Raw genomic sequence first — 162,695 nt, 5'->3', positions numbered from 1 at the left:
GCGCGGCAGCGGCTTCCGCGGCGGCCAGGGCAGCCCGCGCCTGTGCGGCCTTCAGCTGCGCTTCGGCCGCCTCCGCCTCGGCGCGCAGGCGCGCGAGCTCGCTTTCGGCGGCGGCGACGGCGGGGTCGGAGGAGTCAGGCGCACTCATGCGCTCAGCCTACTGAGGGGCTGCGCTGACGTGCCGTTCCCGTGCGCGAACGATCGAGCGCTCCTTCACCAGGAGCGGCGCGAAGAATCCCCCGACGATCAGGACGACGCCGACGCCGATCATTGCGCCGCCCAGGGTGTCGCTGAGCCAGTGCGCATGCAGCGCCGTCCGGCTGATCGCCATCAGCATCACGTAGATCACCCCGATGATCGCCACGAACAGACGGGGGAAGAGGATGTAGGCCACGGCCGCCAACGTCGCGGCATTCGCCACATGCCCGGAGGGGAATGAGCCGAAATCGGAGAGCACGATGATCTCCTCGGGGCGGGCGCGCCCGAACAGGTGCTTGAGCACCTGAACGGCTCCCGCGGACGCCAGCTGCGCGATCACGAAGAACAGGGCCGACCAGGGCCGTTTGATCAGCACGAGCACCAGAGCGACCGCGATCGGCACGACGAAGATGCCGAACCACCCCGCCCCCAGGAAGTTCATGACCTGCGAGAACGCGATGAGCACCGGAATGTCGTTGGCGAACAGCAGCGCGTTCCACCACTCGTCGAGGTCGAACGGCTCCGTCCGCGAGAGGATGAGCGCGCCGAGTCCACACGCCGCCAGCAGCAGGATGCCTCCGACCGTGAACAGCACGGGGCGCGAGAGATTGTCCGCCCGGGCGCGGTCTACGGTGGTCATCGTCCCATTGTGGCCCCTGCGCCCCCGGACGCACCCGGGCTTTGCGCAAGTCGTGCGGCCTGCTATGGCGTCAGCATCCCCACGGTCCGCGGTCGCACGATCGCCCACAGCGCCACGACGCCGATCACCGCACACCCGGCCATGACCGCCGCCATGGTCGTGGCGGTGATGCCGGCATCCCGCGAGATCCATCCCACCACCGGCGAGATGATCCCGGCGATGCCGAAGTTGGTGGCTCCGATGAGCGACGCCGCCGTGCCCGCCGCCTTGCCGTGGCGATCCAGCGCCAGCACCTGCACGCACGGGAAGGTGAAACCGCAGGCCATCAGGAAGACGAACAGCGGAATGACGGTGCCCCAGAGGCCGAACCCGAGCTGGTCGAAGACGATGATCGCGGATGCCGCCACCACGAGCACGGCGGTGGAGAAGGCGAGCACCCACTGGGGACCGAACCGCGCGGCCAGGCGCGAGGCGAGCTGCACGCCGATCACCAGCCCGAGCGAGTTCGCGGCGAACAGCAGGCCGTACTGCTGCGCGTCGAAGGCGAACGTCTGCTGGAACAGGAACGAGGATGCCGACAGGTAGGAGAACAGTCCGCTGAAGGTCATGGCGCCGATCACGAGCGTGCCGATGAACACGCGGTCCCGCAGCACGCTGCGGTAGCGCTGCAGCACCGTCGTGCTGCCCCTGTCACTGCGTCGGGCCTTCGGAAGCGTCTCGGGGATCACGAAGATCGTGCACGCCAGCATCACGGCGCCGTACAGCGCCAGCACGAGGAAGATGCCGCGCCACGGCATGACCGACAGCAGTGCCGAGCCGATCAGGGGTGCGGCGACCGGCGCCACTCCCGAGACGAGCGCGAGACGGGAGAGCATCACCACGAGACGCTTGCCGCCGAACAGGTCTCGCACGATCGCCATCGCGACGACGCCGCCGGCGGCGGCGCCCATGCCCATCCCCACGCGGGCGACCATCAGGAGCTCGATCGTCGGCGCGAGCGCCGCGGCCACGCTCGCCACGACGTGCAGGGCGGTGACCGCCAGCAACGGCACGCGCCGACCGACCTTGTCGCTCAGTGGTCCGACGATGAGCTGTCCGAGCGCGAAGCCGACCATCGTGCCGGTGAGCGTGAGCTGGATCACCGCCGCGGTCGTGCGGAAATCCGTCTCGAGCACCGGGAATGCCGGCAGGTAGAGGTCGATCGTGAACGGGCCGAGCGCGGTCAGCGCGCCGAGCAGCACGATGTACGCGACGCGCTTGCGGTGCGGGATCGCATCGCCCGGGTGCAGCATGATCGGCGCGGTCGCCGGATTTCTGCCGAGCGTGCGGATCGCGCCCGTCGTGAGCGGTCGCGGATCCGGCACACGGGCTGATGCGGTCGGCATCGACTCGCGCGGTGGCATCTGCTTCTGGGCGGGAATGGTCGAGGTATCGAGCAAAGTCTCTTCGTTTCGGCGACAGGTCTTCAGCGGCGGGTGTGCTGCGCGACAGCCGGAAGCGCCGTCACCGACGGTTCCGCCTGCGACGCTGGGGGGGATCGTCGAACCGCCCGAATCGATTCGACAATCCATCGTACCGGACGCGGACAGGTGGTCCTTCGCGAAGGGGGACCGACAGGCGAATCCCCCTGTCGGCCTGCTCCCAGACCCGAACGCATGCAGTCGAATAGGATGAAGGTCCCTCCCGCACCGCAGCCCACCGTTCCTCCGGGCGCCTGAGCCGAGATCACACACATGACCCCGACACCCCCGCGCCCCACCGAAAAGCAGACGAGCGGCAACCCGGCCACCCAGGCGCAGATCGCTCAGAGCGTCAAGCAGCAGCGTGAGAAGAAGCGCCAGGAGAAGCTCGCCGAGTACCAGCGGCAGCTCGCCAAGCGCCGCCGCAGCAAGCTCGTGTGGTGGATCGTCGGCTCGGTCGTCGCCATCGGAGTGATCGCCGCGATCGTCGCTTCCGTGGTCTTCGCCCCGACGCCGCCGCCGAGCCTGGATCCCGGCGACGGCGACGGTTCGTCGATCGACGGGCTCGAGACCTTCGAGAACACGGCCAACCATGTGGACGGACCCGTGGAGTACGCGCAGACACCGCCCGTGGGCGGCGATCACAGCGCGCTCTGGCTCAACTGCGGCGTGTACCACCAGGCCGTGCCCAACGAGAACGCCGTGCACGCCCTCGAGCACGGCGCGGTGTGGGTGACCTACGACGCCTCGGCCGTGTCGGCCGACGAGCTGAGCGCCCTCGAGGCTCAGCTGCCGTCGTCCTACGTCGTCGTCTCGCCGTATGAGGGGCTGGACGCGCCCATCGTCATGAGCGCATGGAATGCGCAGGTCAAGCTCGACTCCGCCGACGACCCGCGCGTCTCGCAGTTCCTCGAGGCCTACTGGCGAAGCCAGAACTCCCCCGAGCCCAACGCCGCGTGCACCGGCGGCCTCGACGCACCGGGCAAGCAGTAGGTCCGATGAGCGCGGAGGCGTCCGGATCGACGGGGCCGCGGCGCTGGCTCCTGATCGTCCTGGCATGCCTCGCAGTCGGAGGTCTGGCCTTCGCCATCGGCCGCTTCTCGGCATTCGGCACCTCTCCCTCGACGCCGAGCACGAGCTCGGCCGAGGCGGGCTTCGCGCGCGACATGCAGGTGCACCACGCCCAGGCGATCGCCATGGCGATGGAGATCTACCGCAAGACCGACGACGAGCAGCTGCGCGCCCTGTCGTACGACATCGCCACCGGCCAATCCGGACAGCGCGGGGAGATGTTCGAGTGGCTGGTGAGCTGGGGGCTGCCGCAATCCGGCGGGCCCCTGATGGGATGGATGGCCTCCGGTGAGAGCGGCCACGAGCACGGCGGCGACGAGGCGGGGCCCGCGCAGACGGAGGACGAAGCGCGCGCCGCGATGGGCATGGCCTCGGACGCCGAGCTCGACGCCCTCGCCCAGGCGACCGGCGAGAGCGCGGACTGCCTGTTCCTGCAGCTCATGATCCGCCACCACGAAGGCTCCGTTCCCATGGCCGAGGCGGTGCTCGACCTCGGCAGCGAACCACGCGTCCTTCAGGTCGCCGAGACGATCCGCGTCGGGCAGACCGCTGAGATCGCCGCGATGCAGAGCATGCAGGAGCGCCTCGGCTGCACCCCCTGAGCGGGCTCGCGGCAACGCCGGATCGCTACAGTGGGCGGGTGAGTCCTCCGCCGGCATCCCCCGCCACCCAGCCCGTGCTGGTGCGCGTCGCGGTGATCCTGATCTACCTCAGCGGCTTCGCGAGCGTGGCCATCGGCATCCTCGTGCTGCTGAGCAGGTACCGCGTGGAATCCGCGCAGGTCCTCACCGTCTCGCTGCTGGGCGCGGGCGTGATCCTCTTCGGCCTGCTGACGATCGCCGTCGCGTCGGGTATCGCGCGCGGACGTCCGGGCGCGCGGCTGCTGCTGACGATCTACCTCGCCGTCCAGCTCGTGCTGCACGTGGTGACGATCGTGACCGCCGATACCTGGGACTGGACCTCGGTCGTCGAGATCCTCGTCTACGCCTTCATCGGCATCGCGGTGTGGACGCCGCCGGGTTCGCGTTACTTCGCGACCGAGCCGGTGCCGGACGCCGGCACCGACGCGAGCGCCGGCACCGCAGAGAGCACCCTGCTCACATAGCGGCGGTGGAAGAACCGCACGATCTCGATCGCCGCGATGGTGGCGACCGTGACGACAGCCACCAGCCACGCACACTCCTCGCCCGGATCGACCAGCTGGAAGAACTCCGTCGACACCGGGATGGTGAAGATCGCAACGAGGGCGACGAACATCGCGCCGATCACGAGTGCCTTGTACCGGTTGATCGGCCGCGAGAGCACCGTGAGCACCCAGATGCCGACGATCGCCAGGATGATGGTCGATCCCGTGCGCAGCTGCGCCTGCTCCACGCCGATCCGCATCGCTCCGAGCGTGTACAGAGTGAGGGAGATCGCGATGATGATGCCCGCCGGAATCGCGAAGCTCAGCGATCGCTTGAGAAAACCGGGCACGTACCGCTGCGTGTTGGGCATGAGCGCGAGGAAGAATGCCGGGATGCCGATCGTGAGCCCATCCGTGATGGAGAGCTGTCGAGGCAGGAACGGGAACTCGAGCACCAGGATGCCGAAGAGGATCGCCAGGCCGGTGGCGTACGCGGTCTTGGTCAGGAACAGCATCGAGACGCGCTCGATGTTCGCGATCACCTGACGCCCCTCGGCGACGACATCGGGCAGATGCGAGAACTGACCGTCGAGCAGCACGAGCCGCGCCACTGCCTTCGTCGCGGCGGCGCCGGAGTTCATCGCGATTCCGATATCGGCGGTCTTGATGGCGAGGGCATCGTTCACCCCGTCGCCGGTCATCGCCACGACATGACCGCGGCTCTGCAGGGCCACGACCATGCGCTTCTTCTGTTCGGGCGTCACACGACCGAAGACCCGATGGGTCTCGAGCACGTCGGCCAGCTCCGCGTCGCGCTCGGGCAGCGTGCGCGCATCGAAGCCCTCTGCGACTTCGAGGCCGACCTCGCGGGCGATGGCGGCAACCGTGCGCGGATTGTCGCCCGAGATGATCCGGATGCCGACCCCCTGCGCCTGGAAGTACGACAGCGTCTGTGCGGCGTCGGGTCGCACCTGCTCGCGGAAGGTCAGTACGACCGCCGGCATGAGACGGGCGGGGAGGCGCTCGGCATCCACGTCGTGATCCGTGAGCGCGACCGGCGAGTGACCGAGGACCAGGGTTCGCCGCCCCGTCGAGGCCAGCCGGGTGACCGTTTCGCCGAGCTGCTCGGACGGATCGGACGCGGCATCCCCGAACACCATCTCGGGAGCGCCGAGCACCCACGTGCCGCCCGCGTCGGCGAAGGAGACGGCGCTCCACTTGCGAGCGGACGAGAACGGGACGTACGCACTCACCGCGGCAGCGCTCCCGGACGGAAACGGTTCCTGCAGGCAGCGCGCCGTCGCGTTCGCGTCGGGAGCAGCGCCGTACCAGGCGAGCGCACTCTGCCACCCGGGCGCTTCACCGGACACTGGATGCGATCCGTCGAAGCGGATGTCGCCTCCGGTCAGGGTGCCGGTCTTGTCCAGGCAGATCACGTCCACGCGAGCGAGGCCCTCGACCGCGGGCAGCTCGTTGACGAGCACCTGCCGACCCGCGAGCTTCGCGGCGCCGACCGCGAAGGCGATCGAGGTCACCAGCACGAGCCCGAGCGGGATCATGGCCGTCAGCGATGCGATGGTGTTCACCACCGCCTGCACCCAGGTGCCGCTCTCCCACGCCGGCACCCACCCGCCCGCGACCATCATCTGGGCATTGAGCACGAGCAGGCCGATCGGCCCGATGCCCCAGCCGACCCAGGTGAGCACGCGGTCGATCGAGGTGCGCAGCTCCGAGGAGACCATCGAGAACCGCTTGGCCTCGTCGGCGAACTTGTTGGCGTAGGAGTCGGCGCCCACCCTCGTGACGCGGGCGTCGCCCTCCCCCGCGACGACCACCGACCCCGAGAGCGCCTCATCGCCGCGACTCTTGTCGACGGCATCGGACTCGCCGGTCAGCATCGATTCGTCGATCTGCAGCGCCCGGCCGTCGGCGACGACCGCGTCGGCGGGCACCTGGTCGCCCGCCCTCAGCACGAGGATGTCGTCCTGCACCACCTCGGCCGGGGCGATCTCCGCTTCCTGTCCGTCCCTGCGCACCCGTGCCCGCGGGGCGTTCAGCAGCGCAAGGCGGTCGAGCTTCGCCTTCGCACGGAACTCCTGGACGCACCCGATGATCGCGTTCGCGAACGCCGCCAGCCCGAACAGCGCATCCTGCCACCGGCCCAGCAGGAGCAGCACGAGGAAGCAGGCGCCGACGATGCCGTTGAACAGCGTGAAGACGTTGGCGCTGACGATGTTCCAGACGCTCCGGCTGGTGTCGGCCGTGAACGCGTTGGACCGGCCGTCAGCGGTGCGCTCCTCCACCTGAGCCCTCGTCAGGCCGACCGCCGGATCGACGTGCTCGGCCGGTGCGTCGAGGTCTGCAGCGGCATCCATGGATCACACACTATGACCACCCTCGTGATGTGCGCCGACCGGGGATGCCGGAGAATAGGTGGCCTATGAGCTCCTCGCCCGACGCCCTTCTCCACCTCGCCCACGCCGGTGTCTCCGTGATCGTCGACGCACGCTTCGGCCGCCTCCCCGCCATCATCCACTGGGGGCCGCAGCTCGATGAGCTGGATGAGGCCGCACTGATCGGACTGAGCGATGCATCGGTGCCGGTCGTCGGCTCGAACAACGTCGACACCCCTCCGCGCGTGGCGCTGCTTCCCGAGCACCACACCGGATGGACCGGGCGGCCGGGCATCTCCGGCTCGGCAGCGGGAAGCGGCTGGTCACCGCGGTTCACGACGACGGCGATCACGCTGGATGGCGCACCGGTGAACGGAGTGGCCTCGGCCGGCGCGGGACGGGCGGTCTTCACCGCGCTCGACGACGAGGCGAGGCTGTCGCTGCGTCTCGAGCTCGAACTGCTTCCGAGTGGGCTGATCCGCTCCCGGGCGACGCTGTCCAACGAGCGGGACGCGCCGTTCACCGTGGAGGACGTATCGCTCGTCTTCCCACTGCCGGCCGAAGCGACCGACGTCCTGGATTTCACCGGCCAGCACAACTATGAGCGCGTTCCCCAGCGCGGACCCCTTCGGGCCGGCATCCACCTCCGGGAGAACCGGCGTGGGCGCACAGGCGCGGACAGCGCCTACATCCTCCACGCCGGCGTTCCCGGATTCGGCTTCGCGGAGGGACGCCTGTGGGCCGTGCACACGGGGTGGAGCGGAAACCACCGCCACTACGTCGAGCGCGTCTACACCGGCGAGCAGGTGCTCGGCGGGGGCGAGGTGCTCCTTCCCGGCGAGATCATCCTCCGGAAGGGCGAGGCCTACGAGACGCCGTGGATCTACGGTGCGCACGGCGACGGTCTCGACGAGGTCGCGCACCGATTCCACGATCACCTGCGCGAGCTGACGGTGGGTCGCCCCGCCGACCGGCCCGTCACGCTCAACGTCTGGGAGGCGGTGTACTTCCGCCACGACGCCGACGAGCTGATCGCGCTCGCAGACCAGGCGGCCGCGATCGGCATCGAGCGGTTCGTGCTCGACGACGGCTGGTTCGGCGACCGTCGCTCCGACCGCGCCGGCCTCGGCGACTGGGTGGTCGCGACGGACGTGTGGCCGGACGGCCTGCACCCGCTCGTGGATCACGTGACGGCCTTGGGCATGCAGTTCGGGCTGTGGTTCGAGCCCGAGATGATCAATCTGGACAGCGACCTGGCCCGCCGGCATCCGGAGTGGATCATGGCCGCGCGCGAGGAGCTGCCCGTCGAGTCTCGCGCGCAGCACGTGCTCAACCTGGCGGTGCCCGGCGCGTACGAGCACGTGAAGAACCAGATGCTCGCCCTGCTCGACGAGTACGCGATCGACTACATCAAGTGGGACCACAACCGCGACCTGACCGAGGCAGGCGACCGGACTCGCGGGGGGAGGCCGGTCGTGCACGAGCAGACGCTCGCCTTCTACCGTCTGCTGCGCGAGCTGAAAGAGGCGCACCCGCGGCTGGAGATCGAGTCGTGCTCGTCGGGGGGCGGGCGAGTCGACCTGGGGGTGCTCGAACTGACCGACCGCATCTGGGTCTCGGACAACAGCGACCCGCACGACCGGCAGTCGATGATGCGGTGGAGCGCCCAGCTTGCTCCGCCGGAGTATCTCGGCGCGCACATCGCCTCGGACCGGTCGCACACGACCGGACGCCGGTTGGATCTCACGTTCCGGGCGATCACGGCCGTCTTCGGGCACCTCGGGATCGAGTGGGACCTCGGGGAGGCGACGGATGCCGAGCTGAGCGTGCTCGCCCGGTGGATCGCCTTCCACAAGGAGCATCGCCGGCTCCTGCTCGGCGGCGAGCTCGTGCGCATGGACACCGCTGATCCGCGCATCGTGGTGCATGGGGTGGTCGCCGCCGACGACTCGGAGGCCCTCTTCTCGGCGGCCGTGCTCGACACTGCCCACCCCGAACCGCCGGCGCGTCTGCGGCTGCGCGGCCTGGACCCGGAACGCACCTACCGCCTGACGCCGGTGTTCATCGGTGCGCTCCCGTCCGGTCTGATCCCGCCGGCGTGGTGGGGCGAGCCGAGCGACGCCGAGGCCCTCGCCTCGCAGGAGTACTGGGATCGTGCCGAGCGCGCCGACGTCATCTACCCGGGGGCCAGCTTCCGCGGCGACGTCCTCGCGACGGTCGGCGTGGCGGCACCGCGCCTGCACCCCGATCAGGCGGTGCTGTACCGCGCCGTCGCAGCGGACTGAGCCGGACGCACGATCGGCCGGGATCGCAGCCCTCCCTCCGGATGACTGCCCTCCCGGCCGATCGGCCGTGCGCAACTGCTACTTGACGGAACCGGCCGTCAGACCGCGGACGAAGAAGCGCTGCAGGGCGAAGAAGATCACCAGCGGCACCACCAGGGTGATGAACGAGCCCGCCGCGACGCGCTGCCAGCCCTGACCGTACTGCCCGAGCAGGGTGTACAGCCCCTGCGTGAGCACCTGGTTCGGGCCGCTCTGGATGAACAGGTAGGCCACGAAGAAGTCGTTCCACACCCACAGGAACTGGAAGATCGCGAACGAGGCCAGTGCGGGCACCGACATCGGCACGATCAGCCGCCAGAAGATCTGGAAGTGGCTGGCCCCGTCGACACGAGCTGCCTCGATCAGCGAGTTCGGCAGCGTCTGCATGTAGTTGCGCAGGATGTAGATCGCCAGCGGCATCGCGAACGTCGCGTGCACGATCCAGGCGGCGGGGTACTGCCCGATGATCTGGATGCCCGTCGTGTTCCCGAACCACACGAACAGCTGCAGGATCGGGATCACCGCGATCTGGATGGGAACCACCATGAGCGCGAGGATCACTGCGAAGTAGATCTCCTTGCCGCGGAACTCGAAGAACGTGAACGCGTAAGCGGCCATCGCGGCGATCATCACGGGGAGGACCGTCGCGGGGACCGTGACGGCGACCGAGTTCCAGAAGGTCGTTCCGGCATCCAGCGCCGTCCACGCCTGCGCGAACGCATCGAAGGTCCAGTCCTGTCCGAACGGGTTCAGGAAGACCGTCCACCACCCGGTGGCGTCCACGTCGGCCTTGCTGCGGAAGCTCGTGATCAGCAGACCGAGGAGGGGGAACAGCCAGGCGATCGCGATGATCGCCATGATGATCGTGATCAGGACGCGGGGCTTCTGCTTCTCAGTGCCGTCCGCATTGCGCTTCTTGGTCTTGGCCTGAACGTCGACCGACTCGCGCTTGCCCGTTTCTTCGTCGACGATCGGGGTCGGGATGAGGGTCATCGGAGTTCCTCCTGCGACTTGTAGCTGCGGACTTGGTACACGATGAGCGGGATCACGGCGACCATCAGCACGATCACCACGGCCGCGGCCTTGCCCGGGTTCTGGAAGCTGAACAGCTGCGAGTAGAACTCGACGACCAGCACGCTGGTGTTGTACTGCCCGCCGGTCATGGCGTAGATGATGTCGAAGCTCTTCATGACGAAGATCGTGACGGTGACGAAGACGGCCAGCACAGTGCCGCGGATCTGCGGGACGATCACGAGGAAGAAGGTCTTCCGCTCGCTGGCGCCGTCCAGACGCGCGGCCTCGATGGTCTCTTCCGGCACGCCCTTGATCGCCGCCGACAGCAGCACCATCGCGAAGCCGACCTGCAGCCAGATGACGATGAACATCAACAGGAAGCTGTTCACCCGAGCGGCATCGATCGTGAGCCAGGGGATCGGATCCTGGCCGGTGACTCCGGTCCAGATCGCGTTCAACAGGTAGATCTGCGGATTGCCCGGAGGCGCGTAGAAGTAGATGAAGCGCCACGTCACGGCCGCCGCGATACCGCTGATGGCCATCGGGATGAAGATCATGGCCTTGAACGACTGCTCACGCCGCTTGCCGAGACGGTCGGTGAGGATCGCCACGAGAAGCCCGACCAGCACGGTCGCCGCGGGCACGACCAGCACCCACAGCAGGTTGTTGATCAGGACGCTGATGAAGTTCGGGTCCGTGAACAGGGAGACGTAGTTGTCGAATCCGACGAAGGTCGCTCCCTCACCGCGCCGCTGGCTCTGCTTCATGAAGCTCTCCACGAACGTGCGCAGAGCCGGATAGAGCAGGAAGACCGCGACCAGGACGATCACCGGCAGCAGGAACACGTACGGCAGCAGCCGCGTCTTGGTCTTGTCGTTCGTCTTCTCGACGATGAAGTTGAGCAGCCAGAAGATGAGGAAGGAGATGCCGAGGCCCAAGACCACGGATATGAGTGCACTGAATACGGGGCCCATCGAATACCGCCTGACGTCTTTGTGAGGATGATGGTGATGCTAGTGGGGAGCGGCGCCGGTGCGCGGTGCCCGGCGCCGCCCCTCTCCGCCTGAGCGGAGCGTCGATCTCAGATCAACGGTCGGGCCACGACGCGTCGATCGCGTCGAAGGCCTGTTCCATGCTCTTCTGACCCGAGAACCAGCTCGTCAGCTCGCTCCACTCGGTGCCGGCTCCGACCTCGCCGGGCATCTGGTCCGAAGCGTCGAACCCGAAGAGCGTCGAAGCCGCGAGCAGCTCCTGGGCCTTCTTCTGGAACTCCGTGGTGTAGAACGACGTGTCGAAGTCGTTGTGCGGCGAAAGGAAGATCGCCTGGCTGGCGTATCCGTTCGTGCCGAACTCCGGACCCGTGATGTATTCGACGACCTGCTTGACATCGTCCGAGTCGGTGAAGGCACCGACCAGGTCACCGCCACCGAGCATCGCCGTGTCGGTTCCCTCCGGCGAAGGCAGCTGGAAGAAGTCGATGTTCGACAGGTCGCCGTCCTGGATCTGCGCCTTGATGTCGTCCGGGAAGAAGTCCGCGATGAACGATCCCTGACGCATCATGAAGCACTGGCCGTTCTCCTTGCCGGAGACGAACAGCTGGTTGCCGGCGGTCTGGAACGACGTGGTCGCCGCGGCTGCGCCGCCGCCGTTGATCTTGCCCTCGGTGAGCAGCTCGTCCGCCACCTTGTCGCCCGCTTCATTCACGGTCGGGCTGTTGAAGAGCGTGTCGCCCGCGATCCAGGAGTTGTACTCCTCGAGACCGCCATAGCGCAGCACGTACTCCTCGAGCCAGTCGGTGGCCGGCCATCCGGTCGCGCCGCCGGACTCGAGGCCGACGCACCAGGGGTAACCCAGGCCGCTGTCGATGATGGTCTGCTGGACAGCGCTCATCTCCTCGTCCGTGGTCGGCACCGTGAGCCCTGCGGCTTCGAAGGCGGCCGGGTTGTACCAGACGAGCGACTTGACGTTGATCGAGTACGGCAGACCGAACGTCTGGCCGTCGACGACGGCGATATCGCCGAGGCCGTTCGCCTCATCGGCCGTGACCGCTTCGACGTCGATCCCGATGTCCTCGAGCGGGAACAGCGTCTGCGTCTGGCTCTTCAGGACGCCCGGCTGGGGGTAGATCGCGATGTCGGGCGGGTTGCCCGCCGTGGCTCGCGCGATGACGGCTGTCTGGAAGTCGGTGTTGCCGTCGTAGCGCACCTTGATGCCCGACGTCTCGCTCCACTTGTCGAGGTCGGCCTGGAAGGCCGCCGCCTGCGCGTCGGTGAATCCGCCGAGGATCGAGACCTCTCCTCCGTCTCCCCCGCCATCGCCGCTGTCGCCGCCTCCGCCGGTGCAGCCGGCGAGCGCCAATCCGACGACTCCCAGCGCGACAACCGGCGCAAGGATACGTCTGTGCTGTGACATGCCCATGTGTGCTTCTCCTCTTTGAGTCCACGATGCCCTCGTGGCGCGGTCGCTTCGGGAACCGCTTCCACACAACGTATTGGATCTTGACAAGGCGCACAACCACAGATTTAGTGGGCACTTAGCAAGTGTTGATTTTCCGCGACCACTGCAGGATGACGATGTCCTGGAACCGTTCCCATAAAGGTCGGGATCTCGTATGCTGGCACGGATCCGCGCCGGGCGTGATCTGTGATCTCCGTCGAAGGGCAGACACGTGAGCGGCATAGCGGAGGTGGCACGCCTCGCGGGGGTGTCCAAGTCCACCGCCAGCCGCGCCCTCGGGGCCACCGGCTACGTGTCCGAGGACACCCGGCGTCGCGTGCACGATGCCGCGGCATCCATCGGCTACGTCCCCTCGACGAGCGCGGTGAGCCTGGCCACGGGTCGCACGCAGAACGTCGGCGTGGTCATGCCGTACGTGAACCGGTGGTTCTTCGCCGAGGTCCTGGAGGGCATCCAGCAGTCCCTGCTCGAGCAGGGACTGGACCTCACGCTGTACGACGCCAAGCCCGGCTCGGACGGGCGTCACCGCATCTTCGAGGACTTCCTCGCGCGCAAGCGGTTCGACGGCCTGATCGCGGTCGGACTAGAGCCGGATCATCAGGAGATCGACCGGCTGGTGACGATCGGCCGGCCGATCGTGAGCGTCGTGGGCTCGGGAGATGCGACGACGGTCGTCGAGATCGACGACGACTATGTCGCCCGGCGGGCGACCGAGCACCTCATCGCGCTGGGACATCGCGAGATCGCCTTCCTGGGCGGGGGGACGACCACCCACTGGGCACAGGTCGACCGTCGCCGCCTCAACGGCTACCTCAGCGCGATGGAGGGTGCCGGTCTCGCCGAGCACGTCGTGCACATCTTCTCGGAGGTCACACTGCCCGGCGGGTACGCCTCGGCCGTCGACGCTCTCGGCGATTCCCGTGCCCGGCCGACGGCGATCGTCGCCACGTGCGACGAAGTGGCGATCGGCGCCATCATCGCCGCCCGGCGGCTGGGTGTGCAGGTGCCCAGCGACCTCAGCGTGATCGGCATCGACGATCACGAGTTCGCTGACATGTTCGCCCTCACCACCCTGCGGCAATCGCCGCGCGAGCAGGGCCGCGTCGCCGTCGACCTGCTGCTGGCGCACCTGGACGACCCCAGTCTGGCCACGAGGACCGTGCGGATGCAGGCACAGCTGGTCGTCCGCAACTCCACTGCGGCGCTGGATCCCCGCAGCTCCGCCGTCGCGATCGACGCGCGCCGTCACAGCCCCCGCTGAGCGGCATCCACCACCACCTCGAAGGAGTCATCCGTGTTCGACCTGCCCGATTCCTGGGTCTGGGACTTCTGGTTCGCCGACGACGGCGACCGGTACCATCTGTTCTTCCTCTACGCATCGCGGGCACTGCACGACCCGGACCGCAGGCACCTGCGGGCTTCGATCGGCCATGCCATCTCGGACGATCTCGTCTCCTGGCGGCGCGTCGAGGATGCGCTCGTGCGCGGCGACGCTCCGGCGTTCGATGACGTGGCGACATGGACGGGCAGCGTCGTCCGAGGCGATGACGGCGTGTGGCACCTGTATTACACCGGCATCCAGTTCGAGGAGGGGCGCAACGTGCAGCGCCTGGGCTTCGCCACCTCGCCCGACTTGATGACGTGGGACAAGGCCGGAGCCGATCCGGTCGTCACCGCCGATCCGCGCTGGTACGAGCAGGCGGCGACATCCCCCTGGAACGAGGAGACGTGGCGGGACCCGTGGGTCTACCGCGATCCCGCCGGGGGCGGCTGGCACCTGCTCGTGACCGCCCGGGCCACCGACGGCGATTCGCTCGATCGCGGGGTCGTCGGGCATGCCACCTCGCCCGACCTGCGCAGCTGGCAGGTCGGACCACCGCTCAGCTCACCCGCGGACGACGGCTTCGGCCAGCTCGAGGTCATGCAGGTGGAGGAGATCGAAGGCCGGCCCGTGCTGATCTTCTCCTGCCTGCCCCCTCAGGCCTCAGAGGGACGCCGTGCGGCGTTCCCGGGCGGCGCGATCTGGGCGGCGCCGGCAGACTCGCTCACCGGCCCCTTCCACATCGATCGCGCCTACCCGCTGGCCGACCAGGACCTGTACGTCGGTCGCCTGCTGCGCCCCCGCGACGACCGCAGGTGGCTGCTGTTCGCGTTCCGCAACTTCGGCCCGGACGGCGAGTTCGTCGGGGGCATCACCGACGGGATGCCGGTCGCCTGGGACGGCGACAGGCTGGTGGTCGAACGACCCGGAACGTGAAAGAAGGCCCCGGATGCAGCATCCGGGGCCTTCTTCGTGAAGAAGTGACTACTTGAGGGTGACGGTCGCGCCGGCCTCTTCAAGAGCAGCCTTGCCCTTTTCGGCCGCCTCCTTGGAGACGCCCTCCAGGACAGCCTTCGGTGCACCGTCGACGACGGCCTTGGCCTCGCCGAGGCCGAGAGCGGTGAGCTCGCGGACGACCTTGATGACCTGGATCTTCTTCTCGCCGGCGGCCTCGAGCACGACGTCGAACGCCGTCTGCTCCTCGACCTCTTCGGCGGGGGCGGCACCGGCAGCAGCCGGGCCTGCAACGGCGACGGGCGCCGCGGCGGTGACCTCGAAGGTCTCCTCGAACTTCTTGACGAACTCCGACAGTTCGATGAGCGTGAGCTCCTTGAACGCGTCGAGCAGCTCGTCGGTGCTGAGCTTTGCCATGATTTTCTCCTTGCTTGGGTTTCTGTCAGCCGCGCCCTGATCAGGCGGCGGACTCCTGCTTCTCACGCAGCGCGTCGACCGTGCGAACGGCCTTCGACAGCGGTGCGTTGAACAGATATGCGGCGCCGAACAGCGAGGCCTTCATCGCACCGGCGAGCTTCGCCAGCAGGACTTCACGGCTCTCAAGGTCAGCGAGCTTGTTGACCTCATCGGCGGTCAGGGCGGCACCGTCGAAGTACCCGCCCTTGATCACCAGAAGAGGGTGTGCCTTGGCGAAGGCGCGCAGACCCTTCGCGACGGAGACCGGGTCACCGTGCACGAAAGCGATGGCCGAGGGACCCTTGAGGTCCTCGTCCAGCGTGGAGATCCCGGCCTTGTTGGCAGCGATCTTGGTCAGCGTGTTCTTCACCACGGCGTATTCCGCGTCCTGACGAATGCTGTTGCGCAGCTCCTTGAGCTGGGCAACCGTCAGACCGCGGTACTCGGTCAGCAGAACGGCGGTCGAGTCCTCGAAATGCTTCGTGAGCTCGGCGACCGATGCATCCTTCTGCGCCATGGCCACTCCTTGTGTGTACGAGACGCTCCACGATGGCGGGGCGCCGGCCGACGGCATCCGCTCATCGATTCTCAACTCGACAGATGAAAAGAGCTCCGGCGCAAGCGCACGGAGCTGGATTCTCGGAGGAGATTCGTGTCGTACACCTGCGCGGGCCCCTGCACTGCAGAGCTTCGATCTCCGTACGCTTGCACGCACGTCGATGACCAGCGGTCTTCGGCTGGGTTCCAGGTTACGCGATGCCCGCCGCCGCGCAAAATCGCCGCCGCCTCCCCGCGCCCTTGCGCGAGATCACCCCGTGTTCGCGAGGTCACCCTCCCCCGCCGCACGGGGCGTGTCATCTCGCGGACAGCGGGTGATCTCGCGCAGGGCCGCTCGCTCACCGGCCGCCGGTGCCCGGGCGGTGCGCCAGGACGAAGGCCGTCGCCTCGGCGCGGGAGGCGACTCCGAGCTTGCGGAAGATCTTCGCGACGTGAAACTTGACAGTGTTCTCGCTGATGCCCAGGTGCGCGGCGATCTCGCGGTTGCGCTGCCCGGCGATCAGGAGCTCCAGCACCTCGCCCTCGCGCGGCCCGAGATCCCAGGCCGGAGGAGCGGCGGACAGCGCGGGCGGCGGATCCAGGGGCATCACCACCGACATCTCGGTCCCCCATCCCGGCGTGGCCTCGAACGCGAGCCGGCCGTTGAGGGCGAGGACCCGCTGGCGGACCAGCCGGAGCTGCACGCTCTCTTCGGACAGGTCTCCGGGGCCGTCATCGCGCACGTTGATCAGCAGGTTCGTGCCGTCGCAGTCCCACTGCACGCGCACGCGGCTGACATCGTGCCGGTCGACGAGGGCGAGGATCGACCCCCGTACCACGGCGCGCGCCCCGTGGGCGATCTCGCTCGGCAGGGCGCGGCCGTCGACCGGCGGCTCGACGAACTGGACATCGATGTCGCGGTAGCGCACGAGCGGGCGCAGGTCATCGCGCAGGCGCTCGAACGCTGAGGTCACCGGCTCTTCGGTGAACGTGCGCACTCTGTCGCTCGCCGTTCGCAGGTGCACCATGCCCTCGGCCGCGATCTGCGTCGCGGTGCGGCGGGCCGACCGATCATCGAGCGTGGTCGAGCGCAGCGCCGCGAGCACCGACTCCAGCGTCGTGGAGTACTGATCGGCCAGCTCCGTCAGCGCCTCCATGCGCACGCTCGACGTCGCCCGCGCCAGCTGCAGGTAGTCGGGCGGCGCGGCGTCGGCCAGCTCCTGCGCGCGCAGGGCGACGATGTTCCAGAGCGCGAGGACGGCGGCATCCGCCCGCGAATCGCCGGGCTCGGCCAGCACGAGAAGCGCGCCGTTGCCCGACACCGCGTGCAGGGCCTCGATCTGGCCCGTCGCGGTGGCGATCACCGCGCGACGCGTATGACCCGGGTGCAGGAGGCGGCGCACTTCGTCCAGCGCGAGGAACGAGACTCCGTCGACGAACGCGGCAGCTCCGGTGCCGTAGCGCTGACCTCCGGTGGCATCGGCGACGAGGAACACGAGGGCGGAGTGGGTGACCATCGGATGCAGCAGCATCGAGAGCCGACGAGGCATGAGAGCCGGCGGCGCGGTCAACACGTCCGCGAGTCCGCGAATGAGGATGAGGTCCCGCTCGACGACGTCGTCGACCGGATGGCTCTGCACGGAGGTCATCCCCCCACCCTAGGGACGCCGCTACCCGTTCGGGTGGGCACAACGACCCCGAGGAGCGATCGACCCACTCGAACGAACCAGACAGTCTCGAAGAGAGCCGGTACGACGGGTCGGGAGAGAGGACGAAGATGTCTGGAAACAGAGCGGTCGCCTATGAGGGGCCTGGAGTCGTGAAGGTGATCGACACCGATTACCCCGACTTCGAACTGCACGACGGCCCCGGTGTGAACCCGGCCAACGTGGGTCGCAAGATCCCCCACGGCGCGATCCTGCGCACCGTGGCGACGAACATCTGCGGCTCCGACCAGCACATGGTCCGCGGACGCACCACGGCTCCCGCCGGGCTGGTGCTCGGCCACGAGATCACCGGAGAGGTGGTCGAGGTCGGCCCCGATGTCGAGTTCATCCGGGTCGGCGACATCGTCTCGGTGCCGTTCAACATCTCCTGCGGGCGATGCCGCAACTGCAAGGAGGGCAAGACCGGCATCTGCCTCAACGTCAACCCCGACCGCCCCGGCAGCGCCTACGGCTACGTCGACATGGGCGGCTGGGTGGGCGGTCAGGCGGAGTACGTCCTCGTGCCCTACGCGGACTGGAATCTGCTGCGCTTCCCCGACCGCGATCAGGCTCTGGAGAAGATCCTCGACCTCGCGATGCTGTCCGACATCTTCCCGACCGGCTTCCACGGAGCGGTCACGGCCGGAGTCGGCGTCGGCTCCACGGTCTACATCGCCGGCGCGGGGCCGGTGGGTCTTGCCGCCGCCGCGGGAGCGCAGCTCCTGGGCGCCGCCGTCGTCATCGTCGGAGACCTGAACGAGGACCGCCTCGCCCAGGCCCGCAGCTTCGGATGCGAGACCGTGAATGTCGGCTCCGGCGCCGTACCTGACCAGCTCGAGCAGCTGCTCGGCGTACCCGAGGTCGACGCCGCGGTCGACGCCGTCGGCTTCGAAGCGCGCAGCGAAGGGCACGGCGCGTCCGCGAAGGAGGCGCCGGCGACGGTGCTGAACTCGCTGATGGATGTGACTGCCGCTGGCGGGGCGGTCGGCATCCCGGGTCTGTACGTGACCGGGGATCCGGGCGCCGTCGACGATGCCGCCAAAGTCGGGTCGCTCTCGATCAGCCTCGGCACCGGGTGGGCGAAGTCGCTGTCGTTCACGACCGGCCAGTGCCCGGTCATGCGCTACAACCGGCAGCTGATGATGGCGATCCTGCACGACAAGGTGCACATCGCCGCCGCCGTCAACGCCAAGGCCATCTCGCTCGACGACGCCCCCCGGGGCTACGCCGAGTTCGACGCCGGGGCCGCGACCAAGTACGTCCTCAACCCCAACGGCTACATCGCCGCCTGAACCCCATCCCGAGTACACCGAACACGCTAGGAGCACACCCATGTCCACCGTCACCCTCGAAGACGCCCGTCGCGTCATCGCCGCCGCCGAGAAGAAGGCGACCGAGATCGGTCAGCCGATGAACATCGCCGTGGTCGACTCGGGCGGCAATCTCGTCGCCCATGTCCGGCAGGACGGCGCCTGGATCGGCAGCGTCAACATCTCGATCAACAAGGCCTGGACCTCGAAGGCGTTCGACATCTCCACGAAGGACCTCGGAGACAACTCGCAGCCGAACCAGCAGTTCTTCGGCATCCAGAACACGAACGGCGGCAAGGTCGCGATCTTCGCCGGCGGCATCCCCCTCGTCCGCGACGGAGTCGTCGTCGGCGCCGTGGGTGTCAGCGGCGGCTCGGGCGAGCAGGACCACTCGGTCGCCGAGGCCGGAGTCGCGGGGCTGTAGCCCGGCCTCTTTCGCGAGATCACCCTCTGTTCGCGAGATCACCCACTGTCGCTGTGTGCAATGTGCGGATTCGCGAACAGCGGGTGATCTCGCGGCTCAACGCGGAGGATGGATGCCGAAAGCAGCGAGTCGGACGCGAAGGGCCTGCGGGCTCCCGATGTGCTCGTCTCCCCAGCGAGCGAAGCGCCCCTGAGTGGTGCCTCGGATCCAGTCCTCGCGCTTCTTCTCATCGAGCACCACTTCTTCGATGGTCTTGCCGCGGCGCATGGCTTCGTCGAGGTACTTGTCTTTGCCGTCGAACTCACCCCACGCCGCGACATCGCCCAGCCTGAAGTCCACCCAGTAGGTCCGGCCCGCGGGACCGGCGACGGGCACCTGCAGGTCGGGCCGAGCGAATCCGAGGCGGAGAAGTTGAAGGCGACTCACGCTCTCGCCGGGCAACTGGGCGCGACCGTCAGCGATGTCGATGAGCCGACGCGCCTGTTTGATGCCGCGTGCGCCCGCGCTTTCGCGTGCCCTCGCAGACATCCGGTCCTTCCAAGCCGCATGCGCACCGGCATCCCAGTTCTGACCGTCAACCGAGATCGACCTGAGTGCTGCGTCCATACACGCCAGGGCCACCTCTGCCCGGTATACGCGCGCCACATCGAAGACCGTCCGCTCGAGCGAGGTGCATCGAACGCCGTCGATCACGACGACATCGGATTGATCCAGTGCGTTGAGGTGTCGGCGGATTCCCGCCCGCGTCGCGGCGCGCAGACGTCCGTGGATCGTGAACTCGACCTCGCGCGGAACGTGCCGGAACAGCGGCAGCCCCCATGCGACGGCGGCGGAGAGGTGTGAAGCGACGCCGGCTCCGCCCCGCATCTCCTGAACGGCAGCGCACAGCTCGATCCGATGGCGGGACTCGGGCCAGAGATCTGCCCACAGCTCCGACGACACGAAGCGATTACGGTGCACGCGTCGAAAGCTCGCGCCCGGACCCGTCCGATCCAGTTCGCACGCGGGCCAGCCGTCGATGAGCAGCTGCTCTCGCGTCCGGACCGAGTCCCTCAGTTCGACAAGGCGGAGGCTGCGCACGTGAGAATCGTGACGCGCGCCTCTCCGGTGCGCGGTGCAGATCCTTGCATCAGCGGACTTCCCGCCGACTCGGGTAGTTGGGGAGGAGTCCCCACAACGCCCGAGATCACCTGTTCTTCGCGAGATCACGCGCCCCCTGCGATGGCGGCGGGTGACTTCGCGAACACGGGGTGATCTCGCGCAAACGCGAAGGGACCTCGCCGTCATGGCAGCCGTCTCCCGGACACGCGAGGACGCGGGCGCACGATGTCCCGCCGCGGGGTTAGCCTCGAACACGTGACCCCAGAACTCGCCGCGATGCATCCCGTGCTCGCCGCGCGGATCGTCGCGGACTCCCGCGATCGGGTCGCCTGGACGCGCGCGCGCTCGCGAGGGATCACCGCGACCGATGTCGCGAGCCTGACCTCGACCAACGCGATCGCCAAGGCCGCTGACGCCAAGCTCATGGGCTCCGGGTTCTCCGGCAACGCGTACACCGCGCACGGCCGCGTCCGCGAGCCGGAGATCGCCCGCTGGGTCGCCGCGACCCACGGCATCCTGCCCTCGAGCGCCCTGTTCCACGCCGAGGTCGAGAAGCGGCACCTCGCCACCCCCGACGGCGTGGTCATCGACTCCGAGGGCCGCGTGATCCTCTGCGAGATCAAGACGACCAACAAGTCGTGGCGCAGCATCCCCCGGTCGTATCTGCGTCAGGTGTGGTGGCAGCAGCATGTCCTCGGTGCCGAGCGCACGCTCGTTGCTTGGGAGGAGCACGACGGCTTCGTCCCGGTCGACGACGAGCCCCGGTGCGCCTGGGTCGATCGCGACGAGGCCGAGATCGGCACGCTGGTGCGCCTGGCCACGACCTTGATCGACGAACTCCACCGGCGCACCATGCTGTCCCGCCGAACGCTCGAAGATCAGCGGATGCCGCGCCCCACGCCGCGCGAGCCCTTCCGCGCCCTCGCCCTCGCAGACTGACCCGAACGGGAATAGTTGACGCCCGTCAACCATTACCTATATAGTTGACCTAGTTCAACAGTTGACTCAGATCAACAAGTCGCCGCCGTTGCCGACATCCCCGTTCGCACGCTCCGAAGGATGCCATGTCCACGCCCCCAACCCCTCACGCCACCGAAGAACTCCAGGCGCCGAAGATGACGCACCGCCAGGTGCTCGAGGCCCTGTCCGGGCTGCTGCTCGGCATGTTCGTCTCGATGCTCGCCTCGACCGTCGTCTCCACCTCGCTGCCGGTCATCATCCACGATCTGGGCGGCACGCAGGCTTCCTTCACCTGGGTCGTGACCGCGACCCTGCTGACCACGGCGATCTCCACACCGATCTGGGGCAAGCTCGCCGACCTGTTCAACCGCAAGCTGCTCATCCAGATCGCGATCGCCATCTTCGTGCTCGCCACCGCAGCCGCGGGCTTCTCGCAGAGCCCGGAGATGCTCATCGCCTTCCGCGCGGTGCAGGGCATCGGCGCCGGCGGTCTGGCCGCCCTCAGCCAGGTGCTGATGGCCGACATCATCAGCCCGCGTGAGCGCGGCCGCTACATGGGCCTGTTCGGCGCCGTGATGGCCGTCGCCACGATCGGCGGCCCGCTGCTGGGCGGCGTCATCACCGACACGCTCGGGTGGCGCTGGAACTTCTACGTCGCCCTTCCCTTCGCGGTGCTCGCGCTCATCATCCTGCAGCGCACCCTGCACGTCGTTCCCCGCGCCAAGCGCAAGGTGTCGATCGACTACTTCGGCATCGTGTTCCTCTCGGCAGCCGTCTCGCTGCTGCTGATCTGGGTGACCCTCGCCGGCGACTCGTTCGAGTGGTGGAGCATCGAGACGCTCCTGATGGTCGGCGGCGCGGTGCTCGGCACGATCCTGTTCATCGTCACCGAGCTGCGCGCGAAGGAGCCGCTCATCCCGCTCTCGATGTTCCGCAACCGCACGTTCACCCTGGCGGTGATCGCCTCGATCGCCACCGGCATCGCGATGTTCGGCGCGTCGGTGTTCCTCAGCCAGTTCATGCAGCTCGCCCGGGGCGCCACGCCGACCCAGGCAGGTCTCATGACGATCCCGATGATCGCGGGGCTGCTGCTGGCCTCGATCGGCGTCGGCGCGCTCATCACGCGACTCGGCACATGGAAGCCGTTCCTCATCCTCGGCGGGGCGCTGCTGATCGCCGGGTCGTACCTGCTCTCGACGATCCACTACGACACGAACTTCGCGCTCGTGTCGCTGTACATGTTCCTTCTGGGCGCCGGCGTCGGCATGACGATGCAGAACCTCGTCCTGGTCGTGCAGAACACCTCGAACCCGAGCGAGATCGGCGTCGCCAGCTCGGGCGTCACGTTCTTCCGCAGCCTCGGCGGCACGATCGGCGTCTCCCTGATGGGCGCCGCCCTCGCGGCACGGGTGACCGAACTGGTCTCCTCGGGCAAGGACGACATCGCCACCGCGATCGCGGGCCTCGGCGCGAATGCGCAGAAGTGGGCCGACACGCTGTCGTCGGGCACGCTGCCCCAGGTCTCCGCCATGCCCGAATCGCTGCGGGTCATCTTCGAGGACATCTACGCCCAGGGGATCTCGCACTCGTTCCTCATCGCGGTCCCCTTCGCCGTGGTGAGCCTCATCGCGATCGTCTTCCTGCCGAACACCCCGCTGACGCGCATGACCACCAGCGAGCGCATGCGCGCAAGTGAAGCGGACCTGGCCACCGTCTCGGTGCCGGAGGGCATGGAGGTGCTCGCCGGGACGGGCACGAATCGAATTCCGGATGCCGCGACCCGCGAGTCCGCTTCGTCCGACTCGCGCCGCGCGAACCGGTAGTCTCCGACGGTGATGGACGACGAAACACGAGGAGCGCGCACCGACGCGGTGCGCGCCCTCGAGTCCGAGTTCGGCGAGCTGATCAGCCGCATGCGGCGGGTACTCGCTGACAACGCGCAGCGGGTGAGCCCGGGCATGCTTCCCGGCGCATACAAGGTCTTCACCACGATCGTGCGCCGCGAGAGCGTGACCCTGTCCAGCCTCGCCGAGTCGCTCATGGCCGACAAGGGCCAGATCAGTCGCACGGTGCGCGAACTCGAGGAGCTGGGCCTGGTCACCCGCACACCGGATCCTGCCGACGGCAGATCGAGCCTGCTCTCCCCGACGGCAAGCGGCCTGGAGCGCCTGGCGGCCGCCCGGGCTCCGCAGGAGAGCGTCCTTCTGGACACCCTGGAGGGGTGGTCGGTCGAGCAGATCAGCGATCTCACGCGACTGCTGCACGCGCTCACCGCCGGCGAGACGCCCTGATCCCGTGCTCGGCGGCCACACGAAACTTCCGGCCCGGCTTGTTCAGCCGGTAGCACCCGCGTAACACGGGCGAGACATAGTCAGGCTTGACTGGGTCCACCAGCAAACGAGTGCTGCCGAAGCCGACATGCACCCGGAAGGAGCGACCCATGAGATTCCGGCCGCTGCGACCCGCGTCCGTTCCCGAGTCCATCCCGGTCGCGGTCGCAGATCCCCCCGAGACGATGCGGGCGGCGGTGATAGACGCCACCGGGTCCCCCGATTCCCTTCACTCGTCGTCGGTCGAGGTCCCCACTCCGATCCTGAGCGAACTCCTCGTGCGCGTCGTCGCAGCGGGCATCAACCCCATCGACGCGAAGACCCGCAGCGGTGCGGGCGTTTCTGCGGCCATCGCCTCGTACCCGGCGGCGCTGGGATTCGATTTCAGCGGCATCGTCGTGCGGGCGCCCTATGAGTCCCACCCGCTGCCCCCGGGTACCGCCGTCTACGGCATGGTGCCGTTCCCCCGGTCGGGCGGCAGCTACGCCGAATACGCCGTCGTTCCCTCGCAGTCCGTGGCGCGCAAGCCCGCCTCGCTGTCGCACGTCGAAGCGGCGGGTGTTCCGCTGGCCGCCCTCACCGCGTGGGGTCTGGTGGTCGAGACGGCGCACGCCCACGAGGGGCAGCGGATCCTCATCCACGCCGGCAGCGGCGGGGTGGGCCATTTCGCCGTCCAGTTCGCCGCCTACTTCGGTGCGCATGTGACCGTGACCGCATCCGGCCGCAACGCGTCCTGGCTGCGGGAACTGGGCGCCTCGGTCGTGATCGACTACGCGACCACCCGATTCGAGGACGTCGTGGCCGAGGTCGACGTCGTCATCGACCTCGTGGGCAACGTCCACGACAGGACCGGTGAGCGCTCGCTCACGGTCATCCGGCCGGGCGGCCTCTACATCCTGGTTCCCTCGGGCTCCTGGCCCGGGTACGCCGAGGCAGCAGCGGCGGTCGCGGTCCGCGCCACCGGTTACAAGGTCATCCCCGACGGAGGCGCGCTGGCCACCGTCGGCCGGCTGCTGGACTCCGGAGCGGTGCAGGTCTACATCGACCGCGTCTTCGATCTGGCGGATGCCGCCGCAGCGCACACCGAGCTGGAGAAGGGTCACACGCGGGGGAAGATCGTGCTCCGCGTCAGCGACGACTGACCGGTCCGTCCGCTTCCTCGAGCGGGGCCAGCACGCGGCGCCCCTCCCCCACGATCTCATCGGCGATCGCATCCAGCAGGGGCGAGCGCAGATTCCACTGCTGCCAGTAAAGGGGCACGTCGATCGGCGGTCCGCCCAGCAGCACCAGGGTTCCGGCATCCAACGCCTCTTGCGACTGGAACCGCGGCAGAAGCCCCCAGCCCAGCCCGTGACGGACGGCCGCGGCGAAGTCGTTCGACGCGGGTACGAAGTGCCGGCCGACCCGCGCGCCGTCGATGCCGCACACAGCCAGCCAGCGGGTCTGCAGATCGTCACGACGGTCGAAGTCCACGAGCGGCGCGCTGCCGAGCTCGGTGAGCGACCCGGGCCCGGGCAGCCACCGCTCCACGAACGCGGGGGTGGCCACGGCCTCGTAGCGCATGGCCCCGAGGCCGCTGACCCGGCACCCGGCAACCGCCGTCGCGCGGGAGGTGACCGCCCCCATGACGGTGCCGGATTCGAGCAGCGCTGCGGTGAAGTCCTGGTCGTCGCGGTGCAATTCGAACACGACCGGATGCCGCTGCGACAGGCGCGCGAGCGGCTCGAGGAACCAGGTCGCGAGCGAGTCGGCATTCACCGCCAAGGGTACGGGCGTGCGCGCACCCTCCTCGCCGTCACCACCCAGCTGCGCGAGGGCGTCATGCTCGAGCAGCGCCATCTGCCGTGCCATGCGCACCACGGCGGTGCCGGCCTCCGTGAGCCGCGCCGGCTTGGAGCGCACCAGCAGAACGCGGCCGAGCTGCTGCTCGAGCGTCTTGATCCGCTGGCTCACCGCCGAAGGTGTGATGTGCAGGCGGCGCGCGGCCGCATCCAGCGTGCCCTCATCGACCACCACGGCGAGGGTGTCGGCCAGCTCCGGTGGGATGCGCATCATCAGTCATGCTAATGCAACGTGAGAATCATGAACTGGACTGAATATCCTGAGCCGCCTAGCGTCGAAGCGTGATCTCCCCACTCCTGGCCGGCATCGGTCTCGGCCTTTCGCTCATCATCGCGATCGGCGCGCAGAACCTCTTCGTGCTGCGCCAGGGGCTGCGGCGCGAGCACGTCGTGCTCGTCGCGGCCATCTGCGCCGTCTCGGACGCGGCACTGATCGCCCTGGGTGTCTCGGGCGTCGGCCTGGTGCTGCACGCGGTGCCGTGGCTGGTCGACGTGGTGCGCTGGGCGGGCGCGGTCTTCCTCGTCGGCTACGGCCTGCTGGCGGCACGGCGCGCCTGGCGGCCGTCCGGGCACACGCTCGAGGCCGAGGGCGCCGACGCCTCTTCGGCCGCGCCGCACGGCACGGCGCCTCTCGCCATGCTGACGGCGACCAAGGCGCTTCCGGTCGCACTGACCTGCCTCGCGCTGACCTGGCTGAATCCGCACGTGTACCTCGACACGGTGTTCCTTCTCGGAACGGTGGCGAACACACACGGCGAAGACCGGTGGATCTTCGCCGCCGGGGCGATGCTCGCCAGCGTGGTCTGGTTCTTCGGACTCGCCTTCGGCGCGCGCTATCTCGGCAGATGGCTGAGCACTCCCCGGGCATGGCGCATCCTCGACGCGGTGATCGCCGTCGTCATGATACTGATGGGGGTGAGCCTGGTCCTGCCGCACTGAGCCCCCGCCGCAAGCAGGTCAGCGGTCGATCTGATCGCGGCGGAAGCGGACGAGGGCGAGGATCACCTCGTCCGGCAGCGGGTGTTCGGGCTGGAAGCGGATCGTCCCCTTGTCCAGACCGCTGCCGGGCACCGCCTGCACCTGGGCGGCGACCGAGGTGACGGCATCCGGACTGAACGGGTAGATGCCGATGTGCTTCTTGGCCCGCATCACCGATAACAGCGGCTTTCCCTGGTAGATGAGCGCGGCCATCCCATAGCCCTTGCCCTGCTCGGAATCGGGCACTTCGCCGTGCGCGAGGCGGTAGACCCGCTCGATCGCCGCGCGGTCGTCGGGGTCGAGTTCGTTCAGGTACTCATCGACGGTTCCCATGTCGGCATCCTGGCATCGCCCGCCTGGCCTTCGCACGGCCTTCCCGGCACGATGGACCCATGAAGCGCGTCCACGTGAGGGTGAACGGCATGGTGCAGGGGGTCGGCTACCGCTACACGCTGCGCATGGTCGCCGACGAAGCGGGGGCGAGCGGCTGGGTGCGCAACCTCCGTGACGGCAGCGTGGAAGCCGAGATCGAAGGCACCGACGCGCAGGTCGACGAAGTGCTGGCCTGGATGGCGCAGGGACCACCCGGCGCGAGCGTCGAGACGGCCATGGTGACGGATGCCGCTCCCACCGGCGCGCACGGCTTCGAGGTACGGGGCTGAGCTCAGCCTTCGAAGGGCCGCAGGATGCGGTCCAGGAAGCGCCGCGTGCGCTCGTGCTGCGGATTGACCAGCAGGTCCTGCGGCGCCCCGCGCTCGAGGATCACGCCGTCGTCGAAGAAGAGCACCTCGTCGGCCACCTCCCGGGCGAAGGCGAGCTCGTGCGTGACGATGACCATCGTCCACCCGTCATCGGCGAGCTCCTTCAGCACGACCAGCACCTCCCCGACCAGTTCGGGGTCGAGCGCACTCGTGGGCTCGTCGAACAGGAGCAGATCAGGCTGCAGCGCGAGAGCACGCACGATGCCGACCCGCTGCTGCTGACCGCCGGACAGCTCGAACGGGAACGCGTCGCGCTTCTCGGTCAGGCCCACCCGTTCGAGAAGCTCCTCGGCCCGGGCGATCGCCGCGGCCTTCGGGACCCGGTGGGCGCGGACGGGACCCTCGATCACGTTCTGGAGCACTGTCAGGTGCGGGAACAGGTTGTGCTGCTGGAACACCATCGCAGACCTGTCGCGCAACGCGATGCGCTGTGCCTTGGTCGGCGGCCTCGCGAAGTCGACGGGTGCGGCATCCGCGAATTCGATCGTGCCGCCGTCGGGTGTCTCGAGTCCGTTGAGCGTGCGCAGCACCGTGGTCTTGCCCGATCCGCTCGGGCCGATGAGGCACACCACCTCGCCGCGGCGCACCTCGAAGTCCACTCCCTTGAGCACCGGCGTTGCGCCGAAGCTCTTCGTCAGGCCCGTCACCCGCAGCAGGAGCTCTCCGGAGGCCGCCACCGGTGGGGCGAGCGGGTCGGAGCCGGGCGTGTCAATGGGCGACATAGCGGTCGAGCCTCCGTTCCAGCGCGCTCTGTCCGGCCGAGAGCACCAGGCAGAACATCCAGTAAATGAACGCCGCCTCCAGATAGATCGTCATGAACTCGTAGGTGAACGCCGCGATGATCTGCGCCTGGCGGAACAGCTCGGTGACCAGGATGAGCGAGGCGAGCGAGGTGTCCTTGACGAGCGAGATGAACGTGTTCGACAGAGGAGGTACGGAGACTCGAGCGGCCTGCGGCAGGATGATGCGGGTCAGCGTCCGGGTGTGCGAGAGCCCGACGGTGTGACCGGCCTCCCACTGCCCCTTGGGAACGGACAGGATCGCGGCGCGGATGATCTCCGCCGCATAGCCGCCCACGTTCAGCGAGAACGCGATGATCGCCGCGGGCCACGGGTCCACCACGATGCCCAGCGACGGCAGGCCGTAGAAGATCACGAACAGCTGGACCAGCAGCGGCGTGCCCCGGATCACCGAGATGTAGAAGCGGGCGATGTTCGACAGCACCCGATTCGACGAGATGCGCATCAGCGCCACGCCGAGAGCCAGCACGAGCCCGATCGCGAAAGAGGCCAGTGCGAGCGGAATGGTGCCGCGAAGGCCGGCCCACAGCAGCGGCCAGAACGATTCGACGACCAGCGTCCAGGTCTCGTTCATGCGCCCTCCTCACCGTGTCGACCACCGCCCGAGGCGGCGGCCGGAATCGTCCGGGCTACGACGTGACGTCGGCTCCGAAGTACTTCTCGCTGATCTCGGCGAGCACGCCCTCGTCGCGCAGCTCGGACAGCGCCTCGTCGATCGCATCGACGAGGGCCTGCTTGTCCTTCGTCAGCGCGAAGGCGCTGCTGGCGGGGTCATCGGTCTCCGCGGCGATCTTCAGTCCCGTCGGGCCGTCCGTCTTCTCGTAGTCCAGGAAGGTCAGCTCGTCGTTGATGGTGGCATCGACCCGTCCCTGCGTGAGCAGCGCGACAGCCTGCGCCCAGCCCTCCACGGCCTCGACGGTGGCGCCGCTGTCCTGAGCGAGCTCGTACCAGTTGCTGGTGAGCGACTGGGCGGTGGTCTTTCCGGCCAGGTCGGCGAAGCTCGAGATCGAGTCGTCGTCCTCGGGAACGACGATGACGCCCGGAGAGACGGTGTACGGCGCGCTGAAGAGGTACTTCTCCTCGCGCTCGGGGTTGATCGACACCTGGTTCGCGATGAGGTCGAAGCGTCCGGCCTCGAGCCCCGCGAAGATCGCGTCCCACTGCGTCTCCTGGAACTTCACCTCCAGGTCGAGCTTGTCGGCGACGGCCTCGGCGATCTCGACGTCGAAGCCGACGAGCTCGCCGGTCTCGTCGTGGAAGCTGAACGGGCGATACGTGCCCTCGGTCGCGACGGTGAGGGTACCGGCCGAGACCAGCCCGAGATCGTCGTCGGCGGAAGAGGACGCAGGCGCCGAGGAGCCGCTGCAGCCCGCGAGGACGAGGGCTGCGGAGGCGGTGAGGGCGGCGAGCGTGGCGAAACGGGTACGGCGTGACATGGCTGTGTTGCTCCTGGGGGGGGATTTCGGCCCGGTCTCACCGGGCAGGACCCTCCAGTACAGCATGCCCTCAGTGTCCGAGGCGCATCGGGTTACGTTTCGTTTCCTCGCGCGGGGCCAGCGGGCCCCGCGCACGGAAAGGGGCCCCGCCTTCCGGCGGAGCCCCTTTCGCGGATCTCGATGCGCTTCGCGCTACTCGACCACAGAATGCTCAGAGCGCGTTGACATCCAGCGGGATGCCGGGGCCGAACGTGGTCGAGACCGCGCCCTTCTGGATGTAGCGACCCTTCGAGCTGGACGGCTTGAGGCGGATGATCTCCTCGAGCGCAGCCTTGAGGTTCTCGTCGAGCTGGTCCTCCGAGAAGGACGCCTTGCCCACGACGAAGTGCACGTTGGCGTGCTTGTCGACGCGGAACTCGATCTTTCCGCCCTTGATCTCCTCGACGGCCTTGGCCGGGTTGGGGGTCACGGTGCCGGTCTTCGGGTTCGGCATCAGGCCACGCGGACCCAGCACCTTTCCGAGGCGACCGACCTGGCCCATGAGCTCAGGGGTCGACACGGCGGCGTCGAAGTTGGTCCAGCCGTCGGCGACGCGCTGGATGAGCTCGGCGCCACCGACCTCGTCTGCGCCCGCGGCGATCGCGGCCTCGGCGGCCGGACCCGTCGCGAACACGATGACGCGAGCGGTCTTGCCCGTGCCGTGGGGCAGGATGACGGTGCCGCGCACCATCTGGTCCGCCTTGCGGGGATCGACGGCGAGCTTGAGCGCGACCTCGACGGTCGAGTCGAACTTCGCCGAGCCGGTCTGCTTCGCCAGCGCGACGGCCTCGGTGGGCGTGTAGAACTTGTCAGCCGCGATCTTCGCGGCGGCGGCCTGGTAGGCCTTGGACTTGGTAGCCATGGTCGTTATCCCCCTCAGTCCTCAACCGTGATGCCCATGGAGCGGGCGGTGCCGGCGATGATCTTCGAGGCGGCCTCGATGTCATTCGCGTTCAGGTCGGGCTGCTTGACCTCGGCGATCTCGCGCACCTGCGCCTTGGTGAGCTTGGCCACCTTGGTCGTGTGCGGGGTCGACGAGCCCTTCGACACGCCGGCTGCCTTCTTGATCAGCTCGGCCGCCGGGGGCGTCTTGAGGATGAACGTGAAGCTGCGGTCCTCGTAGACGGTGATCTCCACGGGGATGACGTTGCCGCGCTGGGCCTCCGTCGCGGCGTTGTACGCCTTGCAGAACTCCATGATGTTGACGCCGTGCTGACCCAGTGCCGGACCGATGGGCGGTGCGGGGTTGGCCGCACCTGCCTTGATCTGCAGCTTGATCAGCCCGGTCACCCTTTTCTTCGGTGCCATTGTGTTCCTTCGTTTCGAGCGCCCGATCCGGGCGCGCTTCCGCGAACCAGGCAAGCCCTGGACGCGGTGGGGTTTCGTCGCGCGATGGGCGCAACCTCTCTAGTCTACCCGATCAGCTTCCCGTTACTCCCGGCCTGCTCCACCCGGACTCCCGCGGGCAGGATCACGGAGATGTGCACAATGACGGATGCCGCAGGGCCGAGTCTTCCGTCATCGTGCACAACTCCGTCATTCCTCACGCCGCCCGGTGAAGTCCCTGCGCGACGGCGCGCACGATCACATCGTGCACATCCGGCCAGCCCGTCATGACCTGCACGTAGTCGATGCGGATCACGTGGTAGCCCATGAGCGTCAGCTGCGCGTCGTGGGCGATGTCGCTGCGCCGCTGGGACCCGACGTGGTGTCCGCCATCGATCTGAAGCACGAGGCGGTCGCCGATGAGGAAATCGACCGGATGCCCCGCGAGCCACACCTGCTGACGGATCTGCAGGCGGAGGAACCGGAGGCGTACCGGTATGAACGTCTCGAGCCCGGAGTCCGAATGCAGCGAGCAGCTCTCCAGCAGCGAGCGCGCCACCGCGGGCAGCGGCATCCTTCTCATCGATTCTCGCGTCACGAGCGTGTGCCGCAATGCCGATTCCCAGACGGCGAGCGCCCGTTCGTGGGGCTGGCAGCTCGCAACCGCCGCCAGGACGTTCTCGATGGGGTCGATGAGAGCATCGGGATGCCTCGGCACGAGTGGGCGGGACCAATGCACCCGAGTGCCGGTCTTGACCTCGCCGACATGCCGATGCTGCGGGGCCGCGACGTGGACCGCCCCGTCACTGAACACCCAGAGCCCGAGCCGTTCGGCCTGCGTGATGCAGGAGAGCACGACCCCGGCGCGCGCGGCCGCCACGAGCAGAGGATCGGCGTCCGGCAGTGCAACCCAGCCGTTGCGCGGGCGGATCAGCGCCTGCACCGAAACTGCCTGCGCGATCGCGCGGCGCGGCAGCCCGTCAGCTCTCAGCGTGGCGACGCGGGCCACTCCGCCCGCTGCGACGACGGCATCCCTCACGTATCCCATCCCGGCAGGCTCCCGCTCCGCGGGGTGCATCGCTCGCGTCCCGCGTGCGACGGGGATGCCGCGCGCGGGCTGAACCGCTGGGGAGGAGGCGACAGCGCGTGAAGGAGCGGAGATGTGCACGATTGCGGACGCGTCGGGTCTCCGGCATCCGTCATCGTGTACATCAACGCAGCCGCGCCCGACCTCGGCCGCAACGACGAAAGCGCCCCGTCACTGACGGGGCGCTTTCGTGAACGGATGCTGCTAGAGCTTCGTGACCTGGTCGAACGACAGCTCGACCGGGGTCTCGCGCTCGAAGAGCGACACCAGCACCGTGAGCTTGCCGCTCTCGGGCTTGATCTCGCTGATCGTGCCGGGCAGGCCCGCGAACGAGCCTTCCTTGATCGTGATGGTCTCGCCGACCTCGAAGTCCACCTCTGCCGGGATGCTGCGCGCGACAGCGTGGCCGCCCTTGGTGGCCGCACCCTTGGCCGGAGCGACTTCCTTCACCTCGACGAGGGACTTCAGCATGTTGAAGGACTCCTCGAAGCGCAGGGGCGTCGGGTTGTGCGCGTTGCCCACGAAGCCGGTGACGCCGGGGGTGTGACGAACGACCGACCAGGTGTCCTCGTTGAGCTCCATGCGAACGAGCACGTAACCGGGGATCCGGACGCGCGTGACCATCTTGCGCTGGCCGTTCTTGATCTCAACGACGTCCTCCATCGGGACCTCGATCTGGTAGATGTCCTCTTCCACCTCGAGCGTCGACTTGCGCTGCTCGATGTTCGCCTTCACCTTGCGCTCGAAGCCGGCGTACGAGTGGATGACGTACCACTTGCCGGGCAGCGTGCGCAGTTCGGCGCGGAACGCCTCGTACGGGTCCTCTTCCGCCTCTTCGGCGTCCTCGTCGTCTGCGGCGTCGAGGTCGGCGGGGGGCGTCGCGGCGTCGGCCGGGTCGACCGAGGCCTCGACCTCGTCGACGACGCCGGCGGCGGCATCCACCTCGGCGACGAATTCATCGTCGAGAACCGGCTCGTCCTCGTCGCCGTTGATGTCGGGACCGTCGTAGGGGGTCACGTCGTCGGCGTGCTCGGCGGCGTACTCCGCCTCCTCCTCGGCCAGCGAGTCGGTGAGCACCTCCGCGGCGGCCTCCGCCTCGTCGGTGCGGTCGATGTTCAGAGCGTCGTTCACGATCGCGTCCGCCTCCGGGTCGTCGATGTCGATGTCGTCGGAATCCTCGAGGCCGTCGGCCTCGTCGTCGACGATGTGCACCGCGAGGTGCTCGGCCGGCGTGTTCGCGCGGTCCTCTTCGGCGAGGATGTTGCCCTCTTGGGCCTCGTCATCCTCCGAGGACTGCTCGGCAGCGGTCGCCCAGTCGGCGTCGTCGACATATCTTTCAGACAATTGCGTTCTCTTCCGTTTCGGGGGCGCCGGATCCGAGGACCCGCCCCGCGGTGCAACTCAGGGGGTCAGGCGGGAACGCCGAAGACGACGGTCGTCACCCAGACGAACAGCAGATCCAGTCCGTAGACCAGCGCCATCATCACGACGACGAAGCCGAGCACGACACCCGTGTACTTGATGAGCTCCTGGCGGGTCGGTGTGACGACCTTGCGCAGCTCTGCGAGCACCTGACGGATGAACAGGGCGATGCGAGCGAAGACGTTGGGCTTCTTCTCGCGGGGTGCGCCACTGGGGACGACCTCGCCCCTCGGCTCCTCTTGGACCATCGAACCCACCTGAATACCTTCCATGTGTCAGCTTCGGCTGACGCGCAGGGCGGACAGGAATCGAACCTGCAACCTGCGGTTTTGGAGACCGCTGCTCTGCCAATTGAGCTACCGCCCTAGAGGCCGACGGCCTCGGGATGCCCACAGTCTTCCACCACAACCTGTACGAGAGGGAGCTGGCCCGAACGCCGGGCACGGCAAAAGAATGCAGACTTCAACTGCATGCTCCAGTGTACGGCATGGGCCCCATGCGGGCGAACTGGGCGAGACCGTACGATCGTCGTATGGCCCTGGACCAGACCCGGCTGGACGCCCTGTGGGACTTCGCCGATGCGGCGGCTTCCGAGACGCGGCTCCGGGAGGCGGCGGCCTCCGCGCCGGATGCCGACGACCGCGCGGAGCTGGCGACGCAGGTTGCCCGGGCGCTCGGACTGCAGGACTCGTTCGCCGAGGGAGATCGTGTGCTCGACGGGATCGTCTCCGATGCCGCAGTCGTCCGAGTGCGGGTCGCCCTCGAGCGGGGGCGCCTGCGCAACTCGGAGGGCGAGCCGTCGGCGGCGGTGCCGTTCTTCGCCGCCGCCGCCGAGGCGGCGGCATCCGCCGATCTGCTGTTCCTGCGGATCGATGCCCTGCACATGCTGGCGATCGCGGATGCCGCGCACTCGGCGGACTGGACGACCGAGGCGCTCGCGCTGCTGGAGAGCACCGACGATCCGCGCACGCGGCAATGGGCGGTGGGTCTGCACAGCAACGCCGGGTGGACGTCCCTCGAGGAGGGTCGTATCGACGACGCTCTCGCGGCCTTCGAGCGCTCGCGCGCGGCCGCCGAGCGGTGGGGCACCGCACAGCAGGTGGCGTGGGCGGACGAGGCGATCGCCGAGGCCCGCGCCGCCCGCTGACGCGGCGAACTCAGCCGATGCGGACGAGCTTCTTGTTCACGAACTCGTCGGCGGCCAGCAGGCCCATCTCACGGCCCGTCCCCGAGCGCTTTACGCCGCCGAACGGCAGCTCCGGCGAGTCCGCGAGCACGAGGTTGACGTAGACCATTCCCGCGTCGATCTTGTCGGCCACCCGCTCGGCCTGGGCCTGGTCGGTCGTGAAGACGTAGGAGCCGAGACCGAAGGGGGTGTCGTTGGCGATCTTGACCGCCTCGTCCTCGTCGGCGGCGCGGTAGACGACACCGACGGGGCCGAAGAACTCCTCGCGGTAGGCGTCCATCTCCGGAGTGACGTCCGCCAGCACGGTCGCCGCGTAGTAGGCGCCGTCACGCGAGCCCCCGGCGACCAGCCGAGCGCCCTGCGACACCGCCTTGTCGACCTGCGCGGCGAGGCGCTCGGCCGCGAGGTCGGACGAGAGCGGTCCGAGCACCGTGTCTTCGGCGAACGGGTCGCCCACCTTGGCCGCCGTCATCTGCGCGGTGAACTTCTCCAGGAACGCGTCGTACAGGCCGTCGGCCACGATGAAGCGCTTCGCGGCATTGCAGGACTGTCCGGTGTTGTCCAGACGCGCCTCGACCGCCGCGGTGACAGCACCCTCGAGGTCGTCGGTGGAGAGGAGGATGAACGGATCGGACCCGCCCAGCTCGAGCACGACCTTCTTGAGGTTGCGCCCGGCCACTTCGGCCACGGCCGAACCTGCCCGCTCGGAGCCCGTCACCGAAACACCCTGCACGCGCGGGTCGGCGATCACCGCGGCGGCCTGGTCGTTCGTGATGTACAGGTTCGTGTAGGCGCCGTCCGGGAAGCCCGCGTCACGGTAGATCGCCTCGATCGCCGCCGAGGACTCGGGGCACTGCGGGGCGTGCTTGAGCAGGATCGGATTGCCGATCAGGAGGTTGGGTGCCGCGAACCGCGCCACCTGGTAGTAGGGGAAATTCCACGGCATGATCCCCAGCAGCACCCCGAGGGAGGACCGGCGGATGACCGCCGTTCCCTCCGCGAGGATGTCGATCGGCTGGTCGGCCATGATCTTCTCGGCGTTGTCGGCGTAGAACTCGGTGATGTCCGCGGCGAAATCGACCTCGCCGACGGCCGCAGCCAGCGGCTTGCCCATCTCGCGCACGATCGTCGCGGCCAGCTCGTCGCGCCGCTCGCGGTGCAGCTCGGCGACACGGCGCAGCAGCCCGGCGCGCTCCGCGACGCCCGAGGTGAGAGCCCACCCCTTGGCGGCCTGGTAGGCGGCAGCGAGCGCCTGCTCGAGCTCGGCATCCGTGGTGAGGGGGTATTCGGCGAGCGTCTCGCCGGTGGCGGGGTTGACGACCTTGTAGTCACTCATGGGTTCTCCGTTCGCTGGTAGATCAAGTCTGCCGTCACCGGCGCGGGCGGCGCAGGCTGGCGGGCGCGTCGAGCGAGATCGTCTCGCCGCGGAAGAAGGCGGGCCGCTTGATGGCCTGCCAGATCATGATGACGATGCCCACGCCGATCACCACCACGCCCAGGATGAACACGAGACCCAGGCCGGCGATGTTCGAGCCGCTGCCGTAGTCCGGGCTCATGCTGTCGATCAGCGTCTTGCCGAACAGGAACAGCAGGATGATGCCGCCGATCAGCGGGAACAGGAACGTGAAGAACAGATTGCGCGTCGTGTCGAACCACTGCTTGCGGAAGTACCAGACGCACGCGAACGCGGTGATGCCGTAGTAGAAGCAGATCATCATGCCGAGCGTGGTGATCGTGTCCCAGAGCACGTCTTCGCTGATGAAGCGCATGACGGCGTAGAAGACCGACGCGACCACGGCCGACACGATCGTGGCGAAGCCCGGCGTGAAGAATCGCGGGCTCACCTCCGCGAACCGCTTGGGCAGGGCGCCGTAGTGTCCCATCGCGAGCAGCGTGCGAGCCGGAGAGACGAACGTCGACTGCAGCGATGACGCCGAACTGGTCAGGACGGCCAGTGACACCAGGAACGCGAACGGCCCCAGGATCGGCCCCGACAGGTAGAAGAACACGTTGGACTGGATGTCCTCGTTGCCCAGGCCCAGACCCTCGGCGCCCGTGCCGGCGAAAGCCAGCAGCGAGACCGAGATCAGCAGGTAGAGCGCGAAGATCACCAGCACCGTCAGGGTTGCGGCGCGACCGGGCGTCTTCTCCGGGTCCTTCGTCTCCTCGTTCATCGTGAGGGTGACATCCCACCCCCAGAAGATGAAGATCGACAGCGACAGGCCGGCCACCACGGCGGCGAAGTCGCCGACCGCGAACGGGTTGAACCAGGACAGCTCGACCGGGCTGGCGTCGAACGCATTCCCCTGTGCCACATGCACGAAGGCGGCGACCGAGAAGATCACGAGCACGAGCACCTGGAAGGTCACCAGGAAGTACTGCAGCTTCTGGGTCGTCTGCATGTCGCGGTACGACACGAGGGTGGCGCCGAGCATGAACAGCAGGCACACCGCCACATTGATGAACGGGTTGAACGCCAGTTCGGCGATCGTGCCCGGGCTGCCGGCGATCTGGTCGATCAGCAGGAAGAGGAACTCGACGGCGATGCCCGCCAGATTGGACAGCACGAGGATCGTGGCCGCGATCAGCCCCCAGCCGGCCATCCAGCCGACCCACGGGCCGAATGCCCGCGTCGCCCACGTGAACGAGGTGCCGGAGTCGGGCATCGCGCGGTTGAGCTCGCGGTAGCCGAAGGCGACCAGCAGCATCGGGATGAATCCGACGATGATGATCGCCGGCACCTGGAAGCCGACCTCGGACACGGTCGGTCCGAGGGCGGCCGTCAGCGTGTAGGCCGGCGCGATGCAGGAGATGCCGATGACGACGGCGCCGATCAGGCCGACGGTGCCGGCGCTCAGCCCCTTGGACGAGAGCCCGGTCGGGGCGCCCTTTTCGCCGACGGGGGCGAGCGGCGCCGCGGCGCCTGTGCGATCGCTCATCGCGATCCTCCTTCGGTGGTGGCGCGCGTGCGCGGGACCACGATCATGGGAACGGGAAGTTCGTGCAGCATCTTCGCCGCTGTCGAACCGAGGAACAGCCGGCGGGGCTGCGCGAGCCGGCTGGAGCCGACGATCGCCAGTTCCCCCGGCTCCCAGCTGAGGTGCTGCACGGCGTCTTCGATGCTGTCACCGCGGCCGACGACGACGTCGGCGTCACCGGCGCCCGCGACGGTCGCGCGCGCCTGGGCCAGCACCTGGTCGGCGTGGGCCGCGCCGGCGACCCTGATCACGCCGGTGTCCACGCTCGGCGGGAGGTCGACTGTCACGAGCGAGAGCAGCCTCAGTTCGGCGCGGGTGGATGCGGCGAGCGAGGTCGCTTCTTCGAGCAGGACATCGGCGCCCGGACGGGTGCCGATCGCCGCGGTGATGCGGGTCACCCCGGTCGCCGGGTCGATCCGCCGGGAGCCCTCCGGCGCGAGGACGACCGGCACGGTGGCGGAATGCAGCAGCTCGGTGGCGACCGAACCGAGCCGGTGACGACCGCGCAGGCCGCCGTTGGCGGCCCCCACGACGATATGCGAGGCGCCGAACTCCTCGGCGGCGGCGACGAGGCCCTCGGCGAACGAGTCGGCGAAGCGGACATTGGTGGCGAACGAGACCTCCGTCGGCACCAGTGCGCTGGCCGCTTCGAGCCACGATGCGGCCTGACCGCGCAGGTAGCGGTCGTAGCTCGCGTCGGGCGGAGTGATCACGCTGCGGTCGTCGGCGGGAAGGACGACCACGATCTCGAGATCGGAACCGGATGCCGCGGCCAGGCGCGCACCGAGCGCGACGGCATCCTCTCCCGCTTCCGTGGCCGTGTATCCGGCGACGATGCGCCCGCTCACGCGCGAGCCCCGTCGAGGATCTGCGAAGCCACGAGCCGGCCCATGCGGATGGCGCCGTCCACGTGCTGGTACCCGGCCCCGGCCAGATCACTGCACGCGAAGCTGATGGGTCCCACGGCCTCGCGCGCGTCTGCTCCGTACCGGTGCAGCCCGCCCATGTCGAAGCTCGCGGCGTACGCACCGCGCGTCCACTCCTCGCTGCCCCAGTCGCTCTCGTAGTAGACGACCGGATTCTTCGCTTCGGGCCCGTAGTAGTGCGACAGCGACTCGAGGATCGCCTCCCGGCGCTCCTCGGCCGAGAGGCGGAAGACGTCGTCGGCGCGCTGGTCGGAGACGAAGCCGACCAACGTGCCGCGCTCGTCGCCGTGGTTCGTGTTGTCGTAGGCCTCGTGCGTGATCTCGTACGGGCTGAAGGCGGTGCCCGAGAGGCCCTGCTCCCGCCAGAACGGACGGTCGTACACCGCGTGCACCTTGATCACGAAGCCCATCGAGATGTGCTGGTGCATCTGGTGCTGCAGCCGCGGCAGCGCCGGCACGAACGAGATGCGCGGATAGAGGTTGGGCGCGAGCGCGAGGATCGCGAAACGCGCGCGGACGGTCATGCCGTCGGCGATCGCCGTCACGCCGCTGTCGCCCCACTCGAGGGTGCGGACGGCCTGGTTCAGGAACACGTCCTCGCCCAGGCGCTCGGCCAGAAGCAGCGGAACCTGCTGCAGCCCGCCGACGACCCGCTTGTCGAGGATGAAATCGGCGTCGACCAGGTGCGAGTACGAGCCGGCGGATGCCGCCATCAGGAGCGACTGCAGCAGCGAGAAGGTGTGAGTCGGCTTGGTCAGCATCGCCGACCCCGTTGCGAAGGCGAGATTGCGCACCGCCTCGTCGTCATCGGTCTGCGCGCGCAGCCAGGCATCCCAGGTGACGTGGTCCCACTCGGCCGCCCGCTCGTGCGCCCAGGGCCGGTCGGGGTCGATCTCGGCGACCATGGCATCGAGGCGGTCGGTGATGTCGGCGATCACGCGTTCGGTCTCGGCCGAGACCGGGAACATCTCGCCCGTGAAGCGCTGGGCCACGCCGTCGGGGCCGACATAGACGCTGTCGCCGTCGCGGTAGCGGCTGAAGGTCTCGAGGCCGAGCTCGGCCACCGTATCGATCAGTGCCTGCTGGTCGGGCGAGACCCACTGTCCGCCGATCTCGAGCATCGCCCCGTCGATGACGTCGGTGTGCAGGCGCCCGCCGACGCGGTCGCGCGCTTCGAGCACCGCGACCGACAGGCCCGCCTTCTTCAATTCGTTGGCGGCGGTCAGCCCGGCGGCGCCGGCCCCCACGATCACGACGTCACGGTTCAGTTCGACCATGTCGGCTCCTTTGCTCGATGCTGCTGCGGGAAGTGCGGACACCGCGCAGGACCGGCTCCCCCACCGGATCCCACGCGGATGACTCAGGCCGCGCTCAAGGCGGCGGCGAGGACGTCGAGACCCTCGTGGAGCAGCTCGTCGGAGATCGACAGCGGAGGCAGGAAGCGGATGACGTTGCCGTAGGTGCCGCACGTGAGCACGATGACGCCCTCGGCGATGCACGCCTTGGCGATCGCGCCGGTGAGGGTGCCGTCGGGGTCACCGGTTCCGGGCACGACGAACTCGGCCGCGATCATGGCTCCGTGACCGCGGATGTCGCCCAGCCGCGGGTCGTCCGCCTTCATCTGAGACAGCCGGCTGGTGAGGATCGTCTCGATCTCGCGGGCGCGCTCGATCATCCCGTCGTTCTCGAACACGTCGATCGCGGCGATCGCGGCCGCGCAGGCGATCGGGTTGCCGCCGTACGTCCCGCCCAGCCCGCCGGTGTGCGCGGCGTCCATGATCTCGGCACGGCCGGTGACCGCCGCGAGCGGCAGCCCGCCGGCGATGCCCTTGGCGGTCGTGATGAGGTCCGGTTCGATGCCCATCAGCTCGCTGGCGAACATCGCGCCGGTGCGGGCGAACCCGGTCTGGATCTCGTCGGCGATGAAGACCACGTCGTTGCTGCGGCACCACGCCTGCAGGTCCTGCAGGAACCCGTCGGCCGGAACGATGAACCCGCCCTCGCCCTGGATCGGCTCGATGATGACCGCGGCGAGATTGTCGGCCCCGACCTGCTTCTCCATGATCGAGATCGCCTTGCGCGCGGCATCCGCACCGCTGAGGCCGTCGCGGAAGGGGTAGGACATCGGCGCGCGGTAGATCTCCCCCGCGAAGGGTCCGAACCCGCTCTTGTAGGGCATGCTCTTGGCGGTCAGCGCCATCGTCAGGTTCGTGCGGCCATGGTACCCATGATCGAACGCGACGACCGCCTGCTTCTTGGTGTACTTGCGGGCGATCTTGATCGCGTTCTCCACCGCCTCGGCGCCCGAGTTGAACAGGGCGGACTTCTTGGCGTGCGAGCCGGGCGTGATGCGGTTGAGAGCTTCGGCGACGGCGACGTACGACTCGTACGGCGAGACCATGAAGCACGTGTGCGTGAACTGGGCGACCTGCTCCTGCACGGCCGCGACCACCTTCGGGTGCGCGTTGCCCAGGGTGGTCACCGCGATGCCGGCACCGAGGTCGATCAGCGAGTTGCCGTCGGCATCCACGACCACGCCGCCGCCCGCAGCGACGGCCTGGATGGGCACCGTGTGACCCACGCCGGCGGCGACGGCGGCGGCTTTGCGCGCCAGCAGCTCCTGCGAGCGGGGCCCCGGGATGCTCGTGACCATGCGCCGCTCCTGCGGCAGGTCCGGTCCGCCGACGGGAACGGGTGCGATGAGAGTGTCGGATGCAGTCGTGCTCATGGTCGCGAGCGTAGGCCGGAGGATGCCGCGCCCGCACGTGCCGCGATGTACATTCTGTGAGGAGCAACCGTACCCTGCGTACATCGATCGGAGCGGGAATGGCCACGACAGCCGACGCGCCCACCCTGCGGGCGCTGCTGGGGCGGCGGGATCTGCACCTGCGCCTGGAAGGCGATGCGTCCGAGCTCGACGCGGCTCTGGATGCTCCGATCCGCTGGGTGCACAGCTCCGATCTCGCGGACCCGACGCCGTTCCTCTCCGAGGGTCTCGCGCTCCTGACGACCGGGACGCAGTTCGAGGGTGCCGAGGACGAGTCCGGCGTGTACCGGGCGTACGTGCGGCGCCTCTCGGCGCGCGGGGTGGTGGGACTCGGCTTCGGAACCGAGGTCGTCCGCGACGGCATCCCTCCTGCCCTGGCCGAAGCGTGCCGTGACGAGCGGATGCCGCTGTTCGAGGTTCCGTATCGAACGCCCTTCATCGCGGTGGCCCGCGCCGGCGCCGAGGCGATCGCCGCCCAGTCGTACGCGCGTCGCAGCTGGGCGCTCGCCGCGCAGAAGGCGATCTCGCTCGCCGCATTGCGCCCCGACGGACTGGGCGCGACGCTGGCCGAGCTCGCCCGGCAGCTGGACGCCTGGGTCGGCCTCTACGACGCGGCGGGCACGCTGACGCGTGAGCACCCGGCCGCCCTCGATACCACCGCGGCGGCCGAGCTGGGCACCGAGGTGGGAGTGGTGCTGCGCCGCGGTGCGCGCGCCGCCTCCTCGCTCAGGATCGGCGGCACGGCGTTCACTCTGCAGACACTGGGCCGCGGGGGGCACCTTCGCGGGGTGATCGCGATGGCGGCCGGCGACCTCGATCAGGAGGGGCGCGGAGTGGTGACGGCGGTCGTCGCGATGGCCGGCCTCGCGCTCGAGCAGCAGCAGGGCCTGGACCGCGCGCGCACGCTGCTGCGGGCGGGCCTGGTGAATTCCCTGCTGGGCAACGATCCCGCACTGGCTCGTCGGGTCGCCCGGGATCTGTGGGGCGGCCTGCCCCCCCCGCCGGTGCTCGTGGCGATGACCGATGCTGCCGCCGGCCGCCGGGATGCCGTGCGCGAGTGGCTCGAGCTGCGGGCGGACGAGCGCCGCGGCGGGCTGTTCTTCGGTCGCGGCGACGACGGGCTGGTGCTGGTGGTCCCGGCATCCGGATCGGATCTGCTCGAGGAGTTCGCCGAGAGATTCGATGAGCGGATGGGCGTGTCGGCGCCGGCGGGATACGACGCGTTCGCGGTGGCGGCGGATCAGGCGCAGCTGGCCCGCGACCGCCCCGGACCCGGGGTCACCCGCTTCGAAGACGTCGCGGCGGCCGGAGTGCTCTCGGTCCCGGCTTCGCCCGAGGCGCGCACGGTGGCCGAAGCCACCCTCGCACCGCTGCGGCAGCACGACCGCGAGCAGGGAACATCACTGCTCGAGACCGTGCAGGTGTGGCTGGCGAACGACTGCTCGCACGAGGCGACCGCGCGCGCCCTCGGTGTGCACCGCCACACCGTCCGCGCGCGCATCGCCACCGCGGAGAAGGCGCTGGATTCCGACCTCGGCTCGTTCGCGGCCCGCGCCGATGTGTGGGCCGCACTGCGGCTCACCTCCTGACCCTTCTGCTTCGTTCGTCACCCGTGTACGCAAAACCCGGCGCCACCCGTGCGTAGACGACGGACGAACCAGGGGCGGGGCGCGGATACCCTGTGCGGATGGTCGTGATCAACGGCGCCGTGTCGTTCTGGTGGACGCAGCAGGGCGGCATCCCGGAGCCGCGAGCGCCCCTGCCCGGCTCGATCGATCTCGACGTCTGCATCGTCGGCGCCGGCTACACGGGCCTGTGGAGTGCGTACTACCTGAAGCGCGCACAGCCGGATCTGCGCATCGCCGTGATCGAGCAGCGCTTCGCGGGGTTCGGCGCATCGGGCCGCAACGGCGGGTGGCTGACCAACTCCGTCACCGGGGGCCGGGAGCAGTACGTCGCCACGCACGGCCGGGATGCGGCGATCGCTCAGCAGCGCGCGCTGAACGACACGGTCGACGAGGTGATCGCCGTGGCTGAGCGCGAGGGCATCGGCGCCGACATCGTGAAGGGCGGCGAGCTGAACGTCGCGCGCTCCCCCGCGCAGCTGGCGCGACTGCGCGCGTTCGCGGCAGCGGAGCGGTCCTGGCCCGCAACGGACGTCGAGGAATGGGATGCCGCGACCACCGGCTCCCGCATCGCGATCGCCGGCGCGGTGGGCGGGGTATGGCATCCGCACGCGGCGCGCCTTCACGCGGCGAAGCTCGCCCGCGGGCTCGCCGATGTCGTCGAACGACTCGGCGTGCCGATCTACGAGGACACCCGGGTCGCGGAGCTCTCCCCCGGCCGCGCGGTCACCGATCGCGGAGTGGTCACCGCGCCGTTCTTGCTGCGAGCGACCGAGGGCTTCACTCCCGACCTCCGCGGCCAGCACCGCGCCGTGCTGCCGATGAATTCGTCCATGATCGCGACCGAGCCGCTGCCCGCGACCGTCTGGGAGCAGCTCGGCTGGGACGGACGCGAGGTGCTCGGCGACTTCGCCCACGTCTACATGTACGCCCAGCGCACGGCGGATGACCGCATCGCGTTCGGCGGCCGCGGGGTGCCGTACCGGTACGGATCGCGCGTCGATACGGATGGCCGCACGCAGGAGCACACGATCGCCGCGCTCGCGTCGCTGCTGCGGGACTTCTTCCCCGCCGCCGCCGACGTGCCGATCGCGCACGCGTGGGCCGGCGTTCTGGGCGTGCCACGCGACTGGTCGGCGTCGGTAGGCCTGGATGCCGCAACCGGGCTGGGCTGGGCGGGCGGGTACGTCGGCACCGGGGTGACCGCGACGAATCTGGCCGGACGCACGCTCGCCGACCTCGTGCTGCGCCGCGACACCGAGTTGACCCGGCTGCCCTGGGTCGGCCACCGCGCCCGGCGCTGGGAGATCGAGCCGCTGCGCTGGCTCGCGGTGCAGGGCATCTACGCGGCCTATCGCACAGCCGATCGCGCGGAGTCTCGCGGCCGATCGACCCGCACATCGGCCTTCGCGCACCTCGCGGACCTCATCTCCGGGCGGTGACCCGCCGCCCGGCATCCCTCCCCCCGCGTCGACTTGTCGTATATGTCGGCGACACGCCGCGCTGCGCCGACATATACGACAAGTCGACGGAAGGGCCGAGGCTCACGCGTGAGGCCTTGCCAACCGGCGAGGTCAGCGCGGAGCGTGCGCCTCGAGGAACTCGTACACATCCGTCGTGTCGACCCCGGGGAAGGCGCCGGTCGGCAGGGTCGCCAGCAGCGTGCGGGGGGTGCGGACGTTCGGCCACGAGTTCTCGCGCCAGCTCGCCTCGAGATCGGCCGGTGCGCGGCGGCAGCAGACCTCCACCGAGTGCTTCGACACTCCGCGGTTCGGGGTGTCGCGGCCGATGAACCACTTGGTGTCATCGAAGCGCACCCCCACCGAGACCGAATGCGCGCCCTCGCTGGAGAGCTCCACGCGCGCCGTGCACCAGTACGTTCCGTTGCCGGTGTCGGTGTACTGGTAGTACGGGTTGAAGTGGTCGTCCTCGTCGAACACGACCCGCGAGGTCCACCGCCGGCAGCACATCTGCCCCTCGATCGACCCCAGCCGGTCGGTCGGGAAGTTCACGTCGTCGTTCTCGTACGCCTTCGTGATGGTGCCGGACTCGTGCACCTTCAGGAAGTGCACCGGGATGCCGAGATGCACGGTCGCGAGGTTGGTGAACCGGTGCGCGGCCGTCTCGTACGACACCGAGTACGCGTCGCGCAGGTCCTCGATCGAGATCGCCCGCCGCCCCTTCGCCTCCTGCAGGAACGGAACCGCGTGCTCTTCGGGCACGAGCAGCGCACCGGTGAGGTAGTTGGTCTCCACGCGCTGGCGCAGGAACTCCGCGTAACTGGTCGGCTCGGTGTGGCCGAGGATGCGGCTGGACAGCGCCTGCAGCACCGCGGTGCGCGGGTCGCCCTTGGACGCCAGCCGGCTGGAGAGGTACAGCCGGCCGTTCTTGATGTCGGCGACGCTGCGGGTCGTCTGCGGAAGATCGCGCACGTAGTGCAGGGTGAACCCGAGATGGGCGGCGATGTCGGATGCCGTCCGCTGGGTCAGCGGCCCGCCCGGGTGGTCGACGGCCGCGAGGATGCGCTCCGCCTGCTGCTCGAGCTCCGGAAAGTGATTGCTCTGCGTGCGCATCAGGCGGCGCAGCGCGACGTTGGCCCGGCGGGCTTCTTCCGGCGTCGCGGCCCGCTCGTCGCGCAGTCGCTCGATCTCGCTCTGCAGCGCGAGCATGGCCGCGAGCGCCTCATCGGGCACGGTCTTGCCGATGCGGAACGGCGCGATGCCGAGCGCCTGGAACGTCTGACCGCGCATCGCCCGCTCGAGGGCGATCTCCATCGCCGAGCGCTCGTCCAGCGGCTCGGATTCCAGCAGGGCATCGAGGGTCGTCCCGAGCGCGCGGGCGATCGCACGCAGCAGCGTCAGCTTGGGCTCGCGCCGGCCGTTCTCGATCATGGACAGCTGGCTCGGCACGCGCTCGACGGCGGTTGCCAGGTCGTCGAGCGTCATGCCGCGCGCCGTGCGCAGCTGCCGGATGCGGCGGCCGATCGTGAGGGAGTCCACCTCCCCATCGTCGAGGAGGTCGGGGCCGGCATCGCGGCTGTTCCTGGTCTGCATACGGTGATTCTGTCACGAAAGGAGAATTCTCCCGAAAGTTCACACGTCGATTCGTCGGGGTGTCCACGGAAGTTCACCGCAGAGTGGAGACACGACCAGCACGGACGATCCAGACGCGGATCTCGGGATGCCGGCCGGCACACACGCCGAGCTGGAGCGTCCCGCGCACACGTTCACGAACTCGCTCACAGGAAGACAGGAACATGACACCTGCAACCGCCGCACCGATGCGCACGCGCACCGGTCCCCTCTTCACCCCGTCCACCGAGCCCTCCCTCGACGTCGTCGGCCGGATGGGCACCCGCTACGACGAGATCCTCACGCCCGAGGCCCTGGCGTTTCTCACGGCGCTGCACCACAGGTTCGCCGCGCGCCGGCATGACCGCCTCGCCGACCGCATGCGCCGTCGCTTCGAGATCGGCAACGGCCACGACCCGCGCTTCCGCGACGACACGACGCACATCCGCGAGGACGCGGACTGGCGGGTGGCGGGCGCGGGTCCGGGGCTGGAGGACCGCCGGGTCGAGATCACCGGTCCGACCGACCCGAAGATGACCATCAACGCCCTGAATTCGGGGGCGCGGGTCTGGCTCGCCGACCAGGAGGACGCGACGAGCCCGACGTGGAAGAACGTGATCGAAGGGCAGCTGTCGCTGCGCGACGCGATCCGCGGCGAGCTGTCCTTCACCAGCCCGGCGTCGCAGACGGCACCGGCCAAGACGTACGAGGTCACCGCGGAGCGAACCCCCACGATCGTGATGCGGCCCCGCGGCTGGCACCTGAGCGAAGCCCACGTGCAGTTCACCGACCGCACAGGGCGCCGGATGGCGGCATCCGGATCACTCGTGGACTACGGCCTCTACTTCTTCCACAACGCCGAACGCCTGATCGCGAACGGGCGGGGACCGTATTTCTACATCGCCAAGCTCGAATCGAGCGAGGAGGCGAAGCTCTGGGACGACGTCTTCACCTTCAGCGAGCAGTACATCGGCATCCCGCACGGGACGATCCGCGCGACGGTGCTCATCGAGACGCTGCCGGCCGCCTTCGAGATGGAGGAGATCCTCTTCGAACTGCGCGACCACTGCGCGGGTTTGAACGCGGGCCGGTGGGACTACATCTTCTCGATCATCAAGAACTACCGCGGCCGCGGTGCACGGTTCGTGCTGCCCGACCGCAGCGAGGTCACGATGACGGTGCCGTTCATGCGCGCGTACACCGAACTGCTCGTGAAGACCTGCCACAAGCGGGGCGCCTTCGCGATCGGCGGCATGAGCGCGTTCATCCCCAACCGCCGCGACCCCGAGGTGACCTCCCGCGCGTTCGAGAAGGTCGCCGCCGACAAGAAGCGCGAGGCAGCCGACGGCTTCGACGGGACGTGGGTGGCTCATCCCGACCTGATTCCGACCGCGAAGGCGGAGTTCGACGCCGTGCTCGGCGATCGTCCGAATCAGATCGACCGGCAGCGCGACGACGTCGAGGTGCAGGCACGGGATCTGCTCGACGTGCACATCGGGCGCCCGGTCACGGCAGCCGGCGTGCACGCGAACGTGTCGGTGGCGATCCGCTACATCGAGGCCTGGCTGCGGGGGCTGGGAGCGGTGGCCATCGACAACCTCATGGAGGACGCCGCGACCGCCGAGATCTCACGCAGCCAGGTGTGGCAGTGGATCCATCAGGACCGCTCGACCGAGGAGGGCGACCGGATCACGCGCGAGTACATCGAAGATCTGATCGTCCAGGTGCTGAGCGGTCTCGACCGACTCGCGGGCGACCGCTACGACGACGCCGCGCAGATCTTCCGCGAGGTGGCGCTGGGTCAGGAGTTCCCGGCATTCCTCACCCTGCCGGCGTACGCGAAGTACCTCGTCGAGATCGACGAGTCCTGACGCCACGGTCTGGCACACATCCATCGACACTCTCAGACAAGGAACCGAAATGACGCAGTATCAGAACGACATCGACGCCATCCGCGCACTCAAGGTGCGCAGCGGCACGGGCTGGGACGCCATCGACCCCGAGTCCGTCGCGCGCATGCGGACGCAGAACCGCTTCCGGACGGGCCTGGAGATCGCGCAGTACACCGCGGACATCATGCGCCGCGACATGGCGGAGTACGACAGCGATTCGGCGGTGTACACCCAGTCGCTGGGCGTGTGGCACGGGTTCATCGGCCAGCAGAAGCTCATCTCGATCAAGAAGCATCTGAAGACAACGAACAAGCGCTACCTGTACCTGTCCGGGTGGATGGTCGCCGCGCTGCGCTCGGAGTTCGGCCCGCTCCCCGACCAGTCGATGCACGAGAAGACCGCCGTCCCGGCATTGATCGAGGAGCTGTATACGTTCCTGCGCCAGGCGGATGCCCGAGAGCTCGACCTGATGTTCTCGCGGCTGGACAAGGCCCGCGCCGCCGGCGACGAGACCGCGGTCGAGTTCATCCAGTCGCAGATCGACACCTATGAGACCCACGTGGTGCCGATCATCGCCGACATCGACGCGGGCTTCGGCAATCCCGAGGCCACGTATCTGCTCGCCAAGAAGATGATCGAGGCGGGGGCGTGCGCCATCCAGATCGAGAATCAGGTCTCGGACGAGAAGCAGTGCGGCCACCAGGACGGCAAGGTCACGGTTCCTCACGAGGACTTCATCGCGAAGATGAACGCGGTGCGCTACGCGTTCCTCGAGCTGGGGATCGAGAACGGCATCATCGTCGCCCGCACCGACTCGCTCGGCGCGGGCCTCACGCAGAAGCTCGCCGTCACGAACCGGCCGGGCGACCTCGGCGACCAGTACAACGCGTTCCTCGATGTCGAGGAGATCTCCGAGGCGGACCTGGGCAACGGCGACGTGGTCATCAAGCGCGACGGCGCACTGCTGCGGCCCCGGCGCCTGGCCAGCAACCTGTACCGGTTCCGCGCCGGCACGGGCGAGGCGCGCTGCGTCCTGGACTGCATCACCGCGCTGCGCAACGGGGCGGACCTGCTGTGGATCGAGACCGAGAAGCCGCACATCGAGCAGATCGCCGGCATGGTGGACGAGATCCGCAAGGAGATCCCCGACGCGAAGCTCGTCTACAACAACAGTCCGTCGTTCAACTGGACGCTCAGCTTCCGCCAGCAGGCGTACGACCTGCTGGCACAGGAGGGCAGGGACGTCTCGGCCTACGAGCGCTCCGACCTGATGAGCGTCGACTACGACGGCACCGAGCTCGCGCGGCTGGCCGACGAGAAGATCCGCTCCTTCCAGAGGGACGGCTCCGCGCGGGCGGGGATCTTCCACCATCTGATCACCCTGCCGACCTATCACACGGCCGCCCTGTCCACGGATGACCTGGCCAAGGGATACTTCGGCGACGACGGCATGCTGGCCTACGTGCGCGGCGTCCAGCGTCGCGAGATCCGCGAGGGCATCGCCACCGTCAAGCACCAGAACATGGCGGGCAGCGACATCGGCGACAACCACAAGGAGTACTTCGCGGGGGATGCCGCCCTCAAGGCGGGCGGCCAGCACAACACGATGAACCAGTTCAGCTGACCTCTCTTTTCCGCTGAGACGACATCTGCACGTCGAGACCGTGGGCAAACCCCACAGTCTCGACGTGCAGTTGTCGTCTCACGGGCGAAGCGGGCGGCCTGCATCCGGCCTGAGGGACGTGCGTCGATGCGACACTGAAGGTCGATCGTCACCTGTCGGAAGGACGCACATGAGCATCGCGGAAGCCCTCGGAACATCGACATCGGATGCCCCGGCAGAAGCGCCTGCCGAGACATACGACGTCGCCGTCATCGGAGCGGGCCCCGCGGGCACCGCAGCCGCGCTGCGCGCTGCGGAGCTCGGCGCGCGCGTCGTCGTGCTCGAGGCGACCGACCGCACGGGCGGAACGTGTGTGAACACCGGCTGCGTGCCCACCCGCGTGCTCGCCAAAGCGGCCCGGCTCATGCGGGAGATCCGCTCGGCCGATGCGTACGGCATCGAGGTCGGACCTCCCGTGATCGATTGGCCCGGCACCGTCGCCCGCGTGCGGGAACGCGTCGACGGCGTCCGCGCCATCAAGCAGGAACCCGCTCGCTTCACCGACGCCGGCATCGTGCTGCGGCAGGAGGGTCGTGCGCGCTTCGAGAGTGCGCACACACTCGCGCTCGAGTCGGGGCGCCGGGTGACGGCATCCCGGATCATCGTGTGCGTGGGTGGCCATTCCCGCCGCCTGCCGATCCCCGGCGCGGAGTTGGCGACGGTTCCCGAGCACGTGCTGGATCTGCCGCGGCTGCCGCGTCGCGTCGCGATCATCGGCGCGGGCAACACCGGGATGCAGCTGGCCACGGTCTTCGATTCGCTCGGGTCGGAGGTCACCCTGCTCGACCTCGCGCCCAGGGTGCTCATGGCCTCTGACGCCGAGATCTCGGCCGTGGTCACCGCGGCCTTCCTCGCGCAGGGCATGTCCGTGCACACGGGGATCTCGGGCGTCGAGTCGCTGGCCTCCGCCGAGGACGACCGCATCGCCCTCACCTGGACTGACGCACAGGCGAAGCACGTCGACGTGTTCGACGCGGTGGTGATGGCCACCGGCTGGCCGGCCGACGTCGAAGACCTGGGGCTGGCGAACGCCGGCGTGGAGGTGCAGCGCTCGGCCATCCCCGTCGATGACTACTTCCACTCCTCGGCGTCGCACATCTTCGCCGTAGGGGATGCGAACGGCAGGGACATGCTCGTGCAGGCGGCCCAGTTCGAGGGAGAGGCGGCAGCCGAGAACGCGGTGCTGGGAGCGAATCGGCGCACGCCCCACCACCTGCTGCCGGCGGGCGGGTTCACCGACCCCGACTACGCCGGCGTGGGCCTGACCGAGGAGCAGGCGCGGGCCCGCGATCCCCAGTGCGTCGTCGCCGTCGCCCGCTATGACCACCTCGAGCGCGCGGTGATCGACGACCGCGGCGTCGGGTTCCTCAAGCTCATCGCCGACAACCGCCGCGAGCTCATCCTCGGCGCGCACGCGGTGGGCGAGAACGCGGTCGAGGTCATCCAGTCCGTCACCACGGCCATGGCCGCGGGCATCGACGTCGCTACTCTGGCCCGGGTGAAGTTCGCGTATCCGACCTACAGCGCCATCATCGGCCTGGCCGCCCGCGACCTGCTGAGGGCCGCCCCGACGGGCTGATCGCCGAGGCCTGAGATCTTTTTCGCGGACTTTGTCGATCGGCTGACGCGGCGTTCGACGCCCTTCACGTAACGTCGCTCCAGAGGAAGGACACGCGATGAAGTTTCTGATGCTCGTAGTGGTGGATCCGAGCCGGGAAGGCACGGAAGAGCCACCCGTCACGATCCAGGAGTGGGTCGATGAGACCTACGGCGGCGGCAAGGCCGTCGACGGCGATCGGCTGCGGCCGCCGTCCGACGCGAAGACCATCCGCCGCCGCAACGGCAGTGTGAACGTCACGGACGGACCCTTCGCCGAAACGCACGAGTGGATCGCCGGATTCGACATCCTCGACTGCGCGGACATGGATGAGGCGATCCAGATCGCGTCGCGGCATCCGATGGCCACCTCGGGGATCATCGAGCTGCGACCGGCCTGGCCCCTCGATCTCGCCTGATCCGGTTCTGCCGGGGCGCGCGGTCAGGGTCGCGCCCCGGCGGAACCTGTCGGCTTGGAGGGCAGCTCCCTCGGCCCGGCACGGCCGGGCGGCTACGCTCGTACCGTGACAGAACGAGCTCCACTCTCTCGAAAGCTTTCCGCCATCGCCGAGTCGGCGACCCTCAAGGTCGACGCGAAGGCCAAGGCCCTGCAGGCTGCCGGACGACCCGTGATCAGCTACGCGGCCGGCGAGCCGGACTTCGCCACGCCGCAGTTCATCGTGGATGCCGCCGCCGAGGCCCTGCACGACAAGGCGAACTATCGCTACACGCCCGCCGTCGGGCTTCCGGTGCTGCGGGAGGCGATCGCCGCCAAGACCCTGCGCGACTCCGGCCTCGAGGTCGACGCTTCGCAGATCGTCGTGACCAACGGCGGAAAGCAGGCGGTGTACCAGGCGTTCCAGGCGGTGGTGAACCCCGGGGATGAGGTGCTGCTTCCCGCGCCGTACTGGACGACCTATCCCGAGGCGATCGCCCTGGCCGACGGCACCCCCGTCGAGGTGTTCGCCGGAGCGGAGCAGGACTACAAGGTCACGGTCCCGCAGCTCGAGGCGGCACGCACGGAGCGCACGACCGTGCTGGTCTTCGTCTCGCCGTCGAACCCGACGGGATCGGTGTACACGCCCGATGAGACGAAGGCGATCGGCGAGTGGGCGCTCGAGCACGGCATCTGGATCATCACCGACGAGATCTATCAGAACCTCGTCTACGAGGGGGCCCGCGCGATGTCGATCGTCGAGGCCGTGCCGGATGTGGCAGGTCAGACGATCCTGGTCAACGGCGTCGCCAAGACCTACGCGATGACCGGCTGGCGCGTGGGCTGGATGGTCGGCCCGAAGGACGCGATCAAGGTCGCGGCCAACCTGCAGTCGCACCTTTCGAGCAATGTGAACAACATCGCGCAGCGCGCCGCCCTGGCCGCCCTCACCGGGCCGCAGACCGAGGCGGAGGACTTCCGGCTCGCGTTCGACCGGCGCCGGAAGCTCATCGTCGAGGAGCTGGCCAAGATCGACGGCGTCACCGTGCCCAACCCGCTGGGCGCCTTCTACGTCTATCCCGATGTGCAGGGTCTGCTCGGGCGCGAGTGGCGCGGCAAGACGCCGACGACGTCGCTGGAGCTCGCCGACCTGATCCTCGATGAGGTGGAGGTCGCGGTGGTGCCGGGCGAGGCGTTCGGCCCGAGCGGCTACCTGCGCTTGTCGTACGCCCTGGGCGACGAGCCGCTGCGTGAGGGCGTCCGCCGCATGCAGGAGCTCTTCGGCTCTTAGAACTCCGCGCGGAACTGTCGATCCCGCGTGCTCTCGTTCGTCGCACTGAGCGAACGACCGCACAAAGGAGCCGACATGGGATTCATCAGCGCACTCACCGAACTGGCCGCCGCGACCGCCAACCTGCATCCGGACCACCGGGCGCGGTTGGGCGATCTCATCGAGGTCGGCCCCCGGCCGGCTGCCGCGAGAACGACGGGTCAGTCGTCCGAAGAGCGATCGTCGGAGCCGCGGTCGTCGACCTCGGACGAGACCACCCTGAGCGCCGCGTCGAGTTTCACCTCGACGACGCCGCCGGCGTCGCGCCGCACGTCGATCTCGTAGGCGTAGTCGGGGTTGTCATCGACCTCGGCGTCGACCACCGTTCCGGGGCCGGCCGCGGCCAGTGCGGCCGCGATCGCGGCTTCGATGTCCGATGCCGCCGACGCGGACGGCACGGCCGAGGCCGATCGCACATCACTGTCGTCGACGAGGGATGCCGACGGCGAGGGATCGGCCACGGCGGGGCTCGGGGCCGAGGTCGCGGCGAGCGCGACGGCGGTGCCGGCGGCGATCAGCCCGACCGTGGCGACGGTGCTGACGATCCAGATGACGGGTGTGCGCATGGGGTCCTCCTGCTCGGAACGGGTGAGGACACCACGATCCCGCGCGGCGGCTGAAGCCAGCCTGAAGCGACGGCGCTCAGCCGGGAAGCGACACGACGAAGCGCGCACCGCCCCAGCGCCCGGCATCCACACGCACGTCTCCGCCGTGCGCACGCACGATCTCGCGCACGATCGCCAGGCCCAGCCCGCTGCCGCCGGCATCCCGCGCTCGGGCCTCGTCGAGGCGGATGAACCGCTCGAACACCCGGCCGCGCTCGGCCTCGGGGATGCCTTCGCCGTCGTCCTCGATCGTGAACAGCGCGCCCGATGACGTCTGCGTCGCGCCGAGCGCGACGCGCCCCCGAGTGTGCCGGGCGGCGTTGTCGGCCAGGTTGCGGGTGACCTGCCGCAGCAGCCCCAGATCGCCCCGGACGCGGGCGGGATGAAGACCGCCGACGTCGACGTCGATCGCGCCGAGCGCGCGCAGACGTCCCGCCTCCACGAGCAGCAGATCGTCCAGGTCCACGTCGGTCACCGTGAGCGCGAGAGCGCCCTCGTCCGCGCGGCTGAGCACCAGCATCCCCTGCACGAGCCGCTCGAGACGAGCGCCCTCGTCCAGGACGGCGTCACTGAGCTCTTGCGAGCTGATGCGGTCGGGGTGAGCCCTGGCGACCTCGGCGTACTGGCGCAGCGACGCGAGCGGGGATTTCAGCTCGTGCGAGGCGTCCGAGATGAATCGACGCTGGGCGAGCTGGGAGTCCTCGAGCCGCGACAGCATCCCGTTCATCGTGTGGGCGAGGCGTCCGATCTCGTCGCGGGTGGGTGGCTTGTCGACGCGCGAGGACAGGTCGGATGCCGACAGCCGCTCGACCTGGCGGCGCATGCGTTCGACGGGGGCCAGCGAGCGCCCGACGGCGAACCATGTCGTCAGCGCGACGACGCCGACGACGATCGGCACGGAGACAGCGAGCAGCAGCCCGACGGTGGCCAGCGTCGCGTCGATCTCCTCTGTGCTGCGGCCGGCGACCACGATCCAATCGCCGCCGACCCGCTCGACCGCCACGGCGAACGGCGCGTCTTCGGAATCCAGGCGGATCAGCCCGGGGGCAGCGCCCTCGCGATCGGCGAGCGCGCCGAGATCCTCGGCGGCGTCGCTGGCGGCGACGACGGTGCCGCTGTCGCGGTCGATCACCTGCCAGAAGCGCTCGTCGTCGATGTCCGGCAGCGACTGCGGTCCGGCGGCATCCACCTGATCGGCGAACGCCTCGGCGTCCTGCCGACCGGCCGCGTCGACCTGCGCGTGCAGGGCGGTGCTGAGCGTGACCCAGAAGCCGACGGCCCCGAGGGCGAGCGCGAGGGCGACGATGGATGCCGCCACGGCGGTGATCCGGATGCGGATGCCGGGCCGCTGCCGCTCGCCGTCAGGCATCGTCCGCGCCGATCCGGTAGCCTGCGCCGCGGATCGTGCGGATGCTCTCGCGGCCGAAGGGCCGGTCGATCTTCGCGCGCAGATGCCCGACGTAGACCTCGACGATGTTGGGGTCGCCCTCGAAGGCGAAGTCCCAGACGCCGTCGAGGATCTCGGACTTCGGCACGACCTCGCCCGCGCGCCGCATGAGGAATTCCAGCACCGCGAACTCGCGGGTCGTCACCTCGATGGGCGTGCCGCCGCGCTGCACCTCGCGCGCGGCCGGATCGAGGGTGAGATCGCCGACGGCCAGGATCGCCGGGCGCGCACCGGCGCCGCGACGGATGAGGGCGCGCAGCCGGGCGAGCAGCACGGCGAACGAGAACGGCTTGGTCAGGTAGTCGTCGGCACCGGTGTCGAGTCCTTCGACCTGATCCCACTCACCGTCCTTGGCGGTCAGCATGAGCACCGGCGTCCAGATCTGCTCGTCCCGGAGGGTCCGGCACACGACGTACCCGTTCATGCCGGGGAGCATGATGTCCAGCAGGATCGCCGCGTACTGCTGCTCGCGGGCGAGCCACAGCCCGTCGGTCCCGGTGTGCGCGACGTCGACGGCGAAGCCCTCCGCCTCCAGCCCCCGCTTGAGTCCTTCGGCCAGGCGCGGCTCATCGTCCACCACGAGCAGTCGCATGAGTCCATCGTGGCTCATGCGCGCTGAAGCCGCGCTGAAGCCGGTGTCCGCAGAACGACTGATGCGAAAAGCCCGGTCGGTCACGCAGACACGCCGTGACGGGATGCCGCCGCCCGGCGTGTCGGGTGACGGACCGGGCTTTCGGCAGAGAGGGACGAGGGGCGGGAGCGCCCAGGCTAGAGCTCGACGCCCACGAGCACCGGCTCGGGCTGCAGAACCAGACCGAACTCGGACTGCACGCGTCCCTGGATGAACCGGGCCAGCTGGGCGAGCTCCTCGGCCGAGCCGCTCCCCCGATTGGTGAGGGCCAGTGCGTGCTTGCTCGACAGGGCCGCGCGCGATCGCGGCAGCTTGAACCCCTTGCGAAGGCCGGAGTGCTCGATGAGCCAGGCGGCGCTCACCTTGACGTCGGACTCCTCACTCACCGCGGCCGGCACGTAGCCGTCATAGGAGGCGAGGGGGATCACCAGAACCGGGTCGAGGTCGGGGGTCACCGGCCACCGCGGGCACTCGGGAGGGAGCGTCCGGGCGAAGGACGCCGACACTATCGCGTTCTGGAAGAACGAGCCCGCGCTGTAGGTGTCGGGGTCGTCGGCATCGAGCACCATTCCCTTCCGCCGCCGGGTCTCCAGCACGTGCTCGCGCACCCAGGCGAGCGACACCTCCGCGCCGGGCTGGAGGCCGAGGGCCGTCCGCAGCTGATCGCCCGCGACCGGCCGATCACCGTGGCCCACCTCGGGCAGCTCGAACGTCACGGAGAGGATCACCGCCGGCCGCGCCGCGACCGATCCGTAGTGGTGCTTGAAAACCGACGTCCGGAAGCCCAGGCCGAGCTCGGATGCCGGGACCGTCAGGACCTCGTCCGCGCCCTCGTCGATCAGCTCCACCGCGGCGAGGGTCTGGACGATCTCCTGACCGTACGCGCCGATATTCTGCACGGGCGCCGCACCGACGGTGCCGGGGATGCCGGACATCGCCTCGATACCGCCCAGGCCCTCGGCGACGGCGTAGGCCACGAGCTCGTCCCAGTCGTGGCCGGCCTGGACCCGCAGCCGTGCGTAGCCGGGCCGAGGGGACGGCATCCGCTCGATGCCTCTCGTGAGCACGCGCACGACGGTGCCCTCGAACGGGTCGTCGCCGACGAAGAGGTTGGATCCGCCGCCGACGACGAGCAGCTCGTCGCCCTGCCCCCACCCTTCGCGCAACGCGCCGATGAGCTCTTCGGTGGTGTGCGCATCGATCATGCGCGCGGGGAGGCCGCCGGTGCGCAGCGTGGTCAGCTGCGCGAGCGAAATGGGTTCGACGTCGGGCATGGGCTACGGCAGTCTGACGCGGACCTGCGCCTTGCCGAGCACCGTCGCCTCAGCCGACGTCACGGTCAGGTCGATGCGCGCCGACTCGTCATCGATCGCCCCCACCTTCGCGACGATCACGAGGTCTGCGCCGGTCTCGGGATCGACGACCACGGGCCGGGTGAAGCGCACGCCGTACTCGAGGATGCGACCGGCGTCGCCGAGCCACGCCACGATGGTCTCGACGGCCAAGCCCATCGTGAGCATCCCGTGCGCGAGCACGCCGGGAAGACCGACGGATGCCGCCACGTCGTCGCGGTAGTGGATCGGGTTGAAGTCGCCCGAGGCGCCGGCATAGCGCACGAGCGACTCACGTGTCAGATGGACCGTCCGCTCGGCGACCGTCTGGCCGACCTGCACGTCGCCGACGGCGCTCACTTCTCGCCCTCCCCCACCAGCAGCACGGAGGTCGCCGTGACGACGTGCGCGCCCGTGGCATCGGTGATCTCGGCGTCGCTGGTGACCATCGCACTGCCGCGCATCCCGCGGACGGCGGTGACGGTGAGCGTTCCGGTCAGCTCGTCGCCGGCCACGATGGGGCGCGTGTACCGGAAGCGCTGCTCGGCGTGCAGCACGTTCTGCAGCACGATGCCGGAATCCGGCTGGGCGAGCAGCTGCTGCAGGGTCTGCTCCTGCACGACGATCGCGAAGGTCGCCGGAGCCACCACATCCGGGTAGCCGAGTGCCCGCGCGGCGGCGGGATCGAGATGCTGGGGGTCGTCGGCGAAGACGGCGCGCGCGAACTCCCGCACCTTCTCACGGCCGACGAGGTAGGGCGCGGTCGGGGGGAACACGCGTCCCACGAGCTCGGGATTGACTGGCACCGGACAATCCTACCGAGGCCGTCGCGGGCGCCGACGGCGGCAGCTCACGTGCGAGCGGCGCGGCCGGCGCGGATCGTGCGCACCGCGAGCTGGACGGCGATGAACACGAGGAAGATCACGAACAGCACATTCGCCCAGAACGGATCCAGAAGTCGGGCCAGCCACGCGCCGAGGGTCGTGGTCGTGATCGCCGCCACTCCGATGAGTGCTGCGGCGGGCAGGTCGACGTTGCCGCGACGCAGGTTGCCGACCGTGCCCGAGATCGCGGCCGGGATCATCATGAGCAGCGACGTGCCCTTCGCGATCAGGTCGCTCGTTCCGAAGAACAGCATGAGCGCGGGCACGACGATGATGCCGCCACCGACCCCGATGAGGCCGGACACGGTGCCGGTGACCAGGCCCAGCACCACCAGGCCGACGATCGACCAGACCGTGAGCGGCAGACCGGCATCGCGGGACGGGACGACGATGAACAGGCTCACCATCACCGCGACGAGGAAGGCGATGAAGCTCCACCGGAGCGCGATCAGCGACACCCTGGGGAGCAGCCAGGTGCCGATCTGCGCGCCGACGACCGCGCCGGCGGCCAGGATCAGTCCCGGGATCCACGCCACCGAGTCGGCCAGCGCGTACGAGATCACCCCGACCGTGGCGGTGGGGACGATGGCCGCAAGCGAGGTCCCGGCGGCCAGCCGCTGGTCGTACGCGAGGATCAGCACCAGCAGCGGCACGATCACCGTTCCGCCCCCGACCCCGAAGAGTCCCGACATGAGCCCGGCGAGCAGTCCGATGCCGAGGCACGTCAGGATGTACTTCGCGCCCCTGGGCTCGGTGCCGGGCGCTGCGATCTCGGGCATGCTGCCTATCCTGCCGGTTCCGGCTCCGGGGCGTCCGCCGCGGCGCGGACGGCGGCCGGCAGCGCGGCGACGATGCGGTCCAGTTCCACGTCGGTGTGCGCGGCCGACAGGAACCACGCCTCGAACACGCTGGGGGGCAGACTGATGCCCTGCGCGAGCATCGATCCGAAGAATGCGCGGTAGCGCCAGGCGTCCTGGTGCTTCGCGTCGTCGTAGTCGCGCACGGCGCCCGCGCGGAACGCGAGAGAGAACAGGTTGCCGGCCCGCGAGACCTCCACGGGCAGATCCTGGGCCGCGAAGGCGTCTTCGACCGCACCCGACAATCGGGCCGCGGAGTGGACGATCCGTGCGTAGACCCCCTCGTCGGCCGCGCGGAGGGTCGCCAAGCCGGACGCGACGGCGATCGGATTGCCGCTCAGCGTGCCCGCCTGGTAGACCGGCCCCAACGGGGCGAGCAGCTCCATGATCTCGGCGCGACCGGCCACCGCGGCCAGCGGCAGCCCGCCGCCCACGATCTTGCCGAAGGTGACCAGATCAGGCGTCCACAGCGCGCCGCCGGCGCGCTCCGCCTCCAGGCCCCACCATCCGGCCCGATTCACGCGGAAGCCGGTGAGCACCTCGTCGACGATCAGCAGCGCGCCCTCACGGTGCGCGAGTTCGCACAGGGCCTGGTTGAAGCCGGGGTCGGGCACGAGGACGCCCGCGTTCGCGCCCGCCGCCTCGGTGATGACCGCCGCGATCCGTCCGGGGTGGGCGGCGAAGGTCTCTTCGACCGCAGCCAGGTCGTTGTAGGGCAGCACGATCGTGAGCGCCGCGACACCGGCGGGGACGCCGGCGGATCCGGGCAGGCCCAGAGTGGCGACGCCCGATCCGGATTCGGCCAGAAGGCCGTCGGAGTGGCCGTGGTAGTGCCCGGCGAACTTGATGATCAGGTCGCGGCCGGTGGCACCGCGCGCCAGCCGCACGGCGGTCATCGTGGCCTCCGTGCCGGTGGAGACCAGCCGCACGCGATCGAACTGACGCGTGCCCAGCACGGTGGTGCGCTCGCGCAGAAGCTCGGCGAGTTCGGCCTCGCCCGGGGTGGTCGCGCCGAACGAGAGACCCCGGGTGGCGGCATCCTGCACAGCGCGCACGACGTCCGGGTGTGCGTGCCCGAGCAGGGCGGGACCCCACGAGCACACCAGGTCGATGTACTCGCGGCCGTCCACGTCGGTCACGTACGGACCACGGGCGGACACGAGGAAGCGGGGGGTGCCGCCGACGGAGCGGTACGCGCGCACGGGCGAGTTGACCCCGCCCGGAATGACCGCCTGGGCACGCGCGAACTCGGTCTCGTTGCTCATGCGGTGTGCCCTTCCCGGATGAGGCGAGCAGCCTCGACGGCCCAATAGGTCAGGATGCCGTCGGCACCGGCACGGCGGATCGAGACGAGGGATTCGAGCACCGCCCGGCGACGATCGATCCAGCCGTTCGCGGCGGCCGCCTCGATCATGGAGTACTCGCCGCTGACCTGGTAGGCCCAGACCGGGACGGTGGATGCCGCAGCCACGCGCGAGAGCACGTCCAGGTACAGCGAGGCGGGCTTGACCATGACGATGTCGGCGCCCTCGTCGATGTCGATGGCGGCCTCGCGAACGCCCTCGCGTCCGTTCGCCGGATCGAGCTGGTAGGTGCGGCGGTCGCCTTCGAGGGAGGACTGCACGGCCTCGCGGAACGGCCCGTAGAGGGCGGAGGCGTACTTCGCCGCGTAGCCGAGGATCGCGGCATCCTGATGGCCGTTCGCATCGAGCACGTCGCGCACCGCGCGCACCTGCCCGTCCATCATTCCCGAGAGTCCCAGCAGCGCTGACCCGGCCGACGCCTGAGCGAGAGCCATCGAGCGGTAGCGGTCCAGGCTGGCGTCGTTGTCCACGCGGCCGCCGGCATCGAGCACGCCGCAGTGGCCGTGATCGGTGAACTCGTCCAGGCACAGGTCGGTCTGCACGACCAGCGCGTCACCCACCTCGGCGGCCGCGACGCGGGTCGCGACGTTGAGGATGCCGTCGGGGTCATCGGCGCCCGAGCCGATCGCGTCTTTGTGCTCCGGCACGCCGAACAGCATGATGCCCCCGACGCCCGCCTCGGCCGCATCCTGCAGCGCACCCTTGAGCGAGTCGAGCGTGTGCTGGACGACACCGGGCATCGAGGCGATCGGCACGGGCTCGCTCACGCCCTCGCGCACGAACATGGGCAGCACCAGTTCCGCGGGGTGCAGGCGCGTCTGCGCCACCAGCCGCCGCCACCCGGGGGTGCTGCGGGTGCGGCGCGGACGGATGTCGGGGACGGGCGTCGTGGTCATGGCTGTTTCCTTCCGGCGCTCATCGCGCGCTTCCCAGCGGCGCCAGGGCGGCGGCTCCGCGCTCGAGCAGCGCGGCGGCGACGCGATCGGCGACCTCCAGCGGATCGGCGCCGGTTTCGACCACCGTCAGCTCGCTGCGGCCATCGGGCGCGAAGACCGTCGCGGTGAGCGTGATGGCGGCGCCCTCGCGCGATCGCGCCGAGACTGTCGCGTGGGCGGCGATCGGCGCCGAGCACCCGGCTTCGAGCCGGGCCAGCACGCCGCGCTCGGCCGCGGCGGCGAGGTGCGTCGACGCATCATCGACGGCGGCGACCCGTGCGCGCAGCGCGGCGGGCGCGTCGGCGCGCACCTCGAGGGCGAGGGCGCCCTGGGCGGGCGCGGTCGGCCAGATCGCCAGATCGAGCAGTTCGGATGCCTCGCCCAGTCGCCCGAGACGTTCCAGGCCGGCGGCGGCGAGCACGAGCCCGTCGACCCGGCGGTCCTCGTCGGCGTCGAACAGGCGGCCGAGGCGGGTGTCGACATTGCCCCGGATGCCGACCACGTCCAGGTCGGGTCGTGCGGCGAGCAGCTGCGCGCGTCGCCGCGGCGATCCGGTGCCCACGCGCGCGCCGGTCGGGAGCCCGGCCAGCGTCACCCCGTCACGGGTGGCCAGGGCGTCGCGCGCGTCGGCGCGCACCGGAACGGCCGCGAGCACGATGCCCTCGGCAGGACCGGTCGGCAGGTCCTTCATCGAGTGCACGATGACATCCACCTGGTCGGCCCGCAGCGCGTCGCGCAGGGCGGAGACGAACACGCCGGTGCCGCCGAGGGAGGCGAGCGGCGCCGAGGAGCGATCGCCCTCGGAGGTGATCGTCACCAGTTCGTACGGGCCCAGGTGCGCCGCGATCGCGGAGGTCTGGGCGACCGCGAGCGCGCTCGCACGCGTGCCGACCCGCAGTGGAGCTCCCGGTGCGGACATGGCCGTCATGGGGCCACTCCCGACACCGCGGGCTTGAACCCGGCGCGCACGTTCTCGCAGCATGCCGGGCGGCAGACGTCGAACCAGGGTCCGAGATCGGTCAGGTGCGGACGCTCCGCGGCGGGCGTGCCGTTTCGGCGCTCCTCGACCAGGTCGACCAGTCCGCTGACGAACGCCGGGTCCACGCCGGGGGTCGGCGTGCGCACGGCACGGATGCCGGCCTCTTGCGCCGCCTCCATCGCCTCGGTGTCGAGGTCCCACATCACTTCCATGTGGTCGCTGACGAAGCCGAGCGGCACGATGATCACGGCTTCCATGCCGCGGCCGGGCAGTTCGCCGATCACGTCGCACACGTCCGGCTCGAGCCACGGCTGCGTGGGCGGGCCCGAGCGCGACTGGTAGACCAGCTCCCACCCGGTCTCGGAGGCCTCCGGCACCGCTTCGATCACGCGGTCCATCACGAAGCCTCCGACGGCCTCATGCTGGGCGGCGTACGCCCCGCCGGGACCGAAGTCGCGATCCCGCGGTCCCGAGCGCTGCGCGTCGGAGGTGGGGATGCTGTGGGTCGAGAACAGGACCCGGATGCGGCCCGGCGCGATCCCGTCGGCGATCAGCTCGCGGACCGCGTTCGTGACGCCCTCGGTGAACGCGTGGACGAAGCCCGGGTGGTCGAAGAACTGGCGGACCTTGTCGATCGTGACCGTCCCCAGCAGGTCCGTCTCGGTCAGGACGCGGGCGAGGTCCTCGCGGTACTGCCGGCAGCTGGAATACGAGCTGTACGCGCTCGTGGCGATCGCCAGCAGCGTCCGGTCGCCGGCCGCAGCGGCATCCTGCACCGCCTCTTCGAGGTAGGGCGCCCAGTTGCGATTGCCCCAGTACACCGGCAGGTCGATGCCGCGGGCGGCGAGCTCGGCCTCGATCGCCGCCTTCAGCGCGCGGTTCTGCGCGTTGATCGGGCTGATGCCGCCGAAGTGGCGGTAGTGGTGGGCCACCTCTTCGAGCCGCTCGTCCGGGATGCCGCGCCCCCGGGTCACGTTGCGCAGGAACGGGATGACGTCGTCCTGTCCCTCGGGTCCGCCGAAGCCCGCGAGGAGGATGCCGTCGTAGGGCGTTCCCTGCGTCACGTGCGGCTGACCGGATGCCGCGGCCTCGCTCGCCCCCAGGATCGGCTCAGCCGCCTCGGTCACGACAGCACCTCCGCGAGCTCGTCGATGCCGATGAGCCGGCCCGTGAAGAACGGGACCTCTTCGCGGACGTGGCGCCGCGCCTCGGTGGCGCGCAGGTGCCGCATCATGTCGACGAGGTGGATGGGGTCATCGGCCTCGAGCGCGAGGATCCACTCGTAGTCTCCGAGCGCGAAAGCGGCGACGGTGTTCGGCTGCACCTGCGGAAAGTCGCGCCCCTTCAGGCCGTGCTCGCCCAGCATCCCGCGGCGTTCGTCCTCGGGGAGGATGTACCAGTCGAGACTGCGGACGAACGGATAGACGCTCACCCACTGCTTGGGCGGCAGGCCGCGCATGAACGACGGCGCGTGGTCGCGGGTGAACTCCGCATCGCGGTGCACGCCCAGAGCGTTCCAGCGCGGAACGAGCGGCGCGAGCGACGCGGTCCGCCGCAGCGAGCGCAGCGCTGACTGCAGACGCTGCGCGTCATCGCCGGTGAGCCAGAGCATGATGTCCGCGTCGGAGCGCAGCCCCGATACGTCGTAGATGCCGCGCAGGATCACGCCCGAGGCCTCGAGGCCGGCGGCCGCCGTCTGGAACGTCGCGGTGTCGAGCATGGTGCTGTCGGGGTCGGATCCCGCGCGCTGGCCGACGGGGCGGGCGAAGACCGCCCACAGTGCGTAGCCGACCCGCTCGGAGGTCTCGTTGGTCATGCTCATCCTTCCGTGCCGCCCGAACGGGCGGCCTTCGCGTCTGTGCTGTCCGCTTCGCCGATGATCCGCTGTGCCCTCGCACGAGCGGCGGCGACGATCCCGGCCAGTCCGGTCGTGCCGGCCGCCTCGCCGACCGCGATCCCGCCGGGCGGTGCGGGCGCCGCCTGCAGGGTCCGCGTCCATGTGCGCACGTGGAGGTCGCGGATGGGGCCGACCCGGGCGCCCGTCACGGCCCGCAGGTCTGCGGCCACCGTGGCCTCCGGATCATCCGGCAATTCATCGTACGAGAGCCGCACGAGGTGGCGGCCCGTCGGCAGCGAATCGGCCACCCACGCCCACTTCGCCGACGAGTGCGTCAACGCGCGTGCGGTGATCCCCGGGGCTCCTGATGTGATGAGTGCGCCGGTCCCGCGCGGCGCGGCATCGAGGTCGGGGGCGTCGAGGACGGCGACGGCGACGGTGATGGCGCGCGTGCGGGGCGCGGGGCCGGCGGCAGACGCCGCGGCGATGACGACCCGCCCCTCCAGAACCTCTCCGTCGGCGAGCGTCACGCCGGTCGCATCCACGCCGGTCACGCGCGCACCCAGGATGATCCGCGCCCCATGAGCGGCCGCATCCATCGCCAGGGCTGTCGCGAGGCGGTGCACGCCTCCGCGCAGCCCCGCGACCTGAGAGCCTGCTGCGCTGGCCGCACGCAGAGTGAGCACCGCCGCGCCGAGCGAACGGTTCGCGCGCAGCGCGTCGGGCAGGCCCGGAGAGGCAAGCGCGAGCGGCAGCTCGTCGGGAGTGGTCGAGTAGACCCCGCGCACGACGGGGGCGACGAGTTCGGTGAGCACTCCCGCGCCCATCCGACGTCGAACGAGATCTCCGAGCGACCGATACGCCTCGGGGGGTCGCAGGGGCGACAGCCGGTCCAGCGCGGCGCGCCAGGTGCGAAGGCGACCGATCGCGGACGCGACATCGTGCGCGAGCGGGTCGCCGGGGATGCCGAGGACGCTCGCGGCCGGCAGCGGATGTGCGCGCCCTCCGGCGCCGATCACCCACGCGGGACGCTCGAGCGGCCGCACCAGGTCCTCGCCCAGCCCGAGCTCGGCGGCCAGCGCCGCCACCGTCCCGTTGCGCGTCGCGAACGACTCGGCCGCCGTATCGACCTCGAGCCCGTCGACTCGTGCGGACGCGAGCTGACCGCCGACCCGATCGGATGCCTCGAGGATCGTCACGGCGACGCCCGCGCGCGCCAGATCTCGCGCGATCACGAGGCCCGCCGCGCCGCCGCCGACCACCAGCACCCGCGGGCGGGATGAGGCGGGTGCGAAGGAGCCGTCGGGCAGCAGAGGCATGGGTCGGCCGATCAGACCGCGCGCTCGCCCATCGACGCGTCATGCACCAGGCGGACGATGCGCGTCAGCACGTCGGGGTCGGTCTCGGGCGGCACACCGTGACCGAGATTCACCACGTGTGCCGGGGCGGCCTTTCCCCGCTCGAGGACATCCAGCACATGGGCCTCGAGTTTGTCCCACGGCGCTCCCAGCCAGGCGGGGTCGATGTTGCCCTGGAGCACGACGTCGCCGCCCAGCCGGCGCGACGCCTCATCGAGCGGAAGCCGCCAGTCCACGCCGACCGCGTCCGCCCCGATGCCCGCCATCAGATCGAGAACTTCGCCACTGCCGACGCCGAAGTGGATGACCGGCATGTCCAGACCGCGCAGGGCGGAGAGCGTCCGCCGCGAGTGCGGAGCCACCCGGCGCTGGTAGTCGTGGCGCGACAGCGACCCGACCCACGAGTCGAACAGCTGCACCGCACTGGCGCCGGCCTCGACCTGGGCGCGCAGGAACGCCCCGGACACGTCGGCGCACCAGTTCAGCAGCTGCGCCCAGGCGTGGGGATCGGACACCATGAGGCTGCGCGCGCGCAGCTGATCCTTCGACGGGCCGCCCTCGACCAGGTACGACGCCAGGGTGAACGGCGCACCCGCGAACCCGATGAGGGGGGTGCTGCCGAGTTCGGCGACCGTGCGCGCGACGCCCTCGCGGATGGGGTCCAGGGCGTCGGGATCGATGGGGCGCAGACGCAGGATGTCGGAGGCCGAGCGGATCGGCGTCTCGAGCACGGGACCGCGCCCGGGGACGATCTCGACCGGCACGCCGGCGAGCCGGAGGGGGATGACGATGTCGCTGAAGAAGACCGCGGCATCGACGCCGTGGCGGCGCACGGGCTGAAGGGTGATCTCGCTGGCGAGCTCGGGGTTCAGGCACGCATCGAGCATCGCGGTGCCCACACGCAGCTCCCGATACTCCGGCAGGCTGCGCCCGGCCTGACGCATGAACCAGACGGGGGTCCGTTCCGGACGGTCGCCGCGCAGTGCTCGGATCAGCGGAGACTCGGCGGTCCGACCGTCACCGAGCGGGTGCGATGCGGGGGAAGACATATGGACCATTGTCCCACCGCCCGGCGATGCCGAAGGCCCGCGCCCCGCGTGCTCGCTCCGGCCCATGCGTCACGCGGGACCACTGCTCAGCCATGGTTACGTACCATGGAGGGGTGCTGCTCTGCGTCTCCGTGTCCCACCGGACGGCGGACTTCGATCTGCTCGGTCGCCTCTCGGAGGCCGTGACGGCTTCCTCGGCGACCACCCTGACAGAGGATGGCCGCGCGCGCGGGGCGGTGCTGGTCTCGACGTGCAATCGCGTGGAGGCGTATCTCGATGTCGCCTCCGGCGCCGACACCAGCATCGCAGAGAGCACGCTGCGGGGCCTCGCAGGAGCGGCCGGGCTCGCGCACGACACCCTGCGAGAGCGCGCTGAGGTGATGGTGGGGGCTCCCGCCCTGCACCACCTGTTCGCGGTGACCTCGGGGCTGGAGTCCCTGGCCGTGGGCGAAGAGGAGATCGCCGGCCAGGTGCGGCGCGCGTATGAGACGGCCCGCAGCGCCCACACGACCACTCCGGAGCTGGACACCGCGTTCCAGCGGGCCGCCAAGGTCTCGCGCGACGTGCGCGCCGCCACCTCGCTGGGCAAGGCCGGCAGATCCCTCGTGCAGTTCGCGCTGCAGCTCGCCGGCACCCGGGTGACCGACTGGCGCCAGACCCGCGCGCTGATCGTCGGCACGGGCAACTATGCCGCCACGACCGTTGCGGCCCTGCGCACCCTGGGCGTCTCGCAGCTGGCCGTCTACTCGCTCACGGGTCGCGCCGAGCGGTTCGCAGAGAAGTACGGCGTGCGCGCCGAGCACGATCTGCGGGATGCCGTCGCCTCGGCCGAGGTCGTGATCACGTGCACGAACACGTATTCCGTCACCGTCGAGGACGTTCCCGACGACGCGCGCCGGACCATCATCGACCTGGGGCTTCCTCGCAACGTCGACCCTGCCGTCGGCCGACTGCCGGGCGTCGAGCTGATGGATCTCGAGCTGATCGCCACGCACGCCCGCCTGCCGATGCTCGCCCCCGACGCGACGGCACGCGTGCTGGTCTCCTCGGCCGCCGGAGCCTTCGCGGCCGAGCAGATCGCGGCGCCGGCGATCGTCGCGCTGCGCCGCCACGTGTTCGATGCGCTCGACAGCGAGCTGACCCGGCTCGCCTCGAAATCGGTCCCCGCCGAACAGTCGGCCGCCGTCGCCGAGGCGCTGCGCCACTTCGCGGGCGCGCTGCTGCACGACCCGACGCAGCGCGCGCGCGAGCTCGCGGCCGGTGGACGCGTCGCGAACTTCGAAGCCGGGCTGGCCGCCGTCTTCGGAATCGACCCTGCCGCGCTGGAGGGATCGGTGACACCCCTGCGGCGGCCGGCCGGTCAGACGCCCGACGCCGGTATCGCCGAAGCCTGAGGCTCCTCAGCCCGCGGCCTGGTTGGCCGCCGAGTCGATCGCCCAGCCGTCGTCGGACGGCACCAGGACGTACACGATGTCATCCTGGAAGGGCAGCGCCTCGTCCGTCGGGTTGCCGTCCTCGTCGTACCTGCTCAGATAGGTCTCGGCGGTCGTCACGGTGATCTGCTCGTCCGTCTCCGACTCCACCGACACGACGGTGAGCTCGTAATCCTCGACCGAGTCGACGAAGCCCTGCGACGCCGCTGTGAACGACGCGCAATCCGGGATCTCCGAGGCCTCGCGGAAGCTCTGCGTCGTCGCGGCCTCGAACTTCTCGCAGTCTCCGGTCGCCCACGCGTCGTCGTACAGCTGCACGGCCGCCACGGCCGCAGCCTCGTCGTCGCCGTTCGCGCCTGAACTGCTGCCGCCGCCCGCCGCGCCGCCGAACACGCCGATCAGCACGGGGATGAGCACCGTGGCGAGCACCACGAGGCCGATCAGGGCGACACCCAGCACCACCCACAGGATCCACAGCTTCGACTTCTTCGGCTCTGTCGCCGCGATGAACGCTCCCGAGGGTGCCGACCCTCCCGGGAAGCCGCCGGGGTACCCCGGGGGCGCGGAGGGCACGTGATCACCCGAGGACGCGAGCTCGTCGGGCACAGCGGAGGCCGGCGACCCGGCCACCGGCGCGGCCGGCGCGTCGCCGGGGGCAGACTCGGCATCCGGAGTCTGCACGTGCTCGGTCCACTGCGCGCCGTCCCACCAGCGCAGCGCGCCGCGCTCGTCGTCGTACCAGCCCGGGGGTGTGGTGGCCATGCGCTCGTCCCTCTCGCGCCATCGCCGTCGCGGCGCGGATCGCACGGGAAGCCTATCCGAGGGGGCGGGCAGCCCTTTCGTCCTTGCGGGATGAGGCGCCGCATGCAAGGGGGCGATAGCGTGACGCTCAAATGGACAATGCTGCCTCCGACCTCGTCACGATCCTCCTCGTCGCCGTTCATGCCGCGATCGTCATCGCCGCGCTGCTGATCATCCCGCGTCGACGCAAGCCCACGGCCGCGATGGCGTGGCTGCTGCTGATCGCCCTGCTGCCCTACGTGGGCATCATCCTGTTCCTGCTGATCGGCAGCTTCCGCCTGCCGAAGAAGCGCCGCGACGCCCAGACGCGGGTCGACGCCATCATCGCTGAACGCGTGGGCGACCGCACCGAGCCGGTGGAGGCCGCCACGTGGCCGCGCTGGTTCCAGCGCCTGGTCGATCAGAACCTCAGGCTCACCGCCCTTCCGGCGGTGGGCGGGAACACCGCGACCCTGCTCGGCGACTATCAGGCCTCGATCGACGCGATGGCGGCCGAGATCGACACCGCCACGACGTTCGTGCACGTGGAGTTCTTCATCGTGGCGTGGGACGAGACGACTCGGGGGTTCTTCGCCGCGATGGAGCGCGCCGTCACGCGCGGCGTCACGGTGCGGCTGCTGGCCGATCACCTCCCGTCGGCGAAGATCCCCGGCAGCAAGGAGTCTTTCGCGGAACTCGACCGCATCGGCGTGAAGTGGGCGTGGATGCTGCCCGTCATGCCTTTGAAGGGCAAATACCAGCGGCCCGATCTGCGCAATCACCGCAAGCTCGTGGTCGTCGACGGGCACGTGGCCTACATGGGATCGCAGAACCTGATCGCGCGCACGTACGACTCCCCCAAGAACATCAAGCGCGGCCTGCAGTGGCAGGAGCTCATGACGCGCCTGACCGGGCCCGTGGTGGCATCCGTCAACTCCGTGTTCCTGTCGGACTGGATGATCGAGACCGGCGAACTGCTCGAGTCCGAGCACGTTCCCGGTACCGAGCTGATCAGGGACGACCCGCCCGACGCTCTCGTGTGCCAGGTCGTGCCGAGCGGGCCCGGCTACCCCACCGAGAACAACCTGCGGATGTTCCTGTCGCTCATCTACGGCGCGACGGAGAAGGTGATCATCACCAGCCCGTACTTCGTTCCTGACGAGGCCATGGTCTACGCGATCACCACGGCCTGCCAGCGAGGCCTCGAGGTGCAGCTTTTCGTCTCGGAACAGGCCGACCAGTGGCTCGTGGGGCACGCGCAGCGCTCGTACTACAGCGACCTGCTCGAGGCGGGCGTGCGCATCTTCATGTACCCCGCGCCGTACATCCTGCATGCCAAGCACATGTCGATCGACGACGACATCGCCTTCATCGGATCCAGCAACATGGACATCCGCTCGTTCAGCCTCAACGCCGAGTCCTCCCTGCTCGTGCGCGGGGCGTCGTTCGTGCGCGGGATGCGAGCGGTGGAGCAGGGCTACCGGGATGCCGGCCGCGAGCTCACGCTCGAGCAATGGCGTCAGGAGCCGGTGAAATCGACCTTCTTCGACGGGCTGGCACGACTGACCTCGGCGGTCAACTGATGGGCGAAAGTCACCCCTTCGGCATGACGCACAGCGCGACCGGGGCGTTGAGGATGGTCCCATCATCGGCCGCGATTTCGCCGCCACCGACAGAGAAGGCAGTCAATTGAACATTTGGGAATTCTTCATCTGGATCTTCTGGGTGTACGTCGCCATCGCGTGCATCTGGATCTTCATCACCATCATCATCGACATCTTCCGTGACCCGAGCCTCAACGGCTGGGGCAAGGCTCTGTGGGTCCTCTTCCTCGTGTTCCTGCCCTTCCTCGCCGCCTTCATCTACCTCATCGCACGTGGACGCGGCATGACCGAACGCAAGGTCGCCGAGGCGCGCGAGGCTCAGGCGGCGCAGAACAGCTACATCCGCGAGGTGGCGGGCGGTTCGTCCTCGCCCACCGCGGAGATCGAGTCGGCCAAGAAGCTGCTGGACTCCGGCGCGATCACCCAGGCGGAGTTCGACAGCCTGAAGGCCAAGGCTCTGGCCTGATCGGACGCGAAGTCCTCCGCCCCCTACCTCGCCGGGGGCGGAGGACTTTCGCTTGCGCGCAGCGCGCGCGATGCCGAGCGCGCGAACGCCCACGCTCTTCGCGCCGCTCGGGCGACGGCATCCCTGCGGCGTCCATGGGGCCCGCCACGACGCATCTCCACCGTGCCCTCTGGGTCGGAGCGCAGCTCGACCGTGCGCCCGGCGAGCAGCGGCGAACGTCGCACGCGCGCGATCATCGCCGGGTCGGCCGTCAGCGGTGCGTCGAAGCTCCAGCCCGCATGCCGCACGCGGGTCACCAGCGCGCCGCCGGCGGATCGATCCCCGCGGGCGTAGAGGTGGACCGGATCGATCGTGAAGGCCGCCGTCGTTCCGCCGAGTGACATCCGGCCCCGCACTCGTCGTTCCTCGCCGGAGGGGTCCCGGATCGCCAGGGTGGCGTGATCGCGCTGGAGGTCGCCGGTCGCATCCAGGATGGCAGGATCCAGAACCTCCGCCAGGCCTTCCGGAGGGCGCCACTGCGAGACCGGCCTGACACCGGGGCGCCCGGCATCCGTCGTGCTGTCGGCGGCGTCGCTGAAGAGCAGGGCGTCTTCTCCGCCACGGACGAAGCGATAGCGCACCGTCAGGACGAGTTTGCCCAGCCGCGTCCACCGCACCGAGGCCACGTCGGCTTCGCACGTCATCGCGGCTTCGAACTCCGCGAGGCGCAGGAGCTGGTCGCGATGGCCGTGCCGCAGGAGGACCGAGCGGACCCGCAGCGGCAAGGGAAGTTCCCGCTCGACGGCCTCCGAGAACCGCGAGCGCACGATGGGGACCACGACGTCGAGGAACCGCGCGCGATAGTCGTCCGGATAGCGCAGCATCCGCCGACCGCCGAGGCGCGAGAGGATCTTGCCGCGGTACCAGTGCCGCAGCAGGTCGTCGCGCAGCGCTCCGGGCTCGGTGTTCTCCTCCACCAGATCCAGCACCCGCTCGAGGTGCGGGAAGTAGGTCGCCGGGTCGATCCGCGACGAACTCGCGCTGCCCTTGTTCTTGAGCCACGCGTAGCAGGGTGCGCTGGCGAGGATCGAGATCGTGCCGGCGGTGAAGTACGCCTTCATCACGAAGAGGTGGTCCTCCAGGCGCACCCGCCCGTCCGGGAAACGGATGGCGTTGCGCCGGAGGAACTCCGTGCGGAACAGCTTGTGAGGAGTGAGCAGCTCGAGCAGCGGATCGGTCCCGAGCACCGCCTGCGGCACGTCCCGCCGGAAGATGGCGCGCGGGATCGGGCGACCGACGCCGACGACTCTGCCGATCACGACGTCCGATTCCTGCTCGTCCGCGTAGTCGCACAGCCGCTGGAGCGCGCCCTCGAACAGGCGGTCGTCCTGATCTGCGAAGAACACGTACATGCCGGATGCCGCATCGATGCCGTGGTTGCGGGGGGTTCCCGGCCAGCCGGTGTGCGACAGCGGCAGCACCCGGACATGCGGGCGGGCCGCGGCGATCTGCTCGAGGCGACCGAGCGTCGAGTCGCCGGATCCGTCGTCGCACAGCAGCACCTCGAACTGCGACGCAGGAAGGGTCTGCCGGTCGAGGGACGCGATCAGCTCATCGATGCCGGCACCGGGGCGGAACACCGGGACCACGACGCTGACGCGCGGCTGGGCGGAGGGCGCGCGCGGCGCGCGCTCGGCCGTCACGAGGGAAGCGGTGCTCATCGTCCCACACAACGTCAGGATCTTCAGCCCGTCACGGGGCTTGCGCGCGCGGTCCGGCTGATGCAGGCCCCGTCCGAGCCGCCATCCCCAGCCGCCACCTACGATGGAAGCCCCATCCCGGAGGAGCTCGAAATGCCGCTCGACCCGTTCTTCTCCGAACGGCTGCGCGTGCACCGGCGGTACCTGATCCGGCAGCGGGTCGATGCGATCCGTTCGCGCCTGGCTTCGTGGCGGTCGCTTCTGGGATGGACGCGTGACGATTCTCCTCAGGGAACCGTCGTTCCTGCAGCTTCGCCGGCGAAGCCGCCATCCGTTTCCGAGCGAAGCAGAGCGCGCGCGAAACACCGTCGTGCGGCCCTCGCATGGGATCGGCGGGAACTGCAGACCGTGGGCACTCCGGGGCCGGAGGTGCGCATCGCCGAGCACGAGGTTCCGGTCGCGGGCTTTCCGCCGGTCCGCGTGCGCATCTACTATCCGGGTCCCACCGCCGACGAGCTGATTCCGGCGTGGCTCACCTTCTTCGGCGGCGCTTTCCGGATCGGGGGCATCGACTATCCGACGACGGATGCCGCCAACCGCCGTCGCGCGGTCGACGCGGGCGTCGCGATGGTCGCTGTCGACTACGCGCTCGCGCCCGAGCACCGCTTCCCCACTCAGATCGAGCAGGCGCATGCGGCGCTGGTCTGGCTGCACGCCAACGCAGCCCGGTGGGGGATCGATGCGGGTCGTCTCGGCGTCGCGGGCACTTCGGCCGGCGCCTCGATCGCCGCAGCCCTGACGATCGCCAACCGCGACCGCACGAAGGTGCCCCTTCGCCTGCAGCTGCTCGAGGTGCCGGTGGCAGACCTGACGGGCCGTCACCTGGACCTGCGTGCAACGCGGGCCCTCGGCATCCCGAGCATCATCGCGCTGCGCGAACTGCGATCCGTGGCCCGAACCTATCTGGCGCGTCCATCGGACGCGAAGGACCCGCTCGCCTCTCCCCTGCGCGCGGCTTCGCACGCGGGGCTCCCCGAGGCGGTGATCCTCACCGCTGAATACGACCCGCTGCGCGGCGACGGCGCCGCGTACGCGGCCGCGCTCCGGACGGCCGGGGTGGCCGCAAGCGCGGTGCAGTACCTCGGAGTGACCCACGACACGCCGATCTTCACCGGCGCGCTTCCCGCCGCCCGGCGCTGGCACCGTGACGTCGTCGCGGCCCTGGCTCGGCTGCACGACGTGCCGCAGTCCTGAGGCTAGCCGGCCGGCTGCACCACCAGCCCCGTGCCGCCGCCGCGGCGCACCGGCTCGGCGACGGCGGTCATCAGTCCGTCGGCGTCCACTTCGATGGCTGCGACAGCCCCGATCTCCGCCGACGTGGTGAACTGATGGCCGAACGGCGTCAGCTGTGCTTCATACGCTGCGCGAAAAGCCTCCTCCGCCGCGACGGCCACCGTGTTGCGCTGCGATGCGCGAGGCGCGGCGACAGCCTCCGGCAGCGTCATCCCGAGGTCGATCCGATTGATCAGCACCTGCGTCACCGTGGTGATGATCATCGAGCCGCCCGGCGATCCGACGACGTAGCGCACGTCGCCGCCGTCGAGCACGATCGTGGGCGACATCGACGATCGTGGCCGTTTGCCTGCTTCCACCGTGTTCGGATCGCTCGGGTTGGGAACGAAGCTGAAGTCGGTCAGCTCGTTGTTCAGCAGGAATCCGCGTCCCGGCACGGTCATGCCCGAGCCGCCGGTCTGTTCGATCGTCAGCGTGTAGGCGACGGCGTTGCCCCACCTGTCGACGACCGACAGGTGGGTGGTCGAGAGGTTCTCGGTGTCGGGGGCGTCCTGCGCGGCGGCCGCCGCGCAGCCCGTCGCATCGAGCGGGGCGGGCGCGACCGGCTTGACCGAGGCGACCGCAGGATCGATCACGCAGGCGCGCGCGTCGGCGAAGGACTGGCTCAGCAGGGTCTCGGTCGGCACGTCGACGAACGCGGGATCCCCGACGTACGCATTGCGGTCGGCGAAGGCGTGGGCGGTCGCCTCGAGGTAGAGGTGCAGAGCGAGCGGCGTGTTCGACGCAGACAGATCGTAGTTCTCGAGGATGTTCAGCGACTCGCCGACGGTCGTGCCACCCGAGGACGAGGGCGCCATGCCGTAGACGTCCAAGCCCCGGTACTCGCCGTGCGTGGGCGCCTGCTCGACCACCGAGTACTCGGCCAGATCGTCGGCCGTGAGGGAGCCGGGGTACGCCGGAAGGGTCGCACCGGGCGCGGTCTGCGGGCTCTGCACGACCGAGGCGATCTCGTCCGCGATCGCTCCCTCGTAGAAGGCATCCGTTCCGCGCAGGGAGATCTCACGCAGGGTCCGCGCCAGGTCGGGGTTCTTGAAGGTCGATCCCACGACGGGAGGAGCACCGTGGGGCAGGAACAGCTGCGCCGTGGCCGGGAAGGCCGCGAAGCGCTCCTGGTTCGCTGCCGTCTGCTGCGCGAACGTCGCATCCACCTGGAACCCTCGGGTCGCGAGCAGGATCGAAGGCTTCAGCGCGTCCTTCAAGGACGTCGTGCCGAAGCGGTCCAGCGCGGTCTCCCACGTGGCCAGGGTGCCCGGCACCCCGACCGAGAGCCCCGACGAGACCGCCGCTGCGAACGGGTAAGGCTGGCCGGTCTGCGGGTCGATGAACGCGTCCGCGGGCATGGCGGCCGGAGCGGTCTCGCGGCCGTCGATCGTGGTCACCTCTCCGGTGGTCGCGTCGAAGTACACGAAGTACCCACCGCCGCCGATCCCGGCACTGTACGGCTCGGTCACCCCGAGCGCTGCGGCCGTCGCGACCGCGGCATCCACCGCGTTGCCGCCCTTGCGCAGCACCTCGAGGCCGACGGCACTGGCTTCCGCATCGACCGAAGCAACTGCACCTTCGTATCCCGTCGATGTGGAGGGCGCCTGCGGAGTCGGACGCGCCGCCGATGCGGGTGAGGCGACCGCGCACGCCGCGACGACCAGCGCCGCCGCTACAGCGAGGCTGACGCCGTTTCGCGCGGAGCGGGGAGTGAGGTGGACCATGACGACCTCCAGAGCCGGGGGGAAAGGCAGAGTGCCCCTCACCGTAGCCCGGGCCCTTGCCCCAGGCAATGGTGTCCGGTCAGTGGGAGTCACCGGTATCCGCCTGGGTGGTGATCGGCTCGCCGAGTGCCGCTGAGGATGCTGCCGATCACCGTCCCGCGACTTGACAGCGGCTGGGCCCGGATCTAGCTTGAGTGAAATTTCATCTAAATGAGGGAGCGGCATGACGCAGGCGATGCAGGAACTCGAGCAGCTGATGAACGCGAACCTGCTGGAGGTGTTCGGCGAGCGCGATCGCGACAGGCGGCGGGAGGCGATTGCCCGGACCTACACCGAGGATGTGATCTTCGCGGACCCCGAGGGTCAGGTGCAGGGTCACACGGCGCTGGACGCGAAGGCGGAGCAGATCCTGGCCGGCAGTCCCGGTTTCGTGTTCCGGCCCGACGGCGACTTCTCCCACGCGCAGGATCTCGGCTACCTCGCGTGGGCGTTCGGTCCCGAGGGAGCGCCCGTGGTCCACGGCGTGGACATCGGGTTCGTCCGTGACGGGCTGCTCGCCAGGGTCTACACGATCCTGTTGCACTGATCAGACCATGAGTCGGTACCAGGTTCCTCCCGAGTCGCCCTATGCGCTCCTCAGCGACAACGAGGTGCGCGCCTGGTACGCATTCATGAAAGTGCAGCTGCGCCTGCGCTACGAGATGAACAGGCAGCTTCGAAGCGAGTGCGGGATCTCCCTCGCCGACTACGACGTCCTCGTCGCACTGACCAGCGAGACCTCTGGGACGATGACGATCTCGGACCTCGCGATCCGGATCGGGGTGGAGCGCAGCCGGGTCTCGCACCATGCGCGCCGGATGGCGGATGACTCGCTGATCAGCCTGCAGCCCAACGCCGAGGATCGCCGCGCCACCGACGTGAGCCTCACTCCAGAGGGGCGGGCGCTTCTCGCACGAGCCTCCCCCGGTCACATCGACTTCGTGCGCTCCGTCTTCCTCGGTGCACTCGACGGGAAGCAGTCGGCTGAACTGGCTGCGGTTTTCGAGAGCATGTATGAACTTCTCCTCGAACACGGCACCCTTCCCCGTCCGGCGGATCACCCTTAGCATCGGAGGAGGCCTTTATTTATAGGCCTTGACTTATATAAGTGCCGATGCAAATATTGTTTTCATGCACGCACTCGACATCCTCGGAGATCCGGTCAGGCGTCGGGTGCTCGAGCTGCTCGCCGGGGGCGAGCTGAGCGCGGGCGAGATCGGAGCTGTGATCCAGCGGGAGTTTCAGATCTCCCAGCCGGCCGTCTCCCAGCATCTGCGGGTGTTGCGCGAGTCGGGCTTCGCCACCGTGCGGTCCGAAGGGACGCGGCGGCTGTATGCCGTCGACGCCTCGCCGCTCGCGGCGGCCGACGCCTGGTTCGATCCGTTCCGGCGGCTGTGGCAGCCGCGCCTCGACGCACTGGGCACAGAGCTGGCTCGCGGACGCCGCGCACGAAGGACGTCCGCCGCAGTCGCCGCGGACGCGGATGCCCCGACCGGGGCATCCGACGAGGACGATTCCGAAGAGGAGAACTGACATGGTGGATGTCGACGCCCAGGTAGCGGCGGTGGAGCGGAGCCTGCACGAGGAAACAGTCGACGACGAGCGCTCTTTCGTGCAGACGCTGTCGCAGAGCTATCCCAGCCCGATCGCAGATGTCTGGGATGCCGTGACCAGCGGCGAGCGGATCCGCCGATGGTTCCTGCCGATCTCGGGCGACCTGAGGCTCGGAGGAAGGTACCAGCTGGAAGGCAACGCCGGCGGCGAGGTGCTGGAGTGCGCGCCCCCCGACGACGGAAGCGCGCACTATCGGGTGACCTGGGAGTACGGCGGTGGCGTCACCTGGCTCGCGGTGCGGCTGACGGCGGTCACCGACGAGCTGACCACCCTCGAGCTCGAGCACACGTCTCGACAGTCGGACATCCCCTCGGGATTCTGGGACCAGTTCGGACCGGGAGCGACAGGCGTCGGATGGGACGGTGGCCTGCTCGGGCTCGCGCTGCACCTGGCCCGGGGAGGGGAACGGAATCCTGAGGCCCTCCCGTCCTGGGTCATCACGGACGAAGGTCGGGCCTTCTACCGGGGGGCGGCGGACGGTTGGCGCGATGCGCACATCGCGGCCGGTGCCGCACCGGACGATGCAGCCCGGGCGGCGGATGCGACGTTCGCGTTCTACACGGGCGCGACGACGACCGAGTAGTCCGACAGCCGCTGCTACCCCACCGCCCGCCGGCCACCGCGCCGCGCGGCGACGTACTCCGCCGGCATCCCCGGTCCGATCTGCACCTTCGCCTCCCCTGATCCGATCACGCCGCATTCCTCGCACACGACCTGTGCGCTGACGTGCCGACCGCATGAGCCGTGCTGATAGAGGATCGGCGGCGCACCGGGCGCTGCCCATTCGTCTCCCCACTCGGTCAAGGCGATCAGCGCCGTGGCCAACGCGCTGCCCTTCGCCGTGAGCATGTAGTCGGCCGAACCCTCGCGGCGCATGATGCCACTGCTGACGAACGCATCCAGGCGCGCGGCGAGCACGTTCGTGGCGATGCCGAGGTTGTGCTGGAAGTCACCGAAGCGCGTGACTCCGGCGAACAGGGCGTCGCGGATGATCAACAGGCTCCAGCGCTCGCCGACCAGCTCGAGTGAGCGCGCGATCGAGCAGATCTGCGTGTCGTAGGTCTTCCCCAGCATGGATCCGACACTAGCACTTGCGTGATGCAAGTAGCGGGACTAGCGTCGCACCAGAACAAGGGAGGAACACGATGAGCGCCGACTACACCGCGAGTATCACGGTCCGCAGGACGCCCTCCGAGGTCTACGACGCGATCAACGACGTGGGCGGCTGGTGGGGCCGGATCACGGGCACCACCACAGCCGAGCGCGACGAGTTCGTCTATGTGGTGCCCGGGCTGCATTACAGCGGGTTCCGGGTGACGAAGCTCGAACCAGGTCGCCAGGTCGAATGGGTCGTCACCGGCAGCTACCTGAGCTTCGTCGATGACAAGCAGGAGTGGAACGGCACGACGGTGAGGTTCGACATCACCCCGTCCCCCGCCGGCACGGAGGTGACGTTCACGCATGAAGGGCTCAGGCCCGAGGTCGAATGCTACGGCGCGTGCTCGAACGCGTGGGCGACATACATCCGGGGCAGCCTGGCGAGCTTCATCGAGACCGGCGTGGGTCAGCCCAATTTCTTCGAAGGCGACGAAGCGCTCGAAGCTGCGGAGCACGCGACGCTTCGCAGCCGCATCGAGGGCGCCGGAGCCGTTATCAATGCCGGTTGACCCCGCAGAGGAGCACACCATGGGACGAGTGATCGTCGTGCAGTACATCACACTTGACGGTGTCGTCGAAGACCCCGATGGAAGCGACGGCACACCCGACGGCGGATGGGCGATGCGGTACGGGCCCGAGGCCATCGCCGGCGACAAGTTCGGCCTCGGCGGGATCATGGAGAGCGGGGTGCTGCTGTTCGGCAGGCGCACGTGGGATCACTTCAGCGAACTGTGGCCACCCCGAGAATCCGAGTTCGCACGGCGGATGAACGCCGCCGAGAAGGCCGTCGCGACCCACCGCGATCTGCCCGAGGGCGTGTGGACGAACTCGCGGCTCATCCCTCATCCGCTCGAGGAGTGGGCCCGCGACACCACACGCACCAGAGACATCGCGGTGATCGGAAGCGAGTCGGTGATCTCACAGCTGCGTGCGGCGGACCTCGTCGACGAGTACCGACTCATCACCTTCCCCGTGGTCCTCGGGCGGGGCGAGAGGCTGTTTCAGGATGCCGCACACCTCGAACTCGTGTCGTCCGAAGTCGTCGGCGCGGGCACCCTGTCCACCTACCGGGTCGCGTAGCCACCGAGCGGCTGCGGCATTCGTTGACGCCACGGCATCTCAGAGATTGCGGCGGGCGTCCCGTTCGTCGGCGATCCGGTCCGCCTCGCGCGCAACGGCCTCCTGCTCGGCCTCGCTCAACGGCGGAAGGCCCACTTCGTCGGCCGATATGCCCGCGTAGGGATCGGCGCCGGGGAATTCCTGGCTGAATGACCCGGCGACACCTCCCCCGGGCGGAACCTCGTCGCCTGCGGCTCCCAGCAGCGTCTCGTCACCGGCAGCCTGCTCGGGTGCGTCGTCTCCGAGATGCTCACGATGCCACTTGTCGCTCATGTTCTCTCCCACCGCTATTGACAGCGCCACGCCGATCATCACCGAGTCGATGGCATCCGCGCGAGGGTGAGGATCGCCGACATCCTCGGCGCAGTGTTGATGAAGTCTAGACCCGCCTCCCGACCTGCGGTTCTCGGGAGACATCAGCTCAGGTGCCTGGAGAAGAAGCCACTCGCTCCTTCCCCCGCATGCCGAGGCACCCCGGTGTGTCCGCCCATGTTCGCGTTGAGGCTCTTCTCCTTCGAACCGAACGCGTCGAACAGATCCAGCGCCATCTGGCGGTCATTGCCCACGTCGTCCCACTGCAGCAGAACGTGCAGCGGAATGGTGACGCGGCGCGCCTCGTGCATGATGGCTTCCGGCACGAAACTTCCGGCGAACAGCCCGGCAGCCACGATGCGCGGTTCCACCACGGCGAGGCGCACACCGATGGAGATGATGCCGCCCGAATAGGCAACGGGTCCGCCGATCTCGGGCAGCGACAGCAGGGCGTCCATCGCGGCCCGCCATTCCGGGACGGCTGCGTCGACCAGCGGCAGGACGAGTCCGTCGACGATGTCCGCGCCGACCGGTTCGCCCGCCTGCAGCGCTCGGCGCAGATCGGCACGCGCGTGTTCGACGCCGGGGAGCGGTGGTCGATCACCGGCGCCGGGCAGTTCGACGGTCGCGGATGCGATGCCGTCCGCTGCCGCAGCCTCGGCTCGTGCCGCGAGCCGGGGATGCATCTGTCGGATGCCTCCCGGATGACCCAGCAGGATGAGCGGTACGGGCGCCTGGGCCGATGCGGGTGTCCACAGAATGCCCGGAATGTCATCGACGGTGAAGTCGCGTTCGATGACGCCGTTCTCGACGCGGGGTTCAGAGGTGAAGTTCATGGTCGTGCCTTTCGGGAATGCGCTTGAGAGGCGCCCCCGGGCGACCTATCGCCCGACCGTGTCTCCCGCAAGGAGCACCCACGTCGTTTCACTCACGGGTACCACCTCCTCGATCACACCGTCGCACGGACGGGGCAAGAATATCAGCCGATCCGGTGCGCGCGCCGGAATCCGCTCCCTCCGGCCGCGCGGCGATGCGCACGTCGTTTTTGGTGGGAACGGGAGTCAGAGACGGGAACCCAGAATTGAGAGCAGTCGTGCCCTTTCGGGGCCGATCCAGAAGAGGTGGCTCGGCGACGAGAGCTGGATCAGCTCGACGTCGGGGATGACCTGCGCGAAGTCCTCGGCATGGTCGAAGGAGACGCCGCCATCGTGTCTGGAGGCGGTCACCACGGCCGGACAGGGAACGACCGACAGCGCCCTCCGCCGCGCGTCAGCGTCGCGGGAACGCCCTTGCCGAAGATCGTTGACGAACCCGGAATCCGATCGCATGGAGCGGAACAGCCCTCGCACCTCGGCCCTGTCCGCCGCGCTGAGACTGCCCCACCACGCACCGATCGGGAGGTTGGTGAGCTGCGCCATCACGAGGCGCAACCCGGCATCCGACCGGATGGCGGCGCGAATCGCGAGCCAGACCGCGCTCTGCAGGAGCGGCGAGAACACCAGCGGGCCGAGAACCGCCTGGGCCCGGCTGTCGGGATAGTTCAGGCTCGACGGTGCGCAGCTGTGCAGAATCAGTCGCGCGACCCGCAGCCGCTGAGCGGCCGCGACGTGCGCCGCCTGGAGCCCCCCGAACGATACGCCCACAGACGCGGCGAGCGTCGAGATGCCCAGGCTTTCGCACACTTCCGCCACGAGCGGCGCGAAGCGGGCTGCGTCGAGGGAACCCACACGCGTGCGGCCATATCCGGGGCGCGAGAACGAGATCACTTCGTGCCCGAGTTCGGTGTACAGGCTGCGACCGCAGTCGGTGGACGCGCGGCAGTGGCCCCCGGGAAAGAACAGCACGGGTGGTCGTTCGCCCGGCACCCGAAGGACCTCGACGATCCCGGCGCTGGTGACGACGAGCTGCGGCGCATCCATCGACCCAGTGTGGCCCCATCCTTGCCGGCGGCGCTGATGAAGAATTCCCTAGTAGCGTCGACGAACGAAGCCCCACTCCAGGGGGCCCGATCTGGAGGTGGCTGTTGAACGGCGTCGACAAGCGGTTCGGTTGGGCGCGGTTCTGGAATCGGGCGCGGTGGTGGAAGGCGCTGATCCTCGCGGGGGCATACCTCGTGTTGTACAACCTCGCATCGCTGTCCATGCTGCCGTTCGTCTCCGCCGTTCCCGATCCGAACTCGGCGGGGTACGTCTTCGTGGTGTTCGTCGTGCCGATCTTCATCGGCGGAGCGATCCTCATGGCGTTCGGAGCGTCCGTCGGATGGCTCCGCGACCTGTTCGGGCCTCAGCCGATCCGGGGACGAGGATGGATGTGGATCGCCATCGGGGTCGTGCTCGTGTTCAACGTCCTGCGGTTCCTCACCATCGATTACGCGGCCGCGGGACTGGACTATGTGCTGACGTGGATGCTGGCGGGCCTGCTGATCGGCTTCGCGGAAGAGGTCCTCACCCGCGGTTATGTCGTTCGCATCATGCGCAAAGCAGGGCACCCCGAGATCGCCGTCGCGCTCGTGTCCGCGGCTGTGTTCGCGCTGCTGCACGCAACGAACCTGCTCACCGGGCAGGCCATCGTGCCGACTCTGCTCCAGCTGGTCTACACCTTCTTCTTCGGCATCTGCATGTATCTCGCCCTCCGAGTGACCGGGACGCTTGTGGCGCCGATCCTCTTGCACGCGAGCACTGACCCGAGCATCTTCCTCCAAGCGACGTACCCCACGGGCGGGCCGCTCGCCGCCTTCGCCGGGCTCGGCAACATCGCGGTCATCATCACCGGCCTGATCCTCGTCTTCTTCGTTCGGGGCCGCGTGCAGGACACGTGGGTCGGCACCTCGACATGACGAGATAATGGACGCATGTCCTCCTCGATCGAACGCCGCTCAAATCCGACAGCCTGGGCCGCCTTCTGGTTCGCCCTCGCCGGGCTCGTGCTCATGCCCATCCCGCTGTTCATCGGCCTCATCGTCGGCGGGGCTCTCTCGGTCATCGCCGCGGTTCTCGCCGTGATCGGCCTGTTCAAAGGGCTGGCTCGCAACGGAAAGGGCATCGCGCCCGTCGTGTTCGCCGCGATCTTCATCGCGCTGACGTGGGGTGGAATCTCCATCGGGGGCGGCACGATCTGGTAGTCCGCGCCACAGTCGCGTTGCGCCGGAGGCGGGAGCGGAGCTTGTCGCCCACCCCCTCCACTCGCCACGGCGCGGCGCGCGACCGGGTCACCGGCTTGCGAGCACCGGGCCGCGGGCGCACGCTCGTCTGATGGACACCACAGTGCGCATCCGGCTCGCGGGAGCCGACGACGCCACCGAGCTCGCCAGGTTGAAGGAGAGCTGGGCTGATCTGGCTGACCCCGCAACGGAGGCCGAGTTGACGGCGTTCGCGGGCGAGCTCCGTCGCTGGATGCTGGAGCGCGGCGACGGGGTGACCTGCGCTGTCGCCGAGTCTTACGGCGTGCTCATCGGAATGGCGTGGCTTGTGGTGTTCGAGCGAGTGCCGAACATTCGCGACACTCGACGGCGCACCGGAGACATCCAAAGCGTGTTCGTCCATCGAAACCATCGCTCACATGGAATCGGCACGGGGCTCGTTCGGGCGCTGACAGCGAAGGCTGATCACCTTGGCATACCTCGCATCACAGTCAGCGCCAACGCCGCCGCCGCCTCGATGTACGAGGCGCTCGGCTTCGAGCCGACACCCCTGTTGCTGGAACGCAAGGCGCGCCCCGCCCTTCCGCCGCAGTCCCCTTCGTCGTCATGAGGCGCAACGTCATGCGAGACCATCGGAATCTCGCGCCCATGCCCTCAGAGTGACCGGCTTGCGGTGGCCTCCCCCGTTGCGACGCCCGGACGTGCTGCCACCCACACAATGTCAGTAGGCTCCGGGAATGCCGTTGCTTCGAGCCGTCGTCCTCCCGGGGCTTGGCGTGATCGCCGTTTTCGCGGCGGCCGGTCGGGCGATGCGGCTCCTCGGCGGCGACGACCCACGCGAGGACCGGGCGGTGCGTGCACTCCAGAATGCGTTCGGCCACCGGCCGGATGCCGCGGTCGCGACTGACCCCGCCAACCAGACGGAGCAACGCGAAGCGATCGACCGGCTCACCGAGCCGCTTTCGTGGTACTCCGGCGTCCCGCAGACCGTCGCGAACGGGGCGCTCTGGAGCGGCGTCGCGTGGCTGTTGACACGCAGCCCACGCTCATCGGTCGCCCCCGGCGCGGCGCTCGCCCTCGAGACGGCGTGCTTCGTCGCATCCGCGGCGCTGGTGCGGCGGGCACGACCCGAGAGGGTGTGGCGCCCAGAACCGCCGCACGCCACGTCGTCGTTCCCCTCGGGGCACACAGCGGCAGCTTTTGCGCTTCACGGCACGCTCGCCGACCTGCTCGATCGCCACGGCGCCCGCGGCGCGCGGCTCCTCGGCCCCCTCCTTCGGTACGCGATTCCCGGAGCAATCGCGTTTTCCCGCGTGTACCGCGGCCAGCACCACATCTCCGACACCGTTGCCGGCGCCATCCTGGGACTGTGGAGCGCCACGGTGGTGCGACAACAGCTGATGTCGTAGACGGCGGCCCGCCCTCCCCGAGGCGTTGCGCGGCTGCCCGAGCGGTCTCGCTCACGTGAGGGGCCGAGCCGGCAGGCGGCCTGGCTCACCGACTCGCCATGGCTCGAGCGTTCACCCGCACGAAGAGACCGTTCTTCTTCGTGTTCTGAAACGCGGCGCACCGCCATGCGCCGGCGTCGTCGACGAACACAAATGTCTGCACCTTGTCGTGCCGGACTCGCCTGCCTTTTCCAATGCCACCTTCGGTAACGACGATGACCGCGTCGGCGGAGATGTGGCGGTGAAGTTCGCTCATCGACATGCGACTGCCCTTCTGCCACTTCTCGAAGACCGGTACGTGCGCCTTCTCGATCTCGACGCGTCCGAGGCAGACGATCCCGGCGAAGATGACGTAGCTGGCGTCTTCGGTGAACTCGGCGGCGAATGCTCGGGCGTTTCCGGCGTCCCACGCAGCGGCCATCCTGCTCAGAGTCGCATCGACAGCGGCGTTTCGCCCATCATTTATCTGCATGCATGCAATAATTGCACGCATGCAGGAAAATCGACAATCGGGCGACGATCTCGTAGCCCTCGCAGCCGACTACCGTCGCTACCTGGCGTCGGTAGTCATGTTTCATCTGGCGGCCGCGGACGCCGTGGGATTGGGGGCAAACGACTATCAGGCCAGCAGCATCCTCGACCTCGACGGGCCCATGACCGCCGGGCAACTCGCAAGCCGGCTCGGACTGAGCACCGGCGCGACGACGCGGCTGATCGACCGCATGGAGCGAAGCGGCTACCTCCGACGGACCCGAGATGCCACGGACCGACGACGTGTTCTCGTCCAGCACACACAGGACCGTCCTGAGCAGCTGGACGACATTCTCGGGAAGGTCACGGAACCGGTCGCTGCCGTCCTACGAGCCCTCACCCCCGAGCAGCTCGAAGGCGTGGCGAAGTATGTGCGGGGCGCGAAGGATGCGTACACCGAAGCCACGGCACAGATCAACCACTGAACACGGAGCCGCACTCCAGCCACCGTCTATCGCTCGTCGCGGCCGAAGACGAACTCCCACTCTCGGATGACCAGCCCGTCGCGCACGTCGAAAACCTCGACCGATGCCTCTCCGAGGTCGTCCATCAGCTCGCACAGGATTCGGCCGCGACCCGTGTCCCGCCAGTTCACGACCTCGAACTGCGCAGACGGACGAGCCTCGTACGCTGCCTTGAGACGCGCAAGGTACTTGTCCCTGCCCTTGATCACTGTTGTCTCGTCGGCAATCAGCTGCCACGTCACGTCAGGGTCAAGCAAACCCGCCAGCGTGTCCCAGTCGCGAGCATTCTCGGCGATGAACAGTCGCCGAATCACATCATCCACCATCATTAAAGTGTCGTTGAAGGACCGGCTTCCGGGCGGCAATCGAGGTCTCGCACCCACGTTCCGAGCATCTCCGGGACGGACGCTCCGGCTCGGCACGTCAACCTGTGCACATCGGGTCGCGTGAGGTCGTTACCGTGTCATCACGTCTGACGTCTCCCCTGTTGCGACCGAAACCGCCCAGTCTGCGGCCTTGCTGACGGGATCGATATCACCGGCGGCGCCCCAATCGAGCCGAGGCCGACCCTCAGATACAGGGACTGGCCAGCAGATCGTCGTGTGCCTAGAGTCGCTGCATGAGTGAGCAGGGATGGCAGGCGTTTCTGAACGCCGAGGGTGTCGATGACTGGGTGATCCTCCATGGTGGACCGACAGCCGTGTTCAAGGTCGGGTCGCTGCTCGAGTCAACGCACCTGGCAGCAGCGATTGCCGAGCTGCCGGGACTGGAGTCGCGGATTCTGCTGACCGCGACCGCAGACCGACTCACCGTGAAACTCACCCGGGAGCTGTGGGGTACAGAAGCACGGCACATCGACATCGCGCGGGCAATCTCCAGCGTCGCGCGCAACGCGGCGGCGGTTGCGGACGCAGGAGCCGTGCAGGAGGTTCAACTCGCGATCGCCGCACGACCCGAGGCGGTGGATCTCGGATTCTGGCGCACGGTCCTCGGCTATGCGCCACTGCATGAAGACAATTGCATCGACCCTTCCGGTCAGGGCTCTACTGTCTGGATGCAGGAACTCGATCCGTCACGGGCGCTGAGTCACGCGATGCATGTCGATGTCTCCGTCAGCCGCGCGGAAGCCCAGGCCCGACTTCACGCAGCGGTCGAAGCCGGAGGTCGAATCGTCGATGACTCGGGCGCTCCCAGTGCATGGATCCTCGCTGACAGGGCCGGCAATAGAGTGTGCATCGCGGCCTGGCCTGACGGAGCTTCACCGGCCGAGCAAGTGGGAGTCGATGACGCGCCTGCGGTGTGACCGGCCGCCGCATCCCGTCAGTGGACCGACCGACTTTCGCCGCGTCGACGCGCAGCGGCGGCGTTGCCGTCGGCGTGACCGACAATGGTCGGTATGGACGCTGCGTCCCTGTTTCCCGGCCCGCTGGAACCGATCTACGACAACGTGCGGGCGCAACTGCTTGCGCTCGACGACACAGTGATCGAGGAGTTCAAGAAGACTCAAGTGAGCTTCGGCTTGGCGCGCAAGTTTGCCTGGCTGACCCCGCTTACCAAGAGCAAGGCCCTGCTCGTCATCGACATGTGGCAAGAGCACGAACACCCGATGCTTCGCAACGTGATTCGCTATCGCAACGACAAGTTCACTCACCAGATCGAAGTCCGGACAGCTGCCGAGATCGATCAGGTGTCGGCGTTGGGTTGGTTCGATGAAGCCGCCTCATGGGGTCGAGGTGAACGACTGTGCGATCGGGCGCCGTGAAACGATCGGCCAGCGAGCACGACGTCTTCACCCCCGAACGTCGCGACGTCGATCGCCCGGTGTAGCGTCGCGTCAACGGGGCACAAGGGCGGAGGCAGCGATGTCATCGAAACTGGGAAACAGCACGTTCTACGCGGACGACCCGCGCAGACTCGCTCACTTCTGGGCCTCGGTCTTCCACTATCCGGAGCTGGAGTGGGAGGAACCGATGAAGAGCCAGCTGCTCGCGGCAGGGCTCACGGAGGCAGATCTCGCCACGCGCGCGCTCGCTGAGCCACCCGCGGGCGAACCCGGCCCCCGGTTGTTCTTCCACCATGCTGACCGCCCCAAGAGCGGACGGAACCGGTTGCACATCGACGTGAGCGCGACGCCGGGCCGCGAGCCGTCGAGAGAGGAACTCGACGCCGAGAAGGACCGACTGGTCGGGCTGGGGGCTCGGGTCATTCGCCTGGTCGACCAGTCATGGGGTCCGTGGCCCGAGCTCTACTATCAGCTCCGCGATCCGGAGGGCAACGAGTTCTGCCTCCAGTGATCCGAACCCTCTTCCGCCCTCACACAGGAACCGGCTGTTGCGAAGCTTCGCTGTCGAGCATGCCGTTTCATGCTTGATCGGCGGGACAGGCGAGGAGGAGACTGACAGCGTCACGGTGAGAGGGAGCGGTCGTTGGGCAACACGGTGCTGTACATGTCGATGTCGCTGGACGGCTTCATCGCAGGACCGAACGTGACCGATGAGAACGGCCTGGGAGACGGTGGCGAGAGGCTTCACGAGTGGCTTTTTCCTTCCGAGGGCGGCGTCAACACTCGGATCGTCGATGAGTTCATGTCCACCGGCGCCGTCATCGCCGGCCGCGGCACGTTCGAGCCCGCGGAAGGCTGGAACGGCGACCATCACAACGGTGTGCCGATCTGGGTACTCAGCCGTCATCCCCGGCCCGATTGGGCCAGGGGCATGTCGGCGGTGCACTATACGATTGACATCGAGGAGGCGTTCCGTGACGCCCGCAGCGCGGCCGGAGCACAGGACGTACTCGTCCATGGCGCCGCGACCGCGCAGCGCGCGATTGCCGCCGACCTCCTGGATGAGATCGAGATTCACCTCATCCCCGTGCTGCTGGGAGACGGACGTCGACTCTTCGAGCAGCTCGGCACTCAACATCGAGAACTGGACCGGCTCGCGGTTCGCACCGGTGAGGGCGGCGTGACACACCTGCGGTACCGATTCCTGTCTCGGTCCGCCAGATAGCAGCTACGCAGCCCGACCGGCTTGCGGGCGTGACGCGCGGGATGGATCCGATCGGATCGGGCCGCGATAGTCGGGCGCCGATCGACAAGCTCCGAGAAGGTGGATGTCGAAGGGAGCGCCGTGATCGCTGAACTGAACAGACTCGTCGCCCTGGTCGAGGACCACCTCACCGACGACCTCGATGTGGCCAGCATGGCGTCCGGGCTCGGCACGACCGAGTATCACCTGCGACGGATGTTCTCGTCACTGGCCGGGATGCCCCTCTCCGAGTATGTGCGCCGTCGTCGCATGACCGTCGCCGCGGCCGACGTGCTCGGGGAGGGCGACCTGCTGGGCATCGCCGTGAGGTACGGGTACGGGTCGACCGAGGCATTCGGTCGCGCGTTCCGCTCGGTGCACGGCGTCAGGCCCAGCGACATGCGCCGAGACGGCGGCCCCCTTCGCACGCAACCGCAGATCAGGTTCCGCCTGACCGTCGAAGGGAACACCACCATGGATGCTCGCATCACCGACCGACCAGACTTCCGGCTCATCGGGTACGCCGCCCGTGTGCCTCTCATCCACGAGGGCATCAACCCGCACATCCACGCGCACATCGCCTCGATCCCCGCTCAGGAGCATTCCCGACTGAAAGAGCTGAGCAACACCGAACCAGCCGGTCTGCTGCAGGTGAGCGCCGATGTCGACCCCGACTACACGGAAGGCAGCGACCTGACCTACCTGCACGGCGTCGCGGTCACCGAAGACACCGGCGTGCCCGACGGCCTCGACGCGATGGAGGTTCCGGCCGGCACCTGGGCGGTGTTCCGAACCGAGGGCCACTACCCGGCGGCGTTGCAATCGGCATGGGCCGCGACGGCGACGGAGTGGTTCCCGTCCCATCCGTGGCGCCTCCGACCCGGACCGTCGATCGTCACGATCCTCGACCGTTCGGATGACTTCAGCACCGCCACCTCCGAACTCTGGCTCCCCGTAGAACGGGCCTAGTCCTCACATCGTGTTCATCGACCGTGGCGCGGGCGGTGAACCACGGGCATGCGGACAGGGCGCGTCGGCCCGCGCATATCGTCGAGGAACAGCGCCCGGATACGAAGGAAGGCCGCCCGAAAAGGGCGGCCTTCCTTCGTAGCAGGAGCGGGGCTTGAACCCGCGACCTCACGATTAGGACTCAGATCTGCGGCGCTCGCCGCTCACCTCGTCATACCTCGGGCATTCTCGCTTTGACCAGCGATTCCCTGTCCGGAATTTGATGTTGCGTGACCAATTCTAACGTGATGCTTCGGACGACTTCGGCTCACCTGGACTCGAAATCCGTTGGATAGATGTTGACGCATCGGAACCCACGGGCAGGGTGTGTGATCTTCGGGTGACACTCGTCGGCGATCTCATCAACGCCGCTCAGACGGAAGACTTGCCGCGCATGACGCGACCCTCCAAGTGCATCGTCGAAGGACTCCCGAAGTTGTGAAGGAGGCGCGATCGACGGGCGTTGAGCGGGCATGAGACCGAGCGGGCCAATCGAACGTGGGGACGATCGGCCAGAAGACGAATACCTTTCCATCATCGTGGCGTGCGATAGAGGACCGGCTTACGGACGACGAACCGCCCGCCACCCTGCATCGGCTCTAGCTCTCGTCCATCGCCTCGTCTACCGCGACCAATCCGGTTCTTCCAGCTGCGTGCTCGATCATCGCTCGCACGCTCGCGATCAGGTTCGGCATGTCCGCGGATGAAATCGAAAGAGCCCCGTCGCCGTAGCGCGCAGCGGCACGCTCCCTTCGAAGCCGCTGCAATGTTGCGGAGAAACCCGCGGGAGCGTTACCGAGACGTTCATTGTCGCGAAGCCACTTGTCACGCACGTTATGAAAGGTGGTCTGTTGGGACTCCCCGAGCATCTGGGCCTGAACAGTCAGCTCAGCTGCGGAGAGCAGGTTGTCGACTGCCGGGCGAAGCGCGCGCTCGTAGGTCGCCTCCACCGTCTCGACGTAATCGTCAGCAAGCCCGAGGATTTCGGCGTTTCGCTGTTTGTTGTAGCGGAAGTCGAAGGCGATGTATCCGCTCGTGCCAACCACGACGTACGCCAGCCAGCCGCTATCAGAGTGAACGCCGACGGGCCGGAACGACTCGAGGCCGCTGATGTTCTCCGACGTGACCGGATCGCCCTTGGAAATCGGTGCAGACGCAATCGCGCGAGCCTGAAGCGTGGCCTCATCGTTGAGCCGCACAACCGGAGCCGCACCGAAGGGCGGTAGCTCGATCACGGCTTGCCTGACGTCCGCCCGCCCTAGACCGTTTCCACGTCGCGTTAGTTCAGCGTCGACCCAGGTGGTGAACATCATCTCCACGATTTTCTCTCCGAACGAATCGTCGGATCTCGTTTTGCGTCCGTCATCAACGCAGCAAGGTCACCGGGATATCGAGCTGCTCGTCGCGACCTTCCACGTGGGCGTACGCCGCAATGGTGCCGATTTTCGCCAGCTCGAGACTCGCGTCGCGGTAGTGAACCACCACCGCGTCCTCGCTAGCCGTGACACTGTCGGACACGTAGTTCGCTTGCGTTGCGCTGGCGTTGTCAAAGACCCACGCCGTCACGGATTCGCCAAATCGAACGCCGAATCGCTTCCCGCCGTTGCCGGTCGGGTCGTAGTAGTACATGCCATAGCCGAAGAACTCAGGCTTATCGGGAGCCGCTGGACCACCGAGCCCCCAGGTCACGGTGACGGACTGGGAATCCTCTTCGACGAGGACAGATGTCACAACTCGTGGGACGTGCGGTTCGGTCATGGCCTCCCCTTGCTTTGATGAACGTTCACGAGAGTAACTGAAACGCTGTGATGACGGTGCCGGCAATTGTTTCTACGCCGGCCCCTGCCGCGCCGACCAACTTGTCCTGTCCAGAAGGGGTTCCTGTCTTCTTCACCTACGCTGCGCCTGACGTAGCGACGATCGGGTCTTCGTCTTGGGAGGACAGAGCGGCTGACGGGATGTCGTTCGGGAGTGTCTCATCGACTTCGATCTCCTCCGGTTTGCGAAGTCTGGGTGGAGCGGCGGCCCAGTCCTTGAGCTGTTGACCGATGAGGTCGTAGGAGATGAAGATTCCGTCCATAACCGAGTCGATGAAGCCTGACCTGCCCGCGAGCCGATTGGTTCCCATCTTTCCGAGGTAGGTGATCGTGAAGGACTTGATCTCTTTGGTCGGATCGACCACGAGGATGCTGGGGTTCTCCCGGACAGTGCGGAGCAGTTCGGCGTTCCCGCCCCGTTGACGGGCGGCAAATGCCTCGATCCGGACACTGTCGGGTGCGTCTTTGAGCTGGCGCAGGAGCCAGTTGATTCGCGTTGTTGGTCTGCCGTCGCCGGGAGCGGCCACGGTGAAGGATCCTGTGACTTGCGCGGCGCGGATGTCCACCGTCAGCGCGAGCGGGGAGACGGTGTTGGGGATTCGAATAGCACCTGCAAGTTTGCCCTCGTTGACGAGCATCTCCGTGAGCGTGGCGATGCGAAGCGGTGGGGTGGCCAGCTCCGCTTTGCTGAGCACCTGAGCGACATCTGTCCCGAGTCGCTGCCCGAGCTTGAGCGTGCCGTACCGCAGGAGCGCGTCGAAGCGGCCGGCGATCTGTGCAGCGTCTTTGTCAGTTTTACGGAGTGTCCCGGAGATTACCGCGTCGCGGACGGGAACCCAGCTCGGGCTCATGTCAGTGAACTCGACGGCACCGGACTTCGGATGCTCGAGGTACCGAATCAACTCCCCCAGAATCCACGCTTGATCTGGATCAGCGACGCCACGGAATTCCTTCTGCATCACCGCAGCCGCAAGCACTTCCGTCCAGGAAAGGTGGTGCATCGAGACTGTCTTGAGCTTGCGCTTGTCAACCACAGTCGGGTGGGTTCCGGCAGACGGTGAAATCTCATTGGAGATCGTGACAAGTGCGTCGAAATGATGCTCTCGTGCGACATCGAGATAATTCTCGAGTTGCTCGCGTTGCAACTCATTAGCGCCGGTTTTCACCTCCACCAGGGCGGTCCAGACCTTCTTTCCCCACTTCACCCGGATCAGCCCGTCAGGAAAGACCTTCTTGTCCCCCACCATGAAGGGAACCTCGATAAAGGTCTCCATCACCCCGGCCGGAGCGCCGAAACGACTGGTGAGTGTGCGGCCGTATTCCTTCACGGAACTCATCACCGCGAGCAGTGCAGATGTCGCTCGGCGTTCTTGTTCCTCAGCGCCATTGATCCCCGACGTCGGTATCAGTCTCGCTGCATTCCAGGGTTTCTCTTCTGCCATGGCGACTCCGTTATCGATGTGACTTGTTCGAACGCTAGCGGCAAAGTCTCGGCGGGCGAGGAAGGACGCGTGTGTAGAAGTCGCGACAGGGGGTCGCTGGGATAATCGCGGGATGTATGGACCCCGCATCGCGAGGTGGGACAAGGCCGCCGAATGGCCGCTGACCATCGCCGCAATCCTCTTCCTCACCGCTTATGCGACGCAGATCATCGCGCGACCCGACGGGATGATCAACCTCGCTTGCGAAGTCCTCCTGGCCGCCACGTGGAGCCTGTTCGTGGTGGATTACGTCGTGAGACTCGTGATCACCGAAAACCGGTGGCGCTGGTTTTACCGACACCTCCTGGACCTCGCGATCGTGGTCCTCCCGATGCTCCGCCCGCTGCGCCTGATGCGATTCCTGACAGTGCTCGCACTGATCGGCCGCAACACCGGCAACATGCTCCGCGGCCGCGTCGTCATCTACACAGTGGGCGCGACGGTGCTGACAGTCTTCATCGCCAGCCTCGCGGTCCTCGATGCGGAGAACGGAATCGGTGACATCGACACCTTTTCCGACGCGCTCTGGTGGGCATTTGTCACCATCACCACCGTTGGGTACGGCGACTTCTACCCGGTGACCTTGACGGGCCGCGTGGTTGCCGTCGGACTGATGATCGGCGGCCTCGCCCTCATCGGCGTCGTGACCGCAACCCTCGCATCGTGGATCGTCGAACGGGTCGCCGATCAGACCAAGAAGACGGCAAACGCAACCGAAACCCAGGTCGAGCAACTCCGCGACGAGATCGTTGAGCTCAAGGCGATGGTCCGAGAGCTTCGCCCAACCGGCTGAATAATCCGGACGCGCACCGGAGCGGCCAGGGGCATTCCCGGCTCACTCGGTCGAGGGGCCCTGATACGTTCGGGGCCGTGACGTCTGACCCGGAGCCCGCAGACAAGCGGATGCGCTTGCGGTACGCGGGAGTCTGCCGGCTCTGCGCCATGCCGCTTGCTGCCGGTGCCGACGCCATCTACGAACGCGACTCGAAGACCGTGCGCTGTGTCGAATGCGCGACCGCCACCGCCCCCATTGAAATCGACTCAGGCGTGGCAGGCGCTTCCGCCCGACGAGAGCACGAGCGCCGCAAGAGCAGACGCGAGCAACACGTCCGCGCCAACCATCCGAAACTTGGCGGACTCATCCTCGCCCTCACCGACGAACCGCAGAGCACCGAAGCGTGGGCGCGGGGCGCGATCGGCGAAGAGCTGCTTGCGGAGTGGCTCAAGGAACTCCCCGACACAGTGCGAGTGCTGCACGACCGTCGCATCCGCGGCACCCGCGCCAACATCGACCACATCGTCGTTACCCGATCCGCAGTGTGGGTCATCGACGCGAAACGGTACAAAGGCAAGCGACCCTCGCTCGAGGTGCGAGGCGGAATCATTCGACCACGCGTCGAAGCACTCCGCATCGCCGGACGCGACCACAGCAAGCTCGTCGACGGGATCCACTCGCAAATCACACACGTTACGAACGCCCTCGCCGACGGCGACGTCGACGTTAAAGGCGTGCTCTGCTTCCTCGACGCGGACTGGCCGCTCATCGGCGGCGCGTTCACCGTGAACGGCATCGACGTGGTGTGGCCGCGACTGCTCGTCAAACGGATGACCGAATCCGCGGAAGGCACCGTCGATGTCGACGCTACCCACGCGCGGCTAGCCACAGCGCTCCCCATCGCCTGACGCGATCAGACCTCAAGCTGACGGGGAAGACAGTGAGAACTTTGTCTCGTCCGCGCATCCACGAGCAGGTCGTTTGCCGCACTGAAACGTCCCCCACTCAGGGACCGGCTTGCGGACGGGTCCGGGTCTCTTCGTTGATTGGCTATGTCTGCCATGATGGCCGCAATGGACGCCGTGTTCATGGAGTGCGCCGAGCACGGCGTACAGGTGGTGAACCTGAGCGGTGCGATCCGCCAGGATGGCGGCACTGTGATCTTCTCGGGCGCGGCAACCACGCCGTGTCCGACGTGTGGCGCGATCGGTCCGATCATCCCCGGCTCGTACATTAAGGACTCGAAGGAGTCGCCGGTGAGGGCAGTCCTCGACCTCACCCCGACGCAGGCGGACTCTATCCGCCTCATGCTGATCCCAGCAGTCCACGCACTCGGCGACGCGAGGTTCTCAGACCAGCAGGCCTACGCGATTCTCGATCGCAAGCTCGACCGCCTCGTCGCGGTGAACAGCGAGCTGGTTGACGAGGTGCGCGCACTCCGCAAGAAGCTCACCCGGAAGAAGTTCGTCTCGATCCTTCTCGGGCTTGTCTTCACTCTGGGTCTGATCTCGGACTTCGGGGGCGGCTGGCAGACCGTCACTCACGTGGTCGAATGGGCGACTGCCGTCTACGAAGCCGGGCAGGTGCCGCAGGCTTCGGACATCCCACGCGACTTCCTACCTCCCGACGGGCGTCGACCCGGTTTCGGAGTCGAGCGGTAGCGGTGAGCGTGGCCATCGACGGCGACGCGTAGCGCAAAACACAGGGTTCTCGAAGAACGGGGCTGAACAGTCGAGCCGCGAATCGCGGCCGGCGGACGACCGGGCTTGCGGGCAATTCGACCTAACCCGCGTTGCTGCTCCGATCAGATCAACGCGACGACATACTCTCGCCATGTGTCGCCAGAGTTGCTCATTGCTGTAGTTGCGGGTTGCATCGGCGTGCTCGGGACCATCGTGGGTGGGGTGACATCCGCCCTACTGGGGCGATCCGCGGAGCGGCGCCGCCTGGCAGCAGAAGACCAACGTCGCTGGCTCAATGATCGCCGGCAGGTCTATGCGGAGTTTCTCGTTCTCAGTCAATCAATGCTTCGAGAGGTTGATCGCGTCGCAGTGTTCCTGCCATATCAAGGCCACGACGAGGCGAGCGCCGATGATGAGAGCCTCATCGCCGAAGGGCTGACCGAGTATTTCAGCCGGTGGGATGACCAACTTCAACCGAGACTCAGCGACGTGCAGCTAGTCGCGAGTGCGCACGTTGCGGACTTGGCGGAGAGGGTGTCTGGTGCGCTTATGGCGATCACGTCAGTCGTCGAGAGGCGCGGCGCCTTCGTCGACTATTACCCAGGCTGGTTCCGCGCGCAGGATCTCTGGGGCGTTCTGCGAAACTCCATGAGAAGCGAGCTCGGCCTTAAAGACGGGGTAGAGTCCGAGCTCCCCCGCAGCGGCGAGTGGCCATGGCTGCCCGACCGACCTTCAGAGGCGGAATACATCCGTCGACAAACCGAGATTCCGGGCCGTCCCCCGCTCACCAAATCCGAGAGGGACCGGCTCACAGAATCGGACTGAGGCACAGCCGTTCCATTTGAGCCGCCTCGGTTGGGCTGGCGACGCTTGCTCCCCACTGCATCCGGCGTTCGTCTCTGGCACGCACGGATAGGCACCCTGTGCGGGCAGCCGAGAACGTCTGCCAATCGCAATACACTCGATTCGAGGATCTCCGTGCAGTCGAGCGGCGACACACCCGTCAACCCGACCTCGGGAGACCCATGAAGTACGCGTACGAGGATCAGTCTCCGTCCCAGTTTGAGACGCTCGTCGTACTGCTCTGCCAGGAACTTTTGGGCACCTCCGTTCAGGGTTTCGCGACTGGCCCCGACGGCGGGCGAGACGCCCGGTTCGAAGGAACGGCTCAACTCCATCCCAGCACCGCTGCCCCTTGGCAAGGACGGGTCGTCATCCAGGCAAAGCACACCAACGGGCTCAACCGATCGTTCAGCGAGACGGACTTCTTCTCTCCAGATCGGAAATCGACAGTTCTCGGCCACGAGCTGCCTCGGATTGAAGCACTACGGTCGTCTGGCGAGCTCGATCACTACATGCTCTTCTCGAACCGGCGGCTCACCGGGGATACCGAGTCGACAGTGCGACATGCGATCGCGAGCGAGTGCACCCTCCCGACAGGATCGATCTATCTTTGTGGCGTTGAGCAACTCGAGCTCTGGCTCAAGCGCTTCAAGCATGTCCCAGATATGGCGGAGCTTGATCCGCTCGACTCTCCGCTCATCGTCAGCCCCGAGGATCTGGCAGAAGTGGTCGAGGCGTTCGCTCGCCAGTCAAGCACGATCGACGAGGTCTTGGACGACCCGCCGGTGCCGCGCGTGGACCTCGCTACAAAGAACCGCCTGAATGGCATGACAGACGCATACGCCCAGCTGCAAAGACGCAAGTACCTGAAGGATACGGAGCAGATCAGACGCTTCCTTGCTGCGCCTGAGAACGCGCATATCCTGCCGCTATACGAGGGGGCTGCGGACGAGTTCCAAGCCAAGATCGTTGCGCACCGCGCTGACTATCAGTCGTTCGACAAGGTCATGGAGTACCTCATCGACCTTCTCTTCGCGCGAGATGCGGTGCTTCGGCAGCGACAGCACAAGCGACTTACGCGCGCCCTCGTGTTCTACATGTACTGGAACTGCGATATTGGAGAGACGGAGGAACCGGATGCTCAGACCCACTAAGCACTCTCACCCCGACCAAACCGTGGTGGGCGTGGCGACGATCCTCCTGGACTCACTCAAGAAGACGCGTCTCTCCAAGTACGACGCCCTTCTGGCTATCGCCCGAAAGCGTGTCTCCGGCGGCGATGTCCTGTTCCTGCCAGCGCTGAACCTCCTATTCGTCCTCGGGCTCGTGACGTATCGCTCGAAGACCGATGCGTTCGAGTACTCGGGAGCACAATGAAGCTCTCGAAGCTGTACTCGAACCAACCTGAACTCTTCCAAAGCATCGAGTTCAACCCGGGCCTCAATGTGGTACTCGCCGAGATCCGGCTACCGGAGAACCTCGATCGCGATACGCACAACCTGGGCAAGACCACTGTCGGTACCCTGATTGATTTTTGCCTGCTGTCCGGACGAGACAACACCATGTTTCTCTACAAGCACGCCCAGCGATTCAAGTCCTTCGTCTTCTATCTCGAAGTTGCCCTGAGCGATGGAAGCTACCTAACAATCCGGCGCGGAGTCGAGAGCCCTACGAGGATCTCTTTCAAGCGCCATCTCAGTTCAGGACAGGACTACTCAAGCCTCTCTCCTGAGCTGTGGGATCACGTCGACACCCCTTTCGACAAGGCCCGCGACATCCTGGATGGACTGCTGAATCTCACAGGTTTCTCTCCCTGGGCATATCGGAAGGGATTGGGCTATTTTCTGCGTTCGCAGGACGACTACGCCGACGTATTTCAGCTCAATCGATTTGCCGCCGCTCATGCGGACTGGAAGCCATTCATAGTTCAGATGCTCGGATTCGACGGGCGCCTGGTCGATAATTTCTACAAGGAAGAAGCGAAAGTCGACGCACTCGTCTCGCAGCAACAGGTCATTCATCGCGAACTTGGAGGTTCTGCTGAGGACCTCAGCAAGGTCGAGGGAATGCTCCTGCTGAAAGAGAAGCAGGCTGTCGAACGGCAGCAACTGTTGGATGGGTTTGATTTCCGCAAGCAGGACAAGGACGCCACCAAGCGACTGGTTGACGAGGTTGACGAGCAGATCGCTGCGCTCAATGGCGAGCGCTACTCACTCACCCACAATCGCAAACGTGTCGTGTCCTCCCTCGACGAGGGCCGCATGATCTTCGACCCAGATGACGCAGCCACCCTTTTCGCGGACGCCGGCGTCTACTTTGCTGGCCAACTGAAGCGTGATTACCAACAGCTCATCGAATTCAACAAAGCCATCACTGAGGAGCGCCGACAGTATCTGCAGGAAGAGAAGGACGCGATTGACGCTCGGCTTCGTGAGGTTTCTTCTGAGCTGAACAAGCTGGGGAAGCAGCGAAGTGCGAGTCTGACGTATCTCACAGAGAGTGACGTTGTCGATAAGTACAAGAGCGCATCCCAAGAGCTCGTTCAGATCCGGGCCGACGTTGTCGCGTTGCAGAGACAGAAGGAGCATCTGAGGTCTCTGCAACGACTTCGTGATGAGATTCGTAGTGCATCAGAGATCGTCGAGCATCTCGGAGTAGCGCTCGAGCGAGAGTTCGAGCAGAAAAACGACGCGCACAGCCAAGGCATCTACACCGACATGCGCGTTGAGTTTGATGCGATTGTCAAGACGGTTCTTGACCAGAACGCGATCCTCACGGTGCAACTGAATCAGGCACACCACCCGACGTTCGACGCGCAGATTCTTGACGAATCAGGGCGAGAGACCAGTGCCCAACGGGGCCACACCTACAAGAAGCTTCTTTGTATTGCATTCGACCTAGCTCTACTTCGTACTCACGTCAACGCGGGATTCCCATCGTTTGCGTACCACGATGGTGTTTTTGAGTCGCTTGACAAGCGGAAGAAGACAAACTTGGTAGGGGTGCTCCGCGAGAACGTTACGGCGGGGCTCCAGCAGATCATCACCTTGATCGACACCGACCTTCCCCCAAGCGGCGACGGGACACCCGTGTTCGATGAAGCCGAAATCATCCTTCGCCTGCATGACGAAGGCGAAGACGGTCGCCTCTTCCGAATGGCTTCATGGTAGCCAGCGCGAGCAAGTCCCGGGCCAGAAGCCGGCTGCAGCCATAGGCTTCCCACGAGGAGACGAACCGCGAAATCACGCGGCGAAGGAGCACCAGCGAGTCCAATACCTGGGGGCGATCTGCAATATCCGTAGCGAGTAAGAACAGTCTCGGCACCGTAGGCGCCTCCAAATGCTCGTGTCGTTCGGATGCGGAGATCGGCCCCCTCTCCTGCTTTGCTCGGCCGAGCGCGCGCTCACGGCTCCGCTTACGTTCATTGCTCGATCGCGGATCCCCGCTGGGCCTCCGCGGCGTACGCTGACCGCGTGGCGACTCACAGGGGAACCGTAGTCAACAATGTCGACCCCATAGGCCTTGGGAGACTTCAGGTCGCCATCCCTGACGTCACCAATGACTCTCTCCCTTGGGCGATGACCGTTCTGCCGCTCGGTCAAACCCCCTCACCGACACTCCCACCGATCGGGGCAGGCGTGTGGGTGACATTCGAAATCGACGACATCGACTTCCCCGTCATCCTGGGTCAGTTCCCGACCCTTCCATTCATCACTCCAGTTCAAATCGCGGCTGAGCCTAGTCACGATGATGGCCGACGGCCGGGGCGCCGGATTCGTCAGTTCCTCCGCGAGCGTTACCGGGAGCATCCCGCGCACGAGCGCTGGCGACTCACCCCCGCTCAAGCCAACGAGGTCAGGGCGCACTTCAATCAGTGATGGCACTTCGGCACACGGTTACCGGACGGGCCCCTCAGAAGCGTCGAAGACATCGGCCCGCCAGCTGCTGATGATCAATCGACGACCCTCACCGGGACGATCGTCACCAATCTCGCAGTAACTGACCGGATGGGGATCCTCCGCGGCCGATTAATCCCGCGAGTGATTGCGGTATTACGTCAGGTCGACGGTCGGCGAGTCCGCGTTGTTCTTGACGGAGTCGATTCCGTTCTGCGCGGCCGCCTTGGTGGTGTAGCCCTCCGAGGTGGCGATAATCTCCCCGTTGCCAGCCTTCAAGCGAAAGCGGAAGTCGCCCGAAGAACCCTTATACAGCTCAAACTTCCCAGCCATCATTCGCTCCAATCGGTGGCGTCGGACTGACGCCACGTCGACAGCCTGGCCGAAGGCGGGCGGCCCGGCAAGCGGTACCACTAGCTATGAGCGAATGGAGTACGCCGCCATATCTCGCTCATCCGCCGTGGACGCTTGGTCCACGGAATGGCGGCGGCATGACGATGCGGTCAAGGTTGGGGAAGTTCGAGTGTCCACACGCGGGACATTGCCATCCACCCGGAACATCACGCATGACGACGCCGCACTCCGGACACCTCGGCTGCTCCGCCCCGTCGAAGAGATCCATGTCCGTCATGGCGACACGCTAACCCAGCGAACGCAACGGGATCGATGGTTATCCACAGGGCGCAGCGGGCATCGATCACTCCAGGCTCCCTCATCGAGACGATTCGCGACGATCGTGCGACCAGTGTTCGATGAGGGATCCTTATCGTTTGATCGGGGCCCGCGCGCGCTCGCTTCTTTTGACGGTCTCCCGAGGGCGTGACGGCGCCGGACCTTGCACGGCGCCGATCAGCATCAGTTCGACCTGTTTCGCGGTGGCGATCGCATCCGCATGCTTGAGCCACGCCCCGATCGACGTCTCGAGCACCTCCTCGATCGCGGAGCGGACGACGATCACTTCCGCCGGTTGACGAGGCTTTCCGCGACGGACGCGAAGGGTGTTCTCGAGCGTCGCGTCCTCGTGAAGCCGCGTGCGGTTACGGCCGAGATGCAGTTCGACGGCCGCGATCAGTTCAGCGACTCGACGCTCTCTCGCTGCCCGCTCAGCGGTTGATTTCGCACTTCGCACAGCCGCGGCGATCTCTCGACTGGTCAGCAGATCGACGCGTTTCATCCGCTCAGCAACGACCTCGGCCGCACGAGCGTACATGAACTGCCGTGCATCGACTGGCGGCAGGCCCCCGCGGACGCGGGTCGTGACGTAGGACTCCGCGAACCCAAGCAAGCGATCGCCGTGCTTCACCACTTCCTCCGACAACATCTCGGTGAAGATCGTGAATTGACGCAGCCGTTCTGGTAGTGCGGCGTCCCCGAAATACTCATCAGCTGATCGAGCATTCGCGCGTCTCTCGGCCGCCGTCGTGCGGTGTACGCGCTTGGGCGGCAGACCGGCTCGCTCGAGCCGGCGAGCCATGCGCTTCGCCGCGGAGTTCGCATCGAGATCTGCCCGGTACTTCTCGGGATCGCTTCGCCGCTTCCGCTGGATCTCGGCGGTGCGCTCCTTGTTTCTGTCGGCCCACGCCTTTCGAGCGCGCTTCATCTTCTCGGGTGCGGAGTCGCGCCACGCGGTCGCGCGATCGTTGAGCTCCTCGCGATGCGTCCCTCGGTAGCGCGCGTAGTATTCCTGCAGTTTCTCGCGGTTCGCGGCGGCCCATCCCCGCCTGTATGCCCGGACCTCGTCGGGGTGCGATACCTTCCAGCGCTTCGAGGCTTCGTTCGCCCGGCGACGCTTCTCCTTCAGCCGTCCATTCCGCGCGGCCGATCGCCGCGCTGATTCCCGGTTTAGCTCTCTCGAACGTTCGAGATTCTGCTCTCGCCACCGCCGATTCAGCTCTCGAACCCGCTCGGGATTCGCTGCCTTCCAACGCCGCGTCGAAGCGGCGTGCTGCTCGGGATGGTCGCGGCGATACCGGCGGTTTCGTTCGCGGGCGGCCTCAAGATCACCATCCGCGCGATGGTTCTCTTCCGGTTCGGGCGCGGGCGGAGTTGCGGAGTCATTCAAACTGCCGCCCATCGACTCTCTACTCCCCCGTCGGGTCCGGAGCGAGTTCGATGATGAGCTCGATAAGTTCAGCGCGATGAGCCGACGGGTTCGTGATGACGCGCCCAACCACGAGCCGCAGTTCCTCGAGGTCCGCGGCATCCAGCGCCATCACCGGCTCCAGGCAGTACGTGAGGTCGTTCTCAAGGCTGTAGTCGCGGTCGTCGACCGCGATCTCGGGATAGTAGAAAAGCGACGCCAGCCCGGTTCGTTGCAGAAGCTCGTCGAATTGCTCTTGGGGCAGACTCATCAAGACCTCCGGGATCGATCGCCAGACCTGTGCACAGCCAGACTGGCCCGAATAGGAGGTGAGCGTACTCCCCCACGCGGCGGCAACGATCAGTGGAGAACTCGCGCCGGCGTCCGTGTCATCCGTCCGAGCGCCACACCGTCGCTCATCACAGGCGCTCGCGCACTGCGCCACGCTCTCGCCTCACGGGTGCGCACACGAATCAGCCAAATGAGGCTCACCGGGCCGGCGAAGACGAACTTGGCCGCGTTCCAGAGGAAGAGCAGCACAAGCAGGTTCACCCATCCTGGTGCGCCCTGTTCCGTCAGTCCCGCGCACAGCGCGGCCGCGAAGACGTACATCGCGGCGAGCGGTACCGCCAGCATCCCCCATTTCAGACCACGGGGGGTGAAGATCCTGGCGAGGAGGATGTTGGTCGGCATGTACCGACGCAGAAACGAGCGGAGTCGGATGCTGAGCATCCAGATTGCTCCGAACATGCGGCTGCCCTTCATACGTTCGGCAACAAGAACCTGGAAGGACTGGCCGGAGGGCCGTCGTGCCATCGCCACGAGCGACGGCGCATATGAAATTGCCTACTGCCGAGTGTAGAACCGGGCGACGACATGCAACAGACCTACCTGCCCGGCGCACTCAGGTTGCGAGCGCTCCCCCGCGATCTGAGATTCTCGCCATGCTCGTCGCGGGCCAACCGCCGGGCTGCACCCATGGCCATGCGTGCCTGGACTGCGTCGCGCTCCTGAGCGGTCGTCACCGGCGCAGGCCCCAAGGGAGTCTGACCGGTGATGCCATACCGGTCGCGATACGCCGCCACAACGCGAGCCTGACGCCGCCATGCCGACCGGCTCGCTCCGTCCGGTTCCACGCCCAGGGTCGCGACCCACGACTCGCTGCTTCGAAGGGCCTTCTCGACGAGTTGTTGCGCGCGACGCTCCATGAGCCCGCGTCTCTCATCCAAGGCGCGACGCATTTCTGACGTCATCGCACCGCGGGCCTCGGGAATGAGTCCAGCCATGAAGCGCGGAGCCTTCCTTCCCATGCCACGAGTTGTCTCCTGTGCGATCGCCTTCTCGAGCCTCGAGAGGAGCACCGCCGCAACATCCCCCGCACCGGCGAAGCTTCGCGCACCAACAAGCGCGCGGACGAGCAGATCAACATCGTGATGCTGTGCCTCGGCACGCCTGAGACCGGCTGTCAGGGGCCCGAACGCATCAGAGCCCACGACCGCCGCCGCTTCCGCGGGCGACAAGCCCGAGCCGTGAACCGCCGATACCCAGCGATCGTGTTGCGCATCGGCCGCGATCGTCTCGTATTCGGCGGCGAGCTGGGCGATGCTCCCCCAGCGGTCCTGCTCGACAGCCATCGTCTGGTGTACGGACAGCTCGGCACCCACGTGGTGGAGCACTCCACGAAGGACTGTCCGTGCGTTCGCATCGCGCGGGTCGCCGGGGTGCGGCCCGGTGTGCGCAATCTCAGGACGGTCGACGGCGACGTATGCGATGTTGGACTCCCGCCCGCGGGTCATCGCGACATAGAAGCTCTCCCGCGTCATCCCCGACTGCACCACGACGTGAGCGGTGTCTGTCGTAATTCCCTGGGCGCGGTGCGCGGTGATCGCGTATCCCAGATCGACGTGCTCTGCGACATAGGCCGCTGGCAACATGACCGCCTGACGCGCACGTCGATCGGCGCGACGGACCAGCATCCGTCCGTCGCGGAGGACGTCAAGGACCCTCCATCTGTCACCATTGCGAACCCATGAGCGGCCGGTTCGCAGATTCCGGTCGTTCCGCCGAGTGAGAACGATGTCGCCTGCCGCAGCGGCGGTACCGGCGCGCAGTGCCACTTCCGTCGTCCCGGAGATGTCACCGTCGACGATGCGCTCCGCTCGCGCGCGCACGTTCAGCACCGAGACAGCCTCATTCGAGTCCGCCACGAGAATGCTCGACCTTCCGCGACGAACATCCTTGCGCCAGGCGAGGTAGGCCGCGCCGATCATTTCCTCAGATTCGCCATCCGCCAGCCGGTCATGCTCCGCGTAGACCTCGACCGCGTCGATGTCGCCGTCCCTCAGCTGGACGGATGCTTGCTTCTCCCATGCGTGCGTGAACCGGTGTACATCGATGAGCTCGGGCACGTCGTCACGGTCACTGACGAGTAGGGCGAAGGCTCCGCCCGCTTCCACAGCCTGGAGCTGGGCATGGTCGCCGACAAGGAGCACCTTGGCGCCGGCATCCTCGGCGAGGCTCGTGATGCGATCCAACGAGAGGGTGCCCGCGAGCGAGGCCTCGTCGACAATGACGAGCTGACCACGGGAGAACCTCTCCCCCCGAGTCAAGTGATTCGTCCACCATTTCGCGGTGTTCTCGGTCGGAATCCCCAGGTCTTCTGCGAGGACATGTGCAGCGCCGGCTGACGGCGCGAGACCCACGACGGATCCGTTGCCGTAGACCGCCTCCCAGGAACCGCGCAATGCGCGCATGGCAGAGGTCTTGCCCGTGCCGGCGGCGCCGACAAGAAGATCAACCGTGCGTCCGGAGTTCGCGATCTGGCTCAACGCCGCGACCTGATCGGGCGATAGTGCCTCATTGCCAATTTGCCTGCGAGATCGGGATGACCATGCGGGGGTCAGACGGGGCGCGCTCATGTCGCGAGCCCGGTCAAGGAGGCGGGACTCCGCATCGAGCAGGAGTCGGGCTGTGTAGACAGCGCTTCGCCGGGCTCGGAAGACAGACGAACCGTCGGAACGCTGGAACGCGAGGGGACTCTCGGCCATCTCCGGCGGCGAGAGTCGGAGCGACGCGTTCTCGGCGGCTGCGGCGACGAGCTCGACAGCCGTCTCGCGATTGGATGCCGAGACGAAGCGCATCGGCCTTGTCTGGCGTGCAGCCTCGGCGACGAGATTCCAGTGCCGCCAGGTTGTGCGCTTCTCGGCGACTGCAGCCATGACGTTCTCGCCGAGAGTGGCGATGGCGTCGAGGGAAAGGTCGGTTGCGTGCATCGGAGGAACTTGCGAATCGCTTTGCGTAGCGACCAATTCGGCCCATAGTGTCGCATCGCTGCCGAGGACCTGCGTCGCACGTTGCCGCCATCCCGTTCTGAGGTCAGCGAGCGAGTGGACGTGCTTCTCCGGGCGAGTGGCGAGAGTCGCTTGCGCGCGCAGCTTCATGATGGTGGCCGGGTTCGGGCGATGCCCGTGCGCCGTGACGAACGAGTCGATCAGCCGGTCGGTCTCATCGTCGATCGCCTGCGATCGCGTCGAGAAGTGGGCGATAAGTTCCTCGGGGACAGCAGAGATCGACCACGCCGGGTTTCGGTCACGGCCCTGATCTCGCGGCTCCCATCGCACGCCGATCGCACGGGTCAGCTCGTCGGTGAAGATCGCTTCGTGCAACTCCGAGAGCGCAACGACCGCCGCATGCAGCGGTCGACCGTCGAGCGAGCGCCACTTGTCGTCGAGTGCGGTCTGCGCCTTGTTGCTCACGACGACGTGAGTGTGCAGATGTGGATCGCCCGCGCGGCTGTCGAAGTGATCGAAGGCTGTTGCGATGACCCCTTTGACGCTCACTTGTGCAACCGCCCCGTCGCCGGCCGTCGCACCGGTACGCGTGGCTGCAACCTCGCGCTCCATGTAGGCAACAACGTGCGCGACAGCGCGGTGGTGTGAGTTGACGATGAGCGCTTGCGTGGCTGCGTCTGCAACACCCCACAAGACGCTCGCCGACTTCGGGATGGAGAAGGTGAAGTCGAAGCCGGCGACCGCTCGTCGATGGGATGCCGGCGCCTCACCTTCGTCGCGAGCGTTCCCATACTGGGGATACGCGCGTCCCAGCGGCTCCCCCGTGACGGGATGCCGCCCCATCCCGATCAGCAGCTGCAGCTGGGACTCGGTGACGGTGTCGCCAACATTGATGGTGGTTGTCAGCGAGGCGACGCCGGCCCCCATCCATTGGCCCGGCGGGGTGCCCGCTTCGCTGTAGTACCGAGTCAGTGGAGTCGAGAGCGACCGGGCTCCGTCTCCGGCGGCGACGGTGCGGAGGAAGTACTTGTACCCATCGCCTGCGCTCATGACCCGCATCGAGACCGTCACCGCGGCACCTCCGCTCCTCACGGAGGAGGTGCACATCCTCGATCTGCAAGAGGCGTGGCACCTTTTGAGAGCGGGCAGCCTCGAGATCGAACGGGACCTCACGGACGCTGCGGTTCGCCTCAGTCGAGCGGCAACTGAGCCTTCAGCCAGGACGAAACCACGGTCTGCCAACGGTCGGGGTCGGAGTTCCAGGTCATCGTGTGAGCGGCATCGAATTCTTCGAGCTGAACGGTGTCGGGAAGCAACCCGGCGAATGAACGCGCGACGCTCAGGGGCGCGGAATCATCGCGGGTGCCGTGCAGGACGAGCGTCGGAGTCTTGAGCTCGTGGGCCCGCGCTATCCAGTCGAGCGCGCGAAGGGGAATTGGGGATTGGAGTCCGAGCGCCCGCGAGAGCGGAGCGAGTGTGAGCCAGGGCACGGCGAGCAGCGCAGCCGATGCTGGTAGGCCGGCACGAACGCAGTTCGCCTTGAGCGTCGCGACCCAATCGAGGACGGGTGACTCGAGGACGAGGGCATCGACCTGGCTTCGGCGCGTTGCACCGGCGACGAGCTGCAATGCGATAGCAGCCCCCATGGACCAGCCGAAGAGCACGATTCTTCGGGCTCCATGGTCGAGTGCAAATTGCACGGCTGCATCGACGTCGTCGGCCTCGGCCGCGCCGAGCATCGATCGGCCCGATCCGATGAGCGGACCCTCGCCGTCGTTCCGGTAGCTCACGATCAGGGAGGTGTAGCCGAGCTCAGTGGCGAGACGTGCTCCGCGAAGGGTGCCCGAGCGAGGGCTGCCCATCCCATGAATGTGGATCGCCCAGGTCGTCGCGCTGTCCCCATCGCCCTCGATGAGCCACGCAGGCGCCATACCCGCGGGTGTCGAGATCCGCACGTCCGTTGCCGAGAGCTCGGCCTCTGCTGGAGTCGAGAAGAAGATCCCGCTCCACGACGCTCGATCGCCGCGGGACGGTTCGAGCCCCGGTGACGTCACCGTCAGCCGACTGGCAACCAGATCCGGCCCGCGGTCGAGAATCTCCTCGGAGAGCTGCGCCCAGCCGCTCGCCTCGAACATCAAGAAGTACCGGCCCCGAGCCGTCGTTTGCCGTGTGCGGTCAAGTACTACCAAGACGCCGTCATCCTCCTGCTCGACATTGCGAACCGTCAGATCGAAGCGTCGAGCCGACGGTGGCGCGGTCAGCCGGCGGGCGATAACTCCGCCGAGGCCGATCGCTGAGACTGCCGCAGCGCCGATCGTCCACGCCAGCACTCTCACCGACCGCACCTCTCTTCCGCAATAAGACCGACTCACCGCGCGTCCGAGCCAAGCAGATGCGCCTCCGCGCGTTCCAGGAGCTGGCGGTCATCGATCGTCGGATCGAACGTCACTCGGGGATCGATCATCGCGTCCCGGATCTCGACCACTTCGCGGTGCAGCACCGTCTCCGGGTCCTCCGGCCGGACGGTCGTCGGGCCGCGCTGGCTCAACCCTGGGCGGACTCGGTTCGCGGCATCCCACATCGGCGAGAGCTGCTCCACGTAGTCTCGCGTGCGCGCCAGTCGCGTCCTTTCAGCCATGTAGCGCAGAAACGGCTGACCGGCCAGGCCGACGCAGAGGAAGGCGAATGTGAGCAAGAACAGAGGGTAATAGAGGGTCCCGACCGTCAGCATCAGCTCCAGGTTCCCGGTGAGGTGTGCGACATCCATCACGATGACGACGATGCTCAGCGCCACCCCGAGCAGGGCGCCGATGATGATTGAGGCAGCGGGAAGTCGCTGGATACCGCTGCGAAGCCGATATTGGCGGATCGCGACCGCTGCCATGGCCGTAATCACGACTCCGAAGTACGTGAACTGGATGATCGAGTAAGCGGCCGCAGCCGGCTGGGCTCCGAGGTCGAGCATGAAGTTAGTGGTGGACGATCCTCGGTCGATGAGCGAGAACGCCACCACGATGCCCACCAGCGCGGCGACCAGTGTGATCGGGCCGAGTGCGATGCGCACAGGAAGGGGGTGATACTCGGCGACCTTCATGATGCCGCGACCGAGGAAGAAGAGGCCGACCATGAGTGCGGCATCCGCGATCAGGGTCCCTATGTTCGAACCGCCCAATGCCGCATCAACCGGCACATACACGGCGTCAACGCCGAGGGTCATGGCGATAGCGATCGTGGTCGCCGCATAGGTGATGCTGCGTTCTGCTCGCCGGCGGCGAAGGACGAGCAGGCTGATCACCAGGACCCACATCAGCGCCGCGATGATCGGCTGGATCATCCGAATATCTCCAGATAGCGAGACTCCGCGAACGCCGACCCTCTGATGGCGGCTGCCAAATGATCAGCGAGCGACTCGGCGGCGATCTCGCTCTCGCTGTCCAGATCCTTCCTCGCCAGAAGGCGTCGACGAGTGCGCGGAGGGATGTCGGGAAGCAATGAATCGTCGTTGGAGAAGTCCTCGTCGTCACCATGGCCCAGGAGCATGTGCGCGAACTCATGCAGGACGAACTGCTGGCGGTGCAGGAGCGACTCGGTTGGGGCGTGGATGACGATGTCCTCGGTTTCCTTCACGAACCACAGAGCGCAGATCCCGTCCTGCTCGCCGAGGTCAGCCAGTTCGACTACTCGAAGAGTTCTTTGACGACGTTCTTGAAGGACGCTGACCAAATCATCGAAAGTGAAGGCGCTGCCGAGCGCGAGATCTTCCATGGCTGTAGAGACAGTCCGTTCGATATTCACGTGTCATCACTCCCTTCCGGGAGCATGCGCGCGGTCGGCGGCGAGGACCGGCGTGGGCGCTGCTCAGGTTTGTGTCATGTCCTCATCCAGGAACTTGCTGATCGCTTGCAACGCCTTCGGCGAAACATCGCCCAGTGTGCGCGCAGCATAGGACTTCACCTTCGCGGCGCGCATCGAGCGGACAAGATCGAGCTGCGCGTGAACCTTCTCGGGGATCGGCGCCCCCTCCTCACCCAGAAGGAACGGCGCATCGACGTCGAAGAACGCCGCCAATCCGTCGACGATGAGGGGATCCCTCACGTAACGGTGCCCGTTAACCATGTACGTCCAACGCGATCGCGAGAGGTTCGCTCCCCGCGCCTCGAGGAACGACGCAATCTGCGCATAGGTCGGTTCGGCGCCGGACTCCGCGATGGAGACATCCAGCAGGAGCCTGAGGCGCCTCGCAAGATCGGCCGCCGCCGCTCCATTTTCGTCTTCTGTCATGTCTACTGGACCACCCATCGCCCTCGGGCAGGCAAGGCATCGTCGCGCGGTTGATACCGCAGCCCATTGGTTGGGCATGCTCAAACTACTCGTTGCGCATGATCAACACAAGGTATTGCGCATGCTCAACTGATGGTGCTAGACCAGGAGCAGGCGAGCATTGAGCATGCTCAATTGGAGGAGACCAAGGGCCGGATTCGATTGAGCAGTGCGTCGGCCACCCCGCCGGCACTCACAGCGCGTCGCTCGGCCACCTGTCGAATGACCAGAGCTTGCACTCCCCCATTCTGATGACCCCGCCACGGCGCTGCGGTCTGACGGAGTGCCTCTTCTGCTCCCCATGGAGCACCTACGTGTCACGTAGCGCACATCGCGGCGCGCCGTCACTAGGGAAGGTGAAACGCCGTGTCCGACCAGTCGACAAGGTCCGATTCCGAATCCAGGCTCAGCCAGTTGCACGACCGACTCGTGCAATCCGTCGAAGCCCTCATCGACAGCGACGACTGGAAGCGCGCACTCGAGTTCGCGGCCAACTTCCGCTCGCGGTCTTTCAACAACACGCTGCTGATCTGGGCGCAGCACAGTGCTGCGTTCGAAGCCGGCACTGCGTCGGAGCCGATGCCGAGGTACCTTGCAGGCTTCAAGCAGTGGGAGGACCTCGGGCGCAGGGTCATCGCGGGCCAGCACGGCTACATGATCTTCGCCCCCAGGACGGCGCGATTCGCGACTTCTACACCGATGGATGTCTCGTCCTGGCGCCGACTGGAACTGCGCGAGCGCCCACAACCTGGCGAGGCGGTGCGATCCGGAGTGATCGGCACTCGGCCGGCCTACGTGTGGGACGTCGCCCAGACGAGCGGCGCGCCGATTCCCGAGCAGCCCTGCCCCCAGCTCCTCCAGGGCGCAGCTCCCCCAGGCCTGTGGGATGGACTCGCGGGTTTGATCTACGCCGAGGGATTCAGCCTGTCGCTCGTCGCGGACCAGGCTCGCATCGACGGCGCCAACGGCGAGACCGATTTCGTCAACAGTCGAGTGACGATCCGAGAAGATATGGATGACGCCGCCAGGACGAAGACCCTGGCGCACGAACTCGCGCACATCAGGCTGCATGGTCCGGATCACAGTGGGCTCACGCATCGCGGTATCGGCGAGGTCGAGGCCGAGTCCGTCGCGCTCATGATCGCAGCGGCGCACGGCATGGACACCCGGGGCTACACAGTGCCATACGTCGCCGGATGGGCGACCGCGGTACCGGATGCGAATGCGGTAGCCGTGGTGCAGCGGACTGGGGAACGGGTGCGGCGTGCGGCAATCGCCATCCTCGACGCGCTTCCTACCGAGCAGGTCGGCGCAGGAGATCCGCCAGGTCTGGATCGCTCGAGGCCCGCCGCAGATCTCTCTCGTGCGGGTGCTACCCGGCCACCGAGTCGACGCGGCGCGCTGCCCGTCGGAGCGCGGGGGCTCGCATGAGCATCGCCGATGTGCTCATGACGGTCGCTCGCCTCGGCACTTGCGAGGCCGCGTATGAGTTCGCTGCGGCGGGCCTGCCGATCTTCCCTTGTGAAGCCGGCGGCAAACGACCGCTGACTCGCGCCGGCTATCTCGACGCCACTCGCGACATCAACGCGGCTTCCGATTGGTGGCGACGCTGGCCTCAAGCGAATATCGGGATGCCGACCGGAAGACTCTCGGGCATTGACGTCGTCGATGTCGATGTCAAAGGCGAAACCTCCGGCTTCCCTATGCTCCACCGCGCCGTCGACGAGGGTCTCTTGGAAGGCGAGATTGCGCGCGTTCGCACGCCGTCGGGCGGCATGCATATCTACTTTCCCTCTACGGGGGCAGACCCGCAACGATGCTGGCAAGCAGCGGGCGCGCACATCGACTTCCGCGGCGACGGCGGCTACGTGATCGTGCCCCCTTCGGTCGCCGTGGTGCAGAGCGGAGTAGCCGCCTATCGCCCCTTCTCATTCTCGTCCGCGCCTGCGCAGCCGATCGACGCCGTCGCACTGCGAGAGTTCCTCGAACCCCGGCCAGTCCGGCAGGAACGCGCCGCGGCGGGCCCAGTCAGCGGCGAAGTTCTCGCTGTTTGGATGGCGAGGCTGCGGGAGGGAGAGCGCAACCACGGGCTGTTCTGGGCCGCGTGCCGCTTGAGCGAATCGGGCGTGATCGCAGAGGCCATCGTCGAAGTTCTCGGTCCAGCTGCGGAGCGCATCGGACTGGACGCGCAGGAAGTCGAGCGCACCGTCTCCTCAGCGTGCCGCCACACACACTCCGCCCGCCGCGACGGCACGGCTCCACGAGCCACGAATCACACCCCTCCGTCCGCGTCATGCAACGAGCCGAGGGGGCTCGGATGAACCGAACCGGGCCAGGCGGGATCCGGCTCGCCATGCTGACCGCAGTCGTCGGGACGGTATTCATCGCGGCCGGAGCATTCTGGCTGTCCTTCACCTCACTGGCCGACCTCGCACGGCGATCCGGCTTGGCCGCCGAGCAAGCATGGGCCTGGCCACTGATCGTCGATGGGATCATCGTCGTCGCGACCGTAGCCGTGGTCGTGCTGGGTGGGTCACGTGGTGCGTGGTACCCATGGATGCTGCTATTCGCGGGCGCCCTGATCTCGGTCACCGGCAATGCTCTGCATGCTGTCGTAACCGCGACATCCGAGGTGCCGCTCGTGCTGGCAGCCGCAGTCGCCGCGATCCCTCCGCTCGTCCTGCTCGCGATCACACATCTCACTTCGGTGCTGACTCGGCACGCATCTGTCCCCGCGCTCTCGCTGACGAGCGCGCCCCTCAAGGCGGAAATGACGCTCGACGTCGTCGACTCCACGCCACCGACAGATTCCAGCGCTGGACCGGTGGGCGCCGTGGAGCTGCACGCATCGGGTTGGTCGAACCGAGCGATCGCCAGACACCTCGGCGTGCACCCCTCGACCGTCGGCAGATGGCTTCGAGACCACGTGGCTGGACCGCAACCGGAGAACGTACTACCAGAAGGGGGCTGAGCGATGGACGACCAATATGACGAGGGAGCGGACGGGGGTCGGGAGCCGATCGGCGATCGGCCGACCGATCGGATGCCGGAAGGCCTTGAGCACGACGCGCATCGCCGCATTCTCCATAGTGCCGAAGAGCAGGCGCAGGCGCCTCGCCGGAAGCTGTCTGACCGCGGAGTCGCATGGGTCCGCATCTCTGACCTGATCAGCTCCGGCGCCGGCCGAGTCGCGGGCCGCGGCATCGACTTCGAGGCGGAGCTCGCGCGTCGCCTGCGACACCCCGCGGATGTCACGCGCCGCGCGACCCGTGATCGCAGCTCATCGCTGCCACCGCTCGATGCGTTCGGTCGGAGCCGTCCGCGCAGCGGGCACGAGGCACTCGGATCGAGGTGACGAGATGTATTCGGACTCCAGCCAATGGTCGGTCGGCCGTGCGGAGGACGCGGCGCGCACCTCTTCAACAGGAGGTGCATCGATGCAAGATTCAATCAGGGAGCGCGAGCTCACGTATGAGGACTCTGAAGGCCTGCGCGCAGTCCTCGAACGAATCAGCGGCAGCGAGGGCTCCTCATGGCGGTCCGATCCAGAAGTCGCACAGCTAATGACCTACGTGGCGCGCAGATATGCGGCGCTCGCGCGCAAACATGGACTGGATCCCTGGGAAGCGGCCGGATTCGCGTTCGATGCCATGCGCGGGGCATCCACGCGTCGTGCCGAGGATCCCTGGGCCATCGTCACGCGGGCTGTGCAGGTCACATGCGTCGCCGAGGAGCGGGCACGGGGACTCATGTGCTCCGTCCACCAGGCCCGCCGGCCGCGGTACTCCGTGTTCCATGACGCGGAGCGATTCAGCGACCGCGAGAATGCGCTCGTCGACTATCACCCCGCGTTCCGAGTCGACCCTCCGGACGACGAGTATGACGACCGATCCTCGCTGGTCGAGTCGGCGGTCGAGGACACGATCGCGCTGCTCAACCTTGTCGGTTGGCCGGCCGACACAGCTCGCGCCGGGGTGGAGTACATCTGTGCTCGGCTCGCCGACGCTACCTCTCGCGCATCCGCCTTTGAGCAGCTCCGGCGCGACCACGCTGCTCGAGTGCTTCTCGACCTCCGTCAGACCTCATGGCGGGCAATGCTCCGTGCATTGCTCGGTTGCCCCGATCCCGCTCAAGAGCACACGGCGGCCGGCCGCGGAATCCTTCTGCGTCTCTTGGTGGGGGAGTCACTCGAAGCCCTTCTGCACGACGATCGCCTCCTTACGGACCTCCTCAGAAATCTGCCCTGCCGACGATCATGAAGCAACAAGGCCACGTCGAGCTTGAGAGGTCCGTCGACTCTATCCGCGTCGGATCGAGGCACCGCCTCGACCTCGGCGACATCGACGCCCTCGCCGACTCGATCGACCACCGAGGGTTGCTGCAGCCGATCACCGTCACACCGGAAGGCGTGCTCGTGTGCGGCGCCCGACGACTCGCCGCGTTGCGTCAGCTGGGCGTCCGAACGGTCAATGTCTGGGTACGGGCCGGCATCTCGGATCGACTCACGCAGCTCCTGGCCGAGCAGGATGACAACGCACTCCACAAGCCGCTGTCACCGACCGAAGCCGCCGCGCTCTACCGAGAAAGCAAGGCACTGCTGGTCGAGGATGCCGCGCGGCGCCAGAGCTCGTCTCGCTTCGGAGCCAGCGCCGAAGGCACTGGTCCGAGCGGTGCCGTTACTCTAACGGCACCGGCCAAGAGGAACGATGGAGACACTCGAACCCAGGCCGCACTGCTCGTCACGGGACGCCGCTCGTTCACCACGCTCGAGCGCATCGGTCGATTGCAGGAGATCGCCTCAGACGAGACCGTCACCGTTGAAATCCGTGATCGAGCGAAGGCTGAACTCGCCGCCATCGAAGGCGGGGCCCCGGTCTTGCCGGCCTTCCGCAGAGTGAGCGGGACTCAGGTTCTGGCAGAACTCGACGCGGTGGCGGACTCGACCGATCAGTCGCCCGATACGCGGACGGCCGCCGCCGAGGCTGCGACGCAGATCCGGGAAGGCAACGAGCCATCCTGGGGTGAAGACCCCCGGCAGTTCGCAATCAAGGCGCTCGGCCGCGCCCAGGTCGATCGGCCCGCGATCAGCCTCGCTCGGCGCCCCATACCCGCCGAGCTGAAGCGATTCGTCTTCACGTGGGACGACCTTGCCGACTGGTGGGACACCTACGACCCCTCGGTGATCGCTTCCGGTCTCACCGACGACGAATGGCAGCGGTTCGAGCAGACCCTTGACGGGACGATCGCGTTCGCTGCTCGGGTTCGTGAACTTCGCCGAGACGCATCAACCGTCGAGCGACGCGTCGGCTGAATCGTTCCCGGGTGTGCGCGCGCACCTTTCCCTCGACTCCTTGCGGTACGACTCGACGGGATACCAAATGAACGCTGTGCGCCGCCGCCGAACGATTGTGGCCATGACCATCTCAGTCATCGGCATCTTGGCCCTCCTCGTGGGCGTCGGGGTCTATGGCCTTCCTCGAGGACCGTCCGCAACGCGGAACTCGGCGACGCCAACCAGCTCGGACACCATTGCGCCGGCTACCGCGCGCGTTGCAGAGCCGCGGCCACTTGCGTCCTCCCCAAACTCCGAGTTGTTCGCCCGCACTGTGGCAGCCCGGCTCTTCACCTGGGACACCCGGAGTTCCGCAGGACCCTCTGAATGGGCGCAGGTACTGATCGACGTCGGGGATGACGAGGAAGTTGCGGGGCTGGCATCCGACGTTCGCGCGTATATGCCCTCGCCGGAGCAGTGGGAGCAGATCAGTACGTATGGCACCCGGCAGTGGCTCACGATCGGCTCCGTACGCGTTCCGGATTCTTGGTCAACTGCTGTCGCGCAAGCGACGCAGGGCCAGCTTCCGCCGGGGGCTATCGCGTACACGATCGCGGGCACACGTCATCGCGCCGGCACATGGGCCGACCAGCCGACGGCCACCGAAAGCGCCGTGACATTCACTGTCTTCATGGCGTGTCCGCGTGCCGAGGACTGCCGTCTGCTTCGGCTCTCTCGCCTGGACGAGCCACTCGAGTGATGTGATGGCGAAGCTTTTCGGCATCCTTCTCGTCCTCGTCCTCGCCGCACCCTCCGTGGGACTCGTCACGGTCGCGACTCTCATGAGCCCAGGCATCACCGCCTGCACCGTCTCCAACCTGCTCGTCGGCCCGATCCCTGAGTCGCTGACGACCCAAACCCGAGAAGGCCACACCGTCATCCTCAACAGGCAACAGCTGACGCATGCAGGGGCGATCATCACGGTCGGCGCGCAGACGCCCGGTGTCGGTCGCGCGGGGGTTCTCGTTGCACTGATGGCTGGGCTTACCGAGTCGACACTTCGGATGCTGGCAAACTCGGCGGCCTACCCAGAATCGGTCGCGTATCCCAACGACGGTGATGGCTCGGATCACGACTCGCTCGGCATCTTCCAGATGCGGCCCGCCGCGGGCTGGGGTGGCGTCGAAGACTTGATGGATTCGATGTACCAGGCGCGAGCATTCTTCGGAGGGCCGAGCGGTCCGAACGGCGGGTCGCCACGGGGTCTGCTCGATATTGCAGGATGGCAGTCGCTCGACCCGGGCGTCGCCGCTCAGTCCGTCGAAGTCAGCGCGTACCCGGATCGGTACCAGAACTACCAACCGGTCGCGGAGGCGATTCTGCAAGCACTCACCCGGGCACGATCGACGGCGGGTGGCGGTGACGTCATAGTGCCGGAGACGACCCGGGTGGCTTTTCCTCTCCCTGCCGGCACCTACACCGATACCTCCAGCTATGGCTGGCGCACCGACCCCTTCACCGGCGAACGCACCTTCCATGAGGGCAGCGATCTCGCAGCGCCCGCCGGGACCCCGATCCTCGCGATCGCGGACGGCGTCGTCACCTTCGCCGGCCACAGTGGCGGCTACGGCAATCTGATCACCATCGAGCACACCGTGGGCGGCGAGCCCGTCGCGTCGTACTACGCACACATGTGGGATGACGGCGTCCATGTGAGCGTCGGCAGTACGGTCGCGGCCGGCGAGCACATTGCCGAGGTGGGGTCGTCGGGGCGGTCGACGGGCGCGCATCTGCACCTCGAGATCCACCCGGGCGGGGCCGCCTCCCCGTCGGTGAATGCCGTCGAATGGCTCGCGCAACACGGCGCCGAGGGCCTCGCGGGTGCGGGTGTTGTTTCCGCCGGCTGCATCGCGTCCGGAGGTTGACCATGGACGTGTTCCCCGACTTCGGAGCTGTAGGCGGCGCCGCCCACCTGCGCGAAATCGTCGGCGCGCTACTGATGTTCGTCCTCATCATTTCAGTGCTCATGCTCGTGGTCTGCTCCGTCATATGGGCCCTGGCCGCAAGCAATGGGCACTACCAGACCGCTGCTCGCGCCCGGACGGGCGTCTGGCTCGCATGCGGAACGGCTGCTCTGGCTGGCGCGGGAGTCGCCCTCGTGAACTTCCTGCTCGGCATCGGCGCTGGCCTGTAACACTCTCCCCGCTACGCCAGGCAGCACGGGCGCTCCTCTCTTTCGACACTCATTCCGTCAATCGAGGAGCGCATCGTGATCGACATCACCCCGAACGGCACAGGTCTTCCTGGCATCGAGCAGCTTCGCGTCATCGTCGGCGCCGCGATGACCATCGGCCTTGTACTTGCGGTCCTGGCGCTGATCGTGGCGGCGGTCGTCTGGGGCTTCGGTGCCAACTCGTCCAACCCTCACCTGGCCTCGCGTGGAAAGACCGGCGTGCTCGTCGCCTGCGGTGCCGCGATCGTCTGCGGCGCTGCGGTCACGCTCGTCAACTTCTTCTGGGCCGTCGGACAGACGGTCTGAGCTCGTCCGCGGTCGAGGGGCGTCCGATGAGCAGCGTCTGCGATGTACCAGTGATCGCCACCGTTTGCACGGCGGTGGGCGACGGCACGGCCTCGCTCATCGCCGCGCCGTTCGACTGGCTCGCCTATGCGATGGGGTCGGCGGCCGCCTGGCTGTTCGGAGCAGTCTGGAGCGCGTTCGACAGTACGACCTTCGTCGACATCAGTGCTCCGGGGTATGTGGCCGTGTTTAACGTGTTGTTCGGAGTAGCCGTGTTTGTCACGCTCATCTTCTTCTGCCTGCAGCTGATCACGGGACTTGTGCGACGCGACCCCAGTGCTCTCTCGCGCGCAGGTCTCGGACTGGCCAAAGCGATCCTGGGATCGTTCGTCGTCATCTCCGTGACCGGCCTGCTTCTCGAGATCACCGATCAACTCGCCGTCGGCATCGTGCAAGCGACCGGCAACACGATGGCCGGCATCGGCGACCGGATCGCACTCCTGGTCGGCGGGCTCGCAGCCATCAACATCGCGACGCCAGGCGTCGGCGCGATCGTCACGATCTTCCTGGCGGGCCTGGCGATCAGCGCCGCCGCGATCGTGTGGTTCTCTCTCTTGATCCGGAAGGCGCTTCTGCTGGTCGCGATCGTCTTCGGTCCGATCGCGCTCGCTGGCGCCGCCTGGGACACGACGAAGGGGTGGTTCGGGAAGTGGGCCGCGTTTGTCCTCGCGCTGATCCTGTCCAAGCTCGTCCTGGTCGTCATCTTCCTGGTGGCCGTCGCCCAGGTGTCTGCCCCGATCGATGCGGACGTGGCGTCGATCAGCGACCCCATCGCCGGAATCGTGCTGATGTTCATCGCTGCGTTCGCTCCGTACATCACTTACAAGTTCCTCAGCTTCGTCGGCTTCGACATGTACCACGCGATGGCCAGCGAGCAGGAAGCGAAGTCCTCACTCAACCGACCCGTCCCTGTTCCCAGCGCGCCCATGGCCGACAATGCGACGAAGATTTTGGGCGCTGCCGGGAAAGGCGGTGCCTCCGCTACCGGCGGTGCCTCCGCTACCGGCGGTGGCGCAGCATCCAGCGCCGCCCCTGCCGCGGGCGGGGCAACGACGGCGGGCGCGGTCGGCTCCGGCATCGTCGCCGGCGCGGTTGTGGTTCACGGGGCAGCGACTGCCGGGCCGAAAGTGGGCGGCGCGGTCGCACGGTCGGCGGATGCCCCGATCGACGGCGCCGGTGCGGCTGCTCCCCCGCCGACCAATCGTGCGGTCGGGAATCTGCATGACGCGCCCGCAGTCGGTGCCGCGCCCCCGCACGCGTCATCGGCACCCCGCCCACCCGGGCGATTGCCAGAGAGACAAGGAGGGCCGAGGCCATGACTCGACCGAATTCGGACTCAGGCTTCGAGTTGGGCCCGGTTCAGTTTTCCCGCCTCGCCCGCCGCGACATCCTTTTGGGCCTCTCCCTTCCGCAGCTCATCGCCGTCTCGATCGCTCTTGTGACGGTCGTTGTGTCGCTGTACACCTCCGGCGCGACTGCAGTCATGTGGACCGCACCGCTCTGGGGGTCGGCACTTCTCGTCGCGACCGTGGGCGTCGAGGGCCGAAAGATCGTCGAGTGGACGCCCATCCTCTACCGGTGGGCGCACCGCGTGTTCTTCGGGCAGCTCAGCTACCGCAAACGGGTCGAGCGTCCACGCCCGGTCGGGACACTCGCCCTCCCCGGGGACGCGGCATCCCTCCGTGAATGGCTCGACGCCGAGTCAGGCGCGGTGATGATCCACGACCCGCATCTGCAGACGCTCACGGCGGTGCTCGCGGTATCTCACCCGGCCTTCGTGCTGCTCGATCCGGCCGAGCAGCATCGCCGAGTGGCGGGGTGGGGTCGCGTGCTCGCGGGATGCTGTCGATCCGGCCGCATCTCACGGCTGCAGGTATCCGAGCGGACGCTGCTCGACGCGGGTACGGGGCTGGACGACTGGTGGCATCACCACGGCATTGATGACGATAGTTGGGCTGCCGCGACCTATCGCGAGTTGATCGAGCGCGCGGGGCCTGCCGGTGAACGGCACGCGACAACCGTCAGCATCGCGCTGGACATGGCGGCGGCGGCGCGGCAGATCCGTGCGAGCGGTGGGGGCATGCGCGGCGCGGGAAGCGTCCTCCGGCAGGAGATGACCGCGCTCACCGCAGCGCTTCGAGCCGCTGACCTTGCCGTCGGGGACTGGCTCGGGCCGAGCGACCTCGCCGTCATCCTGAGGTCGGCGTACGATCCGGCGGCGAGTCTCGATCTGGAGCGGCATCCCTCCACCGGTCGCGCTCTTTCGGATGCCGGGCCGCTGGCCGTGGCGGAGAGCTGGGAGGGACTTCGCACCGACACGGCGCACCACACCGTGTTGTGGATCAGCGAATGGCCCCGCTCGCAGGTCTTCCCGGGCTTCATCTCTCCTCTCGTGCTCTCGAACGGCGTCCTCCGCACGTTCGCGCTGCACTACATTCCGGTGCGCTCCGATCACGCGGCGCGCGACATCCGTCGTAAGAAGACGGAGCTGATCAGCGACGCGCACCAGCGGCGACGCATTGGACAGATCGAGGATGCCGCGGCCACCGCCGAGTTCGACGACGTGCTGCAGCAAGAAGCCGACCTTACCGCCGGTCACGGCGTGCTGCGCGCCATCGGTCTCGTCTGCATCTCGGCCGCGACGCACGCGGAGCTGGATGTCGCTGTCGCCTCGGTCGAACAAGCCGCAATCCAAGCGTCGTGCGAGACACGGAGGCTCGTCGGCCAGCAGGCGCAGGCCTTCACCGCCGCCGCGCTCCCGCTCTGCCGACCGGCGTGACGCGTTCGGCTGAACGAGTGGATAGGAGAAGGTCATGGAACGCAACGAAGACACCCACCGCGTCGCCGCGCACGCCTCGAGCGGGATGCGCGACCTCGCGCACTCGACGATCGTGATCGACGACCCCGCCGATCTGTACCCGCTGATCGGCGAGATCCTCAGCGCGGTCCGATCGCTCACCCAGATCACCGACCAGCTCGCACGCGCACACATGCACTACCGAGGGCGTGCTCGCACGGATGACGGAGACGCGACACTGGGCGCGCGAACCTCAGACAGTGCAGCATGGGCTCTCACCCGTGCGCGCGAGCTGCTCGACGCCGCCGAGGGAGCCATCGACCAGGCATCACAGAACGCAGGACAAGTCATGTGGATGCCGGCACGCAGCACTGAGCGCTGGGTGAGCGTCGTCTTTCTGCAGGGCGCGGCCGCAGACCAGATGCTCGGGCTCATCGACCAGCACGGTGCTGTGTCCGCGATCAGCCATCTTGTGCAGTGGGATCGCGGGGACGAGACCACCGAGGCCGCGCTCATCAACGGCTACGTCTATGAGGGGATCCCGACGTGTCCGACGGATGTGGTCGCCGAAGACCACGAGATGGGATACGCGCTGAAGTACAACGGGACGTTGGGTTACGTCAGCTTGCTGCGCCGCGATCAGCGGGATGCCGTCGAGCACCGCCCGGTCGAGTCGGTTCAGACCCCGGTGGCATCGAGCACGTCGTGGTTCGTTCCGGCGTGGTTCGCGTCACCGCGGCCCGGTCTGAAGGACCACGTGCGGAGCGTGTCATTGTGACGGGCGACGAGCAACTTCACGCGACGACGCTGATCAATCCGCGCGAGGAGCATCGCCGGGACCGTCGCGGTCGCGAACGCGTGGTCGCCCGGCTCCAGACCGATGCGCGCAGGGCGGGTGCGCGCGAGGCGAAGAATCAGTGGGCCGCCGAGCGGGCCGAGGCGCGAGCATCCGCGTACCTGCCCGCCTCCGGCGAGCCCGGTCGCGCCGCCTTGCGTACGCCCGGTCGGCTGCGCCTGCCCAAGCATCAGGACACCTCGGCCACGCTGGCGGGGCACTACCCGTTCCTCGCCGAAGCGGGCCTGGGCTCGGCCGGGGTCTTCATCGGACAAGACCTCTACTCCGGAGGCTCGTTCGTCTACGACCCGTGGGTGCTCTACCAGCGTGGGCTGATCACCGCCCCGAATGTGGTTCTCGCCGGGATCGTGGGATCGGGCAAGTCCTCGCTCGCCAAGTCGCTCTACACTCGCTCGCTTCCGTTCGGTCGACGAGTGTATGTCCCCGGCGACCCCAAGGGTGAGCACACCGCGGTCGCTGAAGCTGTCGGCGGCCGAGCGATCATCCTCGGCCACGGGCTCCGCAACCGTCTGAACCCGCTCGATGAAGGACTCCGGGCATCCTCGCTGTCCGACGCGGAGTGGGCCGCGCAGATCGCGGCGCGTCGGCGAGACCTGATCGGCGCTCTTGCTGAGACGGTGCTCGAGCGTTCGCTCACGCCACTGGAGCACACCGCGATCGACCTTGCCCTCACCGACGTCGTACGCAGTGCGGATGTGCCGATCCTGCCCATGGTCGTCGAGCGGATCCTTTCCCCCGCCCCCACCGCGGGACGTGACGACCGCTTGGCCGAGGACGGCCGGCTCGTGGGGCACGCCCTCCGGCGCCTCGTGGCGGGCGACCTAGCCGGCCTCTTCGACGGGCCGTCCACCGTACGATTCGATCCGTCCCTGCCGATGGTGTCGCTCGATCTGTCGCGGGTGGCCGAGAACTCCACCCTCATCTCAGTTCTGATGACCTGCTCGTCAGCATGGATGGAGTCGGCACTGGCCGACCCCGCCGGCGGGCAGCGCTGGGTGATCTACGACGAAGCGTGGCGGCTCATGGCTTACCCCTCGCTCTTGCGGCGCATGGATGCCCAATGGCGGCTCGCCCGTCATTACGGGATCGCGAACATGCTCATCTTTCACAAGCTCTCCGACCTCGACAACGTCGGCGACTCCGGTTCAGCGATGCGCGCCCTCGCCTCATCGCTCCTGGCCAACGCCGAGACGCGCATCGTGTATCGGCAGGAACCCGATCAGCTCGGCGCAACCGGGGCTGCACTCGGTCTGACCCGCACCGAGATGAACCTTCTCCCGGCCCTCGGCACCGGTCAGGGCCTCTGGCGGGTGAAGGACCGCAGCTTCGTCGTGCAGCACCAGATGCATCCGGACGAACTCGCCGTCTTCGACACCACCGCGCGCATGACGGCATAGCCGCGGGTGCGACCCACGCACCTGTTCAACACAAAGGAGGCATTCCATGGCCGACTCGTTCTCCGAAGACCGACTCGCCCGCATCACCCTGGCCGCGACTTCCGAACCCGGCGACGCCGTGACCGGCGCTCTCATCGCCAGAGTGGGGGCCGTCGAAACCCTCGCGCTCGTGAGCGCCAGCGGGCCGCTGCCGGGGTCGATCGACCCCGCGGAAGCGGGCCTATGGCGGCGCCGGCTCGCACCCCGCCTCGACCCCGGGCACGGGGACCGCATCCGGGAGGACATGGATCGTCGCGGGCTCACCGTGCTCACCGTCGAGGACGTCAACTGGCCCGCGGAACTGCAGCAGCTCGGCACCCATTCACCCATCGCGCTCTGGCTGAGCGGCCGGCCGAGCAGGCTCGAAGGCGCGACCACCAACCGGATCGCACTCATCGGAGCGCGCGCCGCCACCAACTACGGAGAGCACATTGCCACCGAGCTCGCCGCTGACCTCGCCTCCCAAGGGCGGGTCATCATCTCGGGTGGCGCGTACGGCATCGACGGCGCCGCCCACAAAGCAGCGATGGCAGCGCATCCGGGCGCCACCGTCGCGGTCCTCGCGACAGGACTTGACCGGCTGTACCCAGTCGGCAACCAACCCCTGTTCGACCGGATCAAGGAGTCCGGCGGTCTGCTCGTCAGCGAGCTGCCCCCGGGATCTGCACCCACCCGCTGGAGATTTCTGCAGCGCAACCGACTTCTCGCCGCCCTCGCCGGCGCCACCGTAGTGGTCGAAGCCGGGTATCGATCCGGCTCGCTCAACGTGGCAGGGCAAGCACACTCGCTGGGAAGACCGATCGGCGCCGTACCCGGACCCGTGACGAGCGCCGCGAGCGCCGGTTGCCACCGGCTCCTGCAGGAAGGGATCGCGACTATCGTCACCGACGCGCGAGACGCGACCGACCTTCTCGACTCCACGAACACGACGAGCCCGGATCGCTTCCTCGACTTCTCCTCATCTCCGGGTCGCCCGCGGCGCCTCGAACCCGACATCAGCCTCTGATGGAGCACTCGCGTTCGGTGACGAGATGAGCACTTCGAAGCCCATCACCTCGCACGGCGACGAGCTGACAAACCTGGGTCTGGGGCTCCTCCTCGCGGGCGCGGGCCTTGCGGTGATGCTCCGCGTCGCAGGTTCTGTGGCGGCGTGGATGACCGGCATCCCCCAACCCGCCGCCGGCATCGGTGCCGGCCTCGCTGTGGTTCTCTACGCATCCGATCCCGCGGCTGCGCTGCACGCCCCGGGACTCAATCCCGTGGCGTACTGGGGCTGCGTGGCGATGCTGATCCTCGTGGCCGGAAGCGGGATCGTGCTCGGCTGGCGACTCCTGCATCGGACCCATCGACGGTCGACCGCCGACCCGTACCGGATCCCTGGAATCGCGGGAAGTCACGACGTCGCGAAAGCGGCCTCCAAGTCCGCGCTGATGAAACGCGCAGCGCACTTGCGACCGTCGCTGACGAACGCGAAGCCCACGGACGTCGGCTACCTGATCGGACACTCCCGCTCCTCCGCGGTCTGGGCGAGTGTCGAGGACTCGATCCTCGTCATCGGCCCACCACGGTCGGGCAAGGGCGCGCACATCGTGATCAACGCGATCCTCGACGCTCCCGGAGCCGTGGTGACGACATCCACCCGCCCCGACAACCTCACCGTAACGCTGCGGGCTCGCGCGCGGATCGGCCCCATCGCCGTCTTCGACCCACAGCAGCTCGCCGATGGAGTGCCGGCCGGCCTGCGCTGGTCACCGATCCGGGGCTGCGAGAACCCCTTGACCGCGATGATCCGTGCGGCTGGCCTCGCGTCAGGTACCGGGATGGCGGCCGGCGGTGTGGAGTCGGGCGGATTCTGGGAAGCGAAGACCCGCACCGCGTTGCAATCGCTCCTGCACGCGGCCGCCCTCGCCGACCGACAGCCCAGCGAACTCTTCCGTTGGACGCTCGACCCCGCCGTCGCAGCGGAAGCCGTGGCGATCCTCGTGAACGAGCCCCGGGCGGCGACCGGCTGGTCCGACTCGCTGCAGGCCATGCTGGAGTCGGATCCCCGCACCCGCGATTCCATCTGGCAGGGAGTGTCTCTGGCGCTGGGAGCCTTGGCCGACCCGCGGGTCCTCGCCGCTGTTTCCCCCGCCGATGGCGAGTCCTTCGACCCGGAGACCTTCCTCCGCAGCAACGGAACGCTCTACCTCCTCGCAACGGGCGCCGGCGCAAACAACTCCGCCGCCCTCGTCGCGGCCTTCGTGGAGGATGTCGTGGAGTCCGCCCGACGGATCGCGGCGCGAAATCCCGGCGCTCGCCTCGACCCCCCACTGCTGCTCGCGCTCGACGAGATCGGAAACCTCGCCCCGCTACCGTCGTTACCCACCCTGATGGCGGACGGTGGCGGCACCGGGATCACGACGATGCCGGTCCTGCAGTCGCTCACCCAGGCCCGCTCGAAATGGAGCGACAACGCCGCCGGCGCGATCTGGGATGCCTCGATCGTCAAGATCATCCTCGGCGGCGCGTCCAACTCCCGCGACCTCCAAGACCTCGCCACCCTCATCGGCGACCGGGACGAGATCACCGATTCCACCACGGTCGGTGATCGCGGCTCCCGATCCTCGCAACGCTCAATTCGACGCGTCGCCATCATGCCCCCCGACGTGATCAGGACCCTGCCGTTCGGCACCGGCCTCGTCATGTTGCGCGCGGCGCCGCCCATCGTCACCCGGCTTCGAACCTGGACCTCACGCCCTGACGCGAAGGCACTCCTCGCCGCCCGGGCCGTGCTCGAGGCGAGACTGCAGGTGCCGCCCGCCCCAATCATCGACATTCCTCTCGTTGAGTCTGAGGAAGTGGAGTAGACGTCATCGACAGGTCGGTGACGACGTGCCCCAGTGGCGCTGTTCACGTGACCAGGGTCACGGCATTAGTCCATACCCAGCAGCGCATCTGCTTCTCAACAACGGTGAACTGGATGCCGCACGCCAACTCGTTCCACGTGACGACCTCCGCAGCCACCAGGATCGCGTGCGGCCCGAACCGCACCCACGCCCTGCACTTCTTCGGTCGCGGATCGCGCGTCACCGGCAAGCTGTCCCGTTGCAGCTCCTTGTCGGTCAGGGTCTGCAGTGGATTCGCGGCCGCGATCTGCTTCAGTCTGCGTTCATCCATGAGCCAGCCTGCGAGATCCGGCTAGCGCTTGTTCGTGCCCACGATCCGGACTTCCCTTCATCCGGCCTCGCAAACGACTCTAGATGTGCTCGAAGCTTTGTTCTACTCTTGGTAGTCATGGACGATATTGCAGTAGAACACGAAGTGACTCTATGGATGATCGACGACATCCCCACGCGAATGTTCTACGCCCGCCGACGGTGGCGCCTCACCGACACCCCAACGCGGCTGCGCGACTCGATCTGGAGCTCGCCTACCGCCCCAGGGCGGGGGCTCTACGGCTGGCGATTTCAAGCCACCGATGAGGCCGGCGAGTCATTCGTCTTCGGCCTCTACAAGGCCGCGAGCGATTGGCACGTTCACCGCGCCTACCTCTGACGGGCGGCGTATCCGGCTCTTGGCCGGGGGGCACTTAGCTTCTGGGGATGCCTGGCTCACCTCTTACATGAAGTGGATCCACCGCTTCACGTAACGCGAGAGGTCAGTCCCATGGCTCTTCACACTCAGCAGTCCATCTCGGGCTTCATCGCCACCGATCCGCAGCGGACCACCACGGAGAACGGCGACGCGCGTCTGTACGTGCGGATCGGGCAGCCCCATTTCCGGCGCAACGATGACGGATCATTCACGGAACTCGAGCCGAGCTTCCACGACATGGTCGCTTACCGCGCCACCGCGGAACGCGCACTCGCCAGATTCGCGAAGGGCGACAGCTTCATAGCCGAGGGCTACACCCGGACATTCCGGGTCGAACGCGACGGCCAAGTCGTCGAGGCCGAAGAGTTCGTCGCAAAGAAGCTCGGCCACGACCTCGCTCGCACCAACTACGACGTCGACCGCGGCCGACGGGCGGGAGCCCCCGCGAGAGAGTCAATCGATCACGGCGCACCCGCCAACGAACCCATGCGGGAAAGCCGCGTCGTCCGCGCCCTCGGATTCTGAGGATCACGATGTCGCCTCACGCAGCTAGTCCCAGTCCCGAGGGGCCTCCGGCGCGCTTCGGCTCTACGGACGCGGATGAGGACGACGGACCGACGGCCGACCCACCCCACCCGGTGAACTGGAACCTGCTGAACGCCGAGGAAGCAGAGACGGCGTGGATCGCACTCAATCGATGGGTGAACTGGCTTCGTCGCACATACGGCCTCCCGGCATCCGTCATCCCACCCCTCTGGCACCGCCACCCTGAGCTCGTCTGGGAACTATCCGCGCTGCACCTGCACTGGCTCTGCGCCTACGACCCCGACCAGCACGGATCCGCACCTATCGGGTGGCTCCGCGACTTCACCGACGCACGCGAACGACTCCACGACTGGGTCACCAACTGCGGAACACGTCTCGACCGCGACCGCGCCACCCGGCAAGCCTCTTGGCCAGGAGAGTCTCCAGCCGAGACCGTCGAGGACGTCGTCATCACGAACCGCGACGAAGACTTCATCACCTTCGTGGTTGGCGACCTGGAGAAGCGACGCGCGGCGGAGCGGGCGTTTTATGCGGCGATGCCTGAAGGCGGAGGGTGAAAGAGTCCGGCGGCCGGCCGTCCCCGTCCGTCGCCGCCGCGCCTGCACTGGCCGACCAATGGAGCACCGAGGCGGACGAGCAGCACAAGAGCTCGCGCGACGGAACACGGAGTAAAAGATGTCGGAGTGCCTCATCGTCGCCTTGACAGAGCCGCTGCCCCAGTGGAATGCGATGCGCGCTAAACGCCCACCAGCAGGAGACCAAGGTCCACCTCCCACAGCGGGCTGGAGGACGTCGGTGAGCGTTGCCTGTGACGAAGTACCGCGCGCGACGCTTGCGGTCCGCGCACACTATGTCTTGGGCCCGCTAGAGCTTTTGCGCGGGATCAGTCGCAAGGCGCTCAAAGTAGTTCGGCCGCTGCCGGCCCAGCTTCACTTTCCCATGGGCCGCAGCTATGTCAGTGTCGGGTAGTTGAGGACCGACCCGTGCTAAACCGCTCAAGCGCTGGCCCTAAGGCGCTCACCCAAGCGCGATACCCGGCCCCGTTGAGATGCAAGCTGTCGAAGCTGTAGGTGGGCCGGATGGACGGGCCCTCGCTGAGGAGAGGCCACAGGTCGACGAAGTCGACGTGTGGCCTGGTCTCAGCCAACCTTCTGTAGCGTGCATTGAGGTCAAGGATCTCGGATGCGAACTTCGACGATCGCGGCATCACGCTTTGCAGGAGCACGGGAGTGCCCGGGCACGCACCTTCTATTTCGTCGAGGATGCGGCGCACGGTGTTGGCGATGTTCGAGCAGGAGAGACCTAAGGAAAGGTCGTTGGTTCCGATCAGGAGCACGACGGCCGAGGGTTGATTGAGCCCACTGGCGACACGGCTCAACAGTTGGCTGGCTGTCTCGCCGCTGACGCCGCGATTCACCACCGGCAGGGCGGGAAGGAGTTCTTGCCATTCGCCACCCTCTGTGATGCTGTCGCCGAAGAGTACGACGCTGCTCGGAGGAGGCAGAAGGGCGCTGAGCTGGTCACGCCGGCTCTGTTGGGGCTTCGCCAGTAACGGTGTCACCAGGCGCCTGGCCATGAACCCTGAGATTGCCACTTCAACAGCGGAACGCCTTTGACGTTGTTTAGATTTGGTCTGCATTCGCCTGACTCACAGTGCTCGGAAACATATTGATGGCGAGGAAGGAATCCCGTTAGGGGGCGCTGGGGCGAGGGGCCATTCCTGCCGCTGTGTAGAGGTGGTCGATCGCAGTGAGCTGAGCGACCGCTTCACGTGGGCCGGTCAGCGGCCTGACCCCACCTCGAACTGCGTCTCTGAACGCCTCCAACTGGAAGATGTAGCTGGGGCGACGATCCGCGCGTTCGCCGCGTCTTCCCCGGGATGTGTGCAGCGATATTCGCGCTCCATACTGAGGGGCGTACGGTGCTGTAACCCGCAGCCGGCCAGCATCCCCTCGGATCTCGAGGGATGAGGTCAGGAGTCGGCGGGGCGACATGATGGCGGTGATGATCTCGCCACGAACGCCGTCGGCAAAGCCGAGGTGGGCATCGAGGCGGCGGTCGACGTCGTGTGAGGCCCACGCTCGAGCGTCGAGTATCTCCGTGGGTTCACCGAAAAGATCGCGGAGTTGGCGTAGGGGGTAGTAGCCGACGTCGAGAAGGCCGCCGCCGCCGAGCTCGGCGTTCCACTGGATTGCCTTCCTGGACAGAAGCGGTATGCAGAAGACCGCCCGCGCCGAGATGACCCTTCCCAACTCTCCGGAAGCCAGAATCTGCCGCAGCTGGGCCTGAAGGGGGTGGTAGGCGGAGTGGTAGGCCTCCATGACGACGACGTCGGACGCGTCACCTGCCACAGCCACTCTTTCGGCAGCCTCTGCATTGCTGGTGAACGGCTTCTCGCAGAGCACATGCTTGCCGGCGTCGATAGCAGCGACCATCCACCGGGCGTGCAGCGCCGCCGGGAGAGCGATGTAGACCGCGTCGACCTGTGGGTCCGACAGGAGGTGATCGTAATCATCGAAAACGCGCTCGATAGAGTGCTTCTGCGCAAATGACTGTCCGCGGAGCGGGTCTCGTGCAGCCACCGCGGTGATCTGCACGCCGTCGATAGCGGCAGCGGGAGTGATCAGCGCGCTCGGTGCGATCTTGGCGGCACCAAGCACGCCGACCCGGAGGGCAGGGGATGAAGTCGGCACGTCCTCAGGTCGCAGACTGTGCTGTCTTGAACAGCTTGATGGTCGTAACTGCGGCGTCAGGGTCACCGGAGTAGGCCGCTGCCTCAATCACGGCCTCCGGCGCCGACCAGGTGAACCGGCCTTCGCTCCAGCGCTGCAACGGGCGGAGAGAGGCGGGCACCTCGACGACCGCGGATTCGCCCGGTTCCAGTTGAACCAGCGTAAATCCCAACAGCACTCGCGCCGGGAAGTCCGAGGCATTGGTCGATCCGTACAACTGGACGACGTGGCGCCCCGCCCGCGTCCCGGTATTGCCTACTCGGACTGACGCTGTCAGTGACTCGTCACCATGAGAGGCGATACGAATGTCTTCGATCGAGAACGTCGTGTAGGACAGCCCGTATCCGAGGGGGTAGGCCGCGGCGTGCCCGTCGCGATCGAGCAGGCGCTGACCGTACCAGCGGTCGTAGACGATGCTGGTGGCGTCGCGGTCGAAGTACGGCAGATGCTCTTCGGTGGTCGGGATGGAGTACGGCAGTCGGCCGCTGGCATCTACGCGTCCAGTGAGGACGTCGGCCAGTGCGAGGCCACCCTCCACGCCGCTGTACCACCCGATGAGGATAGCCGGCACGTCGTGACGCCACGTTTCGGTGATCACAGCGCCGGCGGTGACGATGACCACGACTGTGCGCGGGTTCGCTGCCACAGTGGCAGCGATGATTTCCTCGTCGACCGGGCGCAGTCGCAGGCTGGCGCGGTCTCCGCCTTCCGCCGCTCCCATCGCGCCGGCGGCTCCGGTCATGTCCGCAGGGTTGATCCCTTCCGGGAAGGGCGGGAAGAGAGCAAGCACTGCCGGGTCGGACATGGCGTCCCCGCCCACGTACTCCCCTTCGTCCTCCGCGGTGTACCCGACCACGACGACCGCGATGTCCGCATCTCGGGCCGCGGCCGCCGCGGCTCCGGGGTCATCCTGGAGGACGGCGCGCACGGCGGCGTTCGGGAGGACGCGGCGGAGGCCCTCTAGCGCCGTGATGACTTCCGGGGATCGCACAGCGGATGACCCCTGGTCGCCGGTGTTGGGCAGGTCGGCGAGGCGGCCGATCAAGGCGATGGACGCGACCGCCTGCGGGTCCAGGGGCAGCACGGACGCCTCGCCCACGGCGTCGTTCTTAAGCAGCACCATGGACGCCGCAGCGACCTCGCGCGCCAGCGATCGGTGCTCCGCAGAGAACACGACCTCTGCCGAGGGTTCCTGCTCACGGTCGGAGGCGTAGTGAGCAAGCTGCGTGCGTACGATGCGCCGGCCAGCCCGATCAACGTGCTCCCACGTCACTCGACCTGTCTGCAGGTCCGTGGGAAGGTGTGTCGCGCGCTGCTGACGCATCGGCGCTTCCACGTCCAGACCCGCCCGCAGGGACAATCCCGCGTCGCGCAGGCCGGACACGAAGTCGGAGAGGGTCACACCCTCGAAGCCCCACTGCTTTCGGAGGATCTCCTCGAGGAGGACCTCGTTCTGCCCCGCCCATTCGCCGTTCACCGAGTTGTACGACGTCATGATTCCATCGACGCCCTCTTCCACGACTCGTCGGAAGTGGGGCAGGAAGACCTCGTGAAGGGTGGCTTCGTCCGCCTGGACGTCGACTTTGAAGCGCGCGTTCTCCATGGAGTTCAGCGCGTAGTGTTTGGCGACCGCCATGGCGTTACGGTGAACACCCCGGACCAGTGCCGCGCCGAACTCCCCGAGCACGTACGGGTCTTCGCTGTACGTCTCCTGCGCGCGCCCCCATGCGGGATGCCGCGGGAGATTGATGCAGACCCCGCCGAAGAAGTTGCCCCCCTGTGCTCGCAGCTCCCGGCCGATGGCCACCCCTACGCGTTCTTCCAGGTCGACGTCCCATGTGGCGCCGCGCGCCATGGAGACGGGGAAGGCGGTGGAGGCGCCCATCACCACGCCGCGCGGTCCGTCGCTGAAGCGAAGACCGGGGATGCCGAGTCGTGGGATCTCGCCCATCACGATCGGGCGCAAGTTATAACCGACGCTCATCTCGGCGATGCCAGCCCAGAACTCGACATCGCCGTCCAACAGCCAGAGTTTTTCGTCGGGCGTCAACTGGGCCAGGAGAAGCTCCGTCTGTTCCGCGATCTCGGCTCCTGCGCGCAGCCGTGCAACGGCATCGTCGAAGGCGGTGGGCTGAGCGGTCGGCATCGTCAAGAAATCCTCGGGGTTGTCAGAAGTGGGCTGGTGTTCGTCGGGCAGGCACCGCGGGGGTCATCGGACGCCCTTGACGCGCATGACGGCCAGCGCGGACAGGGCGACGAGCACGAACCCGACCGGCCAGACCGGGCCGTAGGCGCCTGCGAAGATGGCGACCACCGCTCCGGCGATGATGGGGCCGAGCGCATTTCCGAGGTTCTGCCCAAGGGCGGACAACCCGAGGTCTCGGCCCGCGGCCTCCTTGTCGGGCAGCACATCGATGAACAGTGCCTGATCGACCACGACGAACACGCCGTACCCGATGCCGGTCACGATCACCTGGATGAACAGTGCCGTCAGCGTGGGCCAGAAGAAGGGGACCAGGAAGCTGACAGCCATGATCAGGGACGCCGCGATGACGAAGGGCTTGCGCCGGCGGATCTTGTCGCTCCAGCGGCCGCTGACAGCCATGGCGATGAGCGTGCCCGGCAGAGCGGCGAACAGCAGGAGCGGCGCGGTCTGAGCCGCTTCCGTGGCGGAGAGCGCAGGGCTGATGTAGCTCTGCAGCATGTACAGCGAATACACCGAGCTGATGCCGTATCCGAGGTACAGGATCACCTTCGAGATCCATGCCCAGCGGTAGTCGCGATCCTTCAGTGCGATGCCGTAGGACTTCACGACTGTCCCGAATCGCAGCTTCTTGGTGACCATGCCGCGGGACGAGTTGTCTCGAGCGAAGAGCACGAAAGCGAGCGTGGACAGCAGCAGCACGATCGCGATCGGGTAGTACGCGCCCAAGCCGATGATCGCGAACAGCGATCCAGCGATGATCGAGCCCACGATGGCACCGAAGTAGGACGCCAGTCCGGTGATCGCCGAGACGCCACCGATTCGCTCCTCTGGAACCCGATCGGCCACCGTCGCCGTCAACGGACCCTGCGCTACCCCGACCGCGACCTGGAGCAGCGACCACACCACAACGACGACGGCGATGGACGGCGAGACCGGCAGGAAGCAGATCAGCGCGGCGCCGGCGATACCACCAGCCGCGACCCACGGCGCACGACGCCCGAACCGTGAACGGGTCCGGTCCGAGAGCATCCCGATGATCGGGGACAGCAGCATGGCCAGCAACACGCCGGCCGAAGTCACGATGGACAGGCTGGTGGCGCGAGCGGCATTGAATGCGGAGAGAAGGCCCAGCAGCCGGGTCTGATCCGCAGTGGCCGTCGCCGTCCCGGCATCGACCTGAGCCTGCAGCGTGGTGAGCGCCTGCAGGTCGACGCCGGCGTCCGCCCCGGTGAAGAAGTTCGCGAACTCAATCGTCTGAACATGCAGCGGAATGAGGATCGCCAGCAACGACCCCCAGAGCAGTGCGATACCCATCATCGCGATCGAGTAGAACGTCACGTACCGGCGCAGCGCCGGCGTCTTGGACTGGTACTGCACCGCGTTCGAAACCGTCTTCGGAGCGGTCTCAGCTGAGGCGTCGGTCATGATTCTTCTTCCTTGAAGTAGGCGTCACCCGGTCTCGAGGGTTGTTTTTCCCGGGTAGGGAAAATATAGGCGCCTGCCCCCGGCGGCGTCAAGCACTACTCCTGAAAGCGGTCACCGCCCTCATCTGGCCACGGTTCCGCTTGACGTACAGCGGTCGCACTTGTACGGTTTTTCCCGGTACGGGAAAAACAATTCCTGGACCACGTCACCATCGGCAAGGGCGATCATTCGAGCTCGATCCTTGAGCGACGGACGGCACCCAAATCTGACGAGTAAGGAAGCTCAGTGGAACGCACACGGTTCAACGATGGTTGGGCGGTCCGCCCGTCAACGAGTCCGTTCCTGGAGGTTCTAGGCCAAGCGGAGGCCCCGACCCCGGTCAGCCTGCCTCATGATGCGCTTGTGTCGCGGCCACGGTCGGCCGACAACGTCCCCGGTGCCTTGACGGGCTTCTACGGCGACGGCGTTGTCGAGTATGTGAAGACTTTCGACGTGCCGGAAGGCTGGGAGGGTCGACGGATCGAGCTGCAGTTCGACGGCGTCTACCGAGGAGCGATGGTCTTCGTCAATGACGCGCTCGTGGGGCAACGCCCCTATGGGTACATTCCCTTCTCCGTGCGCATCGATCAGCATCTGAAGAAGGGTGCCAACGAGATTCGCGTCGAGTGTCGAAGCCACTCTGATGCCCGCTGGTACACCGGCCTGGGGATCTATCGAGACGTCTGGCTGCTGGTTGGCGAGACGGTGCACGTCGCGCGTAATGGCGTGCGGGTGCGGACGGTGAGCGCGGACCCTGACACGGCTGTTGTCGCGATCGAGACGACGCTTGACAACGATGATCGAGTATTGCGCTCTGCACTCGTGACCACTGAGCTTGTTGATTCCGACGGCACGGTCGTCGCCGCGGACAGCGCCACGTTCGGTGTCCGCCCCGGCGACTCTCCCACGCTCCGCCAGCGCTTCACGGTCGAAGCGCCGAGGCTGTGGAGTCCCTCGGCTCCGCACCTTCACACCTGTCGTACGACGGTGAAGGTCGGCGGCGACATCGTCGAAGTCCACGAGACACGATTCGGCATCCGAGTGCTCGACTGGGACGTACGCCGGGGCCTTCGCATAAACGGTGACCCTGTCAAGCTCCGGGGCGGCTGCATCCATCACGACAACGGTGTGATCGGTGCAGCCACCATCGCGCGGGCGGAGGAGCGACGAGTGGAGATTCTCAAAGCTGCCGGCTACAACGCCATCCGTTCCGCCCACAACCCCATCAGCGAAGCCATGCTCGACGCGTGTGATCGACTCGGGATGCTCGTGATGGACGAATTCACCGACGGGTGGACGTCGACCACCGCCGGATTCGGTTACGGTCACGACCTCACCGAATGGTGGCGGCGAGATCTGCCCGAAATGCTCGCGCGCGACTACAACCACCCCAGCGTGATCATGTACTCCATCGGCAACGAGGTCGCCGACACGGGCAACGACTGGGGGGCCACTCTCGGACGCGACATGGTCGATGTCATCAAATCCATCGACGACACCCGCCCCATCACGAACGGCGTCAACCCGATGATGACCTCCCTGCACGACATCAAAGCCGAGATGGGACGAGAAGGCGGCGTCAACTCACTGATGCGGGACCTCGGCGATCTCCTCGGCAACGTCGTCACGTCCGACATGGCGACTGAACGCCTCGAGGATGCGATGTCCCAACTGGACATTGCGGGGTACAACTACGCCTCCGCTCGATACGAACTGGACATCCAGCGCCACCCGCACCGTCTCCTGGTCGGCACCGAAGCAACCCCGAACCAGCTCGACAAGATCTGGCCGCTCGTGGAGCGCCTACCCCAGGTCATCGGGGACTTCGCCTGGACAGCGTGGGAGTACATCGGCGAAGCCGGGCTCGGCGCCGACAAGCCCGCCCACGAAGCATTCTTCGGGAACTACCCGTGGCGACTCTCCATGACAGGAGACATCGGCATCACCGGCCAACGTCGAACGATCTCGTACTGGCGGGAGATTGTCTGGGGGCTCCGCACGACCCCTCATCTCGCCGTGCACCGTCCAGACGTGTCGCGCGAGAACCTCCAGCCCTCGCTCTACACCTGGAGCGACAGCACGGAGAGCTGGACGTGGTCCGGTTTTGAGGAAGCACCCATGACTGTCGATGTCTACTCCGACGCCGACGAAGTCGAACTGCTCTTGAACGGCAGCGTCGTGGGACGGGCTCCGGCCGGCCCAGACCACCGCTGGATGGCCACGTTCCAGGTGCCGTACCAGCCGGGGGAGCTCACTGCCACCGCGATCCGCGGCGGAGCACGATCTGAGACGAGCTCACTCACGACGGGTTCCGCCGACATCGCGGTCACCGCTGTGGCCGACCGGAAATCGATTCGCGCCGACAGCACCGATCTGGCGTACATCGACATCGCAATCTCGGACAGCAGCGGCATTGTGCACGTCCTCCGAGATGACATCATCACGGTCCACGTTGAGGGAAGTGGCGTCCTTCAAGGCCTCGGCACCGCAGCGCCCGCCACCGAGGACGATTACACCGCCAGCGTCACCCGGGCCTACCTCGGCCGCGCGCTGGCCGTGGTTCGACCCACAGGACCGGGCGAGATCCGCGTCGTCGTCGAGACCTCCACCGGCCTTCGCGCTGAAACGGTAGTCACCGCCCAGTAACGGACCGCTCTCGCGCGCAAAGTCGCGCCATGATGCCGGTCGGCGCCGCTTCGCCCAACGCAACCGATTCACTTGATGCCCTGAGGAGAATTTTGACTCTTACATCGAAGAACACCCTGCAGGAGTGGCTGGACGACGCCGTCGGCGGTCCACTCATCCACGCGATCCTCGCCCAGGCCGGCCAGTCCGAGGAAGCGCTGCGCCCGGCACGCCAGCTGCCCCTTCGGGCGATTGTCGAGCTGGGCGGCGGCGCCTTCCCGCAAGAACTTGTCGACACCTTCGTGAAGCAGGCGAACGGTGGTGAAGTCCCGCTCGAGGAGACGGAGGACGCGACTTCACGTATTCCGGGACGTTTCCGCGGTAAGACCGTCATCGTGACAGGCGCCGGATCGGGCATTGGACGCGCCACGGCCCGCCGTATTGTGCGCGAGGGCGGCCGCGTCGTCGCGGTCGACATCTCACCGACGGGCGTCGACGCCCTCGCCGCCGCGTCCCCGCAAGGAACGATTGTCCCCGTCACGGCCGACATCACCTCACCCGATGGCATCGCGTCGATCGTGACCGCAGCCGGGGCCGCGGTCGATGGTTTGGCGAATGTCGCTGGAATCATGGACGGCATGATCCCGCTTCATGAGACGCAGGACCAGGTGTGGCGTCGCGTGTTCGCGGTGAATGTGGACGCAACGTTTGCGCTCAGTCGAGCGGTGCTCCCGGGGATGCTCCAAGCTGGACGCGGGGCGATTGTCAACGTGGCCTCGGAGGCGTCGCTGCGCGGAAACGCAGCCGGCACCGCCTACACCGCCTCCAAGCACGCGGTCGTGGGCATCACGAAAAGCTCGGCCTTCCTCTACGGTCCGTCGGGGATTCGCACCAACGCGGTCGCTCCGGGGCCGACGGCAACCGCGATCGAGGGCAGCATGACCAGCGCGTTTGCGCAGGATCGGCTCAGTCCCTTCATGGCGCTCATGCCGCCAGTGGCCGAAGCGGACCGCATGGCAGCATCGATCACCTGGCTGCTCAGCGACGACTCCGCGAACGTCAACGGCGTCGTCCTGGCCTCTGACGGCGGCTGGTCCGTGCAATGACACCACACTCGCCGTCAGCGTCCCCTTCCGCTCCTGGGCGAGGCCCGGGAGTCAGCCACTCCCCTGACGGCGAAGCCGATGCGCCAGCACGCTGAGATCGAGTGCTGGCTGACCGACATGGACGGTGTCCTGGTCCACGAGAACCAGGCGCTACCCGGCGCGGCCGAACTCCTCAAGCAATGGGCACACGAACACAAGCCCTTCCTCGTCCTGACGAATAACTCGATCTACACACCCCGAGACCTCAGCGCCCGACTTCGCTCATCCGGACTGATCGTGCCGGAGGAATGCATCTGGACCTCCGCACTGGCGACCGCCGACTTCTGCGCCGCGCAAGTACCAGGAGGATCCGCGTTCGTCATCGGAGAAGCAGGCATCACCACCGCCCTTCACGAAGTCGGCTTCATCATGACCGAAACCAACCCCGACTACGTCGTCATCGGCGAAACCCGCAACTACTCGTTTGAAGCCATCACCAAAGCCATCCGGCTCATCGGCGCGGGCGCGCGCTTCATCGCCACGAACCCTGACGCGACCGGACCATCCGCAGATGGCCCCCTGCCCGCCACGGGCTCGATCGCCGCCCTCATCACGAAGGCGACAGGCCGCGAACCCTACGTGGTCGGGAAACCAAACCCGATGATGTTCCGCTCCGCGATGAACCGCATCGGGGCGCACTCCGAGTCCACAGCAATGATCGGCGACCGCATGGACACAGACATAGTCGCGGGCATTGAAGCGGGGCTCCAAACCATCCTCGTGCTCACCGGCATCAGCGACCAGACCGAGATCGGGCGTTACCCTTTCCGACCCGACGAAATCGTCTCGGGAGTCAGTGAGCTGCTGCACCGGTGAGCGGACGCGGATCCTTGTGGTCGTTAGACGCCCTCGCAGAGGGTCGGCGCCACACGAGCCCCAGCTAGTCGACAGCGCGTGCCGCAACGGGGCGCTCATGATGTTCATCCGTCAATCTGTGCTCCGGGCGGCGATGTACCCGCGAGGGGCCGCGATGGCGGCTTGGTTGGTGACGCCGAACTTCTCAAACAGGGTCTTTTAGTCAGCCGATGGGCGGACGTGCTCGATCGAGGCGCTCCATCCGGGGTCGCCGGCGATGTTGCCGCCACTAGACGAATCACCCGCGGTGATTCCCCAACGCTACGAGGTCGGCGATCAGGCCGGGGAGGGTCTCGTGGACGAGCGCCTTGACGTGTCAGGTGAAGAGGATCTCGACGGTCACTGTGCCCTTTCCGTGCCCGCCGACTGCGCTGACTTCAGGGCCGTTGCCACGGTCTCCTGCAGTTCGTGCCAGGAGGCGATGAACTTGGACACGCCTTCGTCTTCGAGCACCTGGGTGACATCGGCGAAGTCCACGCCGACGCCGGCGAGCTGACCGAAGACCCCGTGCGCGTCGGCGTAGTTCGTCGTGACGGTGTCGCCGGCGATCTGACCGTGGTCGAACGTGGCCTCGAGGGTCTTCTCCGGCATGGTGTTCACGGTGCCGGGCGCGACGAGCTCGGTGACGTAGAGCGTGTCGGGGAGTGCCGGGTCCTTGACCCCGGTCGAGGCCCAGAGCGGACGCTGCACGTTGGCGCCGGCATCTGTCAGCGCCTTCGCGCGATCGGTGGCAAACTCCTGCTCGAACAGCTCGTACGCGAGCCGGGCGTTGGCGACGCCGGCCTTCGAGTTCAGGGCGGATGCCTCGTCCGTGCCGATCGCGGTGAGCCGCTTGTCGACCTCGGTGTCGACGCGCGACACGAAGAAGGACGCGACGGAGTGGATCGTCGAGATGTCGTGGCCGTTGACCTTGGCCTGCTCGATGCCGGAGAGGTACGCGTCGATCACGGCGGCGTAGCGCTCCAGGCTGAAGATCAGGGTGACGTTGACCGAGATGCCCTCGGCCAGCACCGCGGTGATCGCGGGCAGGCCGGCCTTGGTGGCGGGGATCTTGATGTGCACGTTCGGCCGGTCCACGCTCGCCCACAGCTCCTTGGCCTGCGCGATCGTCGCGGCGGTGTCGTGCGCGAGGTCGGGGGAGACCTCGATCGACACGCGGCCGTCGACACCGTTCGTGGCGTCGAACACCGGGCGGAACACGTCGGCGGCGTCACGGACGTCGTCGGTGGTGATCCGGAAGATCGCATCGTCGGTCGAGGCGCCGGCGGCCTGGAGCTCGGCGACCTGCGTCTCGTACGAGTGCCCGTTCGACAGCGCGCTCGCGAAGATCGTCGGGTTCGTGGTGACACCGGTGACGTTGCGGGTGGCGATCAGCTCGGCGAGGTTGCCAGACGTGATCCGCGAACGCGACAGGTCGTCGAGCCAGATGCTGACACCCTCGGCGGTCAGCTGCTCAGTGGGGGTGCTCATGCGTTCTCCTTGGTGCTGGTGGCTGCCTCTTCCACGGCGGCGATGGTGTCGCGTGCTGCCTCGATGACGGCGTCGGCAGTGATGCCGAACTTCTGGAACAGGGTCTTGTAGTCGGCGGATGCGCCGAAGTGCTCGATCGAGACCGAGCGGCCCTTGTCGCCGACGATGCCGCGCCAGGTGAGGCCGATGCCGGCCTCGACCGAGACGCGGGCGGTGACGGCGGTGGGGAGCACCGACTCGCGGTACGCGTCGTCCTGCTCGGCGAACCATTCGATCGACGGCGCTGACACGACGCGGGCGTTGACGCCCTCGGCGGCGAGCGTTTCGCGAGCGGCCACGGCGAGCTGCACCTCGGAGCCGGTGGCGATGAGGATCACATCGGGCGTGCCGCCGGGCGCTTCGGCGAGCACGTACGCGCCCTTGGTGGCGTTGGCCGCCGAGGCGAACACGTCACCGGATGCCGCGCCCTCGCCGCGGGGGAACACCGGGATGTTCTGACGGGTGAGCGCGAGACCCGCGGGTCCCCCGGTGCGACGGAGGAGTTCGAGCCAGACCACCGAGGTCTCGTTCGCGTCCGCGGGGCGGACGACCGTGAAGTTCGGGATCGCGCGGAGCGTGGCGAGCTGCTCGATCGGCTGGTGGGTGGGCCCGTCCTCGCCGAGGGCGACGGAGTCGTGGGTCCACACGTAGATCGAGGGGATGTTCATCAGGGCGGCCAGCCGCACCGCGGGGCGCATGTAGTCGCTGAAGATCAGGAACGTGCCGCCGAACGCGCGGGTCGGTCCGTGCAGGATGATGCCGTTGACGATGGCGCCCATGGCGTGCTCGCGGATGCCTAAGTGCAGTACGCGGCCGTACGGGTCGCCGGACCACTCGTGCGTCGACCACTCGGCCGGGATGAACGACTTCGCGTCCTTGATCGTGGTGAGGTTCGATTCGGCGAGGTCGGCCGATCCGCCCCACAGCTCGGGGAGCTCGGCGGCGAGGGCGTTGATCACGACACCGGACGCGGCCCGGGTCGACACGTCCTTGCCGGCCTCGAAGACCGGCAGCGCGTCCGCGATTCCCTCGGGCAGCTCGCGGGACTGCAGCCGGTCGAACAGCGCCTTTCGCTCCGGGTTCACGGCCGCCCACTCGTCGAAGCTCGTCTGCCATTCGGCGTGTGCGGCGGCACCGCGCTCGTCGAGCAAGCGCGTGTGCGCGATCACGTCGTCGGCGACGGCGAAGTTCTGCTCCGGGTCGAAGCCGAGCACCTTCTTGGTCGCGGCGAGCTCGTCGCCGCCGAGGGCAGACCCGTGGATCTTGCCGGTGTTCTGCTTGCCCGGGGAGGGCCAGCCGATGATCGTCTTCAGGATGATGATCGACGGCTTGCCCGTCTCGCCCTTGGCGGCCTCGAGCGCGTCGTGCAGCGCAGGGACGTCCTCGACGTACTCGCCCGTCTGCTTCCAGTCCACGGTCTGCACGTGCCAGCCGTACGCCTCGTAGCGCGCCGCGACATCCTCGGTGAACGCGACGTTGGTGTCGTCCTCGATCGAGATCTGGTTGGAGTCGTAGATCGCGATCAGGTTGCCGAGCGCCTGGTGCCCCGCGAGAGAGGATGCCTCGGAGGTGATGCCCTCCTGCAGGTCACCATCACCGGCGATCGCGTACACGTAGTGGTCGAAGGGGCTCGTTCCGGGAGCAGCCTCCGGGTCGAACAGGCCACGCTCGTACCGCGCGGCATACGCGAAGCCGACGGCGGAGGCGAGCCCCTGGCCTAGGGGCCCGGTGGTGATCTCGACACCGGCGGTGTGCCCGTACTCGGGGTGCCCCGGCGTCAGCGAGCCCCACGTGCGGAGCGCCTTCAGGTCGTCGAGCTCGAGCCCGAATCCACCGAGATACAGCTGCACGTACTGGGTGAGCGACGAGTGACCGGCCGACAGGATGAACCGGTCGCGGCCGAACCAGTCCGTGTCGGCAGGGTCATGGCGCATCACGCGCTGGTACAGCAGGTAGGCAGCGGGGGCGAGGCTCATCGCGGTGCCGGGATGGCCGTTCCCCACCTTCTCGACGGCGTCAGCCGCAAGAATCCTCGCCGTGTCTACCGCGCGCCGGTCGATCTCATGCCAAGCGAACATGTGGAACTCCTTCGCCGTCATGGCTTCTTGTTCTCGCTGATTGCTGACTGCCTCAGCCGACATCGCGATTATATCCCGAGTGGGAATTATTCCGAACACCGAGTGGGAATAGGCGCGAGCTAGGCTGCCGACGATCAGGGCCTTCGGTCGAATCACCCCTGGATGCGCCATCCTCCTCCCAGCCTCTTGACCGTCCGGAAAGCGATCGGATATGTTATTCCCGCCCCGGGGAATATCATTCGTCCACATCAGGCGGAGCGCGGGCCGACGAACGTCACTGCAGATCTTGGCCAGACGAGGGAGCACCATGAGCGAAATCGCGGAACTTGAGAATCAGGCCTCGGAACTCGAACTCGCGAGATTCGATCACGGCGATGCCTGGGAACTGGGGTCTTCAATCCGGGATGCCGCCCTGCGGGCCGGCCTTGGCGTCGCGATCGACATCCGCCGGGCGTCCGGTGCGGTGCTGTTCCGTGCGGCGCTGCCAGGCGTGACCGCCGATAACGAGGATTGGATCGACCGCAAGAGTGCCTTGGCGTTCCGGTTCGAAGAGTCGTCGGCGCTCGTCGCCGCACGGATGGCTGCTCTCGGCGTGCCCGCGGGATCCAGCGGATGGCTCGATCCCGCTCGCTATGTGTTCGCGGGCGGCGCCGTGCCGATCAAAGTCGCGGGCGCTGGCGTCGTCGCGGTTGTGACGGTCTCAGGGGCGAGCTCGGCAGAGGACCACTCCTTGGTCGTCGAGGGAATCAGGGCCCTCAAGCTTCGCGCAAGTCCTCTGACATAGCGCGGCCCGAGTAAGCGGGCTGAGATCCTCCGACTGCTCAAGCTGCCCGCAAATTGTGGCAATGCCCACGAGAACACCGACGCCCTGGTGTCCGGCCCAGCGTGCGACGTCTGCATCGCGACACCGCACAGCTTGCACTGGGGAATCGCGCTCGCCGCCATCCCTGCGGCAAACACGTCCTGATCGAGAACTCGATCGCGATGTCGGCATCCAAGGCGCCGGAGATCCTCGAGGCCGTTGCCGCCGCTTGATTGACGGCAATCAGCGGACCCGGTAGCGTTTTTCCCAGCGCGGGAAAATATGTCTGCACCGACCGCAGCATCTGTGGTCACGGAGCACACCCTGGACGATCCCTCCAGACGACGGCCTGGACTTCCGCGCCATTCTTCAGCGCTGACCCACCCTCGCCCCGCAGATCTTCTCTCTGACACTGTGAAGGACGTCCGATGACATCTCCCCAGGCAGGTATAGCTGCTTCGACAGCCGCTGGCGGATCCCAGGCCCGCGCCCGCGGGGTGATCGCAATTCTCGTCGGGGCGGCGTTCGTCGTCATCCTGAACGAGACCGTTATGGGTGTCGCCTTGACGGATCTGATGCTTGATCTTCAGATCACTGCAGGGGTCGCCCAATGGCTGACCACGGCATATCTCCTCGCGATGGCTATCGTCATCCCCCTTACGGGCTACCTGCTGGAGCGATTCCCGCTACGTCGGGTGTACCTGTGCGCGATGGGCTTGTTCAGCGCCGGCACGCTGATCGCCGCACTCGCATCGGGTTTTGGACTGCTTCTGATCGGCCGTATCGTGCAAGCGTCCGGGACCGCGGTCATGCTGCCGCTTCTCTTCACCACGGTGGTCACACTCGTTGCCCGGGCCACCGCGGCCGAATGATGGGCGTCGTCTCGATCGTGATCGCCGTCGCCCCTGCCATCGGTCCGACCGTTTCTGGAGTGATCCTCTCCGTGGCCGACTGGCGCTGGATTTTCTGGCTTGTGCTGCCAATCTCCATTCTGGCGTTGGTACTCGGAGCGATCTTCCTGCGCAACGTCACAAAGACTCACTTCGTGAAATTCGACGTGCTGTCGACTGTCCTTTCGGCCTTCGCGTTCGGCGGTCTGATTTTCGGCCTGAGCTCGGTCGGTGAAGCCGCTCTCGGTCACGCACCCGTGCCGGTGTGGATTCCGATTGTCGTCGGCACCGTCGCGCTCATTGCATTCGTCCTGCGCCAGTTGCAACTTCAGCGGACAGACGCCGCGCTGCTTGATTTGCGAACCTTCCGCTCTCGCCCGTTCAGCATCGCGGTCGCATTGATCGCAATCGTGATGGCCTCGCTGTTCGGATCGCTGATACTGCTTCCGATTTACCTGCAGCAGGTGCTCGGTCTGAACACGCTCGCCGTCGGACTTGTCCTGCTTCCGGGCGGCATCCTCATGGGTGCGATGGCGCCTCTGGTCGGCTCGGCCTTCGACCGGTACGGCCCGACGACGTTGGTCATCCCAGGGGTCATGATCGTCGCCGGCGCGCTGTGGGGCATGACGACGTTCGGCGCAGCAACCCCGGTGGCCTGGATCATCGCTGTGCACGCGACCCTGAGCATCGGGCTGGGCCTGGTCCTCACTCCGCTGCTCACCTCCGCACTGGGATCGCTGCCGCAGCCTCTTTACCCCCACGGCAGTGCGATTCTAAGAACGGTGCAGCAAGTGGCCGGCGCGGCCGGTACGGCCCTCTTTGTCACAGTGATGACAGTGACCGCGGCGGCACAGAGCGAGTTGGGCGCCGCGCCGTCCACCTCCACAGCTGCGGGGGTTCACAACGCTCTCTTGATAGGTGCGTTGGTGGCAACGCTCGGCGCACTGCTTGCGTGCTTCGTGCGAAAGCCCGCTGATGCGTCGCTCTCCGATCAGGAGTCGCGAACGGTGCTCGCGCCTCACTAATCCCGCCCTTAACGGGACTACGAACTCGACCTGGAACAGTGCTTGACCGCCTCCTGCGACGATCTGCATGTGAACAGCGCCTTCGCGGGATCGGCTCAGTCCCTTCATGGCGCTATGCCGGGGGCGGCCGAACGGACCACATGGCGGTCTAGATCACTTGGCTGCTCAGCGACGACACCGCGAACGTCAACGGCACCCTTCTAGCCTCCGACGGCGGCTGGTCCGTCCAAGGACACCAGATCCACCGCCAGCCTCCTGTTCCAGCTCGCCGCCAGGCCCAGTACCAGACAGTCCCCCCGGAGGAAGCAGATGCGCCAGGGGCGGGTGCGCGCGTCAGCACTTCGTAGCTCCCGGTGGAATCGAGCACGTGCCCGGGCCGGAGTCGGCCTCCTGGAACGGCTTGTAGTGTCGTCCCTCCAGGCCCGTCGGGGGGAGAACGATGGAAAATTCGTCGAAGCGCACTTCGCGCACCGGCTCCATGAAGCAGTCATGCGCCTCCTCGAAGGCGATAGGGGCACCAGAGCATACTTCGTCAAAGGCGTCTGCAACCCGTTTCAGCACGTCGGGGTAGGTTCGATATCGCGCTCCGTGCGCGCATAGGATGTCGTCGACATCATCAGTCAGTTGGCTGGCCATGCGCCGTAGCGTCTCGGTGTAGGTGGGCACGTCCGCTCCAGGCAGGTGGGCGTAGATTGGCCCGGTGTCGACGGTGTCTCCTGAGAACAAGATGCGGTTGTCCTCGTCGAGTAGACAGACCGAATCTGGGGTGTGCCCGGGCGTGTGGAGAACGGTCAGAGCACGGCCGCCAAGATCAAGCCGTTCGCCGTCCGCGAGGTGCTGGGTCGGTTGTGGTGGCGTTATCACCCATCGCTCGGGAACGAAGTCCGGCGGGAAAGGCCGCATCCTCATCTCGGGGGCTATGAGATTGAATCCACGGCGATCAAGGCTTTCGTATTCGTCGTAGGACGCCTTGAGTTCATCCACGCATCGCAGGTAAGCAGGGAGCCACCAGCGAGGGGGGCCGGCGTGGTGGTAGGCGACTCCGGCTTCATGCGCGGCGATCGCATCGAACTCGACGTTTCCCCCGACGTGGTCGAAGTGGTGGTGACTGTTGACCACGGTCACCGGCAAGTCCGTAATCGCCTCGACCTGTGGTCGGATACGAGCGATGCCCAAACCGGTGTCGAACAGTACAGCGCGGCGGGAGCCGACGATCAGATAACAGTTGACGTGCATCGGCTCGGCGATCAGGTAAACGCCCTTCCGCAGTCGTTGCACCGCAAACCAGCTGCTGCCGGCGGTCACAGCGGAATGCTCGTCCTACGCGTGAAGAGCCAGTAACTGACGGCCGCGACGAGAATTCCGACGATCGGGCTGAGGTCGCCATCGGCCAGCAGGCGAGCTGACAATGGGCCTTGGAAGTACGGCGTGTTCGACACCATCGCTGAGCAGAACATCGCCAAACCGAGGGCCGCCAAACCTTGCCAACGGAAACCGTTGTTGAACCAGTACGCCCCCCCAGGCTTGAACAAGTCGACTACCTCGTACTGACCGCGACGCATTGCGAGGTCGGTGAGGTAGATTCCGAAGAATGGTGCCAGCCAGTACACCGACCACAGCAGGCAGTTCTGCAGCACGGTGAGGAAGTCGGAGGCGGCGAGGACGCCAAACAGTGCAATCGCGACGCCGATTCCGCCGTCTATCCATACTGTCCGCGTGCGCTTAAGTGGGATGCCCATGGACTGCATGGCCAGGCCGGATGAGTAAATCGAGTAGATGCAGTTCGACATGACGCCGAAGACGATGATCAGCAGAAAGATCGGGTAAAACCAGCCGGGCACCACTTCTTGGATTGACGTGGTGAAGTCCGACGGATCTACGGCCGTCGCTGCCAGGATGCCGGCGCACGTGAGGGCAACGGTGGGGATATATCCTCCCACTGCGGTAAAGAAGGCGACCGCGCGGCTAGACGTCTCCCTGGGAAGGTACCGGCTGTAGTCCGCGGCGATGGGATAGGAGAGCGGCCCGCTAACTACCACGCTGATCCCGATCAGGATTGCGGCAAGCATCGCCGAACTGGTGAGCGTCGCATCCCCTTGGTGTGACCAGTCAACATGCGGTATCAGGAACACGATGAACAGAATCGCCGCTCCACCCAAAGCCCAGGACAGCCACTTCTGCACCGACACGATCGTCGCGTGGCCGTAGAGGCCAAGAGTGAAAACGATGGCACCGATCAAAATCACAAGGAGTGCTTTACCCAGTGCATTCGGCGGGAAGCCTAGGAAGGTGGCCAACGCGGAGGCTGCGAAGGTCGCTATGGCGATGTTGAGTCCCTCGTACCCCAGATTGATTACCAAGTTGAAGAAGCAAGACAAGGCATTGCCGCGGATACCGTACTGGGCGCGACTAACCACCATCGTGGCGGTACCGGTCTTCGGCCCTGCCGTGGCCATCACGCCGACCAGGATCCAGGCCAAATTTACGACGACAGCCAAAACCAGAGCCGTCATGAGTGACAGTCCGAGCTGTATCAAGATGCCACCGAACAGCAGGTAGGTGTAGGTCAAGTTTCCGGTGAACCACACCGGAAACAGTTCCCAGGGTCTTCCGTGCCGCTCGGACTGGGAAACAGTGTCGATCCCTTTCGTCTCGATCCGCCCCACTGCTTCTACGGCGTCGGTCGCACCCTGGAAGAGGTCGCGGCCTACCGGCGGCGACGCGGGCTGCTCAATCATGCGGGTGTCCTATCTTCGGTCTTGGGCGGGACGTCCATAACAAGTTCTTACCAGTGAAACTACAGCGTGATTGTAGTTTGTCAACAGTTCTCGAGGAACTCGTCGTAATATCGGGCTACGTTGTCTTTCGTGCGCTACATCGATGGGCAGGAGTACGCCACCGTCGGCGAAGTGGCGGAGGCCGCCGGCGTGAGTGCGCAGACGATCCGGCTGTGGGAAAAAGCTGGGCGTGTCCCCAGCCGGAGAACTCCGGGCGGTCACCGTCTGTTCGATGCTGCTGCTGTCAAGGCGGCTGTCGATCACGCGGTGACGAAGCGCCGTTTGGCACACGTGCGGCCCGTCGTCGTGCAGGCGAAGGTGAATGAGATTGGCAACGGCGAGATCGCCGCAACGGGTGCCCGCATCCGGTCCGCCCGCGAACAGTCGCGACGCAGCCAGGAGGAAGTTGCCGGCCGAGCCGGTATCTCTCGATCGCTACTCTCAGCTATCGAACGGGGTGAGTCGGGCGTATCCGTTCAAGTGTTCAATCGCATCGCGGAAGCGTTATCGCTTTCGATGAGCGACCTCGCACCCGTAAGGGACGACCAGCGGATTGTCATGAGGTCCGCCGATAGACCCAAAACCGTCCTCGATGGCGGAGTGACATGGGAAGAACTCGCTTCGTCGGGCCACCTGTTGGCCCCAGCGATGTTGACCGTCCCTCCTGGGGGTGCGAGCGGTGGGGTAGTGACTTTCTCACGTGAAAATTTCGTCTGTGTGTTGGAAGGCGAATTGACTTTCGAGTTGGTGTCGCAGGCGGAAGTCTTCGTGTTGGGCGTCGACGACTCCATCGTCCTCACATCCGGTCAGGCCCACAGCTGGCGCAATAGCGGAACTGATGCTGCCCGCGCCATTTGGGTGGAACGGCTGGGGAGCTAACACTGCGCAGCAATTTCATCGACGCGACTTTCACCCGCAAGTGCTGAAGTCGGCGCGGTATCGTCCTGCGGAGCGGCCACCCGCGGCGTGGCGTTAGCAAGCAGCTCGAGGCGGACAACGCGGGGCTGGACTTGCTAACGAAATGCAGCTGGGCTGGTATCCGCAGCGGTGGTCGGCAACAAGCAGCGACTTGACGTTCGTGCTGGTGAGCTTCGCTTGCAGTGCAGATTCGTTTACAGTCACCCCCGACGCCCGACTGTCGCGGTGGTTCAGGGCCTCGACGATTGGCGTGGCCAAGGAGCCGCCCATCCCGTTGGCCACAGTGATCAGGGCTGGTCAACCGCCCACGACTGGCGCTAGCGGATGCTGGCTGCTGGCGCAGTCCTGAGGCGTGAATTCCATCCCGACCTCGTCATGAACGTTTCGGGGATGTCGTGCGACATCGCAGAGGGACGTGGGCCGTCTCGGGGAGCGGCCCACTCCCCATTCGAACTGGCAGGGCAACCGGTCGAGGTCGAGCGACGATATGTCGAGTAAAGATCCGTCAGACAGACAATTCGGCAAGTTACCAATTCCGCTTCGCCGCTAGTTTGGGGTGAACACCAGACGAAGGAAGACATGCCTGACACAACTGTCCCGCCCGTCCGCGGCGCTACTCGCGAGATCTCCCACTGGATCGATGGCGCGGAGCGTCCTTCCAATTCCGGTCGGACGGCGCTGGTGTTCAATCCGGCGACGGGTGCGGTGCAGGCCCAGGTGGCCCTCGCGGACCAGTTGGAAACCGATCGCGCCATCGCGTCCGCCGAGGCTGGTTACAAGCTGTGGTCGAGGGTTTCGATCGCGAAGCGGCAGACGGTGCTTTTCGCGTTTCGGGAGATCTTGAACGCGCGCAAGAATGAGCTTGCAGAGTTGGTCACCCGTGAGCACGGCAAAGTCGTTTCGGACGCGATGGGTGAGATCCTGCGCGGTCAGGAAGTCGTGGAGCTCGCGACCGGGTTCCCGCACCTGATCAAGGGCGCATTCAGCGAGAACGTGTCCACCGGCATTGACGTGTACTCCCTCAAGCAGCCGCTCGGCGTGGTAGGCGTCATCAGCCCATTCAATTTCCCGGTGATGGTGCCGCTGTGGTTCGCGCCGATCGCGATCGCCTGCGGCAACAGTGTGATCCTGAAGCCGTCGGAGAAGGACCCCTCGGCCGCGCTTTGGCTGGCTGCGGCATGGAAGGAGGCGGGGCTCCCGGACGGGGTGTTCACGGTGCTGCAGGGAGACAAGCTCGCCGTCGACGGGCTGCTGGAGTCGCCAATCGTGCAGTCGATCAGCTTCGTAGGGTCGACGCCGATTGCGCAGTACATCTACGAGACCGCGTCGAGGAACGGTAAGCGCGTGCAGGCGCTGGGTGGTGCGAAGAATCACATGCTCGTTCTTCCGGACGCGAACCTGGATCTCGTCGCTGATCAGGCCGTGAACGCCGGGTTCGGTGCCGCGGGGGAGCGGTGCATGGCAATCAGTGTGGTGCTGGCGGTGGAGCCGGTCGCGGATGAGTTGATCGTGAAGATCACGGACCGGATCAAGGGGCTCCGGATTGGCGATGGTGGGGGGGGCGACGCGGGTGAGCCGGACATGGGTCCGTTGATCACGGGCGCGCACCGCGACAAGGTGTCCTCCTATGTCGATATCGCCGAGGCGGACGGTGCGAAAATCGTGGTCGACGGGCGCGGGCTAACCGTCGCTGGGCTTGAGGACGGATTCTTCTTCGGTCCGACCCTGATCGATGAGATCCCAACCACCAGCCGCGCGTACACGGAGGAAATCTTCGGACCGGTCCTTTCTGTTGTCCGGGTCTCCTCGTACGAGGAGGGGCTGGAGTTGATCAACTCCGGAGAGTTCGGCAACGGCACGGCGATCTTCACCAATGACGGCGGCGCGGCACGCCGGTTCCAGAGCGAGGTACAGGTCGGCATGATTGGCATCAACGTGCCGATCCCGGTCCCGGTCGCATACCACTCGTTCGGCGGCTGGAAGAAGTCGCTGTTCGGCGACGCGAAGGCCTATGGTGTACACGGCTTCGAATTCTTCACCCGCGAGAAGGCGATCACCAGCCGTTGGCTCGACCCCGCCACCCACAGCGGCATCAACCTCGGCTTTCCCCAGAACAGCTAGCCGCGGCGAAGCTTGCCCGGATAGTCAGCGTACTGCAGGGCGGCCCAGAGCTGGGCCCGGTCGCCGAAACGCGACAGGTCGAGCGACAGCATCCGCTCCACCGCCTGGAGCCGATTGCGCAGTGTATGGCGGTGGATGCCGAGCTTTCGCGCCGCGGGATCCCAGGCGCCGTTGTGATCAACCCACACGGCTGCTGTCCGGAGCAGCAGCTGGTGATCAGGGTTGGGTGACCTCAGGATGGGCTCAAGCATTCGCGCTGCGACAAGTTCCGCGGACGATGCTTCAAGAAGGCCGAGCACTCCTTCCTCGGCGAGCGATTCGAACTGCACGACTGGGCGACTTGGTAGCGTGCATGCGAGTGCTTTTTGCGCTTCCGCGATGCCCCGTTGCAACATAAGCCATTCAATCGGGCTAGACACTCCCGCTTCGGTTACGTGACCTGTCAGCAACTCGGCGAGCGCGGGATCTCCGTCCGGTGAAACGATGACGAGCTCTCCGTCACGTTCGGCGAAGAACAACCGGCCAGCGCTGCGTTCTGCGCGCAGCTCAAGATCGGCAAGCAAGGCGGAGCTGAAGTGTTCTACCACGGCGACGCGGAGGGGCGCCGCCGGTAGTGGCCCCCACAGACGCTTGGCAGTGTCGTCGGCTACATGGACGATGCCGGCGAGCAGCAACTCAAGCATTCCGGCACGTACGCGTAGACGCGCGGTCAGGAGGGCGCGGCTCTGCTCAAGTGCGATACTCGCGAGGCTGATCACGCTGGAAACCAGGTCGGCTTCGGCGGGATCAAGCGGTGCGGGCGTTCCGACGGCGAGGACGCCGAGGAGCCGTCCCCGCTGGCCGAGGGTTTGAAGAGTCGCTCCGCCGTGAGTGGTGTCGACGCGCATGCCAGCCGGTACGCCTTTTCGCAACGTCTCGCGAGCGCCTGATGTCACCTGCTGTTCAATGGTGTCCGGCACGCGGCGTTTCGTACCGGCGTGGACCCGCGCACCGCGCGCGTCGTAAAGTTCGATCCAGCAGTCGAGCAGACGTTCCAACTCACGAAGAATGACATCTAGACCGTCCGGACGAAGGGCAGCTCGAGCCACGGCCCGTTGCGCGGTAATTAGCCACTCCAGACGCTCGCGCTGATCGGCGGAGGTGACGTCGGCGACGTGCCGGATGATCGCCATGAACGGTGTGCGGTTCTTGACCTCCAGAAGCGGCATGCCTAGGCGTTCGCACGTGTCTATCAGTGCTTCCGGGATTCTCTGATGGGCAACTTGAGTCGCAAATCCCAGTGCGATGACATCGCGACGAAGGAGCCGGTGCACGTAATCGTCATAGGTGCGCGGCAGGGGATCACCAACGAACTGGGTACCGTCGGTGAGCAATAGCTGCCCAGATTCGAGCCACGGTGTCGGATCGGCAAGGTCAGAGCTGTGGACCCAGCTGATGTCACGCTCGAGCACGCTCACATCGCCAACCCCAGCGGCCACCGCTAGATGAAACGTAGGAACGGTGAGCAGAGACGCCAACGTCGCGGGCATGTCAATCTCCCTTCCCGAGTCGCACTGTATCGCTTATGTCCAGCAGAATCGCGATGGCTGTGCAAATCGTCGGACGCTTCGCACCGCGCACCGCGCACGATGGTGAGCACGGCTCAGTTGGAGGAAAGGTTAAGCCATGTCGATCGCAGCTCACGAAAGTGCGCCCACCACGTCCGAGCGGGTCTCGCTTGCGGACCGCGAGAGCGTGTTTCACTCATGGTCCGCGCAGGGCTCGCTCAAACCCCTGGCTATCGCGGGCGGTTTTGGTTCGACGGTCTGGGACCACGACGGCCGTCACTATCTCGACTTCTCGAGCCAGCTCGTTAACGTGAACATCGGCCACCAGCATCCGCGGGTCGTCGAGGCGATCCAGCAGCAGGCGGCCAGCCTCACAACAATCGCGCCGTCCGCGGCCAACGATGTACGCGCGAGAGCCGCGCGAGCGATCACCGGCCTCGCGCCGGAAGGATTCGACAAGGTGTTCTTCACGAACGGCGGCGCCGACGCCAACGAGAACGCCATTCGCATGGCGCGCCTTTACACCGGCCGCGACAAGGTCATCTCGCGGTACCGGTCGTACCACGGCAACACGGGCGCCGCGGTCGCCGCGACCGGCGACTGGCGCCGCATCCCGAACGAGTACTCCCGCGGGCACGTGCACGTGTTCGGGCCGTACCTCTACCGCAGTGAATTCTGGGCGCAGACCTCGGAGGATGAGTGCGCCCGCGCCCTCCACTACCTGGAGCGCGTCGTGCAGGCGGAGGGCGCGTCGAGCGTCGCAGCGATCCTGCTCGAGACAGTGCCCGGCACGGCCGGCATCCTGACACCGCCGCCCGGCTACCTCCGCGGCGTCCGGCAGATCGCCGACCGCTACGGCATCATCCTCATCCTCGACGAAGTCATGGCCGGCTTCGGTCGCACGGGCGAGTGGCTCGCGTTCGACGCACATGACGTGTGTCCTGACCTCGTCACCTTCGCGAAGGGCGTCAATTCCGGCTATGTGCCGGTCGGCGGCGTAATCATCTCCGACGAAATCGCACACCATTTCGACGAGCGCGTCTTCCCAGGCGGCCTCACCTACTCCGGCCACCCGCTGGCGGCCGCGAGCATCGTCGCGACGATCGACGCGATGCGCGACGAGGGCATCGTAGACAACGCCCGCCGCATCGGCGCCGAGGTGATCGGGCCGCGGCTGCAGGAGCTTGCGGTGGCGCACGACATGATCGGCGAGGTCCGTGGCAGCGGAGTGTTCTGGGCGATCGAACTCGTCGAAGACCGCGCCACCCGCACCCCCGTCACGCCCGCTGCGATGGGCCGGCTCAAGGCCGACCTGCTGGGACGCGATCTGCTTGCCTTCACCGCGGATAACCGCATCCACGTCGTGCCGCCCTGCATCATAACGGACGCCGAGGCGCGCGCGGGGCTAGACATCATCGACGACGCGCTGCGCGCGTTCACCGCTTGACGGGCAGCGAGCGACATGTCGCACTGACCGCACCCACATCGCTTCCCCGTAACCGCTTGGTGACCGGACCCGCCTCATGCTGAGCTCCGCCTGCCACCAGGTCCGCGGTGACCTCATCGCGGCAGCGCTGCAAGGCGCCCTGTACGAGAGCGCCATACGCGCCGCGCGCGTCATCGTCGAGGGCATCAACGGGCCGATCACCTCGGTGGCCGAGGAACCGCGCCGCCGTGGCATGCTAATCGTCTCCGACATCCTCTCTCCAGCGGGCGCGTGGTGAGGAGCCACACAATTGCATGCAGAGTCGACGGGGCGGCTGGTCGAGCGAGTCCGTCGCGTCCTCAAGACTTGATGAGCTGGGTGTCCGGACGAACCGCAATGAAGGTGGGATCGTGAGGAAGATTGTTTGCAAGGTCCGGAAGTCAAGGAGGGCAATGAGGGTCACCCTCGTTGGGTGAGGCGCCCGCGGCGCGATACGTCACACCCGCCCCCGATTCGAACCTCCATTGATTTGGAGGGTCTGGCCCACGAGAGATTTCACGTTGCGATCGGCTAGTAGGAGCACCGCACGCGCTACTTCTTCGGGGTGGCCTATTCGCCCCACTGGAATCCGGGAAGCGTAAATGGCATGCATCTCCTGCAACGAGATCCCTGCGTCTCGCGCGTCCACTTCCAACTGCGGCGTATCGATTACCCCCGGTGCCACGGCGTTGACCAGGATGCCTTCTGGACTGAGCTCGCGTCCGAGACACTTGACTAAGGTGATCAGACCAGCCTTGGATGCTGCGTAGGCGGTTGCATTGGGCCAGCCCGTGACGCCCCATTCACTTGCGACGATGACGATGCGGCCGCCGCCTTGGGGACGCATCACTCGAACTGTCTCCTGCACTAAGGCATATGTCCCCAGCAGATTCGTCTCGAGAACGCGCCACCAATCACCGAGGTCGGCCTCCACAAGCGGCGCCATCGTCATCGTGGCGTGATTGGCCACAAGGAGGTCAAGTCGTCCGTGCTCGCGAACGGTCTTGTGGACAACCTCGCGCGCACCCGCGGGCGTGGATAGATCTTGGTACACCGGCGTCACTGTTGGCCGGTTCGTAGATGCACCAAATAGGGCTGGCTCTGACCGCGCGTGAGCCGAAACGGTGCCGCCGGCATCCGCGAGCGCCGCCACTTGTGCTCGTCCAAGTCCGCCGGCCGCGCCGGTTACGAGGGCTACCTGACCCATCAGTGGCAGTTCATCGGAGGACGGCATCAGATCACCGCTCCCGAGTTGGGGCTCAGCGTTTCTCCGGTGATAAATCCGCTCTCTTCCAGGAGAAATTCTACGCACAGCGCGATCTCCTTGGGGGTGGCAAGGGCTCGAGTTGGCAGCGATGCCAGAAAGGCCGGGTCCCGCCAGGGCGAGTCCGGCGACAGGAGGGCTGTGTCAGTAGGGCCCGGGGCAACGGCGTTCACTCGAACGCCAAATCTAGCAACTTCCACTGCCAGGCTGCGCACAGCCCCAAGCACAGCGCCCTTCGCTGCGGCGTAATGCGAGTCGCTCACACCACCGCCCACCGCCAGCTCACTCGAGATCGCGACTATTGAGCCGTGTTGCCGCGTGATCATCGCGGGTAGGACGGCGCGCGCGGCGGAGATGAAGCCGCCGAGATGAACATGCAGCATCCGGCTGGCTGCCTCGTCTGCCACTTCCGTAAAGGGAACACTGGCGTAGTGCCCCGCCGCGGTGACCAGACCCCGAATCGGACCCAATTCGCGTTCGACATCGCGGATGGCCAGTTCAACGGCCCGCGGGTCTGCAACGTCGATCTCGAACGACATGTCAACGCTCCGCGCCGGACTCTGATCAAGGCCAGCGATCAGCCACCCACGCTCTTGGAGTTGTCGGGCGACCGCGGAACCGATTCCGCCCGCTGCGCCGGTGACGAGCGCAACTCGCTTGTTTGATCCCATTAGAGGTCCCTTCTGCATCACAATGATCCGGCCGTTATAGAACCGGCGCTTGCTGTTGAACGACTGGCCGAATTGGTGGTTCGGAGCCGCATCCCCGTCCCCGAGCGGAACATCGCGCCACAACCGCTGGTTGCGGATGTGACTCGAGTGTTGGCCACGGCGGTACGGCGGACGGCCAAACGTTATGGCGGGATCGTTCGCTCCGGTCGATGATGGAGGCCTCAGTGTTTGGCTCGCGTTCGACTCGGGCCAGCCGTCCCGGGGAAGGCCGCAGCGGAGATAGCTCACCACGACCCGCACGTCCAGCATTGAAGCGTTGTAGTGCGCCCGCGAGCCCCCTAGGCCAAGCGGGCTGTTGGTTAAGGCTTCCAGGCCGACGGTCAGCGGAACTCGAGATTTTGCTGAAAAAGATGCGGGGTTCAAAGCACTTGAACAGGATTCCTCCGATATCAGTCATGTACCACTATGACGACCGGTACTATCGACGCCAACTGATGAAACGACTAGTTGGAGGCCCGTCCTTCGTATGGATCACTAGGCCAGCGTCAGGATGACGTCGCCCGGCCCTCCGTGAAGGTCCCCCTTGCTGAGGGACCCGCAGAGGCGCTCATCGAGAGACCGCTGCCCGATCTCCAAATCGGCGAACTGGAGACACGGGCGGTGTGCGGTTCAGCGTCGCCACGCATGCCACATGCAGCGCTGGCCGAAGAGTCCATGGATGAGCCCCCTCCGCCGACTGCCAACTGCGTCGTTTGATCGGTGACCCGCCCATCCCGACTGCTAGTCAAATGTATGATCAATGGGACCATCTTCCGTTGTTCGTGCGAAAGGCCACCCGATGCCGACCGTCGCGGACTTGATCGGTCTTCCAAGCCTCCGACTGCAACTTCTCGGGGGGGCAGATGGTCTCGACACGTCTATCGAGTGGGCAAGTCCTTCAGATTTGCCTACCCCTTGGGACTGGATGTCGCCCGGAGACCTACTGCTCAAGAACGGCAACACGGTTCCGCGTGCGGCGCGGGCACAGTCACGTTTCTTGGAGCGATTGGCCGCGATCGGGGCCGCGGGGCTGCTCATCGGCCTCGACCCGGAAACTCCGCCAATCGCAGATGCGATCGTCGATGCTTCGGATCGGCTTGGGTTCCCGCTGATAACAACTGAGTTCTCGACCACGTTCACTGCAATCTCACGGGTTGTCGCTGGCGGGGCCCGTGCTGACGTGAGCCGACGGTTGCGATCCACTGAGCGAATATACGATGCCCTTCGGGCGACTACCTCCCAGAACCTCGACGTGAGGCTTCTGGATCAGCTGACCTCAGAACTAGGCTGCTCGCTAGCCGTGCTGGACGCTCAAAGCGGGATCGTTCTGCTCAAGGGTGCGGACGACATCCCCGACGCTATTCGCGACGGAGCAGTATCCGAGACACGACGCCGCCACGGATCGCTACCAGGCATTGTCCGGCTGAGTGGCAGCGAGACGCCCGGTGTCGTCGTAGGAGTCCCCGGTGAAGTGATGTCGGTCTTGATCGCGTTTGGATACGAGGTTCAGGCGCCCGACATTCTGCTTCTGCAGCACGCGGCTACAGCGGTAGGAGTTCTGCTGAGCAGACAACAGATGCGGATGGAGCACGATCGACGCGTCGGTGGAGAGCTGCTTGGTCAACTTTTCGACCGCGAACCTCGAGCCGGTGACGAGGAAGCTCTCGCAGACCGCGATCTCCTACAACCCGACGTGGCCCTGCTCGCCATCTGCGCTGCACCTCCTCACAACGACAAGAGCCTTCACATCGACTTCGAAAGGCGAGGGATACCCTTTTTGATCCTTCGAAGAGGAGATATCCTCTACGCCCTCATGCCCGCGAACGCAGAGGTCGTGGGAGTCCTTTTTGATCGACTGGGCACGAACGTGTCGATTGGAATAAGCGACCCTCTCCATCATGCCTCACGTCTCTCCACCGCGTACCGAGAAGCAACGTGGTCGGCGTCGGTCGCCCAGAACTCGGTTGACAGAGTCGCAAGGTATTCGAACTCGCCCACACTTTTTGCACTTCGGGATCCCGTCGAAGCAGCAGTGGTCGTGCGCCGTTTCCTCGGAAAACTTCTCGACTATGACGCCGAACATGACGCCGATCTCGTTCGCACCCTCGACGTTTTCCTGCGCACTCGGCGCTCGTGGACTCAGACGGCGGTCCATTTGGATATTCACCGTCAGACCGTGGTGTACCGCATCGCGCGCATCGCTCAGGTGACCGGGCTTGATCCAATGGACTCGGAGAGTGTGGCCATGTTCTGGTTGGCCCTTCGGGCGCGAGAACTCAGCCCTCCGCGACCTGGCGTTAGCTAGACAGTCAATGCCAAGGCGCCAATGCCGACGATTGTCTAGTAGTGGTGTAACCGGAGTACACGCAAGATTGGGGAACTGTCCCGCCCTGACCAGGAGATCCCCGTGACCAAGACGCCCCGGAATTCACGCCTCGCTCAGACCATCGGTCAGGTCGATGCGCGCGTAAGCCCACGTTACGCGGGCATCGCAACGTTCGCGCGGCTACCTCAACAGAACGATGTCGAGGATTTCGACGTCGCGATTTTGGGTGTGCCGTTTGATTCCGGCGTCACCTTTCGGCCCGGCGCGCGCTTCGCTCCGGCAGCAATACGGGAGGCGTCCCGACTGATCAAGCCCTACCACCCGGACTTGGATGTCAGTCCCTTCGAACTGCTGCAGGTAGTCGACGCGGGCGATGTCCCGGCAAACCCGTTCGCCATCGACGAGGCTCTGCAGCAGATCGAAGGCGCGGTCGACGATCTGTCCTCCGGCGGCCGACGCCCGGTGCTTATGGGCGGAGACCACACCATCGCGTTGCCGGCACTTCGCGCGCTGAGCCGTCGGCACGGTCCTCTCGCTTTGGTCCACTTCGACGCTCACCTCGACACATGGGACACTTACTTTGGCGCCGAGGTGACGCACGGCACGCCATTCCGACGTGCGGCCGAAGAGGGGCTGTTGGCCGAGGGCAACAGTATGCACATCGGTACCCGCGGTACGCTCTACTCGCCTTCTGACCTCGAAGACGATGCTGGGCTCGGCTTCACCATAATCAGAGCGCAGGACTTCGAGGAGCTCTCCCTCGACGAGATTGCCGGGCGCATCCGATCAAGGGTGGGAGCCACGCCTCTTTACATCTCTATTGATATCGATGTCTTGGACCCCGCGTTCGCTCCGGGCACTGGTACGCCCGAATTGGGAGGGCTGTCGAGCCGGGAGGTCATAGGAGTACTTCGCCGGCTTTCCGGTCTCAATTTCATCGGTGCTGATGTCGTGGAGGTAGCCCCCGCGTACGACAGCGGGAACGTCACATCCGTAGCTGCGGCGGGCATCATCATGGAGTACTTGGCATTGATGGCGATCCAATCATGAGCAGAACAGCCGCAGAGACGCCGGTGTGGCCCGGCGGCGCAAGCTGCGCCGCCAGCTTCACATTCGATGTCGACGCCGAATCAGCCGCGCTCTCCGCCGCGCCCACGAGCGCGCAAAGAATGAGCGTGATGAGCCACCAGAACTACGGCCCCCTGGTCGGGGTCCCTCGCCTACTTCGGATGCTAGACCGCGCAGGATTGCGCTCAACTTTTTTCGTACCGGGATTTACTGCGCTTCGGCACGAGAGGGTTGTCCGTGACATTGTGGCGGCAGGGCACGAAATCGCGCACCACGGGTTCCTGCATGAGCCCTGGGGCCAGTTGACCCTAGAAGAAGAAGTCGACGCGCTGGATCGGGGCATCGAAGTCCTGGAGAGGATCGCTGGTTCACGTCCCGTTGGCTTCCGGGCTCCGCTGTGGGATCTTAATTGGCGAACTCCGGAGCTTCTCCGGGCGCGTGGATTTCTCTATGACTCGAGCCTAATGGACGCCGATGTTCCCTACCGCCTCTCCACAGAAGGCGGATCGATAGTAGAAGTGCCGATTCAGTGGGGACTGGATGACTGGGAGCAGTACTGCTTCATACCCGGAGTGTACGAGACAGGCGTCATCGTAAGCCCGGACCAGGCCGTAGCAACGTGGCGTGCTGAATACCAAGCAACTCGCACTGACAACGGCTGCTTTGTTCTCACAAATCACCCATTCCTCTCGGGCCGCCCTGGGCGCGCCGCGGCACTAGAAGCACTTGTCACCGAGATCGCGGCTGACCCGCTGACTTGGGTTGCACCGCTAGAGGAAATCGCCCGTTTCATCGAATCCACCGGTAGCGAGCCACGCAGCATCGACCGGCCAGCGAACCCGACCAGGTAAGCGCGGAGGCCCAGTTGCACTTCACGCCCGCCGAAACCGAGAAGCTCCTACTGTCGGTCGCTGCGATGGTTGGTTGCGACCGGCTGGAGCGCGGCGTCCTGCTCAACCATCCCGAAACGGTCGCACTGCTGTCGTGCTGGGTGATCGAACGGGCCCGAGAAGGGCGGGCAGTCGCCGAGTTGATGCAGGAGGGCCGCACCGTCCTCAGGCGCGATCAGGTGATGCCGGGCGTGCCCAAGATGCTCGACGACGTTCAGGTCGAGGCGACATTCCCCGATGGGCGCAAGCTCGTCACCGTCCACCACCCGATCGACTGAGGAGTCCCGGTGGCATCCGCCTCCGCCGAGGGCCCTGGCGCCTACCGGATCCAGCCGTGCCGCATCGAGTTCAACGCCGATCGCCGGGACGCCGAGCGCATCCGGCTCGTGTCACACGCACCTGGCAGGTCGCGCACGTGATGAAGCTGCGCCGCGGGCCCTTGGGCGGGGGGATGCCGGCAGACAACGAACGGGCGAAGCGCTATGTGGCGAAGTATACGATCAACCCCGCGATCGCCCACGGCATCGCGTACGACCTGGGGTCGATCGAAATCGGCAAGCTCGCCGACCTGACGGTGTGGGAGCCGAAGTTCTTCGGCGTCCGACCCGCGGTCGTCGTGAAGGGCGGTGCCATCGCGTGGGCTGCGCTCGGCGACCCGAACGCGTCGATCCCGACGCCGCAGCCGGTCATGATGCGCCCCTCGTTCGGCGACACGATCGCGGCGGACCTGTCGGTCACCTACGTCTCGCCTGCGGCGCTGGAGGACGGGCTCGCCGACAGGTTGGGACTGCGCCGGCGGTTGGCCGCTGTTCAGCCCACGCGGCACATCGGCAAAGCCGACATGAAGAACAACGACCTTCTGCCGTCGATCCGGATCCGTCCCGACACGTTCGAGATCGCGATCGACGGCGAGGACGTGCAGCCGGCACCCGCGGCATCCCTCCCCCTCGCTCAGCTGTACAACATGTTCTAAGACGGTCCATGGACTCCTCCACGCATACGGTCGCCCTGCTGCTCCCGATGAGCGCCCTCCATCGGGTGGGCACGCGTTCCCCGCGGGCGTCGAGCCGGCCATCCAGGGCGGCCTCGCGCCTCACGTGCCATCGCGTGAACGAAGTCTCGTTCACGAACTCTTAGAGCAACGCGATATTCGTATGTAAACGCGTCGTTCTTCGCGCGGCTACAGATCGCGCCGTGCCTCGCGGCAATAGCCCCCCGCAGCGACCGTGCGCTAGAGCGCAGCCCCCAAGACCGATATCACTTGCCTTCCGCGATTGACGACGGGGAGCAGACCTTGTAACGTTTTTCCCACCTCGGGAAAAACGAGTGTCGACGTCGACAGTCGCGGCGTCAACCCACCACGACGAAGAATGACTGCGTCAAGGCTGTGTTCAGCTACCTCAACACGCCTCGTTGCTGCTCGAAGGGGAGAACTGTTGAACAACGAATTGGCATCAAGCCGCACGATGGCCCGCACGATCGAGCAGATCGTCGACGATCTGCTCGATCGCATGACGCTGGAGCAGAAGGTCGCTCAACTGCAGTGCACAATGGTAGTCGCCGGTCACCAGGAGAAGGGTCTAGCGAACTTCCCGCACGGGGTCGGGGCTTTGGGAAGCCTCAGCGTTGGCGGCGATGCCGCAGCGGATGCGGAGTTTTACACTCAGCTTCAAGCGGACGTGCGCGACCGCACCGGTGTCGGCATCCCTCCGCTGATGCACGGCGAGGCCGTCTCCGGATGGACGGGTCCCGGGGGGACGGTGTTTCCGTCAGCGATCGGTCTCGGCGCTACCTGGAACCCGGACGTCGTCGAGCGGATGACGGAGATCGCCCGTCATCAGATGATGGCGATCGGCGTGCGCCAGGCGCTGTCGCCGGTGATGGATGTCGCACGCGACCCGCGCTGGGGGCGCGTCGGCGAGACGTACGGTGAGGATCCCACCCTCTGCGCGGCGATGAGCGTCGCCTTCGTCCGGGGCCTCCAGGGCGCGGACCTGCGCAATGGGGTTGCCGCTACCGGCAAGCACTTCCTCGGCTTCGGCTTCTCCGAGGGCGGGTTGAACATGACCTCGAACCCTATTTCGCCCCGCGAGCTGCGGGAGGTGTATGCGAAGCCCTTCCAAGCTGCCATCACCGAGGCGGGACTCGCATCAATCATGAACTCCTACGGCACCATTGATGGCGAACTGATCATCACCTCCAAGCACATCCTCACCGACCTGCTTCGTGACGAGATGGAATTCGGCGGCGTCGTCGTGTCCGACTACATGTCCATCAACCTGGCCGTGGATCTGAACGTCGCGGAGGACGCCGTCGCTGGCGGTATCGCTGCCCTGGTCGCTGGTCTTGACGTCGAGCTGCCGACTCCGTTCGGATTCGGTGAGGGCCTCGTAAACGCAGTGCGAAACGGTGAGCTAGACGAGGCGGTTGTAGACCGGGCCGTCCGCCGTTGGCTGACGACCAAGGCCGAGCTCGGCTTGTTCGACAGGGATGGTGCGCGAACAGAACTGCTGGAAACCGCCTACGAGCCGGCTGTGGCGCTGGCGCACAGCCTGAGCGCCGCGCGGGAGGCGACCGTTCTGCTCAAGAACGAAGGCGTGCTGCCGCTGTCGAAAGCTCCCGCGAATATCGCGGTGATCGGACCGCACGGCGACTCCATCCGCCTCTTCTTCGGCTGCTACACAGGCCCGGCCTCGATTGACCTTGCGATGAGCGGCACCATGTCTGAGATGGCCGGGATGCTCGACCTGCCGGAACTGCTGGAAAACTACGACCTCCCACCGCTGGCTCCGCTCTACGAAGACAGCGACGTCCGCTCCGAACCAAGCGCCGTGGAAGATGCCCTCAGAGCCATTTACGGACACAAGACCCCCACGATCGTCGCCGCCATCCAGCAGGCGTGCCCGGAGGCGGCCGTCGTCTACGAGAAGGGCTGCAACATCGCCGGCACCGACCGCAGCGGCTTTGACGCAGCGATCGCCGCCGCCAGGGACGCCGACATCGTGATCCTGACCCTCGGCGGGAAGTACGGCTGGGGCAGCGGCAGTACCTCCGGCGAGGGCATCGACACCGCACACGTCGGGCTACCTGGAATTCAGGAAGAGTTCGCGGCACGCATCGCCGAGACCGGTACACCCACCGTCCTCGTGCACATGGACAGCAAGCCCCTCGGTAGCGCAGCCGTCGCGGACTTTTTCCCGGCGGTCATCGAGTATTGGTTCCCCGGCGAGACCGGCGGCCAAGCCCTCGCGGAGGTTCTTTTCGGTGCCTACAACCCGGCAGGCCGCCTCCCGATGACAGCAGTCAGGCACGCCGGCCAGATCCCCATCTACGCCGCCCACCGTCGCAGCAACAGCGTCAGCAGCGCCGGTTCCATGATCATCAACCGCTACGTTGACGATACCAAAGCCCCCCTGTTCCCGTTCGGAGCGGGACAGAGCTACACGACGTTCGACTACTCCAACCTGGTCGTGACCGCAACCGCTCCCGCTGACGGCCTCGTCGACATCTCCGTCGACGTCACCAACACGGGTGACCGGGACGGCGAAGAGGTCGTGCAGCTGTACGTGCGCGACGACCTGTCGAGCATGATGCGTCCCGTCGCAGAACTCGCCGGTTTCCGCAGGCTCGCAGTCCCCGCCGGAGCGACCCGAACCGTTCGCTTCACGGTACGCGCCGATCAGTTCGCTTTCCTGGACGTCGACATGCAGTGGCTCGTGGAAGAGGGCAGCATGACGGTACTCGTGGGAGCGTCATCGACCGACATCAGGCTGAGGGGATCGTTCCGTATCGAGGGCAGCGCTGTCATCAACGGCGCACGTCGCGGCTTCTTCGCAACCAGCACCATCGCCTGAGAACCGCGCGGGGGGGGGGGGGGGGGGGGGGGGGGCGCGGCGGCACGCCCCCCCCGCCGCCCGCCCAACCCCCCCCCCCCC

Annotated in this window: 156 protein-coding genes, 1 tRNA gene and 1 pseudogene; 84 read left to right on the top strand and 74 right to left on the bottom strand. The window is 67.1% G+C overall.

The features are described 5' to 3' along the window. Positions 1–157: 157 nt before the first annotated feature. Complete coding sequence (locus RWQ91_RS15310; RefSeq protein ID WP_314507734.1) at positions 158–838, bottom strand: phosphatase PAP2 family protein; 681 nt, start codon at positions 836–838, stop codon at positions 158–160. A gap of 62 nt (positions 839–900) precedes the next feature. Next, on the bottom strand, positions 901–2,277 hold the full coding sequence (locus RWQ91_RS15305) for a multidrug effflux MFS transporter (RefSeq protein ID WP_399546597.1): 1,377 nt from the start codon (positions 2,275–2,277) through the stop codon (positions 901–903). A gap of 294 nt (positions 2,278–2,571) precedes the next feature. Here RWQ91_RS15305 and RWQ91_RS15300 point away from each other — a divergent pair, with 294 nt between their 5' ends. Genes RWQ91_RS15300 through RWQ91_RS15290 form a run of 3 tightly spaced genes read left to right on the top strand, consistent with a single transcriptional unit; the run spans position 2,572 to position 4,474 of the window. Next, the gene (locus RWQ91_RS15300) at positions 2,572–3,291 is read left to right on the top strand and encodes a DUF3105 domain-containing protein (RefSeq protein ID WP_314507732.1); all 720 of its coding nucleotides are present in this window, start codon (positions 2,572–2,574) and stop codon (positions 3,289–3,291) included. Positions 3,292–3,296: 5 nt separating this feature from the next. Continuing rightward, positions 3,297–3,971 (top strand): DUF305 domain-containing protein, encoded by a 675-nt coding sequence (locus RWQ91_RS15295; protein WP_314507730.1) that lies wholly within the window; start codon positions 3,297–3,299, stop codon positions 3,969–3,971. 38 nt (positions 3,972–4,009) lie between these two features. Continuing rightward, positions 4,010–4,474, top strand: a complete 465-nt coding sequence (locus tag RWQ91_RS15290) for a hypothetical protein (RefSeq protein ID WP_314507728.1) — start codon at positions 4,010–4,012, stop codon at positions 4,472–4,474. On the opposite strand, the gene RWQ91_RS15285 is transcribed toward RWQ91_RS15290, so the two are convergent. Beyond that, positions 4,396–6,870, bottom strand: coding sequence for an HAD-IC family P-type ATPase (locus tag RWQ91_RS15285; RefSeq protein WP_314507726.1), 2,475 nt, complete (start codon positions 6,868–6,870; stop codon positions 4,396–4,398). The two genes, RWQ91_RS15290 and RWQ91_RS15285, sit on opposite strands and share 79 nt — an antisense overlap. Before the next feature lie 65 nt (positions 6,871–6,935). Here RWQ91_RS15285 and RWQ91_RS15280 point away from each other — a divergent pair, with 65 nt between their 5' ends. Beyond that, positions 6,936–9,173: an alpha-galactosidase gene (locus tag RWQ91_RS15280; RefSeq protein WP_314507724.1), complete on the top strand. Its 2,238-nt coding sequence runs from the start codon at positions 6,936–6,938 to the stop codon at positions 9,171–9,173. 78 nt (positions 9,174–9,251) lie between these two features. On the opposite strand, the gene RWQ91_RS15275 is transcribed toward RWQ91_RS15280, so the two are convergent. The 3 genes from RWQ91_RS15275 to RWQ91_RS15265 all read right to left on the bottom strand — a co-directional run bounded on the left by RWQ91_RS15275 (position 9,252) and on the right by RWQ91_RS15265 (position 12,644). After that, positions 9,252–10,205 carry a carbohydrate ABC transporter permease gene (locus RWQ91_RS15275; RefSeq protein WP_314507722.1) on the bottom strand — a complete coding sequence of 318 codons (954 nt, stop codon included), beginning with the start codon at positions 10,203–10,205 and terminating at the stop codon, positions 9,252–9,254. Next, positions 10,202–11,170, bottom strand: coding sequence for a sugar ABC transporter permease (locus RWQ91_RS15270; RefSeq protein ID WP_314507720.1), 969 nt, complete (start codon positions 11,168–11,170; stop codon positions 10,202–10,204). The genes RWQ91_RS15275 and RWQ91_RS15270 overlap by 4 nt, the downstream gene beginning before the upstream one ends. A 142-nt stretch (positions 11,171–11,312) precedes the next feature. Beyond that, positions 11,313–12,644: an ABC transporter substrate-binding protein gene (locus tag RWQ91_RS15265; RefSeq protein WP_314507718.1), complete on the bottom strand. Its 1,332-nt coding sequence runs from the start codon at positions 12,642–12,644 to the stop codon at positions 11,313–11,315. 250 nt (positions 12,645–12,894) lie between these two features. Here RWQ91_RS15265 and RWQ91_RS15260 point away from each other — a divergent pair, with 250 nt between their 5' ends. Both RWQ91_RS15260 and RWQ91_RS15255 read left to right on the top strand, forming a co-directional pair. Then, positions 12,895–13,944, top strand: a complete 1,050-nt coding sequence (locus tag RWQ91_RS15260; RefSeq protein ID WP_314507715.1) for a LacI family DNA-binding transcriptional regulator — start codon at positions 12,895–12,897, stop codon at positions 13,942–13,944. Between the two features lie 33 nt (positions 13,945–13,977). Continuing rightward, positions 13,978–14,940, top strand: a complete 963-nt coding sequence (locus tag RWQ91_RS15255; protein ID WP_314507712.1) for a glycosyl hydrolase family 32 — start codon at positions 13,978–13,980, stop codon at positions 14,938–14,940. Positions 14,941–14,988: 48 nt separating this feature from the next. Here RWQ91_RS15255 and rplL read toward each other — a convergent pair whose 3' ends face one another. From rplL to RWQ91_RS15240, 3 genes are all read right to left on the bottom strand, one after another. After that, on the bottom strand, positions 14,989–15,375 hold the full coding sequence (gene rplL, locus RWQ91_RS15250; RefSeq protein WP_314507710.1) for a 50S ribosomal protein L7/L12: 387 nt from the start codon (positions 15,373–15,375) through the stop codon (positions 14,989–14,991). Positions 15,376–15,415: 40 nt separating this feature from the next. After that, on the bottom strand, positions 15,416–15,931 hold the full coding sequence (gene rplJ / locus RWQ91_RS15245) for a 50S ribosomal protein L10 (protein WP_091708211.1): 516 nt from the start codon (positions 15,929–15,931) through the stop codon (positions 15,416–15,418). A gap of 379 nt (positions 15,932–16,310) precedes the next feature. After that, positions 16,311–17,600 carry a LuxR C-terminal-related transcriptional regulator gene (locus tag RWQ91_RS15240; RefSeq protein ID WP_314507704.1) on the bottom strand — a complete coding sequence of 430 codons (1,290 nt, stop codon included), beginning with the start codon at positions 17,598–17,600 and terminating at the stop codon, positions 16,311–16,313. Positions 17,601–17,728: 128 nt separating this feature from the next. On the opposite strand from RWQ91_RS15240, the gene fdhA reads away from it, so the two are divergent. Both fdhA and RWQ91_RS15230 read left to right on the top strand, forming a co-directional pair. Beyond that, the gene (fdhA, locus tag RWQ91_RS15235) at positions 17,729–18,949 is read left to right on the top strand and encodes a formaldehyde dehydrogenase, glutathione-independent (RefSeq protein ID WP_314507702.1); all 1,221 of its coding nucleotides are present in this window, start codon (positions 17,729–17,731) and stop codon (positions 18,947–18,949) included. Positions 18,950–18,989: 40 nt separating this feature from the next. After that, the gene (locus tag RWQ91_RS15230; protein WP_314507701.1) at positions 18,990–19,391 is read left to right on the top strand and encodes a heme-binding protein; all 402 of its coding nucleotides are present in this window, start codon (positions 18,990–18,992) and stop codon (positions 19,389–19,391) included. Positions 19,392–19,487: 96 nt separating this feature from the next. Here RWQ91_RS15230 and RWQ91_RS15225 read toward each other — a convergent pair whose 3' ends face one another. Further along, entirely contained in the window at positions 19,488–20,471 is a 984-nt protein-coding gene (locus RWQ91_RS15225) for a hypothetical protein (protein ID WP_314507698.1), read from the bottom strand. Between the two features lie 297 nt (positions 20,472–20,768). Here RWQ91_RS15225 and RWQ91_RS15220 point away from each other — a divergent pair, with 297 nt between their 5' ends. The 4 genes from RWQ91_RS15220 to RWQ91_RS15205 all read left to right on the top strand — a co-directional run bounded on the left by RWQ91_RS15220 (position 20,769) and on the right by RWQ91_RS15205 (position 24,924). Continuing rightward, positions 20,769–21,431 (top strand): YqaJ viral recombinase family protein, encoded by a 663-nt coding sequence (locus RWQ91_RS15220; protein WP_314507757.1) that lies wholly within the window; start codon positions 20,769–20,771, stop codon positions 21,429–21,431. Positions 21,432–21,556: 125 nt separating this feature from the next. Beyond that, positions 21,557–23,275, top strand: a complete 1,719-nt coding sequence (locus RWQ91_RS15215) for an MDR family MFS transporter (RefSeq protein WP_314507695.1) — start codon at positions 21,557–21,559, stop codon at positions 23,273–23,275. Between the two features lie 12 nt (positions 23,276–23,287). Continuing rightward, a complete protein-coding gene (locus tag RWQ91_RS15210; protein WP_314507754.1) occupies positions 23,288–23,743 on the top strand; it encodes a MarR family transcriptional regulator in 456 nt (151 codons plus the stop codon). Between the two features lie 149 nt (positions 23,744–23,892). After that, the gene (locus RWQ91_RS15205) at positions 23,893–24,924 is read left to right on the top strand and encodes an NADP-dependent oxidoreductase (RefSeq protein WP_314507692.1); all 1,032 of its coding nucleotides are present in this window, start codon (positions 23,893–23,895) and stop codon (positions 24,922–24,924) included. Here RWQ91_RS15205 and RWQ91_RS15200 read toward each other — a convergent pair. After that, the gene (locus RWQ91_RS15200; protein WP_314507689.1) at positions 24,911–25,837 is read right to left on the bottom strand and encodes a LysR family transcriptional regulator ArgP; all 927 of its coding nucleotides are present in this window, start codon (positions 25,835–25,837) and stop codon (positions 24,911–24,913) included. The genes RWQ91_RS15205 and RWQ91_RS15200 overlap by 14 nt on opposite strands. 68 nt (positions 25,838–25,905) lie before the next feature. Here RWQ91_RS15200 and RWQ91_RS15195 point away from each other — a divergent pair, with 68 nt between their 5' ends. After that, on the top strand, positions 25,906–26,562 hold the full coding sequence (locus tag RWQ91_RS15195; protein WP_314507686.1) for a LysE/ArgO family amino acid transporter: 657 nt from the start codon (positions 25,906–25,908) through the stop codon (positions 26,560–26,562). An 18-nt stretch (positions 26,563–26,580) separates the two neighbouring features. On the opposite strand, the gene RWQ91_RS15190 is transcribed toward RWQ91_RS15195, so the two are convergent. After that, a complete protein-coding gene (locus RWQ91_RS15190; protein WP_314507680.1) occupies positions 26,581–26,934 on the bottom strand; it encodes a DUF1801 domain-containing protein in 354 nt (117 codons plus the stop codon). A 59-nt stretch (positions 26,935–26,993) separates the two neighbouring features. On the opposite strand from RWQ91_RS15190, the gene RWQ91_RS15185 reads away from it, so the two are divergent. Further along, the gene (locus tag RWQ91_RS15185) at positions 26,994–27,263 is read left to right on the top strand and encodes an acylphosphatase (protein ID WP_314507678.1); all 270 of its coding nucleotides are present in this window, start codon (positions 26,994–26,996) and stop codon (positions 27,261–27,263) included. Positions 27,264–27,265: 2 nt separating this feature from the next. Here the strand turns inward: RWQ91_RS15185 and RWQ91_RS15180 are convergent, their stop codons facing one another. From RWQ91_RS15180 to RWQ91_RS15140, 9 genes are all read right to left on the bottom strand, one after another. Next, positions 27,266–28,084, bottom strand: a complete 819-nt coding sequence (locus tag RWQ91_RS15180; RefSeq protein WP_314507676.1) for an amino acid ABC transporter ATP-binding protein — start codon at positions 28,082–28,084, stop codon at positions 27,266–27,268. Further along, positions 28,071–28,736, bottom strand: coding sequence for an amino acid ABC transporter permease (locus tag RWQ91_RS15175; RefSeq protein ID WP_314507675.1), 666 nt, complete (start codon positions 28,734–28,736; stop codon positions 28,071–28,073). The genes RWQ91_RS15180 and RWQ91_RS15175 overlap by 14 nt, the downstream gene beginning before the upstream one ends. A 55-nt stretch (positions 28,737–28,791) precedes the next feature. Further along, entirely contained in the window at positions 28,792–29,598 is an 807-nt protein-coding gene (locus RWQ91_RS15170; protein ID WP_314507673.1) for an amino acid ABC transporter substrate-binding protein, read from the bottom strand. A 211-nt stretch (positions 29,599–29,809) separates the two neighbouring features. After that, entirely contained in the window at positions 29,810–30,499 is a 690-nt protein-coding gene (gene rplA / locus RWQ91_RS15165) for a 50S ribosomal protein L1 (protein ID WP_314507670.1), read from the bottom strand. Positions 30,500–30,513: 14 nt separating this feature from the next. Continuing rightward, positions 30,514–30,945, bottom strand: a complete 432-nt coding sequence (gene rplK / locus RWQ91_RS15160; protein WP_314507668.1) for a 50S ribosomal protein L11 — start codon at positions 30,943–30,945, stop codon at positions 30,514–30,516. Positions 30,946–31,180: 235 nt separating this feature from the next. Beyond that, entirely contained in the window at positions 31,181–32,011 is an 831-nt protein-coding gene (locus tag RWQ91_RS15155) for a DUF559 domain-containing protein (protein WP_314507665.1), read from the bottom strand. A 243-nt stretch (positions 32,012–32,254) separates the two neighbouring features. Further along, positions 32,255–33,394, bottom strand: a complete 1,140-nt coding sequence (gene nusG / locus RWQ91_RS15150; RefSeq protein ID WP_314507663.1) for a transcription termination/antitermination protein NusG — start codon at positions 33,392–33,394, stop codon at positions 32,255–32,257. 65 nt (positions 33,395–33,459) lie between these two features. After that, positions 33,460–33,720 carry a preprotein translocase subunit SecE gene (secE, locus tag RWQ91_RS15145; protein WP_314507751.1) on the bottom strand — a complete coding sequence of 87 codons (261 nt, stop codon included), beginning with the start codon at positions 33,718–33,720 and terminating at the stop codon, positions 33,460–33,462. 45 nt (positions 33,721–33,765) lie between these two features. Continuing rightward, a tRNA-Trp gene (locus RWQ91_RS15140) sits at positions 33,766–33,838 on the bottom strand. A gap of 166 nt (positions 33,839–34,004) precedes the next feature. Between RWQ91_RS15140 and RWQ91_RS15135 the strand changes: the two genes are divergently transcribed. Beyond that, entirely contained in the window at positions 34,005–34,619 is a 615-nt protein-coding gene (locus RWQ91_RS15135) for a hypothetical protein (RefSeq protein ID WP_314507661.1), read from the top strand. A gap of 10 nt (positions 34,620–34,629) precedes the next feature. On the opposite strand, the gene RWQ91_RS15130 is transcribed toward RWQ91_RS15135, so the two are convergent. The 5 genes from RWQ91_RS15130 to gabT all read right to left on the bottom strand — a co-directional run bounded on the left by RWQ91_RS15130 (position 34,630) and on the right by gabT (position 41,290). Then, on the bottom strand, positions 34,630–35,994 hold the full coding sequence (locus RWQ91_RS15130; protein ID WP_314507658.1) for an NAD-dependent succinate-semialdehyde dehydrogenase: 1,365 nt from the start codon (positions 35,992–35,994) through the stop codon (positions 34,630–34,632). Between the two features lie 34 nt (positions 35,995–36,028). Then, positions 36,029–37,597: an APC family permease gene (locus RWQ91_RS15125; RefSeq protein ID WP_314507656.1), complete on the bottom strand. Its 1,569-nt coding sequence runs from the start codon at positions 37,595–37,597 to the stop codon at positions 36,029–36,031. Beyond that, positions 37,594–38,484: a universal stress protein gene (locus RWQ91_RS15120; protein ID WP_314507650.1), complete on the bottom strand. Its 891-nt coding sequence runs from the start codon at positions 38,482–38,484 to the stop codon at positions 37,594–37,596. The genes RWQ91_RS15125 and RWQ91_RS15120 overlap by 4 nt, the downstream gene beginning before the upstream one ends. Continuing rightward, entirely contained in the window at positions 38,481–39,839 is a 1,359-nt protein-coding gene (locus RWQ91_RS15115) for an NAD(P)/FAD-dependent oxidoreductase (protein ID WP_314507647.1), read from the bottom strand. The genes RWQ91_RS15120 and RWQ91_RS15115 overlap by 4 nt, the downstream gene beginning before the upstream one ends. Before the next feature lie 83 nt (positions 39,840–39,922). Continuing rightward, a complete protein-coding gene (gene gabT / locus RWQ91_RS15110; RefSeq protein ID WP_314507645.1) occupies positions 39,923–41,290 on the bottom strand; it encodes a 4-aminobutyrate--2-oxoglutarate transaminase in 1,368 nt (455 codons plus the stop codon). A gap of 98 nt (positions 41,291–41,388) precedes the next feature. Between gabT and RWQ91_RS15105 the strand changes: the two genes are divergently transcribed. Further along, positions 41,389–42,918 carry a PucR family transcriptional regulator gene (locus RWQ91_RS15105; protein WP_314507642.1) on the top strand — a complete coding sequence of 510 codons (1,530 nt, stop codon included), beginning with the start codon at positions 41,389–41,391 and terminating at the stop codon, positions 42,916–42,918. A 98-nt stretch (positions 42,919–43,016) separates the two neighbouring features. Then, positions 43,017–44,396, top strand: a complete 1,380-nt coding sequence (locus RWQ91_RS15100; protein ID WP_314507641.1) for an FAD-binding oxidoreductase — start codon at positions 43,017–43,019, stop codon at positions 44,394–44,396. Positions 44,397–44,528: 132 nt separating this feature from the next. On the opposite strand, the gene RWQ91_RS15095 is transcribed toward RWQ91_RS15100, so the two are convergent. Then, positions 44,529–46,007, bottom strand: coding sequence for a helix-turn-helix domain-containing protein (locus RWQ91_RS15095; RefSeq protein ID WP_314507640.1), 1,479 nt, complete (start codon positions 46,005–46,007; stop codon positions 44,529–44,531). A 203-nt stretch (positions 46,008–46,210) separates the two neighbouring features. Between RWQ91_RS15095 and aceB the strand changes: the two genes are divergently transcribed. The 5 genes from aceB to RWQ91_RS15070 all read left to right on the top strand — a co-directional run bounded on the left by aceB (position 46,211) and on the right by RWQ91_RS15070 (position 52,903). Then, complete coding sequence (gene aceB, locus RWQ91_RS15090; RefSeq protein ID WP_399546585.1) at positions 46,211–47,896, top strand: malate synthase A; 1,686 nt, start codon at positions 46,211–46,213, stop codon at positions 47,894–47,896. Between the two features lie 49 nt (positions 47,897–47,945). Then, a complete protein-coding gene (locus tag RWQ91_RS15085; protein WP_314507639.1) occupies positions 47,946–49,541 on the top strand; it encodes an isocitrate lyase in 1,596 nt (531 codons plus the stop codon). A gap of 169 nt (positions 49,542–49,710) precedes the next feature. After that, the gene (locus RWQ91_RS15080; RefSeq protein ID WP_314507637.1) at positions 49,711–51,159 is read left to right on the top strand and encodes an NAD(P)/FAD-dependent oxidoreductase; all 1,449 of its coding nucleotides are present in this window, start codon (positions 49,711–49,713) and stop codon (positions 51,157–51,159) included. A 97-nt stretch (positions 51,160–51,256) separates the two neighbouring features. After that, complete coding sequence (locus tag RWQ91_RS15075) at positions 51,257–51,595, top strand: YciI family protein (protein WP_314507635.1); 339 nt, start codon at positions 51,257–51,259, stop codon at positions 51,593–51,595. A gap of 105 nt (positions 51,596–51,700) precedes the next feature. Further along, positions 51,701–52,903 carry a pyridoxal phosphate-dependent aminotransferase gene (locus RWQ91_RS15070; protein ID WP_314507632.1) on the top strand — a complete coding sequence of 401 codons (1,203 nt, stop codon included), beginning with the start codon at positions 51,701–51,703 and terminating at the stop codon, positions 52,901–52,903. Between the two features lie 200 nt (positions 52,904–53,103). On the opposite strand, the gene RWQ91_RS15065 is transcribed toward RWQ91_RS15070, so the two are convergent. From RWQ91_RS15065 to hemE, 14 genes are all read right to left on the bottom strand, one after another. Continuing rightward, the gene (locus RWQ91_RS15065; protein ID WP_314507631.1) at positions 53,104–53,508 is read right to left on the bottom strand and encodes a PepSY domain-containing protein; all 405 of its coding nucleotides are present in this window, start codon (positions 53,506–53,508) and stop codon (positions 53,104–53,106) included. 76 nt (positions 53,509–53,584) lie between these two features. Then, positions 53,585–54,916, bottom strand: a complete 1,332-nt coding sequence (locus RWQ91_RS15060; protein ID WP_314507629.1) for an ATP-binding protein — start codon at positions 54,914–54,916, stop codon at positions 53,585–53,587. Then, positions 54,909–55,586, bottom strand: a complete 678-nt coding sequence (locus RWQ91_RS15055; protein WP_314507747.1) for a response regulator transcription factor — start codon at positions 55,584–55,586, stop codon at positions 54,909–54,911. The genes RWQ91_RS15060 and RWQ91_RS15055 overlap by 8 nt, the downstream gene beginning before the upstream one ends. Before the next feature lie 176 nt (positions 55,587–55,762). Next, positions 55,763–56,899 (bottom strand): UDP-N-acetylmuramate dehydrogenase, encoded by a 1,137-nt coding sequence (locus tag RWQ91_RS15050; RefSeq protein ID WP_314507627.1) that lies wholly within the window; start codon positions 56,897–56,899, stop codon positions 55,763–55,765. 3 nt (positions 56,900–56,902) lie between these two features. Then, entirely contained in the window at positions 56,903–57,316 is a 414-nt protein-coding gene (locus tag RWQ91_RS15045; protein ID WP_314507625.1) for a MaoC/PaaZ C-terminal domain-containing protein, read from the bottom strand. Then, entirely contained in the window at positions 57,313–57,762 is a 450-nt protein-coding gene (locus RWQ91_RS15040; protein ID WP_314507622.1) for a MaoC family dehydratase N-terminal domain-containing protein, read from the bottom strand. Before RWQ91_RS15040 ends, RWQ91_RS15045 begins: the two co-directional genes overlap by 4 nt. 44 nt (positions 57,763–57,806) lie before the next feature. After that, complete coding sequence (locus RWQ91_RS15035; protein ID WP_314507620.1) at positions 57,807–58,619, bottom strand: sulfite exporter TauE/SafE family protein; 813 nt, start codon at positions 58,617–58,619, stop codon at positions 57,807–57,809. A 5-nt stretch (positions 58,620–58,624) separates the two neighbouring features. Then, a complete protein-coding gene (locus tag RWQ91_RS15030) occupies positions 58,625–59,962 on the bottom strand; it encodes a glutamate-1-semialdehyde 2,1-aminomutase (protein ID WP_314507618.1) in 1,338 nt (445 codons plus the stop codon). Continuing rightward, positions 59,959–60,957, bottom strand: a complete 999-nt coding sequence (gene hemB, locus RWQ91_RS15025; protein WP_314507615.1) for a porphobilinogen synthase — start codon at positions 60,955–60,957, stop codon at positions 59,959–59,961. Before hemB ends, RWQ91_RS15030 begins: the two co-directional genes overlap by 4 nt. A 19-nt stretch (positions 60,958–60,976) precedes the next feature. Continuing rightward, positions 60,977–61,924, bottom strand: coding sequence for a hydroxymethylbilane synthase (hemC, locus tag RWQ91_RS15020; RefSeq protein WP_399546580.1), 948 nt, complete (start codon positions 61,922–61,924; stop codon positions 60,977–60,979). After that, positions 61,921–63,102, bottom strand: coding sequence for a ferrochelatase (locus tag RWQ91_RS15015; RefSeq protein WP_314507609.1), 1,182 nt, complete (start codon positions 63,100–63,102; stop codon positions 61,921–61,923). Before RWQ91_RS15015 ends, hemC begins: the two co-directional genes overlap by 4 nt. Further along, positions 63,099–63,791, bottom strand: a complete 693-nt coding sequence (gene hemQ, locus RWQ91_RS15010) for a hydrogen peroxide-dependent heme synthase (protein WP_314507606.1) — start codon at positions 63,789–63,791, stop codon at positions 63,099–63,101. Before hemQ ends, RWQ91_RS15015 begins: the two co-directional genes overlap by 4 nt. A gap of 2 nt (positions 63,792–63,793) precedes the next feature. Beyond that, positions 63,794–65,131, bottom strand: a complete 1,338-nt coding sequence (locus RWQ91_RS15005) for an FAD-dependent oxidoreductase (protein ID WP_314507604.1) — start codon at positions 65,129–65,131, stop codon at positions 63,794–63,796. Positions 65,132–65,142: 11 nt separating this feature from the next. Further along, a complete protein-coding gene (hemE, locus tag RWQ91_RS15000) occupies positions 65,143–66,219 on the bottom strand; it encodes a uroporphyrinogen decarboxylase (protein WP_314507602.1) in 1,077 nt (358 codons plus the stop codon). Between the two features lie 113 nt (positions 66,220–66,332). Between hemE and RWQ91_RS14995 the strand changes: the two genes are divergently transcribed. Beyond that, complete coding sequence (locus RWQ91_RS14995) at positions 66,333–67,613, top strand: glutamyl-tRNA reductase (RefSeq protein WP_314507599.1); 1,281 nt, start codon at positions 66,333–66,335, stop codon at positions 67,611–67,613. Positions 67,614–67,619: 6 nt separating this feature from the next. On the opposite strand, the gene RWQ91_RS14990 is transcribed toward RWQ91_RS14995, so the two are convergent. Next, entirely contained in the window at positions 67,620–68,414 is a 795-nt protein-coding gene (locus RWQ91_RS14990; RefSeq protein ID WP_314507596.1) for a DUF2510 domain-containing protein, read from the bottom strand. 131 nt (positions 68,415–68,545) lie between these two features. Between RWQ91_RS14990 and cls the strand changes: the two genes are divergently transcribed. Both cls and RWQ91_RS14980 read left to right on the top strand, forming a co-directional pair. Continuing rightward, positions 68,546–70,015, top strand: coding sequence for a cardiolipin synthase (gene cls / locus RWQ91_RS14985; protein WP_314507593.1), 1,470 nt, complete (start codon positions 68,546–68,548; stop codon positions 70,013–70,015). Between the two features lie 106 nt (positions 70,016–70,121). Then, the gene (locus tag RWQ91_RS14980; RefSeq protein WP_314507590.1) at positions 70,122–70,502 is read left to right on the top strand and encodes an SHOCT domain-containing protein; all 381 of its coding nucleotides are present in this window, start codon (positions 70,122–70,124) and stop codon (positions 70,500–70,502) included. A 23-nt stretch (positions 70,503–70,525) separates the two neighbouring features. Here the strand turns inward: RWQ91_RS14980 and RWQ91_RS14975 are convergent, their stop codons facing one another. Continuing rightward, positions 70,526–72,202, bottom strand: coding sequence for a glycosyltransferase family A protein (locus RWQ91_RS14975; RefSeq protein WP_314507587.1), 1,677 nt, complete (start codon positions 72,200–72,202; stop codon positions 70,526–70,528). Between the two features lie 132 nt (positions 72,203–72,334). Here RWQ91_RS14975 and RWQ91_RS14970 point away from each other — a divergent pair, with 132 nt between their 5' ends. After that, positions 72,335–73,435 carry an alpha/beta hydrolase gene (locus tag RWQ91_RS14970; RefSeq protein WP_314507585.1) on the top strand — a complete coding sequence of 367 codons (1,101 nt, stop codon included), beginning with the start codon at positions 72,335–72,337 and terminating at the stop codon, positions 73,433–73,435. A 2-nt stretch (positions 73,436–73,437) separates the two neighbouring features. Here the strand turns inward: RWQ91_RS14970 and ggt are convergent, their stop codons facing one another. Continuing rightward, entirely contained in the window at positions 73,438–75,240 is a 1,803-nt protein-coding gene (gene ggt, locus RWQ91_RS14965; RefSeq protein ID WP_314507583.1) for a gamma-glutamyltransferase, read from the bottom strand. Positions 75,241–75,463: 223 nt separating this feature from the next. Between ggt and RWQ91_RS14960 the strand changes: the two genes are divergently transcribed. The 4 genes from RWQ91_RS14960 (at position 75,464) to RWQ91_RS14945 (ending at position 77,476) form a co-directional block, all read left to right on the top strand. Continuing rightward, the gene (locus RWQ91_RS14960) at positions 75,464–75,826 is read left to right on the top strand and encodes a nuclear transport factor 2 family protein (RefSeq protein WP_314507580.1); all 363 of its coding nucleotides are present in this window, start codon (positions 75,464–75,466) and stop codon (positions 75,824–75,826) included. Positions 75,827–75,833: 7 nt separating this feature from the next. Continuing rightward, positions 75,834–76,346, top strand: coding sequence for a MarR family transcriptional regulator (locus RWQ91_RS14955; RefSeq protein ID WP_314507578.1), 513 nt, complete (start codon positions 75,834–75,836; stop codon positions 76,344–76,346). 64 nt (positions 76,347–76,410) lie between these two features. Continuing rightward, positions 76,411–76,812: a metalloregulator ArsR/SmtB family transcription factor gene (locus RWQ91_RS14950; protein ID WP_314507575.1), complete on the top strand. Its 402-nt coding sequence runs from the start codon at positions 76,411–76,413 to the stop codon at positions 76,810–76,812. Between the two features lies 1 nt (position 76,813). Then, positions 76,814–77,476 carry an SRPBCC domain-containing protein gene (locus RWQ91_RS14945; RefSeq protein WP_314507574.1) on the top strand — a complete coding sequence of 221 codons (663 nt, stop codon included), beginning with the start codon at positions 76,814–76,816 and terminating at the stop codon, positions 77,474–77,476. A gap of 14 nt (positions 77,477–77,490) precedes the next feature. On the opposite strand, the gene RWQ91_RS14940 is transcribed toward RWQ91_RS14945, so the two are convergent. Then, positions 77,491–77,967, bottom strand: a complete 477-nt coding sequence (locus tag RWQ91_RS14940) for a helix-turn-helix domain-containing protein (RefSeq protein ID WP_314507571.1) — start codon at positions 77,965–77,967, stop codon at positions 77,491–77,493. A gap of 71 nt (positions 77,968–78,038) precedes the next feature. Here RWQ91_RS14940 and RWQ91_RS14935 point away from each other — a divergent pair, with 71 nt between their 5' ends. Next, entirely contained in the window at positions 78,039–78,560 is a 522-nt protein-coding gene (locus tag RWQ91_RS14935) for an SRPBCC domain-containing protein (RefSeq protein ID WP_314507568.1), read from the top strand. A 19-nt stretch (positions 78,561–78,579) separates the two neighbouring features. Next, positions 78,580–79,131 (top strand): dihydrofolate reductase family protein, encoded by a 552-nt coding sequence (locus tag RWQ91_RS14930; RefSeq protein ID WP_314507566.1) that lies wholly within the window; start codon positions 78,580–78,582, stop codon positions 79,129–79,131. A gap of 39 nt (positions 79,132–79,170) precedes the next feature. Here the strand turns inward: RWQ91_RS14930 and RWQ91_RS14925 are convergent, their stop codons facing one another. The 3 genes from RWQ91_RS14925 to RWQ91_RS14915 all read right to left on the bottom strand — a co-directional run bounded on the left by RWQ91_RS14925 (position 79,171) and on the right by RWQ91_RS14915 (position 81,401). Further along, positions 79,171–79,443 carry a hypothetical protein gene (locus RWQ91_RS14925; protein WP_314507564.1) on the bottom strand — a complete coding sequence of 91 codons (273 nt, stop codon included), beginning with the start codon at positions 79,441–79,443 and terminating at the stop codon, positions 79,171–79,173. A gap of 143 nt (positions 79,444–79,586) precedes the next feature. Continuing rightward, a complete protein-coding gene (locus RWQ91_RS14920; protein ID WP_314507562.1) occupies positions 79,587–80,318 on the bottom strand; it encodes an alpha/beta hydrolase in 732 nt (243 codons plus the stop codon). A gap of 225 nt (positions 80,319–80,543) precedes the next feature. Continuing rightward, a complete protein-coding gene (locus RWQ91_RS14915) occupies positions 80,544–81,401 on the bottom strand; it encodes an alpha/beta hydrolase (protein ID WP_314507559.1) in 858 nt (285 codons plus the stop codon). Positions 81,402–81,505: 104 nt separating this feature from the next. On the opposite strand from RWQ91_RS14915, the gene RWQ91_RS14910 reads away from it, so the two are divergent. The 4 genes from RWQ91_RS14910 (at position 81,506) to RWQ91_RS14895 (ending at position 84,030) form a co-directional block, all read left to right on the top strand. Then, complete coding sequence (locus tag RWQ91_RS14910; RefSeq protein ID WP_314507557.1) at positions 81,506–82,318, top strand: CPBP family intramembrane glutamic endopeptidase; 813 nt, start codon at positions 81,506–81,508, stop codon at positions 82,316–82,318. A gap of 15 nt (positions 82,319–82,333) precedes the next feature. After that, positions 82,334–82,603 carry a hypothetical protein gene (locus RWQ91_RS14905; protein WP_314507555.1) on the top strand — a complete coding sequence of 90 codons (270 nt, stop codon included), beginning with the start codon at positions 82,334–82,336 and terminating at the stop codon, positions 82,601–82,603. 130 nt (positions 82,604–82,733) lie between these two features. Beyond that, positions 82,734–83,231, top strand: a complete 498-nt coding sequence (locus RWQ91_RS14900; protein WP_314507554.1) for a GNAT family N-acetyltransferase — start codon at positions 82,734–82,736, stop codon at positions 83,229–83,231. 127 nt (positions 83,232–83,358) lie between these two features. After that, entirely contained in the window at positions 83,359–84,030 is a 672-nt protein-coding gene (locus tag RWQ91_RS14895; RefSeq protein WP_314507552.1) for a phosphatase PAP2 family protein, read from the top strand. Positions 84,031–84,115: 85 nt separating this feature from the next. Here RWQ91_RS14895 and RWQ91_RS14890 read toward each other — a convergent pair whose 3' ends face one another. Further along, positions 84,116–84,541, bottom strand: a complete 426-nt coding sequence (locus RWQ91_RS14890) for an SgcJ/EcaC family oxidoreductase (protein WP_314507550.1) — start codon at positions 84,539–84,541, stop codon at positions 84,116–84,118. Positions 84,542–84,560: 19 nt separating this feature from the next. Here RWQ91_RS14890 and RWQ91_RS14885 point away from each other — a divergent pair, with 19 nt between their 5' ends. Further along, positions 84,561–85,025: a MarR family transcriptional regulator gene (locus tag RWQ91_RS14885; RefSeq protein WP_314507549.1), complete on the top strand. Its 465-nt coding sequence runs from the start codon at positions 84,561–84,563 to the stop codon at positions 85,023–85,025. Positions 85,026–85,051: 26 nt separating this feature from the next. Here RWQ91_RS14885 and RWQ91_RS14880 read toward each other — a convergent pair whose 3' ends face one another. Then, positions 85,052–85,390 carry a nuclear transport factor 2 family protein gene (locus RWQ91_RS14880; RefSeq protein ID WP_314507548.1) on the bottom strand — a complete coding sequence of 113 codons (339 nt, stop codon included), beginning with the start codon at positions 85,388–85,390 and terminating at the stop codon, positions 85,052–85,054. A gap of 293 nt (positions 85,391–85,683) precedes the next feature. Between RWQ91_RS14880 and RWQ91_RS14875 the strand changes: the two genes are divergently transcribed. From RWQ91_RS14875 to RWQ91_RS14855, 5 genes are all read left to right on the top strand, one after another. Next, entirely contained in the window at positions 85,684–86,367 is a 684-nt protein-coding gene (locus RWQ91_RS14875; RefSeq protein WP_314507547.1) for a VOC family protein, read from the top strand. Positions 86,368–86,460: 93 nt separating this feature from the next. After that, positions 86,461–86,826, top strand: a complete 366-nt coding sequence (locus RWQ91_RS14870) for a DUF5655 domain-containing protein (RefSeq protein ID WP_314507546.1) — start codon at positions 86,461–86,463, stop codon at positions 86,824–86,826. Between the two features lie 100 nt (positions 86,827–86,926). After that, entirely contained in the window at positions 86,927–87,358 is a 432-nt protein-coding gene (locus RWQ91_RS14865; RefSeq protein ID WP_314507545.1) for a VOC family protein, read from the top strand. Between the two features lie 132 nt (positions 87,359–87,490). Beyond that, entirely contained in the window at positions 87,491–88,072 is a 582-nt protein-coding gene (locus tag RWQ91_RS14860; RefSeq protein ID WP_314507542.1) for a dihydrofolate reductase family protein, read from the top strand. A 120-nt stretch (positions 88,073–88,192) separates the two neighbouring features. Then, complete coding sequence (locus RWQ91_RS14855) at positions 88,193–89,059, top strand: AraC family transcriptional regulator (RefSeq protein ID WP_314507540.1); 867 nt, start codon at positions 88,193–88,195, stop codon at positions 89,057–89,059. A 638-nt stretch (positions 89,060–89,697) separates the two neighbouring features. On the opposite strand, the gene RWQ91_RS14850 is transcribed toward RWQ91_RS14855, so the two are convergent. From RWQ91_RS14850 to RWQ91_RS14840, 3 genes are all read right to left on the bottom strand, one after another. Then, on the bottom strand, positions 89,698–90,411 hold the full coding sequence (locus RWQ91_RS14850; RefSeq protein ID WP_314507538.1) for a hypothetical protein: 714 nt from the start codon (positions 90,409–90,411) through the stop codon (positions 89,698–89,700). A 52-nt stretch (positions 90,412–90,463) separates the two neighbouring features. Continuing rightward, a complete protein-coding gene (locus tag RWQ91_RS14845; protein WP_314507535.1) occupies positions 90,464–90,856 on the bottom strand; it encodes a hypothetical protein in 393 nt (130 codons plus the stop codon). A 136-nt stretch (positions 90,857–90,992) separates the two neighbouring features. Beyond that, positions 90,993–92,357, bottom strand: coding sequence for a hypothetical protein (locus RWQ91_RS14840; protein WP_314507533.1), 1,365 nt, complete (start codon positions 92,355–92,357; stop codon positions 90,993–90,995). 112 nt (positions 92,358–92,469) lie between these two features. Here RWQ91_RS14840 and RWQ91_RS14835 point away from each other — a divergent pair, with 112 nt between their 5' ends. The 8 genes from RWQ91_RS14835 (at position 92,470) to RWQ91_RS14800 (ending at position 99,574) form a co-directional block, all read left to right on the top strand. Next, positions 92,470–93,189, top strand: coding sequence for an ion channel (locus RWQ91_RS14835; protein WP_314507532.1), 720 nt, complete (start codon positions 92,470–92,472; stop codon positions 93,187–93,189). A 254-nt stretch (positions 93,190–93,443) separates the two neighbouring features. Further along, positions 93,444–94,079 carry a nuclease-related domain-containing protein gene (locus RWQ91_RS14830; RefSeq protein WP_314507530.1) on the top strand — a complete coding sequence of 212 codons (636 nt, stop codon included), beginning with the start codon at positions 93,444–93,446 and terminating at the stop codon, positions 94,077–94,079. 165 nt (positions 94,080–94,244) lie between these two features. Then, a complete protein-coding gene (locus RWQ91_RS14825) occupies positions 94,245–94,832 on the top strand; it encodes a hypothetical protein (RefSeq protein ID WP_314507527.1) in 588 nt (195 codons plus the stop codon). Positions 94,833–95,006: 174 nt separating this feature from the next. Continuing rightward, the gene (locus tag RWQ91_RS14820; protein WP_314507523.1) at positions 95,007–95,678 is read left to right on the top strand and encodes a hypothetical protein; all 672 of its coding nucleotides are present in this window, start codon (positions 95,007–95,009) and stop codon (positions 95,676–95,678) included. 200 nt (positions 95,679–95,878) lie between these two features. Then, positions 95,879–96,850 carry an ABC-three component system protein gene (locus RWQ91_RS14815; RefSeq protein WP_314507521.1) on the top strand — a complete coding sequence of 324 codons (972 nt, stop codon included), beginning with the start codon at positions 95,879–95,881 and terminating at the stop codon, positions 96,848–96,850. Further along, on the top strand, positions 96,834–97,073 hold the full coding sequence (locus tag RWQ91_RS14810) for an ABC-three component system middle component 8 (protein ID WP_314507519.1): 240 nt from the start codon (positions 96,834–96,836) through the stop codon (positions 97,071–97,073). Before RWQ91_RS14815 ends, RWQ91_RS14810 begins: the two co-directional genes overlap by 17 nt. After that, on the top strand, positions 97,070–98,866 hold the full coding sequence (locus RWQ91_RS14805) for a DUF2326 domain-containing protein (RefSeq protein ID WP_314507516.1): 1,797 nt from the start codon (positions 97,070–97,072) through the stop codon (positions 98,864–98,866). The genes RWQ91_RS14810 and RWQ91_RS14805 overlap by 4 nt, the downstream gene beginning before the upstream one ends. Positions 98,867–99,052: 186 nt before the next feature. Next, the gene (locus tag RWQ91_RS14800) at positions 99,053–99,574 is read left to right on the top strand and encodes a phage baseplate assembly protein V (protein WP_314507513.1); all 522 of its coding nucleotides are present in this window, start codon (positions 99,053–99,055) and stop codon (positions 99,572–99,574) included. 174 nt (positions 99,575–99,748) lie between these two features. Here RWQ91_RS14800 and RWQ91_RS14795 read toward each other — a convergent pair whose 3' ends face one another. From RWQ91_RS14795 to RWQ91_RS14755, 9 genes are all read right to left on the bottom strand, one after another. After that, positions 99,749–99,925, bottom strand: coding sequence for a YegP family protein (locus RWQ91_RS14795; protein WP_314507511.1), 177 nt, complete (start codon positions 99,923–99,925; stop codon positions 99,749–99,751). A gap of 430 nt (positions 99,926–100,355) precedes the next feature. Then, a complete protein-coding gene (locus RWQ91_RS14790; protein ID WP_314507509.1) occupies positions 100,356–101,666 on the bottom strand; it encodes a hypothetical protein in 1,311 nt (436 codons plus the stop codon). Between the two features lie 7 nt (positions 101,667–101,673). Next, the gene (locus tag RWQ91_RS14785) at positions 101,674–101,943 is read right to left on the bottom strand and encodes a hypothetical protein (RefSeq protein WP_214465593.1); all 270 of its coding nucleotides are present in this window, start codon (positions 101,941–101,943) and stop codon (positions 101,674–101,676) included. An 89-nt stretch (positions 101,944–102,032) separates the two neighbouring features. Continuing rightward, on the bottom strand, positions 102,033–102,422 hold the full coding sequence (locus tag RWQ91_RS14780; protein WP_314507505.1) for a sulfate permease: 390 nt from the start codon (positions 102,420–102,422) through the stop codon (positions 102,033–102,035). 137 nt (positions 102,423–102,559) lie between these two features. Then, positions 102,560–106,021: a MobF family relaxase gene (gene mobF, locus RWQ91_RS14775; RefSeq protein ID WP_314507744.1), complete on the bottom strand. Its 3,462-nt coding sequence runs from the start codon at positions 106,019–106,021 to the stop codon at positions 102,560–102,562. A 131-nt stretch (positions 106,022–106,152) separates the two neighbouring features. Beyond that, the gene (locus RWQ91_RS14770; protein WP_314507503.1) at positions 106,153–107,298 is read right to left on the bottom strand and encodes an alpha/beta fold hydrolase; all 1,146 of its coding nucleotides are present in this window, start codon (positions 107,296–107,298) and stop codon (positions 106,153–106,155) included. A 32-nt stretch (positions 107,299–107,330) separates the two neighbouring features. Next, positions 107,331–108,296, bottom strand: coding sequence for a DUF6545 domain-containing protein (locus tag RWQ91_RS14765; protein ID WP_314507501.1), 966 nt, complete (start codon positions 108,294–108,296; stop codon positions 107,331–107,333). Then, on the bottom strand, positions 108,293–108,757 hold the full coding sequence (locus RWQ91_RS14760; protein WP_314507498.1) for a hypothetical protein: 465 nt from the start codon (positions 108,755–108,757) through the stop codon (positions 108,293–108,295). Before RWQ91_RS14760 ends, RWQ91_RS14765 begins: the two co-directional genes overlap by 4 nt. Positions 108,758–108,820: 63 nt before the next feature. After that, the gene (locus RWQ91_RS14755; RefSeq protein WP_314507495.1) at positions 108,821–109,243 is read right to left on the bottom strand and encodes a hypothetical protein; all 423 of its coding nucleotides are present in this window, start codon (positions 109,241–109,243) and stop codon (positions 108,821–108,823) included. A 405-nt stretch (positions 109,244–109,648) separates the two neighbouring features. Between RWQ91_RS14755 and RWQ91_RS14750 the strand changes: the two genes are divergently transcribed. From RWQ91_RS14750 to RWQ91_RS14685, 14 genes are all read left to right on the top strand, one after another. Continuing rightward, a complete protein-coding gene (locus RWQ91_RS14750) occupies positions 109,649–110,713 on the top strand; it encodes an ArdC-like ssDNA-binding domain-containing protein (RefSeq protein ID WP_314507493.1) in 1,065 nt (354 codons plus the stop codon). Continuing rightward, a complete protein-coding gene (locus tag RWQ91_RS14745) occupies positions 110,710–111,603 on the top strand; it encodes a bifunctional DNA primase/polymerase (protein ID WP_314507490.1) in 894 nt (297 codons plus the stop codon). Before RWQ91_RS14750 ends, RWQ91_RS14745 begins: the two co-directional genes overlap by 4 nt. Beyond that, on the top strand, positions 111,600–112,253 hold the full coding sequence (locus tag RWQ91_RS14740; RefSeq protein WP_314507488.1) for a DUF2637 domain-containing protein: 654 nt from the start codon (positions 111,600–111,602) through the stop codon (positions 112,251–112,253). The genes RWQ91_RS14745 and RWQ91_RS14740 overlap by 4 nt, the downstream gene beginning before the upstream one ends. 466 nt (positions 112,254–112,719) lie before the next feature. Next, positions 112,720–113,541 (top strand): hypothetical protein, encoded by an 822-nt coding sequence (locus RWQ91_RS14735; protein WP_314507486.1) that lies wholly within the window; start codon positions 112,720–112,722, stop codon positions 113,539–113,541. Then, the gene (locus RWQ91_RS14730) at positions 113,538–114,593 is read left to right on the top strand and encodes a ParB/RepB/Spo0J family partition protein (protein WP_314507742.1); all 1,056 of its coding nucleotides are present in this window, start codon (positions 113,538–113,540) and stop codon (positions 114,591–114,593) included. The genes RWQ91_RS14735 and RWQ91_RS14730 overlap by 4 nt, the downstream gene beginning before the upstream one ends. Positions 114,594–115,396: 803 nt before the next feature. Then, positions 115,397–116,479 carry a M23 family metallopeptidase gene (locus RWQ91_RS14725; protein WP_314507484.1) on the top strand — a complete coding sequence of 361 codons (1,083 nt, stop codon included), beginning with the start codon at positions 115,397–115,399 and terminating at the stop codon, positions 116,477–116,479. Between the two features lie 2 nt (positions 116,480–116,481). Then, the gene (locus RWQ91_RS14720; protein ID WP_314507482.1) at positions 116,482–116,748 is read left to right on the top strand and encodes a DUF6112 family protein; all 267 of its coding nucleotides are present in this window, start codon (positions 116,482–116,484) and stop codon (positions 116,746–116,748) included. A gap of 75 nt (positions 116,749–116,823) precedes the next feature. Then, positions 116,824–117,093: a DUF6112 family protein gene (locus RWQ91_RS14715; protein WP_314507479.1), complete on the top strand. Its 270-nt coding sequence runs from the start codon at positions 116,824–116,826 to the stop codon at positions 117,091–117,093. A gap of 26 nt (positions 117,094–117,119) precedes the next feature. After that, positions 117,120–118,451 (top strand): conjugal transfer protein TrbL, encoded by a 1,332-nt coding sequence (locus tag RWQ91_RS14710; protein WP_314507477.1) that lies wholly within the window; start codon positions 117,120–117,122, stop codon positions 118,449–118,451. Beyond that, complete coding sequence (locus tag RWQ91_RS14705) at positions 118,448–119,911, top strand: SCO6880 family protein (RefSeq protein ID WP_314507476.1); 1,464 nt, start codon at positions 118,448–118,450, stop codon at positions 119,909–119,911. The genes RWQ91_RS14710 and RWQ91_RS14705 overlap by 4 nt, the downstream gene beginning before the upstream one ends. A gap of 34 nt (positions 119,912–119,945) precedes the next feature. After that, positions 119,946–120,707 (top strand): hypothetical protein, encoded by a 762-nt coding sequence (locus RWQ91_RS14700; RefSeq protein ID WP_314507473.1) that lies wholly within the window; start codon positions 119,946–119,948, stop codon positions 120,705–120,707. Then, positions 120,704–122,182 (top strand): ATP-binding protein, encoded by a 1,479-nt coding sequence (locus RWQ91_RS14695; protein WP_314507472.1) that lies wholly within the window; start codon positions 120,704–120,706, stop codon positions 122,180–122,182. Before RWQ91_RS14700 ends, RWQ91_RS14695 begins: the two co-directional genes overlap by 4 nt. Before the next feature lie 46 nt (positions 122,183–122,228). Next, positions 122,229–123,227 carry a DNA-processing protein DprA gene (dprA, locus tag RWQ91_RS14690; protein ID WP_314507470.1) on the top strand — a complete coding sequence of 333 codons (999 nt, stop codon included), beginning with the start codon at positions 122,229–122,231 and terminating at the stop codon, positions 123,225–123,227. Between the two features lie 25 nt (positions 123,228–123,252). After that, positions 123,253–125,070 (top strand): TraM recognition domain-containing protein, encoded by a 1,818-nt coding sequence (locus tag RWQ91_RS14685; RefSeq protein WP_314507469.1) that lies wholly within the window; start codon positions 123,253–123,255, stop codon positions 125,068–125,070. 43 nt (positions 125,071–125,113) lie between these two features. Here the strand turns inward: RWQ91_RS14685 and RWQ91_RS14680 are convergent, their stop codons facing one another. After that, positions 125,114–125,380, bottom strand: a complete 267-nt coding sequence (locus RWQ91_RS14680) for a hypothetical protein (protein ID WP_314507466.1) — start codon at positions 125,378–125,380, stop codon at positions 125,114–125,116. A 117-nt stretch (positions 125,381–125,497) separates the two neighbouring features. On the opposite strand from RWQ91_RS14680, the gene RWQ91_RS14675 reads away from it, so the two are divergent. The 3 genes from RWQ91_RS14675 to RWQ91_RS14665 all read left to right on the top strand — a co-directional run bounded on the left by RWQ91_RS14675 (position 125,498) and on the right by RWQ91_RS14665 (position 126,900). Next, positions 125,498–125,758 (top strand): hypothetical protein, encoded by a 261-nt coding sequence (locus RWQ91_RS14675; protein WP_314507463.1) that lies wholly within the window; start codon positions 125,498–125,500, stop codon positions 125,756–125,758. A gap of 111 nt (positions 125,759–125,869) precedes the next feature. Further along, the gene (locus RWQ91_RS14670) at positions 125,870–126,322 is read left to right on the top strand and encodes a single-stranded DNA-binding protein (protein ID WP_314507462.1); all 453 of its coding nucleotides are present in this window, start codon (positions 125,870–125,872) and stop codon (positions 126,320–126,322) included. Positions 126,323–126,330: 8 nt separating this feature from the next. Then, positions 126,331–126,900, top strand: a complete 570-nt coding sequence (locus RWQ91_RS14665; RefSeq protein WP_314507460.1) for a hypothetical protein — start codon at positions 126,331–126,333, stop codon at positions 126,898–126,900. Positions 126,901–127,298: 398 nt separating this feature from the next. Here the strand turns inward: RWQ91_RS14665 and RWQ91_RS14660 are convergent, their stop codons facing one another. From RWQ91_RS14660 to RWQ91_RS14645, 4 genes are all read right to left on the bottom strand, one after another. Next, a complete protein-coding gene (locus RWQ91_RS14660) occupies positions 127,299–127,937 on the bottom strand; it encodes a GDSL-type esterase/lipase family protein (RefSeq protein WP_314507457.1) in 639 nt (212 codons plus the stop codon). Between the two features lie 97 nt (positions 127,938–128,034). After that, positions 128,035–129,036 (bottom strand): Gfo/Idh/MocA family oxidoreductase, encoded by a 1,002-nt coding sequence (locus RWQ91_RS14655; protein WP_314507454.1) that lies wholly within the window; start codon positions 129,034–129,036, stop codon positions 128,035–128,037. A gap of 4 nt (positions 129,037–129,040) precedes the next feature. Continuing rightward, on the bottom strand, positions 129,041–131,221 hold the full coding sequence (locus tag RWQ91_RS14650) for a glycoside hydrolase family 3 C-terminal domain-containing protein (protein WP_314507451.1): 2,181 nt from the start codon (positions 131,219–131,221) through the stop codon (positions 129,041–129,043). A 63-nt stretch (positions 131,222–131,284) separates the two neighbouring features. Continuing rightward, the gene (locus RWQ91_RS14645; protein WP_314507449.1) at positions 131,285–132,706 is read right to left on the bottom strand and encodes an MFS transporter; all 1,422 of its coding nucleotides are present in this window, start codon (positions 132,704–132,706) and stop codon (positions 131,285–131,287) included. Between the two features lie 402 nt (positions 132,707–133,108). On the opposite strand from RWQ91_RS14645, the gene RWQ91_RS14640 reads away from it, so the two are divergent. The 3 genes from RWQ91_RS14640 (at position 133,109) to RWQ91_RS14630 (ending at position 137,331) form a co-directional block, all read left to right on the top strand. Then, positions 133,109–135,391 (top strand): glycoside hydrolase family 2 TIM barrel-domain containing protein, encoded by a 2,283-nt coding sequence (locus tag RWQ91_RS14640; protein WP_314507447.1) that lies wholly within the window; start codon positions 133,109–133,111, stop codon positions 135,389–135,391. A 29-nt stretch (positions 135,392–135,420) separates the two neighbouring features. Next, positions 135,421–136,476, top strand: coding sequence for an SDR family NAD(P)-dependent oxidoreductase (locus RWQ91_RS14635; RefSeq protein WP_314507446.1), 1,056 nt, complete (start codon positions 135,421–135,423; stop codon positions 136,474–136,476). A 78-nt stretch (positions 136,477–136,554) separates the two neighbouring features. Beyond that, positions 136,555–137,331 carry an HAD-IIA family hydrolase gene (locus tag RWQ91_RS14630; protein ID WP_314507444.1) on the top strand — a complete coding sequence of 259 codons (777 nt, stop codon included), beginning with the start codon at positions 136,555–136,557 and terminating at the stop codon, positions 137,329–137,331. A 378-nt stretch (positions 137,332–137,709) separates the two neighbouring features. Here the strand turns inward: RWQ91_RS14630 and tal are convergent, their stop codons facing one another. Together tal and tkt are read right to left on the bottom strand one after the other, a co-directional pair. Continuing rightward, positions 137,710–138,840, bottom strand: coding sequence for a transaldolase (tal, locus tag RWQ91_RS14625; RefSeq protein ID WP_314507443.1), 1,131 nt, complete (start codon positions 138,838–138,840; stop codon positions 137,710–137,712). Beyond that, complete coding sequence (gene tkt, locus RWQ91_RS14620) at positions 138,837–140,957, bottom strand: transketolase (protein ID WP_314507441.1); 2,121 nt, start codon at positions 140,955–140,957, stop codon at positions 138,837–138,839. The genes tal and tkt overlap by 4 nt, the downstream gene beginning before the upstream one ends. 307 nt (positions 140,958–141,264) lie before the next feature. On the opposite strand from tkt, the gene RWQ91_RS14615 reads away from it, so the two are divergent. From RWQ91_RS14615 to RWQ91_RS14605, 3 genes are all read left to right on the top strand, one after another. Beyond that, positions 141,265–141,741 carry a heme-binding protein gene (locus tag RWQ91_RS14615; protein ID WP_314507439.1) on the top strand — a complete coding sequence of 159 codons (477 nt, stop codon included), beginning with the start codon at positions 141,265–141,267 and terminating at the stop codon, positions 141,739–141,741. A 446-nt stretch (positions 141,742–142,187) separates the two neighbouring features. Next, positions 142,188–142,631: an MFS transporter gene (locus RWQ91_RS14610; protein WP_314507436.1), complete on the top strand. Its 444-nt coding sequence runs from the start codon at positions 142,188–142,190 to the stop codon at positions 142,629–142,631. Beyond that, positions 142,628–143,674 carry an MFS transporter gene (locus tag RWQ91_RS14605; protein ID WP_314507433.1) on the top strand — a complete coding sequence of 349 codons (1,047 nt, stop codon included), beginning with the start codon at positions 142,628–142,630 and terminating at the stop codon, positions 143,672–143,674. The genes RWQ91_RS14610 and RWQ91_RS14605 overlap by 4 nt, the downstream gene beginning before the upstream one ends. Positions 143,675–144,007: 333 nt before the next feature. On the opposite strand, the gene RWQ91_RS14600 is transcribed toward RWQ91_RS14605, so the two are convergent. Beyond that, positions 144,008–144,979 (bottom strand): MBL fold metallo-hydrolase, encoded by a 972-nt coding sequence (locus RWQ91_RS14600; RefSeq protein WP_314507431.1) that lies wholly within the window; start codon positions 144,977–144,979, stop codon positions 144,008–144,010. Beyond that, complete coding sequence (locus tag RWQ91_RS14595) at positions 144,976–146,412, bottom strand: cytosine permease (protein WP_314507428.1); 1,437 nt, start codon at positions 146,410–146,412, stop codon at positions 144,976–144,978. Before RWQ91_RS14595 ends, RWQ91_RS14600 begins: the two co-directional genes overlap by 4 nt. A 129-nt stretch (positions 146,413–146,541) precedes the next feature. Here RWQ91_RS14595 and RWQ91_RS14590 point away from each other — a divergent pair, with 129 nt between their 5' ends. Together RWQ91_RS14590 and RWQ91_RS14585 are read left to right on the top strand one after the other, a co-directional pair. Beyond that, positions 146,542–147,330, top strand: a complete 789-nt coding sequence (locus RWQ91_RS14590; RefSeq protein WP_314507425.1) for a helix-turn-helix domain-containing protein — start codon at positions 146,542–146,544, stop codon at positions 147,328–147,330. 618 nt (positions 147,331–147,948) lie between these two features. Beyond that, positions 147,949–149,490 (top strand): CoA-acylating methylmalonate-semialdehyde dehydrogenase, encoded by a 1,542-nt coding sequence (locus RWQ91_RS14585; RefSeq protein ID WP_314507423.1) that lies wholly within the window; start codon positions 147,949–147,951, stop codon positions 149,488–149,490. Here the strand turns inward: RWQ91_RS14585 and RWQ91_RS14580 are convergent. After that, positions 149,487–151,019 (bottom strand): PucR family transcriptional regulator, encoded by a 1,533-nt coding sequence (locus tag RWQ91_RS14580; RefSeq protein ID WP_314507421.1) that lies wholly within the window; start codon positions 151,017–151,019, stop codon positions 149,487–149,489. The genes RWQ91_RS14585 and RWQ91_RS14580 overlap by 4 nt on opposite strands. Positions 151,020–151,155: 136 nt before the next feature. On the opposite strand from RWQ91_RS14580, the gene RWQ91_RS14575 reads away from it, so the two are divergent. Both RWQ91_RS14575 and RWQ91_RS14570 read left to right on the top strand, forming a co-directional pair. Then, on the top strand, positions 151,156–152,484 hold the full coding sequence (locus RWQ91_RS14575; RefSeq protein ID WP_314507419.1) for an aspartate aminotransferase family protein: 1,329 nt from the start codon (positions 151,156–151,158) through the stop codon (positions 152,482–152,484). A gap of 76 nt (positions 152,485–152,560) precedes the next feature. After that, positions 152,561–152,761, top strand: a complete 201-nt coding sequence (locus tag RWQ91_RS14570; protein ID WP_314507418.1) for a hypothetical protein — start codon at positions 152,561–152,563, stop codon at positions 152,759–152,761. Between the two features lie 198 nt (positions 152,762–152,959). On the opposite strand, the gene RWQ91_RS14565 is transcribed toward RWQ91_RS14570, so the two are convergent. After that, positions 152,960–153,709: an SDR family oxidoreductase gene (locus RWQ91_RS14565; RefSeq protein ID WP_314507737.1), complete on the bottom strand. Its 750-nt coding sequence runs from the start codon at positions 153,707–153,709 to the stop codon at positions 152,960–152,962. A gap of 26 nt (positions 153,710–153,735) precedes the next feature. After that, positions 153,736–154,746, bottom strand: a complete 1,011-nt coding sequence (locus tag RWQ91_RS14560; RefSeq protein ID WP_314507416.1) for an SDR family oxidoreductase — start codon at positions 154,744–154,746, stop codon at positions 153,736–153,738. Positions 154,747–155,275: 529 nt separating this feature from the next. Between RWQ91_RS14560 and RWQ91_RS14555 the strand changes: the two genes are divergently transcribed. The 7 genes and pseudogenes from RWQ91_RS14555 (at position 155,276) to RWQ91_RS14525 (ending at position 162,614) form a co-directional block, all read left to right on the top strand. After that, entirely contained in the window at positions 155,276–156,781 is a 1,506-nt protein-coding gene (locus tag RWQ91_RS14555; RefSeq protein ID WP_314507414.1) for a PucR family transcriptional regulator, read from the top strand. A 102-nt stretch (positions 156,782–156,883) separates the two neighbouring features. Further along, a complete protein-coding gene (gene speB, locus RWQ91_RS14550; protein ID WP_314507412.1) occupies positions 156,884–157,852 on the top strand; it encodes an agmatinase in 969 nt (322 codons plus the stop codon). Beyond that, positions 157,849–158,721: a polysaccharide deacetylase gene (locus RWQ91_RS14545; RefSeq protein WP_314507410.1), complete on the top strand. Its 873-nt coding sequence runs from the start codon at positions 157,849–157,851 to the stop codon at positions 158,719–158,721. The genes speB and RWQ91_RS14545 overlap by 4 nt, the downstream gene beginning before the upstream one ends. A 14-nt stretch (positions 158,722–158,735) precedes the next feature. After that, complete coding sequence (locus tag RWQ91_RS14540; RefSeq protein WP_314507408.1) at positions 158,736–159,038, top strand: urease subunit gamma; 303 nt, start codon at positions 158,736–158,738, stop codon at positions 159,036–159,038. A 9-nt stretch (positions 159,039–159,047) separates the two neighbouring features. Continuing rightward, on the top strand, positions 159,048–159,179 hold the full coding sequence (locus RWQ91_RS14535) for a hypothetical protein (RefSeq protein WP_314507761.1): 132 nt from the start codon (positions 159,048–159,050) through the stop codon (positions 159,177–159,179). Then, positions 159,149–159,733 (top strand): annotated as a pseudogene (locus RWQ91_RS14530) (amidohydrolase family protein); the annotation flags it as partial. The gene RWQ91_RS14535 and the pseudogene RWQ91_RS14530, both read left to right, overlap by 31 nt. A gap of 463 nt (positions 159,734–160,196) precedes the next feature. Then, on the top strand, positions 160,197–162,614 hold the full coding sequence (locus tag RWQ91_RS14525) for a glycoside hydrolase family 3 N-terminal domain-containing protein (protein WP_314507404.1): 2,418 nt from the start codon (positions 160,197–160,199) through the stop codon (positions 162,612–162,614). Positions 162,615–162,695 lie beyond the last annotated feature (81 nt).

It is taken from the genome of uncultured Microbacterium sp. (assembly GCF_963524805.1).
GTDB lineage: Bacteria > Actinomycetota > Actinomycetes > Actinomycetales > Microbacteriaceae > Microbacterium.
This window is presented reverse-complemented; position numbering and strand designations above follow the sequence as displayed.

What these genes read in the sequence shown, in the direction of transcription:
- RWQ91_RS14765 (WP_314507501.1), bottom strand. Translation starts at nt 108,296, where the DNA reads ATGATCCAGCCGATCATCGCGGCGCTGATGTGGGTCCTGGTGATCAGC.
- RWQ91_RS14865 (WP_314507545.1), top strand. Translation starts at nt 86,927, where the DNA reads ATGTCATCGAAACTGGGAAACAGCACGTTCTACGCGGACGACCCGCGC.
- RWQ91_RS15300 (WP_314507732.1), top strand. Translation starts at nt 2,572, where the DNA reads ATGACCCCGACACCCCCGCGCCCCACCGAAAAGCAGACGAGCGGCAAC.
- hemQ (WP_314507606.1), bottom strand. Translation starts at nt 63,791, where the DNA reads ATGACCAACGAGACCTCCGAGCGGGTCGGCTACGCACTGTGGGCGGTC.
- RWQ91_RS15230 (WP_314507701.1), top strand. Translation starts at nt 18,990, where the DNA reads ATGTCCACCGTCACCCTCGAAGACGCCCGTCGCGTCATCGCCGCCGCC.
- RWQ91_RS14835 (WP_314507532.1), top strand. Translation starts at nt 92,470, where the DNA reads ATGTATGGACCCCGCATCGCGAGGTGGGACAAGGCCGCCGAATGGCCG.
- RWQ91_RS14935 (WP_314507568.1), top strand. Translation starts at nt 78,039, where the DNA reads ATGAGCGCCGACTACACCGCGAGTATCACGGTCCGCAGGACGCCCTCC.
- RWQ91_RS14735 (WP_314507486.1), top strand. Translation starts at nt 112,720, where the DNA reads ATGCAAGATTCAATCAGGGAGCGCGAGCTCACGTATGAGGACTCTGAA.
- RWQ91_RS14920 (WP_314507562.1), bottom strand. Translation starts at nt 80,318, where the DNA reads ATGAACTTCACCTCTGAACCCCGCGTCGAGAACGGCGTCATCGAACGC.
- rplL (WP_314507710.1), bottom strand. Translation starts at nt 15,375, where the DNA reads ATGGCAAAGCTCAGCACCGACGAGCTGCTCGACGCGTTCAAGGAGCTC.
- RWQ91_RS14930 (WP_314507566.1), top strand. Translation starts at nt 78,580, where the DNA reads ATGGGACGAGTGATCGTCGTGCAGTACATCACACTTGACGGTGTCGTC.
- RWQ91_RS14725 (WP_314507484.1), top strand. Translation starts at nt 115,397, where the DNA reads ATGAGCCCAGGCATCACCGCCTGCACCGTCTCCAACCTGCTCGTCGGC.
- RWQ91_RS14645 (WP_314507449.1), bottom strand. Translation starts at nt 132,706, where the DNA reads ATGACCGACGCCTCAGCTGAGACCGCTCCGAAGACGGTTTCGAACGCG.
- RWQ91_RS15085 (WP_314507639.1), top strand. Translation starts at nt 47,946, where the DNA reads ATGACGCAGTATCAGAACGACATCGACGCCATCCGCGCACTCAAGGTG.
- RWQ91_RS15200 (WP_314507689.1), bottom strand. Translation starts at nt 25,837, where the DNA reads ATGATGCGCATCCCACCGGAGCTGGCCGACACCCTCGCCGTGGTGGTC.
- RWQ91_RS14955 (WP_314507578.1), top strand. Translation starts at nt 75,834, where the DNA reads ATGAGTCGGTACCAGGTTCCTCCCGAGTCGCCCTATGCGCTCCTCAGC.
- RWQ91_RS15215 (WP_314507695.1), top strand. Translation starts at nt 21,557, where the DNA reads ATGTCCACGCCCCCAACCCCTCACGCCACCGAAGAACTCCAGGCGCCG.
- RWQ91_RS15080 (WP_314507637.1), top strand. Translation starts at nt 49,711, where the DNA reads ATGAGCATCGCGGAAGCCCTCGGAACATCGACATCGGATGCCCCGGCA.
- aceB (WP_399546585.1), top strand. Translation starts at nt 46,211, where the DNA reads ATGACACCTGCAACCGCCGCACCGATGCGCACGCGCACCGGTCCCCTC.
- RWQ91_RS14850 (WP_314507538.1), bottom strand. Translation starts at nt 90,411, where the DNA reads ATGATGTTCACCACCTGGGTCGACGCTGAACTAACGCGACGTGGAAAC.
- RWQ91_RS14630 (WP_314507444.1), top strand. Translation starts at nt 136,555, where the DNA reads ATGCGCCAGCACGCTGAGATCGAGTGCTGGCTGACCGACATGGACGGT.
- RWQ91_RS14810 (WP_314507519.1), top strand. Translation starts at nt 96,834, where the DNA reads ATGCTCAGACCCACTAAGCACTCTCACCCCGACCAAACCGTGGTGGGC.
- RWQ91_RS15125 (WP_314507656.1), bottom strand. Translation starts at nt 37,597, where the DNA reads ATGAGCGATCGCACAGGCGCCGCGGCGCCGCTCGCCCCCGTCGGCGAA.
- RWQ91_RS14840 (WP_314507533.1), bottom strand. Translation starts at nt 92,357, where the DNA reads ATGGCAGAAGAGAAACCCTGGAATGCAGCGAGACTGATACCGACGTCG.
- RWQ91_RS14675 (WP_314507463.1), top strand. Translation starts at nt 125,498, where the DNA reads ATGGACGATATTGCAGTAGAACACGAAGTGACTCTATGGATGATCGAC.
- RWQ91_RS14705 (WP_314507476.1), top strand. Translation starts at nt 118,448, where the DNA reads ATGACTCGACCGAATTCGGACTCAGGCTTCGAGTTGGGCCCGGTTCAG.
- RWQ91_RS14680 (WP_314507466.1), bottom strand. Translation starts at nt 125,380, where the DNA reads ATGGATGAACGCAGACTGAAGCAGATCGCGGCCGCGAATCCACTGCAG.
- RWQ91_RS15170 (WP_314507673.1), bottom strand. Translation starts at nt 29,598, where the DNA reads ATGTCACGCCGTACCCGTTTCGCCACGCTCGCCGCCCTCACCGCCTCC.
- RWQ91_RS14670 (WP_314507462.1), top strand. Translation starts at nt 125,870, where the DNA reads ATGGCTCTTCACACTCAGCAGTCCATCTCGGGCTTCATCGCCACCGAT.
- RWQ91_RS15275 (WP_314507722.1), bottom strand. Translation starts at nt 10,205, where the DNA reads ATGACCCTCATCCCGACCCCGATCGTCGACGAAGAAACGGGCAAGCGC.
- RWQ91_RS15185 (WP_314507678.1), top strand. Translation starts at nt 26,994, where the DNA reads ATGAAGCGCGTCCACGTGAGGGTGAACGGCATGGTGCAGGGGGTCGGC.
- RWQ91_RS14990 (WP_314507596.1), bottom strand. Translation starts at nt 68,414, where the DNA reads ATGGCCACCACACCCCCGGGCTGGTACGACGACGAGCGCGGCGCGCTG.
- RWQ91_RS15075 (WP_314507635.1), top strand. Translation starts at nt 51,257, where the DNA reads ATGAAGTTTCTGATGCTCGTAGTGGTGGATCCGAGCCGGGAAGGCACG.
- RWQ91_RS15295 (WP_314507730.1), top strand. Translation starts at nt 3,297, where the DNA reads ATGAGCGCGGAGGCGTCCGGATCGACGGGGCCGCGGCGCTGGCTCCTG.
- RWQ91_RS14565 (WP_314507737.1), bottom strand. Translation starts at nt 153,709, where the DNA reads ATGGGTCAGGTAGCCCTCGTAACCGGCGCGGCCGGCGGACTTGGACGA.
- RWQ91_RS14605 (WP_314507433.1), top strand. Translation starts at nt 142,628, where the DNA reads ATGATGGGCGTCGTCTCGATCGTGATCGCCGTCGCCCCTGCCATCGGT.
- RWQ91_RS15285 (WP_314507726.1), bottom strand. Translation starts at nt 6,870, where the DNA reads ATGGATGCCGCTGCAGACCTCGACGCACCGGCCGAGCACGTCGATCCG.
- RWQ91_RS14560 (WP_314507416.1), bottom strand. Translation starts at nt 154,746, where the DNA reads ATGCTGGACGTGCGGGTCGTGGTGAGCTATCTCCGCTGCGGCCTTCCC.
- RWQ91_RS14755 (WP_314507495.1), bottom strand. Translation starts at nt 109,243, where the DNA reads ATGACAGAAGACGAAAATGGAGCGGCGGCGGCCGATCTTGCGAGGCGC.
- tkt (WP_314507441.1), bottom strand. Translation starts at nt 140,957, where the DNA reads ATGTTCGCTTGGCATGAGATCGACCGGCGCGCGGTAGACACGGCGAGG.
- RWQ91_RS15135 (WP_314507661.1), top strand. Translation starts at nt 34,005, where the DNA reads ATGGCCCTGGACCAGACCCGGCTGGACGCCCTGTGGGACTTCGCCGAT.
- RWQ91_RS14740 (WP_314507488.1), top strand. Translation starts at nt 111,600, where the DNA reads ATGAACCGAACCGGGCCAGGCGGGATCCGGCTCGCCATGCTGACCGCA.
- RWQ91_RS14575 (WP_314507419.1), top strand. Translation starts at nt 151,156, where the DNA reads ATGTCGATCGCAGCTCACGAAAGTGCGCCCACCACGTCCGAGCGGGTC.
- RWQ91_RS14720 (WP_314507482.1), top strand. Translation starts at nt 116,482, where the DNA reads ATGGACGTGTTCCCCGACTTCGGAGCTGTAGGCGGCGCCGCCCACCTG.
- RWQ91_RS15210 (WP_314507754.1), top strand. Translation starts at nt 23,288, where the DNA reads ATGGACGACGAAACACGAGGAGCGCGCACCGACGCGGTGCGCGCCCTC.
- RWQ91_RS15155 (WP_314507665.1), bottom strand. Translation starts at nt 32,011, where the DNA reads ATGGGATACGTGAGGGATGCCGTCGTCGCAGCGGGCGGAGTGGCCCGC.
- mobF (WP_314507744.1), bottom strand. Translation starts at nt 106,021, where the DNA reads ATGCGGGTCATGAGCGCAGGCGATGGGTACAAGTACTTCCTCCGCACC.
- RWQ91_RS14815 (WP_314507521.1), top strand. Translation starts at nt 95,879, where the DNA reads ATGAAGTACGCGTACGAGGATCAGTCTCCGTCCCAGTTTGAGACGCTC.
- RWQ91_RS14745 (WP_314507490.1), top strand. Translation starts at nt 110,710, where the DNA reads ATGAGCATCGCCGATGTGCTCATGACGGTCGCTCGCCTCGGCACTTGC.
- RWQ91_RS15055 (WP_314507747.1), bottom strand. Translation starts at nt 55,586, where the DNA reads ATGCGACTGCTCGTGGTGGACGATGAGCCGCGCCTGGCCGAAGGACTC.
- RWQ91_RS14685 (WP_314507469.1), top strand. Translation starts at nt 123,253, where the DNA reads ATGAGCACTTCGAAGCCCATCACCTCGCACGGCGACGAGCTGACAAAC.
- RWQ91_RS15115 (WP_314507647.1), bottom strand. Translation starts at nt 39,839, where the DNA reads ATGGTCGAACTGAACCGTGACGTCGTGATCGTGGGGGCCGGCGCCGCC.
- RWQ91_RS15220 (WP_314507757.1), top strand. Translation starts at nt 20,769, where the DNA reads ATGCATCCCGTGCTCGCCGCGCGGATCGTCGCGGACTCCCGCGATCGG.
- RWQ91_RS14960 (WP_314507580.1), top strand. Translation starts at nt 75,464, where the DNA reads ATGACGCAGGCGATGCAGGAACTCGAGCAGCTGATGAACGCGAACCTG.
- tal (WP_314507443.1), bottom strand. Translation starts at nt 138,840, where the DNA reads ATGAGCACCCCCACTGAGCAGCTGACCGCCGAGGGTGTCAGCATCTGG.
- RWQ91_RS14890 (WP_314507550.1), bottom strand. Translation starts at nt 84,541, where the DNA reads ATGCAGATAAATGATGGGCGAAACGCCGCTGTCGATGCGACTCTGAGC.
- RWQ91_RS14730 (WP_314507742.1), top strand. Translation starts at nt 113,538, where the DNA reads ATGAAGCAACAAGGCCACGTCGAGCTTGAGAGGTCCGTCGACTCTATC.
- RWQ91_RS15065 (WP_314507631.1), bottom strand. Translation starts at nt 53,508, where the DNA reads ATGCGCACACCCGTCATCTGGATCGTCAGCACCGTCGCCACGGTCGGG.
- gabT (WP_314507645.1), bottom strand. Translation starts at nt 41,290, where the DNA reads ATGAGCACGACTGCATCCGACACTCTCATCGCACCCGTTCCCGTCGGC.
- RWQ91_RS15095 (WP_314507640.1), bottom strand. Translation starts at nt 46,007, where the DNA reads ATGCAGACCAGGAACAGCCGCGATGCCGGCCCCGACCTCCTCGACGAT.
- RWQ91_RS14905 (WP_314507555.1), top strand. Translation starts at nt 82,334, where the DNA reads ATGTCCTCCTCGATCGAACGCCGCTCAAATCCGACAGCCTGGGCCGCC.
- RWQ91_RS14570 (WP_314507418.1), top strand. Translation starts at nt 152,561, where the DNA reads ATGCTGAGCTCCGCCTGCCACCAGGTCCGCGGTGACCTCATCGCGGCA.
- RWQ91_RS14885 (WP_314507549.1), top strand. Translation starts at nt 84,561, where the DNA reads ATGCAGGAAAATCGACAATCGGGCGACGATCTCGTAGCCCTCGCAGCC.
- RWQ91_RS15050 (WP_314507627.1), bottom strand. Translation starts at nt 56,899, where the DNA reads ATGCCCGACGTCGAACCCATTTCGCTCGCGCAGCTGACCACGCTGCGC.
- RWQ91_RS14950 (WP_314507575.1), top strand. Translation starts at nt 76,411, where the DNA reads ATGCACGCACTCGACATCCTCGGAGATCCGGTCAGGCGTCGGGTGCTC.
- RWQ91_RS14710 (WP_314507477.1), top strand. Translation starts at nt 117,120, where the DNA reads ATGAGCAGCGTCTGCGATGTACCAGTGATCGCCACCGTTTGCACGGCG.
- RWQ91_RS14785 (WP_214465593.1), bottom strand. Translation starts at nt 101,943, where the DNA reads ATGAGTCTGCCCCAAGAGCAATTCGACGAGCTTCTGCAACGAACCGGG.
- RWQ91_RS15265 (WP_314507718.1), bottom strand. Translation starts at nt 12,644, where the DNA reads ATGGGCATGTCACAGCACAGACGTATCCTTGCGCCGGTTGTCGCGCTG.
- RWQ91_RS14895 (WP_314507552.1), top strand. Translation starts at nt 83,359, where the DNA reads ATGCCGTTGCTTCGAGCCGTCGTCCTCCCGGGGCTTGGCGTGATCGCC.
- RWQ91_RS15175 (WP_314507675.1), bottom strand. Translation starts at nt 28,736, where the DNA reads ATGAACGAGACCTGGACGCTGGTCGTCGAATCGTTCTGGCCGCTGCTG.
- RWQ91_RS14800 (WP_314507513.1), top strand. Translation starts at nt 99,053, where the DNA reads ATGCGGAGATCGGCCCCCTCTCCTGCTTTGCTCGGCCGAGCGCGCGCT.
- RWQ91_RS14880 (WP_314507548.1), bottom strand. Translation starts at nt 85,390, where the DNA reads ATGGTGGATGATGTGATTCGGCGACTGTTCATCGCCGAGAATGCTCGC.
- ggt (WP_314507583.1), bottom strand. Translation starts at nt 75,240, where the DNA reads ATGGTCCACCTCACTCCCCGCTCCGCGCGAAACGGCGTCAGCCTCGCT.
- RWQ91_RS14780 (WP_314507505.1), bottom strand. Translation starts at nt 102,422, where the DNA reads ATGTTCGGAGCAATCTGGATGCTCAGCATCCGACTCCGCTCGTTTCTG.
- RWQ91_RS14650 (WP_314507451.1), bottom strand. Translation starts at nt 131,221, where the DNA reads ATGCCGACCGCTCAGCCCACCGCCTTCGACGATGCCGTTGCACGGCTG.
- RWQ91_RS15190 (WP_314507680.1), bottom strand. Translation starts at nt 26,934, where the DNA reads ATGGGAACCGTCGATGAGTACCTGAACGAACTCGACCCCGACGACCGC.
- RWQ91_RS15105 (WP_314507642.1), top strand. Translation starts at nt 41,389, where the DNA reads ATGGCCACGACAGCCGACGCGCCCACCCTGCGGGCGCTGCTGGGGCGG.
- RWQ91_RS14825 (WP_314507527.1), top strand. Translation starts at nt 94,245, where the DNA reads ATGGACGCCGTGTTCATGGAGTGCGCCGAGCACGGCGTACAGGTGGTG.
- secE (WP_314507751.1), bottom strand. Translation starts at nt 33,720, where the DNA reads ATGGTCCAAGAGGAGCCGAGGGGCGAGGTCGTCCCCAGTGGCGCACCC.
- RWQ91_RS15100 (WP_314507641.1), top strand. Translation starts at nt 43,017, where the DNA reads ATGGTCGTGATCAACGGCGCCGTGTCGTTCTGGTGGACGCAGCAGGGC.
- RWQ91_RS15205 (WP_314507692.1), top strand. Translation starts at nt 23,893, where the DNA reads ATGAGATTCCGGCCGCTGCGACCCGCGTCCGTTCCCGAGTCCATCCCG.
- RWQ91_RS14945 (WP_314507574.1), top strand. Translation starts at nt 76,814, where the DNA reads ATGGTGGATGTCGACGCCCAGGTAGCGGCGGTGGAGCGGAGCCTGCAC.
- RWQ91_RS15005 (WP_314507604.1), bottom strand. Translation starts at nt 65,131, where the DNA reads ATGCCTCTGCTGCCCGACGGCTCCTTCGCACCCGCCTCATCCCGCCCG.
- RWQ91_RS15060 (WP_314507629.1), bottom strand. Translation starts at nt 54,916, where the DNA reads ATGCCTGACGGCGAGCGGCAGCGGCCCGGCATCCGCATCCGGATCACC.
- RWQ91_RS14795 (WP_314507511.1), bottom strand. Translation starts at nt 99,925, where the DNA reads ATGGCTGGGAAGTTTGAGCTGTATAAGGGTTCTTCGGGCGACTTCCGC.
- hemC (WP_399546580.1), bottom strand. Translation starts at nt 61,924, where the DNA reads ATGACGGCCATGTCCGCACCGGGAGCTCCACTGCGGGTCGGCACGCGT.
- RWQ91_RS15310 (WP_314507734.1), bottom strand. Translation starts at nt 838, where the DNA reads ATGACCACCGTAGACCGCGCCCGGGCGGACAATCTCTCGCGCCCCGTG.
- RWQ91_RS14805 (WP_314507516.1), top strand. Translation starts at nt 97,070, where the DNA reads ATGAAGCTCTCGAAGCTGTACTCGAACCAACCTGAACTCTTCCAAAGC.
- RWQ91_RS15280 (WP_314507724.1), top strand. Translation starts at nt 6,936, where the DNA reads ATGAGCTCCTCGCCCGACGCCCTTCTCCACCTCGCCCACGCCGGTGTC.
- RWQ91_RS14615 (WP_314507439.1), top strand. Translation starts at nt 141,265, where the DNA reads ATGAGCGAAATCGCGGAACTTGAGAATCAGGCCTCGGAACTCGAACTC.
- RWQ91_RS14900 (WP_314507554.1), top strand. Translation starts at nt 82,734, where the DNA reads ATGGACACCACAGTGCGCATCCGGCTCGCGGGAGCCGACGACGCCACC.
- RWQ91_RS14635 (WP_314507446.1), top strand. Translation starts at nt 135,421, where the DNA reads ATGATGCCGGTCGGCGCCGCTTCGCCCAACGCAACCGATTCACTTGAT.
- RWQ91_RS14545 (WP_314507410.1), top strand. Translation starts at nt 157,849, where the DNA reads ATGAGCAGAACAGCCGCAGAGACGCCGGTGTGGCCCGGCGGCGCAAGC.
- RWQ91_RS15240 (WP_314507704.1), bottom strand. Translation starts at nt 17,600, where the DNA reads ATGACCTCCGTGCAGAGCCATCCGGTCGACGACGTCGTCGAGCGGGAC.
- RWQ91_RS14925 (WP_314507564.1), bottom strand. Translation starts at nt 79,443, where the DNA reads ATGAGCGACAAGTGGCATCGTGAGCATCTCGGAGACGACGCACCCGAG.
- RWQ91_RS14875 (WP_314507547.1), top strand. Translation starts at nt 85,684, where the DNA reads ATGAGTGAGCAGGGATGGCAGGCGTTTCTGAACGCCGAGGGTGTCGAT.
- RWQ91_RS14790 (WP_314507509.1), bottom strand. Translation starts at nt 101,666, where the DNA reads ATGGGCGGCAGTTTGAATGACTCCGCAACTCCGCCCGCGCCCGAACCG.
- RWQ91_RS14555 (WP_314507414.1), top strand. Translation starts at nt 155,276, where the DNA reads ATGCCGACCGTCGCGGACTTGATCGGTCTTCCAAGCCTCCGACTGCAA.
- cls (WP_314507593.1), top strand. Translation starts at nt 68,546, where the DNA reads ATGGACAATGCTGCCTCCGACCTCGTCACGATCCTCCTCGTCGCCGTT.
- RWQ91_RS14975 (WP_314507587.1), bottom strand. Translation starts at nt 72,202, where the DNA reads ATGAGCACCGCTTCCCTCGTGACGGCCGAGCGCGCGCCGCGCGCGCCC.
- RWQ91_RS14665 (WP_314507460.1), top strand. Translation starts at nt 126,331, where the DNA reads ATGTCGCCTCACGCAGCTAGTCCCAGTCCCGAGGGGCCTCCGGCGCGC.
- RWQ91_RS15030 (WP_314507618.1), bottom strand. Translation starts at nt 59,962, where the DNA reads ATGAGCAACGAGACCGAGTTCGCGCGTGCCCAGGCGGTCATTCCGGGC.
- fdhA (WP_314507702.1), top strand. Translation starts at nt 17,729, where the DNA reads ATGTCTGGAAACAGAGCGGTCGCCTATGAGGGGCCTGGAGTCGTGAAG.
- RWQ91_RS14700 (WP_314507473.1), top strand. Translation starts at nt 119,946, where the DNA reads ATGGAACGCAACGAAGACACCCACCGCGTCGCCGCGCACGCCTCGAGC.
- RWQ91_RS14845 (WP_314507535.1), bottom strand. Translation starts at nt 90,856, where the DNA reads ATGACCGAACCGCACGTCCCACGAGTTGTGACATCTGTCCTCGTCGAA.
- RWQ91_RS15180 (WP_314507676.1), bottom strand. Translation starts at nt 28,084, where the DNA reads ATGTCGCCCATTGACACGCCCGGCTCCGACCCGCTCGCCCCACCGGTG.
- RWQ91_RS14595 (WP_314507428.1), bottom strand. Translation starts at nt 146,412, where the DNA reads ATGATTGAGCAGCCCGCGTCGCCGCCGGTAGGCCGCGACCTCTTCCAG.
- dprA (WP_314507470.1), top strand. Translation starts at nt 122,229, where the DNA reads ATGGCCGACTCGTTCTCCGAAGACCGACTCGCCCGCATCACCCTGGCC.
- RWQ91_RS14970 (WP_314507585.1), top strand. Translation starts at nt 72,335, where the DNA reads ATGCCGCTCGACCCGTTCTTCTCCGAACGGCTGCGCGTGCACCGGCGG.
- RWQ91_RS15035 (WP_314507620.1), bottom strand. Translation starts at nt 58,619, where the DNA reads ATGCCCGAGATCGCAGCGCCCGGCACCGAGCCCAGGGGCGCGAAGTAC.
- hemB (WP_314507615.1), bottom strand. Translation starts at nt 60,957, where the DNA reads ATGACCACGACGCCCGTCCCCGACATCCGTCCGCGCCGCACCCGCAGC.
- RWQ91_RS14870 (WP_314507546.1), top strand. Translation starts at nt 86,461, where the DNA reads ATGGACGCTGCGTCCCTGTTTCCCGGCCCGCTGGAACCGATCTACGAC.
- RWQ91_RS14580 (WP_314507421.1), bottom strand. Translation starts at nt 151,019, where the DNA reads ATGCCCGCGACGTTGGCGTCTCTGCTCACCGTTCCTACGTTTCATCTA.
- rplJ (WP_091708211.1), bottom strand. Translation starts at nt 15,931, where the DNA reads ATGGCGCAGAAGGATGCATCGGTCGCCGAGCTCACGAAGCATTTCGAG.
- RWQ91_RS14610 (WP_314507436.1), top strand. Translation starts at nt 142,188, where the DNA reads ATGACATCTCCCCAGGCAGGTATAGCTGCTTCGACAGCCGCTGGCGGA.
- RWQ91_RS14585 (WP_314507423.1), top strand. Translation starts at nt 147,949, where the DNA reads ATGCCTGACACAACTGTCCCGCCCGTCCGCGGCGCTACTCGCGAGATC.
- RWQ91_RS15130 (WP_314507658.1), bottom strand. Translation starts at nt 35,994, where the DNA reads ATGAGTGACTACAAGGTCGTCAACCCCGCCACCGGCGAGACGCTCGCC.
- rplK (WP_314507668.1), bottom strand. Translation starts at nt 30,945, where the DNA reads ATGGCACCGAAGAAAAGGGTGACCGGGCTGATCAAGCTGCAGATCAAG.
- rplA (WP_314507670.1), bottom strand. Translation starts at nt 30,499, where the DNA reads ATGGCTACCAAGTCCAAGGCCTACCAGGCCGCCGCCGCGAAGATCGCG.
- hemE (WP_314507602.1), bottom strand. Translation starts at nt 66,219, where the DNA reads ATGTCTTCCCCCGCATCGCACCCGCTCGGTGACGGTCGGACCGCCGAG.
- RWQ91_RS14915 (WP_314507559.1), bottom strand. Translation starts at nt 81,401, where the DNA reads ATGGATGCGCCGCAGCTCGTCGTCACCAGCGCCGGGATCGTCGAGGTC.
- RWQ91_RS14940 (WP_314507571.1), bottom strand. Translation starts at nt 77,967, where the DNA reads ATGCTGGGGAAGACCTACGACACGCAGATCTGCTCGATCGCGCGCTCA.